The organism is Streptomyces sp. NPDC087215, assembly GCF_044744885.1.
GTDB lineage: Bacteria > Actinomycetota > Actinomycetes > Streptomycetales > Streptomycetaceae > Streptomyces.
Genome location: NZ_JBIUZD010000002.1, coordinates 685293 through 915978 on the forward strand (window position 1 = coordinate 685293; position 230686 = coordinate 915978).

Annotated in this window: 198 protein-coding genes, 1 tRNA gene, 4 pseudogenes and 1 riboswitch (1 of these 204 running past the window's edge); of the genes and pseudogenes, 129 read left to right on the forward strand and 74 right to left on the reverse strand. The window is 72.9% G+C overall.

Going from position 1 to position 230686, the window contains the following annotated elements:
- Positions 1 to 123: 123 nt before the first annotated feature.
- On the reverse strand, positions 124 to 1920 hold the full coding sequence (locus ACIO92_RS07670; protein ID WP_402279446.1) for an AMP-dependent synthetase/ligase: 1797 nt from the start codon (positions 1918 to 1920) through the stop codon (positions 124 to 126).
- A 256-nt stretch (positions 1921 to 2176) separates the two neighbouring features.
- Here ACIO92_RS07670 and ACIO92_RS07675 point away from each other — a divergent pair, with 256 nt between their 5' ends.
- From ACIO92_RS07675 to ACIO92_RS07700, 6 genes are all read left to right on the forward strand, one after another.
- The gene (locus ACIO92_RS07675) at positions 2177 to 2944 is read left to right on the forward strand and encodes a metallophosphoesterase (RefSeq protein WP_401235797.1); all 768 of its coding nucleotides are present in this window, start codon (positions 2177 to 2179) and stop codon (positions 2942 to 2944) included.
- 115 nt (positions 2945 to 3059) lie between these two features.
- A complete protein-coding gene (locus tag ACIO92_RS07680) occupies positions 3060 to 3503 on the forward strand; it encodes an SRPBCC family protein (protein WP_366441575.1) in 444 nt (147 codons plus the stop codon).
- Between the two features lie 57 nt (positions 3504 to 3560).
- Complete coding sequence (locus ACIO92_RS07685) at positions 3561 to 4832, forward strand: ArsA-related P-loop ATPase (RefSeq protein ID WP_402279441.1); 1272 nt, start codon at positions 3561 to 3563, stop codon at positions 4830 to 4832.
- A gap of 42 nt (positions 4833 to 4874) precedes the next feature.
- On the forward strand, positions 4875 to 5348 hold the full coding sequence (locus tag ACIO92_RS07690; RefSeq protein WP_366441577.1) for a DUF5304 domain-containing protein: 474 nt from the start codon (positions 4875 to 4877) through the stop codon (positions 5346 to 5348).
- A gap of 66 nt (positions 5349 to 5414) precedes the next feature.
- Positions 5415 to 6356, forward strand: a complete 942-nt coding sequence (locus ACIO92_RS07695; RefSeq protein WP_402279438.1) for an ROK family glucokinase — start codon at positions 5415 to 5417, stop codon at positions 6354 to 6356.
- Between the two features lie 125 nt (positions 6357 to 6481).
- Complete coding sequence (locus tag ACIO92_RS07700; RefSeq protein ID WP_402279435.1) at positions 6482 to 7231, forward strand: endonuclease/exonuclease/phosphatase family protein; 750 nt, start codon at positions 6482 to 6484, stop codon at positions 7229 to 7231.
- A 93-nt stretch (positions 7232 to 7324) separates the two neighbouring features.
- Here the strand turns inward: ACIO92_RS07700 and ACIO92_RS07705 are convergent, their stop codons facing one another.
- Positions 7325 to 8047 (reverse strand): hypothetical protein, encoded by a 723-nt coding sequence (locus tag ACIO92_RS07705; protein WP_366441580.1) that lies wholly within the window; start codon positions 8045 to 8047, stop codon positions 7325 to 7327.
- Positions 8040 to 8822 carry an alpha/beta fold hydrolase gene (locus tag ACIO92_RS07710; protein ID WP_366441581.1) on the reverse strand — a complete coding sequence of 261 codons (783 nt, stop codon included), beginning with the start codon at positions 8820 to 8822 and terminating at the stop codon, positions 8040 to 8042. Before ACIO92_RS07710 ends, ACIO92_RS07705 begins: the two co-directional genes overlap by 8 nt.
- A gap of 176 nt (positions 8823 to 8998) precedes the next feature.
- Between ACIO92_RS07710 and ACIO92_RS07715 the strand changes: the two genes are divergently transcribed.
- The 4 genes from ACIO92_RS07715 to ACIO92_RS07730 all read left to right on the forward strand — a co-directional run bounded on the left by ACIO92_RS07715 (position 8999) and on the right by ACIO92_RS07730 (position 12832).
- Positions 8999 to 9730 (forward strand): lysophospholipid acyltransferase family protein, encoded by a 732-nt coding sequence (locus tag ACIO92_RS07715; protein ID WP_401235794.1) that lies wholly within the window; start codon positions 8999 to 9001, stop codon positions 9728 to 9730.
- A gap of 37 nt (positions 9731 to 9767) precedes the next feature.
- The gene (gene macS, locus ACIO92_RS07720) at positions 9768 to 10988 is read left to right on the forward strand and encodes a MacS family sensor histidine kinase (RefSeq protein WP_366441583.1); all 1221 of its coding nucleotides are present in this window, start codon (positions 9768 to 9770) and stop codon (positions 10986 to 10988) included.
- A gap of 20 nt (positions 10989 to 11008) precedes the next feature.
- Entirely contained in the window at positions 11009 to 11659 is a 651-nt protein-coding gene (locus ACIO92_RS07725; protein WP_366441676.1) for a response regulator transcription factor, read from the forward strand.
- Between the two features lie 171 nt (positions 11660 to 11830).
- On the forward strand, positions 11831 to 12832 hold the full coding sequence (locus tag ACIO92_RS07730) for a 2-hydroxyacid dehydrogenase (protein WP_366441584.1): 1002 nt from the start codon (positions 11831 to 11833) through the stop codon (positions 12830 to 12832).
- A 130-nt stretch (positions 12833 to 12962) separates the two neighbouring features.
- Here the strand turns inward: ACIO92_RS07730 and ACIO92_RS07735 are convergent, their stop codons facing one another.
- The 3 genes from ACIO92_RS07735 to ACIO92_RS07745 all read right to left on the reverse strand — a co-directional run bounded on the left by ACIO92_RS07735 (position 12963) and on the right by ACIO92_RS07745 (position 17878).
- Positions 12963 to 14846, reverse strand: a complete 1884-nt coding sequence (locus tag ACIO92_RS07735; protein ID WP_366441585.1) for an anthranilate synthase family protein — start codon at positions 14844 to 14846, stop codon at positions 12963 to 12965.
- A gap of 99 nt (positions 14847 to 14945) precedes the next feature.
- Positions 14946 to 15002: a trp operon leader peptide gene (locus ACIO92_RS07740; RefSeq protein ID WP_351779871.1), complete on the reverse strand. Its 57-nt coding sequence runs from the start codon at positions 15000 to 15002 to the stop codon at positions 14946 to 14948.
- A 92-nt stretch (positions 15003 to 15094) separates the two neighbouring features.
- Positions 15095 to 17878 carry an N-acetylmuramoyl-L-alanine amidase gene (locus tag ACIO92_RS07745; protein ID WP_402279428.1) on the reverse strand — a complete coding sequence of 928 codons (2784 nt, stop codon included), beginning with the start codon at positions 17876 to 17878 and terminating at the stop codon, positions 15095 to 15097.
- Positions 17879 to 18056: 178 nt separating this feature from the next.
- Here ACIO92_RS07745 and ACIO92_RS07750 point away from each other — a divergent pair, with 178 nt between their 5' ends.
- Entirely contained in the window at positions 18057 to 19409 is a 1353-nt protein-coding gene (locus ACIO92_RS07750; protein WP_351779413.1) for a class II 3-deoxy-7-phosphoheptulonate synthase, read from the forward strand.
- 132 nt (positions 19410 to 19541) lie between these two features.
- A complete protein-coding gene (locus ACIO92_RS07755) occupies positions 19542 to 19781 on the forward strand; it encodes a (2Fe-2S)-binding protein (RefSeq protein WP_366441587.1) in 240 nt (79 codons plus the stop codon).
- Between the two features lie 6 nt (positions 19782 to 19787).
- Here the strand turns inward: ACIO92_RS07755 and bfr are convergent, their stop codons facing one another.
- On the reverse strand, positions 19788 to 20264 hold the full coding sequence (gene bfr, locus ACIO92_RS07760) for a bacterioferritin (protein ID WP_041128810.1): 477 nt from the start codon (positions 20262 to 20264) through the stop codon (positions 19788 to 19790).
- A gap of 178 nt (positions 20265 to 20442) precedes the next feature.
- On the opposite strand from bfr, the gene ACIO92_RS07765 reads away from it, so the two are divergent.
- Positions 20443 to 21087 (forward strand): sulfite oxidase-like oxidoreductase, encoded by a 645-nt coding sequence (locus ACIO92_RS07765; protein WP_366441588.1) that lies wholly within the window; start codon positions 20443 to 20445, stop codon positions 21085 to 21087.
- Positions 21088 to 21297: 210 nt separating this feature from the next.
- Here ACIO92_RS07765 and ACIO92_RS07770 read toward each other — a convergent pair whose 3' ends face one another.
- The 6 genes from ACIO92_RS07770 to thiO all read right to left on the reverse strand — a co-directional run bounded on the left by ACIO92_RS07770 (position 21298) and on the right by thiO (position 26986).
- Positions 21298 to 21891, reverse strand: a complete 594-nt coding sequence (locus tag ACIO92_RS07770; RefSeq protein WP_366441589.1) for a DUF4396 domain-containing protein — start codon at positions 21889 to 21891, stop codon at positions 21298 to 21300.
- A gap of 85 nt (positions 21892 to 21976) precedes the next feature.
- A complete protein-coding gene (locus tag ACIO92_RS07775; RefSeq protein WP_401235945.1) occupies positions 21977 to 22828 on the reverse strand; it encodes a deoxyribonuclease IV in 852 nt (283 codons plus the stop codon).
- 5 nt (positions 22829 to 22833) lie between these two features.
- Positions 22834 to 24738 (reverse strand): Stk1 family PASTA domain-containing Ser/Thr kinase, encoded by a 1905-nt coding sequence (pknB, locus tag ACIO92_RS07780; RefSeq protein ID WP_366441590.1) that lies wholly within the window; start codon positions 24736 to 24738, stop codon positions 22834 to 22836.
- 87 nt (positions 24739 to 24825) lie between these two features.
- Complete coding sequence (locus ACIO92_RS07785) at positions 24826 to 25620, reverse strand: thiazole synthase (RefSeq protein ID WP_366441591.1); 795 nt, start codon at positions 25618 to 25620, stop codon at positions 24826 to 24828.
- 5 nt (positions 25621 to 25625) lie between these two features.
- The gene (gene thiS, locus ACIO92_RS07790) at positions 25626 to 25826 is read right to left on the reverse strand and encodes a sulfur carrier protein ThiS (RefSeq protein ID WP_351779396.1); all 201 of its coding nucleotides are present in this window, start codon (positions 25824 to 25826) and stop codon (positions 25626 to 25628) included.
- Positions 25823 to 26986 carry a glycine oxidase ThiO gene (gene thiO, locus ACIO92_RS07795; protein ID WP_401235776.1) on the reverse strand — a complete coding sequence of 388 codons (1164 nt, stop codon included), beginning with the start codon at positions 26984 to 26986 and terminating at the stop codon, positions 25823 to 25825. Before thiO ends, thiS begins: the two co-directional genes overlap by 4 nt.
- Positions 26984 to 27097, reverse strand: a riboswitch (TPP riboswitch). (Overlaps the previous gene by 3 nt.)
- 92 nt (positions 27098 to 27189) lie before the next feature.
- On the opposite strand from thiO, the gene ACIO92_RS07800 reads away from it, so the two are divergent.
- From ACIO92_RS07800 to ACIO92_RS07820, 5 genes are all read left to right on the forward strand, one after another.
- On the forward strand, positions 27190 to 28407 hold the full coding sequence (locus ACIO92_RS07800) for an NAD(P)/FAD-dependent oxidoreductase (protein WP_402279420.1): 1218 nt from the start codon (positions 27190 to 27192) through the stop codon (positions 28405 to 28407).
- Positions 28408 to 28451: 44 nt separating this feature from the next.
- A complete protein-coding gene (locus ACIO92_RS07805) occupies positions 28452 to 28817 on the forward strand; it encodes an Rv2175c family DNA-binding protein (RefSeq protein ID WP_366441594.1) in 366 nt (121 codons plus the stop codon).
- Positions 28818 to 28913: 96 nt separating this feature from the next.
- Entirely contained in the window at positions 28914 to 29570 is a 657-nt protein-coding gene (thiE, locus tag ACIO92_RS07810) for a thiamine phosphate synthase (RefSeq protein ID WP_402058192.1), read from the forward strand.
- 155 nt (positions 29571 to 29725) lie between these two features.
- The gene (gene metF, locus ACIO92_RS07815) at positions 29726 to 30643 is read left to right on the forward strand and encodes a methylenetetrahydrofolate reductase [NAD(P)H] (protein WP_351779382.1); all 918 of its coding nucleotides are present in this window, start codon (positions 29726 to 29728) and stop codon (positions 30641 to 30643) included.
- Between the two features lie 54 nt (positions 30644 to 30697).
- The gene (locus tag ACIO92_RS07820; RefSeq protein WP_366441596.1) at positions 30698 to 31537 is read left to right on the forward strand and encodes a hypothetical protein; all 840 of its coding nucleotides are present in this window, start codon (positions 30698 to 30700) and stop codon (positions 31535 to 31537) included.
- A 114-nt stretch (positions 31538 to 31651) separates the two neighbouring features.
- Here ACIO92_RS07820 and ACIO92_RS07825 read toward each other — a convergent pair whose 3' ends face one another.
- The 5 genes from ACIO92_RS07825 to ACIO92_RS07845 all read right to left on the reverse strand — a co-directional run bounded on the left by ACIO92_RS07825 (position 31652) and on the right by ACIO92_RS07845 (position 37685).
- Complete coding sequence (locus ACIO92_RS07825) at positions 31652 to 33085, reverse strand: phytoene desaturase family protein (RefSeq protein WP_401235772.1); 1434 nt, start codon at positions 33083 to 33085, stop codon at positions 31652 to 31654.
- A 42-nt stretch (positions 33086 to 33127) separates the two neighbouring features.
- Entirely contained in the window at positions 33128 to 33775 is a 648-nt protein-coding gene (locus ACIO92_RS07830; protein WP_366441598.1) for a DUF4126 domain-containing protein, read from the reverse strand.
- Between the two features lie 287 nt (positions 33776 to 34062).
- Positions 34063 to 34674, reverse strand: coding sequence for a TetR/AcrR family transcriptional regulator (locus tag ACIO92_RS07835; RefSeq protein ID WP_366441599.1), 612 nt, complete (start codon positions 34672 to 34674; stop codon positions 34063 to 34065).
- A 43-nt stretch (positions 34675 to 34717) separates the two neighbouring features.
- Complete coding sequence (locus tag ACIO92_RS07840; protein ID WP_402058195.1) at positions 34718 to 36805, reverse strand: YhgE/Pip family protein; 2088 nt, start codon at positions 36803 to 36805, stop codon at positions 34718 to 34720.
- Entirely contained in the window at positions 36777 to 37685 is a 909-nt protein-coding gene (locus tag ACIO92_RS07845; RefSeq protein WP_401235769.1) for an ATP-binding cassette domain-containing protein, read from the reverse strand. Before ACIO92_RS07845 ends, ACIO92_RS07840 begins: the two co-directional genes overlap by 29 nt.
- Before the next feature lie 165 nt (positions 37686 to 37850).
- Between ACIO92_RS07845 and ACIO92_RS07850 the strand changes: the two genes are divergently transcribed.
- From ACIO92_RS07850 to ACIO92_RS07860, 3 genes are all read left to right on the forward strand, one after another.
- Positions 37851 to 38366, forward strand: a complete 516-nt coding sequence (locus ACIO92_RS07850; RefSeq protein ID WP_366441601.1) for an SAV_6107 family HEPN domain-containing protein — start codon at positions 37851 to 37853, stop codon at positions 38364 to 38366.
- 68 nt (positions 38367 to 38434) lie between these two features.
- Complete coding sequence (locus ACIO92_RS07855; RefSeq protein ID WP_401235767.1) at positions 38435 to 39223, forward strand: methyltransferase; 789 nt, start codon at positions 38435 to 38437, stop codon at positions 39221 to 39223.
- A gap of 270 nt (positions 39224 to 39493) precedes the next feature.
- On the forward strand, positions 39494 to 39904 hold the full coding sequence (locus ACIO92_RS07860; RefSeq protein ID WP_351779357.1) for a DUF3040 domain-containing protein: 411 nt from the start codon (positions 39494 to 39496) through the stop codon (positions 39902 to 39904).
- Positions 39905 to 40509: 605 nt separating this feature from the next.
- Here ACIO92_RS07860 and ACIO92_RS07865 read toward each other — a convergent pair.
- The 4 genes from ACIO92_RS07865 to ACIO92_RS07880 all read right to left on the reverse strand — a co-directional run bounded on the left by ACIO92_RS07865 (position 40510) and on the right by ACIO92_RS07880 (position 46005).
- Complete coding sequence (locus ACIO92_RS07865) at positions 40510 to 42936, reverse strand: DUF3488 and DUF4129 domain-containing transglutaminase family protein (protein ID WP_402279410.1); 2427 nt, start codon at positions 42934 to 42936, stop codon at positions 40510 to 40512.
- A complete protein-coding gene (locus tag ACIO92_RS07870) occupies positions 42933 to 44282 on the reverse strand; it encodes a DUF58 domain-containing protein (protein WP_366441604.1) in 1350 nt (449 codons plus the stop codon). The genes ACIO92_RS07865 and ACIO92_RS07870 overlap by 4 nt, the downstream gene beginning before the upstream one ends.
- Entirely contained in the window at positions 44282 to 45298 is a 1017-nt protein-coding gene (locus ACIO92_RS07875) for a MoxR family ATPase (RefSeq protein WP_366441605.1), read from the reverse strand. The genes ACIO92_RS07870 and ACIO92_RS07875 overlap by 1 nt, the downstream gene beginning before the upstream one ends.
- Positions 45299 to 45441: 143 nt before the next feature.
- Positions 45442 to 46005: a beta-class carbonic anhydrase gene (locus ACIO92_RS07880; protein ID WP_401235762.1), complete on the reverse strand. Its 564-nt coding sequence runs from the start codon at positions 46003 to 46005 to the stop codon at positions 45442 to 45444.
- A 315-nt stretch (positions 46006 to 46320) separates the two neighbouring features.
- Here ACIO92_RS07880 and rsmH point away from each other — a divergent pair, with 315 nt between their 5' ends.
- The 16 genes from rsmH to ACIO92_RS07960 all read left to right on the forward strand — a co-directional run bounded on the left by rsmH (position 46321) and on the right by ACIO92_RS07960 (position 64156).
- Complete coding sequence (gene rsmH, locus ACIO92_RS07885; protein WP_366441607.1) at positions 46321 to 47277, forward strand: 16S rRNA (cytosine(1402)-N(4))-methyltransferase RsmH; 957 nt, start codon at positions 46321 to 46323, stop codon at positions 47275 to 47277.
- Positions 47274 to 47879, forward strand: a complete 606-nt coding sequence (locus tag ACIO92_RS07890) for a hypothetical protein (RefSeq protein WP_366441608.1) — start codon at positions 47274 to 47276, stop codon at positions 47877 to 47879. Before rsmH ends, ACIO92_RS07890 begins: the two co-directional genes overlap by 4 nt.
- 7 nt (positions 47880 to 47886) lie before the next feature.
- Entirely contained in the window at positions 47887 to 49869 is a 1983-nt protein-coding gene (locus tag ACIO92_RS07895) for a peptidoglycan D,D-transpeptidase FtsI family protein (RefSeq protein WP_401235758.1), read from the forward strand.
- A 16-nt stretch (positions 49870 to 49885) separates the two neighbouring features.
- A complete protein-coding gene (locus tag ACIO92_RS07900; protein WP_401235757.1) occupies positions 49886 to 51574 on the forward strand; it encodes a UDP-N-acetylmuramoyl-L-alanyl-D-glutamate--2,6-diaminopimelate ligase in 1689 nt (562 codons plus the stop codon).
- Positions 51575 to 51578: 4 nt separating this feature from the next.
- Positions 51579 to 53003 carry a UDP-N-acetylmuramoyl-tripeptide--D-alanyl-D-alanine ligase gene (gene murF / locus ACIO92_RS07905; RefSeq protein WP_366441611.1) on the forward strand — a complete coding sequence of 475 codons (1425 nt, stop codon included), beginning with the start codon at positions 51579 to 51581 and terminating at the stop codon, positions 53001 to 53003.
- Positions 53000 to 54070 (forward strand): phospho-N-acetylmuramoyl-pentapeptide-transferase, encoded by a 1071-nt coding sequence (gene mraY, locus ACIO92_RS07910; protein ID WP_366441612.1) that lies wholly within the window; start codon positions 53000 to 53002, stop codon positions 54068 to 54070. The genes murF and mraY overlap by 4 nt, the downstream gene beginning before the upstream one ends.
- Positions 54052 to 55491, forward strand: a complete 1440-nt coding sequence (gene murD / locus ACIO92_RS07915) for a UDP-N-acetylmuramoyl-L-alanine--D-glutamate ligase (RefSeq protein WP_366441613.1) — start codon at positions 54052 to 54054, stop codon at positions 55489 to 55491. The genes mraY and murD overlap by 19 nt, the downstream gene beginning before the upstream one ends.
- Before the next feature lie 56 nt (positions 55492 to 55547).
- The gene (ftsW, locus tag ACIO92_RS07920; protein ID WP_402279401.1) at positions 55548 to 56885 is read left to right on the forward strand and encodes a putative lipid II flippase FtsW; all 1338 of its coding nucleotides are present in this window, start codon (positions 55548 to 55550) and stop codon (positions 56883 to 56885) included.
- Positions 56886 to 56891: 6 nt separating this feature from the next.
- Entirely contained in the window at positions 56892 to 57986 is a 1095-nt protein-coding gene (gene murG, locus ACIO92_RS07925) for an undecaprenyldiphospho-muramoylpentapeptide beta-N-acetylglucosaminyltransferase (RefSeq protein ID WP_366441615.1), read from the forward strand.
- Between the two features lie 28 nt (positions 57987 to 58014).
- Positions 58015 to 58818 (forward strand): cell division protein FtsQ/DivIB, encoded by an 804-nt coding sequence (locus ACIO92_RS07930; protein WP_402279397.1) that lies wholly within the window; start codon positions 58015 to 58017, stop codon positions 58816 to 58818.
- Between the two features lie 276 nt (positions 58819 to 59094).
- Positions 59095 to 60309, forward strand: a complete 1215-nt coding sequence (gene ftsZ, locus ACIO92_RS07935) for a cell division protein FtsZ (protein WP_366441617.1) — start codon at positions 59095 to 59097, stop codon at positions 60307 to 60309.
- Positions 60306 to 61034 carry a peptidoglycan editing factor PgeF gene (gene pgeF / locus ACIO92_RS07940; protein ID WP_401235752.1) on the forward strand — a complete coding sequence of 243 codons (729 nt, stop codon included), beginning with the start codon at positions 60306 to 60308 and terminating at the stop codon, positions 61032 to 61034. The genes ftsZ and pgeF overlap by 4 nt, the downstream gene beginning before the upstream one ends.
- A gap of 8 nt (positions 61035 to 61042) precedes the next feature.
- Positions 61043 to 61762: a YggS family pyridoxal phosphate-dependent enzyme gene (locus ACIO92_RS07945; protein ID WP_366441619.1), complete on the forward strand. Its 720-nt coding sequence runs from the start codon at positions 61043 to 61045 to the stop codon at positions 61760 to 61762.
- Between the two features lie 121 nt (positions 61763 to 61883).
- Entirely contained in the window at positions 61884 to 62504 is a 621-nt protein-coding gene (locus ACIO92_RS07950; protein WP_030693462.1) for a cell division protein SepF, read from the forward strand.
- 82 nt (positions 62505 to 62586) lie between these two features.
- Positions 62587 to 62877, forward strand: coding sequence for a YggT family protein (locus tag ACIO92_RS07955; RefSeq protein WP_366441620.1), 291 nt, complete (start codon positions 62587 to 62589; stop codon positions 62875 to 62877).
- A gap of 55 nt (positions 62878 to 62932) precedes the next feature.
- On the forward strand, positions 62933 to 64156 hold the full coding sequence (locus tag ACIO92_RS07960) for a DivIVA domain-containing protein (RefSeq protein WP_366441621.1): 1224 nt from the start codon (positions 62933 to 62935) through the stop codon (positions 64154 to 64156).
- A gap of 532 nt (positions 64157 to 64688) precedes the next feature.
- On the opposite strand, the gene ileS is transcribed toward ACIO92_RS07960, so the two are convergent.
- On the reverse strand, positions 64689 to 67832 hold the full coding sequence (gene ileS, locus ACIO92_RS07965) for an isoleucine--tRNA ligase (protein WP_402279390.1): 3144 nt from the start codon (positions 67830 to 67832) through the stop codon (positions 64689 to 64691).
- Between the two features lie 538 nt (positions 67833 to 68370).
- On the opposite strand from ileS, the gene ACIO92_RS07970 reads away from it, so the two are divergent.
- The 6 genes from ACIO92_RS07970 to ACIO92_RS07995 all read left to right on the forward strand — a co-directional run bounded on the left by ACIO92_RS07970 (position 68371) and on the right by ACIO92_RS07995 (position 73943).
- Positions 68371 to 69228, forward strand: a complete 858-nt coding sequence (locus tag ACIO92_RS07970; protein WP_401768564.1) for a TraR/DksA C4-type zinc finger protein — start codon at positions 68371 to 68373, stop codon at positions 69226 to 69228.
- A gap of 79 nt (positions 69229 to 69307) precedes the next feature.
- Positions 69308 to 70000 (forward strand): signal peptidase II, encoded by a 693-nt coding sequence (gene lspA / locus ACIO92_RS07975; protein WP_366441625.1) that lies wholly within the window; start codon positions 69308 to 69310, stop codon positions 69998 to 70000.
- A gap of 40 nt (positions 70001 to 70040) precedes the next feature.
- Positions 70041 to 70982 carry an RluA family pseudouridine synthase gene (locus tag ACIO92_RS07980; protein WP_366441626.1) on the forward strand — a complete coding sequence of 314 codons (942 nt, stop codon included), beginning with the start codon at positions 70041 to 70043 and terminating at the stop codon, positions 70980 to 70982.
- On the forward strand, positions 70979 to 71452 hold the full coding sequence (locus tag ACIO92_RS07985; RefSeq protein WP_366441627.1) for a GNAT family N-acetyltransferase: 474 nt from the start codon (positions 70979 to 70981) through the stop codon (positions 71450 to 71452). The genes ACIO92_RS07980 and ACIO92_RS07985 overlap by 4 nt, the downstream gene beginning before the upstream one ends.
- Positions 71453 to 71572: 120 nt before the next feature.
- The gene (locus ACIO92_RS07990; RefSeq protein ID WP_366441628.1) at positions 71573 to 73159 is read left to right on the forward strand and encodes a Na+/H+ antiporter; all 1587 of its coding nucleotides are present in this window, start codon (positions 71573 to 71575) and stop codon (positions 73157 to 73159) included.
- A gap of 199 nt (positions 73160 to 73358) precedes the next feature.
- Positions 73359 to 73943 (forward strand): dienelactone hydrolase family protein, encoded by a 585-nt coding sequence (locus ACIO92_RS07995; RefSeq protein ID WP_366441629.1) that lies wholly within the window; start codon positions 73359 to 73361, stop codon positions 73941 to 73943.
- Here ACIO92_RS07995 and ACIO92_RS08000 read toward each other — a convergent pair.
- The 5 genes and pseudogenes from ACIO92_RS08000 to ACIO92_RS08020 all read right to left on the reverse strand — a co-directional run bounded on the left by ACIO92_RS08000 (position 73841) and on the right by ACIO92_RS08020 (position 77665).
- Positions 73841 to 74257: a transposase gene (locus ACIO92_RS08000; RefSeq protein ID WP_401768575.1), complete on the reverse strand. Its 417-nt coding sequence runs from the start codon at positions 74255 to 74257 to the stop codon at positions 73841 to 73843. The two genes, ACIO92_RS07995 and ACIO92_RS08000, sit on opposite strands and share 103 nt — an antisense overlap.
- Positions 74231 to 74500: pseudogene (locus tag ACIO92_RS08005) on the reverse strand (PhoD-like phosphatase N-terminal domain-containing protein); the annotation flags it as partial. The pseudogene ACIO92_RS08005 and the gene ACIO92_RS08000, both read right to left, overlap by 27 nt.
- 199 nt (positions 74501 to 74699) lie before the next feature.
- Positions 74700 to 75515, reverse strand: coding sequence for a DsbA family protein (locus ACIO92_RS08010; protein ID WP_366441630.1), 816 nt, complete (start codon positions 75513 to 75515; stop codon positions 74700 to 74702).
- 59 nt (positions 75516 to 75574) lie between these two features.
- Positions 75575 to 76261 carry a hypothetical protein gene (locus ACIO92_RS08015; RefSeq protein ID WP_366441631.1) on the reverse strand — a complete coding sequence of 229 codons (687 nt, stop codon included), beginning with the start codon at positions 76259 to 76261 and terminating at the stop codon, positions 75575 to 75577.
- Between the two features lie 81 nt (positions 76262 to 76342).
- Complete coding sequence (locus tag ACIO92_RS08020) at positions 76343 to 77665, reverse strand: DUF2252 domain-containing protein (protein WP_402279381.1); 1323 nt, start codon at positions 77663 to 77665, stop codon at positions 76343 to 76345.
- Positions 77666 to 77855: 190 nt separating this feature from the next.
- On the opposite strand from ACIO92_RS08020, the gene dnaE reads away from it, so the two are divergent.
- Complete coding sequence (dnaE, locus tag ACIO92_RS08025) at positions 77856 to 81398, forward strand: DNA polymerase III subunit alpha (protein WP_366441633.1); 3543 nt, start codon at positions 77856 to 77858, stop codon at positions 81396 to 81398.
- Positions 81399 to 81537: 139 nt separating this feature from the next.
- Here the strand turns inward: dnaE and ACIO92_RS08030 are convergent, their stop codons facing one another.
- Complete coding sequence (locus ACIO92_RS08030; protein WP_366441634.1) at positions 81538 to 81708, reverse strand: hypothetical protein; 171 nt, start codon at positions 81706 to 81708, stop codon at positions 81538 to 81540.
- A gap of 214 nt (positions 81709 to 81922) precedes the next feature.
- On the opposite strand from ACIO92_RS08030, the gene ACIO92_RS08035 reads away from it, so the two are divergent.
- The 4 genes from ACIO92_RS08035 to ACIO92_RS08050 all read left to right on the forward strand — a co-directional run bounded on the left by ACIO92_RS08035 (position 81923) and on the right by ACIO92_RS08050 (position 86069).
- Entirely contained in the window at positions 81923 to 83233 is a 1311-nt protein-coding gene (locus ACIO92_RS08035) for an NYN domain-containing protein (protein WP_366441635.1), read from the forward strand.
- A gap of 11 nt (positions 83234 to 83244) precedes the next feature.
- The gene (locus tag ACIO92_RS08040) at positions 83245 to 84228 is read left to right on the forward strand and encodes an ABC transporter ATP-binding protein (protein WP_402279377.1); all 984 of its coding nucleotides are present in this window, start codon (positions 83245 to 83247) and stop codon (positions 84226 to 84228) included.
- A gap of 361 nt (positions 84229 to 84589) precedes the next feature.
- Entirely contained in the window at positions 84590 to 85408 is an 819-nt protein-coding gene (locus tag ACIO92_RS08045; protein ID WP_401235941.1) for an ABC transporter permease, read from the forward strand.
- Positions 85409 to 85442: 34 nt separating this feature from the next.
- Positions 85443 to 86069 (forward strand): DUF2567 domain-containing protein, encoded by a 627-nt coding sequence (locus ACIO92_RS08050; protein ID WP_402058218.1) that lies wholly within the window; start codon positions 85443 to 85445, stop codon positions 86067 to 86069.
- A 30-nt stretch (positions 86070 to 86099) separates the two neighbouring features.
- Here the strand turns inward: ACIO92_RS08050 and ybaK are convergent, their stop codons facing one another.
- The 4 genes from ybaK to ACIO92_RS08070 all read right to left on the reverse strand — a co-directional run bounded on the left by ybaK (position 86100) and on the right by ACIO92_RS08070 (position 90633).
- On the reverse strand, positions 86100 to 86597 hold the full coding sequence (ybaK, locus tag ACIO92_RS08055; protein ID WP_366441638.1) for a Cys-tRNA(Pro) deacylase: 498 nt from the start codon (positions 86595 to 86597) through the stop codon (positions 86100 to 86102).
- 44 nt (positions 86598 to 86641) lie between these two features.
- A complete protein-coding gene (locus ACIO92_RS08060) occupies positions 86642 to 87379 on the reverse strand; it encodes an LON peptidase substrate-binding domain-containing protein (RefSeq protein WP_366441639.1) in 738 nt (245 codons plus the stop codon).
- 11 nt (positions 87380 to 87390) lie between these two features.
- Entirely contained in the window at positions 87391 to 88419 is a 1029-nt protein-coding gene (locus ACIO92_RS08065) for a hypothetical protein (protein ID WP_366441640.1), read from the reverse strand.
- A gap of 606 nt (positions 88420 to 89025) precedes the next feature.
- A complete protein-coding gene (locus tag ACIO92_RS08070) occupies positions 89026 to 90633 on the reverse strand; it encodes an oxidoreductase (RefSeq protein ID WP_366441641.1) in 1608 nt (535 codons plus the stop codon).
- 203 nt (positions 90634 to 90836) lie between these two features.
- On the opposite strand from ACIO92_RS08070, the gene hisD reads away from it, so the two are divergent.
- From hisD to hisF, 8 genes are read left to right on the forward strand one after another with little or no spacing between them, the layout of a single operon-like run.
- Positions 90837 to 92183: a histidinol dehydrogenase gene (gene hisD / locus ACIO92_RS08075; RefSeq protein WP_401235739.1), complete on the forward strand. Its 1347-nt coding sequence runs from the start codon at positions 90837 to 90839 to the stop codon at positions 92181 to 92183.
- Positions 92159 to 93286 (forward strand): histidinol-phosphate transaminase, encoded by a 1128-nt coding sequence (locus ACIO92_RS08080; protein WP_366441643.1) that lies wholly within the window; start codon positions 92159 to 92161, stop codon positions 93284 to 93286. Before hisD ends, ACIO92_RS08080 begins: the two co-directional genes overlap by 25 nt.
- Positions 93283 to 93876: an imidazoleglycerol-phosphate dehydratase HisB gene (gene hisB, locus ACIO92_RS08085; protein ID WP_351779238.1), complete on the forward strand. Its 594-nt coding sequence runs from the start codon at positions 93283 to 93285 to the stop codon at positions 93874 to 93876. The genes ACIO92_RS08080 and hisB overlap by 4 nt, the downstream gene beginning before the upstream one ends.
- 2 nt (positions 93877 to 93878) lie before the next feature.
- Positions 93879 to 94043, forward strand: a complete 165-nt coding sequence (locus ACIO92_RS08090; protein WP_351779235.1) for a hypothetical protein — start codon at positions 93879 to 93881, stop codon at positions 94041 to 94043.
- Positions 94040 to 94681 (forward strand): imidazole glycerol phosphate synthase subunit HisH, encoded by a 642-nt coding sequence (gene hisH, locus ACIO92_RS08095; protein ID WP_366441644.1) that lies wholly within the window; start codon positions 94040 to 94042, stop codon positions 94679 to 94681. The genes ACIO92_RS08090 and hisH overlap by 4 nt, the downstream gene beginning before the upstream one ends.
- Before the next feature lie 2 nt (positions 94682 to 94683).
- On the forward strand, positions 94684 to 95415 hold the full coding sequence (gene priA, locus ACIO92_RS08100) for a bifunctional 1-(5-phosphoribosyl)-5-((5-phosphoribosylamino)methylideneamino)imidazole-4-carboxamide isomerase/phosphoribosylanthranilate isomerase PriA (RefSeq protein WP_366441645.1): 732 nt from the start codon (positions 94684 to 94686) through the stop codon (positions 95413 to 95415).
- Entirely contained in the window at positions 95412 to 95810 is a 399-nt protein-coding gene (locus tag ACIO92_RS08105) for a RidA family protein (RefSeq protein ID WP_402058223.1), read from the forward strand. The genes priA and ACIO92_RS08105 overlap by 4 nt, the downstream gene beginning before the upstream one ends.
- Complete coding sequence (hisF, locus tag ACIO92_RS08110; protein WP_366441647.1) at positions 95807 to 96562, forward strand: imidazole glycerol phosphate synthase subunit HisF; 756 nt, start codon at positions 95807 to 95809, stop codon at positions 96560 to 96562. The genes ACIO92_RS08105 and hisF overlap by 4 nt, the downstream gene beginning before the upstream one ends.
- A gap of 91 nt (positions 96563 to 96653) precedes the next feature.
- On the opposite strand, the gene ACIO92_RS08115 is transcribed toward hisF, so the two are convergent.
- Complete coding sequence (locus ACIO92_RS08115) at positions 96654 to 97289, reverse strand: TIGR03085 family metal-binding protein (RefSeq protein WP_401235733.1); 636 nt, start codon at positions 97287 to 97289, stop codon at positions 96654 to 96656.
- A gap of 84 nt (positions 97290 to 97373) precedes the next feature.
- On the opposite strand from ACIO92_RS08115, the gene hisI reads away from it, so the two are divergent.
- The 11 genes from hisI to lgt all read left to right on the forward strand — a co-directional run bounded on the left by hisI (position 97374) and on the right by lgt (position 106658).
- Positions 97374 to 97724 carry a phosphoribosyl-AMP cyclohydrolase gene (hisI, locus tag ACIO92_RS08120; protein WP_351779219.1) on the forward strand — a complete coding sequence of 117 codons (351 nt, stop codon included), beginning with the start codon at positions 97374 to 97376 and terminating at the stop codon, positions 97722 to 97724.
- Positions 97725 to 97735: 11 nt separating this feature from the next.
- Positions 97736 to 99226 (forward strand): anthranilate synthase component I, encoded by a 1491-nt coding sequence (locus ACIO92_RS08125; protein WP_366441649.1) that lies wholly within the window; start codon positions 97736 to 97738, stop codon positions 99224 to 99226.
- A gap of 14 nt (positions 99227 to 99240) precedes the next feature.
- Positions 99241 to 99888: a TIGR02234 family membrane protein gene (locus tag ACIO92_RS08130; RefSeq protein ID WP_366441650.1), complete on the forward strand. Its 648-nt coding sequence runs from the start codon at positions 99241 to 99243 to the stop codon at positions 99886 to 99888.
- 149 nt (positions 99889 to 100037) lie between these two features.
- The gene (locus ACIO92_RS08135) at positions 100038 to 100292 is read left to right on the forward strand and encodes an HGxxPAAW family protein (RefSeq protein ID WP_401235730.1); all 255 of its coding nucleotides are present in this window, start codon (positions 100038 to 100040) and stop codon (positions 100290 to 100292) included.
- A 77-nt stretch (positions 100293 to 100369) separates the two neighbouring features.
- Entirely contained in the window at positions 100370 to 101128 is a 759-nt protein-coding gene (locus tag ACIO92_RS08140; RefSeq protein ID WP_402279364.1) for a DUF2752 domain-containing protein, read from the forward strand.
- A gap of 154 nt (positions 101129 to 101282) precedes the next feature.
- Positions 101283 to 102092, forward strand: coding sequence for an indole-3-glycerol phosphate synthase TrpC (gene trpC, locus ACIO92_RS08145; RefSeq protein WP_366441653.1), 810 nt, complete (start codon positions 101283 to 101285; stop codon positions 102090 to 102092).
- A gap of 7 nt (positions 102093 to 102099) precedes the next feature.
- Complete coding sequence (gene trpM / locus ACIO92_RS08150) at positions 102100 to 102372, forward strand: tryptophan biosynthesis modulator TrpM (protein ID WP_366441654.1); 273 nt, start codon at positions 102100 to 102102, stop codon at positions 102370 to 102372.
- Between the two features lie 185 nt (positions 102373 to 102557).
- Entirely contained in the window at positions 102558 to 103796 is a 1239-nt protein-coding gene (gene trpB / locus ACIO92_RS08155) for a tryptophan synthase subunit beta (RefSeq protein WP_366441655.1), read from the forward strand.
- Complete coding sequence (gene trpA / locus ACIO92_RS08160; protein WP_366441656.1) at positions 103793 to 104626, forward strand: tryptophan synthase subunit alpha; 834 nt, start codon at positions 103793 to 103795, stop codon at positions 104624 to 104626. Before trpB ends, trpA begins: the two co-directional genes overlap by 4 nt.
- A gap of 63 nt (positions 104627 to 104689) precedes the next feature.
- Complete coding sequence (locus ACIO92_RS08165; protein ID WP_366441657.1) at positions 104690 to 105514, forward strand: thioredoxin domain-containing protein; 825 nt, start codon at positions 104690 to 104692, stop codon at positions 105512 to 105514.
- An 85-nt stretch (positions 105515 to 105599) separates the two neighbouring features.
- Positions 105600 to 106658, forward strand: coding sequence for a prolipoprotein diacylglyceryl transferase (gene lgt / locus ACIO92_RS08170; protein WP_402279357.1), 1059 nt, complete (start codon positions 105600 to 105602; stop codon positions 106656 to 106658).
- A gap of 22 nt (positions 106659 to 106680) precedes the next feature.
- On the opposite strand, the pseudogene ACIO92_RS08175 reads toward lgt, so the two are convergent.
- The 3 genes and pseudogenes from ACIO92_RS08175 to ACIO92_RS08185 all read right to left on the reverse strand — a co-directional run.
- Positions 106681 to 106980 (reverse strand): annotated as a pseudogene (locus ACIO92_RS08175) (aldolase/citrate lyase family protein); the annotation flags it as partial.
- Positions 106981 to 107082: 102 nt separating this feature from the next.
- Positions 107083 to 108003, reverse strand: coding sequence for a ribokinase (gene rbsK / locus ACIO92_RS08180; RefSeq protein ID WP_401235722.1), 921 nt, complete (start codon positions 108001 to 108003; stop codon positions 107083 to 107085).
- Complete coding sequence (locus ACIO92_RS08185) at positions 108000 to 108155, reverse strand: hypothetical protein (RefSeq protein ID WP_402279354.1); 156 nt, start codon at positions 108153 to 108155, stop codon at positions 108000 to 108002. The genes rbsK and ACIO92_RS08185 overlap by 4 nt, the downstream gene beginning before the upstream one ends.
- Before the next feature lie 292 nt (positions 108156 to 108447).
- Here ACIO92_RS08185 and ACIO92_RS08190 point away from each other — a divergent pair, with 292 nt between their 5' ends.
- The 3 genes from ACIO92_RS08190 (at position 108448) to ACIO92_RS08200 (ending at position 115902) form a co-directional block, all read left to right on the forward strand.
- Positions 108448 to 109176: a VIT1/CCC1 transporter family protein gene (locus ACIO92_RS08190; protein WP_366441660.1), complete on the forward strand. Its 729-nt coding sequence runs from the start codon at positions 108448 to 108450 to the stop codon at positions 109174 to 109176.
- 707 nt (positions 109177 to 109883) lie between these two features.
- A complete protein-coding gene (gltB, locus tag ACIO92_RS08195) occupies positions 109884 to 114449 on the forward strand; it encodes a glutamate synthase large subunit (protein WP_401235717.1) in 4566 nt (1521 codons plus the stop codon).
- Positions 114442 to 115902, forward strand: a complete 1461-nt coding sequence (locus tag ACIO92_RS08200) for a glutamate synthase subunit beta (protein ID WP_366441662.1) — start codon at positions 114442 to 114444, stop codon at positions 115900 to 115902. Before gltB ends, ACIO92_RS08200 begins: the two co-directional genes overlap by 8 nt.
- A gap of 190 nt (positions 115903 to 116092) precedes the next feature.
- Here the strand turns inward: ACIO92_RS08200 and ACIO92_RS08205 are convergent, their stop codons facing one another.
- Positions 116093 to 116551 carry a hypothetical protein gene (locus ACIO92_RS08205; RefSeq protein ID WP_366441663.1) on the reverse strand — a complete coding sequence of 153 codons (459 nt, stop codon included), beginning with the start codon at positions 116549 to 116551 and terminating at the stop codon, positions 116093 to 116095.
- Positions 116548 to 116796 (reverse strand): hypothetical protein, encoded by a 249-nt coding sequence (locus ACIO92_RS08210; RefSeq protein ID WP_366441664.1) that lies wholly within the window; start codon positions 116794 to 116796, stop codon positions 116548 to 116550. Before ACIO92_RS08210 ends, ACIO92_RS08205 begins: the two co-directional genes overlap by 4 nt.
- Before the next feature lie 105 nt (positions 116797 to 116901).
- Between ACIO92_RS08210 and ACIO92_RS08215 the strand changes: the two genes are divergently transcribed.
- The 4 genes and pseudogenes from ACIO92_RS08215 (at position 116902) to ACIO92_RS08230 (ending at position 119009) form a co-directional block, all read left to right on the forward strand.
- Positions 116902 to 117732 (forward strand): helix-turn-helix transcriptional regulator, encoded by an 831-nt coding sequence (locus ACIO92_RS08215; RefSeq protein WP_366441665.1) that lies wholly within the window; start codon positions 116902 to 116904, stop codon positions 117730 to 117732.
- Complete coding sequence (locus ACIO92_RS08220; RefSeq protein ID WP_366441666.1) at positions 117729 to 117932, forward strand: DUF397 domain-containing protein; 204 nt, start codon at positions 117729 to 117731, stop codon at positions 117930 to 117932. The genes ACIO92_RS08215 and ACIO92_RS08220 overlap by 4 nt, the downstream gene beginning before the upstream one ends.
- Before the next feature lie 99 nt (positions 117933 to 118031).
- Positions 118032 to 118403 (forward strand): annotated as a pseudogene (locus tag ACIO92_RS08225) (VOC family protein); the annotation flags it as partial.
- Between the two features lie 90 nt (positions 118404 to 118493).
- A complete protein-coding gene (locus ACIO92_RS08230; protein WP_366441667.1) occupies positions 118494 to 119009 on the forward strand; it encodes a pyridoxamine 5'-phosphate oxidase family protein in 516 nt (171 codons plus the stop codon).
- Between the two features lie 14 nt (positions 119010 to 119023).
- Here the strand turns inward: ACIO92_RS08230 and ACIO92_RS08235 are convergent, their stop codons facing one another.
- Together ACIO92_RS08235 and ACIO92_RS08240 are read right to left on the reverse strand one after the other, a co-directional pair.
- Positions 119024 to 120118 (reverse strand): acyl-CoA dehydrogenase family protein, encoded by a 1095-nt coding sequence (locus ACIO92_RS08235; protein WP_401235706.1) that lies wholly within the window; start codon positions 120116 to 120118, stop codon positions 119024 to 119026.
- Complete coding sequence (locus tag ACIO92_RS08240; protein WP_401235705.1) at positions 120118 to 121260, reverse strand: acyl-CoA dehydrogenase family protein; 1143 nt, start codon at positions 121258 to 121260, stop codon at positions 120118 to 120120. Before ACIO92_RS08240 ends, ACIO92_RS08235 begins: the two co-directional genes overlap by 1 nt.
- Before the next feature lie 57 nt (positions 121261 to 121317).
- Between ACIO92_RS08240 and ACIO92_RS08245 the strand changes: the two genes are divergently transcribed.
- The 5 genes from ACIO92_RS08245 to ACIO92_RS08265 all read left to right on the forward strand — a co-directional run bounded on the left by ACIO92_RS08245 (position 121318) and on the right by ACIO92_RS08265 (position 127227).
- Positions 121318 to 122454 (forward strand): acyl-CoA dehydrogenase family protein, encoded by a 1137-nt coding sequence (locus tag ACIO92_RS08245; RefSeq protein WP_402279345.1) that lies wholly within the window; start codon positions 121318 to 121320, stop codon positions 122452 to 122454.
- Positions 122451 to 123245, forward strand: a complete 795-nt coding sequence (locus ACIO92_RS08250) for an SDR family oxidoreductase (RefSeq protein WP_366442946.1) — start codon at positions 122451 to 122453, stop codon at positions 123243 to 123245. Before ACIO92_RS08245 ends, ACIO92_RS08250 begins: the two co-directional genes overlap by 4 nt.
- A gap of 132 nt (positions 123246 to 123377) precedes the next feature.
- Positions 123378 to 123980, forward strand: coding sequence for a TetR/AcrR family transcriptional regulator (locus ACIO92_RS08255; protein ID WP_366443118.1), 603 nt, complete (start codon positions 123378 to 123380; stop codon positions 123978 to 123980).
- A 50-nt stretch (positions 123981 to 124030) separates the two neighbouring features.
- Positions 124031 to 125188: an acetyl-CoA C-acetyltransferase gene (locus ACIO92_RS08260; protein ID WP_366442947.1), complete on the forward strand. Its 1158-nt coding sequence runs from the start codon at positions 124031 to 124033 to the stop codon at positions 125186 to 125188.
- Between the two features lie 380 nt (positions 125189 to 125568).
- Positions 125569 to 127227: a DEAD/DEAH box helicase gene (locus tag ACIO92_RS08265; protein WP_366442948.1), complete on the forward strand. Its 1659-nt coding sequence runs from the start codon at positions 125569 to 125571 to the stop codon at positions 127225 to 127227.
- A gap of 178 nt (positions 127228 to 127405) precedes the next feature.
- On the opposite strand, the gene ACIO92_RS08270 is transcribed toward ACIO92_RS08265, so the two are convergent.
- Genes ACIO92_RS08270 through ACIO92_RS08285 form a run of 4 tightly spaced genes read right to left on the reverse strand, consistent with a single transcriptional unit; the run spans position 127406 to position 130780 of the window.
- Positions 127406 to 128473: a nitronate monooxygenase gene (locus tag ACIO92_RS08270; RefSeq protein WP_366442949.1), complete on the reverse strand. Its 1068-nt coding sequence runs from the start codon at positions 128471 to 128473 to the stop codon at positions 127406 to 127408.
- Complete coding sequence (locus ACIO92_RS08275) at positions 128470 to 129183, reverse strand: CoA-transferase (RefSeq protein WP_366442950.1); 714 nt, start codon at positions 129181 to 129183, stop codon at positions 128470 to 128472. Before ACIO92_RS08275 ends, ACIO92_RS08270 begins: the two co-directional genes overlap by 4 nt.
- Entirely contained in the window at positions 129180 to 130034 is an 855-nt protein-coding gene (locus tag ACIO92_RS08280) for a CoA-transferase (protein WP_366442951.1), read from the reverse strand. Before ACIO92_RS08280 ends, ACIO92_RS08275 begins: the two co-directional genes overlap by 4 nt.
- On the reverse strand, positions 130031 to 130780 hold the full coding sequence (locus ACIO92_RS08285) for an enoyl-CoA hydratase family protein (RefSeq protein ID WP_366442952.1): 750 nt from the start codon (positions 130778 to 130780) through the stop codon (positions 130031 to 130033). Before ACIO92_RS08285 ends, ACIO92_RS08280 begins: the two co-directional genes overlap by 4 nt.
- A 66-nt stretch (positions 130781 to 130846) precedes the next feature.
- Here ACIO92_RS08285 and ACIO92_RS08290 point away from each other — a divergent pair, with 66 nt between their 5' ends.
- Positions 130847 to 131611 carry an SDR family oxidoreductase gene (locus tag ACIO92_RS08290; RefSeq protein WP_401235698.1) on the forward strand — a complete coding sequence of 255 codons (765 nt, stop codon included), beginning with the start codon at positions 130847 to 130849 and terminating at the stop codon, positions 131609 to 131611.
- A 1-nt stretch (position 131612) separates the two neighbouring features.
- Positions 131613 to 132566 (forward strand): SDR family oxidoreductase, encoded by a 954-nt coding sequence (locus ACIO92_RS08295; protein ID WP_402058249.1) that lies wholly within the window; start codon positions 131613 to 131615, stop codon positions 132564 to 132566.
- A 180-nt stretch (positions 132567 to 132746) separates the two neighbouring features.
- On the opposite strand, the gene ACIO92_RS08300 is transcribed toward ACIO92_RS08295, so the two are convergent.
- Both ACIO92_RS08300 and ACIO92_RS08305 read right to left on the reverse strand, forming a co-directional pair.
- Positions 132747 to 134216 (reverse strand): ankyrin repeat domain-containing protein, encoded by a 1470-nt coding sequence (locus tag ACIO92_RS08300; RefSeq protein ID WP_402279337.1) that lies wholly within the window; start codon positions 134214 to 134216, stop codon positions 132747 to 132749.
- 55 nt (positions 134217 to 134271) lie between these two features.
- Positions 134272 to 135156, reverse strand: a complete 885-nt coding sequence (locus tag ACIO92_RS08305) for a hypothetical protein (protein WP_366442955.1) — start codon at positions 135154 to 135156, stop codon at positions 134272 to 134274.
- A 164-nt stretch (positions 135157 to 135320) separates the two neighbouring features.
- Here ACIO92_RS08305 and ACIO92_RS08310 point away from each other — a divergent pair, with 164 nt between their 5' ends.
- Positions 135321 to 136106, forward strand: coding sequence for a serine protease (locus ACIO92_RS08310; protein ID WP_366442956.1), 786 nt, complete (start codon positions 135321 to 135323; stop codon positions 136104 to 136106).
- A 374-nt stretch (positions 136107 to 136480) separates the two neighbouring features.
- Here the strand turns inward: ACIO92_RS08310 and ACIO92_RS08315 are convergent, their stop codons facing one another.
- Entirely contained in the window at positions 136481 to 138244 is a 1764-nt protein-coding gene (locus ACIO92_RS08315) for a beta-galactosidase family protein (protein WP_401235694.1), read from the reverse strand.
- Positions 138245 to 138402: 158 nt separating this feature from the next.
- Here ACIO92_RS08315 and ACIO92_RS08320 point away from each other — a divergent pair, with 158 nt between their 5' ends.
- The 6 genes from ACIO92_RS08320 to ACIO92_RS08345 all read left to right on the forward strand — a co-directional run bounded on the left by ACIO92_RS08320 (position 138403) and on the right by ACIO92_RS08345 (position 146349).
- Positions 138403 to 139290, forward strand: coding sequence for an AraC family transcriptional regulator (locus ACIO92_RS08320; RefSeq protein ID WP_366442958.1), 888 nt, complete (start codon positions 138403 to 138405; stop codon positions 139288 to 139290).
- Between the two features lie 11 nt (positions 139291 to 139301).
- Positions 139302 to 139703 (forward strand): chorismate mutase, encoded by a 402-nt coding sequence (locus tag ACIO92_RS08325; RefSeq protein WP_401235692.1) that lies wholly within the window; start codon positions 139302 to 139304, stop codon positions 139701 to 139703.
- Between the two features lie 82 nt (positions 139704 to 139785).
- A complete protein-coding gene (locus tag ACIO92_RS08330; RefSeq protein WP_401235691.1) occupies positions 139786 to 140772 on the forward strand; it encodes an asparaginase in 987 nt (328 codons plus the stop codon).
- A 97-nt stretch (positions 140773 to 140869) separates the two neighbouring features.
- Complete coding sequence (pepN, locus tag ACIO92_RS08335; RefSeq protein ID WP_366442960.1) at positions 140870 to 143356, forward strand: aminopeptidase N; 2487 nt, start codon at positions 140870 to 140872, stop codon at positions 143354 to 143356.
- Between the two features lie 201 nt (positions 143357 to 143557).
- Positions 143558 to 144937: a pyridoxal phosphate-dependent decarboxylase family protein gene (locus ACIO92_RS08340; RefSeq protein WP_401235690.1), complete on the forward strand. Its 1380-nt coding sequence runs from the start codon at positions 143558 to 143560 to the stop codon at positions 144935 to 144937.
- On the forward strand, positions 144934 to 146349 hold the full coding sequence (locus tag ACIO92_RS08345; RefSeq protein WP_402279330.1) for a lysine N(6)-hydroxylase/L-ornithine N(5)-oxygenase family protein: 1416 nt from the start codon (positions 144934 to 144936) through the stop codon (positions 146347 to 146349). Before ACIO92_RS08340 ends, ACIO92_RS08345 begins: the two co-directional genes overlap by 4 nt.
- A 19-nt stretch (positions 146350 to 146368) precedes the next feature.
- Here ACIO92_RS08345 and ACIO92_RS08350 read toward each other — a convergent pair whose 3' ends face one another.
- A complete protein-coding gene (locus ACIO92_RS08350; RefSeq protein ID WP_366442963.1) occupies positions 146369 to 148180 on the reverse strand; it encodes a 5'-nucleotidase C-terminal domain-containing protein in 1812 nt (603 codons plus the stop codon).
- Positions 148181 to 148475: 295 nt separating this feature from the next.
- Between ACIO92_RS08350 and pyk the strand changes: the two genes are divergently transcribed.
- Entirely contained in the window at positions 148476 to 149903 is a 1428-nt protein-coding gene (gene pyk / locus ACIO92_RS08355) for a pyruvate kinase (protein WP_366442964.1), read from the forward strand.
- A gap of 84 nt (positions 149904 to 149987) precedes the next feature.
- Here the strand turns inward: pyk and ACIO92_RS08360 are convergent.
- Positions 149988 to 150060 (reverse strand) — tRNA-Leu (locus tag ACIO92_RS08360).
- Between the two features lie 115 nt (positions 150061 to 150175).
- Between ACIO92_RS08360 and ACIO92_RS08365 the strand changes: the two genes are divergently transcribed.
- Positions 150176 to 150829: a response regulator gene (locus tag ACIO92_RS08365; RefSeq protein ID WP_366442965.1), complete on the forward strand. Its 654-nt coding sequence runs from the start codon at positions 150176 to 150178 to the stop codon at positions 150827 to 150829.
- Positions 150830 to 150970: 141 nt separating this feature from the next.
- On the opposite strand, the gene ACIO92_RS08370 is transcribed toward ACIO92_RS08365, so the two are convergent.
- The 7 genes from ACIO92_RS08370 to ACIO92_RS08400 all read right to left on the reverse strand — a co-directional run bounded on the left by ACIO92_RS08370 (position 150971) and on the right by ACIO92_RS08400 (position 160123).
- Entirely contained in the window at positions 150971 to 151687 is a 717-nt protein-coding gene (locus ACIO92_RS08370) for an ABC transporter ATP-binding protein (protein WP_366442966.1), read from the reverse strand.
- A complete protein-coding gene (locus tag ACIO92_RS08375; protein ID WP_351779098.1) occupies positions 151684 to 152604 on the reverse strand; it encodes an ABC transporter ATP-binding protein in 921 nt (306 codons plus the stop codon). The genes ACIO92_RS08370 and ACIO92_RS08375 overlap by 4 nt, the downstream gene beginning before the upstream one ends.
- 3 nt (positions 152605 to 152607) lie before the next feature.
- Positions 152608 to 154440: an ABC transporter permease subunit gene (locus tag ACIO92_RS08380; protein ID WP_366442967.1), complete on the reverse strand. Its 1833-nt coding sequence runs from the start codon at positions 154438 to 154440 to the stop codon at positions 152608 to 152610.
- Between the two features lie 5 nt (positions 154441 to 154445).
- A complete protein-coding gene (locus tag ACIO92_RS08385; RefSeq protein ID WP_366442968.1) occupies positions 154446 to 155375 on the reverse strand; it encodes a branched-chain amino acid ABC transporter permease in 930 nt (309 codons plus the stop codon).
- 99 nt (positions 155376 to 155474) lie between these two features.
- A complete protein-coding gene (locus ACIO92_RS08390) occupies positions 155475 to 156701 on the reverse strand; it encodes a branched-chain amino acid ABC transporter substrate-binding protein (RefSeq protein ID WP_401235939.1) in 1227 nt (408 codons plus the stop codon).
- 543 nt (positions 156702 to 157244) lie between these two features.
- The gene (locus ACIO92_RS08395) at positions 157245 to 157790 is read right to left on the reverse strand and encodes a hotdog fold thioesterase (protein WP_366442970.1); all 546 of its coding nucleotides are present in this window, start codon (positions 157788 to 157790) and stop codon (positions 157245 to 157247) included.
- Between the two features lie 50 nt (positions 157791 to 157840).
- Positions 157841 to 160123 (reverse strand): FdhF/YdeP family oxidoreductase, encoded by a 2283-nt coding sequence (locus tag ACIO92_RS08400; protein ID WP_366442971.1) that lies wholly within the window; start codon positions 160121 to 160123, stop codon positions 157841 to 157843.
- 121 nt (positions 160124 to 160244) lie between these two features.
- On the opposite strand from ACIO92_RS08400, the gene polA reads away from it, so the two are divergent.
- On the forward strand, positions 160245 to 162956 hold the full coding sequence (gene polA / locus ACIO92_RS08405) for a DNA polymerase I (RefSeq protein ID WP_366442972.1): 2712 nt from the start codon (positions 160245 to 160247) through the stop codon (positions 162954 to 162956).
- Positions 162957 to 163872: 916 nt separating this feature from the next.
- Here polA and ACIO92_RS08410 read toward each other — a convergent pair.
- Positions 163873 to 164757: a DUF4184 family protein gene (locus tag ACIO92_RS08410; RefSeq protein ID WP_402279320.1), complete on the reverse strand. Its 885-nt coding sequence runs from the start codon at positions 164755 to 164757 to the stop codon at positions 163873 to 163875.
- 228 nt (positions 164758 to 164985) lie between these two features.
- On the opposite strand from ACIO92_RS08410, the gene ACIO92_RS08415 reads away from it, so the two are divergent.
- The 3 genes from ACIO92_RS08415 to ACIO92_RS08425 all read left to right on the forward strand — a co-directional run bounded on the left by ACIO92_RS08415 (position 164986) and on the right by ACIO92_RS08425 (position 168629).
- Positions 164986 to 166785, forward strand: coding sequence for a lytic transglycosylase (locus ACIO92_RS08415; protein WP_402279317.1), 1800 nt, complete (start codon positions 164986 to 164988; stop codon positions 166783 to 166785).
- A 703-nt stretch (positions 166786 to 167488) separates the two neighbouring features.
- Positions 167489 to 167629, forward strand: a complete 141-nt coding sequence (locus ACIO92_RS08420) for an SPW_0924 family protein (protein WP_351779075.1) — start codon at positions 167489 to 167491, stop codon at positions 167627 to 167629.
- A gap of 13 nt (positions 167630 to 167642) precedes the next feature.
- The gene (locus ACIO92_RS08425) at positions 167643 to 168629 is read left to right on the forward strand and encodes a DUF3068 domain-containing protein (protein WP_366442975.1); all 987 of its coding nucleotides are present in this window, start codon (positions 167643 to 167645) and stop codon (positions 168627 to 168629) included.
- On the opposite strand, the gene ACIO92_RS08430 is transcribed toward ACIO92_RS08425, so the two are convergent.
- Together ACIO92_RS08430 and ACIO92_RS08435 are read right to left on the reverse strand one after the other, a co-directional pair.
- Positions 168613 to 171267 (reverse strand): ATP-dependent RNA helicase, encoded by a 2655-nt coding sequence (locus ACIO92_RS08430; RefSeq protein WP_402279313.1) that lies wholly within the window; start codon positions 171265 to 171267, stop codon positions 168613 to 168615. The two genes, ACIO92_RS08425 and ACIO92_RS08430, sit on opposite strands and share 17 nt — an antisense overlap.
- A gap of 183 nt (positions 171268 to 171450) precedes the next feature.
- Positions 171451 to 172290: a class I SAM-dependent methyltransferase gene (locus ACIO92_RS08435; protein ID WP_366442977.1), complete on the reverse strand. Its 840-nt coding sequence runs from the start codon at positions 172288 to 172290 to the stop codon at positions 171451 to 171453.
- A 346-nt stretch (positions 172291 to 172636) separates the two neighbouring features.
- On the opposite strand from ACIO92_RS08435, the gene rpsA reads away from it, so the two are divergent.
- Complete coding sequence (gene rpsA / locus ACIO92_RS08440; RefSeq protein ID WP_351779064.1) at positions 172637 to 174148, forward strand: 30S ribosomal protein S1; 1512 nt, start codon at positions 172637 to 172639, stop codon at positions 174146 to 174148.
- Positions 174149 to 174315: 167 nt separating this feature from the next.
- Here the strand turns inward: rpsA and ACIO92_RS08445 are convergent, their stop codons facing one another.
- The gene (locus tag ACIO92_RS08445; RefSeq protein WP_402279309.1) at positions 174316 to 175263 is read right to left on the reverse strand and encodes a right-handed parallel beta-helix repeat-containing protein; all 948 of its coding nucleotides are present in this window, start codon (positions 175261 to 175263) and stop codon (positions 174316 to 174318) included.
- A 226-nt stretch (positions 175264 to 175489) separates the two neighbouring features.
- On the opposite strand from ACIO92_RS08445, the gene ACIO92_RS08450 reads away from it, so the two are divergent.
- The 3 genes from ACIO92_RS08450 (at position 175490) to ACIO92_RS08460 (ending at position 177514) form a co-directional block, all read left to right on the forward strand.
- Positions 175490 to 176428: a PAC2 family protein gene (locus ACIO92_RS08450; protein ID WP_366442979.1), complete on the forward strand. Its 939-nt coding sequence runs from the start codon at positions 175490 to 175492 to the stop codon at positions 176426 to 176428.
- Positions 176429 to 176459: 31 nt separating this feature from the next.
- Positions 176460 to 177065, forward strand: a complete 606-nt coding sequence (coaE, locus tag ACIO92_RS08455; protein ID WP_366442980.1) for a dephospho-CoA kinase — start codon at positions 176460 to 176462, stop codon at positions 177063 to 177065.
- Between the two features lie 80 nt (positions 177066 to 177145).
- Positions 177146 to 177514 carry a tetratricopeptide repeat protein gene (locus ACIO92_RS08460; RefSeq protein ID WP_366442981.1) on the forward strand — a complete coding sequence of 123 codons (369 nt, stop codon included), beginning with the start codon at positions 177146 to 177148 and terminating at the stop codon, positions 177512 to 177514.
- A gap of 199 nt (positions 177515 to 177713) precedes the next feature.
- Here the strand turns inward: ACIO92_RS08460 and ACIO92_RS08465 are convergent, their stop codons facing one another.
- Both ACIO92_RS08465 and ACIO92_RS08470 read right to left on the reverse strand, forming a co-directional pair.
- Entirely contained in the window at positions 177714 to 177989 is a 276-nt protein-coding gene (locus ACIO92_RS08465) for a DUF6343 family protein (protein ID WP_402058273.1), read from the reverse strand.
- A 108-nt stretch (positions 177990 to 178097) separates the two neighbouring features.
- Positions 178098 to 178433: a hypothetical protein gene (locus ACIO92_RS08470; protein WP_366442983.1), complete on the reverse strand. Its 336-nt coding sequence runs from the start codon at positions 178431 to 178433 to the stop codon at positions 178098 to 178100.
- Positions 178434 to 178639: 206 nt separating this feature from the next.
- Here ACIO92_RS08470 and ACIO92_RS08475 point away from each other — a divergent pair, with 206 nt between their 5' ends.
- From ACIO92_RS08475 to ACIO92_RS08485, 3 genes are all read left to right on the forward strand, one after another.
- Entirely contained in the window at positions 178640 to 181492 is a 2853-nt protein-coding gene (locus ACIO92_RS08475; protein WP_402279302.1) for a DEAD/DEAH box helicase, read from the forward strand.
- The gene (locus ACIO92_RS08480; protein ID WP_402279299.1) at positions 181489 to 182754 is read left to right on the forward strand and encodes an SWIM zinc finger family protein; all 1266 of its coding nucleotides are present in this window, start codon (positions 181489 to 181491) and stop codon (positions 182752 to 182754) included. The genes ACIO92_RS08475 and ACIO92_RS08480 overlap by 4 nt, the downstream gene beginning before the upstream one ends.
- A gap of 128 nt (positions 182755 to 182882) precedes the next feature.
- The gene (locus ACIO92_RS08485) at positions 182883 to 183665 is read left to right on the forward strand and encodes a chaplin (RefSeq protein WP_402279296.1); all 783 of its coding nucleotides are present in this window, start codon (positions 182883 to 182885) and stop codon (positions 183663 to 183665) included.
- 46 nt (positions 183666 to 183711) lie between these two features.
- Here ACIO92_RS08485 and ACIO92_RS08490 read toward each other — a convergent pair whose 3' ends face one another.
- From ACIO92_RS08490 to ACIO92_RS08500, 3 genes are all read right to left on the reverse strand, one after another.
- Positions 183712 to 184401 carry a DUF2293 domain-containing protein gene (locus ACIO92_RS08490; protein ID WP_366442987.1) on the reverse strand — a complete coding sequence of 230 codons (690 nt, stop codon included), beginning with the start codon at positions 184399 to 184401 and terminating at the stop codon, positions 183712 to 183714.
- A 13-nt stretch (positions 184402 to 184414) separates the two neighbouring features.
- Positions 184415 to 184873: a hypothetical protein gene (locus ACIO92_RS08495; RefSeq protein ID WP_366442988.1), complete on the reverse strand. Its 459-nt coding sequence runs from the start codon at positions 184871 to 184873 to the stop codon at positions 184415 to 184417.
- Positions 184874 to 184942: 69 nt separating this feature from the next.
- On the reverse strand, positions 184943 to 186154 hold the full coding sequence (locus ACIO92_RS08500; RefSeq protein WP_366442989.1) for a pyridoxal phosphate-dependent aminotransferase: 1212 nt from the start codon (positions 186152 to 186154) through the stop codon (positions 184943 to 184945).
- Between the two features lie 91 nt (positions 186155 to 186245).
- On the opposite strand from ACIO92_RS08500, the gene ACIO92_RS08505 reads away from it, so the two are divergent.
- Both ACIO92_RS08505 and ACIO92_RS08510 read left to right on the forward strand, forming a co-directional pair.
- Positions 186246 to 186878 (forward strand): winged helix-turn-helix transcriptional regulator, encoded by a 633-nt coding sequence (locus tag ACIO92_RS08505; RefSeq protein ID WP_402279291.1) that lies wholly within the window; start codon positions 186246 to 186248, stop codon positions 186876 to 186878.
- Between the two features lie 607 nt (positions 186879 to 187485).
- Positions 187486 to 188151 carry a uridine kinase gene (locus tag ACIO92_RS08510; protein WP_401235664.1) on the forward strand — a complete coding sequence of 222 codons (666 nt, stop codon included), beginning with the start codon at positions 187486 to 187488 and terminating at the stop codon, positions 188149 to 188151.
- A 242-nt stretch (positions 188152 to 188393) separates the two neighbouring features.
- Here ACIO92_RS08510 and ACIO92_RS08515 read toward each other — a convergent pair whose 3' ends face one another.
- Both ACIO92_RS08515 and ACIO92_RS08520 read right to left on the reverse strand, forming a co-directional pair.
- Positions 188394 to 189323 carry a carbohydrate kinase family protein gene (locus ACIO92_RS08515; RefSeq protein ID WP_401235662.1) on the reverse strand — a complete coding sequence of 310 codons (930 nt, stop codon included), beginning with the start codon at positions 189321 to 189323 and terminating at the stop codon, positions 188394 to 188396.
- Positions 189324 to 189526: 203 nt separating this feature from the next.
- A pseudogene (locus ACIO92_RS08520) lies at positions 189527 to 190423 on the reverse strand (pseudouridine-5'-phosphate glycosidase); the annotation flags it as partial.
- Positions 190424 to 190696: 273 nt separating this feature from the next.
- Here ACIO92_RS08520 and ACIO92_RS08525 point away from each other — a divergent pair.
- From ACIO92_RS08525 to ACIO92_RS08540, 4 genes are all read left to right on the forward strand, one after another.
- Complete coding sequence (locus ACIO92_RS08525) at positions 190697 to 191053, forward strand: cupin domain-containing protein (RefSeq protein WP_366442994.1); 357 nt, start codon at positions 190697 to 190699, stop codon at positions 191051 to 191053.
- A 544-nt stretch (positions 191054 to 191597) separates the two neighbouring features.
- On the forward strand, positions 191598 to 192938 hold the full coding sequence (locus ACIO92_RS08530; RefSeq protein WP_366442995.1) for a discoidin domain-containing protein: 1341 nt from the start codon (positions 191598 to 191600) through the stop codon (positions 192936 to 192938).
- Positions 192938 to 194266 (forward strand): MFS transporter, encoded by a 1329-nt coding sequence (locus ACIO92_RS08535; protein WP_366442996.1) that lies wholly within the window; start codon positions 192938 to 192940, stop codon positions 194264 to 194266. Before ACIO92_RS08530 ends, ACIO92_RS08535 begins: the two co-directional genes overlap by 1 nt.
- 3 nt (positions 194267 to 194269) lie before the next feature.
- Complete coding sequence (locus ACIO92_RS08540) at positions 194270 to 195274, forward strand: hypothetical protein (RefSeq protein WP_401235658.1); 1005 nt, start codon at positions 194270 to 194272, stop codon at positions 195272 to 195274.
- A 128-nt stretch (positions 195275 to 195402) separates the two neighbouring features.
- Here ACIO92_RS08540 and ACIO92_RS08545 read toward each other — a convergent pair whose 3' ends face one another.
- Both ACIO92_RS08545 and ACIO92_RS08550 read right to left on the reverse strand, forming a co-directional pair.
- Positions 195403 to 196701, reverse strand: a complete 1299-nt coding sequence (locus ACIO92_RS08545) for an MFS transporter (protein ID WP_401235656.1) — start codon at positions 196699 to 196701, stop codon at positions 195403 to 195405.
- Positions 196702 to 196976: 275 nt separating this feature from the next.
- A complete protein-coding gene (locus ACIO92_RS08550; RefSeq protein ID WP_366442998.1) occupies positions 196977 to 197543 on the reverse strand; it encodes a methylated-DNA--[protein]-cysteine S-methyltransferase in 567 nt (188 codons plus the stop codon).
- Between the two features lie 269 nt (positions 197544 to 197812).
- Between ACIO92_RS08550 and ACIO92_RS08555 the strand changes: the two genes are divergently transcribed.
- The 5 genes from ACIO92_RS08555 (at position 197813) to ACIO92_RS08575 (ending at position 205235) form a co-directional block, all read left to right on the forward strand.
- Positions 197813 to 198712 (forward strand): MHYT domain-containing protein, encoded by a 900-nt coding sequence (locus tag ACIO92_RS08555; protein ID WP_366442999.1) that lies wholly within the window; start codon positions 197813 to 197815, stop codon positions 198710 to 198712.
- Positions 198713 to 198752: 40 nt separating this feature from the next.
- On the forward strand, positions 198753 to 200891 hold the full coding sequence (gene uvrB, locus ACIO92_RS08560; RefSeq protein WP_366443000.1) for an excinuclease ABC subunit UvrB: 2139 nt from the start codon (positions 198753 to 198755) through the stop codon (positions 200889 to 200891).
- Between the two features lie 158 nt (positions 200892 to 201049).
- A complete protein-coding gene (locus tag ACIO92_RS08565) occupies positions 201050 to 201628 on the forward strand; it encodes a TerD family protein (protein ID WP_366443121.1) in 579 nt (192 codons plus the stop codon).
- A gap of 401 nt (positions 201629 to 202029) precedes the next feature.
- A complete protein-coding gene (locus ACIO92_RS08570; RefSeq protein WP_402279277.1) occupies positions 202030 to 204003 on the forward strand; it encodes a TerD family protein in 1974 nt (657 codons plus the stop codon).
- A gap of 227 nt (positions 204004 to 204230) precedes the next feature.
- Positions 204231 to 205235: a TerC family protein gene (locus ACIO92_RS08575; protein ID WP_366443002.1), complete on the forward strand. Its 1005-nt coding sequence runs from the start codon at positions 204231 to 204233 to the stop codon at positions 205233 to 205235.
- A gap of 70 nt (positions 205236 to 205305) precedes the next feature.
- Here ACIO92_RS08575 and ACIO92_RS08580 read toward each other — a convergent pair whose 3' ends face one another.
- The 3 genes from ACIO92_RS08580 to ACIO92_RS08590 form a co-directional block, all read right to left on the reverse strand.
- A complete protein-coding gene (locus tag ACIO92_RS08580; RefSeq protein ID WP_401235651.1) occupies positions 205306 to 206592 on the reverse strand; it encodes an MFS transporter in 1287 nt (428 codons plus the stop codon).
- 151 nt (positions 206593 to 206743) lie between these two features.
- Positions 206744 to 207400, reverse strand: a complete 657-nt coding sequence (locus ACIO92_RS08585; RefSeq protein ID WP_384854901.1) for an MBL fold metallo-hydrolase — start codon at positions 207398 to 207400, stop codon at positions 206744 to 206746.
- A 76-nt stretch (positions 207401 to 207476) separates the two neighbouring features.
- On the reverse strand, positions 207477 to 208160 hold the full coding sequence (locus ACIO92_RS08590) for a maleylpyruvate isomerase family mycothiol-dependent enzyme (protein ID WP_366443005.1): 684 nt from the start codon (positions 208158 to 208160) through the stop codon (positions 207477 to 207479).
- Positions 208161 to 208327: 167 nt separating this feature from the next.
- Between ACIO92_RS08590 and uvrA the strand changes: the two genes are divergently transcribed.
- Together uvrA and ACIO92_RS08600 are read left to right on the forward strand one after the other, a co-directional pair.
- Positions 208328 to 211435 carry an excinuclease ABC subunit UvrA gene (gene uvrA, locus ACIO92_RS08595; RefSeq protein WP_402279272.1) on the forward strand — a complete coding sequence of 1036 codons (3108 nt, stop codon included), beginning with the start codon at positions 208328 to 208330 and terminating at the stop codon, positions 211433 to 211435.
- A 734-nt stretch (positions 211436 to 212169) separates the two neighbouring features.
- The gene (locus tag ACIO92_RS08600; protein ID WP_366443007.1) at positions 212170 to 212607 is read left to right on the forward strand and encodes a Rieske (2Fe-2S) protein; all 438 of its coding nucleotides are present in this window, start codon (positions 212170 to 212172) and stop codon (positions 212605 to 212607) included.
- Between the two features lie 76 nt (positions 212608 to 212683).
- On the opposite strand, the gene ACIO92_RS08605 is transcribed toward ACIO92_RS08600, so the two are convergent.
- Positions 212684 to 213613: a hypothetical protein gene (locus tag ACIO92_RS08605; protein WP_366443008.1), complete on the reverse strand. Its 930-nt coding sequence runs from the start codon at positions 213611 to 213613 to the stop codon at positions 212684 to 212686.
- A gap of 229 nt (positions 213614 to 213842) precedes the next feature.
- Between ACIO92_RS08605 and ACIO92_RS08610 the strand changes: the two genes are divergently transcribed.
- From ACIO92_RS08610 to ACIO92_RS08680, 15 genes are all read left to right on the forward strand, one after another.
- Positions 213843 to 214445 carry a papain-like cysteine protease family protein gene (locus ACIO92_RS08610; protein WP_366443009.1) on the forward strand — a complete coding sequence of 201 codons (603 nt, stop codon included), beginning with the start codon at positions 213843 to 213845 and terminating at the stop codon, positions 214443 to 214445.
- A gap of 13 nt (positions 214446 to 214458) precedes the next feature.
- Positions 214459 to 215340, forward strand: coding sequence for a hypothetical protein (locus ACIO92_RS08615; RefSeq protein ID WP_402279267.1), 882 nt, complete (start codon positions 214459 to 214461; stop codon positions 215338 to 215340).
- Positions 215341 to 215468: 128 nt separating this feature from the next.
- Positions 215469 to 217622: an excinuclease ABC subunit UvrC gene (gene uvrC, locus ACIO92_RS08620; RefSeq protein ID WP_402279264.1), complete on the forward strand. Its 2154-nt coding sequence runs from the start codon at positions 215469 to 215471 to the stop codon at positions 217620 to 217622.
- Entirely contained in the window at positions 217619 to 218599 is a 981-nt protein-coding gene (gene rapZ / locus ACIO92_RS08625; RefSeq protein WP_351794815.1) for an RNase adapter RapZ, read from the forward strand. The genes uvrC and rapZ overlap by 4 nt, the downstream gene beginning before the upstream one ends.
- Positions 218596 to 219621 carry a uridine diphosphate-N-acetylglucosamine-binding protein YvcK gene (gene yvcK, locus ACIO92_RS08630; RefSeq protein WP_351794812.1) on the forward strand — a complete coding sequence of 342 codons (1026 nt, stop codon included), beginning with the start codon at positions 218596 to 218598 and terminating at the stop codon, positions 219619 to 219621. Before rapZ ends, yvcK begins: the two co-directional genes overlap by 4 nt.
- The gene (gene whiA, locus ACIO92_RS08635; RefSeq protein ID WP_030205188.1) at positions 219612 to 220601 is read left to right on the forward strand and encodes a DNA-binding protein WhiA; all 990 of its coding nucleotides are present in this window, start codon (positions 219612 to 219614) and stop codon (positions 220599 to 220601) included. Before yvcK ends, whiA begins: the two co-directional genes overlap by 10 nt.
- A 152-nt stretch (positions 220602 to 220753) precedes the next feature.
- Positions 220754 to 223705 (forward strand): M14 family zinc carboxypeptidase, encoded by a 2952-nt coding sequence (locus ACIO92_RS08640; protein WP_366443012.1) that lies wholly within the window; start codon positions 220754 to 220756, stop codon positions 223703 to 223705.
- 218 nt (positions 223706 to 223923) lie between these two features.
- A complete protein-coding gene (gene gap, locus ACIO92_RS08645) occupies positions 223924 to 224934 on the forward strand; it encodes a type I glyceraldehyde-3-phosphate dehydrogenase (protein WP_366443013.1) in 1011 nt (336 codons plus the stop codon).
- 104 nt (positions 224935 to 225038) lie between these two features.
- Entirely contained in the window at positions 225039 to 226250 is a 1212-nt protein-coding gene (locus tag ACIO92_RS08650; RefSeq protein ID WP_366443014.1) for a phosphoglycerate kinase, read from the forward strand.
- A gap of 7 nt (positions 226251 to 226257) precedes the next feature.
- Entirely contained in the window at positions 226258 to 227034 is a 777-nt protein-coding gene (gene tpiA / locus ACIO92_RS08655) for a triose-phosphate isomerase (RefSeq protein ID WP_366443015.1), read from the forward strand.
- Positions 227035 to 227131: 97 nt separating this feature from the next.
- Positions 227132 to 227362: a preprotein translocase subunit SecG gene (gene secG, locus ACIO92_RS08660; protein WP_017238647.1), complete on the forward strand. Its 231-nt coding sequence runs from the start codon at positions 227132 to 227134 to the stop codon at positions 227360 to 227362.
- A 77-nt stretch (positions 227363 to 227439) separates the two neighbouring features.
- On the forward strand, positions 227440 to 227775 hold the full coding sequence (locus ACIO92_RS08665; RefSeq protein ID WP_003976875.1) for an RNA polymerase-binding protein RbpA: 336 nt from the start codon (positions 227440 to 227442) through the stop codon (positions 227773 to 227775).
- A gap of 243 nt (positions 227776 to 228018) precedes the next feature.
- Positions 228019 to 229671, forward strand: coding sequence for a glucose-6-phosphate isomerase (gene pgi, locus ACIO92_RS08670; protein ID WP_366443122.1), 1653 nt, complete (start codon positions 228019 to 228021; stop codon positions 229669 to 229671).
- Between the two features lie 4 nt (positions 229672 to 229675).
- Positions 229676 to 230176 carry a PH domain-containing protein gene (locus ACIO92_RS08675; RefSeq protein WP_366443016.1) on the forward strand — a complete coding sequence of 167 codons (501 nt, stop codon included), beginning with the start codon at positions 229676 to 229678 and terminating at the stop codon, positions 230174 to 230176.
- Positions 230173 to 230686, forward strand: partial view of a PH domain-containing protein gene (locus ACIO92_RS08680; protein ID WP_402279255.1) — the 5' portion only. It continues 1034 nt past the right edge of the window; only the first 514 of its 1548 coding nucleotides appear in the window; it begins with the start codon at positions 230173 to 230175; its stop codon lies off the right edge, out of view. The genes ACIO92_RS08675 and ACIO92_RS08680 overlap by 4 nt, the downstream gene beginning before the upstream one ends.

Consider the following 230686-nt stretch of genomic DNA (forward strand, 5'->3'; position numbering starts at 1 on the left):
CCCGCCGGGGGCCCGCCCCGCGGGGACCCCCCCCCCCCCCCCGGCCGGGGTGCCCCGGGGGGGGGGGCGGGGGGGGGGGGGCGCCCGGGCCCCCCGGCCGTTCCGTGCGTCCCGCTCCGGGCCTCAGGCCCGGTAGATCGCCTCGATCTCGTCCGCGAAGTCCTTCGCCACCACGTTCCGCTTCAGCTTCAGGGACGGCGTGATGTGCCCCGCCTCCTCGGTGAACTGCGCGGGCAGGATGCGGAACCTGCGGACCGACTCGGCCTTCGAGACCGCCGCGTTGCCGTCGTCGACCGCCCGCTGGACCTCCGCGACCAGCTCCGCGTCCTCGCGCAGCGAGGCGGCCGTCGAACCCGCCGGCTTGCCGTGCTCGGCGGCCCAGCGGCCCAGGAACTCCTCGTCGATCGTGATGAGCGCGCCCACGAACGGCCGCCCGTCGCCGACCACCATGCACTCCGCGACCAGCGCGTGCGCCCGGATGCGGTCCTCGATGACCGCCGGAGCGACGTTCTTGCCCCCGGCCGTCACCAGGATCTCCTTCTTCCGGCCGGTGATCGCCAGATAGCCGTCCTCGTCCAGGGTGCCGATGTCACCCGTGTGGAACCAGCCGTCCGCCAGCGCCTCGGCCGTCGCCGCCTCGTTGTTCCAGTACCCCGAGAAGATGTGCTCGCCGTGCAGCAGCACCTCGCCGTCGTCGGCGATCCGCACCACCGACCCCGGCAGCGGCTGCCCGACCGTGCCGATCTTCTGCCGGTCCCAGGGATTGAACGCCGTCGCCGCGCACGACTCCGTCAGGCCGTACCCCTCCAGGACCGTGAAGCCGATCCCCCGGAAGAAGTGCCCGAGCCGCTCGCCCAGCGGCGCGCCGCCCGAGATCGCGTACTCGCCGCGCCCGCCGAGCACCGTGCGCAGCTTGACGTAGACCAGCCTGTCGAAGATCTTGTGCTTCACCCGCAGACCGAGGGACGGGCCCTGCGGGGTGCTCAGCGCCCGGCTGTACGCGATCGCCGTGTGCGCCGCCTTGTCGAAGATCTTGCCCTTGCCGTCGGCCTGCGCCTTGGCCCGCGCCGAGTTGTAGACCTTCTCGAAGACCCGGGGGACCCCCAGGATCAGGGTCGGCCGGAACGAGGCCAGCTCGTCGGTGAGGGTCTTGATGTCGGGGAGGCAGCCGAGGCGGATCGGGGCCATCACCGAGGCCACCTCGATCAGCCGCCCGAAGACGTGCGCGGCGGGCAGGAACAGCAGGACGGAGGACTCACCGGTCCGGAAGAGCGGCTTCAGCCGCTCCACCACGTTGCCGCACTCCGCGAAGAACGCCCGGTGGGTCAGGACACAGCCCTTGGGGCGGCCCGTGGTGCCCGAGGTGTAGACGATGGTCGCCGGGTCGTCCGCGTGCGCCGCCGACATGCGCGCGTCGAGCAGCTCGTCGGAGACCTCCACGCCGGAGGCGGTCAGCCGCGCCACCCCGTCGCCCTCGATCTGCCACAGGCTCCTCAGCTCGGGCAGGTTCGCCCGTACGGACTCCACCGACGCCTCGTGCGCCGCGTTCTCCACCAGCGCCAGCGTCACCCCCGAGTCGCCGAGGATCCACTGGATCTGCTCCGCCGAGCTGGTCTCGTACACCGGTACGGTCACCCCGCCCGCGCTCCAGATCGCGAAGTCGAGGAGCACCCACTCGTAGCGCGTCCGGGAGAGCAGCGCGACCCGGTCGCCCGGCTCGACACCCGCCGCGATCAGCCCCTTGGCGGCGCCCCGGACCTCGGCGAGGAACTCGGCGGCGGTCACGTCGGCCCACCCGCCGTCGACCTTGCGGCCCATCACGGCCACGTCTGGGTGCTGGGAGGCGTTGCGGCGGATGAGATCCGTCAGATTGCCGTCCGCGGGGACCTCGTACAGGGCCGGAAGGCTGAACTCGCGCAAGACTGCTGCTCCTCATCGGGCGCCGGCGCCACGGCTCTGTGGGATGCACCGGTGAAGTCCAAGATCTGGCTGCTGCTCAGTGGGGGTGAGCACGACTGGACGGCCCGGACGTTACCCACCGGTACGCGGTTCCCGATAGGGGGTCCCGGTGAGATGTTCCGTGCGTCACACACGTGTGACGGTGCTCTCCGCACAGTAATCCACCGGTTTCCCGACTCGGAAGTAACCGCAGGTGACACCCCCTAAGGTGAGGGCCATGCGAGTCCATGTGGTCAGTGACGTGCACGGCAACGCCGAGGCCCTCGCGCGGGCCGGAGAGGGCGCCGACGCCCTCATATGCCTCGGGGACCTGGTCCTCTTCCTCGACTACGCCGATCACGGCCGGGGCATCTTCCCCGACCTCTTCGGCGTCGAGAACGCCGACCGGCTCGTCGAGCTGCGCACCGCCCGCCGCTTCGACGAGGCCCGTGAGCTGGGCCGCAGCCTGTGGGCCGGGCTCGACGTGGACCGCGACACCGCGATCGAGACCGCCGTCCGCCGCCAGTACGCCGAACTCTTCGCCGCCTTCCCCGCCCCTACGTACGCCACCTACGGCAACGTCGACATCCCCCGGCTCTGGCCCGACTTCGTCCGGCCCGGCACGACCGTCCTCGACGGCGGGCGGACCGAGATCGGCGGACTGGTGTTCGGCTTCGTCGGCGGCGGGCTGAGCACCCCGATGCGCACCCCGTACGAGATCTCCGACGAGGAGTACGCGGCCAAGGTCGAGGCCCTCGGCGAGGTCGACGTCCTCTGCTCGCACATCCCCCCGGACGTCCCCGAGCTCACCTACGACACCGTCGCCCGCCGCTTCGAGCGCGGCAGCCGCGCCCTGCTCGACGCGCTCCGGCGCACCCGGCCCCGCTACCACCTCTTCGGCCACGTCCACCAGCCGCTGGTCCGCCGGATGCGGATCGGCGCCACCGAGTGCGTCAACGTCGGCCACTTCGCCTCCACGGGCACGCCCTGGGTGCTGGAGTGGTGAGCGCCCCGGCGGGAGGCCCGGGGTGACGGACGGCGCGTCAGGGCGCGATAGCCTTTCGTCGGCACACCTGTGCCCCTTGACTTCCGCCGGACCGCACCGTGGAGGAGCCACCCCGATGGCCGAACACACCAGCTCGAGCATCACCATCGAGGCGGCACCGGCCGACGTCATGCGCGTGATCGCCGACTTCGCCCGCTACCCCGAGTGGACCGGCGAGGTGAAGGAGGCCGAGGTCCTGGCCGCCGACGACGCCGGGCGCGCGGAGAAGGTCCGGCTCGTCCTCGACGCGGGCGCGATCCGCGACGACCACACCCTCGCCTACACCTGGACCGGCGCCGACGAGGTCAGCTGGACCCTCGTCAAGTCCCAGATGCTCCGCTCTCTCGACGGCTCCTACCGGCTGGCCGAGCTCGGCGGCGGCACCCGCACCGAGGTCACCTACCAGCTGACCGTGGACGTCAAGATCCCCATGCTCGGCATGATCAAGCGCAAGGCGGAGAAGGTCATCATCGACCGCGCCCTCGACGGTCTGAAGAAGCGCGTCGAATCCGGGGCGTGAGCCCCCGGCCCGGTCCTCCCGGCCGGGCCGCCGCAGGCCACGGGTAACGTCCTTCGTATGCGGATCATCCTTGTCACCGGCCTCGGCGGCGCCGGGCGCAGCACCGTCGCCGCCGCGACCGCCCTCGCCGGGGCGCGGTCCGGACACCGCGTCCTCCTCGTCTCCGAGGACGCCGGTCCGCTCCTCGCCGGTCCGCTCCGTGCGGACGGGGACCGGTCCGGCAGGGACACGGACCCGTTCCGTCCGGACACGGACCCGCTCCCCGCGGACGCCGACCCGCTCCGTGCGGACGGAACCGCCCCCCGGCCCGGCGGCCGGGACACCGGGCGGCTCCGGCTCGTGCGACCCCGGCCCGCCGACGGCTTCCGGCGCGAGTTCCTCGCCCTCCAGGACCGGTCCGCCACCGTCCTCGACCTGCTCGGCGCGACGCCCTTCGAGGACGCCGAGCTCACCGAACTCCCCGGCAGCCGGTCCTTCGCCCTGCTGCGCGCCCTCCGCGACGCCGCCTCCGGCGGCCACGACCTCGCCGTCGTCGACCTGCCGCCGCTCACCGAGGCCCTCGCCCTCCTCGCCCTGCCCGAGCAGCTCCGCCGCTATCTGCGCCGCCTGCTGCCCCCGGAACGGCAGGCCGCCCGCGCACTGCGCCCGATGCTCGCCCAGCTTGCCGGAGTGCCCATGCCCGCGCAGCGGCTGTACGAGGCCACCGCCCGCTGGGAGGCCGAGCTGGCCGCCGTCCAGGCAGTCGTCGAGGCCCCCGGCACCAGCGTCCGGCTCGTCCTCGAACCCGGCCCCGCCGCCCTCCGCGCCCTGCGCGAGGCCCGCCTCGGCCTCGGCCTCCAGGGCCTCTCCCTCGACGCCGTCGCCGCCAACCGGCTGCTGCCCACCGGCTCCGGCGACCCCTGGCTGGCCGGACTCGCCACCGCGCAGCACCGGCACCTCGCGGAGCTGCGCGCCGCCGCCGACCCCGGCACCCCCGTGTACGAGCTGCCGCACCTCGGCCGCGACCCGCGCGGACCCGGGGACCTCGCCCCGCTCGCCCCCGCCGGGGCGCCGACCGCGCCCGTACCCGCCCCCGCCTGGGCCGTGGAGGACCGGCGCGAGGCGGACGGCGTCCTCGTCTGGCACATCCCCCTCCCCGGGGCCGTCAAGGACGAGCTGGCCCTCGTCCGGCGCGGCGACGAACTCCTCCTGACCGTCGGCGCCTTCCGCCGGGCCGTCGCCCTGCCCGCCGCCCTGCGCCGCTGCACCGTCACCGGCGCCGGACTCGTCGACGGCGACCTCCGGGTCCGCTTCACCCCCGACCCCGGACTCTGGCCCCGTACCCCCTGAACGGGCGTGTACCGTCGAAGTACCACCACGGAGGAGTACGCCATGAGCGATCCGGACCCTTGGGCCGAGGCGTGTGCCGAGGACCTGGAGGCGGAGAAGGCCCGCCGCAGGGCACGGCACGGCGCGGAGCCCGGCTCCCCCGCCGAGGAGCTCCGCAAGCTCTTCGAAGCCGTCGCCGAGAAGGTCTCCGGCGGACTCGGCAACCCGCTGCTCGCCGGACAGGCCGCGCAGACCGTGCAGCAGCTCGTCAACCAGGCGAAGTCCGTCGTCGAGCCCGTCATCGAACGCAATCCGCAGGTCTTCGACCACCTCGCGGCGGCGGGCGGTGAACTGCTCGCCGCCTACCGCTCCGCCGTCGAGGGACACGAGAGCCGCTGGACCCGTGGCGGCGCCACCCCCGCCGACGACCCCTCGGACCCGCGCGCCGACGCGGCCCCGCGCCGCCCCGCCGACGAGCGGCCCGACCGGGGGGACGACGAGGGGCCGGGAACCGGCCAGCACATCGACCTCGACTGATCAACAGGCCCGTCCCCCTCGGGTACGGTGGGCCCCAGCGGGGCTCGACCGAAAACTGAGGGACACATGGGACTCACCATCGGCGTCGACATCGGCGGCACGAAGATCGCGGCCGGCGTGGTCGACGAGGAGGGCAACATCCTCGACACGCACAAGGTGCCGACCCCTCCGACCCCCGAGGGCATCGTCGACGCGATCAGCACCGCCGTGTCCGAGGCGGGCAGGGGCCACGCGGTCGAGGCCGTCGGCATCGGAGCCGCCGGCTACGTCGACGACAAGCGCGCCACCATCCTCTTCGCCCCGAACATCGACTGGCGGCACGAGCCGCTGAAGGACAAGGTCGAGCAGCGGATCGGCCTCCCCGTCGTCGTGGAGAACGACGCCAACGCCGCCGCCTGGGGCGAGTACCGCTTCGGCGCGGGCCAGGGCCACGAGGACGTCATCTGCATCACCCTCGGCACCGGCCTCGGCGGCGGCATCATCATCGGCAACAAACTGCGCCGGGGGCGCTTCGGCGTGGCGGCGGAGTTCGGCCACATCCGGGTCGTCCCGGACGGTCTGCTCTGCGGCTGCGGCAGCCAGGGCTGCTGGGAGCAGTACGCCTCCGGACGCGCCCTCGTCCGGTACGCCCGGCAGCGTGCCGCGGCCACCCCCGAGAACGCCGAGGTCCTCCTCTCCCTCGGCGACGGCACCCCCGAGGGCATCGAGGGCAAGCACGTCAGCCAGGCGGCCCGCGCCGGTGACCCGGTCGCCGTCGACTCCTTCCGGGAGCTGGCCCGCTGGGCGGGCGCCGGTCTCGCCGACCTGGCCTCGCTCTTCGACCCGTCGGCGTTCATCGTCGGCGGCGGCGTCTCGGACGAGGGCGAACTGGTCCTCGACCCGATCCGCAAGTCCTTCCGGCGCTGGCTGATCGGCGGCCAGTGGCGCCCGCACGCCCAGGTCCTCGCGGCCCAGCTCGGCAACAAGGCCGGTCTGGTCGGCGCGGCGGACCTGGCCCGCCAGGGCTGAGCGCCCGTACGAAGCCGAGGCCGAACACCGTACGGAGCCAGGACCGAGGTCCGTACGAAGGCCGGGGGCCACCGCCCGCCGCGTCCCCGCGGGACGCGGCGGGCGGTTGTCGTACCTTACGTGCCATGGCGAACAGCGAGCTGCCCAACTCCCGCACCGAAGAGGACGGTTCGGCCGTCCTCCGGGTCCTCTCCTACAACATCCGCTCGCTGCGCGACGACGAGGACGCCCTCGCCCGCGTCATCCGGGCCTGCGCGCCGGACCTGGTCCTGGTGCAGGAGGCCCCGCGGTTCTTCCGGTGGCGCAAGCACGCGGCCCGGCTCGCCGCGAAGAGCGAGCTGGTCGTCCTGGGCGGGGGCGCCACCGCCGCCGGGCCGCTGCTGCTCTGCTCGCTGCGGGCCACCGTGGAACGCACCGAGGACGTACTGCTGCCGCTGACCCCGGGGCTGCACCGGCGGGGTCTGGCGACCGCCGTCGTCCGCTTCGGGGGCGCCCGGGTCGGGGTCGTCAGCTGTCATCTGAGCCTGCGGAAGGACGAGCGGTACGCGCAGGCGGGCATGGTCCTCGACCGGGTCGCCGCGCTGGACACCCCGTACGCCCTGGTCGGCGGGGACCTCAACGAACGGCCGGACGGGCCCGCCTTCCGGCGGCTGGCCGCCGCGCTCACGGACGGCTGGGAGGCCCGGCCCCGGGGCGGCGAGTTCACCTCCACCCCGGCCGACCCGCACCAGCGGATCGACGCGGTCCTGGCCACCCCGGGCGTGGAGTTCCTCGGCTGCGGGGTGCCGCCCGGCCTCGACCCGGCCGACCTGCGGGCCGCCACCGACCACCTCCCGGTCCTGGCGGCGGTCCGCGTCCCGGCGGCGACCCCCTGAACGCCCTGGGTGCGCCGGGGAGGCCCCCAGGACCCTCACGGCGCCCCGCCTCGGTGCCGGTCCGGAGGGATCACCCCCAGCCCGGCGCCGCGTCTACACCACCGCCCCGCGCCCCGGGTCGTCGAAGCCGTCCTCGTCCTCGTCGTCGTGCTTCATACGGCCCACCAGGGTCGCGAAGCCGCCCAGGAAGCCGCCGAGGCAGAGCGTCGTCAGCCACCAGGTCATGTCCCACTGGAGCAGCACCGCGAGCAGCATCAGGACCGGGCCGCCGATCACGGCCAGCCAGGCGAACCTGGTCGTCGCGTCGGTCTCGGGCAGCGGCGGCGGCTCCGGCGGCACGAAGTGCCCCTCCTCCGTACCGCCCGGCCCGTCGTCCGGCTCCCTGGGCGAGTAGTCCCGGGGGCCGGTCGGCCCCACCCCGGGCGCGAACACGACGGAGCTGCCGAGCGCGGGCCGCTCGGGCCCCGGCTCCCCGTCACCGTCCGTCCCGGGCCCCTCGGCGCCCCCCGGTCCGTCCTTCGGTCCGTCCTCCCCGGCCGTGGGACGCGGCTTCCACAGCGTCCCCTTGCCCCCGACCGGTCCGGGAGACGCGGGTCCGGCCTCCCCGGGGCCGTCCCCGGAACCCTTCCCGGCCGACGCCTCCGCCCCGTCCGCCGGCTCGGGCTCCGGCAGGCTCAGGTCCTCGACCCGCCGGAACGGCTTCGTCTCCGGAGGATCCACGGGCTCCTCGCCGTACCCGGCGACGATCGCGGCCCACGCCGCCTCCTCGTCGATGGGCTGCGGCTCCCGCTCGCCGCCGTCCTGCTGCTCAGCCACCGCTCCTGCTCCCCTTTTCGTCGACCAGTCCGGGGGCGAGACGCTCGACGAAGGCCAGGCTCTCGTCGAAGATCCGCTCCGCGTCATGGTCCAACGTCGCGACGTGGTAGCTCTGTTCCAGCAGGACCTCCCGGACGTCCGTCGAGGAGACCCGGGACAGGACGCGGGCCGAGTCGACCGGCGGCACGACATGGTCCTCGGGGCTGTGCAGCAGCAGCAGCGGCTGGGTGACCTGCGGAAGCTCCGCGTCGACCGTCCGGAAGAACTGCCGCAGCGAGTGCGCCGCGTGCAGCGGCACCCGGTCGTACCCGACCTCGGTCACGCCCTCCTTGGCGATGTCGCTCGCGATGCCCTTCGTCGAGGGCACCAGATGCCGGACGACCGGCAGCGCGTACGCGCTCAGTCCGTGCACCTTGTTGCCCGGGTTGACCAGGACGACGCCCCGCACGGAGTCCCCGTGCCGGGCGGCGAGCCGCAGGGTCAGCGCCCCGCCCATGGAGAGACCGAAGACGAAGACGGTCGAGCACCGCTCCAGGAGCTCGCGCAGCGCCCGGTCGACCTCCGCGTACCAGTCCTGCCAGGTGGTGAGCTGCATGTCCTGCCAGCGGGTGCCGTGGCCCGGCAGCAGCGGCAGCGACACGGTCAGCCCGCGCGCGGCCAGGTACTCGGCCCACGGGCGCATCGACTGCGGGGAACCGGTGAATCCGTGACAGAGAAGGACGCCGACCTCTCCGCCTTCGTGGCGGTACGGCTCGGCTCCGGGAAGGACCGGCACCGGGGTCTCCTGTTCGTTCGACTTCGGGGGCGCCGAAGCGACGGAAATGGGGAAGGACCTTCACGGTACGCGACCGGACCGACACCGACCAGGGCCGTAGCGGGGGGCGTGCGCCGGTACGGGATAAAGTCGACGGGACGGCACACGGAAGGCATGACGAGTTGATCTACGGCGCGATGAAGTTCTCCCTCGGAGGGTCCCTGAAGCTCGCCTTCAGGCCCTGGGTGGAGGGTCTGGAGAACATTCCCGCCGAGGGCCCGGCGATCCTGGCGAGCAACCACCTGTCGTTCTCCGACTCCTTCTTCCTGCCCGCGGTCCTCGACCGCAAGGTCACCTTCATCGCCAAGGCCGAGTACTTCACCTCGCCCGGCGTGAAGGGGAAGCTCACCGCCGCCTTCTTCAAGGGCGTGGGGCAGCTCCCGGTGGACCGTTCGGGTGCCAGGGGCGCGGGCGAGGCGGCCATCAAGGCGGGCATCGAGGTCGTCGAGAAGGGCGGCCTCTTCGGGATCTACCCCGAGGGCACCCGCTCGCCCGACGGGCGCCTCTACCGGGGCAAGCCCGGCGGTCTGGCCCGGGTGGCGCTGGCCACCGGCGCCCCCGTGATCCCGGTCGCCATGATCGACACGGAGAAGATCCAGCCGCCCGGCAAGCTCGTCCCCAAGCTGATGCGGCCGGGCATCCGGATCGGCGAGCCGCTGGACTTCACCCGCTACCAGGGCATGGAGGGGGACCGCTTCATCCTCCGCTCGGTGACCGACGAGGTCATGTACGAGATCATGAAGCTGTCCGGCCAGGAGTACGTCGACATCTACGCGACCGCCGCCAAGCGGCAGATCGCCGATGCGGAGAAGGCGGCCAAGGAGGCCGTGAAGGCCGAGATCGCGGCCCGGGAAGAGTCCGGCGCGTAGGACGGTCCCGACGGGGGACTTCCGGGGGGTGGGGGAGATGGCCAGGCGCGAGCGTGTCGTGCGGATGTCGGTCGAGCAGCCGCTGTGGCGGGCGCTGACCGGCTACCGCCTCCTCACCATGGTCTACGCGGTCCTGCTGTTCGCCTTCGGCCGGGAGAACTACGAGCGGCCCTGGATCGGCGTCGTCTACCTGGCGGTGCTGTGCGTCTGGACCCTGGCCACCCTCCCCAGGGTCGCCAACGCGGTCAGCTGCACCAAGCGCTTCCTCGTCGCGGACCTCACCGTCGCCCTCGCCGGGATCCTCCTCACCCCGCTCGCCGACATCCACGCCCAGACGGTCGACGGCCCCACCCTGCCGTCGATATGGACGGCGGGCGCCGTCCTCGCGTACGCCATCAAGGGCGGCTGGCGCTGGGCCGGGGTCGCCTCCTCCCTCGTCGCCGTCGCCAACATCGTCGAACGCGGCCATCCCAGCCGGGACACCCTCCACAACGTGCTGCTCGTCTGGGTGGCCTCCATCGCCATCGGATACGTCGTCGAGGTCGCCCGCGCCTCCGAGCGCACCCTCGCCCGCGCCCTGGAGATCGAGGCCGCCACCCGCGAGCGGGAGCGCCTCGCCCGGGACATCCACGACAGCGTCCTGCAGGTCCTCGCCATGGTGCAGCGGCGCGGCACCGCCCTCGGCGGCGAGGCCGCCGAGCTCGGCCGGATGGCGGGCGATCAGGAGGTGGCCCTGCGCACCCTCGTCGCGGGCGGCCTCATCCGGCCCAGCCTGGTCTCCGAGGACGAGTCCGAGGGGGCCGTCGTCCGGGTCGTCGAGGTGGACGACGACCTCCCGCACGGCGGTGACGGCGCGCCCCTCGACCTGCGGCTGCTGCTGGCCCCGCGCGCCGGGGCCCGGGTCACCCTCTCCGAGCCGGGCGCACCCGTCCTGCTCCCGCCGCCCGCGGCCCGTGAGCTGGCCGCCGCCGTCGGCGCCGCCCTGGACAACGTACGGGCGCACGCCGGTGAGGACGCGCGGGCCTGGATCCTCGTCGAGGACTGGCCGGACGAGATCGTCGTGACCGTACGGGACGACGGGCCCGGCATCCCCGAGGGCCGTCTCGCGCAGGCCGAGGGGGAGGGCCGGATGGGGGTCGCCCTCTCCATCCGGGGGAGACTGCGGGATCTGGGCGGTACGGCCGAACTGGTCTCGGTCCCCGGCCAGGGCACGGAAGTCGAGTTGAAGGTCCCCCGGGGGAAGGCAGGGAAGCAGTGAGCGAGCAGCCGGTCAAGGTGATGGTGGTGGACGACCACCCGATGTGGCGGGACGCGGTCGCCCGCGATCTGACGGAGGCGGGCTTCGACGTCGTCGCCACCGCAGGGGACGGCGAGCAGGCCGTGCGCCGCGCCCTCGCCGCCGGACCCGACGTCCTCGTCCTGGACCTGAACCTGCCGGTGAAGCCGGGCGTCCAGGTCTGCAAGGAGCTGGTCGGCGGGCGGACCGGGGGACCGAAGGTCCTGGTCCTCTCGGCGAGCGGTGAGCACGCCGACGTCCTGGAGGCGGTGAAGTCGGGCGCCACCGGCTACCTCCTGAAGTCGGCCAGCACCGAGGAGCTGACCGACGCCGTGCGCCGGACGGCGCTGGGCGACCCCGTCTTCACACCGGGTCTCGCCGGTCTCGTCCTCGGCGAGTACCGCCGTCTCGCCTCCGAGCCCGTCCAGGCGTCCGGCGCCGACGAGCCGAAGGCCCCGCGCCTCACCGAGCGCGAGACGGAGGTCCTGCGGCTGGTCGCCAAGGGCCTCAGCTACAAGCAGATCGCGGAGCGCCTGGTGATCTCGCACCGCACGGTGCAGAACCACGTGCAGAACACCCTGGGCAAGCTCCAGCTGCACAACCGGGTGGAGCTGGTCCGGTACGCCATCGAGCGCGGGCTCGACGACGCCTGAGCGGGCCCGGCGCACGGGGGCCCGGCGTCCGGCCCGCACCCCGTGCCCGCCCGGCCCCGCACCCCGTGCCCGGCCGTCCGGCACCCGGGTGCCGGACGCGGGCGGGCGGACCGGCCCCCGATGCGCGATGATCGGGAGTGCCCGACCCATCACCGGCATGAGGGGAATCCCGTGGAAATCCTGGCGTTCGGCGTGCAGGCGGACGAGAAGCCCCTCATCGAGAAGGCGTTCGAGGGGCACCACGACGTGCGCTGCCTCGGGGTCTTCCTCACCGAGGACACCGCCCCCATCGCGGCGGGCTACGAGATCATCTCCACCAGCGTCAACGCCAGCCTCGACCACCGCGTCCTGCAGACCCTCGCCGCGGGCGGCACCCAGATGATCGCCCAGCGCTCCACGGGCTTCAACAACATCGACCTGGAGGTCGCCGAGCGGCTCGGCCTCACCGTCGCCCGGGTCTCGTACTACTCGCCGTACTCCGTCGCCGAGTTCGCCTGGACCCTGGCGACCGCCGTCAACCGGCGGATCGTCCGCGCCTCCAACCGGACCCGGGACTTCGACTTCCGGCTCGACGGACTGATGGGCCGCGACTTCCGGGGCCGTACCGTCGGAGTCCTCGGCACCGGGAAGATCGGCGAGGCGTTCACCCGGATCGCCCACGGCTTCGGCATGAACCTCCTCGGCTGGGACGTCGCCGAGAACCCCGCCTGCGTGGAACTCGGCATGAGGTACGTCGACAAGGAACAGCTCTTCGCCGAGGCCGACCTCATCAGCCTGCACGTGCCGCTGCTGCCCTCGACCCAGCACATCATCGACGCCGCCGCCCTCAAGGCCATGAAGGACGACGCCATCCTCGTCAACTCCAGCCGGGGCGGACTCATCGACACCGGGGCCCTGGTCGCCGAACTGCGGGCCGGGCGCTTCACCGGCGTCGGGCTCGACGTGTACGAGGCCGAGGCCGGGCTCTTCTTCCTCGACAAGTCCCTGGAGGCGGTCGAGGACGACACCCTCGCCCGGCTCGTCACCTTCCCGAACGTGGTGGTCACCTCCCACCAGGCGTACTACACCGTCGACGCGGTCGGCCAGATCATCGACACCACGGTCGCCAACGTCCTCAACCACCTCGCCGGACGACGCGACGAGAACGTCCTCGTCCCCCGGCTCACCTCCTGACCGCCGGGTTCGAGCGGGGCACGTCGACCTACGGCGTGGCCTCCTCACGCCCCCCCCGCAGGGCGATGCCGCCGCGGAGGACCCGGGCCCGCCGCTCCCTCCCGGGGACCGGCGGGCCCACGGCCGTCCCTCAGACCAGCACACCCGCCAGCAGTGAGGCCGTCAGCGCCGCGCCCTCCGTCGTCAGGACCGACTCGGGGTGGAACTGCACCCCCGCGAAGCCCGGCCCGCGCAGCGCGTGCACCTCACCGCTCTCCGCGTCCCGGCTCACCTCGATCCGGTGCAGCGCCAGCTCCGTCGCCGCCCGGTCGTCGCAGCGGGCCGTGAAGCTGTTGTAGAAGCCGACCGTCCGCTCCTGCCCGAAGAGGTCGATCCGCAGCTGCGCCCCCTGGAACGGGACCCGCTTGCGGACGATCTCCAGGCCCAGCTCGGCGGCGATCAGCTCGTGCCCGAGGCACACCCCGAGGAGGCCGTGCCGGTGGTCCCGCACCAGCTCGCCCGTCAGCCCGCGCAGCAGCCGCATCTTCGGGTCGGCGGCGTCCGAGGGGTCGCCGGGGCCGGGCCCCAGGACCACCGGCCCCTCATGGGCGAGCGCCAGCTCGCGCAGCCCCGGCTCGTCGTAGCGGAGCACCGACACCTCCAGGCCCGAGGAGCGCAGGACGTGCGCCAGCATCGCCGTGAAGGTGTCCTCGGCGTCGACCACCAGGGCGTGCCCCGACAGCTCGGCCGACCGCTCCTGCATCCGCAGCCAGAACGGCGCGAGGTCCGCCCGGCGCGCGTCCAGGGCGGCCCGGACCCTGGGGTCGTCGCCCAGCGCCGCCGGGGCCGCGGGACCGGCCGCCGGACGGCCCTCGCGGACCCCGAGGGCGGTGAGGATCCCGGCGGCCTTGGCGTGGGTCTCGGCGACCTCGCCCGCCGGGTCGGAGTGCCGGACGAGCGTCGCGCCGACCGGGACCCGCAGCCGTCCGTCGGACGCGATGTCCGCCGTACGGATCAGGATGGGGGAGTCCAGGGTCTGGGAGCCGTGGGCGTCGGTGCCGAGCAGGGCGAGGGCGCCCGCGTAGTAGCCGCGGGCGATCCCGTCGGCGTCGAGCGGCTCGTGCCGCTCGATCACCCGGCAGGCGTTCTGCACCGGCGAGCCAGTGACGGTCGCCGCGAACATCGTCTCCCGCAGCACTTCCCGCACGTCCAGACTGGAACGGCCCCGCAGCTCGTACTCGGTGTGCGCGAGATGGGCCATCTCCTTCAGGCGCGGGCCGACCACCACCCCGCCCCGGTCGCCGACCGTGCACATCATCTTCAGCTCCTCGTCGACCACCATCGACAGCTCCTCGGTCTCCTTGCGGTCGCCGAGGAAGGCGAGCAGACCCTCGGCGGTGGGGGCGGCCCCCGCCGGGTAGCGGTACGTGCCGCTGATCGGGTTCATCACGACCGTGCCGCCCGACATGCGCACATGGACCTCGGGGCTGGCGCCGACGAGCGTCCGGTCGCCGGTGTGCACGACGAAGGTCCAGTACGCGCCCCGCTCGCCGGTGAGCAGCCGCCGGAACAGGGCGAGCGCGTCGGCCCGGCCGAAGCCCGGGATCTCGCCCCGGTAGGTGCGCCGGATGACGAAGTTGGCGCCCTCGCCGGAGCCGATCTCCTCCTCGACGACCCGCCGCACGGTCCCGGCGTACTCCTCGTCGGAGACGTCGAAGCCGCCGCCCTCCACGCGTACGTCGTGCGCGGGGAGCTGGGCCAGGACATCGGCGAGGGGGAGTTCATGGGTCTCGTCGGCGACGAGGACGGCGAGCGGGGTGCCGTCGTCGCGGACGTCGAAGCCGCGCTCCCTGATCTGCCGGAACGGCACCAGGGCGAGCGTCGGGCGACTGCTCACCGGCAGGTCGGCCAGGCGCTCGGCCTCGTGGACCGGGCCGAGGAGGACCTCGACGGTGTCGTGGTCGCGGCCGGGGGTGCGGCGGCGCAGCAGGGCGAAGGGCGGGCAGGAGTCGTCGAGGAGACGGGAGAGGTCCATGGTCCGTCGTTCCTTCCGTGGGAGTGCGGAGAGGAACGGCCCCGGGCACGGGAAAGGCCGCCCCTCGGGCGGCCTGTGCGTGTGTCGGTGTACGCGCGATCAGTGGGCCGCCGGATGAGCGGTCCACCACCAGTTCTGGATCAGGGGCGCGAACATGGCAGCACTGTAACCCAGCCGGGGACGGGAACGGGGCCCGTCCCGCACCGTGGACGGTGGGAACGGGCCCCGTGGGCCGACGGAAGAACCGGTCAGAAGATCAGGTTGTGCTTCTGCCAGCCGGGACCGACCTGGGTGCGACCCGCGTACGGGGCGGTGGCACTGCCGGTGCCCTTGTACAGCCAGAGCACGCCCGCGGCGTCCCGGCCCACGAAGTCGACCCTGCCGTCGCCGGTGAGGTCGCTGGGCCCGACGACGCTGTTGTAGATCTGCCAGCCGGTGCCCACCTTGACGCGCCCGGCGTAGGGGGTCGCGGCCTTGCCGGTGCCCTTGTACAGCCAGAGCACGCCCGCGGCGTCCCGGCCGATCAGGTCGGCCTTGCCGTCCGAGGTCAGGTCGCCGGTGCTGACGATGTTGTTGTAGATCTGCCAGCCCGTGCCGATCTTCACCCGGGGGGCGAACGGCCTGGAGGGGGTGCCCGTGCCCTGGTAGAGCCAGATGACTCCGGACTTCTCGCGGGCGATCAGGTCCGGCTCGGTGTCCCCGGTCAGGTCGCGGACGCCGATGATCTGGTCGTACATCTGCCAGCCGGGGCCGACCCGCAGCCGTCCCTTGAACGGTGCCGAGGGGTTGCCGCTGCCCTGGTAGTACCAGAGCACGCCGGAGGGCTCCCTGGCCACGGCGTCCCCGGTGCCGTCGGCGCGGAGCGCCGTCAGGGGGGTGACGGTGTTGTAGATCTGCCAGCCGCCGCCGACCCGGTAGGGCGTCAGGAACGGCGTGGTGGCGTTGCCGGTGCCCTGGTACTGCCACAGGACACCGGCGGTGTCACGGGCGAGGAGGTTGTAGCGGTTGCCCGTGGCGACGGGGGCGGCGCCCGGGGCCTCCACGATGTCACTCTGCTTCACCCAGGTGATCTTGTGGTGGAAGCGGATCGGGACGTACGTCGTCTGGCCGACGACGTTCTTCTGCGCGGAGCCGAACCAGTCGTCGCCCGCCACCGCGGGACCGGCCTTCACGTAGGACTGCGCTGCGTCGAAGGTGAACTTCGTCAGGAAGGCGTTCTCGTCGCCGGGGGCGGCGAGACCCGCCGCGGTGTAGGCGGCGGTCTCCGGGAAGGCGCGGCCGTAGATCCTGGCCGAGGAGGCCCCGGCCTTGACCTTGACGGTCGTGGCACCGCTCACCGGCACGGTGTACTGCCCGCCGGGGTTCTGGAACCAGGCCTTGGTGCCCGCGTACCAGATCGCGGTCCAGTCGTTCCGGGACTCGGCGACCACGTACGAGCCGCCCGCGCGGACCTTGTTGCCGTAGTTGGAGCCCTCGGTCCACAGCGAGTTGAAGTACGGGTCCTTGATCGTCGCGGCGGTCGTCGACGGCGAGGTGTAGAGGTAGCCGAAGTTGGCCGGACGCGCGGCGGCGGCGACGCTCCCGGTGGTCAGCTTCGGCTGGTTCGCCGTGGTGAACGGGGGCACCACGCGGACCACCTGGCCGGCCCGGAGGAGGCCGCCCGCGCCCTTGTCGCCCTGCGGGGCGCCCAGGAGCGACATGTAGTAGTTCCAGTCCCAGTACGGGCCCGCGTCCCAGTGGAGGCTGGACAGGCGGTTGTCCGTCTGGAGCGCCACCTCGTCGTGGCCGATGATGTGCTCGCGGTCGATCGGCACGCCGTACTTGTCCGCCAGGAACTTCACCAGTTCGGCGGAGGAGCGGTACTGCGGCTCGGTGAACCAGCTCCCCTCCTTCATGGCGAAGCCCTCGTGCTCCACGCCGATGGCGTGCATGTTGAGCGTCCAGTTGCCCGCGTGCCACGCCAGCTGCTTGTTCTCCAGCATCTGGGTGACCAGGCCGTCCTGCGCCCGGATCAGATAGTGCGCGCTGCCCGCGCCCCTCGGGTTCGTCAGCGTGTCCAGGGAGCCCTGGTAGGGGCCCTCGGTGTCGTGGATCACGATCTGCCGGATGCCGACGCCCTGGTCGGGGCGGCTGGCGGGGGTGTAGTTGCGCGCGCCGCCCGGGTCGATGCGGACCGGGACGAAGTTGCAGTTCAGGCTGGTCGGGCACTCGGTGACCGGGGCCGCCGTCGTGGTCGCGGGGCTGGCCGCGAGCGGCACGTTCGAGGGCTTGACCGGCTCGACCGACGGGTCGGCGGGCAGTGCGAGCTGCTCGCCGTCGAGGGTGAGCGCCCGCTCGCCCTCCTTGATCGACGCGAAGACGCGCTTCGCGAAGAGGTCGGCGCCCTTCCGTTCCGGGGACTGGCTGTAGCGGGCCACGGCCGGGTACCAGTCGCCCGGCTCTCCGGACAGCTCGCCACCGGCCTGCTTCTGGTACTCGGCGAGCAGCGCGGCCCCGGCCCGGATGGAGGCCGCGGTGTCGTTCCGCACGGTCTCCGTGGAGCTGCCGATCAGCTCGGCGCCCTTGTCCAGGGTGTGGAGGCGCGGGTCGTCGGTGTCGACGACGGCCTTCTCCAGGATGCGGCGGACCAGCGCGCGGTCGAACTTCTTCTCGATCTCCGGTCGGCCGGAACCGTTGAAGTGGTCGATCTGCTCGTCCGTGACCTTCTGGGCCACGTCGCCGGGATCGACCTTCGTCAGACCCATCACGTTGTACGCGCCGGTGGTGCTCGGCTCGCCGTCGTGCGACTCCCAGCGGGTCTGCTGGTACGACACCGCCATCAGCACGCTCTGCGGCACGTCGAACTCGCGCGCCGCGTTTGCGAACTGGCTCTGGAGGGGAAGGTCACCTCCGGACGCCTGGTCCGCGGTCGCGCCGAGGAGGCCCGGTGAGGCGACCGCGATGGTGCCGATCGTGGCGGTGGCGACGGCGGCGGCCGCCGCTCCGTACAGGAGTCGTTTCTTCTTGCGGTCTCTGCGGTGCCTCTGGGTCACGCCCACCCCCGGTGGTTCGACTGGTTCACTGTGGTTCTGTGAAACGCGTTCTCGTGAAACGGGCCCGAGGGTAACACCACCCGATGGCGCGAAGATCGGCGGTGGACATTCCGGGCGCGCGTCTCAGCCACTGGGCAGGCGGACAGGACCGGGCGAAGAACCCCGTAATGTTGTGCTTGTGACCGTGAACGCTGATTCCCACGCCGTCGCCAAGGCGACCTGGCGAGACCTGCCCGCGGCGCAGCAGCCCGAGTACCCCGATGCCGAGGCTCTGCGCGATGTGATCGCGGACCTCGAGTCGTATCCTCCGCTCGTCTTCGCCGGCGAGTGCGACCAGCTGCGCGCCCGGATGGGAGCCGTCGCCCGTGGCGAGGCGTTCCTGCTCCAGGGCGGCGACTGCGCCGAGGCCTTCGACGCCGTGTCCGCCGACCACATCAGGGCCAAGCTCAAGACGCTGCTCCAGATGAGCGCCGTCCTCACCTACGCGGCCTCCGTGCCCGTGGTGAAGGTCGGTCGCATCGCCGGCCAGTACTCGAAGCCCCGCTCCAAGGGCACCGAGACCCGCGACGGCGTGACCCTGCCGACGTACCGGGGCGACTCGGTCAACGGCTTCGGCTTCGACGAGAAGTCCCGGATCCCGGACCCCGAGCGGCTGAAGCGGATGTACCACGCCTCCGCCTCCACGCTGAACCTGGTCCGCGCCTTCACCACCGGTGGTTACGCCGACCTGCGCCAGGTGCACGCCTGGAACCAGGACTTCGTGAGGTCGTCGCCCTCCGGCCAGCGCTACGAGGCGCTCGCCCGCGAGATCGACAACGCGCTGAACTTCATGAAGGCCTGCGGCACCGACCCGGCCGAGTTCAAGGCCGTCGAGTTCTACGCCTCCCACGAGGCGCTGCTGCTCGACTACGAGGGCGCGCTGACCCGTACGGACTCGCGCACCGGCAAGCTGTACGACACCTCCGGCCACATGGTCTGGATCGGTGAGCGCACCCGGCAGCTCGACCACGCCCACATCGAGTTCGCCTCGCGCATCTCGAACCCGATCGGCATCAAGCTGGGCCCGACCACCTCGGTGGACGACGCTCTGACGTACATCGACCGGCTCGACCCCGACCGCGAGCCCGGCCGGCTGACCTTCATCGTCCGCATGGGCGCCGACAAGGTCCGCGACAAGCTCCCCGAGCTGGTCGAGAAGGTCACCGCCTCCGGCGCGGTCGTCGCCTGGGTCACCGACCCGATGCACGGCAACACCTTCGAGGCCGCCTCCGGCCACAAGACGCGCCGCTTCGACGACGTCCTGGACGAGGTCAAGGGCTTCTTCGAGGTCCACAAGGCGCTGGGCACCCACCCGGGCGGCATCCACGTCGAGCTCACCGGTGACGACGTCACCGAGTGCGTGGGCGGCGGCGACGAGATCTTCGTCGACGACCTGCACCAGCGCTACGAGACGGCCTGCGACCCGCGCCTCAACCGCAGCCAGTCCCTCGACCTGGCCTTCCTGGTCGCGGAGATGTACCGGGACCAGTAGGCGAGCGCGTACGACGGCGGGGCGCGGATCCATGTGATCCGCGCCCCATCGTCGTATCCGGGGCTTTTGGGGTCCCTCGGAGCCGGGTAAGGTTAGGTTAGCCTTATCGATCACGGCGGGAGGTGAACCGCGTTGTACGTCTGCTCTTGCTTCGGTGTCACGGAGAAGCAGGTCAAGGAGCACGCCGACGCGGGCGCCTGTACCCCCCGGCAGATCGCCTCCGCCTGCAAGGCGGGCACGGACTGCGGGTCCTGTGTGCGTCGCATTCAGGCCATCCTCGGGCGCGGCGCCTGCCCCCGGCGCGAGCTCGTCGACCAGGGCGTGCCCGCCCTCGCGGCGGAGCCCGTCGTCGATCTGGGACGGGCCGCCTGAGGCGTCCTAGCTCGGCTGCTCGATGAGCGTCGAGAGGTAGAGCGCCTCACCCAGGGACTCGATCAGCTCCAGCTGGGTGTCCAGGTAGTCGATGTGGTGCTCCTCGTCGGCCAGGATCTCCTCGAAGAGGTTGGCGGACGTCACGTCCCCCTTGGCCCGCATGACCTCGATCCCGCGCCGCAGCCGGTCGATCGCCTCCACCTCGACCTGGCGGTCCGCCTGGAACATCTCGGTGATCGTCTGGCCGACCCGTACGTGGAAGAGCCGCTGGTAGTTGGGCAGGCCGTCGAGCATCAGGATGCGCTCGGTCAGCTTGTCCGCGTGCTTCATCTCGTCGATGGACTCTTCACGGGTGTACTTGGCGAGCTTCGTCCACCCCTTGTTGTCCTGGATGCGGTAGTGCAGCCAGTACTGGTTGATGGCCGTGAGCTCGCCGGTCAGCTGCTCGTTGAGGAATTCGAGGACCTCGGGGTCGCCCTGCATCGCAGAGGCTCCTTCCACGCTGTGTGTCTCTGCCGTCACCGGTCGGAACGGCCGCATCCTCGCACCCCGGATGGGGGGCGTCCAGTAAGTGCACGCTTAGTGGGGCTTGACCCGAATCGTGCCCACCGGGCCTTAGCCTGGTCATGACCACCCCTCGCCGTCTGTCACCATGGAAGACATGGGTCAGCCGGAGAGCGGAGTACACCGGGAAGCGGGTCAGCCGGATCGTTCACCGGACCTTCCGCCCGGCCAGCGCATCCAGCGCGGCTGGCCGGTCACCCACTACGGGCCCGTACCGAAGTTCAAGCCGGACCGCTGGGAGTTCCGCGTCTTCGGCGCGACCGCCGACGGCGACAAGCGCTGCTGGAACCACGAGGAGTTCTCGGCCCTGCCGTTCTCCTCGGTCGTGGCCGATCTCCACTGCGTCACCAAGTTCAGCATGATCGGCGCCGAATGGGGCGGTGTCCCGGCCCGTACGCTGCTGGCGCTCGCCCCGCCCGCGCCGCAGGTCACCCATGTGATGGTCTGGGCCGAGTACGGCTACAGCGCCAACATGCGGCTCTCCGACTTCGCCTCCGACCGCACGATCTTCGCCACCCACAAGGACGGCGAGCTGCTCACCGCCGAGCACGGCTTCCCGCTGCGCCTGATAGTGCCGCACCTGTACGCCTGGAAGGGCCCGAAATGGGTCCGGGGCGTGGAGTACATGGCCGCCGACCGCCGGGGCTTCTGGGAGGAGCGCGGCTACCACAACCTCGGCGACCCGTGGACCGAGCAGCGCTACTCGTACCAGGAGGAAGCGGGCGACGGCCCGGAGCTGTAGGCCGTGTTTCGAAAGTCCCGCCTGCCTGGCGGCGTCCGGCACGCACGCTCGCCGCGTTGTCGGGACACCCCGATACAACCGGTATCGGGGCGACCCTCCGCCTTGCGATCGCACGCACCGGACGCCGCCAGGCCTGCCCTCCGGGCAGACGGCGCTCCTTTCGAAACACGCCCCAGCGCTCCCGGCCGCCGTGCGGCGGGACCGGGCCGGTCAGTGGTACCGGTGGACCACCGCGTGGCCCTTGCCCCGGCCGATCATCCACTTGTTGACCGGGGTGGTGATCACGAAGGCGGCGGCGAGGGCGATGGCCAGCACGATCCAGAAGAGCGGCTCGTCGAGGTGCGCGTCCATCGCGCCGGGCCAGAGGGCGATGACACCGTTGTCGATGATCTCCATGACCGCGATGGACAGGGTGTCGGCGGCCAGCGCGACCTTGAACGCGGTGCGGAAGTCGAGCCCCGCGGCGAGGATGCCGCGCAGGGTGAGCGCGTAGCCGAAGAAGAAGGCCAGGACGATCGCGAGCACCATCGTCGGGACGTTGCCCCAGCCGAGCGCGGTCCCGATGATCATGCCGAGCACCTCGCCGATGGCGCAGCCGGTGAGGCAGTGCAGCGTGGCCCTGGCGGCCATGGCCCAGGAGACCTTCCCGGGGGCGTGATGACCGCTGTGGTTCTCGTGACCGGTGCTGCCGCTGTGTGGGGAGTGACTGGCGTGACCCGTGTGATCGGCATGGCCGGTGTGGTTCTCGGGGTCGTCATGGGCGTCGGGGCCGTCGTGGTGACCGGCGTGCGCGTCGTGCTGCATCGGGTACCCCCGGGCTCGGGTGGCGGTTGCTGCCTCCGTCATGAACCGTATGCCCCCCTGGGGTACTCCTCAACGGGACGGGACGTCAGTCCCTGAGCTTCTTGAGGAGCTCCACGTCCGCCAGGTGCCCCGCCTTCCCGCCGGGCGTCTCGATGATCAGCGGCACACCGTCGGTCGCCGGGTGCCGCAGGAGGTTCCGGAAGCCGTCCTGCCCGATGTGACCCGCGCCGATGTTGGCGTGCCGGTCCTTCCGGGCGCCCACCACGTCCTGCGAGTCGTTGGCGTGGATCAGCCGCAGCCGCCCCTCGCCCACGGTCGCCACCAGCTGGTCCAGCGTCCGCGCGGCCCCGTGCGGGCCGGTCAGGTCGTGTCCGGCGGCGAAGACATGGCAGGTGTCCAGACAGATCCCGAGCTTCGGATGGTGGTCGAGCGCGTCGAAGTACGGCCCGAAGTCCTCCGCGCGCGAACAGAGCGAGGAGCCCTGGCCCGCGGTCGACTCAAGCAGCAGATACGGGTCGTCCTCGTGCGTCAGCTCGTCGAGCAGCGGCAGCAGCAGCTCCCGTACCTGCGCGAGCGCCACCGCGCGCGGGCGGCCCCCGGTCGCCGAGCCGGTGTGCACCACCACGCCCCGCGCGCCGATCTCCCGGCCGCGGCGCAGCGAGTGCCGCATCGACTCCACCGACTTCTCGGCGGTCGCCTCGGTGTGGGAGCCGAAGTTGATCAGATAGGGGGCGTGCACCCAGGCCGAGAGCGACTCCTCCTCGCACCCGGCCCTGAACCGCTCGTCCTGCGCCGGGTTGCCGGGCGGGGTGGCCCAGCCGCGCGGATTGGCGACGAAGACCTGCACGGCCTCGGCGCCCAGCTCACGGGCGTGGCCGAGACCGACGGTGGCGAGACCACCGGCCACCGGGACATGACCGCCGACGGGGTTGCGCAGCACTTCTACAGTCCCTTGATCGTGAGAGTGACGGTGGAGCCCTCGGGCGCGGTCGAGCCGCCCTCGACGGACTGTCCCGAGACGGTGTCGCCGAGGTAGGGGAAGGTCTTCTTCACCTCGACCTCGAAGCCCGCGTCCTCCAGGGCCGCCCGCGCGTCCTCGGTGGTCTCGCCGGTCACGTCCGGGACCTCCACGGACCGGGGGCCCTTGGAGGGGGTCAGGACGATCGTGTCGCCCCCGGCGGCCCTGCTGCCCTCGGCGAGGGACTGGGCGGCGACCGTGCCCGGGTCCTCGGGGGAGTGGATCCGCTCCGGGGCGACCCGGACGGTGAGCCCGGCCTCCCGGAGTCCGGCGGTGGCGTCGGCGACGGTCTCGCCCGTGACGTCGGGCACGTCGATCGGCGCGCCCTTGCTGACGACCAGGGCGACGGCCGAGTCGGGTGCCCGCTCGGTGCCGGGCTCGGGGTCGGAGCCGATCACGGCGCCCTGGGCGACGGTCTCGCTGAAGGCGCGGGTGACCACCCCGACCGCCAGGCCCTCCCGCTCCAGGGCGCGCCTGGCCTCGGCGAGCGGCTGGTCCCGCAGCCGGGGCACCTTCACGATCCGCGGGCCCCTGGACAGGGTGAGGGCGACCCTGCCGTTGCTCCGCAGGCGTTCGCCGGGGGCCGGGTCGACGGCCATGACGGTGCCGCGCTCGTACACGTCGCTGAAGGCGCGGTCGGTCGAGCCGACCTCCAGGCCCGCGCCCGTGATCCGCTCGGTCGCGGCCGTCTCGGTCTGGCCGAGGACGGCGGGGACACGGGTGAACTGGCCGGAGTTGATGTACCAGACGCCCACGCCCAGACCGAGGGCGAGCAGGACCCCGACGACCAGGAGCAGCGGGCCGTTCGGGGGACGGCGGCGGGCGCTCGCGGGCGGCGGCTCCGGGGCGGGCATCCGGCCGGTGCGCGCCACCGGCCGCTCGTCGGCCGGGTCCTCCACGGCGCGGGCGATCACACTGGTCCGGTCCTCGGAGGCGCCGCGGTCCCCGGGCCGGGAGCGCGGCGGCTCCGCGTCCAGCTGCTCGTCGGTCAGCCTGGCGCGGGCCTCCCGCGCCAGGGCGAGCAGGGCGACGGCGTCGTACGGGCGGGCCTCCGGGTCGCGGGCGGTCGCGGCGGCGGTCAGTCCGTCCAGTCCGGGGGCGAGCCCGGGGACGGTCCGGGAGGGCGCGGGCACGTCGGTGTGCAGGTGCTGGTAGAGGACCTGGGCGGGGGTGTCGCCCGTGTGCGGTTTGCCGCCGGTCAGCATCTCGTACAGGACGACACCGCAGGCGTACACGTCGGCACGGGTGTCGGCGGTGCCGTGCTCGATCTGCTCCGGCGCCAGGTAGGAGACCGTGCCGAGGACCGAGCCGGTGGTGGCGGTCGCCGAGCCCACCGCCCTGACCAGGCCGAAGTCGGCGACCTTGACCCGCCCGTCGTCCCCTATCAGGACGTTCTCGGGCTTCATGTCCCGGTGCACGAACCCGGCCCGGTGCGCGGCGCCGAGCGCGGCGAGGACCGGCTCCAGGATGTCCAGGGCGGCCCGGGGCGCCAGGGCCCCGCGCTCGCGCAGCACGTCCCGCAGGGTGCAGCCCTCGACGTACTCCATCGCCAGGTAGACGTACGCGCCCTCGGCGCCCTGGTCGAAGACGCCGACCACGTTCGGGTGGGAGAGCCGGGCGACGGACTTCGCCTCCCGGATGAACCGCCCGACGAACTCGGCGTCGACCGCGAGGGCCGGGTGCATCACCTTGAGCGCGAGGACGCGGTCGAGGCGGGTGTCGACGGCCCGGTAGACCGTGGCCATCCCGCCGACGGCGATGCGCGCGTCGACGCGGTAGCGGCCGTCGAGCAGCCGCCCGACGAGGGGGTCCTGAAGGGTCGTGTCCACGGCGTCGAGTCTACGAGCCGCGGGCCCGGCACCCGCCCGGCCGACGGGCACCGGGGCACAGCTGTGACGAGCGTCCCGCCGGGGCGCTCAGAAGGCCGGGCGCTCCGGGTCCAGGTCCGCCCGGCCGGTCACCGGGGAGGACGCCTCCGCGAAGTGGCGGCGCGGGATGCGGCCCGCCCGGCGGGCCAGCCGGCCCGCCTCGACCGCGTGCCGCATCGCCGAGGCCATCAGGACCGGCTCCCGCGCCCGGGTCACCGCCGAGGCCAGCATCACCGCCGCGCACCCCAGCTCCATCGCGAGCGTCGCGTCCGAGGCGGTGCCCGCGCCCGCGTCGAGGATCACCGGCACCCCGGCCCGCTCCACGATCAGCTCGAAGTTGTGCGGGTTGCGGATGCCGAGTCCGGAGCCGATGGGGGAGCCCAGCGGCATGATCGCCGCACAGCCCACGTCCTCCAGCTTCCGGGCGAGGACCGGGTCGTCGTTGGTGTAGGGGAGCACGGTGAACCCGTCGTCGACGAGGGTCTCGGCCGCGTCGAGGAGCTCCTCGCCGTCCGGCAGCAGGGTCCGCTCGTCGGCGACGACCTCCAGCTTGACCCAGTCGGTGCCCAGCGCCTCCCGGGCGAGCCGGGCGGTCAGGACCGCCTCGCCCGCGGTGAAACAGCCCGCCGTGTTGGGCAGCACCCGGATGCCGAGCCGCTCCAGGACGGAGAGGACCGAGCCCCGCACGGTCGGGTCGAGCCGTCGCATGGCGACGGTGGTCAGCTCGGTGCCCGAGGCGGTCAGCGAGCGTTCCAGGACGTCGAGGCTGGGGGCCCCGCCGGTGCCCATGACCAGCCGGGAGGAGAACTCCGCGCCCCCGAGGACGAACACGTCGTCGGACATCGCGCTCAGCCCCCCTGGACCGCGGTGAGGACCTCCACCCGGTCGCCCTCGCCGAGCGGGGTCGTGGCCCACTGGCCGCGCGGCACGACCGTCTCGTTGAGGGCGGCGGCGACCCCGGAGCGGGCCGTGGTCAGGGTGGCGACGAGGGCGTCGAGGGAGAGCGGGCCGGGCAGCTCGCGCGCCTCCCCGTTCACGGACACGATCATGCGGGCTGCTCCTGGCGTACGGGAGGGGCGGGGGAGAAGCGGCGGGGGGAGAAGGGGCGCGCCTCCTCGGGGAGGACGCCGGTGGTGAGGACCTCGGCCATCACGTCGCCGGTCACGGGGGTCAGCAGCACCCCGTTGCGGTGGTGGCCGGTGGCCAGGTGCAGGCCGGGCAGCGCGGTGGGGCCGAGCAGGGGCGCGTTGTCGGGGGAGCCGGGGCGGAGCCCCGCCAGGGTCTCGGTGAGCGGCAGCTCGGTGATGCCGGGGACCAGTTCGTGGGCGTCGCGCAGCAGCTCGTACACCCCGCCCGCGGTCACCGTGGTGTCCCAGCCGAGTTCCTCGCTGGTGGCGCCGACGACCAGCTCGCCGTTGGTGCGGGGCACCAGGTAGACATGGCTGCCGCGGACGACGGCACGGACCGTCCGGGACAGGAACGGGGCGTACGCGGCCGGTATCCGCAAGCGCAGGACCTGGCCCTTGACCGGGCGCACCGGCGGGAGGACCTCCTCGGGCACGCCCGCGAGGCGTCCGCTCAGACTGCCCGCCGCGAGCACGACCTGGCCTGCGGCGAGGTGTCCGCCGTCGGCGAGCACGGCGCCGCGCGCCCGGTCGGCGGTGACCGTCAGACCGTGGGCGAGGGTGCGGTGGAAGGCCACTCCGGCGCGTTCGCAGGCGACGAGGAGGGCGGCGGCGAGCCTGCGCGGGTCGACCTGGTGGTCGCCGTCCACCCGCAGTCCGCCGCGCACCCCGGGCGCGAGCATCGGTTCGAGACGGCGGCACTCGCGCCCGCTGAGCCATTCGGAGGCGAGCCCGCAGCGGGTCTGGAGGGCGTGCAGTTCGCGCAGATGGGACCGGTCGTCGGCGTCGAGGGCGACGGCGAGGGTGCCGCAGGCGCGGTGGCCGACGTCGTGGCCGGTGGCCTCCTCCAGTTCGGCGACGAAGGCGGGGTAGCGGGCCGCGGAGGCGAGGTTGAGCCCGAGGAGGGTCTCCTCGCCGTAGTGGAGTTCGGTGACGGCGGCGAGCATCCCGGCGGCGACCCGGGCCGCTCCGCCGCCGGGGTCCGGGTCGACGACGGCGGCGCGCAGTCCGCGCCGCGCGGCCCGCCAGGCCGTGACCAGGCCGATGATGCCGCCCCCGACCACGAGGACATCGGAAGAACGCATGGGCGTCCAGCCCCTCCCTTCGCCGGCATGACCCGGATCAGGTTCGTACGGTCGGAGGCCGTCCCAGCCTCCCTCTCAGCCCGGTGCGTCCGGGCTCCCGCGAGTGCTTTACGCCCGTCAGACTAGCCCGCGCCGCCGGGCGGCCGCAGGACCCGCCCCACCCCGACTTCCTGACGATCCGTCAGGTGCGTAGGGTGGGCCGGGTGAGCGAGCAGAAGCGGGACCAGCAGCACGTCGTGATCGTCGGCGCCGGGATGGCGGGCGTCCAGACCGCCGTCGCCCTGCGCGAACAGGGCTTCACCGGCCCCGTCACCCTCATCGGCGGCGAACCCCACCAGCCCTACGACCGGCCCCCGCTCTCCAAGGCCGTCCTCCTCGGCAAGGCCGAGGACTCCGCCTTCGACATCGCCTTCGACGACCTCGGCGTCACCCTCCGCCTCGGCCTGGACGTCACCGGACTGCGCGCCGACGCCCACGAGATCGACACCGAGGAGGGGCCCGTCGGCTACGACGTCCTCGTCCTCGCCACCGGTGCCCGCCCCCTCACCCTGCCCGGCACCGAGGGCGTCCCCGGGGTCCATCTGCTCCGCACCCTCGACGACGCCGTCCGCCTCGGACCCGTCCTGGCCCGCCGCAGCGCCGTCGTGGTCGTCGGCGCGGGCTGGATCGGCGCCGAGTTCGCCACCGCCGCCCGCGCGGCCGGATGTCCCGTCACCGTCGTCGAAGCCGCGGACCTCCCCCTCGCCGGGGTCCTGCCCGCCGAGATCGCCGCCCCCATGGCCGAGTGGTACGGGGCGAGCGGCGCCGAACTCCTCACCCACGCGCGCGTGGCCACCGTCGCACCCGGCCGGGTCGTCCTCGCCGACGGCCGCGAGCTCCCCGCCGAAGCCGTCGTCGTCGGCATCGGAGCCCGCCCCGCCACCGACTGGCTCACCGGCTCCGGCATCGCCCTCGATCCGAGCGGCGCCGTCACCGCCGACGACCGGCTGCGCACCTCCCTGCCCGATGTGTACGCCGTCGGCGACTGCGCCTCCTTCCCCTCCGCCCGCTACGGCGAACGGCTCCTCGTCCACCACTGGGACAACGCCCTCCAGGGCCCGCGCGCCGTCGCTTCGGCGATCACCGGGACCGACCGGGCGCCGTACGACCCCGTCCCGTACTTCTGGTCCGAGCAGTTCGGCCGCTTCGTCCAGTACGCGGGCCACCACGCCCACGCCGACGCCCTCGTCCGGCGCGGCGACCCCGCCGCCGACGACGCCTGGTCCGTGCTCTGGCTGCGCGCCGGGGTCCCCGTCGCCCTGCTGGCCGTCGGCCGCCCCCGCGACCTGGCCCAGGGCCGCAGGCTCATCGAGGCCGGCACCCCGGTCGACCCGGTCCGCGCGGCGGACCCCTCCGTCCCCCTGAAGACCGCCGCCCGGTAGGGCCCGACTACCGGCTGTCGGTCCGGGATGGCAGGCTTGTCCCCGTGACCCAGATTGACGTAAAGATCGATGCGCTCGTCCCCGCCTGGCTCTACGTGCCCGACATCGCGGAGATGCTCGACATCGACGTGACCCGCGTGCGACAGCTGATCAAGGAAGGCCAGCTCATCGCCGTCCGCCGGGGACAGAACAACGCCCTGCAGATTCCCGCCGCCTTCCTCCAGGAGGACCAGATCGTCAAGGGCCTCGTGGGCACCCTCACGCTGCTGCGCGACGACGGTTTCAGCGACGAGGAGATGCTGGAGTGGCTCTTCACCCCGGACGAGAGCCTGCCGGGCACGCCCGCGCAGGCGCTCGGCGAGAATCGCGGCACGGAGGTGAAGCGCCGCGCCCAGGCGCTCGCCCTCTGACCCGGCACCGAAGACACCATCCGCGCGTGTCGCGGCGTCCGGCCCCGCCCGGGACCGGCCGCCGCGCCCCGCGCCACCGACGGGGGGAACCCAACCGTGCCCACGCCTCGTGAGCAGCTCGCCGACGCCCGGCTCTACCTGTGCACCGACGCCCGGAAGCGCCAGGGCGACCTGCCCGCCTTCCTCGACGCGGTGCTCTCCTCCGGCGTCGACGTCGTCCAGCTCCGCGACAAGGGCATGGAGGCGGCCGAGGAGCTGGAGCACCTCGCCGTGTTCGCCGACGCGGTCCGCCGCCACGGCAAGCTCCTCGCGGTGAACGACCGGGCCGACGTCGCCCACGCCATCGGCTCCGACGTGCTCCACCTGGGCCAGGGCGACCTGCCCGTGCCCGCCGCCCGCGCGATCCTCGGCGACCGGGTCCTGATCGGCCGCTCCTGCCACGCCGAGGACGAGGTCGCCGCCGCCGTCGCCGAACCGGGCGTCGACTACTTCTGCACCGGCCCCTGCTGGCCCACCCCCACCAAGCCGGGGCGGTACGCGCCGGGCCTCGGCCTCGTGCGGTACGCGGCGGAGCTCGCCCAGGACCGGCCCTGGTTCGCCATCGGCGGCATCGACGGGACCACCCTCGACGAGGTCCTGGACGCGGGCGCCCGCCGGATCGTCGTCGTCCGCGCGATCACCGAGGCGGACGACCCCGCCGCCGCGACCGCCGCCCTCGCCGGACGGGTCCGGGAGCGCGCCCCGCAGGGCTAGGCACCCGGGTCCCCGCCCCTGGCCCCCCTTCCCCGCCCCCGGGCGGACATCGGGCCCGAGTCCGGACACGCCCCGATCCGTCCGTCTGTCCGAAAACATGTCCATCCACCGGACGCCCGGTACGCGGCTCCCCGTGCCCCGTCTAACCTGCCGTTATGGCCCTTGGTACCGCTTCCGTCCGCTCGGACCGTGCCCGCACGGTCCGGGACATCCTCGCCTCCGGCGGCACGTCGTACTCCTTCGAGTTCTACGCGCCCCGGACCGAGAAGGGCGAGCAGGTCCTCTGGAACGCGATGCGGCGCGTCGAGGCGGTCGGACCCAGCTTCGTCTCCGTGACCTACGGCGCCGGGGGCTCCACCCGCGGCGGCACCGTCAAGGCCACCCAGAAGATCGCCTCCGACACCACGCTGACCCCGGTCGCGCACCTCACCGCCGTCGACCACTCGGTCGCCGAGCTGCGCAACATCCTCGGCCAGTACGCCGACGCGGGCATCCGGAACATGCTCGCCGTCCGCGGCGACCCGCCGGGCGACCCGCTGGGCGAGTGGGTCGAGCACCCCGAGGGCGTCCGCTACGCGGCCGACCTCGTGCGGCTGATCAAGGAGTCGGGAGACTTCTGCGTCGGCGTCGCCGCCTTCCCCGAGATGCACCCCAGGTCCACCGACTGGGACACCGACATCCGGCACTTCGTGGCCAAGTGCCGCGCGGGCGCGGACTACGCGATCACCCAGATGTTCTTCGACCCGGAGAACTACCTGCGGCTGCGCGACCGCGTCGCCAAGGCGGGCTGCGAGACCCCGGTCATCCCCGAGGTCATGCCCGTGGTGAACGTGAAGACCCTCGACCGGCTGCCCCAGTTGAGCAACGCGCTCTTCCCTCCGGACGTGAAAGAGCGGATCCTCGCCGTCAAGGACGATCCCGCCGCTGTACGCTCCATCGGTATCGAGTTCGCGACGGAGTTCTGCGCGCGGCTGCTCTCCGAGGGCGTCCCCGGACTGCACTTCATCACGCTGAACAGCTCCACCGCGACGCTCGAGATCTACGAGAATCTCGGACTGCACCAGCAGTCGTGACCGGTCGTACCCGCCCCGAACCGCGGCGGTGACCGTGGAGAGGGGCGGCGGGGCATGGGGTGGACGGTCCTCTACATCGCGTTCGGAGCGGTCGCACTGTGGCTGCTGGGGGAGGTGCTCCTCCAGTACAAGGCGCGGCTCCGCTGGCGCGTGCTCGCCTTCTGCGGCTTCCTCGGCGTGGTCCTCGGGGTACTGCTGCCCTCGATGCCGGTCATCGTCGCCGGAGCCGTCGCCTTCGCGGTCGGCCAGACGTATGTGACGCTCTCCTTCCGCCGGGGCTTCTCCACCGGCTGGGCCATCGGCGGCAGCCCCGGCGCGAGCCGCCGCCGCAGGGCGGGCGGTGCCTCGCGCGGCGGCCCGACCCTGGAGGTCACCGAGGTCGCCTACGACGCCGTGGCCACCCCCTACGACGGCCCCGACGGCGCCCCCGAACCGGCCGCCGCCGAGACGACCGCCGTCTACGAGCCCCTGCCGCTGCCCGACGAGACCGGCCAGTACGGGGTCTACGGCCACGACCGGGCGGCCGCCCCCGGCACGTCCGCCCAGGACACCGGACACCCCACCGGGTACGGGACACCGGGCCACGACCCCTACCTGCCGGGCTACGAGCAGCAGCCCGGCCACGACCAGCGGCAGCCCGCCTACGGCTACGACACCACCGGACAGCAGCAGTACGCGGCCTACTCCGACCCGTACATCGGTCAGGGCGCGGACACCCAGCAGTACGGCGGCTACTACGGCGACCCGTACGCCCCCTCGTACACCTACGACACCCCGCCCGGCGGCGTCTGGGTCCCGCAGCAGCGCGACACCGACCAGCCGCCCCAGCCGCAGACCCCCCAGGGGTACGGCCACGAGCCGCACCCGGACGACCAGCAGCAGTACCGGTACTGAGCACGGGCCGGAGACCGGGACCGGAGACAGGGACCGGGGGCCGACGCCGGAGACCGGGACCTGGGGCCGGGGACCCACCGGCCCCAGGCCCCCGGCCTCAGGCCCCCGGCCGTCTCACTGCGAGCCGCGGAAGTCCGCGCCCTCCACGATCAGCCCGGCCACCAGCGCTCCGGACATGCCCGCGTGGGCCAGCCCGCCGCCCGGGTGCGACCAGCCGCCCGCGAACCAGAGGCCCGGCAGCGGGGAACGGTTGTCCGCGGGCATCAGCAGCCCCCGGGCCCCCGCGAGCGCCGGACCCGGCACCTCCGCCGCACCGGTGTCCCGCCGCACGTCCTCCGGGGTGCGCACGTGCCGCCACAGCAGCCGCTCCGCGAGCCCCGGCACCGCCCGCCCGGCCGCCCCGGCCACCTCGTCGGCGAACGCCTCCCAGTCCCGCCCGGGAAGCAGCCGGACGGTCGCCGTGACCGTCACCGGCTCGTGCTCCGCGTCCGGCCGCAGCGCCGGGTCGTCCGGCCGCAGCACCGTCACCGTCGGCAGCCCGTCCGCCGCGTGCACGACCGTGCGGTGCGCCGCCCCCGCCTCCCGGGGCCCGCGCAGCGCCAGACAGACCGTCACCCGGCCCGTGCCGTTGGCCTGGTGGTGCGGAACCTCGTCGCCGTCGTCCCAGCCGACGACGTGGTCGCGGTAGAGCGACGGCACCGGAGCCCCCGAGACGACGTGGTCGGCCTCCGCCGTCGTGCCGTCGGCCAGCCGGACGCCGACCGCCCGGCCGTCCTCCTCCAGGACGTCCGTCACGGGCGCGTCGAAGACGAACTCCACCCGCCGCTTCCGGCACCGCTCGTACACCGCGTCCGCGAGGGCCCGCAGCCCCCCGGCCACGTACCAGCTGCCGAAGGTCTGCTCCATGTACGGCAGGACGGCGGCGGACGCCGGGGCGGTGGCCGGATCGAAGCCGTAGCTCCACGCGTAGCCGTCGAGCAGGGCCGCGAGCCGCGGATCGCGCAGTTCCCGCTTCCCGATCCGGGCGAGCGTCGTCGTCGGACGGCGCAGCGGACCCGCCCTCAGGGCCGGGTACGGGTCGGGCGGCGGCGGCCCGGGGTCCTTCGGCCTCGGTTCCTCCAGGAGGGGGCGGCGGGTGGCGTCCCAGGCCTCCCGGGCCCGTACCAGGAAGTCGCCCCAGCGCTCGCCCGCGCCCGCGCCGAGCGCCGCGTCCAGGGCGGCGACCGTACCGGCGCGGGAGGCGTTCGGCAGGTCCACCCGGGTGCCGTCGGCGAAGACATGACGGCTCGCCGGATCGACCTGCGTCAGGGTGACGCACTCCTCCAGGGGCTCCTTGCCCGTCTTCACGAACAGGTCCCGGTAGACGGCGGGCAGATGCAGCAGCCCCGGCCCCGTGTCGAACGCGAACCCGTCCCGCTCGTAGCGGCCGACCGCCCCGCCGTACGTCCCCGTCCGCTCGTACACCGTCACCCGGTGGCCCGCCACGGCCAGCCGGGCCGCCGCCGCCATGGCGCCGAGTCCCGCGCCTATCACCACAATCCGTGCCATGACGGCGAGCCTATCCGGCCCCCGCCGGGACCCCCGGGCCGGTCAGAAGTGCTCGGAGCCGTCCCCGGACGGCGGCCGGTCCCGGGCACGGGCCGCCGCGCCGGCGAGCCTCCGCTCCTCCCGGCGCTGCGCCCTGCGGCGCAGGAAACGCCGGATGCGCCGGGCGAGGAAGACCAGTATCACCAGGCCCAGGACGAGCAGCGTCCCCGCGACGACCGCCGCCGCCACCGGATGGAAGAGCGCGAAGGTGACGATCCCCGCCACCCCCAGGTCCTCCGCCAGGCTCAGCGCCACATTGGAGAACGGCTCGGGCGAGCTGTTGACCGCCATCCGCGTCCCCGCCTTGACGGCATGGCTCAGCAGGGCCGTCGAGCCGCCGACCGCGCCCGCCGCCAGCTCCGGCAGCGACCCGCTCTGCCCGGCGAGCAGCGCCCCGACGACGGCCCCCGAGACCGGCCGGACCACCGTGTGGACGGCGTCCCACACCGAGTCGACGTACGGGATCTTGTCCGCCACCGCCTCGCACAGGAACAGCACCCCGGCGACGACGAGGACATCGGTCCGCTGCAGGGACTCGGGCACCTCGTCGGTGAGCCCGGTCGCGCCGAACACGCCGAACAGCAGGACCACCGCGTACGCGTTGATCCCGCTCGCCCAGCCACTGGTGAAGACCAGGGGGAGTACCGACATGCGGGCGATCGTAACCAGCCCTGAGTATCCGTACCTAGAGGACGAGATGAGTAGGCGCGCGGATGGGGCCGGGCGGGTGCGGGGGAGAGAGTGGAGCCCACGGAAGGGGCGCGGCTCCGGCACCGCCGGCACGGGGCTGCGGAACGGGGTCGTGCGTCTGCCGTCACGGGGGAGGTGCGGCGGGGCTCGGGGGGATCGAGCCGCGCCGCACCGGCCGTTCGGGGGCCGCCTCACCGGCCGGTGAGGCGGCCCGTCGGCCCGTAAGAGATCCACCGGCCCGTGGTGGTTCAGTGGCCGCCGCTCACCCGGCCGTGCAGCAGCCGGGAGAGGGCCGCGTGCACGTCGTCCAGGGAGCGCTCGCTCTGGAAGGCCTGCCAGTCCAGGGCCGCCACCAGCACCATGCCGACCAGTGCCGCCGCCGTCAGCGGGACGTCGATCCCGTCGCTCAGCTCCCCGGCCGCCACGCCCTCCCGCAGCACCCCCTCGACCACCGCGACCGCCTCCTGGCGGACCACCAGGAGCGTGGAGTTCCAGGCGCGGTTGGTGCGCCACAGCTCGGCCACGTACAGCTGGGTGAAGGCCGGGTAGCGGTCGATGAAGACGAGCCCCGCCCGGATCATGGCGTCCAGGGCGTCCACCCGGCTGCCGCCGCGCGCGGCCGTCTCCTCGGCGGCCGTCCGCAGGGAGGCGGTGAGCAGCGACACCCCGTGGCGCAGCAGCTCCTCGAAGAGCTCGGTCTTGCTCTTGAAGTTGTAGTAGACCGTGCCCTTGGCCACGCCCGCCCGTTCGGCGATCTCGTCGACGGTCGTCGCGGAGAAGCCCTGCTCCGCGATGAGGGTGACCGCCGCTTCGTAGAGCTTGGCGCGCGTGGCCTGACGTCGGGTGCTGCTGCTGTCCATGGGCTCGATTCTCACAGGTGTGGCGGATGGCACCGGCCGCGTCTCACAGGGTCAGCTCCGGGTGGAGCCGGTCGAGCGTCCACACCTGCCGCTTGCGGGCCGAGAGGGCGGTCAGTGCCAGCGCGCCGACGGTGAACGCGGTCAGGACCGCGCAGGCCTGCCAGACGGGCCCGATGTCCCCGCCCGTGATCAGCCTGCGCAGTGCCTCGACCACGTAGCTCATCGGCAGGAAGGGGTGGACGGCGTTGAAGAACGCCGGGCTGGTCTGTACGGGGTAGGTGCCGCCCGCCGAGGTCAGCTGGAGCATCAGGACGGCGAGGACCAGGATGCGGCCCGCCGCGCCGAAGCGGGCGTTGAGCCACTGGATGATCGCCGAGAAGCAGCAGGTGACCAGGGCGAGGAAGCCGACGGTTCCGGCGGCCCGCGCCATCTGGAGGCCGAGGCCCCAGTGCAGCACCGACATGAGCGCGGCGACCTGGAGGACACCGATCGCCGCCACCGGGAGCCAGCCCGCGAGGGCGATCCGCCAGGCGGAGCCGCCCGCGGCGAGCGCGCGCCGGTTCAACGGCTGGATGATCATGTACGCGACCATCGCGCCGACCCAGAGGGAGAGCGGGATGAAGTACGGGGCGAAGCCGGTGCCGTAGTTCGGCGCCTTGTGCAGCGACTGGGCGGCCAGCTTCACCGGGTCGGCCATGACCTCGGTGCGCCGTTCGCGGTCCCGCTGGTCGTAGTCCGGGATCCGGTCGACGCCGTCGCGCAGCCCGCCCGCCAGTTCGCCCGAGCCGTCGGCGAGCTGGAACAGACCGCCGTCGAGGTCGCCCGCGCCCTTCTTCAGCTTGCCGACGCCGCTGTCGAGGTTCACCGAGCCCGTGTGGGCGTCGCTGACGCCGGTGTGCAGCTTCGCCGCGCCCGCCGCGACCTTCCTCGCGCCCGTGTTCAGTTCGTTGATCTTCCGGATGGCGCCCGCCACGTCCTCGTCGAGGTGCGGGGCGCGGGCGGCCAGCTCGTCGGCCTGCTTCTTGAGGGTGACGAGCCGGGCGTCCAGGGTCTTCAGGTCGTCCCCGCCGCCCTTGGTCAGCGCGTGGACGTCGTCGGCGACGGTCGCGACGTCGTTCGCGGTGACCGTGGCCTCCTTCAGGGGGCCGCAGACCTTGGCGTCGGGCTCGGGGGCGTCCACGCACAGCTCGCGGTGCAGCGCGGTCAGGCCCTCGTCGGCCTTGTGCGCGGCGCCGCGCACCGCGGGGGCGCGCTTCACCAGGTCGTCGAGGTCGTGCCGGACGGCGGTCGCGGAGTCGGAGACGAGCCGGGCGGTGTCCCGGATCGACCGGCCGTTGTCCGCGAGGTAGGGGCGGACCTTGTCGGCGGTGCCGTTCACCTTGTCGGCGAGGGCCTGGGTGCCGTCCGCGACCTTGCGGGAGCCGCTCTGGAGGTCCTTCGCGCCCTTGTCGAGCCTGGTCAGGCCCGCGGCCAGGTCCCCGCTGCCGGTCTTGGCGTCCTTGAGGCCGTCCGCGAGGTCCTTGGAGCCCTTCTTCGCCTTGTCCACGCCCTGCTTGAGGTCGTCGGCGCCCTTGGCCGCCTTCGCGGTGGCGTCGTGGATGTCGGAGAAGGAGATGAAGATCTTGTCGAGGAAGGTGCGGGAGGACTTCGTCGAGGCGGCGGTGCGCACCTCGGAGAAGACCGTCCGGGAGATCTGGCCGACGATGTAGTTGTTGGCGTCGTTGGTCCGCACCCGCAGGGCGCCGGTCTCGGGCGAGTCGCCGGAGCTGGAGGCGATGCGGGAGCTGAAGTCGCCGGGCATGGTCAGGGACAGGTAGTACCTGCCGTTCTCGACGCCCTCGCGGGCCTCGGCGTCGCTCACCCGGTGCCACTCGAAGGTGTTGCTCTCCAGGAGCCCCTCGGTGATGTCGTCACCGGCGTTGACGCGCTTGCCGTCGGTGGTGGCGCCCCGGTCCTCGTTGACGAGGGCGACGGGGAGCTTGTCGAGCCTGCTGTACGGGTCCCAGAACGAGTACAGGTACAGGGCGCCGTACAGCAGCGGCAGCAGCAGGATCGCGACGAGCGCGGCGCGCGGCAGCTTTCCCCTGCCGAAGCGCTTCAGCTCAAGCGCGGCCAGTTTCGGCGAGCGCATCGGCCGCCCCCTCCTCGGTCGTGTCTTCGGTGTCGTTCCGGGGGCCTTCGGTCTCCGCGCGGGCCTCCCCGCCCTGCCGGTCGGCCTCGCCGGTCTCGGTGCGGTCCTTCACGGACGTCTCCGCCGCCCCGGCGGGCTCCTCCGGCTCGGGCTCCGCCTCCCCGTCCAGCGTCGTGATCCGCAGGGCGTCCTCGGGGGACTCGCTGCAGACGGCGAGGACGGTGGTGCCGGACGCGGCCACGGAGCGCAGCAGCTCCCAGACCCGCGCCCGGTCGGCGTCCGAGAGCTTCAGGTCGGTGTCGTCGACGGCGATCAGCCGGGGCCGGCCGATCAGGGCCAGCGCGAGGGACAGCCGCAGTGCCTCCAGCCGCTCCAGATCCCGTACGGAGGTCCGCTCGCCCTTCGGCAGGGCGGCCGGGTCGAGTCCGGCGGCGGTCAGGGCCCCGTCGATCAGGGCCCGGGAGGCCGCGGCCCGCTCGGCGGGGCGGCGCAGCAGGGTCCGGACGGAGCCGTCGAACCGGCGCTGGAGCAGGGCCCGCTCGCGCAGGTGCTCGGCGACGGTGAAGGCCGGGTCGAGCTCGCTGACGCCGGGGACCTGGCCGAGGGCGCTGATCCGGCGCACGGCGGCCATCTTCCGGGGCAGCGGCAGACCGCCGACCTCCGCGGCGCCCTCCGTGGCCTTCATCCGGCCGGTGAGCGCGAGCAGCAGACAGGTGCGGCCCGAGCCCGAGGGCCCCTCGATCGCCACGAGCGCGCCCGGCCCGGCCCGGAAGGAAACCTTCCGGAACGCCCAGCCGCGCGGGCCCTTCAGTCCGAAGCCGTCCGCGACGACAGCGGCGCCGTGCGGCCGCTCCCCGGCCTCCGTTCGCACGGATTCCACGGACCCCACCCCCGTTTCCCCTTTTGAACTGACTGGTCAGTCCAAAAACTACCCCGGGCTGGGGAGTTCAGGCAAAACCCCAGGTCGACGCGGATTGTCAGTGGGGCGGTGCACGATGAACACATACGGCCACAGGACCGTCACGCGACGACAGGAGGACTCGTCATGGCAAGCCCTTCCGCAGCGGCCGCGCCCCGCCGCCGATCCGTCCCCGCGCAGCCCGGACCCGCGTCCGACATCCACCCCGTCACGCGCCGCGCCACCGCCCCGCCCGCCGCCCTCGACCTCCTCGCCAAGGCCAGGGCCGGACTCGCCGAGGCCGCCGCCCTCGACCGCCCCCACGAGAGGTACGCCGTCGCGCACCTCGCCGCCCTCCGGGCCGCCGCCGCCGTCCTCGCGGCCCGCGCCAGGCCCGAGACCGGCCGCCGCAGGCAGCGGATACGGAGCGCCTGGGAGCTCCTCGCCGAGCTGGCGCCCGAGCTGGCCGAGTGGGGCGGCCTCTTCGCCTCCGGGGCCGACCGCAGGGCCCGCGCCGAGGCGGGCATCCCGAGCGCGGCGACCCGGCGGGAGGCCGACGACCTGCTCAGGGACGCCGCCTTCTTCCTCCGTCTGGTGGAACGGATGCTCGCCCTCAGCCCCGCCCCGCCCGGCCCACGGGGGACCGGGCGGGCCGGAGGATGATCCGAAGGGCGGGGCCCAGGCCATAGGGTGGGGGAGCGTCCGTACCCGTCACCGAGGAGTCAACAGCCGTGCCGGACCCTTCCCCTGTCTTCGGTCGAGAGGCGACCTCGCGCCCGTCGCGCGCCTCCCTGCGCACCGCCGTCGTCTGGGACGTCCTCAAGGACGCCCTCGACCGCCGGGTCGAGGCCACCGGGAAAGCCGGTCTCGACGTCCTCGACACGGGCGGCGGCTCCGGCAACTTCGCGGTGCCGGTCGCCCGCCTGGGCCACCGGGTCACCGTCGTCGACCCCAGCCCCAACGCGCTGTTCGCGCTGGAGCGCCGGGCCGCCGAGGCCGGGGTCGCCGACCTCGTCACCGGCGTCCAGGGGGACATCAGCGGCCTGTTCGACGTGGTCGGACGCGAGGGCTACGACGCCGTGCTCTGCCACGGTGTCCTGGAGTACGTCGACGACCCCGCCGAAGGCGTGCGCAACGCGACCGCCGCGCTCCGCCCCGGCGGCAGCCTCAGCCTGCTCGCGGCCGGTCTCGGCGGTGCGGTCCTCGCCCGCGCCCTTGCCGGGCACTTCACCGAGGCCCGCCACGCCCTGGGCGACCCGGCGGGCCGCTGGGGCCCCGGTGACCCGGTGCCCCGCCGCTTCACCGCCGAGCAGCTCACCGAGCTGGCGGACGAAGCCGGGCTCACGGTCGGCGCGGTGCACGGGGTCCGGGTCTTCGCGGACCTCGTCCCCGGCGCCCTCGTCGACACCGAGTCCGGTGCGGCGGAGGCCCTGCTCAAGCTGGAGGAGGCCGCGGCCGAGCTGCCGTCCTTCCACGCCATCGCCACCCAGCTGCATCTGCTGGGCGAGAAGCGGGCCTGAGCGGGACCTCACCCGTTCGGCGGTGCGGGCCGCGCCGCCGATGCAGTACGCCACAGCATCCCCGGTCAGGGGCTCCGCCCCGTATGATCGGGGGACAGCATCCGGCATGACGGGGAAGGGGCTGGGGAATCAACGCCTCAGCAACCGATCCGCATGGCGGCCCGGATTGGCTATTCGGCATTGAGGGCGGGTTTCACGGGGGCGATTCCCTGCCTATCCTGAAAGGGCCGCAAACCGGTCGCCCCCGCGACCGACGACTAGGAGGACTCCGTGCCGCTCTCGGAGCACGAGCAGCGAATGCTCGAGCAGATGGAGCGAGCGCTGTACGCCGAAGATCCCAAGTTCGCGACAGCGCTCGAGGGAAGCGGACTGCGTACGTACACCCGGCGACGGGTCTACCAGGCAGTCGCCGGCTTCCTGGTGGGTATCGCGCTCCTCATGGCCGGAATGGTCGCACAGCAGATCTGGATCAGCGTGGTGGGATTCCTCGTCATGCTGGGCTGCGCGGTCCTGGCGGTCACCGGATGGCGCAAGGCGCCCAAGCCGGGTGAGCAGCAGCAGCCCCATGGTGGAGGAACGGCGGCCGGTGGCCGCCGGACCCGGCAGCGACGCTCCATGATGAACCGCATCGAGGAGCGGTGGCAGCGCCGCCGCGACGAACAGCAGGGCGGCGGCCACTGACGGCCCCGTGAGCGGTGGCCCCGCATCCCTCCGAACGATTTCTTACGGCTGAGCCCCGTGGACACCGCCCGAGCGCGCCCCACGGGGCTCAGCCGCGCGCCGCGAGCCCCCGCCGAAAGGGACTCGACGGTCCGGTACGGACCCCTCGGCGCTCCGGGACCGGAAGCTCCGGACCTGGAGGCCCGGGACCGGGGCCTTCGGGACCCCAAGGCTCCGGTCCCGAAGGCCCCGACCCCGGTAGCCCGGTAGCCCGGAGGCTCTGGACCCTGGCTCCAGAATCTCGGAGGCCCCAGGCCCCAGGCCCCCCAAGGCCCCGGACCTCAGTGCCCGGAGCCCGCAAGCCCGGAGCCCGGAGGCCTCGATCCCAGGGGCCTGGATGGACCGGAGCCTCGTAACCCCAAGGCCCCGGACGCGAAGGCTCCGGAACTCGGACGTTCCGGCACCGCAGAGCCCCGGACGGGAGGCTCCGTAATCGCACCAAGCCCCCGGCCCGAGGCCCCCCGGAGCCCCGGGCGGACCCGGAGACCTCCCGACGCCAGTGGGCGGGGGCCCGTACCGCGCCCCCGCCCACTTCTCTCCGCACGGACCCTTCCGGGCCGTCCCGCTCAGCCCGTCTCGCGGGGCGGGCGGCGGAAGGACGAGCCCACCCGCCCGGCCGTGGTGTGCCACCGCAGCGACCAGACGTCCTTCACGGACGCCCACCGGGCCGCCGCCGACCAGCGCAGCCGGGCCGCCGAACGGGGCGCGAGCAGCGCGCGGAGCCGCGTACGGCGGTCCGCCGAGGCGTGGAAGCCCGCCCTGACCCGGACGGCCTCCTCCGCGAGACCCGGACGGGCCGCCGGACGGGGCGCGTACAGGACCTCCTCCACGGCACCCGCGATCCGGTGCACGGCCCGCGCCGCCTCCTCGTCCAGTTCGCCCAGCCGGACGATCCGGTCCGCCGTGTTCCTCGGCGTCCTCGACTCGTCGGGCTCGACCCCGTGGTCCCAGGCGGTGTCCACCACCTCCTGCCAGACCGCGAGCGTCCGGGCGGCCGTCCCCTCCGGGCTCCGCGCCCCCGCCGGACCGAGCCGCCGGGCCCGTACCCGGCGGCGCCAGAGCAGCGGCCCGAAGGGCAGGGCGAGCACCACGAGCACCCCCAGGCTCCACGGCAGCACCGTCCACAGATCCGGTCCCGAGCCGCCCGAGGACGCCCCGGCCGCCGTCTCCTCCGGGCCGCAGTCGCCCTGCCTGCGCATCTGCGCCGTGCAGGACTCCGAGGCGCTCGGCCCCGCGGACGGCCGCGCCGAGGCGCTCTGCTGGGGCTGCGCGGGCCCGGTGGCCGTACCGGACGGGGTGTCGGGCCGGGTGTACGAGGGGACCGAGCCCCGCGAGGGCGTCGGCTCGAACCGGGTCCACCCGGCCCCCTCGAAGTACAGCTCGGGCCAGGCGTGCGCGTCACGGATGCCGACCGAGACCGAGCCGTCGCTCTGCGGGGTGCCCGGCATGAAGCCCACGGCCACCCGTGCCGGGATGCCCAGCGTCCGGGCCATCGCCGCCATCGAGAAGGAGAAGTGGACGCAGAAGCCCTCCTTGTCCTTCAGGAAGCGGGAGATCGCCTGCACACCGGTGCCCGACTCGACCTCGACGTCGTAACGGAAGCCGCCGTCCTCGGCGAACCACTCCTGGAGCTTCACGGCCCGCTCGTAGTTGCCCCGGGCACCCCTGGTCACCTCCAGGGCGGTCGTCCGTACGTCCTCCGGCAGCGACGGCGGCACCTGGGTGTACTCGCGGCGCAGCTTCTCGGGGACGGGCGGGGCCGTCGCCAACTGCTCGGCCGTCGGCCGTACGTCCAGGCTGACGACCTGGTAGCGGGTGCCCCGGGTGGTCTGCCGGCCGTCGCCGACGAGGGTCCGCCCGGTCGGCTCGTACCGCCAGCGCCCGTCGACGTCCACCCGGGACGCCGGGTACGGCATCGGCAGCCACTTCTGCTCGTACCCGTCGGAGGCGACGAAGTTGGTGGTCACCTCGGTGGTCGCGACGGCCCGGTCGAGCCCCTGCGGCCGGGGCAGCTGCTTCGGTACGTCCCCGATGGGGCGGACCGAGGACTTCCAGGAGGTGCCGTCGAACTGGTCGAGGGCCACCAGCCGCAGATACAGGCCGGAGGCGTCGAGGGCGTTGGTCCGGTAGCGCAGGACCTCCCGGTCCTCCGGCTGGCGCAGGTTGTTCTGGAGGGAGACCAGCGGGTTCACGGCCGAGATCGTGCCGCCCCCGCCGCCGCCCTCGCCCCCCTCGCCGCCGCCCTCGCCGAACAGACCGCCGCTGAAGCCGGGCAGCGCCAGCGGCACGACCAGCGCCACGCCCATGGCCACCACGCCGATCCGGCGGCCGGTGCGGGCCGGGGACGCGGTCGTACCACCGGCCGTCACGGCGGACCCGGAGCGCGCCGGGCGCGGCGCACCGCCGAAGACCCGCCCCCACGCGGCGAGCCGGTCGCGGCTCTCGGCGAGGAGCAGCACCAGATAGCCGGAGGCCGCGAGGAGGAACCAGAGCGGGCCCGCGCCGCCGCCGGAGAGCCCGGCGGCGACCGAGTACAGGGCGAGCAGCGGCAGACCGGCCGGGGCGGCCCGGCGGAAGGTGACGGCGAGGGCGTCCACCAGGAGGCCGATCACGACGACCCCGCAGACCAGCATCAGCCGGATGCCCTCGGTGTCCGGGGCGGGCACCGCGTAGTGCCCCACGTCCGAGGCGCCCGACCGGAACAGCTCGGCGGCGTGCGCGAGGGCCTCCGGGCCGGGCAGGAACAGCAGCACCGCCCGCTCCCCGGCGAAGAGCGCGGTCAGCGCGAGCAGGGCCACGGCCAGCTGGGCGAGCAGGGTCAGCGGCCGGGCCAGCGGTATCCGCCGGGCCACCGCGCCCGCCCCGCTCACCAGGGCGAGGACGAAGGCCGCGGTGAAGATCCAGGTCGCCGGTCGGACCAGCGGCAGCAGGGCCCCCGAGCCCATCAGGGTGGCGGCCCAGGCGGCCAGGGTCAGCCGGGTGCGCCCGCTCATGCCCATCCTCCGTAGGTGTCGGCGGCGGACTCGGCGCGCACTCCGGCGGCCGTCCGCCACAGCTCGGGGAGCCCTGCCCCGGGCGCTACGGCGAGCGCCGTCCAGCCCGCTTCCCGGAGCAGCCGCAGCCGCTCCTCGACGGCCCCGGTGACGGCGCCGCCGGTCAGCCAGGACCCGGAGTCCAGGACGAACGCGACGGCCGCGCCGGTCCGGCCCCGCATCCGCGCGACGAGCGCGGCCTGCTCCTCGTCGAGGTCACCGAGGAAGGCGAGCAGCAGGCCCTCGCCGCCGCCGCGCAGCGCGTCGGAGGCACGGGACAGACCGGCGCCCTCGGAGTGGTCGACGACCGCGAGGGTGTCCATCAGGAGCCCGGCCGACTCGGCCGCGTCCTGGGCCGCGGCGAAGCCCTCGGACCCCTCGCCGGGCACGCAGCTGCCGGTGTCGGTGACCAGCCGGACGGCGTAGCCGCGCTCCAGCATGTGCACCAGCGAGGACGCGGCCCCGGAGACCGCCCACTCGAAGGCAGAGTCGGGCCCCGAGCCCTGGTACGCGATCCCCCGGGTGTCGAGGAGGACCGTGCAGCGGGCCCGCTGCGGCTGCTCCTCGCGCCGGACCATCAGCTCGCCGTAGCGGGCGGTGGAGCGCCAGTGCACCCGGCGCAGGTCGTCCCCGTGGCGGTAGGCGCGCGGGATGATGTCGTCGTCGCCCGAGAGGGCGAGGGCGCGCTGCTGCCCGTCGCCGTGGCCCGAGGCCTCCCCGGTGAGCTTCACCGGCGGCAGGGGTTCGGTCCTGGGTACCACCGTGAGGGTGTCGTGCGCGTGGAAGGACCGGGTCAGCTCGCACATCCCGAAGGGGTCGCCCAGCCGCAGCTGGAGCGGCCCGAGCGGGAAGCGGCCGCGCAGGTCCGAGCGGACCCGGTAGGACACCTCGCGCCGCCCGCCCGCCTCGACCCGGTCCAGGACGAAGCGGGGCCGGGGCCCGAGCGTGTACGGCACGTGGTCCTGGAGCATCAGGAGCCCGGTGGGCAGCTTGGACACGTTCTCCATCCGCAGCTGCACCCGGGCCTCGGTGGCCGCCTCCACCCGCTGCGGGGTGAGCCTGCGGGAGGTGGCGACCCGATAGCGGGTGCGGTGCAGCACGAGGACGCAGAGCAGCGGCAGCGCGGCGAGCAGCAGTCCGACGCGGAGCAGATCGGCCTGACCGAGGACGTACGCGCAGACGGCGGCGGCCACCCCGGCGGCGAGGAAGGAACGGCCGCGGGTGGTGAGACCGCCGAGGGCGGCCCGCAGACCGCCCCGGTCGTCCTCCTCGCCCCGCTGCCCGTCCGGTGCGGCGGCGGCTCCCATCACAGCCGCCGGGCGCCGGGCCGCTGGCCGTGGAGCGGTCCGGCGGGCGGGGCCGCGGCCGGGACGGGGGTGCGCTGGAGGACGTCCTGGACGACCTGCTCGGCGGTGCGCCGGTTGAGCTGGGCCTGCGCCGTCGGCAGCAGCCGGTGGGCGAGGACGGGCGCGGCGAGCGCCTGGAGGTCGTCGGGCAGCACGTACTCCCGGCCGCTGAGCGCGGCCGAGGCCTTGGCGGCCCGCAGCAGATGGAGGGTGGCCCGGGGGGAGGCGCCGAGCCGCAGGTCGGGGTGGGTGCGGGTGGCGGCGACGAGCTCCACCGCGTACCGGCGCACGGCGTCGGCGACGTGCACCGCGCGCACCGCCTCGACCAGCTTCAGGACGTCGTGGGCGTGGGCCACCGGCTGGAGGTCGTCCAGCGGGGACGCCGAGCCGTGCACGTCGAGCATCCGCAGCTCGGCCTCGGCGCTGGGGTAGCCCATGGAGACCCGGGCCATGAAGCGGTCGCGCTGGGCCTCGGGCAGCGGGTAGGTGCCCTCCATCTCGACCGGGTTCTGCGTGGCGACCACCATGAACGGGCTGGGCAGCTCGTAGGTCTGGCCGTCGACGGTGACCTGGCGCTCCTCCATGGACTCCAGGAGCGCCGACTGGGTCTTCGGCGAGGCGCGGTTGATCTCGTCGCCGATCACGATCTGCGCGAAGATCGCGCCCGGCTTGAACTCGAAGTCCCGCTGCTGCTGGTCGAAGATCGACACGCCGGTGACGTCGGACGGCAGCAGGTCGGGGGTGAACTGGATGCGGCGCACGGAACAGTCGATGGACCGGGCCAGGGTCTTGGCGAGCATGGTCTTGCCGACGCCGGGGACATCCTCGATGAGGAGGTGCCCCTCGGCGAGCAGCACGGTCAGCGAAAGCCGTACGACCTCGGGCTTGCCCTCGATCACGCTCTCCACCGACCTGCGGACACGCTCGACGGTGGTGGTCAGATCAGTGAGGCTCGCTCGATCGTCATAGGTCGTCACCCCGGCCCTCCTCGGCCTTCCGGAACAGGGACACCTGCCCCCGTGGAATCGTCGGGGGGTGTCCACGGGCATTCTTGTTCGCGGGGCCGGGCCGTGTCACTCGGGGATGGACAAGTGCGGCCGATATGCCGGGGTCTGGTGGGTTACGCCGGGTCGGTCTCCGTCTCGTCCGACGGGTCGATCTCCCGCAGGAGGCCCGTCGTCACGTCGAAGACGAAGCCCCGGACGTCGTCGGAGTGCAGCAGGAAGGGGGAGGTCCGCACCCGCTGCATCGACTGCCGCACGTCCTGGTCCACATCGCGGAAGGCCTCGACCGCCCACGCCGGACGCTGCCCGACCTCGTCCTCCAGCTCGTGCCGGAAGTCCTCGGTCAGCGACTCCAGACCACAGTTCGTGTGGTGCACGAGCATCACGCTGCGGGTGCCCAGGGCGCGCTGGCTGATGGTGAGCGAACGGATGACGTCGTCCGTGACGACCCCGCCCGCGTTGCGGATCGTGTGGCAGTCGCCCAGCTGGAGGCCGAGGGCCGCGTGCAGGTCGAGACGGGCGTCCATGCAGGCGACGACGGCGACGCGCTGCACCGGCCGCGCGTCCATTCCGGGGTCGGTGAAGCCGGAGGCGTACTCGGCGTTGGCCTCGACGAGACGATCGGTGACCGTGCCGCCGTTGCGTATGGCGTCGGCAGAGGGGTGCGTGGAGGTCGACATGGTTCCGACGTTAACGGCCAGAACCCCTCCGGGCCCGCTGTGAGAGCGGACAAAGAACCGCATCGAGCCTTGTTGTGAGCTAACCCACAGGAGCCGGCGGCGCGGCCCCGAACGAGTGACCCACCCGGAACGTCCACCGCCGGGCGACGCGCCAGCGGGTTGATTGACCGGCGCGTGCCGTGGACTAAAGTGACGCGGAGTTCCTGGAGACAACGAGCGATTTTCCGCGGTTTCTCCCCCGTGTGTGCGGCGGTACCTACGGCTCGGCCTCCTCCCGCTCGCCGGTGACCTCCGCGCCCGATCTGAGAGGGCGCATTGAGCAACGACCGACACGTCCCGGTCATGCTCCAGCGGTGCCTGGACATGTTGGCCCCCGCCCTCGAGCGACCCGGCGCGGTCGTCGTCGACTGCACCCTGGGCCTGGGCGGCCACAGCGAGGCACTCCTGAAGCGGTTCCCCGAGGCGCGGCTCGTCGCCCTCGACCGGGACAAGGAGGCCCTGCGGCTCTCCGGCGAGCGGCTCGCCCCGTACGGAGAACGCGCCACGCTCGTGCACGCCGTCTACGACGAACTGCCCGAGGTCCTCGACCGGCTCGGCATCCCCGCCGCCGACGGCGTCCTCTTCGACCTCGGCGTCTCCTCGATGCAGCTGGACGAGGCCGACCGGGGCTTCGCCTACGCCCAGGACGCCCCGCTCGACATGCGCATGGACCAGACGACCGGCATCAGCGCGGCCGAGGTCCTCAACACCTACCCGCCGGGCGAGCTGGTCCGCATCCTGCGCGCCTACGGCGAGGAGAAGCAGGCCAAGCGGATCGTCTCCGCGGTCGTCCGCGAACGCGAGAAGGAGCCGTTCGACCACAGCGCCCGGCTCGTCGAGCTGATCCGCGACGCGCTCCCGCAGGCCGCCAAGCGCACCGGCGGAAACCCGGCCAAGCGCACCTTCCAGGCCCTGCGCATCGAGGTCAACGGCGAGCTGTCCGTCCTGGAGCGGGCCGTCCCGGCCGCCGTGAAGGCCCTCGCCGTCGGCGGCCGGATCGCCGTCCTCTCGTACCACTCCCTGGAGGACCGGCTGGTCAAGCAGGTGTTCGCGGCGGGCGCCGCCAACACCGCCCCGCCCGGCCTGCCGGTCGTCCCCGAGAAGTACCAGCCCCGGCTGAAGCTGCTCACCCGGGGCGCCGAACTGCCCACCGAGGAGGAGGTCGCCGAGAACCGGCGCGCCGCCCCGGCCCGGCTCCGGGGCGTCGAGCGCATCCGGGAGGACGTCCGGTGAGCACGGCGAAGGGGCCCCACAAAGGGCGGGCCGCCCGGCTCGGACGGCTGATGCCGTCCGGGCCCAGCTCGGCGGCCCGCACCCCCTTCGTCCTGCTCGTCGTGGTGCTCCTCGGCGGCGGCCTGATCAGCCTGCTCGTCCTGAACTCGGCCCTCAACCAGGGCTCCTTCCGGCTGAACGAGCTCAAGAACAGGACCACCGAGCTGACCGACGAGGAGCAGGCGCTCCAGCGGGACGTCGACGACTACGCGGCCCCCGACGCCCTGGAACGCCGGGCCCGCGAGCTGGGCATGGTGCCCGGCGGCAGCCCCGCCTTCCTCGGCCCGGACGGCAAGGTGCTCGGCGAACCGTCCGAGGCGCTCGCCCCGAAGCCCAGCACCACACCCACCCCGGCCCCCACGCCGACCCCCACGGCCCCGTCGGCCCCCGTGCGGACCACGGCCCCCGCGGCCCCGCCGCCCGCCGCCACCGGCTCGGGCACCGGCTCGTCCACCGGCTCGGGCACCGCGAAGCCGCCCACCTCACCCGGCACCACCGGCACGGACACCGGCACCACCGCACCGAAGACGACCGCGCCCGACCCCACGACCTCCGGCAGGTGACCGAGCAGTGCCCCCCAAGGAGCCCCCGCGCCGCCGCGTCCCCGGCCCCGCCCGGCCCGCGCGCCCCCGGCCCGCCTCCGCCGGAGCCCGCCCGTCCCGCCCCGCGCCCCGCCCGGCCGCGCAGCGGACCCCGCCGCGCCCCCCGGCCCGCAGGCCCCGCACCATCCGGCTCGGCAGCCCCCGGCCCCGCCTTCGGCTGATCTCCCTCGGTCTGACGCTCGTCATGCTGGTCTTCGTGGTGCGGCTGCTCCAGGTCCAGGCCGTCGACGCCAGCGCGTACGCGGCCAAGGCCGACAAGTACCGCTTCCAGGAGTACACGCTCTCCGCCGAGCGGGGCGAGATCACCGACCGCAACGGCATCGCGCTCGCCGCCAGCGTCGACGCGTACGACATCACCGCCGACCCCAAGCTCTTCACGCCCGAGGAGTCCAAGGTCACCGACGCCCCCGAGCAGGCCGCCGCCCTCCTCGCCCCCCTCCTCGGCAAGGAGCCCGCCGAACTGGCGAAGAAGCTCCGCACCCCCAAGTCCCGCTACACCCTGCTGGCCCGCAAGCAGACCCCGCAGGTCTGGAACCAGATCAGGGACCTCAAGCGGGTCTACGGCCAGAAGGCCCAGCGCTCCGCGGGCGGCAACGGCGTCAACCTCCTCGGCGGCGTCCTCAGCGAGCCCAGCACCAAGCGCGTCTACCCCAACGGGGAGCTCGCCGCCGGGATACTGGGATACGTCAACGCCGAGGGCAAGGGCGCGGGCGGCGTCGAGTCCATGCTCGACCCCGAGCTCGCGGGCAAGGACGGCAAGATCCGCTTCACCCAGTCCGGCGGCCGTCAGGTGCCCACCGCGGGCTCCCAGGGCACCCCCGCCGTCCCCGGCTCCGACATCGAGCTGACCATCGACCGGGACATCCAGTGGGCCGCCCAGCAGGCCATCACCGACCAGGTCCGCAAGTCCAAGGCCGACCGGGGCTACGTCGTCGTCCAGGACACCAGGACCGGCGAGGTCCTCGCCATGGCCAACGCCCCCGGCTTCGACCCCAACGACCTCTCCGCCGCCAACGCCGCCTCCATGGGCAACGCGGCCCTCCAGGACGCCTACGAGCCCGGCTCCACCAGCAAGGTCATGTCCATGGCCGCCGTCCTGGAGGAGGGCAAGGCCGCCCCCGACACCCATGTCACCGTCCCCAACCGGCTCCACCGGGGCGACCGGCTCTTCAAGGACGACATCGACCACCCGACCTGGTACCTGACCCTCAACGGCGTCCTCGCCAAGTCCAGCAACATCGGCACCATCCTCGCCACCGGCCAGCTCGGTGCCACCCAGCCCGAGTCCAACCGGGTCCTCCACGCCTACCTGCGCAAGTTCGGCATGGGCAGCCCCACCGGCCTGAACTACCCGGGCGAGACCGCGGGCATCCTCGCCGAGCCCCAGGACTGGTCCACCTCCCAGCAGTACACGATCCCCTTCGGCCAGGGCCTCTCCCTCAACGCCATGCAGGCCGCCTCCGTCTACTCGACCATCGCCAACGGAGGCGTACGCGTCGAACCGACCCTCGTCCGGGGCAGCAAAGGCCCCGACGGACGGTTCGCCCCCGGCCCCAAGCCCAAGGAATCACGGGTCGTCAGCGAGAAGACCGCCCGCACCCTCGCCACCATGCTGGAGTCCGTCGTCGGCAACGAGGAGGGCACCGGCACCAAGGCCGCCATCCCCGGCTACCGCGTCGCGGGCAAGACCGGCACCGCCAACCGCGTCGACCCCGAACTCGGCCGCTACAAGGGCTACACCGCCTCCTTCGCGGGCTTCGCCCCCGCCGACGAGCCGCGGATCACCGTCTACTGCGCCATCCAGAACCCCACCAAGGGCAGCTACTTCGGCGGCCAGATCTGCGGACCCATCTACAAGAAGGTCATGGAGTTCGCCCTCAAGACCCTCCACATCGCCCCCACGGGCGTCACACCGGCCCGACTGCCGGTCACCTTCGACCCCACCCCGTGACACTCCGGGAGCACCAGTGACAACGATCACCCCCCGATCCGGGAACCGGAAATCGAACTCCGGCGAGGCCCCGGGCTCTTTTGGCCCCCCACACGGTGCGCCCGGTACGCTCACCGCCGTGCCACACGCTGATCAGTACCGAACCGCCCCGCCCCGGCCGGAGCAGGCCCGCCCGACACCCCTGGGCGACCTGGCCGCACAGCTGGGGGCCGACACCCCCGGGACCGCCGTGATCTCCGGCATCACCCACGACTCCCGGGCCGTGCGCCCCGGCGACCTCTACGCGGCCCTGCCCGGCGCCCGCGTCCACGGCGCCGACTTCGCCGCCCAGGCCGCCGGGCTCGGCGCCGCCGCCGTCCTCACCGACCCGACGGGCGCCGACCGCGCCGCCGCGACCGGCCTGCCGGTCCTCGTCGTCGAGGACCCGCGCGGCCGGATGGGGGAACTCGCCGCCCGCATCTACGGACGGCCCGGTGACGACCTCCTCCAGATCGGCATCACCGGCACCTCCGGCAAGACCACCACCGCCTACCTCGTCGAGGGCGGACTGCGCGGTACCGGACACCGCACCGGACTCGTCGGCACCGTCGAGATGCGGATCGGCGACGAGCGCATCAAGTCCGAGCGCACCACCCCCGAGGCCACCGACCTCCAGGCACTCTTCGCCGTCATGCGCGAGCGGGGCGTCGACGCCGTCACCATGGAGGTCTCCAGCCACGCCCTGGTGCTCGGCCGGGTCGACGGCTGCGTCTTCGACGTCGCCGTCTTCAACAACCTCAGCCCGGAGCACATGGAGTTCCACTCCGGCATGGAGGACTACTACCGGGCCAAGGCCTCGCTCTTCACCCCGGAGCGCAGCCGCCTGGGCGTGATCAACCTCGACGACGCGTACGGCCGCAGGCTCGCCGGGGAGGCGACCGTCCCGGTCGTCACCTTCTCCGCCGAGGGCCGCGCCGAGGCCGACTGGCGCGCCGAGGACCTCGTCCTGGGCTCCCACGACTCGACGTTCACCGCCGTCGGCCCCCGGGGCGAGCGGATTCCCGCCACCGCCCCGCTGCCCGGCCCGTTCAACGTCGCCAACACCCTCGCCGCCCTCGCCACCCTCGCCGCCGCGGGCGCCGACCCCCGGGCCGCCGCCGCGGGCGTCGCCGCCGTCCCCGGCGTACCGGGCAGGCTGGAGCGCGTCGACGCGGGCCAGCCGTACCTCGCCGTTGTCGACTACGCCCACAAGACGGACGCCGTCGAGTCGGTCCTGCGCTCCCTGCGCGAGGTCACCGAGGGCCGTCTGCACGTGGTCATCGGCTGCGGCGGCGACCGGGACACCACCAAACGCGGCCCGATGGGCGCCGCCGCCGCCCGGCTCGCCGACACCGCCGTCCTCACCTCCGACAACCCCCGCTCCGAGGACCCGCTCGTGATCCTCACCGCCATGCTCGCGGGCGCCGCCGAGGTGCCCGCGGAGGAACGCGGCGAGGTGCTCGTCCTCGCCGACCGCGCCGCGGCCGTCGCCGCGGCCGTCGCCCGCGCCGAGGCCGGCGACACCGTCCTCGTCGCGGGCAAGGGCCACGAGCAGGGCCAGGAGGCCGCCGGAGCGGTACGCCCCTTCGACGACCGTCAGGTCCTGCGCGCGGCCATCGCCGACCGCTTGCACACCCAGGCCGCCGCGCCGAGCGGAACAGACAGCCACCAGAACAGTCAGGGATGAAGCAGTGATCGCCCTCTCCCTCGCCGAGATCGCCGAAATCGTCGGCGGACAGGCGCACGACATACCGGATCCGGCCGCCCGGATCACCGGGCCCGTCGTCATCGACTCCCGAGAAGTGCTCACCGGCAGCCTCTTCGCGGCCTTCGCCGGTGAGCACGTCGACGGCCACGACTACGCGGAACGCGCCGTCGCCGCCGGTGCGGTCGCCGTACTGGCCGCCCGGCCCGTCGGCGTACCCGCCCTCGTCGTCGACGACGTCCAGACCGCGCTGGGGGCCCTCGCCCGCGAGGTCGTCGCCCGGCTCGGCACCGATGTCGTCGCCCTCACCGGCTCGGCGGGCAAGACCTCCACCAAGGACCTGATCGCCCAGGTCCTCGACCGGCACGCCCCCACGGTGTGGACGCCCGGTTCGCTCAACAACGAGATCGGACTGCCGCTCACCGCGCTCCGCGCGGGCGACGAGACCCGGCACCTGGTCCTGGAGATGGGCGCCCGGGGCATCGGCCACATCCGCTACCTCACCGGCCTCACCCCGCCCCGCATCGGCCTCGTCCTCAACGTGGGCACCGCCCACATCGGAGAGTTCGGCGGCCGGGAGCAGATCGCCCGGGCCAAGGGCGAACTGGTCGAGGCGCTGCCGTCGGCCGAGGAGGGCGGTGTCGCCGTCCTCAACGCCGACGACCCGCTCGTCCGCGCCATGGCGAGCCGCACCAAGGCCCGCGTGACCCTGTTCGGCGAAGCGGACGAAGCGGCCGTACGGGCCGAGAACGTCCGCCTCACGGAGACCGGGCAGCCCTCTTTCCGTCTTCACACACCCACCGGGTGCAGCGACGTGACCTTGCGCCTGTACGGTGAGCACCACGTGTCGAACGCGCTCGCAGCGGCCGCCGTCGCGCACGAGCTGGGAATGCCCGTCGAAGAGATCGCCACCGCGCTCTCCGGGGCGGGCACCCTGTCGCGCTGGCGCATGGAGGTCACCGAGCGTCCGGACGGCGTGACGATCGTCAACGACGCCTACAACGCGAACCCCGAGTCCATGCGAGCCGCCCTGCGCGCGCTCGCGTCCATGGGCAGGGCCGCACAGGCCCGAGGGGCTCGTACGTGGGCGGTGCTCGGCAAGATGGCCGAGCTCGGTGACGCATCGCTCGTCGAGCACGACGCGGTCGGACGGCTGGCCGTCCGGCTCAACGTCAGCAAGCTCGTCGCGGTCGGGGACAGGGAAGCGTCCTGGCTGCAACTGGGCGCATATAACGAGGGTTCGTGGGGTGAGGAGTCGGTGCACGTGTCCGACGCGCAGGCGGCGGTCGACCTGTTGCGCAGTGAGCTGCGACCGGGGGACGTCGTCCTTGTGAAGGCTTCCAGGTCGGTCGGTCTCGAACAGGTCGCCCTGGCTCTCCTCGACACCGAGGGCGAGGTCACCGGCCGATGAGGCAGATCCTCTTCGCGGGGGCCATCGGGCTCTTCCTGACACTGATCGGTACCCCGCTGCTGATCAAGCTGCTCGCCCGCAAGGGATACGGGCAGTTCATCCGCGACGACGGCCCCCGGGGCCACGCGGGGAAGAAGGGCACGCCCACCATGGGCGGCATCTCCTTCATCCTGGCGACGATCATCGCGTACGCCCTGGCCAAGGTCATCACCGGCGAGCCCGTCTCGTACTCGGGCCTGCTGGTGCTCTTCCTGATGACCGGCATGGGCCTGGTCGGCTTCCTCGACGACTACATCAAGATCGTCAAGCAGCGTTCGCTGGGCCTGCGGGCCAAGGCGAAGATGACCGGACAGCTGATCGTGGGCATCGCCTTCGCGGTGCTCGCGCTCCAGTTCTCCGACTCGCGCGGCCTCGCCCCGGCCTCCACGAAGCTCTCCTTCATCACCGACTTCGGCTGGTCCATCGGACCGGTGCTGTTCGTGGTCTGGGCGCTCTTCATGATCCTGGCCATGTCCAACGGCGTGAACCTGACGGACGGTCTGGACGGCCTGGCCACCGGTGCCTCCGTGATGGTCTTCGGCGCCTACACGTTCATCGGGCTGTGGCAGTTCCAGGAGTCCTGCGCCAACGCGCTGACCCTCACCAACCCGAGCGCCTGCTTCGAGGTCCGCGACCCGCTCGACCTCGCGGTGGTGGCCTCCGCCCTGATGGGCGCCTGCTTCGGCTTCCTCTGGTGGAACACCTCGCCCGCCAAGATCTTCATGGGTGACACCGGCTCCCTCGCCCTCGGCGGCGCGCTCGCCGGTCTCGCCATCTGCTCCCGTACGGAGCTGCTCCTCGCGCTGCTCGGCGGCCTGTTCGTGCTGATCACCATGTCCGTGGTCATCCAGGTCGGCTCGTTCAAGATGACCGGCAAGCGCGTCTTCCGGATGGCCCCGCTCCAGCACCACTTCGAACTCAAGGGGTGGTCGGAGGTCCTGGTCGTCGTCCGGTTCTGGATCATCCAGGGCATGTGCGTGATCGTGGGCCTGGGCCTCTTCTACGCGGGATGGGCAGCGGACAAGTGACAGAACAGCTCGACTGGACCGGCAAGAGGGTCACCGTCGCGGGCCTCGGCGTCTCCGGCATCCCCGCCGCCCGCGTCCTGGCCGCCCGCGGCGCGCACGTGACCGTCGTCAACGACGGCGACGACGAGCGCTCCCGGACCCAGGCGGCGGACCTGGAGGCGGCGGGCATCACCGTCCGCCTCGGCGACGGGGCCACCCTGCCGTCCGGCACCGAGCTGATCGTCACCACCCCGGGCTGGCGGCCCGACAAGCCGCTCTTCACGGCCGCCGCCGAGGCGGGCGTGGAGGTCTGGGGCGACGTCGAGCTGGCCTGGCGGCTGCGGGGCCCGGACGCGGCCCCCTGGCTCGCGGTCACCGGCACCAACGGCAAGACCACCACCGTGCGGATGCTCGCCGCCATCCTGGAGGCGGCCGGTCTGCGGACCGCCGCCGTCGGCAACATCGGCGTCTCGCTCCTCGACGCCGTCCTCGGCGAGGAACCGTACGACGTCCTCGCCGTGGAGCTCTCCAGCTACCAGCTCCACTGGGCCCCTTCGGTCCGGGTCCACTCGGCCGCCGTGCTCAACCTGGCGCCCGACCACCTCGACTGGCACGGCTCCATGGAGGCGTACGCCGCCGACAAGGGCCGGATCTACGAGGGCAACCAGGTCGCCTGCGTCTACAACAGGGCCGACCCGGTGACCGAGGACCTGGTCCGCGAGGCCGACGTCGAGGAGGGCTGCCGGGCGATCGGCTTCACCCTCGGTACCCCCGGCCCGTCCGAACTCGGTGTCGTCGAGGGACTCCTCGTCGACCGCGCCTTCGTCGACAACCGGCGGGAGAACGCCCAGGAGCTCGCCGAGGTCGCCGACGTCCAGCCGCCGGCCCCGCACAACATCGCCAACGCGCTCGCCGCCGCGGCCCTCGCCCGCGCCTTCGGCGTGGACGCCAAGGCCGTACGGGACGGGCTGAAGGCCTTCCGGCCCGACCCGCACCGCATCGAACTGGTCGAGGAGATCGGGGCGGTCGCGTACGTCGACGACTCCAAGGCCACCAACACCCACGCCGCCGAAGCCTCGTTGGCCGCCTACGACCCGATCGTCTGGATCGCCGGCGGCCTCGCCAAGGGCGCGACCTTCGACGAACTCGTCCAGAAGTCGGCGAAGCACCTGCGCGGGGCCGTCCTGATCGGCGCCGACCGGGCCCTGATCCGCGAAGCCCTGGCGCGACACGCCCCGGAAGTCCCGGTGGTGGACCTCGACCGGACCGACACTGGGGCGATGTCCGAGGCGGTCCGCGAAGCGGCCCGGCTCGCCCGCCCGGGGGACACGGTCCTCCTCGCCCCGGCCTGCGCCTCGATGGACATGTTCACCGATTACAACAAGCGGGGCGAGGCCTTCGCGGACGCCGTCCGCGCCCTCGCCGCCACCGGGGACGCCTGACCCGCCCGACGGGGAGGGTCCGGCCGTACCGGGCACGACCGGAGGGGGCAGCGACCATGCCGAGCAAGATCGTCGGGACTCGCAGGCCCTCCGCCGCACGCGGCGGAGGGCGGGCCCCCGCACCGCCGGGGCGGTCCCGCAGCGGCCTGAGGGGCCTCCACGAGCGGGCCAGGAAGGCCTGGGACCGGCCCCTCACGGCCTATTACGTGATCATCGGCGCGGGGATGCTCATCACCACGCTCGGCCTGGTGATGGTCTACTCCGCCTCGATGATCACGGCGCTCACCTACGACCTGGTGCCCTCCTACTTCTTCCGCAAACAGTTCTTCGCCGCCCTGCTCGGCACCGGACTCCTCCTGCTCGCCTCCCGGATGCCGGTCAAGCTGCACCGGGCCCTCGCCTACCCGATCCTGGTCGGCGCGGTCTTCCTCATGGTGCTCGTACAGATCCCCGGGATAGGGCACGCGGTCAACGGCAACCAGAACTGGATCTCCCTCGGCGGCCCCTTCCAGCTCCAGCCCAGCGAGTTCGGCAAACTGGCGCTGATCCTCTGGGGCGCCGACCTGCTCGCCCGCAAGCACGACATGAGACTGCTCACACAGTGGAAGCACATGCTGGTGCCCCTGGTCCCCGGCACCTTCATGCTGCTCGGCCTCATCATGCTCGGCGGCGACATGGGCACCTCGATCATCCTCGCCGCGATCCTCTTCGGCCTGCTGTGGACCGCGGGCGCGCCCACCCGGCTCTTCGCCGGGGTGCTCGCCGTGGCCGGTGCGATCGGCTTCCTGCTGATCAAGACGAGCGACAACCGGATGAAGCGCTTCGACTGCATCGGCGCGACCGATCCCGGCGGCGAGGGAGCCCCCTGCCTCCAGGCCGCGCACGGAATCTACGCGCTGGCCTCCGGCGGCTGGTTCGGTTCCGGACTCGGCGCGAGCGTCGAGAAATGGGGTCAACTGCCCGAAGCGCACACCGACTTCATCTTCGCGGTCACCGGTGAGGAACTGGGGCTCGCGGGGACGCTGTCGGTACTCGCCCTGTTCGCGGCCCTAGGCTATGCGGGTATCCGCGTGGCCGGAGGCACGGAGGACCCCTTCGTGAGGTTCGCCGCGGGAGGTGTGACCACCTGGATCACGGCGCAGGCCGTGATCAACATCGGTGCGGTGCTCGGTCTGCTGCCGATCGCCGGTGTCCCGCTCCCGTTGTTCTCCTACGGTGGGTCGGCCCTGCTGCCGACCATGTTCGCCGTCGGGCTCCTCATCGCCTTCGCGCGACAGGAACCCGCCGCGAAAGCGGCCCTGGCCATGCGCCGCCCCGGCTGGGGCAAGCGGGCCGGGGTGAGATGGAAGTCGATGCGACGGCGCGTCAAGAAGCGCCCGTCCGGAGAGCGGTGAATTTCGGTGCATGTCGTACTCGCCGGCGGGGGGACCGCCGGCCACATCGAGCCCGCGCTGGCCCTCGCGGACGCCCTGCGCAGGCAGGACCCCACCGTGGGGATCACGGCGCTGGGCACGGAGAAGGGTCTGGAGACCCGGCTGGTGCCCGAGCGGGGCTACGAGCTGGCGCTCATCCCGGCCGTACCGCTGCCCCGCAGGCCCACCCCCGAACTGATCACCGTCCCCGGGCGGCTGCGCGGCACGATCAAGGCCGCCGAGCAGGTCCTGGAGCGCACCGGGGCGGACTGCGTGGTGGGCTTCGGCGGTTACGTGGCCCTGCCCGGCTATCTCGCGGCCAAGCGCCTCGGGGTGCCGATCGTGGTCCACGAGGCCAACGCCAGGCCCGGACTCGCCAACAAGATCGGTTCGCGGTACGCGGCCGGGGTCGCCGTCGCCACCCCGGACAGCAAGCTCCGCAACTCCCGCTACATCGGCATCCCGCTGCGGTACACCATCGCCACCCTGGACCGGGCCCGGGTGCGGCCCGAGGCGCGCGCCGCCTTCGGGCTGGACCCGAACCTGCCGACGCTGCTGGTCTCGGGCGGCTCCCAGGGCGCCCGGCGGCTCAACGAGGTGGTCCAGCAGGTCGCTCCGGTGCTCCAGCGCTCGGGCATCCAGATCCTGCACGCGGTCGGCCCGAAGAACGAAATGCCGCGCGTCGACAACATGCCCGGTATGCCGCCGTACGTGCCGGTACCGTACGTGGACCGGATGGATCTCGCGTACGCCGCCGCCGACATGATGCTCTGCCGCGCGGGCGCGATGACCGTCGCCGAGCTCTCCGCCGTCGGGCTGCCCGCCGCGTACGTCCCCCTGCCGATCGGCAACGGCGAACAGCGGCTCAACGCCCAGCCGGTGGTGAAGGCGGGCGGCGGACTCCTCGTCGACGACGCGGAGCTGACGCCGCAGTGGGTGCAGGGCAACGTCCTGCCCGTACTGGCCGATCCGCACCGGTTGTACGAGATGTCCCGTGCCGCCGCCGAGTTCGGCCGCCGGGACGCCGACGACCTGCTCGTCGGCATGGTGTACGAGGCGATCGCCGCCCGCCGTCAGGCGTAGCGCGGCGGCTGAGGGCAGGAGGCGCCGGATGGCAGCCGGACCGACGACGGCCGAGAAGAGCGGCACGAGCAGGTCGAAGGGGCCGTCGGGCGGTCCGCCCGGCGAGGGCACCCGGAATCACAGGTTCCGGGTGCCCGGCACCCGAACGCTCCTCATCGCGTTCGGCGTTCTCGTCCTCGTGGTCGCCGGGGTCTGGGCGCTCTACGGCTCCTCCTGGTTCCGTGTGGAACGTGTGAAGACTTACGGCACGGCGGTACTGACCCCGCGTGAGGTCGAGGCGGTCGCCGCCGTGCCGGTGGGCGCCCCCCTCGTCTCCGTCGACACCGACGGCATCGAGGCCAGGCTCAGGGCCCGGCTTCCGCGCGTCGAATCGGTGGACGTGGTCCGGTCGTGGCCGCACGGAATCGGGCTGAAAGTGACGGAACGGCAGCCCGTTCTCGTGGTGGAGAAGGGTGGAAGGTTCACCGAAGTGGACAGGACCGGAATGCGGTTCGCCACGGTGCCCACCGCCCCCAAGGGCGTCCCCCGGCTCGTCCTGGACGTCGCCTCCGCGCCCAGCCTCCGCCGCTTCGGCGCGGACCGGCTGCTCGACGAGGCGGTGCGCGTACGGGGTGAACTCCCGCCCCAAATCGCCCGGGACACTCGTGTCGTGCGCGTCACCTCGTACGACTCCGTCACTCTGGAACTCACCAGGGGGCGCACCGTCTACTGGGGCAGCGGGGAGCACGGTCCGGTCAAGGCCCGGGTCCTCACCGCGCTCATGAAGGCCACTCCCAAAGCGGGGCACTTCGATGTAAGTGCCCCCACGGCGCCCGCCTCGTCCGGGAGTTGACGCACATCACCCCTGGCCAGCACCCTGGTTGGCCAGCGCTACGGGTGATCACATAGGGTGAAAAGAAAAACGGGAGGTTCGGCGTGTTCGTTGAACGTGCGCCACTTGTCGACTTAGTGTCCTGTTCGGAAGAGTCCAGCGAACAGAGACACTGGTAACCCTAAACTTGAACGTTAGGGTTTGGGTCGGCGTTTCGGACCGTCCCAATCGGCATCCGTCGGAGCAGCGCGACCAACGCGCGGCGACGCACGTAACTCGAGGCGAGAGGCCTTCGACGTGGCAGCACCGCAGAACTACCTCGCAGTCATCAAGGTCATCGGTGTCGGCGGCGGTGGTGTCAATGCCATCAACCGAATGATCGAGGTCGGCCTCAAGGGCGTCGAGTTCATCGCGATCAACACCGACGCGCAAGCGCTGTTGATGAGCGACGCCGACGTCAAGCTCGACGTCGGCCGTGAACTCACCCGCGGCCTCGGGGCCGGGGCCAACCCGGCCGTCGGTCGCAAGGCGGCAGAGGACCACCGCGAGGAGATCGAGGAGGTCCTCAAGGGGGCCGACATGGTCTTCGTCACCGCGGGCGAAGGCGGTGGCACCGGCACCGGCGGCGCCCCCGTCGTGGCCAACATCGCGCGCTCGCTCGGCGCCCTGACGATCGGTGTGGTCACCCGGCCGTTCACCTTCGAGGGCCGCCGTCGCGCCAACCAGGCGGAGGACGGCATCGCCGAACTCCGCGAAGAGGTCGACACCCTCATCGTCATCCCCAACGACCGGCTCCTGTCGATCTCGGACCGTCAGGTCTCCGTACTCGACGCCTTCAAGTCGGCCGACCAGGTGCTGCTGAGCGGCGTCCAGGGCATCACGGACCTCATCACCACCCCCGGCCTGATCAACCTCGACTTCGCCGACGTCAAGTCGGTCATGTCCGAGGCCGGTTCGGCCCTCATGGGCATCGGCTCCGCCCGGGGCGACGACCGCGCGGTGGCCGCCGCGGAGATGGCGATCTCCTCGCCGCTCCTGGAGGCCTCCATCGACGGCGCCCGTGGTGTGCTGCTCTCCATCTCCGGCGGCAGCGACCTCGGTCTCTTCGAGATCAACGAGGCCGCGCAGCTGGTCAGCGAGGCCGCCCACCCCGAGGCCAACATCATCTTCGGCGCCGTCATCGACGACGCCCTGGGCGACGAGGTCCGGGTCACCGTCATCGCGGCCGGCTTCGACGGCGGCCAGCCCCCGGCCCGCCGGGACACCATCATGGGCTCGGCCTCCGCCAAGCGCGAGGAGCCGGCTCCGGCGCCCCGCCACGCCGAGACCTCCCGCCCGATGGGCGGACTCGGCACCGTCGCCCCGCGCGAGGAGCCGGTGCGCGCTCCGGTCGAGTCGGCCCCGGCCGCCAACGAGATCCCGCTGCCGCCCGCCCCGCCGGTCGTCCCGCCGGCCCGCCCGTACGCGGACTCCCAGGCCGAGGAGCTGGACGTCCCGGACTTCCTGAAGTGATAGGTCGACGCTTCGACGCGAACGGCGCGCACTTCGCCTTCACCGACCGGTGGGGCGGGGTGAGCGCCGTTCCGTACGAGGAGCTCAACCTCGGCGGCGCGGTGGGGGACGACCCCGGGGCCGTGCGCGCCAACCGGGCGCTCGCCGCAGACGCCCTCGGCCTCGACCCGGCGCGGGTGGTCTGGATGAACCAGGTCCACGGCGCCGACGTCGCCGAGGTGGACGGCCCGTGGCCCACCGGGGAGATCCCCGCGGTGGACGCGCTCGTCACCGCCCGGCGCGGCCTCGCCCTCGCCGTGCTCACCGCGGACTGCGTCCCGGTCCTGCTCGCCGACCCCGTCGCCGGGGTCGTGGCCGCCGCCCACGCCGGGCGCCCCGGGATGGTGGCGGGGGTCGTCCCCGCCGCCCTCGCGGCCATGGTCCGGCTCGGTGCCGATCCCGCCCGTGTCGTCGCCCGCACCGGCCCCGCCGTCTGCGGGCGTTGCTACGAGGTGCCGGAGGCGATGCGCGCCGAGGTCGCGGAGACCGAGCCCGCGGCGGGCGCCGAGACGAGCTGGGGCACCCCCGCCGTCGACGTCACCGCCGGAGTGCTCGCCCAGCTCGACCGACTGGGCGTCACCGACCGCTGGTCCTGCGGGATCTGCACCCTGGAATCCACCGACCACTACTCGTACCGCCGCGATCGCACCACGGGGCGACTCGCGGGATATGTCTGGCTGGACTGAGAAGAGACATGACGGACCGCACGTCGGAACTCGCCGAGAACCTGGCCCGGGTGGAGGCGCGCATCGCCGCCGCCTGTGCCGCCGCCGGTCGCGCACGGGAGGAGGTGACGCTCGTCGTCGTCACCAAGACCTACCCCGCGAGCGACGTCAGAATCCTGCACGGGCTCGGGGTGCGGCACGTCGCCGAGAACCGGGACCAGGACGCCGCGCCCAAGGCGGCGGCCTGTGCCGACCTCGACCTGACCTGGCACTTCGTGGGCCAGTTGCAGACCAACAAGGTCAGGTCCGTGGTCGGTTACGCCGATGTGGTCCAGTCCGTCGACCGGCTGAAGCTCGTCTCCGCGCTCTCCGCCGCCGCAGAGCGGGCGGGCCGCGAGCTCGGCTGTCTCCTCCAGGTGGCGCTCGACGCGGAGTCCGGTCAACGGGGCGACCGCGGCGGGATCGCCCCGGACGGGATCGAGGAGTTGGCGGCGGCGGTCGACGCGGCTCCCGCGCTGCGGCTCGACGGACTGATGACCGTGGCCCCACTGGCCGGTCCGTACGCCGGGCGGCAACGCGCGGCCTTCGACCGGCTGATGGATCTGTCGACTGTCCTGCGCGCGACCCGTCCGGCTGCGAACATGGTGTCAGCAGGGATGAGTGCGGACCTCGATGAGGCCGTGGCGGCCGGGGCGACACACGTACGCGTCGGTACTGCGGTACTCGGAGTCCGCCCGAAGCTCGGGTAACGTCGCCAAGCAAGTCGGACCACAGCAGAAAATATGGTCATTCCGTAAAACAGGCGGAACGACCCGTGGATCGCACACTTGGTGACGAGGCCGATCCACCACAGAGCGGAGGACCCAGAGAATGGCCGGCGCGATGCGCAAGATGGCGGTCTACCTCGGCCTCGTGGAGGACGATGGGTACGACGGCCGGGGGTTCGACCCCGACGACGACTTCGAACCCGAGCTGGAGCCGGAGCCCGAGCGCGACCGGCGGCACACCCCTCCGCGACAGGTGGAGCGCGAGGAACCGGTGCGGGTGGTGCAGCCTCCGGCCCCTCGGGAGCCGATCGCCCATTCCGTCCCGGTACTCGCCGAAAGCGGACGTCCGGCCCGAATTGCCCCCGTGGCATCCATCACACCCGAACGCCCGAGCCTGGAGAAGAACGCACCGGTGATCATGCCCAAGGTCGTGTCCGAGCGGGAGCCCTACCGCATCACCACGCTGCACCCCCGGACCTACAACGAGGCCCGTACCATCGGGGAACACTTCCGTGAGGGCACTCCGGTGATCATGAATCTCACGGAGATGGACGACACGGACGCGAAGCGACTTGTCGACTTTGCCGCCGGACTCGTCTTCGGGCTCCACGGCAGCATTGAGCGCGTGACGCAGAAGGTGTTCCTGTTGTCGCCTGCTAACGTCGATGTCACGGCGGAGGACAAGGCCCGGATCGCAGAGGGCGGATTCTTCAACCAGAGCTGAGAACACGAGAACCGGACGGACCGGTCGCGAAGCGGCCGGAACAAGTTGAGAGCACGAAAGCCAGGGGAGAGGGAAGCGCGGGATGGGCGTCGCACTACAAGTGGTCTACATCGCGCTGATGTGCTTCCTGGTTCTACTGATCGTCCGGCTCGTCATGGACTACGTCTTCCAGTTCGCCCGTTCATGGCAACCCGGTAAGGCGATGGTGGTCGTCCTTGAGGCCACCTACACTGTCACCGATCCACCGCTCAAGCTTCTGCGGCGACTCATCCCGCCGCTGCGTCTCGGGGGCGTGGCACTCGACCTGTCCTTCTTCGTTCTGATGATCATCGTCTACATCCTGATCTCCCTCGTGAGCAACTTCGCGAGGTGAATGTGGACGATACGGTCTTGCCGACTGCCGACGACTACGTAGAGGTGAAGAAGAGATGCCGCTGACTCCCGAGGATGTGCGGAACAAGCAGTTCACGACCGTCCGCCTGCGAGAAGGCTATGACGAGGACGAGGTCGATGCCTTCCTCGACGAGGTCGAGTCCGAACTGACCCGCCTGCTCCGCGAGAACGAGGACCTGCGCGCCAAGCTGGCCGCCGCGACGCGTGCCGCCGCGCAGAACCAGCAGCAGCAGGGTATGCGCAAGCCCCCGGAGCCGCAGGACCGTCCCGTCGGACCCGGCGCGCCGGTACCCGCCGCCATATCCGGACCGCCGGTCCAGCAGCAGCCGCCGCAGATGGGCCCGCCGCAGCTGCCGTCCGGTGCCCCCCAGCTTCCCGCCGGTCCCATGCAGGGCGGCCCGATGGGTCCCGGCCAGATGCAGGGCGGTCCCATGCAGGGCGGCCCGATGCAGGGCGGTCCCATGCAGGGTGGACCGATGGGTCCCGGCCAGATGCAGGGTGGCCAGATGCAGGGCGGTCCCATGCAGGGCGGCCCGATGCAGGGCGGTCCCATGCAGGGTGGACCGATGGGCCCCGGCCAGATGCAGGGCGGCCCGATGGGTCACCCGCAGCAGATGCAGCAGCAGATGCCGCCGCAGATGCAGCAGCCGCAGCAGGGCCCCGGTGGCGACAGTGCCGCCCGTGTCCTCTCGCTCGCCCAGCAGACCGCCGACCAGGCGATCGCCGAGGCCCGTTCCGAGGCCAACAAGATCGTCGGCGAGGCGCGTTCGCGTGCCGAGGGCCTGGAGCGGGACGCCCGTTCCAAGGCGGACGCCCTGGAGCGGGACGCGCAGGAGAAGCACCGTGTCGCGATGGGCTCCCTGGAGTCCGCCCGCGCCACCCTCGAGCGCAAGGTCGAGGACCTGCGGGGCTTCGAGCGCGAGTACCGCACGCGGCTGAAGTCGTACCTGGAGTCGCAGCTGCGCCAGCTGGAGACGCAGGCCGACGACTCGCTGGCCCCGCCGCGGACCCCGGCGGCGGCCTCCCTGCCGCCGGCCCCGTCGATGGCCTCGGCCGGTGCGGGTGCGCCGTCCTACGGCAGCACCGGCGCCATGGGTGGTGCGCCGTCCATGGGAGGCGCCCCCTCCTACGGCGGTCAGCAGCAGATGTCTCCGGCGATGACCCAGCCGATGGCTCCGGTCCGTCCGCAGGCTCCGCAGCCGATGCAGCAGGCGCCCGCGCCGATGCGCGGTTTCCTCATCGACGAGGACGACAACTGACGGCGGGCGGTCGCGCGATGAGCGCGTAGCCGTCGGCAGGCTGAAGGGCCGGGCCCCCGGGAAACCGGGGGCCCGGCCCTTTGCCGTGTGCGGGGGCGGTCGAACGCGGTCACCGGGTGGTGGTGCGGGGCCGCGGGCCGGGGCCCGTGACGCGGGCTCGGGTGATGCGGGCCGTGTGCGGGGACCCGGGGACGGGGGCGCCCGCGGCGGGCCTTCCCCGGCCCCTTCCCCGGCCCCTTCCCTGAACCCGGCGCTCCGCCCCGCCCCTTGCCGGAACCGGCGCCCCGCCCCTTGCCGGAACGGGCGCTTCGCCGCGGCCCCCGGAGGCACTCGGGGCGGCGCCCGGCCCCCGTCAGTGCTGGTTCCGTGCCGCCCGGGGCGCGGTGGTTCGTGCCGGACTCAAGGGCCGCATCCAAGTGCGGGGCGGGGCGGGGCGGGGGAGTCCGGAGGTTCCCGTGGCGTTCCGGAGCGGGCAGGCGAAAGGCCCGGCTCCCCTTCCGGTGAATTCGGGGGGCCGGGCCTTTCGGGGGCGTCACGCCTTGCGGAGGCGGAACGTCAGGGACAGCGACTCGTCCGTGAACGGTGTGCCGTAGGACTCGTCGGCCTCGGCCTGGGCGTAGTCCGTCGACAGGACCTCGTCCGCGATCAGTTCCGCGTGGGCCGTCAGGGCCTCCGCCGTCTCCGGGGAGTCCGTCAGCCAGCGCAGGGCGATCCGGTCGGCCACGTCCAGGCCGCTGTTCTTGCGGGCCTCCTGGATGAGCCGGATCGCGTCACGGGCCAGACCGGCCTTGCGCAGCTCCGGGGTGATCTCCAGGTCCAGGGCGACCGTGGCGCCCGCGTCCGAGGCGACCGACCAGCCCTCGCGGGGGGTCTCCGTGATGATGACCTCCTCGGGGGTGACGGTGATGGTCTCGCCGTTCACCTCCAGGCTCGCCCCGCCGGACCGCAGGGCCAGGGAGAGCGCCGCCGCGTCGGCCGCGGCCACGGCCTTCGCCACGTCCTGGACGCCCTTGCCGAACCGCTTGCCCAGGGAACGGAAGTTCGCCTTGGCCGTGGTGTCGACGAGCGAACCGCCGACCTCGGAGAGCGAGGCCAGGGAGCTGACGTTCAGCTCCTCGGTGATCTGCGCCCGGAGTTCCTCGGAGAGGGCGGAGAAGCCGTTCGCCGCGACCAGGGCCCGGGAGAGCGGCTGACGGGTCTTCACCCCGGACTCCGCGCGGGTGGCGCGGCCCAGCTCGACCAGGCGCCGGACGAGCAGCATCTGCTCGGAGAGCGTCCTGTCGATCCGGGTGGTGTCCGCCTCCGGCCAGGTGGACAGGTGCACCGACTCCGGGGCGTCCGGCGTCACCGGCACCACCAGGTCCTGCCAGACCCGCTCCGTGATGAACGGGGTCAGCGGGGCCATCAGCCGCGTGACCGTCTCGATCACGTCGTGGAGGGTGCGCAGGGCCGCCTTGTCGCCCTGCCAGAAACGGCGGCGGGAGCGGCGCACGTACCAGTTCGACAGGTCGTCGACGAACGCCGAGACGAGCTTGCCGGTGCGCTGGGTGTCGTACGACTCCATCGCCTCGGTCGCCTCGGCGACCAGCGTGTTCAGTTCGGACAGGAGCCACTTGTCGAGGACCGGGCGGTCGGCCGGGGCCGGGTCGGCGGCGCTCGGCGCCCAGCCCGCGGTCCGCGCGTACAGCGCCTGGAAGGCGACCGTGTTCCAGTACGTCAGGAGGGTCTTGCGGACGACCTCCTGGATCGTGCCGTGGCCGACCCGGCGGGCCGCCCACGGCGAGCCGCCGGCCGCCATGAACCAGCGGACGGCGTCGGCGCCGTGCTGGTCCATCAGCGGGATCGGCTGGAGGATGTTGCCCAGGTGCTTGGACATCTTGCGGCCGTCCTCGGCGAGGATGTGGCCGAGACAGACCACGTTCTCGTACGAGGACCTGTCGAACACCAGGGTGCCGACGGCCATCAGGGTGTAGAACCAGCCACGGGTCTGGTCGATCGCCTCGGAGATGAACTGCGCCGGGTACCGGCTCTCGAACAGTTCCTTGTTCTCGTACGGGTAGCCGTACTGCGCGAACGGCATCGAGCCCGAGTCGTACCAGGCGTCGATGACCTCGGGGACGCGGGTCGCGGTCTTCCCGCACCCCTCGGCCGGGCAGGCGAAGGTCACGGCGTCGATGTACGGGCGGTGCGGGTCGAGCCCGGACTGGTCGGTGCCGGTCAGCGCGGTCAGCTCGGCGCGGGAGCCGACGCAGGTCAGGTGGTCGTCCTCGCAGCGCCAGATCGGCAGCGGGGTGCCCCAGTAGCGGTTGCGGGAGAGCGCCCAGTCGACGTTGTTGGTGAGCCAGTCGCCGAAGCGGCCGTGCTTGACCGAGTCGGGGAACCAGTTCGTCCGCTCGTTCTCCGCGAGCAGACGGTCCTTGACCGCGGTCGTACGGATGTACCAGGACGGCTGCGCGTAGTAGAGCAGGGCCGTGTGGCAGCGCCAGCAGTGCGGGTAGCTGTGCTCGTACGCGATGTGCCTGAAGAGCAGTCCGCGCGCGTCCAGGTCGGCGGTGAGCGCCTCGTCGGCCTTCTTGAAGAAGACGCCGCCGACCAGCGGCAGGCCCTCCTCGAAGGTGCCGTCGGGGCGGACCGGGTTCACGACCGGCAGGCCGTACGCCTTGCAGACCTTGAGGTCGTCCTCACCGAAGGCGGGGGACTGGTGGACCAGACCGGTGCCGTCCTCGGTCGTCACGTACTCGGCGTTGACGACGTAGTGCGCGGGCTCGGGGAACTCGACGAAGTCGAAGGGGCGCCGGTAGGTCCAGCGCTCCATCTCCGCGCCGGTGAACGACTCGCCGGTGGTGACCCAGCCCTCGCCGAGCGCCTTCTCCAGCAGCGGCTGGGCGACGACGACCCGCTCGTCGCCGTCGGTGGCGACCACGTAGCTGACCTCGGGATGGGCGGCGACCGCCGTGTTGGACACCAGGGTCCACGGGGTCGTCGTCCAGACGAGGAGCGCCGCCTTCCCGGCCAGCGGGCCGGAGGTCAGCGGGAAGCGCACGTACACCGAGGGGTCGACGACCGTCTCGTAGCCCTGCGCCAGCTCGTGGTCGGACAGACCGGTGCCGCAGCGCGGGCACCAGGGGGCGACCCGGTGGTCCTGGACCAGCAGGTCCTTGTCGAAGATCTGCTTCAGCGACCACCAGACCGACTCGATGTACGAGGGGTCCATGGTCCGGTACGCGTCGTCGAGGTCGACCCAGTAGCCCATACGGGTGGTCAGCTCGGCGAAGGCGTCGGTGTGCCGGGTCACGGACTCGCGGCACTTGTCGTTGAACTCGGCGATGCCGTACGCCTCGATGTCCTTCTTGCCGGAGAAGCCGAGCTCCTTCTCGACGGCGAGCTCGACCGGCAGGCCGTGGCAGTCCCAGCCCGCCTTGCGGGCCACGTGGTAGCCGCGCATGGTCCGGAAGCGGGGGAAGACGTCCTTGAAGACGCGGGCCTCGATGTGGTGCGCGCCGGGCATACCGTTGGCTGTGGGCGGTCCCTCGTAGAAGACCCACTCCGGGCGGCCCTCGGACTGCTCCAGGCTCTTGGCGAAGATCTTGTTCTCCTGCCAGAGATCGAGCACGGCGTGCTCCATCGAGGGCAGGTCGACCTGGGCGGGCACCTGGCGGTACTGCGGCGGTGTCATCGGTTCCTCCGGCGGACTGGTGTCGTTCCGTCGGAGGGACGAGAGCACTGCTCCCGCGGTACCACCCTCCTTGGCTCCGGGCGGGCACGCCCCGAGCCCCCTCATTGGGGTGCGACGCCGGGTCTAGTCGCCGCGTCGTGCTGCGGCTTTCTTCCGACGGCTCCGGGGTGATGCTTCACATCGGGCTGACCCCCGGGCTCTCACCGTCCCCGGGTCGCTCATGGCCGCGTACGACGCTACTCGTCCCCATCCAAGCCTTTCGCTCCGCCCAGTGTAAGGGCCCGGGGCGGAGACGGCGGACCGGATTTCCCGTGACCCGAATGCCACATGCGGCGGGCCGGACCCGGGGTACGGCCATGTGGGGGAGGGCGGGTCGGATTACCCGGCGGGGAGCTGGGAACAACGGAGGGAGGTCCGCCCCGAGGGAGGCGGGGGCGGGGCGGGAACGGCGGCGTGCCCCGTTGCCGCGGGCCCCGGGCCGATTTATCGTCCCACCACGGTGCGCGAGCAAGATCACAAAATGTGAAGGGGCCGCGACATGGTGGCGAAGAAGACCGCCGCGAAGAAGACCTCGGCCGCCGGTTCCACCGGTCCGGCCGGGGGCGCCGAGGACGTGGCCGGGGCGCCGCCACCGGCCGGGGAACCGGCGGCGGACCCGGGCGCGGCGGACGTCACGGAGACGCCCGCCGCGAAGAAGGGCGCCGCGAGGAAGGCGGTGGCCGGGAAGAGCGCGGCGAAGCGGACGGCGGCGAAGAGGACCACGGCCGGGAAGGCGGTCGCGGGGAGGACCGCCGCCGCGAAGGAGGCGGAGGTGGCGGACGCCGGGGACACGGGCGCCGCCGGGGAGAAGCCCCCGGGCAGGACCCGGGCGAAGAGGACGGCCGCCGGGAAGGCGCCCGCGGCCGAGCGGCGGACAGGAGCCAGGACGGTGGCAGCGAAGAAGACCGCGGGTGGAGTCACGGCCGACGGGGACGGGGCCGTGGTGCCCACGGCCCGTACCGGCGGGCTCGCGGTGCGGCCCGGCGAGGAGCCGTGGACCCCGGCCGAGGTCACCGAGGCCCGTACCACCCTCCAGTCGGAGGTGCTCCGGCTGCGCAGCGAGCTGGCGCACTCGCGGGAGGAGCTGACCGGTCTCATGCGGAACTCCGGCGACGGCGCCGGGGACGACCAGGCCGACACCGGCACCAAGAACATCACCCGGGAGCACGAGCTGGCCCTCGCCGCCAACGCCCGCGAGATGCTGGAACAGACCGAGCACGCCCTGGAACGGCTCGACGCGGGCACGTACGGCCTGTGCGAGGTGTGCGGGAAGCCGATCGGCAAGGCGCGGATGCAGGCCTTCCCCCGGGCCACGCTCTGCGTCGAGGACAAGCAGCGGCAGGAGCGGCGCGGCTGAGGTCTCGGCTGCGGGTCTCGTACGCCTGTGCCGTACCCTCGGGGCACGGTCAGGCATCGAGGTCGAGGGACTCACTCACGTGGCAGAGGCGGAGCGCATCATCGGTACGCCGGATTCAGCAGGGGCCGACGACCCGGCCGCCTCCGAGGCGACGGCGGCCGGTGACGGCACGGCCGCGCCGCAGGGCGCCACGACGCCGGACGGCGCCGCGGGAGCCGGGGGCGCGGACGCCCCGGGCGGCGCGGTGGACGCCGACGGCGGCGAGGCCGTCGAGGAGCGCCCCAAGGGCCGCCGGAAGATCTTCGCGCTCTTCGTGGTGGCGCTGCTCGCCTACCTGCTCGACCTGGGCAGCAAGATGCTGGTGGTCGAGAAGCTGGAGGGCCGCGAGCCGATCGAGGTGATCGGGGATCTGCTACGTTTCGACGCCATCCGCAACCCGGGTGCCGCGTTCGGCATGGGCGAGGCCTTCACGATCATCTTCACCTGTATCGCGGCGGCCGTGATCGTCGTGATCATCCGGCTCGCCCGGAAGCTCTACAGCCTGCCCTGGGCCATCGCGCTGGGACTGCTGCTCGGCGGGGCGCTCGGCAACCTCACGGACCGCATCTTCCGCTCACCGGGCGTCTTCAAGGGCGCCGTCGTCGACTTCATCGCGCCCGCGCACTTCGCCGTCTTCAACCTCGCGGACTCCGCGATCGTCTGCGGCGGCATCCTCATCGTGATCCTGTCCTTCCGGGGTCTGGACCCGGACGGCACCGTCCACAAGGACTGACGCAGAACGCGGCACCTTCCGCACAAGGCATACTCGACGGGTGAGCACGAGTCCCGAGATCCGCACCCTGCCCGTTCCCGATGGCCTGGAAGGCGAGCGCGTCGACGCCGCCATCGCCCGTATGTTCGGCTTCTCCCGTACGAAGGCCGCCGAGCTGGCCGCCGCCGGGAAGGTCCAGGTCGACGGCGCCGTCGTCGGCAAGTCCGAGCGGGTCAGCGGCGGCGCGTGGCTCGAAGTCGAGATGCCCGGGGCCGCGGCTCCCGTGCAGATCGTCGCCGAGCCCGTCGAGGGCATGGAGATCGTCCACGACGACGACGACATCGTCGTGATCATGAAGCCGGTCGGCGTGGCCGCGCACCCCAGCCCCGGCTGGACCGGCACCACGGTCATCGGCGGCCTCGCCGCCGCCGGGTACCGCATCTCGACCTCCGGCGCCGCCGAGCGCCAGGGCATCGTGCACCGCCTCGACGTCGGCACCTCCGGTCTGATGGTGGTCGCCAAGTCCGAGTACGCGTACACCTCGCTCAAGCGCCAGTTCAAGGAGCGCACGGTCGACAAGCGCTACAACGCGCTGGTCCAGGGGCACCCCGACCCGATGAGCGGCACCATCGACGCCCCCGTCGGGCGGCACCCCAACCACGACTACAAGTGGGCGGTCACCGCCGACGGCAAGCCCTCCGTCACCCACTACGACCTCATCGAGGCGTACCGGTCGGCCTCGCTGCTCGACATCAAGCTGGAGACCGGCCGCACCCACCAGATCCGGGTGCACATGTCCGCCCACCGGCACCCCTGCGTCGGCGACCTGACCTACGGCGCCGACCCGACGCTCGCCAAGCGCCTCGGGCTGACCCGGCAGTGGCTGCACGCCGTCCGGCTCGGCTTCGAGCACCCCGGCGACGGCTCCTGGGTCGAGTTCGCCAGCACCTACCCCGAGGACCTCCAGCGGGCCCTGGACCGGATCGCCTCGGAGAGCCGGTGACCACCACCGGCGCCTGCACCGTCCGCGAGGCGGTCGGCGCCGAGGACCGCGAGGCGTGCTTCGCGGTGCGCCGCGAGGTCTTCGTCGAGGAACAGGGCGTGCCGGGCGAACTGGAGTACGACACGTTCGACGCGACCGCGGTGCACCTCCTCGCGGTCGGCGCGGACGGGCTGCCGCTGGGCACCGGACGCCTGCTGCACGGCGCGGACGCCACCGGGAGGACCGGCGCCGACGCCTCGGTGGGCTCGCTCGGCAGGCTCGCGGTCGTCCGGGCGGCCCGTGGCCTCGGCGTCGGCGCGGCGCTGGTCCGGGGCATCGAGGACGCGGCGCGCGAGCGCGGTCTGGCCGCCGTCGACCTGCACGCCCAGACCCACGCCCTCGGCTTCTACGAGCGGCTCGGCTACACGGCCTACGGCCCCGAGTTCCCGGACGCGGACATGCCGCACCGGGCGATGCGCAGGGCCCTGTAGCGGACCGGCGGCGCCGTCCGGTCCCTCCGGCGCGGCCCGCCGTCCCCGTAGCACCCGCCGCGCGGAGACGCACACGGGGGCAGTCGCGGCTAAAACGGGCATACGTGGCAGGGTGTGCCCGTGGATCAATTGGCCCTGCTGTTCCTGCTGCTCCTCGGCGCCCTGCTCACGGTGCCCCTCGGTGACCGGCTCGGACTGCCCGCGCCCGTCCTGATGACCCTCGTCGGGATCGTGCTGGCCTTCCTGCCCTTCGTGCCGAACGTCGAGATCCCGCCGGAGTTCATCCTCCCGCTGGTCCTGCCACCACTGCTCTACGCCTCCGTGCAGCGCACCTCGTGGCGCCAGTTCGCGGCGAACAAGCGGCCCATCTTCCTCCTCGCGGTCGCCCTCGTCTTCGTCACCACGGCGGCCGTCGGCGCGGTCGCGCACGCCCTCGTGCCGGGCCTGCCGCTGGCCGCCGCCATCGCGCTCGGCGCGCTCGTCGCCCCGCCGGACCCGGTCGCGGCGACCGCCGTGGCGGGCTCGCTGGGGCTCCCGAGACGGCTGGTGTCGATCCTGGAGGGCGAGGGCCTCTTCAACGACGTGACCGCGATCGTGCTCTACCACGTGGCCATCGCGGCGGCCGTCAGCGGAACGTTCTCCTGGCCGGAGGCGGTCGGGGAACTGGTGCTGTCCGCCGTGGTCGCCCTGGCCGTCGGACTGCTGCTCGGCTGGCTCTCCAACAAGCTCATCGGGCTCCTCGGCGACGCCACCCTCCAGACCGGCCTCACCCTCCTCGTACCCTTCGTGAGCTATGTGCTCGCCGAGGAGCTGCACGGCTCCGGGGTCCTCTCCGTCCTGGTCACCGCCCTCTTCCTGGCCGAGCACGCGGCGGACGCGGACGACGTCATGGGCCGGCTCGCCGGACAGACCTTCTGGCAGATCGTCGACACCCTGGTCACCGGAATCGCCTTCGGACTCATCGGCCTGGAGATGATCCATGTCTTCGGGGTGGCCGAGGGCCGGGGCTGGCGGATGCTCGGCTGGGGCGCCGCCGTCGCCGGAGTGGTGGTCGTCGTCCGGCTGCTGTGGCTGCTGCCCGCCACCTGGCTGGCGAAACGGCTGCACACGCGCCGGGACGTGGACGAGGAGATCCCGACGAGCTGGCGGGAGACCATCGTCATGTGGTGGGCCGGGATGCGCGGGGTGGCCTCGGTCGCCCTGGCGCTCGCCATTCCGCTGCGCACCGACGACGGGGCGCCGTTCCCCGGCCGTGACGAGATCGTCTTCATCGCCTTCTGCGTGATCATCAGCACTCTGGTCCTCCAGGGCCTCACCCTGCCCTGGCTGGTCCGGCGGCTCGACGTGCGGGCCGACGCGGACGCCGAGCGGGCCCTGGAGCGCGATCTGGCGATCCGGGCGGCGAAGGCGGCCAAGCGCAGGCTCAAGGAGATCGAGGAGGTCGAGGACCTGCCGGAGGAGGTGCAGGAGCGGCTCGCGCGCGGGGCGTACGACATCGGGGCCAGGATCAGCCCGGACGTCGTCGACGAGGAACGCAGGGCCGCGTTCCTGGAGCGGACGGAGCGGTTCAAGGCGGTGCAGCGGATCCAGCGGGAGCTGATGTCGGCCGCCCGGCACGAGGTGCTCGCGGCCCGCAACGAACCGGGCGCCGACCCGGAGGTGGTGGACCGGGTGCTGCGGCAGCTGGACGTGCGCAGCATGAGGTGAGGTGAGGGGCGCGGGGCGGGGTACGGGCCGTGGCCCGGGTCGGTTGCCGTACGCGGGTGGCCGGGTGGCCGGGTGGCCGGGTGGCGGGGTGGCGGGGGGTTCGGGTGGCCGGGTGGATGGGCGGTCCGGTGCGGGTGGGACGCCGGGTGCGGCGCGGGTGTCGTCCCCGTCGTCGCTGGTGGGTGGCAGGATGGCCCGTATGGACATCATGCTTTTCCACTCGGTCTACGGGCTGCGCCCGGCCGTCGAGGCCGCGGCCGAGCGGCTGCGGGCCGCCGGGCACCAGGTGCGGGTGCCGGACCTCTTCGACGGCTGGACCACCGAGTCGGTGGAGGAGGGCATGGCGAAGCGGGACGAGATCGGCAAGGACGAGCTGCTGAAGCGGGCGATCCTGGCCGCGGCCCCGTACTCGGAGCGCGGTCTGGTCTACGCGGGCTTCTCCCTCGGCGCCTCGGTCGCGCAGACCCTGGCCCTCGGTGACGAGCGGGCGCGCGGGCTGCTCCTGCTCCACGGCACCTCGGACCTCGCGCCGAACGCGTCGGTGGACGAGCTGCCCGTACAGCTGCACGTGGCGGAGCCCGACCCGTTCGAGACGGACGACTGGCTGTCCTCCTGGTACCTCCAGATGGGCCGGGCGGGGGCGGACGTGGAGGTCCACCGCTACCGGGGCGCCGGGCACCTCTACACGGACCCGGAGCTGCCCGACTGGGACGAGGAGGCGGCCGAGCGGACCTGGTCGGTGGCGCTGTCGTTCCTGGAGGAACTGAAGGACGCGGCCCGGTAGCGCCGTAGGGCTGCCATGGGACGGTCTGTCGGCAGGTGGGGCAGGTGCCGGTCCAGGTGGCGATGAGCTGTCGGAGGAGGTCCAGGGCCTGGTGGAGGGTCAGGCCCTGGCAGGGGCTTCTGGGTGTCTCCGCTGTTCAGCCGGGAACAGGTGGGCGGCGGTGACGAGGGTGCGTGCCGGTGCCAGTCGGCGAACGAACGGCCCTCGAAGTGGTCCAGGCCCAGGGCTGTTTTCAGCTCGCGGTAGTCGTGCTCGATCCGCCACCGGGCCTTCGCCAGCCGGACCAGATCCCTGGCGGGGATACCGGATGGCAGGTTCGAGATCCAGAGACCGGAGCCGGGTACGGCCTCGGGGGCGGGGGTGACGCGCGTCCAGAGCAGGACGCCGTCGGGCAGCGGGTCGCCGGAGGCGACGCCGTGGAGGAAGGCGGGTGCCGCGGGTGCGGCGTGGGCCGTGGCGGCCGTGCCCAGGAGGGCCGGTGCGGTGACGGCGGTGACGGCGGCGGCCTTGACGACCGTGCGCCGCGTGGGGGCGGTGGATGGAGAACGACTGGTCACGGCCAGCCGTTCATGTGCTCCGTACGCCCCGGTCCCGGTCCCGGTCCTGTCCCGATCCGGCCGTACGAGTACCCGGGCCGGGCTCACCGTCCCCGGCCGGGACACACCGCCCCCCCCAGCACCACGGCCCCGGCCCGCACCGCGTGAGGCGGGCGGGCCGGGGCCGGGTGAGGGGCCGGGTGGGGCGGCTGCCGGGGCGTCAGCCCTTCAGCGCGGCGGTGATCGCCGTCTCGAACTGCTCCGCCGTCAGCGGCGGGTTCTGGCTGCCCTCCACCGTCAGCACCTTGCCGTCCATCTTCAGGGTCGGCGTGCCCGTGACCCCGCTGTCGTCGAAGGTCTTCGACATCTTCATCGCCCAGGCGTCGAAGGTGCCGTCCTCGACGTTCTTCTTGAACGCCGTGTTCCCCTTCAGCTCCTTGACCGAGTCCGCGATCTTCAGCAGGTAGGAGTCCTTGCCGAACTTGTCGTCGTTCTCCTCCGGGTGGAACTCCGTCGAGTACAGCGCCGCCTTGTACTTCAGGAACGCCTCGGGGCTGACGTCCAGGGCCGCGCCGAGCGCCGACAGGGCGTTCTTCGAGCCCTCGCCCCCGGCGCCGTTGTCGAGGAAGGTGGCACCCACGTACTTGAGCTTGTACTTGCCCTCGGCGACGTCCTTCTCGACGACCGCGCCGACGGACTGCTCGAAGGTCGCGCAGATCGGGCAGCGCGAGTCCTCGTACAGCTCCAGGGTCTTGTCCGCGGAGTCCTTGCCGATGACGACCGTGGTGCCGTCGGTGCCCGAGGTGTTCTTCGGCGCGGTCACCGCCTTCGCGTCGGCTGCCGCCTGCCAGGCGGACGGCTTGTTGGACTGGACGACCGCGTAGCCGATGCCCCCGGCGACGGCCAGCACGGCCACCGCCGAGACGCCGACGACCAGCTGGCGGCGGACCCGGTCCTTCTTCGCCTGCTGCTCGCGCTCGACGCGCAGCCGCTCGCGGGCGGCGGCCTTGTTGGACTGGTTGTTGCGTGCGCTCATGACGGTGATCTCCGTGACGGTGAGAGAAGAGGTGGGGACTGCGTGCGCGTGCGCCGCACTCAGACGAGTGCGGAGCGCGGGCACGGCGGTCCCCGCCGCCCCACGGAGTGGGTGAGGAACCTGGCGCGGGAGAACCGGGGGCGCGCCGAGGGCCGTCCCGTGCGCCGGGGCGCCGGACCTCCGGCGCGCAGCAGCGCGGTCACGAGCAGCAGCGGCCGGAAGGCGAAGGCCGCCACCGCGTTCAGCAGCCGGACGAGCGCCCGCTCCCCGCCGCGCAGCCAGAGCGCCGCCGCGAGGCCGACGCCCACGTGGACGCCGAGCAGCAGCCAGGGCAGCGCCGGGTCGGGGGAGGCGAGCACGGCCGCCGCGCCGCCGCCCTCCGGACCCACCACGCCGGGCAGCGGGGCGCCGAGGGCGCCGCCGCAGAAGACCTCCACGCCGACCGAGCGCAGCGAACCGGCGACCGGTCCGCCGGCGGGGCCGTAACAGATCGCCTGACCGCTGGTGAAGAGCGTGTCGGCGGCCAGCTCCAGCGGGACCAGGAGCCCGGCGATCGGGCCGAATCCCCGCTCGCGGCCCGCCAGCAGGTACGCCACGGCGAAGACGCCGACCGCGACCGGGACGACCGTGCCCAGCGGCAGCGGCACGCGGGAGAGCAGCACGTGGGACGCCACGGACAGCGTCACGACCACTGCCGTGAAGAGCGCCGCCCGCAGCGCCCTCAGCTGCGTCCCTGCCATGTCCATCGTCGGCGAGTCTCCCACGCCGGGCGGTAGGGCGTGCCTAAGGGGAAGCTGTGGGAAACCCCACGGGGCCGGTCCCGCCGCTCAGAGTCCCGGTATCCGGCCGTTGCGGAAGAGGTCCACGAAGATCTGGTGGTCGGCCCGTGCCCGTGCCCCGTAGGCGTGCGCGAAGTCCACCAGGAGGGCGCCGAAGCCCTCCTCGTCGGCGGCGATGGCCGCGTCGATGGCCCGCTCGGTGGAGAACGGCACGAGGGAGTGGCCGCTGGACTCGTCCGCCGCCGCGTGCATGGTCGCCGTCGCCCGGCCCAGGTCGGCGACGGTGAGCGCGATGTCCTGGGGGTCGTCGATGTCCGACCAGTCCAGGTCCACCGCGTACGGGGAGACCTCCGCGACCAGCTGACCGGCGCCGCCCAGTTCGGTCCAGCCCAGCCACGGGTCGGCGTGCGCCTGGAGCGCCCGCTGCGAGATCACGGTGCGGTGGCCCTCGTGCCGGAAGTAGCCCCGTACCGCCGGGTCCGTCACGTGCCGGGAGACCGCCGGGGTCTGCGCCTGCTTGAGGTAGATCACGACGTCGTTCTCCAGGGCGTCGCTGGGCCCCTCCAGGAGGATGTTGTACGAGGGGAGACCGGCCGAGCCGATGCCGATGCCGCGCCGCCCGACGACGTCCTTCACCCGGTACGAGTCGGGGCGGGCGAGGCTGGACTCCGGCAGGGTCTCCAGATAGCCGTCGAAGGCGGCGAGGACCTTGTAGCGGGCCGCCGCGTCCAGCTCGATCGCGCCGCCGCCGGGGGAGAAGCGGCGCTCGAAGTCCCGGATCTCGGTCATCGAGTCGAGCAGCCCGAAGCGGGTCAGGGCGCGGGCGTCGCGGAGGGCGGCGAGCAGCGCGCCGTCGGCGGTGTCCAGGGTGAACGACGGCAGCTCCTCGCCGACGCCGACGGCGAGCGCGTGGATCCGCTCCCGGTAGGAGGCGGCGAAGATCCGGACCAGGTGGGTGATCTGCTCGTCGCTGAGCGCCTTCGCGTACCCGATGAGGGCGAGGGAGGCGGCGAGCCGCTTGAGGTCCCAGGTGAAGGGGCCCACGTACGCCTCGTCGAAGTCGTTGACGTTGAAGACCAGGCGCCCGTTGGCGTCCATGTACGTGCCGAAGTTCTCGGCGTGCAGATCGCCGTGGATCCAGACCCGGCCGGTGCGCTCGTCCAGGTAGGGGCCGCCCTCGGCCTCGTCTGCGAGGTCCGCGTAGAAGAGGCAGGCGGTGCCCCGGTAGAACGCGAAGGCGGAACCGGCCATCTTCCGGAACTTCACGCGGAAGGCCGCGGGGTCGGCGGCGAGCAGTTCGCCGAAGGCGGTGTCGAAGACGGCGAGGACGTGCTCACCGCGCTCCGCTGCGGTGGGCTGGGGGACCGACATCGAGATGCCTCCTGGTACCGGGCGTGCTCAGAGAATGTTCACGACAATTGGGACAGGTGTTCCCTGTCTCCCAACGCGCGACCCTAGTCGCGAGTGCCCGTCGGCTGTCACTCGCGGGACGTAGACTTCCACGCTGTCCCCCCAGACTGTCCGCAGCCTGTAGTCCGTCGTTTCCCGGAGGCCTCCCGTCGTGACCAAGCCGCCCTTCACGCACCTCCACGTCCACACCCAGTACTCGCTGCTGGACGGTGCCGCGCGGCTGAAGGACATGTTCGACGCGTGCAACGAGATGGGCATGACGCACATCGCCATGTCCGACCACGGCAACCTGCACGGCGCGTACGACTTCTTCCACACGGCCAAGAAGGCCGGTGTGACGCCGATCATCGGCATCGAGGCGTACGTCGCCCCCGAGTCCCGCCGCAACAAGCGGAAGATCCAGTGGGGCCAGCCGCACCAGAAGCGCGACGACGTCTCCGGTTCCGGCGGCTACACCCACAAGACGATCTGGGCGGCGAACGCCACCGGACTCCACAACCTCTTCAAGCTGTCCTCCGACGCCTACGCCGAGGGCTGGCTGCAGAAGTGGCCCCGGATGGACAAGGAGACCATCTCCCAGTGGTCGGAGGGGCTCATCGCCTCCACCGGCTGCCCCTCGGGCGAGCTCCAGACCCGGCTGCGCCTCGGCCAGTTCGACGAGGCCCTGAAGGCGGCCTCCGAGTACCAGGACATCTTCGGCAAGGAGCGGTACTTCCTGGAGCTGATGGACCACGGCATCGAGATCGAGCGCCGGGTCAGGGACGGGCTCCTGGAGATCGGCAAGAAGCTCGGCATCCCCCCGCTGGTCACCAACGACTCGCACTACACGTACGCGCACGAGGCCACCGCCCACGACGCCCTGCTGTGCATCCAGACCGGCAAGAACCTCTCCGACCCGGACCGCTTCCGGTTCGACGGCACCGGCTACTACCTGAAGTCCACCGACGAGATGTACGCCGTGGACTCCTCGGACGCCTGGCAGGAGGGCTGCCGCAACACCCTGCTGGTCGCCGAGCAGGTCTCCACCGACGGCATGTTCGTCGAGAAGAACCTCATGCCGAAGTTCGACATCCCGGAGGGGTTCACCGAGGTCACCTGGTTCCGCGAGGAGACCATGCGGGGCATGGCCCGCCGCTTCCCCGGGGGCATCCCCGAGGACCGCATGAAGCAGGTCGAGTACGAGATGGACACCATCATCTCGATGGGCTTCCCCGGCTACTTCCTCGTCGTCGCCGACTTCATCATGTGGGCGAAGAGCCAGGGCATCGCCGTGGGCCCCGGCCGAGGCTCCGCGGCCGGCTCGATCGTCGCGTACGCCATGGGCATCACCGACCTCGACCCGATCCCGCACGGACTGATCTTCGAGCGCTTCCTCAACCCCGAGCGCATCTCGATGCCCGATGTCGACATCGACTTCGACGAGCGTCGGCGCGTCGAGGTCATCCGGTACGTGACGGAGAAGTACGGCTCCGACAAGGTCGCCATGATCGGCACCTACGGCAAGATCAAGGCCAAGAACGCCATCAAGGACTCCGCGCGCGTCCTCGGCTACCCGTACGCCATGGGCGACCGGCTCACCAAGGCCATGCCCGCCGACGTCCTCGGCAAGGGCATCGACCTCAACGGCATCACGGACCCCTCCCACCCCCGCTACAGCGAGGCCGGTGAGATCCGTGCGATGTACGAGAACGAGCCGGACGTCAAGAAGGTCATCGACACCGCCCGGGGCGTCGAGGGCCTGGTCCGCCAGATGGGCGTGCACGCGGCCGGTGTGATCATGTCCAGCGAGCCGATCGTCGATCACGCCCCGATCTGGGTGCGGCACACCGACGGCGTCACCATCACGCAGTGGGACTACCCGCAGTGCGAGTCGCTCGGCCTGCTCAAGATGGACTTCCTGGGCCTGCGCAACCTCACGATCATGGACGACGCCGTCAAGATGGTGAAGGCCAACAAGGGCATCGACCTCGATCTCCTGGCCCTCCCGCTCGACGACCCGAAGACCTTCGAACTGCTCCAGCGCGGCGACACCCTCGGCGTCTTCCAGTTCGACGGCGGCCCCATGCGCTCGCTGCTGCGGCTGATGAAGCCCGACAACTTCGAAGACATCTCCGCCGTGTCCGCCCTGTACCGGCCGGGCCCGATGGGCATGAACTCGCACACGAACTACGCGCTCCGCAAGAACGGCCAGCAGGAGATCACCCCGATCCACCCCGAGCTGGAGAAGCCGCTCGAAGAGGTGCTCGCGGTCACCTACGGCCTGATCGTCTACCAGGAGCAGGTGCAGAAGGCCGCCCAGATCATCGCCGGGTACTCGCTCGGCGAGGCCGACATCCTCCGCCGCGTGATGGGCAAGAAGAAGCCCGAGGAACTGGCGAAGAACTTCGTCATCTTCGAGGCGGGAGCCAAGAAGAAGGGCTTCAGCGACGCGGCCATCAAGGCCCTCTGGGACGTCCTGGTCCCCTTCGCCGGATACGCCTTCAACAAGGCCCACTCCGCCGCGTACGGCCTGGTCTCCTACTGGACCGCCTACCTCAAGGCCAACCACCCGGCCGAGTACATGGCGGGACTGCTCACCTCCGTCAAGGACGACAAGGACAAGTCGGCGGTCTACCTCAACGAGTGCCGCCGCATGGGCATCAAGGTGCTCCCGCCGAACGTCAACGAGTCCGAGTCGAACTTCGCCGCCCAGGGCGACGACGTGATCCTCTTCGGCCTCTCCGCCGTCCGCAACGTCGGCACCAACGTCGTCGAGTCGATCATCAAGTCGCGCAAGGCCAAGGGGAAGTACTCCACCTTCCCCGACTTCCTCGACAAGGTCGAGGCCGTCGTCTGCAACAAGCGGACCGTCGAGTCGCTGATCAAGGCCGGCGCCTTCGACGAGATGGGCCACACCCGCAAGGGCCTGGTCGCCCACCACGAACCGATGATCGACAACGTGGTCGCGGTCAAGCGCAAGGAGGCCGAAGGACAGTTCGACCTGTTCGGCGGCATGAACGACGACGGCGGCGGCGACGAGCCCGGCTTCGGCCTCGACGTCGAGTTCTCCGACCTGGAATGGGAGAAGTCGTACCTGCTCGCCCAGGAGCGCGAGATGCTCGGCCTGTACGTCTCCGACCACCCGCTCTTCGGCATCGAGCACGTCCTGTCCGACAAGACGGACGCGGCGATCTCCCAGCTCACCGGCGGCGAGCACGCCGACGGCGCGGTCGTCACCATCGGCGGCATCATCTCCGGCCTCCAGCGCAAGATGACCAAGCAGGGCAACGCCTGGGCCATCGCCACCGTCGAGGACCTGGCCGGATCGATCGAGTGCATGTTCTTCCCGGCCACCTACCAGCTGGTCTCCACCCAACTCGTCGAGGACACGGTCGTCTTCGTCAAGGGACGTCTCGACAAGCGCGAGGACATCCCCCGTCTGGTCGCCATGGAGCTGATGGTCCCCGACCTGTCGAACGCCGGGACCAACGCACCCGTGATCCTCACCATCCCCACCGTGAAGGTCACCCCGCCGATGATCACCAGGCTCGGCGAGATCCTCGGCCACCACCGGGGCAACACCGAGGTCCGCATCAAGCTCCAGGGCCCCCGCACCACCACCGTGCTCCGGCTCGACCGGCACCGGGTGCAGGCCGACCCGGCGCTCTTCGGCGACCTGAAGGTGCTCCTCGGCCCGTCCTGCCTGGCCGGATAGCCCGTCCGGGGCGGTACGGGCCGGAGCGCCCGCGCCCGTCCGACCGCCCGGGGCCCCGCCGAAGGGCCCCGCACCCACGCGCAAGGGGCGCGCCCGTCGTCACGGGCGCGCCCCTTTGCCATGGATGTGGCCGGGTGTGTCAGTTGTGGCCGAAGCGCTTCTGACGTCCCTTGCGAGCCACGTCACCTGGCGTGACCTGGCTGGAACGCTGTTCCGCCTGTGTCTCAAGGGACGACTGCTGTGCCTGCTGGGCACCGCGCTCGGCCGGGGACTGCTTCTGGGTGCGGTTCTGGTTCCGGTTCTTGGCCATGGGATTACCTCCAAAGGGGACCTAGGGGCCAGGGCCGCTGTCAGACTCACATACGGGGTGAACCGCCGCATGTTGGATCATTACGGAGCGTCACGGGCGCCCGAAAGTGGCATCCGCCACGCCGATGATCCAGTTCCGGCCGTCGAGCCCCCGGCCTTCGGGCAGACTCGAAGGAAATCCGAAGCAAATCCGATCCCGAGGTTCCCGAAAGAGGGTGGAACACGTGGACCGCTGCGTCGTCCTGGTGGACGCCGGCTACCTGCTGGGTGCCGCCGCCAGCCTTCTCGCCGGGGAACCGTCCCGCTCCCGGATCACCGTCGACCACGCCGGACTCATCCAGCAGCTGCGCCAGCGCGCCGAGGCCGAGACGGCACTGCCCCTGCTGCGGATCTACTGGTTCGACGGCGCCCCCGACCGCGTCCCCCAGCCGGAGCACCGCAGGCTCCGGGTGATGCCCCGGGTCACCGTCCGGCTCGGCGCCCTGACCAGGAGCGACGGACGCTGGGCCCAGAAGGGCGTCGACGCGGCCATGCACACCGAACTGACCGAGCTGGCCAGGAACCGGGCCTGCTCCGACATCGTGCTGGTCACCGGCGACGGCGACCTGCTGCCCGGCCTCATGTCGGCCAAGGAGCACGGCGTCGCCGTCCACCTCTGGGCCGTCCAGGCCGCCGACGGCGACTACAACCAGTCCGAGGACCTCGTCGCCGAGGCCGACGAGCGGCGGGTCCTCGACCGCGCCTGGATCACCCGGGCCGTCCGCGCCAGGGACCTCAGCGGCCTCTGCGCCCCGCCCCCCGCGCCCCGCCCCGAGATCGCCGCCATCCTCTCCGCGCCGCTCCCCGAGGCGGCCCTCGCGGCCTCCGCCGAACGGGCCGCGGAGGCCGCCGCGGGAGGAGCCGCCGCCCGCGCCGCCGCCCCGGCCCACGACGCCACCGGCCCCGCGCACGACCGCGACGGCGCCCACCCGAACGGCGGCGGCGTCCCCGTCCCCGCGGCCAAGGGCGTCCCCACCCCCAAGGACCTGGCGGGACTGCGCGCCCCCGGCAGCGCCCCCGCCCCCGCCCTCGCGCCGCAGGGCGCCAGCGCGCTCCGCTGGTCCTCCGACCGGGGCTGGGTCGAGCGCCCGGTGTCCACGGTCGGCGAACCGCCCGAGACCGCCTCCCTGCCGACGCTCGCCACCCTCACCAGCGCCGAGCAGCGCTGGGCGGACCGCGAGGAGGACATCACCACCGTCGGCGGAGACCCCTTCGAGGTCGGACAGGTGTTCGCCCGCCGATGGATGGAGCGCCTCCCCGAACAGGGCCACGTCCAGAAGCTCTCCACCCTCTACCCCCGCATCCCGCACCGCATCGACGGCGAACTCCTCCGCTACGCGGCCCGGTTCGGTCTGCTCGCCCACAAGGACGACCAGATCGACGAGCACGACCGGTACGCGATCAGGGCCGGGTTCTGGCGCGAGATCGACGTCCGGGCCGCCGCCGAACCCGCCCCCGCGCCCGGATCGGGCCCGGCGACCCCGTAGGCTCTTCCCCCGTGAGTACGGTGTGCGTGGTGCGGGACCTGGTCAAGACGTACCCCGCCACGCGCGGCGGACGGGGTGCGCCCGTGACTCCCGAGGTGCGGGCCACCGACGGGATCAACCTCGACGTGCGCGGCGGCGAGGTCTTCGGGCTGCTCGGCCCCAACGGGGCGGGCAAGTCCTCCCTGGTGCGCCAGCTCACCGGCCTGCTGCGGCCCGACTCCGGAACCGTCCGGATGCTCGGCCACGACCTGGTGCGCCACCCCGAGCGGGCCTCCCGCCTCCTCGCGTACCTCGGCCAGGAGTCCACCGCCCTCGACGAGCTGACCGTCTCCCTCGCCGCCGAGACCACCGGACGGCTGCGCGGCCTCACCGCCGCCGGAGCCCGCGCCGAGCGCGACGCCGTCCTCGACGAACTGGGCCTCGGTCCGCTCGCCTCCCGGCCCCTGAAGAAGCTCTCCGGCGGACAGCGACGGCTCGCCTGCCTCGCCGCCGCCCTCGTCGGCCACCGCCCCGTCCTCGTCCTCGACGAGCCCACCACCGGCATGGACCCCGTCGCCCGCCGCGCGGTCTGGGCCGCCGTCGACCGGCGGCGCGCCGAACACGGCACCACCGTGCTGCTCGTCACCCACAACGTCATCGAGGCCGAGACCGTCCTCGACCGCGTCGCCGTCCTCGACCACGGCCGGGTCATCGCCTGCGACACGCCCGCCGGACTCAAGGAGCGCGTCGCGGGCGAGATCCGCGTCGAACTGGTCTGGCGCGAGTCGGCCCCCGTCCACCTGCCCGAGATCGCCGCCCTGCGCGAACTCGCCCAGGAGACGGGGCGCCGCTGGGCCCTCCGCCTCGCCCCCGACGAGGCCCGCGGGGCCGTCGCCACCGTCACCGGCGGCGCCGCCTTCGCCGCGCTCGACGACTTCACCCTGGCCACGCCCAGCCTGGAGGACGTCTACCTGGCCCTCGGCGGCGCCGCCACGGAGGGGCTGGTGAAGGCATGAGACGGAGCGCTCCGCGCCCCGTGCCGGTACGGGGGCTCAGGCCCGCGCCCGTACGAAGACGCCCGTCCGGTCCCGCGCCGAGAGCGTCGGCCATCACCGGTTCCGCGCACGCAGGGGGGTCCGCGCCGGTCCCGGGAGCCGTGCCCGCGCCCGTACGAGAGGTTGTGCCCGCGCCCGTGCGGGGGACCTCGGCCGTGACCGGTCTCGCGTCCGGCCCGGGGTCCGTGCCGGTGCGTGTGGCCGTGCCCGTACGGGGGCCCGCGCCCGTGCGGGAGCCGCGGGCGTCCCTGTCCGGGCCGGGGCCCGGACCCTCCGCCCTGCCCGTGTCCGTGAACCCCAGGAGCTGTCCGCAGTGAGCACCGTGCCCGCCGAGGTCCTGCCGACCGGCGCGCCCACCGTCCGGACCCGCGAGGACGAGGACGCCCCCGCGCCCCTCGCCCCCCGCGCCCGGCTGCTGCCGTCCCTGGCCGCCGTCTACCGCGCGCAGCTCTCCCGCGCCCGGGTCGCCCGCATCCCGCTGCTCTTCGTGGCCACCTTCCAGTCCGTCGGGATCATGATCCTGATGCGCGGAGTGGTCGACGGCGGGTCCGAGGCGCGCGCCGTCGTGGCCGGTTCCACCGTCCTCGTCGTCGCCTTCGTCGCGCTCAACCTGCTCGCCCAGTACTTCGGGCAGCTCCGGGCGACCGGCGGCCTCGACCACTACGCCACCCTGCCCGTGCCGCCCGCCGCCGTCGTGCTCGGCGCGGCCGGCGCGTACGCCTCCTTCACCGTGCCCGGCACCGCCGTCACCGCCGTCACCGGCTCCGTGCTCTTCGGGCTCCCGCTGGGCAACCTCTGGATCCTCCTCGCCGTCGTCCCGCTCGCCGGGGCGGCCCTCGCCGGTCTCGGCGCCGCCCTCGGCCTCCTCGCCCCCCGCCAGGAACTCGCCACCCTCCTCGGCCAGCTCGGCATGTCGGCCGCGCTGCTCCTCGGAGTGCTCCCGGCCGAGCGAATGCCCGGGCCGATCGGCTGGGCCCGGGACCTGCTGCCGTCCACGTACGGCGTCGAGGCCCTCGCCCGCACCTTCGAGGAGCGCCCCGACTGGGCCGCCGTCGCCCTCGACCTCGGGGTGTGCGCGGCGGTCGGCGTGGTCTCCCTCGCGGTCGCCACCTGGGCCTACCGGCGGGCCGCCGTCCGCTGAGGCGGGCCACGGGGACACCTGGCACGATGGCGGGGTGACCGCACCCCTTACTCCGCCTCACCAGCCCTCGTCGCACGACCCGGGCTGGCCCCCGCCGCCCCCGTCGGTCCCCGGCCCGGCCGGGGACCCGATCACGGGCACCGAGGTGCTCCAGGGCGTTCTGGTGACCCTCGTCTCGACGATCGCGGGCGCGGTCCTCGGGGTGCTGTGGCTGAACCTGGCCCCCCGCGTCCTGCTCATCTCGGACGGCAAGGGGGTCTACCTCCGTGACTCCGAGGGGGAGGCGGCGATCGGCTCGGACGGAACGTTCGTCCTGCTCGCCCTGGCCTTCGGCGCGGTCGCCGCGCTCGTCGTCTTCCTGCTGCGCCGCAAGGGCGGTGTGCCGCTGGTGCTCGGGCTCGCGCTCGGCGGCGGCCTCGGCTCGCTGCTCGCCTGGGGCCTGGGGACGTACTTCGGCCCGACGAGCGACGTGGTCGCCCACGCCAAGGCCGTCGGCCCCAGCGTCTCCTTCCAGGCGCCCCTCGAACTGAACCTGGGGGCCGCCGCGATGCTGGCCTGGCCGCTCGCCGCGATGATCGTCCACCTGGGCCTCACGGCCGTCTTCGGCCCGCGCGACCCGGAGCCCGGACCGTGGGGCGAGCCGAAGCCGTACGGCGGCTGAACGGGCCGCCGGGCCGATGCCCGGCGGCCGTCAGGCGCGGCCGATCGGGGCCACCACCGCCGAGGTGAGCGCGGCCAGGTCGGCGGGGGAGAGCTCCACTTCGAGACCCCGGCGGCCCGCCGAGACACAGACGGTCGCGTGGTCCGAGGCCGACGAGTCCAGGACCGTGCGCAGCCGCTTGCGCTGGCCGAGCGGGGAGATGCCGCCCCGGACGTATCCGGTGGTGCGCTCCGCCGCCGCCGGGTCCGCCATCGCGGCCCGCTTGCCGCCGACCGCCGAGGCCAGCGCCTTCAGATCGAGCTGGCCCGCCACCGGGACGACCGCGACGGTCAGCTCGCCGTCGACGTCCGCGACCAGCGTCTTGAAGACCCGGTCGGGGGAGACGCCGAGGGCCTGCGCCGCCTCCTCGCCGTACGAGGGGGAGGCCGGGTCGTGCTCGTAGGCGTGCAGCGTGAACGGGGTGCCCGCGGCGGTCAGGGCCACCGTCGCCGGGGTGCCGCCGGTGTTCTTCCTCTGCTTCTTCGCCACGTGCTCCTCCTCGGCGGGACGCGGCCCGTACGGGCCCGGGACGGTCAGTTCGGGTACGTCGGCGCCTGTGTGAGGTCCACCGCGGGCAGCGAGGGCAGGTGCCGCAGCACCGCCGTCTCCGCCCGCAGCAGCGACAGCTCCTCGCGCAGCCGGGTCGCGGTGTCCGGCGCCTGGAGCAGCCGCTGCTTCGACGGGACGTCGAGGATGGCCGCCGCCGCCACCAGGTACGACACCACCGAGGGGTCGTCCGGCAGCTCACTGGTGGTCAGCGAGCGCTCCCGGGCCCCCGCCAGCCGCTTCTGGTAGGCGCGGAAGGCCCGCAGCACCCCCTCGGAGAGGGCCTCGGCCTCCTCGCCCGGCTCCTCCGGGACGTCCTCGACCTCGGCGACCAGGAACGGCCCGCTCGCGTCGACCGAGAGCAGCCTCACCCGGGTCGTGCCGGTGACGATCACCTCGAAGCTGCCGTCCGCGCGCTCCCGGATCGTCGCCGCGTCGGCGACGCAGCCGACCCGGTGGAAGGACTGGACGGGGTCGGGGCCGAAGCCCGCCGCCGGGCCCTTCTCCGGCAGCGCGGCCCGGTCCGGCATCCCGGACCCGGTCGGCGCCACCTCGCGGCCGTCGCGGATGGCGACGACGACGAAACGGCGCGGCTCCGCGTCGTCCACGGTCAGCAGTTCGCGCATCATGGCGCGATAACGCTGCTCGAAGACGTTCAGCGGCAGCACGAGGCCGGGGAACAGCACCGCGTTGAGCGGGAAGAGGGGCAGGCGAGCGGAGGTCACAGCGCCCAAGACTAATGGCCGCCGGGCCGGCCCCGCCCTGTCCTCCCGCGTCCGGCGCCCGGCGCCCGGCCGTGACGGGCCTCCTCGCCGCCCGCCCGGTCCCGCGCGGCGAGGAAGGCCCGCAGCGGATCCTCCCGCCCGGCACCCCACGGGAACGAGGTCGCGTGGGCGCCGATCCGCCCGAACTCCTCCCGCGCCTCCTCCCACCGCGCCCGCTCGACCAGGACGTACGCGAGGAGGTTGCGGACCTCGGCCGGCCAGGGGTCGCCCACCGGGAAGCCGCCGGACAGCACCAGGGCCCGGTCCGCCGCCCGGTCGATCCGGGCCTCCGACACCGACGGGTCCCGCAGGGGCGGCACCCGCAGCCGGTCGTGGGCGGCGCGGACCGGCAGCGCCCGGACGAGCGAGTCCGGGGCGGCGTCGTCGGCCGCCTGCTCGGCGAAGTCGAAGGCGGCGCGATGTGAGCCGTACCACTGCGCGGACAGGTACTTCAGGGCCGCGACATGACTGCCGTAGTGGTGCGGGGAGCGGCGCACGGCCTGCTCCCAGAGCGATTCGAAGAGGGTGTGCCCGGCGTGCGCCCCGCGCGCGTGGTCCAGGGCGAGGCGCCAGGGCACCGGGTCGTGGGGCGCGGCCTCGGCGACGTCCCGGACCAGCGGGCCCAGTTCGCGGAGCCGCTCGGCCCGCGCGGGCGACCCCCAGGCCCGGCGTACGGCGAGCTGCGCGGTGACGAGCAGGGCGTCGGGGTCGCCGGGCGCGGCCGTGAGCCAGTGGGTCAGCCAGTCGCCCCTGCTGTACGCGAAGGTCGCGAGCCGGACGACGTACCGGTCGCGGTCCTCCCACTCGCCCGCGTCCCGGGTGGTGGCGAGCAGTTTCGCCGCGGGCTCCGGGTCGGCGAGGGCGGCGGCGACCAGGGCCGGGGCGAGCCGCTCGTCCGGGGCGTCGAGCAGCACGTCGTCGTCCGGCACGGACCGGGCGGTGGGCCCGGGGCCGGGCCGGGCCGGTCGGACGGCGCCGAGCAGGGCGCGGAGCAAGGACATGGTGCGACATATTCTCTCCCCGTACCGCCTCCCCGGCAGCCTGTCTCACCCCTGCCCCACAGCTCTCTCACACGGTGGTCACCCCCCGTCCCCGACCCGCCACCTCCCGGCCACGGTCCGTCCGCCACGGGACCACCGGGCGCCCCCGCCCCCACCGAAGCCCTCCGCCCGAGCGAGCCCCCCCGGCGCCGGGGCCGCCCCGGGCCGAGGGCCCGCCGGACCACCCCGCGAGGTCTCCCGGCGACTGAGGGGCGCCCGGGAGGACGGGTGCTCAGGCTCCGCCTTCAGGGGGACGGGACGCCCCCCCCGGCCGGGCGGGACGGGCCACCCCCCGGCCGGGCGCCGGGCGAGGGCCCCGGACCGGCCGGGCGGCCCCGGACCGCACCCGCCGCACCCGCCGCACGGGCCACGCGCCGGACCCGGCCGCACAGGCCGCCGGACCCCGCAGGCAGGCCACGCGCCGGGCAGCCACGCGCCGGACCCCGCCACGCGCCGGACCCGGCCGGGCACCGGACCGCGAGGACCCGACCGCGAGGACCGGACCGCGAGCACCGGACCGCCAAGCCCGGACCCCGTCCCCCGCCCCCGCCCGAGCCCCCGGCTCCCTCAGCCCCGGCTCAGCAGTCTCGTCGCGCCCGCCGCGACCGTCGTCGCCAGGATCCAGCCGAGCATGATCAGGACCGCCGCCGCCCACTGCCACAGGCCGTGCAGGCGCCAGGCGCCGTCCTGGCCCAGGTTGATCACGGGGATCAGCAGGTCGAGGGCGAACAGCGTGGCGTTCCACTCCGGGGCCTCGTCCGCCTTCAGCGGTGTCGGCCGGTAGTGGGAGAAGGCCGCCGTGCCCGCCGCCCACAGGACCGCCATCCACAGCGCCGCCCGGCCGGGCCGGTAGCCGTAGGCCACGGTCCAGTCCTGGATGTACCCCCAGAGCTTCCCCGCGAGCGGCAGCGTCTCCCGTCTGCGCCGCTGCTTGGCGAGCAGCACCTCCCGGGCGTCGGCGTCCTCCCCGCTGTTGCGCAGCACGGTGGCCAGCCGCTCGTACGGCTCCGGCGCGTACTCCGGGGTCGCGGCGGCCACCCACTCCAGGCGCCGGGCCAGCGGGAAGTGCCCGTACGGCACCAGGTTCTCGTAGGCGAAGCCGCCCATGGCGAGACCGCCGGGCCCCGGCCAGCTGGTGGACAGGTCGATGAGGGTGACGACCTTCGCGCCGTTGAGCACCACGCGGCCCTCCTCCGGCCGCTCCCCGTTGAACCGGAGCTCCGGGGTGACGATCCGGCGCAGCGAGACCTCCTCCCGGCGCGCGCCGTCCAGCAGGAAGCGGGCGTGGTGCAGGTCCACCGCGTCCCCGAACCGCCCGTCGTCGAGCCGCACCCCGCCGTGGCACTCCACCGGCTTGCGCCGGGCGCCCTGGGCGGGCGTCACCCCGTAGGGCGGGGTGGCCGTGGAGTGCTCCGGGACGCCCGCCGTCTCCCCGTACACCCAGGCGGCGTTCAGGTAGAGGGAGCGCTCCACGGTCAGCTGCGGCGCGTTGAGCGCGCGGCGGCCCTGGGCGCCGCGCAGCACACTGCCCCGCAGGCTGAGCGAGACGCCGATCTTCGCGCCGCGCAGGCTCAGCTCCCCGTGCGACTCGATCAGCTCGGCCTGGAGGTCCTGGGCGACGACCATGCCGTCCGCCGTGATGGCCCGCCCGCGCCGGTCCGGCCACACCTGGATCTGGTTCATGAGCAGATCGGTGCCGATCTGCGCGTCGGTCAGCCGGATGCCGTGCCGCACCCGGCAGCGCGGCAGGTGCAGATCGCCCTCGGTGTGCAGCCGGGCGGCCTCCAGCCGGGGCAGCGCGCAGCCGACCAGCCGCAGCGTCCCGAACCGGGCCTCGGGCAGCACGACCTCGCCGTCGAAGCGGCAGCTGTGCAGCTCCACGTACGGCCCTATCGTCCCGCCCGCCAGGTTCAGCACGCCGGTGATCCGCACCCCGCGCAGCTTCAGCGCGGCGACCCGCCCCGAGCGGGCCTGCGGGCCCGCGAGCAGCAGCAGGGCCACCACCTCGGCCCGGACGGTCCTGCCCTCCCCCCACTCCCGCCCCCCGAAGGGGTCGTCCAGCTCCGGGACGCCCTCGGTCAGATCGCACGTCCTGCCGATCCTGAACGCCCGCCACACGGCCCGCTCCGGTGCCGTGAGACCGTCCGGCATCCCGTCCTCATGCGGCTCGGTCAACGCCGCCCCCTCGCTCTCCACGATCCGTTCCCACGATTCCCCGGCCCCCGGATTCCGGGGCTCGTGGATTCGTACAGCCGTTCTTCCCGCTGAGTGACGGGCTGAACGCTAACGGTCAGGAGTGGCGACTAGACGCCAGTGTGGCGTGTATCAGCCACTGATACGGGCGTCCGGCGCTCTGGGCCGTCTGCGAGAATTGATCCGTGATCTCTCGAATCGATCTGCGCGGCGAGGCCCTCCCCGAGGGTTCCGCCCTGCGTGACCTGCTGCCCCGTGCCGAGTTCGATGTGGAAGCCGCCCTGGAGAAGGTGCGGCCGATCTGCGAGGACGTCCGGCATCATGGCGCGGCCGCGGTGATCGACTACGGGGAGAAGTTCGACGGCGTCCGCGTGCCCGGTCTGCGCGTCCCCGCCGCGGCGATCCGCCGCGCCCTCGACGAGCTGGACCCGGCCGTCCGCGCCGCCCTGGAGGAGTCCGTCCGGCGCGCCCGGCTCGTCCACCGCGCCCAGCGCCGCACCACCCACACCACCCAGGTCGTCCCCGGCGGCACGGTCACCGAGAAGTGGATCCCGGTCGAGCGCGTCGGCCTGTACGTACCGGGCGGCCGGTCCGTCTACCCGTCCTCCGTCGTGATGAACGTCGTCCCGGCCCAGGAGGCCGGAGTCGAGGGCATCGCCGTCGCCTCGCCCCCGCAGCGCGACTTCGGCGGCCTGCCCCACCCGACGATCCTGGCCGCCTGCGCCCTCCTCGGCGTGGACGAGGTGTACGCCGCCGGCGGCGCCCAGGCCGTCGCCATGTTCGCGTACGGCACCGAGGGCACGGCCGCCGACGAGCCCGGCTGCGCCCCCGTCAACCTGGTCACCGGCCCCGGCAACATCTACGTGGCCGCCGCCAAGCGGCTCCTCAAGGGCCGCATCGGCATCGACGCCGAGGCCGGGCCGACGGAGATCGCGGTCCTCGCGGACTCCACCGCCGACCCGGTGCACGTCGCCGCCGACCTGATCAGCCAGGCCGAGCACGACCCGATGGCCGCCTCCGTCCTCGTCACCGACTCGGAGGAGCTGGCCGCCGCCACCGAGGCCGAGCTGAAGACCCAGGTCGCCGCCTCCAAGCACGTCGACGACCGGATCGCCCCCGCGCTCGCGGGCCGCCAGTCCGCGATCGTCCTCGTCCGCGACCTCGACGACGGCCTCAAGGTCGTCGACGCCTACGGGGCCGAGCACCTGGAGATCCAGACCCGCGACGCCGCCGCCGTCGCCGACCGGGTCCGCAACGCGGGCGCGATCTTCGTCGGCCCCTGGTCCCCGGTCTCCCTCGGCGACTACTGCGCGGGCTCCAACCACGTGCTGCCCACCGGCGGCTGCGCCTGCCACTCCTCGGGCCTCTCCGTGCAGTCCTTCCTGCGCGGGGTGCACATCGTGGACTACGGCCGGGACGCCCTCGCCGAGGTCGCCCACCACGTGGTCACCCTCGCCGAGGCCGAGGACCTGCCCGCCCACGGCGCCGCGATCAAGGCGAGGTTCGGATGGAAGGTTCCCCAGAGCAAGTGACCGGCATCGACGACCTCCCCGTACGGGACGAGCTGCGCGGCAAGTCCCCGTACGGCGCTCCGCAGCTCGACGTCCCCGTCCAGCTGAACACCAACGAGAACCCCTACCCGCTGCCCGAGGCCCTGGTGGCCCGGATCGCGGAGCGGGTCACCGAGGCGGCCCGGCACCTCAACCGCTACCCCGACCGGGACGCGGTCGAGCTGCGCACCGAGCTGGCCCGCTACCTCACCCGCACCACCGGCCACCCGGTCTCCACCGAGAACGTCTGGGCGGCCAACGGCTCCAACGAGGTCCTCCAGCAGCTCCTCCAGACCTTCGGCGGCCCCGGCCGCACCGCGATCGGCTTCGAGCCCTCGTACTCGATGCACGCCCTGATCTCCCGGGGCACCGGCACCGGCTGGATCTCCGGCCCCCGCGCCGAGGACTTCACCGTCGACCTGCCCGCCGCCGAGCGCGCCATCGCCGAGCACCGCCCGCACGTCGTCTTCGTGACCTCGCCCAACAACCCCACCGGCACCGCCGTCTCCGCCGACACCGTCCTCGCGCTCTACGAGGCGGCCCAGGCGGCCCGGCCGTCGATGGTGGTCGTCGACGAGGCGTACGTGGAGTTCAGCCACGGGGACTCGCTGCTGCCGCTGGTCGAGGGCCGCCCGAACCTGGTCGTGTCCCGGACCATGTCCAAGGCCTTCGGCGCCGCAGGACTGCGCCTCGGCTACCTCGCCGCGCACCCGGCGGTCGTCGACGCCGTCCAGCTCGTCCGGCTGCCGTACCACCTCTCCGCCGTCACCCAGGCGACCGCGCTCGCCGCCCTGGAGCACACCGACACCCTCCTCGGATACGTCGAGCAGCTCAAGACCGAGCGGGACCGGCTCGTCACCGAGCTGCGCGGGATCGGCTACGAGGTCACCGAGTCGGACGCCAACTTCGTGCAGTTCGGGCGCTTCCCCGACACCCACGCGGCCTGGCGGGCGATCCTCGACCGGGGCGTCCTGGTCCGGGACAACGGCGTACCGGGCTGGCTGCGGGTCACCGCGGGCACCCCCGACGAGAACGACGCGTTCCTCGACGCGGTCCGTGAACTGAAGAAGGAGCAGAGCGCATGAGCCGCGTTGGACGCGTTGAGCGCACCACCAAGGAGACCTCCGTCGTCGTCGAGATCGACCTGGACGGCACCGGCAAGGTCGATGTGTCGACCGGGGTCGGGTTCTTCGACCACATGCTCGACCAGCTCGGCCGGCACGGTCTGTTCGACCTCACCGTCAAGACCGACGGCGATCTCCACATCGACTCCCACCACACCATCGAGGACACCGCCCTCGCCCTCGGCGCCGCCTTCAAGCAGGCCCTCGGCGACAAGGTCGGCATCTACCGCTTCGGCAACTGCACCGTCCCGCTGGACGAGTCGCTGGCCCAGGTCACGGTGGACCTCTCCGGCCGCCCCTACCTCGTGCACACCGAGCCCGAGAACATGGCGCCGATGATCGGCTCGTACGACACGACGATGACCCGGCACATCCTGGAGTCCTTCGTCGCGCAGGCCCAGATCGCGCTGCACGTCCACGTCCCGTACGGGCGCAACGCCCACCACATCGTGGAGTGCCAGTTCAAGGCGTTCGCCCGTGCGCTCCGCTACGCCTCCGAGCGCGACCCGCGCGCCGCCGGAATCCTCCCCTCCACGAAGGGCGCGCTCTAGTCGTGAACGGCCTCTCCACCATCCTCATCGTCGTCGGGCTCTTCCTGCTCGGCGGCATCTACTCCTTCGTCAAGCAGCAGATGCCCAAGGGCGTCGTCGTGCTCGTCGCCATCGGCGCCGCCATGTGCCTCTCCGCCGGAGTGCTCCGGCTGGACGTGTGGTCATGACCGGAACGAAGAAGGTCGTCGTCTTCGACTACGGCTTCGGCAACGTCCGCTCGGCCGAGCGCGCCCTCGCCCGGGTCGGCGCCGACGTGGAGATCACCCGCGACTACGACACCGCGATGAACGCCGACGGACTCCTCGTCCCCGGCGTCGGTGCCTTCGCCGCCTGCATGAGCGGCCTCAGGCAGGCCCGCGGCGACTGGATCGTCGGCCGCAGGCTCGCGGGCGGCAGGCCCGTCATGGGCATCTGCGTCGGGATGCAGATCCTCTTCGCCCAGGGCATCGAGCACGGCGTCGAGACCGAGGGCCTCGACGAGTGGCCCGGCACGGTCGAACCGCTGAACGCCCCCGTCGTCCCCCACATGGGCTGGAACACCGTCGACGCGCCCGAGGGCACCGAACTGTTCGCCGGTCTCGACGCCGACACCCGGTACTACTTCGTGCACTCCTACGCGGTCCGCCAGTGGAGCCTGGAAGTCGGCAACCCCCTCATCCGCGCCCCCAAGGTCACCTGGGCCACCCACGGCGAGCCGTTCGTCGCCGCCGTCGAGAACGGCGCCCTGTGGGCGACCCAGTTCCACCCCGAGAAGTCCGGCGACGCCGGAGCCCAGCTCCTCACCAACTGGATCGGAACCCTGTGACTGTGTCTGGAAGCGTGCTCGAACTCCTCCCCGCCGTCGACGTCCGCGACGGCCAGGCCGTCCGTCTCGTCCACGGCGAGTCCGGAACCGAGACCTCCTACGGCTCCCCGCTCGAAGCGGCGCTCGCCTGGCAGGGCTCCGGCGCCGAATGGCTCCACCTGGTCGACCTCGACGCCGCCTTCGGCACCGGCGACAACCGTGAACTGATCGCCGAGGTCGCCAAGGCCATGGACATCAAGGTCGAGCTGTCCGGCGGCATCCGCGACGACGCCTCCCTCGCCGCCGCCCTCGCCACCGGCTGCACCCGCGTCAACCTCGGCACCGCCGCCCTGGAGACCCCCGAGTGGGTCGCCAAGGTCATCGCCGAGTACGGCGACCGCATCGCCGTCGGCCTCGACGTCCGCGGCACCACCCTGCGCGGCCGGGGCTGGACCCGCGACGGCGGCGACCTGTACGAGACCCTCGCCCGCCTCGACTCCGAGGGCTGCTCCCGCTACGTCGTCACCGACATCGCCAAGGACGGCACCCTCCAGGGCCCCAACCTGGAACTCCTGAAGAACGTCTGCGCGGCCACCGACAAGCCCGTCGTCGCCTCCGGCGGCGTCTCCTCCCTGGACGACCTGCGGGCCCTGTCCGGCCTCGTCCCGCTCGGCGTCGAGGGCGCGATCGTCGGCAAGGCGCTGTACGCGAAGGCGTTCACCCTGGAAGAGGCGCTCGTGGCGGTGAAGCCGTGACCCCCGGGGTCCGCAAGGTCGCCACCGGGGCGCCCTGGGAGGAGCAGTTCGGCTACTCCCGCGCCGTCGAACTGCCGAACGGCCTGGTCCTGGTCTCCGGCTGCACATCGGTGGTCGACGGCCAGATCGTCGACGGCGGCCCGTACGACCAGACCGTCAACTCCTTCCGGGCGGCCTTCGCCGCCCTGGAGCAGCTCGGCCTGGGCCCGGAGCACGTCGTGCGCACCCGTATGTACCTGACCCACGCCCGGGACGTGGACGAGGCCGGCCGCGCCCACAAGGAACTGTTCGACGCCGTCCGGCCCGCCGCCTCGATGATCATCGTCTCCGGCTTCGTCGACCCCCGCCTGGTCGTCGAGGTCGAGATCGAGGCCCACCGGGAGGCCGCGGGATGAGCCTCGCCGTACGGGTGATCCCCTGCCTGGACGTCGACAACGGCCGGGTCGTCAAGGGCGTCAACTTCCAGAACCTGCGGGACGCGGGCGACCCCGTCGAGATGGCCAAGCTGTACGACGCCGAGGGCGCCGACGAGCTGACCTTCCTCGACATCACCGCCTCCTCGGGCAACCGGGAGACCACCTACGACGTGGTGCGCCGCACCGCCGAACAGGTCTTCATCCCGCTCACCGTCGGCGGCGGCGTCCGCTCCGGCGACGACGTCGACAAGCTCCTGCGGGCCGGGGCCGACAAGGTCGGCGTCAACACCGCCGCCATCGTCCGCCCCGAACTGATCCGGGAGATCGCGGAGCGCTTCGGCAGGCAGGTCCTCGTCCTGTCCGTCGACGCCCGCCGCACCCCCTCGGGCTCCTTCGAGGTGACGACCCACGGCGGCCGGAAGGGCACCGGCATCGACGCCGTCGAATGGGCGCACCGGGCCGCCGAACTGGGCGCGGGCGAGATCCTGCTCAACTCGATGGACGCCGACGGCACCAAGGACGGCTACGACACCGAGATGATCACCGCCGTCCGCGAGCACGTCACCGTCCCGGTGATCGCCTCCGGCGGCGCGGGCGGTCTCGCCGACTTCGCGCCCGCCGTGGCCGCGGGTGCCGACGCGGTGCTCGCCGCCTCCGTCTTCCACTTCGGCGACCTGCGGATCTCCCAGGTCAAGGAAGCGCTGCGGGAGGCGGGCCACCCGGTCCGCTGACCGCCCCGCGGGGCCACCCGGTCCGCTGACCGGCACCGCCCCTCCACGGACGCGGAAGGGCCCCCTCGGGGGCCCTTTCCCGCCACCGGGCTCAGATCCCCAGCTGCTTCGTCTCCCGCAGCCGCTCGATCGCCTCCGGCTCCCCTTCGAGATCCACCTTGGCCGAGGACTGCCGCCCGAAGAGGTACATCGTCAGCTCGCCCGGCTCCCCGGACACCGTCACCACCGGCGTGCCCCGGTGGGCGACCGCCGTCTGCCCGTTCGGACGGCGCAGCACCAGACCCACCGGAGCCTTCCGGCCCAGTAGCCGCGCGGTGCGTTCGAGGCGGGACCACAGGGCGTCCGCGAACACCGGATCGAGCGCGCGCGCCGACCAGTCCGGCTGCGCCCGCCGCACGTCCTCGGCGTGCACGTAGAACTCGACGGTGTTCGCCCCCTCGTCCACCTGCTTCACGGCGAACGGCGAGAACCGGGGCGGCCCCGTCCTGATGAGCCGGATCAGCTCCTCGTACGGCTTCTCGGCGAACTCGGCCCGCACCCGGTCCCCGCGCTCGCGCAGCGCCGGTACGAGGGAACCGGCCGCCGCGTCCGGGCGCCGCTCCCGCACCACCACATGGGCCGCGAGGTCCCGGGCCAGCCAGCCCTCGCAGAGCGTCGGGGCGTCCGGGCCCGCGGCCTCCAACAGGTCGGCGAGCAGAAGCCGTTCACGTTTGGCATGGGTCGACATGTCGGCCAGCGTACGGCGGACGCCCCCGGTCCGCCCAGTGGACGCCCCGCCGGGCACCGCTCCCGGGCGCGGCACAATGGCCTCATGACCAGCAATCTGGACCCGGCCCTCGCCGCCAGGATCAAGCGCGGCCCCGACGGACTCTTCCCCGCCGTCGCCCAGCAGTACGACACCGGCGAGGTGCTGATGCTCGGCTGGATGGACGACGAGGCCCTCCACCGCACCCTCACCACCGGCCGCTGCACCTACTGGTCCCGCAGCCGCCAGGAGTACTGGGTCAAGGGCGACACCTCCGGGCACGTCCAGCACGTCAGGTCCGTCGCCCTCGACTGCGACGCCGACACCGTCCTCGTCAAGGTCGACCAGGTCGGAGCCGCGTGCCACACCGGCACCCGGACCTGCTTCGACACCGACGTGCTCCCCGTATCCGAGTAGGGTCTGGCGCCATGGATCTCGACACCTTCCGCAAGCTGGCGGCCGACCGCCGCGTCATCCCCGTCAGCCGCAGGCTGCTCGCGGACGGCGACACCCCGGTCGGGCTCTACCGCAAGCTCGCCGCCGAACGGCCCGGCACCTTCCTCCTCGAATCCGCGGAGAACGGCCGCAGCTGGTCCCGGTACTCCTTCATCGGCGTCCGCAGCGACGCCACCCTGACGGTCCGGGACGGCGAGGCCCACTGGCTGGGCACCCCGCCCGTCGGCGTCCCCGTCTCCGGCGACCCGCTCCAGGCCCTGCGCGCCACCGTCGAGACCCTGCACACCCCCCGCGACCTCGGCGGCGGCCTGCCGCCGTTCACCGGCGGCATGGTCGGCTACCTCGGCTACGACATCGTCCGCCGCCTGGAGAAGATCGGCGAGCACGGCCGGGACGATCTGGCCCTGCCCGAGCTGACCATGCTCCTCACCAGCGACCTCGCCGTCCTCGACCACTGGGACGGCTCGGTCCTGCTGATCGCCAACGCGATCAACCACAACGACCTGGAGACCGGCGTCGACGAGGCGTACGGGCACGCCGTCGCCCGCCTCGACGCGATGGAGGCCGACCTCGCCCGCCCGGTCGCCACCGCCCCCACCGCCCTGCCCGACTCCGCGCTCCCCGAGTTCTCCGCGCTCTGGGGCGGCCCCGCCTACCAGGACGCCGTCGAGGACATCAAGGAGCGCATCCGGGCGGGCGAGGCCTTCCAGGTCGTGCCCTCCCAGCGCTTCGAGACCCCGTGCACCGCCTCCGCGCTCGATGTCTACCGGGTCCTGCGGGCCACCAACCCCTCCCCGTACATGTACCTCTTCCGGTTCGAGAACGGCTTCGACGTCGTCGGCTCCAGCCCCGAGGCCCTCGTCAAGGTCGAGGACGGCCGCGCGATGCTCCACCCCATCGCGGGCACCCGGCACCGGGGCGCCACCCCGCAGGAGGACCACGACCTCGCCGAGGAACTGCTCGCCGACCCCAAGGAACGCGCCGAGCACCTCATGCTCGTCGACCTGGGCCGCAACGACCTCGGCCGGGTCTGCGCCCCCGGATCCGTCGAGGTCGTCGACTTCATGTCGGTCGAGCGCTACTCCCACGTCATGCACATCGTCTCCACCGTGACCGGCGAGGTCGCCGAGGGCAACAGCGCCTTCGACGTCCTCACGGCCTGTTTCCCCGCCGGGACGCTCTCCGGCGCGCCCAAGCCGCGCGCGATGCAGATCATCGAGGAGCTCGAACCCTCCCGGCGCGGGCTGTACGGCGGATGTGTCGGTTATCTCGATTTCGCCGGGGACGCGGACACCGCCATCGCCATCCGCACCGCCCTGCTCCGCGACGGGACCGCGTACGTGCAGGCCGGAGCGGGTGTCGTCGCCGACTCCGACCCCGTCGCCGAGGACAACGAGTGCCGCAACAAGGCCGCGGCCGTCCTCCGCGCGGTCCACACCGCCAACCGGATGAACGGCCGCTGAGAGCGTAGGGGATAGTGGGGTACGTGAGTGCCGTATCCGTACCCCAGCCCCGGGCCGCCCGAGCGGCCGTTCCCGGCGGCGGCCGCCGCAGCCTGGCCGCGGCCCTCCTGCTCGGCGCCGCCGGCGCCACCGTCGTCCTGCTCTCGGCGGGACAGATCTGGGCGGAGGGCACCGCGTCCGTCGGCGGCGGCACCGTCCCCGTCGAAGCCGACGGCGGAGCCGTCACCGGTGTCCCCACCGCCCTCGCGATCGTCGGCCTGGCCGCGCTCTTCGCGGTCTTCGCCGTCCGCCGCACCGGCCGCACGCTCGTCTCCGCGCTCCTCGCGCTGAGCGGCGCGGGCGCCGCGCTCGCCGCCTTCCTCGGAGCCTCCGACAGCGCCGCCCTGAACGCCGAGGCCGCCCGCATCAGCGGCGACACCGCCGCCGCCGTCGCCGGACCCTCCTACACCGTCTGGCCGTACGTGACCGCGGCGGGCGCCCTGCTCATCCTCCTCGCGGGCCTCCTCGCGCTCCGCTTCGGCAAGACCTGGCCCGCGATGGGCGGCCGTTACGAGCGCTCCGCCGCCCCGCGCGCCCGCAAGGCCCCCACCACCGACCCGGACCGGCCCGAGGACCTGTGGAAGGCCCTGGACCGGGGCGAGGACCCCACCGGGACGGTCTGACGACCTGCCCGACGGGGGAGCCCACCGCGACGCGTGATCGTCCCGGCACCCCCGATTCACCCTCGCGCGCCCACGTGCGGGACAATGAGCGCCGAGTGTCCGCGCACGCGAGACCCTCACCATCGAGCAACTGCAACGAGGAGCAACTCATGGCGGGCAGCGCCCACGGACACACCCCGGCCGCCTGGACCGGTGTCATCATCGCCTTCATCGGCTTCTGCATCGCCGGTGTCTTCATGGTGGCCGCCAACATCCCCGGCTTCTGGGCCGGTATGGGCGTCATCGTGCTCGGCGGCATCGTCGGCGGCGCGATGAAGGCCGCCGGTCTCGGGATGCCGAAGCAGTCGGCCGAGGTCGTCGCCGCCCGCGAGGCCGCCACCCTCCAGGCCCGTTCGTCGTCCTGACGCGGCCCGGAGACCCCCTGAGCGCAGCCCGGCCCCGCCGGGCTGCGCTCACGCGCGTCCGGGGCGAGAATCACCGGGTGGACACGCAGCCGACGGCCGGAGCCGCGACCCAGGACCACCTCGCCCGACCGGGTGAACCCGGCGGGACCCCCGCGCGGCCGGGCGGGGACCGGCGGAGCGACGGCACGGCGAACGGAACCCCGCACGCGCCCGCGCGGCCCGGGACCGACCGCCCCGCCCCGCCGGAACCGGGACCGGCGGCAGGACCAGGGACGGGACCGGCGGCAGGACCAGGGACGGGACCGACGGCAGGGCCAGGGACGGGGCCTGAACCGGGCCCCCCGCCCGCCGGGCCCGTACCGCCCCCGCATCCGCCCGCGTGGCCCGCCGGGCCCGTACCGCCGCACGCGCACGCGTGGTCCGGCCCGCCCCCGCCCCGCCCGCTGCCCCGGCGGCTGCTCGGGCCCCTCGGCACCCTCGCCGGGGTCGCCGCCGCCTTCGCGTACGTCGGTACGGTCGACCCCAACGAACCCGGGCACTACCCCGTCTGCCCGCTGCTCCGCTTCACCGGGATCTACTGCCCCGGCTGCGGCGGCCTCCGCAGCGCCCACGCCTTCGTCCACGGCGACCTCCCCGCCGCCCTCGGCGCCAACGCCCTCGCGGTCGTCGGCTACGGGATCTTCGGCGTGCTCCTGGCCGTCTGGCTGATTCGCGCCGTCCGGGGAGCCCCCCCGCGCCTCGCCGTCGCCCCGGTCTGGTGGTGGGCGACCGGCGCCGTACTCGCCCTCTTCACCCTGGTCCGGAACCTTCCCTTCGGCTCCGCGCTGGCCCCCTGAGGCCCGTACCGGCACCCGGGGGACCCCGAAGAGAGTCCCATCAGATGGGACACCACTCCGGCCGATGCGGGTCCGGGGCCGTCCTGCGGATAGGATCGATGTGGCTGAACCTGGTTCCTCATCACCATCACCGTCCCGGAAGGGGGCCCCTCGCGTGAGTGTGCTCGACGAGATCATCGAAGGCGTACGCGCCGACCTCGCAGAGCGACAGGCGCGGGTCACCCTCGACGAGCTCAAGGAGCGTGCCGCCAAGGCACCGCAGGCCAAGGACGGCGTCGCCGCACTGCGCGGCGAAGGCGTCAAGGTGATCTGCGAGGTCAAGCGCTCCAGCCCGTCCAAGGGGGCACTCGCCGCGATCGCCGACCCGGCGGGACTCGCCGCGGACTACGAGGCGGGCGGCGCCGCCGTCATCTCCGTCCTCACCGAGCAGCGCCGCTTCGGCGGCTCGCTCGCGGACCTGGAGGCCGTCCGCGCCAAGGTCGACATCCCGGTCCTGCGCAAGGACTTCATCGTCACCGCGTACCAGCTCTGGGAGGCCCGCGCCTACGGAGCGGACCTCGCGCTCCTCATCGTGGCCGCCCTGGAGCAGGAGGCCCTCGTCTCCCTCATCGAGCGGGCCGAGTCCATCGGACTCACCCCGCTGGTCGAGGTCCACGACGAGGACGAGGTCGAGCGGGCCGTCGACGCGGGCGCCCGGATCATCGGCGTCAACGCGCGCAACCTGAAGACCCTCAAGGTCGACCGCTCCACCTTCGAGCGCGTCGCCCCGGAGATCCCCGCGAACATCGTCAAGATCGCCGAGTCCGGCGTCCGCGGCCCGCACGACCTCATCGCGTACGCCAACGCGGGCGCCGACGCGGTCCTGGTCGGCGAGTCCCTCGTCACCGGCCGCGACCCGAAGGGCGCCGTCGCCGACCTCGTCGCCGCCGGTGCCCACCCCGCCCTGCGGCACGGCCGGAGCTGACCCCGCCATGACCCGCCGCCGCGCCACGCCGACCCCTCCGGGCCACGCCCGGGGGAACGTCGGCGTGGTGTCGGTGACCCCCGGCCGCGGCCGGGGGTCCTGCGGCGCCGCCGCCTCCGTCCCCGCACCGCACGCTCCGCTGGCCCGGGGCTGCCGCCCGCGTGGCTGCCGCGCACCCGCCCGCCGTGTCCACGGCCGCCGGGTGCGCTACGTCATCGGCGACGAGCCCGGCCAGGTCAACGGAATGCGATGGCGCCCGCGCCCCGCGCGCGCCTTCTGACGACCCCGTAGGGCATCCCCGTGGATGCCTCCGCCGCCGTACCCGCCCGCCCCGCGGACGCACCGCGTCCATGGCGCCCGCGCGGGTCCGGACGCTCCGGCACGGCAGGGGGGCACCGGCCGTCGCGCGCACACGTGACCACCCACCACGTCACACGGGGCATCCGCCCCGCGAGGAGCAACCGCATGTCCAGCGAGTTCTTCATCCCGGACCCGGACGGCCAGGTCCCCACCGCCGAGGGCTACTTCGGCGCCTACGGCGGCAAGTTCATCCCGGAGGCGCTCGTCGCCGCCGTCGACGAGGTCGCCGTCGAGTACGACAAGGCCAGGTCCGACCCCGCCTTCGCCCATGAGCTCAACGACCTCATGGTCAACTACACCGGCCGCCCCAGCGCCCTCACCGAGGTGTCCCGCTTCGCCGGACACGCGGGCGGCGCCCGGGTGTTCCTCAAGCGCGAGGACCTCAACCACACCGGCTCGCACAAGATCAACAACGTTCTCGGCCAGGCCCTGCTGACCAAGCGGATGGGCAAGACCCGGGTCATCGCCGAGACCGGCGCCGGCCAGCACGGTGTCGCCACCGCCACCGCCTGCGCCCTCTTCGGCCTCGACTGCACCATCTACATGGGCGAGGTCGACACCCAGCGCCAGGCCCTCAACGTGGCCCGGATGCGGATGCTCGGCGCCGAGGTCGTCGCCGTCACCTCCGGCAGCCGCACCCTCAAGGACGCCATCAACGAGGCGTTCCGCGACTGGGTCGCCAACGTGGACCGCACCCACTACCTCTTCGGCACGGTCGCCGGACCGCACCCCTTCCCCGCCATGGTCCGCGACTTCCACCGGGTCATCGGCGTCGAGGCCCGCCGCCAGATCCTGGAGCGCGCCGGACGCCTCCCCGACGCGGCGGTCGCCTGCGTCGGCGGCGGCTCCAACGCCATCGGCCTCTTCCACGCCTTCGTCCCCGACGCGGACGTGCGCCTGATCGGCTGCGAGCCCGCCGGGCACGGCGTCGAGACCGGCGAGCACGCGGCCACCCTCACGGCGGGCGAGCCCGGCATCCTGCACGGCTCCCGGTCCTACGTCCTCCAGGACGAGGAGGGCCAGATCACCGAGCCGTACTCGATCTCGGCGGGCCTCGACTACCCCGGCATCGGCCCGGAGCACGCCTACCTCAAGGACACCGGACGCGCCGAGTACCGCGCCGTCACCGACGACGCGGCCATGCAGGCCCTGCGCCTGCTCTCCCGCACCGAGGGCATCATCCCGGCGATCGAGTCGGCGCACGCCCTCGCCGGAGCCCTGGAGGTCGGCAGGGAGCTCGGCGAGGACGGCCTGATCCTGGTCAACCTCTCGGGACGCGGCGACAAGGACATGGACACGGCGGCCCGCTACTTCGGCCTCTACGACGGGGAGGGATCCCGGTGACGAACGGCAACATCCAGCTGCTCAGCGACACCCTCGCCAAGGCGAAGGCCGAGGACCGGGCGGCGCTCATCGCCTACCTGCCCGCCGGTTTCCCGACCGTCGACGGCGGCATCGCCGCGATCAAGGCCGTCTTCGAGGGCGGCGCCGACATCGTCGAGGTCGGCCTCCCGCACAGCGACCCGGTCCTCGACGGCCCGGTCATCCAGACCGCCGACGACATCGCCCTGCGCGGCGGAGTCAAGATCGCCGACGTCATGCGGACGGTCCGCGAGGCCCACGAGGCCACCGGGAAGCCGGTCCTCGTCATGACGTACTGGAACCCGATCGACCGGTACGGCGTCGAGCGCTTCACCCAGGAGCTCGCGGCGGCGGGCGGCGCGGGCTGCATCCTGCCCGACCTGCCCGTCCAGGAGTCCGGACTCTGGCGCGACCACGCCGACAAGCACGGTCTCGCCACCGTCTTCGTCGTCGCGCCCAGCAGCAGGGACGAGCGCCTCGCCACCATCACCGGGGCCGGTTCCGGCTTCGTCTACGCCGCCTCCCTCATGGGGGTCACCGGCACCCGCGAGTCGGTCGGCGAACAGGCCGCCGACCTCGTCCGCCGCACCCGGGCCGCCACCGCGTCCGGCCGGGAGCTCCCCGTCTGCGTCGGCCTCGGCGTCTCCAACGCCACCCAGGCCAAGGAGGTCGCGGCCTTCGCCGACGGCGTCATCGTCGGCTCCGCCTTCGTGAAGCGCATCCTCGACGCCGACGGCGACGAGGCGGCGGGACTCGCCGCCGTAAGGGAACTGGCGGCCGAACTCGCCGAGGGCGTGCGGCGCCTTCCGTAACCCGTTCGGGTGGATAAGTGACCGGGGAGGCGCGGACGTGCCTCCCCGGTTCGTTCCCCGGGAGTGAGCGAGAAGAACCGTGGTGACGGTAACCGGAGCGCGCGGGAGCGCCTCAAGGAGCAGCGCGAGCACGAGAAGAGCCAGGAGAAGAAGCGGCGGGTCCTGATCGTGACCGCCGCCGTGGTCGGCGTCCTCGGCCTGGCCGCGGTGGTCGGGGTGATCGCCGCGAGCGCCGACAAGGGCGGCGGCTCCGACAAGGCGGGCCCGGTGGTCGCGCCCACCGGGGCGACCGACCAGGACGGCAAGCCCGCCATCCCCACCGGGAAGCCGGACGCGCCCTCGACCCTGGCGATCTGGGAGGACTTCCGCTGCCCGGCGTGCGCCCAGTTCGAGAACGTGATGCGGGACAGCATCCACGAGCTGGAGGCCACCGGAGCCCTCAAGGTCGAGTACCACCTCGCCACCCTCATCGACGGGAACATGGGCGGCAGCGGCTCGCTGCGCGCGGCGAACGCGGCGGCGTGCTCCCAGGACGCCGGGAAGTTCACCGCGTACCACGACACGCTCTACATCAACCAGCCGCAGGAGACGGACGACGCCTTCGGCAAGAACGACAGGCTGATCGAACTGGCGGCGAAGATCCCCGGCCTCGACACCCCCGCCTTCCGTTCCTGTGTGAACGACGGCACCCACGACAGCTGGGTGGCCGAGTCGAACAAGGCCTTCCAGAACGGCGGCTTCCGGGGCACGCCGTCCGTCCTCCTCAACGGGGAGTCGGTCTTCCCGACCAAGGGGAACGAGCAGATCTCCCCGGCGAACCTGAAGAAGTGGGTCGCCGAGGCCAACAAGGGCAAGAAGCCCGGAACGGCCTCGCCCTCGGCCGGCTGAGCCGCTTCCCCGCCGGATTGGTTATCCAGAAGTTGCCGGACGGGCTGCCGCCGCGCCCGTCCGGCAGGGTAGCGTCGGACCTGCCATGGAACTTGCCTACATCCCCAGCCCGTCGACCGGCGTGATCCACCTCGGACCGATCCCGCTGCGCGGCTACGCCTTCTGCATCATCCTCGGTGTCTTCGTCGCCGTCTGGTACGGCAACAAGCGCTGGATCGCCCGGGGCGGCACCGCCGGCACCGTGGCCGACATCGCCGTCTGGGCGGTGCCCTTCGGCCTCGTCGGCGGACGCCTCTACCACGTCATCACCGACTACCAGCTGTACTTCAGCGAGGGTCAGGACTGGGTCGACGCCTTCAAGATCTGGGAGGGCGGCCTCGGCATCTGGGGCGCCATCGCGTTCGGCGCGGTGGGCGCCTGGATCGGCTGCCGCCGCCGGGGCATCCCGCTCCCGGCGTACGCCGACGCCATCGCCCCCGGCATCGTCCTGGCCCAGGCCATCGGCCGCTGGGGCAACTGGTTCAACCAGGAGCTCTACGGGAAGCCGACCGATCTGCCCTGGGCCCTGAAGATCACCGCGAGCGCCAACCGCGAGGCCGGGCTGTACCACCCGACCTTCCTGTACGAGTCGCTGTGGTGCGTCGGTGTGGCCGTCCTGGTCGTCTGGGCCGACCGCCGCTTCACCCTCGGCCACGGACGTGCCTTCGCGCTCTACGTCGCCGCCTACTGCGCGGGCCGCGCCTGGATCGAGTACATGCGGGTCGACGAGGCCCACCACATCCTGGGCGTGCGTCTGAACGTGTGGACGGCGATCGTCGTCTTCCTGCTCGCCGTGCTCTACATGGTGATCTCCGCCCGGGTCCGTCCGGGCCGCGAGGAGATCGTGGAGCCGAGGGCCGCGGCGAAGGACGCCGCCGGTACCGAAGGCGGCACCGAGGACGGTTCCGTGAAGGACGCCGAGGCGAAGGACGGCGACGCCGAGGACGCCGACGCGGAGGAAGGCTCCGGGAAGAAGACCGTAGCCACCGAGTCCGGGGATGCCGTCCGGGACGGTGCCGAAGGGGACGCCGGGGAGTCCGGGCAGTCCGCTGAGGACGTCGGGCACGGCGCGGGCAACGGAGCGGGATCGGCCGCCAAGGGCTGACGCTCCCCGTCAACGTGGAAGGGCCGCCGGAACCATTGGTTCCGGCGGCCCTTCCGTCTGTCCGGGGGCCGTCGGCGGGGTGCCGGGCCCCGGACAGGGGTCGGGTCGGGCCGGTACGGACGCGGACGTGCACCGGGAAGGGGGAGGGCCCCGTGAGGAGATCCGCCGTGGTGTCCAGGGCGTACGCCTTGCGGTGCGGGGCGACCGCGTTCTCCAGATCGACGATCACGACGTCGGCGCCGGAGACCAGGGCCTCGCGGACCACCTCGGGCCGGTCGCCGGGGGCGTAAAGCCAGGTCAGCGGAGTGGGGGAAGCGGTCAGTACCGCCCTCTGGACGGGCAGGGCCTCGATCCACCGCACCCACCGCACCCACCGCACCCACCGCACCCGCCGCACCCGCCGCACCTGCGGCGGGTGCGGTGGTCATACGTGGTCGGTCTCCCCGCTGCCGAGCGGTCCGAAGGCCGCCTCGATCTCGGTGCGGAACGGCATCGACGTCGAGGCGCCCTCGCGCTGGACGGAGAGCGCGGCGGCGGTCTGCGCCCAGGCCAGCGCCTCGGGGAGGGGACGGCCCTCACCGAGGGCGACCGCGAGCGCCCCGACGAGGGTGTCGCCCGCCCCGGTGGTGTCCACGGCCCGTACCCGGGGGGCGGGGACGAGGACCGGTCCGGCGCCGCGCGCCGCGTGCAGGCTGCCGGCCGCCCCGAGGGTGACGACCACCTCGGGGACGTCCCGGAGCAGGGCCAGCGCGGCCTCGCGGGGGTCGGCCCGCCCGGTGAGCGCGGCGGCCTCGTGCTCGTTGGGCACCAGCAGATCGGTCACGGCGAGGAGTTCGGCGGGCAGCGGCCGGGCGGGAGCGGGGGTGAGGACGGTGCGGACGCCGAGGCGGCGGGCGGTCGCGGCGCCCTCCACGACGACGGAGAGGGGGAGTTCGAGCTGGAGGAGCAGGGTGTCGGCGGTGCCGATGAGGGCCTCGTCGCCGTGGGTGAGGGCGGTCACGGTGCCGTTGGCGCCGGGGACGACGACGATCGCGTTGCCGCCCCGGTCGTCGACGACGATGTGGGCGGTGCCGGAGGCGCCCTCGACGGTGCGCAGCAGGTCGGTGTCGACCGAGGCGTGGTCGAGCGCGGACCGGAGCCGTGTCCCGAAGTCGTCCGCGCCGACCGCGCCGATCATCGACACCTCACCCCCGGCGCGGGCGGCGGCGACGGCCTGGTTGGCGCCCTTGCCGCCGGGGACGGTGCGGAAGGAGCGGCCGGTGACGGTCTCGCCGAGGGCGGGCGCCCTCGGGACGTAGGCGACGAGGTCCATGTTGGTGCTGCCGAGTACGACGATGCCGGTCATGGGCGTACGGCCTCCAGGAGGGTCAGTTCGGCCAGGGTGTCGGAGCCGGTGCCGTCGAAGGACGGGACGGAGGCCGACAGCCGGTTCTTGAGGGGAGAGGTCCAGTGTCGGGGCGTGCGGATCGAGACGGCTCGCGCGTTCGCGCGGGTCACATTTTTTTTCGTGGTGGTCACCATCACGAGGCCCCATTCCCCGGTGGGGGCGCGCCGATGGCGCCCCGGTGCCCCGGATCTGTGCCACTCCGGGCCGGGAACTCGCCGAAGAAACGTCTCTGTCACCCGCCTGACGCCTCGCCGGAATCCGGTCCGCGCAGCGCGGCACGCGGCAAGGCACGCCTTAGTAAGTACGGCCTGCCTTGCTGGCGCGCCCCTTACATCGCGCGTATTTTCGAAGGCGTTGGGGGCGGCGGGTGCGACCCGGCCCGCCGGAACGAAGGGGAGAACCATGTCCATCATCGAGGCGCACGCGCCACTGCACGAGGCCCACCGCGACAACCACACGCACCGCGACGTGAACGGCGGCTGGCTCCGTCCCGCCGTCTTCGGCGCGATGGACGGTCTCGTCTCCAACCTCGCCCTGATGACCGGAGTCGCGGGCGGCGCGGTCTCCTCGCAGACCGTCGTCATCACCGGTCTCGCCGGTCTCGCGGCCGGTGCCTTCTCGATGGCGGCGGGCGAGTACACCTCCGTCGCCTCGCAGCGGGAACTCGTCCAGGCGGAACTGGACGTCGAGCGGCGCCAGTTGCGCAAGCACCCGGTCGACGAGATGGAGGAGCTGGCCGCGCTCTACGTCTCCCGGGGCGTCGAGCCCGCGCTCGCCCGCGAGGTCGCGATGCAGCTGTCCAAGGACCCCGAGCAGGCGCTGGAGATCCACGCCCGTGAGGAACTGGGCATCGACCCGGACGACCTGCCGTCGCCGATGGTCGCCGCCGTCTCGTCCTTCGGCTCCTTCGCGCTCGGCGCGCTGCTGCCGCTGCTGCCGTACCTGCTGGGCGCGACCTCGCTCTGGCCCGCCGTCCTCCTCGCCCTCCTCGGTCTCTTCGCCTGCGGCGCGCTCGTGGCCCGGGTGACGGCCCGTGGCTGGCTCTTCAGCGGACTGCGCCAGCTGCTGCTCGGCGGCGCGGCGGCGGCGGTCACGTACGGGCTGGGGATGCTCTTCGGGGCGGCGCTGTAGCCCTGCGGTTCCGCAGCCCTGTGGCTCCGCGGTTCTCTGTGGGTCCGTGACCCTGTGGCTCCGTGACCCCGTAGCTCTGTGGCTCCGTGACCCTCCGGCCGGGCCCCGCGACCTTTCGCGCGGGCCCGTGGCCTTTCGGGGGCGGGCCCCGCGCCCCTTCGGGCAGGCCCCGCGCCCCCGTGGCGCCGTCCCCCGCGCACCCCTGCGGACCGCCTCCGCCCCACGGCGGGCCCCGGGGGTCCGGGCCCCAGGCCCTCCGCCCCGAGGCCCGCCGTCTTTGTGCGGTGCCCATTCGGGGACGAAAGCCCCGTACGGGTTGTGACGTATCTCCCTGGGCCGATCGGCCGTCTCGATGAGACACTATGCAGGACGCCACATATATAGCCGGTTACCCGGCGGTTTCGAACCTGTGACCAACGGGAATGAGGCATGAGCGTCGCCGGGCAACGGAGCCCGATCAGAGCGACGGGTCGCCGGAGCCCCGCAGACCCTCCGGATCATCCGATCCGTCCCCCGCGGGACAGCCCCTGTCGCCGCACCCCACAGATGAACCGGACACCACCGCTCCGTGTCGGTGATGTCCGCATGTTGGAATGCGCTATCCACTTATCGAGAAGCCGTCCATCATGTAACCTGCACCAAATTTCGCGGAGGGCCAACGTCGTCCCTCGGCAGTTGCATATGCCACGACGACGACGGGAGAGCCGATGCGTTCCGACGCCTGGTCGCCCATGGACGGTCGCCCCGCTCCTCAGGGGATGTACGACCCCCGCAACGAACACGACGCCTGCGGTGTCGGGTTCGTGGCCACCCTCACCGGTGTGGCCAGCCACGCGCTGGTCGAGCAGGCGCTCACCGTACTGCGCAATCTCGAACACCGCGGCGCCACCGGCTCCGAGCCCGACTCCGGCGACGGCGCCGGCATCCTGCTCCAGGTCCCCGACGCCTTCCTCCGCGAGGTCGCCGGATGCGAGCTCCCCGAGGCGGGCGCGTACGCCGTGGGCATCGCCTTCCTCCCCGAGGACGGCACCGACGAGACCGCCGCGAGGATCGGGGCGATCGCCGCCGAAGAGGGCCTCACCGTCCTCGGCTGGCGTGCCGTCCCCGTCACCCCCGAGCTCCTCGGCGCCTCCGCCCGCTCCACCATGCCGGTCTTCCGCCAGCTCTTCGTGGCCGACGCCGACGGCGCCGCCACCGGCATCGCGCTCGACCGCAAGGCCTTCGTCCTGCGCAAGCGCGCCGAGCGCGAGGCGGCGACCTACTTCCCGTCGCTCTCCGCCCGCACCCTCGTCTACAAGGGGATGCTCACCACCGGTCAGCTGGAGCCCTTCTTCCCCGACCTGTCGGACCGCCGCTGCGCCACCGCCGTGGCCCTGGTCCACTCGCGGTTCTCCACCAACACCTTCCCGAGCTGGCCGCTCGCCCACCCGTACCGCTTCGTCGCCCACAACGGCGAGATCAACACGGTCAAGGGCAACCGCAACTGGATGACCGCCCGCGAGGCGCAGCTCTCCTCCGAGGTCTTCGGCGAGGGCTCGCTGGACCGGATCTTCCCGGTCTGCACCCCCGACGCCTCCGACTCGGCCTCCTTCGACGAGGTCCTGGAGCTGCTCCACCTCGGCGGCCGTTCCCTGCCCCACGCGGTCCTGATGATGGTCCCGGAGGCGTGGGAGAACCACGAGACGATGGAACCGGCCCGCCGCGCCTTCTACCAGTACCACTCCACGATGATGGAGCCCTGGGACGGCCCGGCCTGCGTCACCTTCACCGACGGCGTCCAGGTCGGCGCGGTCCTCGACCGCAACGGACTGCGCCCCGGCCGCTACTGGGTCACCGACGAGGGCCTCGTCGTCCTCTCCTCCGAGGTCGGCGTCCTCGACATCGACCCCTCCAGGGTCGTCCGCAAGGGCCGCCTCCAGCCCGGCAAGATGTTCCTCGTCGACACCGCCGAGCACCGCATCGTCGAGGACGACGAGATCAAGGCCGCCCTCGCCGCCGAGCAGCCCTACGAGGAGTGGCTGGAGACCGGCGAGATCGAGCTCTCCGACCTCCCCGAGCGCGAGCACATCGTGCACACCCACGCCTCGGTCACCCGCCGCCAGCAGACCTTCGGCTACACCGAGGAAGAGCTGCGCGTCATCCTCGCCCCGATGGCCCGCACCGCGGGCGAGCCCCTCGGCTCCATGGGCACGGACTCGCCGATCGCGGCCCTCTCGGCCCGCCCCCGGCTGCTCTTCGACTACTTCACCCAGCTCTTCGCGCAGGTCACCAACCCGCCGCTGGACGCGATCCGCGAAGAGCTCGTGACCTCGCTGCGCTCCTCCCTCGGCCCCCAGGGCAACCTCCTGGAGCCCACCGCCGGATCGTGTCGCAGCGTCACCCTGACCTTCCCGGTGATCGACAACGACGAGCTGGCCAAGCTCATCCACATCAACGCCGACGGCGACATGCCCGGCATGAAGGCCGCGACGCTCTCCGGCCTCTACCGGGTCTCCGGCGGCGGCGAGGCCCTCGCCGCCCGCATCGACGCCATCTGCGCCGAGGCCGACACCGCGATCGAGGGCGGCGCCCGCATCGTCGTGCTCTCCGACCGGCACTCCGACGCCGAGCACGCCCCGATCCCCTCGCTGCTGCTCACCGCGGCCGTCCACCACCACCTCATCCGCACCAAGCAGCGGACCAAGGTGGGCCTCCTCGTCGAGGCGGGAGACGTCCGCGAGGTCCACCACGTCGCCCTGCTCATCGGCTACGGCGCCGCCGCCGTCAACCCGTACCTCGCCATGGAGTCCGTCGAGGACCTGGTCCGCGCCGGGACGTTCATCGAGGGCCTGGAGCCCGAGCAGGCCATCCGGAACCTGATCTACGCCCTCGGCAAGGGCGTCCTCAAGGTCATGTCCAAGATGGGCATCTCCACCGTCGCCTCCTACCGGGGCGCCCAGGTCTTCGAGGCCATCGGCCTCGACGAGGCCTTCGTCGCCACCTACTTCCAGGGCACCGCCACCAAGATCGGCGGCGCCGGGCTCGACGTCGTCGCCAAGGAGGTGGCCGCCCGCCACGCCAAGGCGTACCCCGTCTCCGGCGTCCCCTCGGCGCACCGCGCCCTGGACATCGGCGGCGAGTACCAGTGGCGCCGCGAGGGCGAGCCGCACCTGTTCGACCCGGACACCGTCTTCCGCCTCCAGCACGCCACGCGCGCCAGGCGCTACGACATCTTCAAGAAGTACACGGAGCGGGTGAACGAGCAGTCCGAGCGGCTGATGACGCTCCGCGGCCTCTTCGGCCTCAGCTCCGGCCGCCCCTCGATCCCCGTCGACGAGGTCGAGCCGGTCTCCGAGATCGTCAAGCGGTTCTCCACCGGTGCCATGTCGTACGGCTCCATCTCCCGCGAGGCCCACGAGACCCTCGCCGTCGCCATGAACCAGCTGGGCGCCAAGTCCAACACGGGCGAGGGCGGCGAGGACCCGGACCGCCTCTACGACCCGGCCCGCCGCTCCGCCATCAAGCAGGTCGCCTCCGGCCGCTTCGGCGTCACCAGCGAGTACCTGGTCAACGCCGACGACATCCAGATCAAGATGGCGCAGGGCGCCAAGCCCGGCGAGGGCGGCCAGCTGCCCGGCCACAAGGTCTACCCGTGGGTCGCGAAGACGCGTCACTCGACGCCCGGCGTCGGCCTCATCTCGCCGCCGCCGCACCACGACATCTACTCCATCGAGGACCTCGCCCAGCTCATCCACGACCTCAAGAACGCCAACCCGGTCGCCCGCATCCATGTGAAGCTGGTCTCCGAGGTCGGCGTCGGCACGGTCGCCGCCGGTGTCTCCAAGGCCCACGCGGACGTCGTCCTCATCTCCGGCCACGACGGCGGTACGGGCGCCTCGCCGCTGACGAGCCTCAAGCACGCGGGCGGCCCCTGGGAGCTGGGCCTCGCCGAGACCCAGCAGACCCTGCTGCTCAACGGGCTGCGCGACCGGATCGTCGTCCAGACCGACGGCCAGCTCAAGACCGGCCGTGACGTCGTCATCGCCGCGCTGCTCGGCGCCGAGGAGTTCGGTTTCGCGACCGCGCCGCTCGTCGTCTCCGGCTGCGTCATGATGCGCGTCTGCCACCTGGACACCTGCCCGGTCGGCATCGCCACCCAGAACCCGGTCCTGCGCGACCGCTTCTCCGGCAAGCCCGAGTTCGTCGTCAACTTCTTCGAGTTCATCGCCGAAGAGGTCCGCGAGATCCTCGCCGAAATGGGCTTCCGCACCCTGGAGGAGGCCGTCGGCCACGCCGAGTTCCTCGACACCAGCCGCGCGGTCACCCACTGGAAGGCGCAGGGCCTCGACCTGGCGCCGCTGTTCCACGTGCCCGAGCTGCCCGAGGGCGCGGTCCGCCACGCCCTGATCGAGCAGGACCACGGTCTGGCGAAGGCCCTCGACAACCAGCTGATCGAGCTGGCCTCCGAGGCCCTGAACGCGCCCTCCGCCGCCGAGGCCCAGCCGGTCCGCGCCCAGGTCGCCATCCGCAACATCAACCGCACGGTCGGCACCATGCTCGGCCACCACGTGACGAAGCGGTTCGGCGGCGCCGGTCTCCCGGCCGACACCATCGACATCACCTTCACCGGCTCCGCGGGCCAGTCGTTCGGCGCCTTCCTGCCGAGCGGTGTCACCCTCCGCCTGGAGGGCGACGCCAACGACTACGTCGGCAAGGGCCTCTCCGGCGGCCGGGTCGTGGTCCGCCCCGACCGGGGCGCCGATCACCTCGCCGAGTACTCCACCATCGCGGGCAACACCATCGGCTACGGCGCGACCGGCGGCGAACTCTTCCTCCGCGGCCGCACCGGCGAGCGCTTCTGCGTCCGCAACTCCGGCGCCCTGGTCGTCTCGGAGGGCGTGGGCGACCACGGCTGCGAGTACATGACCGGCGGCACGGCCGTCGTCCTCGGCGAGACCGGCCGCAACTTCGCGGCGGGCATGTCCGGCGGCGTCGCCTACGTCGTCGACCTCGACCGGGACAACGTCAACTCCGGCAACCTGGGCGCGATCGAAGCCCCGTCGGACGCCGACAAGGACTGGCTGCACGACGTCGTGCGCCGCCACCACGAGGAGACCGGCTCCACGGTCGCCGAGAAGCTGCTGGCCGGCTGGGACACGAACGCGGACCGGTTCAGCAAGATCATCCCCACCACGTACAAGGCAGTGCTCGCCGCCAAGGACGCCGCTGAGCTCGCCGGTCTCTCCGAGGCCGAGACCACCGAGAAGATGATGGAGGCGGCGACCCATGGCTGACCCCAAGGGCTTCCTGACCACCGGCCGCGAAGTCGCCCAGACCCGCCCGGTGGGCGAGCGCCTCAGGGACTGGAACGAGGTCTACGTTCCCGGTTCCCTGCTGCCGATCATCAGCAAGCAGGCAGGCCGCTGCATGGACTGCGGCATCCCGTTCTGCCACAACGGCTGTCCCCTCGGAAACCTCATCCCCGAGTGGAACGACTACGCCTACCGCGAGGACTGGACGGCGGCGTCGGAGCGGCTGCACGCCACCAACAACTTCCCGGAGTTCACCGGCCGCCTCTGCCCCGCCCCGTGCGAGGCCGCGTGCGTGCTCGGCATCAACCAGCCCGCCGTCACCATCAAGAACGTCGAAGTCTCCATCATCGACAAGGCCTGGGACGGCGGCGACGTCAAGCCGCAGGCACCCGACCGGCTCTCCGGCAAGACCGTCGCCGTCATCGGCTCGGGCCCCGCCGGTCTCGCCGCCGCCCAGCAGCTGACCCGGGCCGGACACACCGTCGCCGTCTACGAGCGCGCGGACCGCGTCGGCGGCCTCCTGCGGTACGGCATCCCCGAGTTCAAGATGGAGAAGCGGCACATCAACCGCCGCATCGAGCAGATGCGCGCGGAGGGCACCAAGTTCCGCACCGGGGTCGAGATCGGCCGCGACATGCCCGCCACGACGCTGCGCAACCGCTACGACGCGGTCGTCGTCGCCGCGGGCGCCACCACCGCCCGCGACCTGCCCGTGCCGGGCCGCGAACTCTCCGGCATCCACCAGGCGATGGAGTACCTGCCGCTGGCCAACAAGGTCGTCGAGGGCGACTTCGTGGCCCCGCCGATCACCGCCGAGGGCAAGCACGTCGTCGTCATCGGCGGCGGCGACACCGGCGCCGACTGCGTCGGCACGGCCCACCGCCAGGGCGCCGCCTCCGTCACCCAGCTGGAGATCATGCCCCGGCCGGGCGAGGAGCGGACCCCGGGCCAGCCCTGGCCGACCTTCCCCATGCTGTACAAGGTCACCTCCGCGCACGAGGAGGGCGGCGAGCGGGTCTACTCCGTCTCCACCACCCACTTCGAGGGCGACGAGGACGGCAACGTGCAGTTCCTCCACCTCGTCGAGGTCGAGTTCGTCGACGGCAGGCTGACCCAGAAGCCGGGCACCGAGCGCCGCATCCCCGCCCAGCTGGTCACCCTCGCGATGGGCTTCACCGGCACGGACGTGGAGAACGGCCTGGTCGCCCAGTTCGGCCTGGACCTCGACGAGCGCGGCAACATCGCCCGGGACGCGGACTTCGCCACCAACGTCGACGGCGTCTTCGTCGCCGGTGACGCCGGTCGCGGCCAGTCCCTGATCGTCTGGGCCATCGCCGAGGGCCGCTCCGCCGCCCGGGGCGTGGACCGCTACCTGACCGGAGCCAGCTCCCTGCCGGCCCCGATCCGCCCCACGGACCGGTCCCTCACGGTCTGACCGGCCCCCGAGAACGTCCCGTACAACGACGTACGGAACTGAGCACGGCGCCCCCCGAATGTCCCCGACCGGACGACTGGGCGGGCGCCGTGGCGCGTCCGGGGCCGGGGGTGGTGCCCCGCCCCGGCCACGGAGCGGATCACGGTCCCCGTGCTGTCCGGGCCGGGGACCTCGTGGCGGGGGCGGGAGATCAGGGGGTGTCCACTTCCGGGCCGCGCCGCGCCGCCGGGGGCGGAGGGGCCCGCACGTCCTCGGTGCGGGCGGTGCTGAGCCAGACGCTGAGGACGTAGGCACAGTCCTGGTCGGTGAAGGTGAGGCGGAGGGGGCTGCGGACGCGCAGGGTCTCGCGGGCGTGGAGGGCGGCGTCCTCGCTCCTCGCCCAGTCCCGGAGCGCGTCGGCGCAGTGGGGGCCGGGGGGCGCGACGCGGTAGGTGCCCGGTGGGAACCGGTCCATCCGGGCGGGGTCGGGGTCGAGCCGGTCGGCCAGCCGCAGGGCCTCGCCCCGGAGCCAGCGGAGCACGAGCTTGGGAGAGATGCTCTCGAACCGCCCCAGGCTGTACGTCGTCGGCAGCCAGGTCCCGGCGACCGGCCCCACCGCGTACAGCTCGGCGACGTACGAGGGCGGTATCACCGCCCACGGGCCCGTCACGGCCCCTCCCTCCGGACCGGCGTGATCAGCAGGCGGATGCTCACCCACTCCTCGGCGGTCGGCCTCCGCACGTCGGCCGTCGGCGCGGACCACTCGGCACCACCGCCGGGACGACGCAAGGTCAACGTCTCGCCGCTGCGGCCGAACACCCGGCCGAACCGGTGATTCCGCTCGTCCACCACGAAGGAACCCAGGGAGTGCGGGGCCGAGGTCGCCCGTGCGTCCGCATCACCGTGATCAAGCACGCGCTCGCTCCTCTCCGTAGCGATTTCGCTACCGGGGGTCGCCAGCGTGGCCTAGAGTCTGGAGTCATTCAACGTGTCGAGAAAGGAAGACAAGTTGGAGTCACCGTGGTGAACCGGAAGGACTTGGACCCGGATGCCTCGCCGCAAGCTGCGTTCGGGGCCCGTCTCCGCAGGTCGCGCGAGGAACGGGGCTTTTCACAGGTTGAGTTGGGCGCTCCCATGGGATATTCGGGGACGCATATTTCAGCCGTTGAAACTGGTCGCAAGTTGGCGACTCTCCGCTTCGCGCGGCGTGCGGATGCCGTGCTTGAGACCGGTGACCTGTTCGAGCGGGAATGGCGAGAGATGCGTCAAGGGGCCCTCTTGGAGGGGTTCCCCGAGTACGTCGAACACGAGGGCCGGGCCGTTGAGCTGCGTCTGTTCGACACCGGAATTGTTCCTGGACTGATCCAGACGCCGGAATACGCCCGTGCGCTGGCGGACAGCAAGGCTCGACGGGGTGCGATTACCCATGAGCAGGCTGACGAGCTGGTTGCGTTCCTGGCGGAGCGACAAGCCACACTTGTCCGTCCTCGCCCACCCATGCTGTTGGTCGTGATGGACGAGAGCTGCATCCGACGGGAAGTCGGTGGTCCCGGCACGATGGGAGCCCAGCTCGACCGCCTGCTGGCATTCGCCGACCTTCCCAACACGGTCCTGCAGGTTGCGCCGTTCGGGATAGGCGAGCAACGACCGCTGTACCTGCCGATCAACCTGTTGACGATGCCTGAGATGAATGTGGTCGCCTATGCGGAGTCGCAGATGCGGGGGCATCTGGAGCGGGACTCGGCAGCAGTCTTCCCCCTGTTGACGGCCTACCATCAGTTGCAGGCCGAATCTCTGTCCCAGAGCGCGACAGTTGACATGATCCGCAAGGCACGAAAGGGCTACCCGTGACCGAAGATCCGCAGTGGTTGAAGTCCTCCTACAGCGACACCGGCGGGAACTGCGTGGAGGTCGCCCCCAACAGGGTGCCGACCCTCGGCCTCGTTCCCGTCCGTGACTCGAAGGTCCCGAGCGGTCCCGTCCTGGACGTGTCTGCCGGCGCGTTCTCCGCGTTCGTCGAGGGCGTCAAGGGCGGACAGCTCGGCGCCTGAAACGCGAAAGGCCCGCCCGGTCAGGGCACCGGCACCGGCGGTCGCGCGCGGCGGGAAACCCGGTGGCTCCCGCACCGCCCGTCGGGGAGCATGGGCGCCATGAGTTCTCTCGTACGCCACGTCACCATCGACTGCGCCGACGCCCACACACTGGCGTCCTTCTGGGCGAAGGCCCTGGACGCCCGGCTCTCCGACGACGACCTGCCCGGGGACCCGGAGGCGCTCGTCGAGACGCCCGGCGCGAACCTGCTCTTCATCCAGGTCCCCGAGCCCAAGGCCGTCAAGAACCGCGTCCACCTCGACCTCCAGCCGCAGGACCGCACCCGGGACGAGGAGGTCGACCGGCTGATCGGCCTCGGCGCCGTCCTCCTCGACGACCGCCGCAACCCCGACGGCACCGGCTGGGTGACCCTCGGGGACCCCGAGGGGAACGAGTTCTGCGTCGAGCGCAGCCAGGCGGAGCGCGTCGCCACCTCCTGAGGCGGTGGTCTCGGGGCGCGTCCGGAGCAATCCTGAGCAATCCGGACAGGAGATGTCGGGTATCCGGTGTTCCCTGGGCGCATGGGAGACACCGGACACACCACCACCTGGCCGTCCTTCGAGGCAGCCGAACCCGACTTCGCCACGACCGTCCGCGAGCGCTTCGGGCAGTACACCCACCACGCCCTCGCCACCCTCCGCGCCGACGGCTCGCCCCGGCTCAGCGGCATCGAGGCGGACTTCCGCGACGGCGAGCTGTGGCTCGGCATGATGCCGAACTCCCGCAAGGCCCTCGACCTGCGCCGCGATCCGAGGCTCTCGCTGCTCGCCAACCCCGGCGACGGCACGGGCATGGGCGGCGGGGACGTCCGGATCTCCGGACGCGCCGTCGAGATCACCGACCCCGGAGCCCTGGCCCGGTACGCGGCCGAGGCGGGCGCGCCCCAGCCGTTCCACCTCTTCCGGGTGGAGCCGTCCGAGGTCGTACGGACCCGGGTCGAGGGCGAGGAGCTGGTCGTGCGGGTCTGGACCCCGGGGCGTCCGGCGCGGACCCTGCGGCGCGGCAACGACGAGTCGCCGCCGCGCCGGGAGCCATGACCCGGCGCCTGGAGTCATGCGCCCGTGCCCCGGTACGCGTCCAGGACGGCGGCCCGGCAGGACGCCGGGTCGCCCCAGGCGTCCCGCAGCGGCCGGGCCTTGCGCAGCCACAGGGACAGGTCCAGCTCCTCGGTGTAGCCGATCGCGCCGTGGATCTGGAGGGCGGTACGGGCCGCCGCGTACCCCGCCTCGCCCGCGGCCACCTTCGCCGCGGCCAGCTCCCCGTCCACGGTGAGCCCGGACCCGGCGGCGGGCGCCGGTCCGGCCGCGCCCTCCGCCGCCCCCCACCACCCGTCCTCCCGTTCCGCCGTCGCCAGGCCCACCGCGGCCCCGAACAGCAGCGGCCGGGCGAACTCCAGGGCGAGCAGCGTGTCGGCCAGGCGGTGCTTGACCGCCTGGAACGTGCCGATCGAGGCCCCGAACTGGGTGCGCCCGAGGGCGTACTCCACCGTCCTGTCCAGCAGCGCGAGCCCCACGCCGAGCGACTGCGCGGCCGTCGCCAGCGCCGCCCACCGCCGGGCGCGGTGCGCCGCCGCCGTCACCGCCGGGCCCTCCGCGAGGAGTTCCCCGCCCGGCGCGGGCCGGGCGAGCCTGCGGGCCGGGTCGGCGGAGACCCGGACCGGCCCGTGACCCGGCGCCCGCCACAGCTCCTCGCCCCGCACGACCAGGACGAGATCCGCCCGGTCCGCGTCGAGGGCGCGCGGCACCCGGCCCGTCCCGGCGTCCGCCAGCGCCAGCGTCGCGGTCCGCCCGCCCGAGGCCAGCGCGGGCAGCAGCCGCTTCGCCGGGTCCGGCGCGCCCCGCCGGGCCAGCTCGCCGAGCAGGGCCGCCGCCGCGACCGTCTCCGCCACCGGACCCGGCACCGCGTGCCGCCCCAACTCCACGAAGGCGTGCGCGAGTTCCACCGGGAGCGGCCCCACCCCCTCGTACGCCTCCGGCACCGCGAGCGCCCACACCCCCGCCTCCGCGAGCCGCCCCCACACGGCCAGGCCCGGCCCCGGATCGCCGCCCGCCCAGGCGCGGACCGCCGCCGGAGTGTCCGAGGCGCCGAGCATCGCGTCCAGCGAGCGGACGAACGCCCGCTGCTCACCGGTCGGCAGAAAGGCCATCAGCGGCGCCCCTTCGGGAGGCCGAGCAGCCGCTCGGCGATGATGTCGCGCTGGATCTCGTTCGTCCCCGCGTACAGCGGGCCCGCGAGGGCGAAGACGTACCCCTCCGCCCACGGCCCGTCCGCCAGTTCGCCCTCCGCGCCAAGGAGATCGAGCGCCGTCTCGTGCAGCGCCAGGTCGTACTCCGACCAGAAGACCTTGTTGAGGCTGGACTCCGCCCCCGCCGGGGCGCCCGCCGCGAGCCGGGCCGCCGCGCCCGCCGTGAACAGCCGGTACGCCCGCGCCCCGATCACCGCGTCCGCCACCCGGTCCCGCAGCGCCGAGTCCGCCGGATCGCCCTCCGCCCGCCACAGCCCGACGAGCCGGTCGGCGGCGGCGAGGAAGCGGCCGGGGGAGCGGAGCATCAGACCGCGCTCGTTGCCGGTGGTGGACATCGCGATCCGCCAGCCCTGCCCCGGCTCCCCGATCACGTCCTCGTCGGGGACGAAGACCTCGTCGAGGAACAGCTCGGCGAAGGCCGGTTTCCCGTCGAGCCTGCCGATGGGCCGCACTGTCACGCCCGGCGCCCGCAGATCGAACATCAGGTAGGTGAGCCCCCGGTGCGGCGCCGCCGCCGGGTCGCTGCGGAAGATGCCGAAGGCCCGGTCGGCGAAGGCGGCCCGGGACGACCAGGTCTTCTGCCCGGACAGCAGCCAGCCGCCGTCCGCGCGCACCGCCCGGGAGGTGAGCGCCGCCAGATCGGACCCGGCCCCGGGCTCCGACCACGCCTGCGCCCACACCGTCGCGCCGGTCGCCATCGACGGCAGCACCCGGGCCCGCTGCTCCTCGGTGCCGTGGTCGAAGAGGGTGGGGGCGAGGAGCTGCACGCCGTTCTGCGAGACCCGGCCGGGCGCCTCCGCCGCCCAGTACTCCTCCTCGAAGGCCAGCCACCGGTCGAGGCCGACGCCCCGGCCCCCGTACTCCTCGGGCCAGGAGACCACCGACCAGCGGGCGGCGGCCAGTTCGGCCTCCCAGGCGCGATGGGCGGCGAAGCCCTCGGCCGTCTCCAGGGAGGGCAGCGGGACGGCGGGCACCCGCGCCCGCAGCCACTCCCGCGCCTCCGCCCGGAACTCCTCCTCGGCCCGTGTGCACGAGAGGTCCATCGGTCACCCCGCCCTCACCCGTTCCCTAACAAGTGTTTGGTAGGTTAACGTACGGCCATGAGCAGCGTCGAGAAGTTCCGGACGGAGATACGGGGCTGGCTGAAGACCCACCTCAGCGGCTCCTTCGGCGCCCTCAGGGGCCGCGGCGGACCCGGCCGCGAGCATGAGGTCTTCGCCGAACGGCTCGCCTGGGAACGGCACATGGCCGACCACGGCTGGACCTGCGTCGGCTGGCCCGAGAAGTACGGCGGACGCGGCGCGAGCATCGAGCAGCAGATCGCCTTCCACGAGGAGTACGCCCTCGCCGACGCCCCCGCCCGCGTCAACCACATCGGCGAGCAGCTCCTCGGCCCCACCCTCATCGACCACGGCACCGAGGAACAGAAGGCCCGCTTCCTGCCCCAGGTCCGCGCCGCCCGGGAACTCTGGTGCCAGGGCTACAGCGAACCCGACGCGGGCTCCGACCTCGCCGCCGTCCGCACCCGCGCCACCCTGGAGGACGGCCGGTGGGTGGTGCACGGCCAGAAGATCTGGACCTCCCTCGCCCACGAGGCCCAGTGGTGCTTCGTCCTCGCCCGCACCACCCCCGGCTCCCGGCGGCACGCCGGACTCTCCTACCTCCTCGTCCCGCTGGACCAGCCCGGCGTCGACATCCGGCCCATCGTCCAGCTCACCGGCACCAGCGAGTTCAACGAGGTCTTCTTCGACGGCGCCACCACCGAAGCCGCCCATGTCGTCGGCGCCCCCGGCGACGGCTGGCGGATCGCCATGGCCACCCTCGGCTACGAGCGGGGCGTCTCCACCCTCGGCCAGCAGGTCGGCTTCCGCCGCGAACTCGACGCCCTCGTCGCCCTCGCCCGCCGCAACGGCGCCGCCGCCGACCCCGCCCTCCGCGACCGGCTCGTCCGCGCCTGGGCCGGACTCGAAGCCCTGCGCGCCGGAGCCCTGCGCGGCACCGACCCCTCCGCCGCCAAGCTCGGCTGGTCCCACTGGCACCGCGACCTCGGCGAACTCGCCCTGGAGATCGGCGGCCCCGCCGCCGCCCTCGCCACCGCCGCCCCCTACGAACTCGACGACCGGCAGCGCCTGTTCCTCTTCTCCCGCGCCGACACCGTCTACGCCGGGTCCAGCGAGATCCAGCGGAACATCATCGCCGAGCGGGTGCTCGGCCTCCCGAAGGAGCCGCAGCCGTGACCCCGAGACAGCCCCCGCCCCCCTACGAACCCGGCCACGGCCTCCTCACCGGCCGCACCGCCGTCGTCACCGCCGCCGCCGGAGCCGGGATCGGCGGCGCCACCGCCCGCCGCCTCCTCGAAGAGGGCGCCCGCGTCCTCCTCAGCGACGCCCACACCCGGCGCCTCAAGGAGACCGAGACCGCCCTCGCCGCCGAGTTCGGCCCCGGGGCCGTCGCCGCCCAGCCCTGCGACGTCACCGACGAGACCCAGGTCCAGGCCCTCCTCGACACCGCCGTACGCCTCCACGGACGCCTCGACGTCCTCGTCAACAACGCCGGACTCGGCGGCACCGCCGAGCTCGTCGACATGACCGACGAGCAGTGGGACCGCGTCCTCGACGTCACCCTCGGCGGCACCTTCCGCTGCGTCCGCGCCGCCCTCCGCCGCTACCGCGACTCCGGCACCGGAGGCGTCGTCGTCAACAACGCCTCCGTCGTCGGCTGGCGCGCCCAGGCGGGACAGGCCCACTACGCCGCCGCCAAGGCCGGGGTCATGGCCCTCACCCGCTGCGCCGCCGTCGAGGCCGCCGCCTACGGCGTCCGCGTCAACGCCGTCTCCCCGTCCCTCGCCCTCCACCCCCACCTGGCCAAGGTCACCACCGCCGAACTCCTCGACGAGCTCACCGGGCGGGAGGCCTTCGGACGCCACGCCGAACCCTGGGAGGTCGCCAACGTCATCGTCTTCCTCGCCTCCGGCTACTCCTCCTACATGACCGGCGAGACGGTCTCCGTCAGCAGCCAGCACCCGTAGGACCAGAATGGAAGCGTGCCGACCACCGACAAGAAGAACCAGCCGACGAGCGACCGGAGCGACCGGAGCGACCGCAGGGATCGCGGCGACCGGGGCGACGAGGGCGGGCCGACCACCGGCAGGAAGAAGCAGATGAACGCTGCCGCGCCCGAACGGCGCCGCGAACTGCTCGACACCGCCGCCGAGGTCTTCGCCGCCCAGGGATACAACGCCACCACCGTCCGCAAGATCGCGGACGCCGCCGGAATGCTCGCCGGCAGCCTCTACTACCACTTCGACTCCAAGGAGTCGATGCTCGACGAGATCCTCTCCACCTTCCTGACCGAACTCTGGCAGGGGTACGACACCGTCCTCGACGCCGGACTCGGCCCCCGCGAGACCATCGAGGCCCTCGTCACCGAGTCCTTCCGGGAGATCGACCGGCACCGCGCCGCCGTCGCCATCTACCAGAAGGAGTCCCGGCACCTCACCGACCAGCCCCGCTTCCACTACCTCACCGACTCGCAGCGCAAGTTCGAGAAGGCCTGGCTCGGCACCCTGGAGCGCGGCGTCGCCTCCGGGGCCTTCCGCGCCGACCTCGACGTCCGCCTCACCTACCGGTTCGTCCGCGACACCGTCTGGGTCGCCGCCTCCTGGTACCGGCCGGGCGGACTGCACAGCCCCGAGGAGATCGCCCGCCAGTACCTGTCGATGGTCCTGGACGGGATCGCCGTACGCACCGGACACCCCGCCTGATCCGACCAGGACGATCGGGCGGACCCAGCCGTCCCACCGGAGGAGTCGCCATGCCCGAGGCCTACATCGTCGAAGCGGTCCGCACCCCCGTCGGCCGCCGGGGGGGCGGCCTCGCCGCCGTGCACCCGGCCGACCTCGGCGCCCACGCGCTGAAGGAGCTCGTCGCCCGCGCGGGCATCGACCCGGCGGCCGTCGACGACGTCGTCCTCGGCTGCCTCGACACCGTCGGACCGCAGGCGGGCGACATCGCCCGCACGGCCTGGCTGGCCGCCGGACTCCCCGAGGAGGTCCCCGGCGTCACCGTCGACCGGCAGTGCGGCTCCTCCCAGCAGGCGGTGCACTTCGCCGCCCAGGCGGTCCTCTCCGGCACCCAGGACCTGGTCGTCGCGGGCGGCGTCCAGAACATGTCGATGATCCCCATCGCCTTCGCCTCCCGGCAGGCCGCCGAACCCCTCGGCCTCACCGGCGGCCCCTTCCACGGCAGCGAGGGCTGGCGCGCCCGGTACGGCGACGCGCCCGTCAACCAGTTCCACGGCGCCGAGCTGATCGCCGAGAAGTGGCGGATCACCCGCCGCGACCAGGAGGAGTTCGCCCTGCGCTCGCACCGGCGGGCGCTCCGCGCGATCGACGCGGGCCGCTTCGCCCGGGAGACCGTGGCCTACGGGGAGGTCACCGTCGACGAAGGGCCCCGCCGGGACACCAGCGCCGAGAAGATGGCCGGACTGCGGCCCGTCGTCGAGGGCGGCACCATCACCGCCGCCTGCTCCTCCCAGGTCTCCGACGGCGCCGCCATGCTCCTGCTGGCGAGCGAGCGGGCCGTACGGGAGCACGGGCTCACCCCCCGGGCCCGGATCCACCACCTCTCCGCCCGGGGCGAGGACCCCATCCGGATGCTCTCCGCGCCGATACCGGCGACCGCCCACGCCCTCAAGAAGACCGGGCTCACCATCGACGACATCGATCTGGTCGAGATCAACGAGGCCTTCGCGCCGGTCGTCCTCGCCTGGCTCAAGGAGACCGGCGCCGACCCCGGCCGGGTCAACGTCAACGGCGGCGCCATCGCCCTCGGCCACCCCCTCGGCGCGACCGGGGCGCGGCTGATGACCTCCCTCCTCCACGAGCTGGAGCGCACGGGCGGCCGGTACGGCCTCCAGACCATGTGCGAGGGCGGCGGCCAGGCGAACGTGACGATCGTCGAACGGCTCTGAGGGCGGCCGGACCGCCCGTGGGAAGAGGTCGTGGCGCGGGCCCGGGACGGGCGGCGGCCACCCCCGGTACCGACGGGCCGCGACACCCCGGGACCGACCGCCCGCGACGGGCCGCGACACCTCCTGGCCGACCGCCCGTGACGGGTCCCCGACGGTGTGTGACCGCCCCGGACGTGTGACCTCGCCCACGTCGCACCGTCCTGGTCAGGTGCGATCCGTCCGGGCATCGGGCGGGCGGGGCGGGAAGGTCCCGAGGCGCACTATTGTTCCGGTAGAGACGTCCGGGGCTCGTGTCGCGTGTTCCGGGTGACACAGCCGGGGCCCGCACCTGCAGGGTGCGGGCCCCGGCTGTGCCGCGAGCACCGGCCAGAAAGGCACGCATGACCCGCTCCGAGCGCCCCCGCAAGCGCAGCCCCCGCCCCGACCGGGCGAATTCCACGTCCCAGCCGAAGGCCTCCCGCGGCGGCCGCCGTCCCACGGCGCCCCCGCCGCCCAGCGAGTTCACGCCGCCGGAGACGGTGACGCCCGCGCTCCCGCCGGTGGCCGCCTTCGCCGACCTCGACATGCCCGAGGCGCTGCTGCGGACCCTGGGCGAGCAGGGGGTCACGGAGCCGTTCCCGATCCAGGCCGCGACCCTGCCGAACTCGCTGGCGGGCCGTGACGTGCTGGGCCGGGGCCGTACCGGCTCCGGCAAGACCCTCGCCTTCGGGCTCGCGCTCCTCGGCCGGACGGCGGGCCGCCGTGCCGAGCCGACCGCGCCGCTCGCCCTGGTCCTGGTGCCCACCCGCGAGCTGGCCCAGCAGGTGACCGACGCGCTCACCCCGTACGCCAACCCGCTGCGGCTGCGGATCGCCACGGTCGTCGGCGGCATGTCGATCACCCGCCAGTCCTCCGCGCTGCGGCGCGGCGTCGAGGTCCTCATCGCCACCCCCGGCCGTCTCCACGACCTGATCGAGCGCGGCGACTGCCGTCTCGACCAGGTCGCCGTGACCGTCCTCGACGAGGCCGACCAGATGGCCGACATGGGCTTCCTGCCGCAGGTCACGAAGCTCCTGAAGCAGGTCGAGCCGGGCGGGCAGCGGCTGCTGTTCTCGGCCACCCTCGACCGGAACATCGACCGGCTGGTCAAGATGTTCCTCGACGACCCGGTCGTGCACTCCGTCGACCCGTCGGCCGGTGCGGTCACCACCATGGAGCACCACGTCCTGTACGTGATGGACGAGACCGACAAGAAGGCCGTCACGCTGCGGATCGCGGCCCGCGACGGCCGGACCATCCTCTTCCTGGACACCAAGCGGTCCGTCGACCGGCTGGTCAAGCGGCTCCTCGCCAACGGCGTACGGGCCTCCGGACTGCACGGCGGCCGTTCGCAGCCGCAGCGCAACCGGACCCTGGACCAGTTCAAGAACGGGCAGGTCACCGCGCTCGTCGCGACGAACGTGGCGGCGCGCGGCATCCATGTCGACGACCTCGACATGGTCGTGAACGTGGACCCGCCGATGGACCACAAGGACTATCTGCACCGGGGCGGCCGCACGGCCCGTGCCGGTGAGTCCGGCAGCGTCTTCACCCTGGTGCTGCCCGAGCAGAAGCGCGACATGGGCCGTCTGATGACGAACGCGGGCATCAGCCCCCGGACCGCGCAGATCAAGTCCAGCGACGAGCAGCTCGCCGAGCTGACCGGCGCGCGGGAGCCCTCGGGCGTCCCGATCGTCATCGAGACCCCGCAGCCGACCCCGCCGCGCAGGCCCGCGGGCTCCGGCGGCGCGGGCGGTGCCGCTTCCGGCAACCGTCGTCGCCGTCGCCCCGCCACCGGTGGCACCGGCGGTTCCGGCGCGGCCACCGGCCGCACCTCCGGTTCCGCCGGGGGCACGGGACGGGGTACGGGCGGCGGCCGCACCTCCGGTACGGGCGGCGGGCGCGGCGCGTCCGCGGCGGCCGGTACGGGACGCGGTGGACGCCCGGCCACGGGCACGGGCCGCTCGCGCGGCGCCGCCGGCGGCTCCCGGCCCTCCCGGCCGAGGCAGTCCGACTCGTAGGCACGACCCACCCGTAGGGACGGTCGTAGACACGACCCACCCGTAGGGACGACCCACCGGTGAGGGCCCGGCGCGCATCCGGCGCGCCGGGCCCTCACGCGTTCCGTACGCGCCGGGACGGGCCCCTCCCCGGCCCCTCCCCACGGGCCGGGTGGCCCCCGGGTGGGGGAGGGACGGTTCAGGCCCGGTCCGGGGCGGGGTCCGGGCGCGGCAGCGCCCGCAGCACCTCGTCCGCCTCGGCCATGATCCGGTCGACCAGTTCCGCGCAGCTCGGCAGGTCGTCGATCAGGCCCGCGACCTGCCCGGCGGCCATCACGCCCAGGTCCGTACGGCCCTCGACCATCGACGCCCGCAGCAGCATCGGGGTGTTCGCGGCGAGCAGCACCTGGCTCCAGGTCAGGTCCTTGCCGTGCCGCAGGGCGAGCCCGTCGCGGACCATCGCGGGCCAGGAGAGCCCGGAGAGACGGCGGAAGCCCGCAGCCCGCCGTACCGCCCGGACCAGGGAGCGGGCCCGTCCCGCGTTCTCCAGGGACGCCACGAGCTCGGTGCGGAGCATCCGGTGCGGCAGTCCGTCCACGGCGGTGGTGACGGTGACGTCCTGGACGGTGGCGGCCAGATAGCGGGCCTTGACGGCGTCCGGCACGGTCGAGTCGGAGGTCAGCAGGAACCGGGTGCCCATGGCGATGCCCGCCGCCCCGTGGGCGAGCGCGGCCACCAGCCCGCGTCCGTCGCGGAAGCCGCCCGCCGCGATCACCGGGATGCCGACGGCGTCGACCACCTGCGGCAGCAGCACCCCGGTGGCGACCTCGCCGGTGTGACCGCCGCCCTCGCCGCCCTGGACGAGGACCGCGTCCGCGCCCCAGCCCGCGACCTTCTCGGCGTGCCGCCGGGCGCCGACCGAGGGGATCACGACGACCCCCGCGTCCTTCAGCTCGGCGATCAGGTCGCGGGTCGGCGCGAGGGCGAAGGAGGCGACCCGTACGCCCTCGTCCACGATGATCCGGACCCGCTCGCGTGCGTCGCCCGCGTCCGCGCGCAGATTGACCCCGAAGGGCCGGTCGGTGCGGGAGCGCACCTCGCGGACGGCGGCGCGCAGCTGGTCCGTGGTCATGGTGGCGGAGGCGAGGACGCCGAGGGCGCCCGCGTTCGCGGTGGCGGAGACGAGCCGGGGACCCGCGACCCACCCCATGCCGGTCTGCACGATCGGATGGCGGACGCCGGTGAGTTCGGTGAGGGCGGTCCTCATCGGGGCGCGACCTCCCGGTCCCGCAGCCCGCGCGGGTCGATGACCTCCCGGATCAGCCGCAGTTCCCCGTCGGTGGGTTCGCGGGTGTACGGGACGTCGTCGTCGGCGGTGAGCGCGAAGCCGGTGGCCGCCCGGACCTCGGCGACGGTGCTGCCGGGGTGGACGGAGACGAGCCGCATGGAGCGGTCGGGGGTCTCGAAATCGAGGACGGCGAGGTCGGTGACGACCCGGGGGAGCCGGTGGTACGGGCCGACGGCGTGGTCGTACCCGACACCGCAGATCATGTCGACGCGCTCGACGAAGACCCGGCGCGAGTGCTTCGGTATCCAGTAGCTCACCGGGTTGTTGAGGGTGTTCACGGGCGCCCCGCGCACCCCCAGGAGCTGGCGGGCGGGCCGTTCCCAGTCGCCGACGCAGGAGATGTTCTGGTTGCCGTACCGGTCGATCTGGCTGGCGCCCATCATCACGTGCCGCCTGCCGCCGGTGACCATGGTCAGGTGCCTGCGGTACGGCAGCCAGCCCTCGGGCTCCCCCTCGGGGCCGACGAGCAGGGCCTCGCCGTCGGTGAGGAGGAGGTCGGGGGAGAAGGTGCGCCGGGCGAGACGGGCCCCGAAGGAGGGGACGAGCCCCATGGGGCTGGCGAGGACCTCGCCGTTGTCGCGCCAGGCCTCGGCGCAGGCGATCACGCAGTACTCGGCTCGGCTGGTCACCGCTGCTCCTCGCGCTCGTCGTGCCAGGCGCGGACGGCGGCCTGGTAGTCGTCCTCGGTCTTGCCGGACAGGAAGCGGGCGGCGAACTCGGGCCAGGGGGTGGTGGCGTAGAGCTTCTGGAACGGTTCGTCGCGGTCGTGGTCGGGGACGCAGGAGGTGAAGTGGGCGCCGTTCGGGGTCTCCACGACCCCGGTGACGCTGTGACGGCTCACCAGGAGGGTCTGGGGCACGGTGCCGGGGCCGAAGCGGTCGACGATCCGCTCGCAGGAGACGTACGCGGTGTCGGCGGCCTCGCAGAACAGGTCGTCGAAGTAGGGGTCGGGGCCCAGGTACTGGCCGTTGCCGAGCCGGTCGGCGCGGTTGACGTGGACGAGGGCCGCGTCGAGGCGCAGGGCGGGGACGGCGACGAACTCCTCCCCGTCGGCGTACGGGGAGGTGACGGTCCGCAGCTCCGGGTTGACCCGCATCACGTCGGAGCCGAGTCCGGCCCGGACGGGCAGGAAGGGCAGCCGGTTGGCGGCGGCGTGCAGCCCCCACATGAACATGGCCTCGTCGTACTCGGTCATCGCGATCCGGCCCTGCTCGCGGGCGGCCCGGAAGTGGGGTTCGAGGGGGATGGAGTCCAGGGTGGCGAAGGGGGCGACGAGCCGCCGCATCCGGCCCGCCGCCGCGAGCAGGCCGACGTCCGGGCCGCCGTACGACACCACCGTGAGATCGGTGATCTCGGACCGGAGCAGTGCTCGCACCAGGGCCATCGGCTTGCGCCGGGAGCCCCAGCCGCCGATCCCGACCGTCATGCCGGAGCGGAGCCGGCCGACGACCTCCTCCGGGGTCATGGTCTTGTCGGTCACGGGGAGTTCTCCTTGCCGAAGGAATCGCGGACCCGGTCGGCGACCCCGCTGAGGTTGGCCTCGAAGGTGAAGCCCTGCTCGAAGCGGTAGCTGCGCCGCACGTCCACGGGGTCGATGCCGTTGAGCGCCGCCTTGGCGAGCCGCAGCAGGCCCCCGTCCTTGGCGGCGATCTCCCCGGCGAGGGCGAGGGCCGCTTCGAGGAGACCGGCCCGGGGGACGACCTCCCACACCGAGCCGTGGGCCCGCAGTTCGGCGGCGGTCACGGTCCGCGCGGTGTAGTAGAGCGTCCGCATCAGATGCTGCGGCACCAGCCGGGCGAGATGGGTGGCGGCGCCGAGCGCGCCCCTGTCCAGTTCGGGCAGCCCGAAGACGGCGTCGTCGGCGGCGACGATCGCGTCGGCGTTCCCGACGAGGCCGACGCCCCCGCCGAGGCAGTGTCCGGCGACCGCCGCGACGACCGGGACCTCGCACGCGTACACGGCGGCGAAGGCCTCGGCGCAGCCGCTGTTGGCGCCGATCAGGGCGGTGTGCCCGGGATCGCGCTGCAACTCCTTGATGTCGACGCCCGCGTTGAAGCCGCGGCCCTCGGCGGCCAGGACGACACAGCGGACCTCGGGATCGCGCCCGGCGGTGCGGACCGCGTCGGCGAGCGCGTACCAGCCCTTGACGGGCAGGGCGTTGACGGGTGGGAAGTCGACGGTGACCAGGGCCACGCCGGGAGCGGGGCGAGAGGTGCAGACACCCATGGGCGGATCAGCTACCTTTCCACCAAACGTTTGTTAGGTAACTCTTGAGGAGGAAGGTAGCAGCCGATGGAGCTGGACGGGAGGGTCGCGCTCGTCACCGGCGGCACCCGGGGCGTCGGGGCGGGCATCGCCCGCGCCTTCCTGCGGGCCGGGGCCCGGGTCGCCGTCTGCGCCCGCAGACCCCCGGACGCACCGGTCGAAGCGGCGGGCAGGGCCGCCGACTTCCACCCGCTCGACCTGCGGGAACCCGCCGCCGTACAGGAGTTCTTCACCGCCTTCGCCGCGCGGTACGGACGGCTCGACGCCCTCGTCAACAACGCGGGCGGCAGCCCGTACCGGCCCCTGGGCGAAGGGGGGGCCGAGCGCCACGCGCGCGTGCTCGCGCTCAACCTCACCGCGCCCCTCGTCGTCAGCCTCGCCGCCCACCCGCTGCTCAGGGCCTCGCGCGGCGCGGTCGTCATGATCGGCAGCGTCAGCGGCGGCCGCCCGTCCCCCGGCACCGCCGCCTACGGCGCGGCCAAGGCGGGCCTGGAGAACCTGGCCCGCTCGATGGCGGTCGAATGGGCCCCCGAGGTACGGGTCAACACCCTCGTCCTCGGCATGGTGCGGACCGAGCTGTCCGCCCTGCACTACGGCGACGCGGCCGGGATCGCCGCCGTCGCCCGGACCGTACCGCTCGGCAGGCTCGCCGAACCCGACGAGATCGGGGAGGCCGCCGTCTTCCTCGCCTCCGGCCGGGCCGCCTACGTCTCGGGAGCCTCGCTCCTCGTGCACGGGGGCGGCGAACGCCCCGCCTTCCTCGACGCCGCGACCGCGAACAAGGAGAGCTGACATGGACATCGGTACGGACACGGGTACGGGTACGGGCGGGGACGTCGGTACGGACGCGGCCCCGGACAGGGCCACGGGTCCGGGGCTGTGCGACGGCCGGGTCGTCGTCGTGACCGGGGCGGGCCGGGGGCTCGGCCGGGCGCACGCGCTCGCCTTCGCCGCCGAGGGCGCCCGGGTCGTCGTCAACGACCTGGGGGTCGGCCTCGACGGACGCCCCGGACCCGACAGCCCGGCGGCGGCGGTCGCGGAGGAGATCAGGGCCCTGGGCGGCGAGGCCGTCGCCCACGGCGGGGACATCGCGACCGGCGAGGGCGCCGCCTCCCTGGTCGCCGCCGCCCTCGACGCCTACGGACGGCTCGACACCCTTGTCAGCAACGCGGGCTTCCTCCGCGACCGGATGCTGGTCAACCTGGAGGAGGACGACTGGGACGCCGTCATGCGGGTCCACGCCAAGGGCCACTTCCTGCCGCTGCGGCACGCCGCCGCGCACTGGCGGGCGGAGGCGAAGGCGGGTCGGACCCCGGTGGCCCGGATCGTCCACACCACCTCGGGCGCGGGGCTGCTCGGCAGTGTCGGACAGGGCAACTACACCGCCGCCAAGGCCGCGATCGTCGGCCTCACCCTGGTCGCGGCGGCGGAACTGGCCCGGTACGGGGTGCAGGTCAACGCGGTCGCCCCGGCGGCCAGGACCCGGATGACCGAACAGGTCTTCCAGGGCCTCGACGCGCTGCCCGAGGACGTGTCGCCGCTGGTGGTGTGGCTGGGATCGGCCGCGTCGGAGGGCGTGACCGGCCGGGTCTTCGAGGCCGAGGGCGGGCGCCTCACCGTCATGGAGGGCTGGCGTCCGGGCCCCACGGCGGACAAGGGCGCCCGCCGCACCCCGGCGGAGGCGGGCGAGACGGCCCGCCGCCTCCTGACGACGGCGACACCACCACACCCGGTGTACGGAGGCTGAGCACCCTTCCGACCACCGGGCGGTCGCTCCCCGGAGCCCGCAGCCCGGAGCCCGGAGCCCGGGATCGGGTCGTGGTGTACCGCCCCGCGCCCTCCCGGGTTCCTCGCGGGGCGACCCGGAGATCCCGGGCCTCCCCGGGGTCCGGCCGGACGCCCGGGTGACCGCCCCCGCCCCGGTCCTTCAGGAGCGTCGGGGCCGCATCCACTCCAGACGGGTCCTGACCCGGGGGTCGTGGAGGTACTCCAGGGCCGCCAGGGCCGTCTCGCGGGCCGGGCCCTCCGGGTCGCCGTCCGCGAGGACCGAGGCCAGGGCGTCCACGGCGCGCGGGTCCTGGCGGATCGCGAGCCCGCGCGCCGCCTCCGCCGCCGTCTCCGGGTCACCGTCGGCGAGCCGCTCCGCGAGCCCCTCCCGTACGAGCGGGGTGTCGTCGGGCAGTTCGGCGAGGGCGAGCGTCGCCCAGTCCCGTACCCGCGCGTCGCCGTCCCGGCTCAGCGCGAGCAGCACCCCCAGCGCCTCGACGTGCCCGGCGGGCACGATCCCGGCGAGCGCCCCCGCCACCGAGCGCCGTACCACCGGATCGGGATGCCCGGCGAGCGCCAGGAGTTCGGGCACGGCCGACGGCTCGGCGCAGGTGCCGAGGGCCGTCACCACCGAAAGGGCGGGCTCCCGCGCCGGGCCGGACGCCTCCGCCGCGAGCCGCCGCAGCACCGGCACCGCGCCCGCCGCGAAGCCCGGCAGGGCGCCGAGGACCTGCGCGCCGAGCGCGCGCCGGAACGGATCGCGGTAGGCGCACCAGGCCGCCGCCGTCACGAACGTCTCCTCGTCGGCGCGGGCCGTCAGCTCGGCCACCGCCGTCGTCCAGTCGTCGAACTCCGGCTCACCGCAGCGCAGCGCCCGCGCGGCCAGCTCCTCGTGCGGGGTGCGCAGCCCCAGCGCCGCCTCCAGGAGCGTGGCGATGGCCGCGTGCCCGGTGTGCCGGTCGTCGCCGCGGCCCGGCGCGCCGTCCTCCCGCAGCAGCTCGACGACGACCGTCAGCCCGCCGTCCTCCCGGACCCGCCGGACGACGGCCTCGTAGGTCTCCCCGCCGTCGTGGCCCGCGACGAGACCGCGCCGCAGCTCGGCCGCGATGTCCGCGCCGATCCAGCGCCGCGCCTCCCGCAGCGCGGCCTCCCGGGCCGCGGCCCCGTGGTCGAGGAGCGCCCGTACGCAGCCGGTGGAGCCGCGCCGGGCGGCGGCGACGAGCGGGAGGACCCCGTCGGGTCCCGGCCGGTCGGGGTCGGCGCCGTGCTCCAGGAGCACCCGGGCGGTGTCGGCGTGCCCGAGCCGCAGGGCCCAGGCGAGGGCCGTGAAGCCGTAGGCCTCCTCCTGGTCGGCCGCCGCGCCCGCCGCGAGCAGGGCGCGGACGACCTCGGCGTGCCCGCCGCAGGCCGCGCCGCACAGTGGCAGGTCCCCGCCGTCCTCGCCGCTGTCCCGGCCGGGATCGGCCCCGGCGGCGAGCAGGATCCGTACGATTCCGGCCTCGTCGCCGACGGCAGCCCGGTACAGGGCGGTCTCACCGTCCTCCCGGGAGTCGGGTCCGGCCCCTTCCCGCAGGGCGCGTACGACCCCGTCCTCGTCCCCGTCCAGGATCGCGTCGAACAGCGTGCTCATGGGCCGACCCTGACCCGTCGTCGGGCCCCGGCGCAAATCGGTTGCGGGACGGCGGTCAGCCCGCGCACTCCAGGACCGTCCGGCAGACCGCGCAGCGGGCCCGCAGCGCCCGGCCCGCCGGGACGCGCAGGCGCTGGCGGCAGACCGGACAGGAGAAGGAGACGGCACCCGCCGGGGCACCGTCGTGGAAGGCGTACGGGGCGTCCTCCCCGGCCCGCCCCCTGCGCCGCTCCCAGGCGTACCGGCGGGCGGCGGCCCAGCCCGCCCCGGCGAGCGGCGGCGCGGTCCGCTCCCGGGCGGCCTCGGTCCTGCCCCGGGTCCACGCCTCGTACGCGACGGCGCTGGTGAACCAGGGGGAGGGGTCCTCGCCGAACAGCTCGGCCCGTTTGGCCAGGACGTACCCGAACTCCTCCGGGGTGAGGTAGCCGAGCTTCTGGCTCTCCACCCCGTCCCGCCGGTAGGCGTCGAGGAGGAGCCAGCCCGCGCCCAGGTAGGAGGTGGTGACGTCGGTGAGGATCTCGTTCTCGGCGGTGCCGGGGAAGCCCAGGCCGAGCCGGTGCAGCAGGACGTGGGTGATCTCGTGGGCGAGGGCCGCGCCGATGTCCCGGCGGCGGGTCCTGAACCGGTCGTTGAGCTCGACGAAGTACTCGGGTCCCGCGGTCAGCTCGACGGTCGCCGCGTGCTCCATGGTCCGGAAGCCGACCACCATGCGGGCCTCGGGCAGCCGCAGGTGCCGGACGAGCGTCCTGGCCACCCGCTGGGCGCCGAGGTGGAGGTCCTCGTCGTCGGTGAGGGCGACGTCGGCGGCGGGCACGCTCGACGGGTAGCGGTGCACCCCGTCGGGGGAGAGGCGCCGGTAGAGCGCGGTGAGCGAGGCCCCGACCGCGGCGCGGTGCGGGAAGCCGTGGGCGACCCGATCACTCTCCTGACGGTGCGTCATACCGCTTTTCCCCCTCCCTCCCACTGTACGGTCCCGTCCTCGGGGCTGGCCGAAAACACTTCCTTGTGGCGCCAGTTGCGCCCTGTCCATAATCCGGACATGCCTTGACGGGCTCATGTCAGTGCGCCCGTGGAGGTCCACCCCCCATGAGAGAAGGCAGGCACATGAAGCAGAACCGCATGGTCCGCGCACTCCAGAGGCTGGCCGCGGCCGGCGCCGTAGTCCTGGCGGCCGTCAGCCTCCAGCCCACCACCAACGCGGCCGCGGCTCCCGCCCCCGTCGTCGGCGGCGTCCGCGCCGCCCAGGGCGAGTTCCCCTGGATGATCCGGCTGTCGATGGGCTGTGGCGGCTCGCTGATCTCCCCCCAGGTCGTGCTCACCGCCGCCCACTGCGTCAGCGGCTCGGGCAACAACACCAGCATCACCGCCACCGCCGGTGTCGTGGACCTGCAGAGCACCAGCGCCGTCAAGGTCAAGTCGACCAAGGTCCTCCAGGCGCCCGGCTACAACGGCCAGGGCAAGGACTGGGCGCTCATCAAGCTCGCCAGCCCGATCACCACGGTGCCCACCCTGAAGATCGCCGACACCACCGCGTACAACAGCGGCACCTTCACGGTCGCCGGCTGGGGCGCGGCCCGCGAGGGCGGGGCGCAGCAGCGGTACCTGCTGAAGGCGAACGTGCCGTTCGTCTCCGACGCCTCCTGCCAGACGTCCTACGGCGCCGACCTCGTCCCCGGCGAGGAGATCTGCGCCGGGTACAGCCAGGGCGGCACCGACACCTGCCAGGGTGACTCCGGTGGCCCGATGTTCCGCAAGGACAACGCCGGTGCCTGGATCCAGGTCGGCATCGTGAGCTGGGGCCAGGGCTGCGCGCGGGCCGGCTATCCCGGTGTCTATACGGAGGTCTCGACCTTCGCCGCCGCGATCACGTCGGCCGCGGCCACGCTGTAGCCGCTCGCCCTGAAACGGGTGCCCCGGAGCGCCCTCGGCTCCGGGGCACCCTCATGCCGCGTCGGCCCCACCGGGCCCGCCTGCGAGCGCGGGGAGGCCCCCTGCGGGGACCGCAGGCCCCTCACCGGGCCGGGTGACCGCCCTCCCTCGCACGGGACCACCTCGCCCGTACGGCCGCATGAGCGGTCGTCCCCGTACACCCGGGCAGGAGCCGTCCCCGGACGCGGGGCCGGGCACCCGGGCAGGAGCCGTCCCCGGACGCGGAGCCGGGCACCCGGGCGAGGAGCACGGATCGGCGGGCCGGGTTCCGCGGGAGCCCTGCGCGTCGGCGGACACCGTCCCCGGCCCCCCCGGCCACCCGCCCGGAGGGCCCGTCAGCCGATCACGTCCAGCTCCACCGTCGCCGCCCCGGCACCCTCCAGCTCCAGGACCCACACCTCGTTCGCGCCCTCCCGCAGCACCGGGCCCGGCAGGAACAGGGCCTCCTGCGGCCCGGCCGCCCAGTACCGGCCGAGGCAGACGCCGTTCACCCAGGCGAAGCCCCGGGTCCCGCCCGGCAGCCGCAGCCACGCGTCCCCGGCCCCGGCGACCTCCGTCAGCCCCCGGTACAGTCCCGGTCCCGCGCCCTCCCCGGCCCGCCCGAACGGCACCCCGCCGACCGCCTCCGCCGAGAAGGCGTCGAGCCGCAGCCCCCGGGCCCGGAACCCGTGCAGATACTGCCGCTCGTGGCGCACCCCGCCGGTGATCCCCTTCGGCTCCGCCAGCCGGGGCCCGTAGTTGACCCGGCCCAGCGACTCCACCCACAGGTCCACCACCGCCGGACCCGCCACCGGCCCGGCCAGCGTCACGTCCTCCCCGTCCGCCGTCCCGAGGACCCCGGCCGGAGCCCCGTCGACGTACACCACCGCCCGGTCCCGCAGCCCCGTCACCCCCAGCGGGTACGGCTGCCGGGGACCCGGCACCGCGACCCGGTAGCGGACCAGACCCCGGTCCACCCCCAGCTCCTCGAAGGTCGGCGGCACCGGCGCCACCCGCTCGGGACCGCCCAGCGCCGCCAGCACCGCGTCGAGCGGCGCCCAGCCGTCCAGCCGCCCGGAGACCGGCGCCGCGAGCCGCGCCGGGGGCTCCGGCGGCTCCGGCAGCGGCCCCTCCGCGTACGGCGCGAGCACCTCGCGGAACCGCCAGAACTTCTCCGTCGGCCGCCCCGCCTCGTCCACCGGGGCGTCGTAGTCGTACGAGGTCACCGTCGGCCGCAGCGGCCCGTCGTGCAGGTCACCGGCCCGGTTCGCGCCCGCCCAGCCCGCCGGGTTCGTCCCGCCGTGCGCCATGTACACATTGACCGAAGCCCCGCACTCCAGGATCTCCCGCAGCGCCTCCGCCGCCTCCGCCGCGTCCCGCACGGTGTGCTCCGTGCCCCAGTGGTCGAACCAGCCGCACCAGAACTCCATGCACATCAGCGGCCCCGACGGCCGGTGCCGCCGCAGCGCCGCGAACCCCTCCCGGGCCCCCGCGCCGAAGTTCGCCGTCGCCAGGACCCCCGGCACCGAACCACCCGTCAGCATGTGGTCCTCCGGCCCGTCCGAGGTGAACAGCGGCACGCTCACCCCGCACTCCCGCAGCAGCCCCGCCAGCCACTCCAGATACGCCAGGTCGCTGCCGTAACTCCCGTACTCGTTCTCCACCTGGACCAGGACCACCGGCCCGCCCCGGTCCACCTGCCGCTCCACCACCTGCGGCAGCAGCCGCCGGAACCAGGACTCCACCGGCCCCAGGAACTCCGGGTCGAAGGTCCGCACCCGGCGCCCCAGCGGACCCGTCAGCCAGTGCGGGAGCCCGCCGTTCTCCCACTCGGCGCAGATGTACGGCCCCGGCCGCACCACCGCCCACATCCCGGCCCGCGCCACCGCGTCGAGGAACCGGCCGAGCTCCGCCACGTCCCCGTACCGGCCGGGCTCCGGCGCGTACAGGTTCCAGGGGACGTACGTCTCGACGCAGTTGAGGCCCATCGCGCGCAGCATCCCGAGCCGGTGCTCCCACAGCTCCTCGCGCACCCGGAAGTAGTGCAGCGCGCCCGAGAGCAGCCGCACCGGCCGCCCGTCGAGCAGAAAGTCCTCGTCACCCACCGTGAACGTGCTCATGGCCTCACCCTCACCCCCTGGCGGCGGACCGGTCCATGGACAAAGATCGTCGAAGTTTGGACCTTAGGACGTCAGGAAGACGCCGGACGCACGGGGACGACGACGTCGGGAAGGCGTCGGGACACACGGGGACGACGACGTCAGGAAGGCACCCGGCCATGTACCACACCTGGATGCGCTACTTCACGCCCAGCCCCGTCCACCACCGCCTCGGCCTCGTCTGCCTCGGCGTCGGACTCCAGCACGGCACCCTGCCCACCGTCGGCCCCCGCACCCTCGACCACCACGTGGCCGTCCTCGTCTCGGCGGGCGGCGGCTGGTACCGGGGCGCCGACGGGCGCCGTACCGCCGTCACCGCCCCCGCCGTCCTCTGGCTCACCCCCGGCGTCCCCCACCACTACGGCGCCGACCCCGGCACCGGCTGGGACGAGGCCTTCGTCGACTTCTCCGGACCCGCCGCCACCACCTACACCGAACTCGGCTACATCGAACCCGACCGGCCCGTCGTCCCCCTCGCCGACGCCGCGCCCGCCCGCGCCGCCATCGGCCGCATCGCCCGCGCCGCCCGCCCCGGCAACCCCCTCCTGGAGGTCGAGACCGGCGCCGCCGTCCACGAACTCCTCGTGGCGCTGCGCCGCGCCCGCGCCGACATCAACGCCGACGGCGACCCCGTCCTCGCCGCCCTCGCCCGCGACGCCTTCCAGCCGCTCTCCGTCGCCGAACACGCCGCCCGGCACGGCATGACCGCCGCCGAACTGCGCGCCGCCGTCCGCCGCGCCGCCGGGTGCAGCCCCAAGGACTACCTGCTCACCGTCCGCCTCGGCCGCGCCAAGGAACTCCTCGCCGCCACCGAACTGCCCGTCGCCGCCGTCGCCCGCCGCGTCGGCTACGACGACCCCGCCTACTTCTCCCGGCTCTTCACCCGCAGGGTCGGCACCGCCCCCGTCCGCTTCCGCGAGCAGCAGGGCCGCTCCGTCCCCGGCGGCTGGAGCGACCGCGTCCCGGATCCCGAACACCCGCCCACGATCCTCCCGAGGTCCGTCTAAGCTCGCAGATCATGAGCGACTCCACCCAGCACCGGCCGGCCGACGAGTCCGGACGGGCCGACGAGCGAACCGACGAGACCGTCCGCGCCGACCGGGCCGCCCCCACCGAGGACGGGGTCGACGAAGCCGTCGGCGCCGAGCTGACCCGGCTGCGCGAGAGCATCGACAACATCGACGCGGCCGTCGTCCACATGCTCGCCGAACGCTTCAAGTGCACCCAGCAGGTCGGCGTCCTCAAGGCGCGCCACCAGCTGCCGCCCGCCGACCCCGGCCGCGAGGCCCGCCAGATCGCCCGGCTGCGGGAACTCGCCGAGAGCGCGAAACTGGACCCGGCCTTCGCGGAGAAACTCCTCAACTTCATCATCGCCGAGGTCATCCGCCACCACGAGACGATCGCGGACGGAGCACGCTGATGACCCGCCACCGGGACGACGACCGTGTACGGGCCACGAGGACGGCCCGCCACCGGGAGACGACAGCGGACGGAGCACGCTGATGGCCCGCGTCACGGTCTTCACCCTCGGGGGCACCATCTCCGCGCGAGGCGGTGACGCGTCCCGGATGAGCGGCCGGGAGGTCCTCGCCGAACTGGGCGGCGGCCACGACGTGGTCCTGCGCGACTTCCGCCGCGTCCCCAGCTCCTCCCTCACCCACGAGGACCTCGCCGCCCTCGCCGCCGAGGTCCGGGACACCGTCGCCGACGGCTCAGGCGCCGTCGTCGTCCAGGGCACCGACACCCTGGAGGAGACCGCCTTCCTCCTCGACCTGCTCTGCACCACCGAACAGCCGGTCGTCGTCACCGGCGCCATGCGCCGCCCCGACCTGCCCGGCGCCGACGGCCCTGCCAACCTCGCCGCCGCCCTCGCCGTCGCCGCCGACCCCGCCTGCCGGAACCTCGGCGTCCTGGTCGTCCTCGCCGACGAGATCCACGCGGCCCGGTTCGCCCGCAAGACCCACACGACCTCCGTCGCCACCTTCGCCTCGCCCGGCGCCGGCCCCCTCGGCTTCGTCGTCGAGGGCGGCCCCCGCCTGCTGCTGCGGCCCGCCGTCCCGTCCACGCCCCACCGCCTCACCCTCGACCCCGCCGTACGGGTGGCCCTGGTGACCCTCTCCCAGGGCGACCGGGGCGAACTCCTGGAAGCCGTCGACGACCGCTTCCAGGGCCTCGTGGTCGCCGCCCTCGGCGCCGGACACGTCCCCGGGTGGCTGGTCGACCCCCTCGCCGCCCTCGCCACCCGGATCCCCGTGGTCCTCGCCTCCCGCACCGGCGGCGGCACGACCCTGACGGACACCTACCGGGGCCCCGGCTCCGAGTACGACCTGCTGCACCGGGGCCTGATCCCGGCCGGTCCCCTCGACCCGGCCAAGGCCCGCGTCCTGCTCCACGCCCTGCTCTCCGGCGGGGCCGCCGGACCCACGGGCTACGACCGCCCCCGCATCACCGCCGCCTTCGCCCACCTGAACGGCTCGGGACTCGCCTGAGGAGCGAGGCCCCCGACCGTCCGGCCCGCCGACCGCCCCCGCCCGACCGGCCCGACCACCTCTGCCCGGCCCCGAGGGCATCGGGCAGCATAGGGCCATGTCCGTACTGACGCGCGACGAAGCGCAGACCCGTGCCCAGCTCCTCGACGTCCACCACTACACCGTGGACCTCGACCTCACCACCGGCGACGAGACCTTCGCGTCCCACAGCCTCATCCGCTTCACGGCACGCACCGCCGGGGACACCTTCGTCGAGCTGAAGCCCGAGACCCTGCGCTCCGCCCTCCTGGACGACGAGCCCCTCGACGTCACCGCCCTCGACGGGAACCGGCTCCCGCTGAGCCTCACCGAGGGCGAGCACGTCCTGCGGATCGCCACGACCATGCGCTACTCCCGCACCGGCGAGGGGATGCACCGGTTCACGGACCCCAGCGACGGCGAGACGTACGTCTACACCCAGCTCTTCATGGAGGACGTCCAGCGGGTCTTCGCCGCCTTCGACCAGCCCGACCTGAAGGCCGTCTTCGCCCTCTCCGTCACCGCCCCCGAAGGCTGGACCGTCCTCTCCAACGGCATCACCGAACGGCGGCCCGACGGCACCTGGCAGGCCGCCGCCACCCCGCCGCTCTCCACCTACTTCGTGTGCGTCGCCGCCGGACCCTGGCACTCGGTCCGCACCGAGCACGCCGGACTCCCCTTCGCCCTGCACTGCCGCCGCTCCCTCGCCGAACACCTCGACGCCGACGCCGACGAGATCCTCACCGTCACCAAGGCCTGCTTCGACCGCTTCCACGAGAAGTTCGAGGAGCCGTACCCCTTCGACTCCTACGACCAGGCGTTCGTCCCCGAGTTCAACTCGGGCGCCATGGAGAACCCCGGCCTCGTCACCTTCCGCGACGAGTTCGTCTTCCGCTCCGCCGTCACCGTCACCGAACGCCAGCACCGCGCCATGGTCGTCGCCCACGAGATGGCCCACATGTGGTTCGGCGACCTCGTCACCCTGCGCTGGTGGGACGACATCTGGCTCAACGAGTCCTTCGCCGAGTACATGGGCTACCAGACCGTCAACGAGGCCTGCGCCGACCTCTTCCCCGACACCTGGGTCGACTTCGGCGTCACCCGCAAGGCCTGGGGCTACGAGGCCGACCAGCGCCCCTCCACCCACCCCGTCGCCCCCGACCCGGAGTCCGTCCCCGACACCGCCTCCGCGCTCCTCAACTTCGACGGCATCTCCTACGCCAAGGGCGCCTCCGCACTCCGCCAGCTCGTCACCTGGCTCGGCGAGAAGGACTTCCTCGCGGGCATCAACATCCACTTCAAGCGCCACCGCTTCGGCAACGCCACCCTCGCCGACTTCATCGACAACCTCGCCGCCGCCACCGACCGCGACGTCCACGCCTGGGCCGCCCGGTGGCTGCGCACCACCGGCGTCGACACCCTCACCCCCGCCCTCACCGGCGAGGGCCTCCACTGGAAGCTCGCCGTGGAGCGCGACGGCAGCCGCCCGCACCGCGTCGCCGTCGGACTCTACGACCGCGACCCCTCCGGCGGCCTCGTCCTGCGCGAGCGCCGCGAACTCGACGTACCGGCGACCGAGCCCGCCGAGCTGACCGGACCGCGCCCCGCCCTCGTCGTCGTCAACGACGAGGACCTCACCTACGCCAAGCTCCGCTTCGACGAGGTGTCCGAGGAATCCGCCGTGCGCGGACTCTCCCGCATCCCCGACCCGCTCACCCGGGCCGTCGTCTGGAACGCGCTCCGCGACATGGTCCGCGACGGAGCCCTCGCCCCCGCCGCGTACCTGGAGATCGCCCGCGCGCACCTCCCCGAGGAGACCGAACTCGCCGTCGTCCAGGGCGTCCTCGCCTTCGCCCGCGCCCAGATCGCCGACCGGTTCGTCCCCGGGGCCGACCGCCCCGCCGCCCTCGCCGCCATCGGCGGGATCGCCCGCGCGCTGCTCCGCCGCACCGAGGACGGCGACGCGCCCGGACTGCGCCTGACCGCCGTCCGCGCCTTCGTCGACAGCGCCACCACCCCCGACAAGATCGCCTCCTGGCTCGACGAGGGCACCGTCCACGGCGGGCCCGAACTGGACCCCGAACTGCGCTGGCGCATCCTCCGCAGGCTCGCCGTCCTCGGCGCCACCGACGAGACGGCCATCGCCGCCGAACTGGCGCACGACCCCAGCGCCACCGGCCAGGAGGGCGCCGCCCGCTGCCGCGCCGCGCTGCCCACCGAGGAGGCCAAGGCGGCGGCCTGGTCGGCGCTCTTCGACACCGACGGCCTCTCCAACTACCTCTTCCTCGCCACCGCCCAGGGCTTCTGGCAGCCGGAGCAGGCCGCACTGCTGCGGGAGTACGTGGCCCGCTTCTACCCGGCGGCCGTCGCCCTCGCCGACCGCCGCGGCCCCGCCATCGCCGAGGCCACCGGCCGCTACGCCTTCCCCGCCCACGCGATCGACCAGGAGGCCCTCTCCCTGGGCGAGCGCTGTCTGGAGGAGGACACCGTGCTCCCCGCCCTCCGCCGCCAGCTCGTCGACCAGCTCGACGACCTCCGCCGCGCCCTCGCGGTCCGCACGGCCTGAGCCGTCACCCCCGGCGCGGGGCCCGACGGCCCGGCGCCGGGGAAACCCGCACGAGCACGCGCGGGGCCTTCGCCCGCCCGACACGGACCTCGCACCGGTCCCGGCCCACCCGCCCCGGTCTCCCCCGTCCCCGTCCCCCGTTCGGGTAACAACCCCCCGCTCCCCGGACATCGCGGGCCGGGCACCGGCACCCTGTCGTCCATGCGTGCCGCACCCCCACCCCTCGCCGGAGGCGCCACCGGCGCCGATGCCCTCCGTCCCCTGCTGAGCACCGTCCTCGAAGCCCTGCGCGCCGGGGCCGGGGAGCGCGGCGGGCCCCTCCCGGCCGGTGGGCCCGAGGAGGTCGCGCGCCGGGTGGACGCCCTCGGGGAGGTGCTTCCCGGCACCGGCACCGGCGCCGATGAAGCCCTCGCCACCCTCGTACGGGCCCTCGCCGCCGGGGCCGCCGACCCCGCGCACCCGCTCTGCGCCGCCCATCTGCACACCCCGCCCCTCGCACTGGCCGCCGCCGCCGATCTGGCGGCCTCCGCGCTGAACCCGTCCATGGACTCCTGGGACCAGGCCCCCGCCGCCTCCGCCCTGGAGGCCCGGGTCACGGCCGCCCTCGCCGCCGAGGTCTTCCCGGCCGCCGACCGGCCCGACGCGCTGGTGACGACCGGCGGCACCGAGTCCAACCAACTGGCGCTGCTCCTCGCCAGGGAACGGCACGGCCCCGCCCTCCGTACCGTCGTCGGGGCCAACGCCCACCACTCCCTCGCCCGCGCCTGCTGGCTCCTCGGCCTCCCCGCGCCCCTGGTGCTGCCCACCCCGCGCGGCACCCTCGACCCGGCCGCCGTCGACACGGCCCTCGCCGCACTGACCGGCCCCGTCCTGGTCGCGGCCACCGCCGGGACCACCGACGAGGGCCTGATCGATCCGCTCGGGGCCCTCGCCGACGTGTGCGGGGCCCGCGCCGCCGACTTCCACGTGGACGCGGCCTACGGCGGCCCCGCCCTGTTCAGCCGCACCCGCGGACACCTCCTCGACGGCCTCGACCGGGCCCGTACCGTCACCGTCGACCTGCACAAACTGGGCTGGCAGCCCGCCGCCGCCGGACTCCTCGCCGTACGCGAAGCGGCCGACCTCGACGTCCTCGGGCACACCGCCGCCTACCTCAACGCCGACGACGACACCGGGGCCGGTCTGCCCGACCTCCTCGGCCGCTCCCTGCGCACCACCCGCCGCCCCGACGTCCTCAAGACCGCCGTGACCCTGCGGGCCCTGGGCCGGGACGGGCTCGGCGCGCTCGTCGACGCCTGCGCGGACCTGGCCCAGGACCTGGCCGACCTGGTGGAGAAGACCCCCGGGTTCGAGCTGCGGGCCCGTCCGGCGCTCACCACGGTCCTCTTCCGGCCGTCCGGCGTCCCCGACGCCACCGTCGCGGAGATCCGCCGCACCCTGCTCGCCGAGGGCCGGGCCGTGCTCGGCCGCGCCGAGGCCGACGGCCGTCTCTGGCTCAAGGCCACCCTGCTCAACCCGTACGCCACCCCCGGCGACCTGGCCCAGCTCATCACCCTCGTGGAAGGCGGCACCCCTCGATGACCGGCAGCACCCCCCAGGACGAACTCGACCGGCCCCACGATCTGGTGGGCGTCGGCATCGGTCCCTTCAACCTCTCCCTGGCCGCCCTCGCGCACGGCGTCCCCGGCGGTCTCGCCGCCACCTTCTACGAGCAACGGGCGGCCTTCCACTGGCATCCGGGCCTCCTCATCGAGGGCGCCACCCTCCAGGTCCCCTTCCTCGCCGACCTGGTGACCCTGGCCGACCCGGCCAGCCCGTGGACCTTCCTCAACTACCTGAAGGCCCGCGAGCGCCTCTTCCCCTTCTACTTCGCGGAGAAGTTCCACATCCACCGCGCCGAGTACGACGCCTACTGCCGCTGGGTCAGCGAGCGGCTCCCGGGCCTGCGCTTCGGCCACCAGGTCGACTCGGTCCGCTGGAATCCGGAACGGCGCCTGTTCGAGGTCGACTTCACCCAGCTCGACCCGGACGGCGAGGCGGAGGCCCTCGGCCGCGCCTACACCCGGAACGTGGTCCTGGGCGTCGGCACCGAGCCGTACGTCCCGGAGCCCCTCAGGCCGCTCGCGGAGGCGTCCGGCGTCCCCGTGATCCACGCGGCGGACTACCTCACCCACCGGGAGGCGCTGCTCGCCGCCGGACACGTGACCGTGATCGGCTCGGGGCAGTCCGGCGCCGAGGTCTTCCTGGACCTGCTCAGGGCCCGCCCCATGGGGGCCGAGCGGATCCACTGGCTGGCCCGTACCGAGGCCTTCGCGCCGATGGAGTACTCCAAGCTGGGCCTGGAGCACTTCACCCCCGACTACACCCGCTACTTCCACGCCCTGCCCGAGCCGGTGCGCGGCGAACTCCTGCCCCGGCAGTGGCAGTTGCACAAGGGCATCGACGCCGACACGATCGCCGCCGTCCACGAGGAGCTCTACCGGCGCACCCTGCACGGCGGCTGGCCGGACGCCGTCCTCACCCCCGGGGTCCGGGTCCGTACGGCGGGCCGGGTGGCCACCACCCGGATCGAGCTGCACCTGGAACACGTCCAGCAGGGCAGCAGGTCCCGGCTCACCACCGACGCCGTCGTCCTGGCCACCGGCTACCGGGAGCGTCCGGTGGACCGGATGCTCGCCGGGCTCGACCCGTACCTGCGGCACGACTCCGCCGGGCGGGCCCGGATCGACGAGCGGTACCGGCTGGTCCTCGACCCCTCGGTGACCGGCGCGGTCTTCGTGCAGAACGCCGAGCGGCACACCCATGGCGTCGGCGCCCCCGATCTGGGGCTCGCGGCCTGGCGGAGCGCGACCATCCTCAACGCGGTCACCGGCAAGGAGCCGTATCCGCTTCCGCGCAGGACGGCGTTCACCCGTTTCGGTCTGGAAGCGCGAGAGGCGCCGGGCGTTCCGGCCCAGGGCCAGAAGCTGACGCCTCTCACTCAGATCGTCTAGCGGTCCGTCCCGCGAGGGGTCAGAAGACCGGGACGCCGTCCCGGGTCAGCTTCCAGCCGACCGAGGCGAAGGCGGCCGGGTCGACCGTCCCCTTCGCCTTCACCCACTGGATGATGGTGTTGCGGATCTCGTCCGAGTCGGCCCACAGCTGCTGGGCGTTCGCGACGTGCGGGAACGCGCCGCCGCCGCTGGCCCGGTAGTTGTTGACGGCGAGGACGAACTTCGCGGCCGGGTCGATCGGCCGCCCCTCGAAGGACAGGTCCACGATCCGGGAGCCGACGGGCCCGGCGATGTCGATCTCGTACGTGAGCCCGGAGACGGCGTCGTAGTTGTAGTCCGGGGTGTTGTCCGCGTTGGTCAGCTTCGCGGTGTCCACGGGCGTGCCCGCCGGGGTCCGGACGTAGTACTTCGCGGAGTACTCCAGGTAGTCCTTGAGCTGGGCGCCCGTCAGCAGCCGGGCCTCCAGGGTGTTCTCGAAGGGGTAGAGCCCGGCGGCGTCCTTGATGGTGACCTGCCCGGCCGGGATGCGCGCGGTGCGGGAGAAGCAGGAGGCCTGGGAGAGGACGGGCAGGGCGGCGTGGGCGCCGCCCGCGAGGGCCGCCTTCACGGTCTCGGCCTGGACGACGTTGATCAGGTCGATGATCGGCTCGTCGCGCCACGGGGCGTCGGCGGTGGTCATGGTGGCGGTGGAGGTGCCGATGACCTGGTTGACGTAGGAGACGACCTTGCGGTGCTCGTCCACGAGCAGCCCGGTGATCTTCGGGTCCTCCTCCACGGTGTTGGAGTTGAGGACCCGCGCGGTGGTCTTCTCGACGGTCCAGCGGCCCTTCTCCCACACCAGGTCGAAGTCGAAGAGGGTGAGGCGCTGGCCCCACTTGAGCGGCTCGGACAGGACGACGTCCTTGCCGGTCGTCCTGTTCTTCACCCGGTACTCGGGGATCTCGGCGTGCGCGTGGCCGACGAGTATGGCGTCGATGCCGGGGACCTGCTCGGCGACGAGCGCGGCGGCGTTCTCGACGTGCGGGAGCTGGTCACCCCAGGAGGAGGTGCCGCTGGTGCCGGAGTGGGCGGAGACGACGACCACGTCGGCGCCCAGGGAGCGCAGCCGCGGCACCCACTTCGCGGCCTGCTCCTCAAGGCCGGGGAAGACCATCTTCCCGCTGACGTTGGCCTTGTCCCAGATGGCGATGCCGGGGTTGGTCAGGCCGAGGACGGCGACCTTGACGTCCCTGCCGTGCGGGGTGCGCAGCCGGTGGACGCTGTACGGGGCGAAGGCCGGGCGCAGGGTCCTGGCGTCGAGGGCGTTGGCGCCGAGCAGCGGGAAGTCGCACTGCTCCTCGAACTTGCGCAGCACGGGGATGCCGTAGTTGAACTCGTGGTTGCCGAGCGCGGCGGCGTCGTAGCCGATGGCGTTCATGGCCTGGGCCATGGGGTGGACGGGGCCGCGGCGGGCGGTGATCGGGTCGACCTTGGCGTAGTAGTAGGACAGCTGGGTGCCCTGGATGGTGTCGCCCGCGTCGATGAGGAGGGTGTTGCGGCGCCCCTTCTCCTCGCGGACCCGGTCGACCAGGGTGGAGATCTTGGCGAGGCCGACGTCGTTGCGGGCCTTGTCGTCGAACTCCCTGTCCGTGAAGTAGTCCCAGTTGAACACGTTGCCGTGCAGGTCGGTGGTGCCCATCACGGTGAAGGAGTACCGCTTGGCCGGCCGGGGGCGGTGTCCGTGTCCGGCTCCGTGGGCCTCGGCGGGCGCGGCGGCGGTCCCGGTGACGAGGGCGGCTCCGGCTCCGACGGCGACGGAGCTCCCCAGGAAGGTCCGGCGGTTCAACGGCATGTGCTTCTCCTTGGTTCAGTGACGTCGGTTCCGGCGTGGATCGCCCGGACGACGCGCGTAGATTCTGGCCCAAGGGGCACCTCGGCAACAGACCTTCCGGGTTACGGACTGGGAAAGTGTTCGACGCCGGTCCCGGTGTCCGGGCTCGGGGTGAAGGGGGTCCGGGGCCCGGAATCGCTCATCGGAGCACCCCTATGCACAGATTCAAGAGTTGTCAACAGCCTTTCACTGAAAGGTTGTTGAGTAGTCATGTCCCGCCAACTCGCTACTGGTGGGTAAGCCCTAGGCTCGACTCATGCGCCGAGCGAAAATCGTTTGTACCCTTGGGCCCGCCACTGAAACGTACGACCAGATCAAGGCGTTGATCGAGGCCGGAATGGACGTGGCCCGCTTCAATCTCAGCCACGGGTCGTACGCCGAGCACGAAGAGCGTTACCGGCGCGTCCGCAAGGCGTCCGACGAGACGGGCCGCAGCATCGGCGTCCTCGCCGACCTTCAAGGCCCGAAGATTCGCCTCGGCCGTTTCCGCGAGGGCCCCGTACTGCTTGAACGCGGTGACGAGTTCGCCATCAGCGTCGAGCCGATGGAGGGCGACCGGCACTGCTGCGGGACGACCTACTCCGGTCTCGCCGCCGATGTGACCCCGGGGGAGCGCATCCTCGTCGACGACGGCCGCGTCACCCTGGAGGTCGTCTCCGTCGAGGGCCCCCGGGTGAACACCCTGGTCATCGAGGGCGGCATGGTCTCCGACCACAAGGGCCTCAACCTGCCCGGCGTCGCCGTCTCCGTGCCCGCCCTGTCCGAGAAGGACATCCAGGACCTCCGCTGGGCGCTGCGCATCGGCGCCGACGTCATCGCGCTCTCCTTCGTCCGCAGCGCCCATGACATCGAGGACGTGCACCGGATCATGGACGAGGAGGGGCGCAGGCTGCCCGTCATCGCCAAGATCGAGAAGCCGCAGGCCGTGGAGAACATCGAGGAGATCGTCGCCGCCTTCGACGGCATCATGGTCGCCCGTGGCGACCTCGGCGTCGAGATGCCCCTCGAACAGGTCCCGATCGTCCAGAAGCGCGCCGTCAAACTGGCCAAGCGCAACGCCAAGCCGGTCATCGTCGCCACCCAGATGCTCGACTCGATGATCGACAACTCCCGGCCCACCCGCGCCGAGGCGTCCGACGTCGCCAACGCCGTCATCGACGGAACCGACGCCGTCATGCTCTCCGGTGAGACCAGTGTCGGCCGCTTCCCGATCGAGACCGTGCGGACCATGAGCCGGATCGTCGAGGCGGCGGAGGAGGACGTCCTCGCCAAGGGGCTGTCGCCGCTGACCGAGCGGAACAAGCCCCGGACCCAGGGCGGCGCGGTGGCCCGTGCCGCCGCCGAGATGGGCGACTTCCTGGGCGCGAAGTTCCTCGTCGCCTTCACGCAGTCCGGCGACACCGTGCGGCGCCTGTCCCGCTACCGCTCGCCGATCCCGCTGCTCGCCTTCACCCCGGACCCGGCGACCCGCTCGCAGCTCAACCTCACCTGGGGCGTCGAGACCTTCCTCGGCCCGCACGTGGACTCGACGGACGCGATGGTGGCGCAGGTCGACGAGGAGCTGCTGCGGATCGGGCGCTGCCGGAAGGGCGACATCGTGGTGATCACGGCGGGATCCCCGCCGGGAGTCGCCGGTTCGACCAACCTGGTCCGGGTGCACCACATCGGGGAGCCGCTCGACTAGGCGGGGCGGCGGCCGGGAGACGGACGGGCGGTGATGTCCAGCGGAGAGAGTGATTCGTCTCAAGCCTTGGAATCAAAGGTAAAGTGCCCCGGGTGGGATTCGAACCCACGCTGTATGGTGTTTGAGACCACTGCCTCTTCCGCTGGGCTACCGGGGCATCCTTCGAAACGAAGGTCGGTGATCACCCGCCGTGCACCTACCTTACAGGAGGTGGGTACGCTCATGGGGAGCTGTATCCGCCTCGGAACGAGGCCATCGAACGAGGAGCCCGCGTGACCGCCCCCGAGTCACCCCAGCCCGTTGACGACGCCGACGCGTCGCACGTCCCGCCGCTGACGACCCGTGTCGTCATCGCCGAGGACGAGGCCCTCATCCGCCTCGACCTCAAAGAGATGCTGGAGGAGGAGGGCTACACGGTCGTCGGTGAGGCCGGGGACGGCGCCACCGCCGTCGAGCTGGCCCGCGAGCACCGCCCCGACCTCGTCATCCTCGACGTGAAGATGCCCGTCCTCGACGGCATCTCGGCCGCCGAGAAGATCGCGGCCGAGTCCATCGCCCCGGTCCTCATGCTCACCGCCTTCTCGCAGCGCGAGCTCGTCGAGCGGGCCCGTGACGCGGGCGCCATGGCGTACCTGGTCAAGCCGTTCAGCAAGAGCGACGTCGTCCCGGCCATCGAGATGGCCGTCTCGCGCTTCGCCGAGCTGCGCGCCCTGGAGCGGGAGATCGCCGACCTCTCCCAGCGCCTGGAGACCCGCAAGCTCGTGGACCGCGCCAAGTCGGTGCTCCAGACCCAGTACGGCCTGACCGAACCGGCCGCCTTCCGCTGGATCCAGAAGACCTCCATGGACCGCCGGATGTCGATGCAGCAGGTCGCCGAGGCCGTCATCGAGGACGCCGAGGAGAAGAAGGCGGCCAAGGGCCAGTAACCGCCCCTCCGCCCCTCCGCCCCTCCGTCACGACGGAAGGCCCGCCCCACACGACCGTGGGGCGGGCCTTCCGTCGTCTCCGTGAGGGACCGGGTCCGACGTTCCCGTACGGGAACCCGGTCCTCCGTCTCCGTACCGGACTCAGTCCTCGCCGAGGTACGCCTTGCGGACGGACTCGTCGTGGAGCAGGTCCTGTCCGGTGCCGGACAGCACGATCTTGCCGATCTCCATGACGTGACCGTGGTCCGCCAGCGCGAGCGCGGCCTGCGCGTTCTGCTCGACGAGCAGGATCGTGGTGCCCTGAGCCTTCAGCTCCGAGATCGTCGCCATGATCTTCTGCATCATGATCGGGGACAGCCCCATGGAGGGCTCGTCCAGCATGAGCAGCTTCGGCTGGGACATCAGCGCCCGGCCCATGGCGAGCATCTGCTGCTCACCGCCGGAGAGCGTGCCGGCCGCCTGCTTGCGACGCTCTCCCAGGATCGGGAAGAGGTCGTACGCGCGCTGCACGTCCTTGGCGATGCCCGCGGAGTCCTTCCGGAGGAAGGCGCCCAGGAGCAGGTTCTCCTCGATCGTCATCCGGGGGAAGATGTGCCGGCCCTCGGGGGAGTGGGCCAGCCCCAGCGAGACGATCTTGTACGCGGGGATCTTGCGGAGGGACCTGCCCTCGAACTTGATCTGGCCGCCGACCGGCTTGAGGAGCCCGGAGAGGGTCCGCAGGGTGGTGGTCTTCCCGGCGCCGTTGGTACCGATGAGGGTGACGACCTCACCGGCCTCGACGGAGAAGGAGATGCCCTTGACGGCCTCGATCTTCCCGTAGGCGACGCGCAGGTCCTCGACTTCGAGCAGTGCGGTCATGCGTCGTTCTCCTTGCCCGAACCGGGGTCTCCCGGGGTGTCCTCCGAAGGCGCGTCCTGCGCGGGGGCGTCGGCGGACGGAGCGTCCGCCGAAGGGGCGTCCGCCTCGATGGGCTCGCCCAGGTAGGCGGCGATGACCCGCTCGTCGCTCTGGACGGTCTGGCTGTCGCCCTCGATCAGCTTCTGGCCCTGGACGAGCACGGCGACCCGGTCGCAGAGGTTGAAGATGAACCGCATGTCGTGCTCGATGACGAGCACGGCGATGCCCATGTCCCGGATGGCGAAGATGAGTTCCTCGGCCGCCCGGGTCTCCTGCGGGTTCATGCCCGCGGTGGGCTCGTCGAGCAGGATCAGACCGGGGTCGCTCGCGAGGGCGCGGGCGATCTCCAGCTTGCGCTGCTCTCCGTACGGCAGGTTCTTGGAGAGGTGCTGCGCCTTGTCCTGGAGGCCGATGAACTCAAGGAGCTCCATGGCCCGCTTCTCGGAGGCGGCCTCGGCCCGCTTGAAGCCGGGGCCGCGGAGCAGGGCCGACCAGAGGCCCTCCTTGGTCCGGGTGTGCCGTCCGACGAGGACGTTCTCCAGGACCGTCATGTTGCTGAAGAGACGGATGTTCTGGAAGGTTCGCGCGATGCCCGCCGCGGTGACCTTGAACGACTTCGGCGGCAGGACCTGGCCCTTGTAGCGGACCTCGCCCTCGGTCGGGATGTAGAGACCGGTGAGGCAGTTGAAGAAGGTGGTCTTCCCGGCGCCGTTGGGGCCGATGAGACCGACGATCTCGCCGCTGTTGACGGTGAGGTCGACGTTCTGCACGGCCGTCAGGCCGCCGAAGCGCATGGTGACCCCGCGCGCGTCGAGAACGGTCTCGCGGACGGCCGGCTCGGGCGCGGTGCCCTCGGACGGCTTCGTGGTGGTGGTCATGGTTCAGGCACCTGCCTTGGAGAGCGTGGCGGGCGTCGCGTCCTCGGCGTGGAACTCCAGCTGGTTGCGCCGGTTGGCGATGATGCCCTCCGGGCGGAAGCGCATGAGCAGGATCAGCGCGACACCGAAGGCGAAGAGCTGGTACTCGCCCATGAACTGCAGCTTGTTCGGGATGAGGAAGAGCAGGGACGCGCCGACCAGCGGACCGCTCATGGTGCCCATGCCGCCGAGGACGACGGCCGCGAGCAGGAAGGCGGAGTTGGGCGGGATCGGTCCGGCGAAGAGGTACTGCTCCGGGGTCACCGTGTACGTCACGTGGGCCTGCACCGTACCGGCGAGACCGGCGAGCGAGGCACCGAGCGCGAAGGCGATGAGCTTGACCCGGAAGCCGTTGATGCCCATGGCGAGCGCGGCGGTCTCGTCCTCGCGGATGGCGACCCAGGCGCGGCCGATGCGGGAGTCGCCGCTGCGCCGGAAGACCAGCACGACGACCGCCATGATCAGCAGCATCAGGAAGAAGTAGTTGGCGAAGCGGCCGATCGTGAAGCCCGCGATCGAGTGCTCGGCGCCGAAGTCGAACCCGAAGACGTTCAGGTTCGGGATGGACGCGATGCCGTTGGAGCCGTTGGTGATGTCCGGGCCCGAGGTGCCGTCGGTGTTCATGACGGCGATGCGGAAGATCTCACCGAAGCCGAGCGTCACGATGGCGAGGTAGTCGCCGCGCAGCCGCAGGGTCGGGGCGCCGATGAGGACACCGAAGACCAGTGAGGCTCCGGCGCCGACCAGGATGGCGGCCCAGAAGGGGAGGTGCACGCCGAACGGCGAGGTCGGGGCGCCCGAGACGAGGGCCGCCGCGTAGGCGCCGACGCCGAGGAAGGCGACGTAACCGAGGTCGAGGAGACCCGCCAGGCCGACGACGATGTTCAGGCCCAGGGCGACCGTGGCGAAGATCAGGATGTAGACGCCGAGCGTCGCGTACTGGTCGTCGGTCTGGGTGAAGGGGAAGAGCGCCGCCGCGATGAACGCGCCCGCGATGGTGAGGTTCTGGTGCTTCTTGGTGAGCTGCGTGGCCTGTGCCACGAGGCCCGACTTGCTGACCGCCGCGAAGCCGATGCCGGCCGTGATCAGGAAGCCGAGGAACAGCTCGTCGTACTCCGTGCCGACGCCGTAGGTGAAGACGCCGAGCGCCACGGCGAGGACGCCCGTGATGATCAGGATCTCGACGGCGGAGTGCATGTCCGGGACGCGGCGGGCGGTGCCGGTGGCGGAGAAGGAGGCCTTGAAGGTCGTCCAGCCGTTGCCCGCGCGGTGCTTGAACTGGTCCCAGCCGGTGTCCTCGGGGTCCACGGGCAGCACCTTCGGCCGCTCGTAGGGGAGGGCGAGGGCGCCGACCAGGGCGATGAGCGTGGCGACCGCGACGATCACGCCGCCGGGCTCCAGGTTGACCGGTCCGCCGAGGTTGACGGTGATCGCGCCGATCGTGAACCAGGCGATGGCGAAGGAGGCCAGCGCGGCGACCTTGAGCGCCGGGTCGGCCCCGGCCGGGGTCAGCCAGCGGGTGCCCTTGACCCCGTACGAGGAGAGGGCGAAGAGGGTGGTGAGCAGCCCGGTCACCAGGACCTGGAGCTGGAGGCCGCCCGGGTAGCCGGTGACCGTGAGGTCACCGGGGAACCTGGACGTCCAGGTCCAGGCGAGGAAGCAGCTGGCGACGGTGAGGACGCCGCCGCCCAGCGCGAGGGCGCGGGCCGTCTTGACCGGCAGGAAGTCGAGGAGGCTGGCCGCCCCCGCCGACTCGGGGGCCGGGGGCGCCGTCGGGTTCTCGGAGATGGTGGTCATGGTGCTCACGCCCTGTCCGCGACGCGCTCGCCGAGGAGGCCCTGGGGCCGGGCGAGGAGTACGACGATGAGGAGTACGAAGGCCCAGACGTCGGCCCAGGACTGGCCGCCGAGCTGCTGCATACCGGGGATGTGGCTGATGTAGGCCGTGGCCATGGTCTCGGCGACTCCGAGGACGACACCGCCCAGCATGGCCCCGTAGATGTTGCCGATGCCGCCGAGGACCGCGGCGGTGAACGCCTTGAGCCCGAGCAGGAAGCCCATCTTGTAGTCGACGACGCCGTACTTGAGGCCGTAGGCGACCGCTCCGACGGCGGCGAACGCGGCACCGAGCGCGAACGCGATCACGATGATCCGGTCGGTGTTGACGCCCATGAGCTTCGCGGTGTCCGGGTCCTGCGAGGTGGCCTGCATACCGCGTCCGGTCCGGGTGCGCATCACGAAGAAGGCGAGGAAGGCCATGCAGATCGGGGCCGCGATCAGGAGGAAGACGTCACCGGTCTGGATGGTGATCGGGCCCAGCTCGATCGGGCCGCCGGGGATCTGCGGGAAGGGCCGCGCGGACTTCGCCTCCGGGTACCAGACCCATACGGCGTACTGCAGGGCGAGCGAGAGACCGATGGCCGTGATGAGCGGGGCGAGCCGTGGCCCGCCACGGAGCGGACGGTAGGCGAACCGTTCCGCCCCGACGGCTATGGTCGTGGCGACGAGCACGGCGCCGATGATCATGAGGGGCAGCGCGACCCACATGCTGGTGCCGCCGGGCAGGATGAGCCAGACCGTGAGGGCCCCGAAGCCGCCGGTCATGAAGATCTCGCCGTGGGCGAAGTTGATGAGCTGGACGATGCCGTAGACCATCGTGTAGCCGACGGCGACCAGCCCGTACATGGATCCCAGTAGCAGGCCGTTGACCAGCTGCTGCGGCAGTTCGTTCACCGCATTGTCCTCCGAGACTTTCGACGGATGTGACACCGCGCGGGGAGCCAGGTGCGGCCCCCCGCGCGGTGAGGTGGTACTGAGTGGGGTGTGCGGAGATCAGCCGCCGAAGGTGTCGGACTTGACCGGCTTGAACGCGCCGCCCTCGACCTTGTAGACCGTCAGCTGCTTGTTGGTGGTGTCACCGAACTCGTCGAAGGAGACCTTGCCGGTCACACCCTCGAAGGAGACGCTCTGCATGGCCTCGACGACCTTGGCGCGGGCGTCCTCGGGGAGCTTGCCGCTGTTGCCGTCGACGACCTTCTTGACGGCCTCGATGATCGACCAGGTGGAGTCGTAGGCGTAACCGCCGTAGGCCTCGTACGCCTCCTTGTAGCCACCCGTCTTGTAGTCGGCCAGGAACTCCTTGGCGGAGGCGAGGGACTCGATCGGCGCGCCGACGGAGGTGGCGATGTCGCCGTTGGCCGCGGCGGCACCCGCGAGCTTCACGTACTCGGGGCTGTAGAGCGCGTCACCGCCGACGACGGTGACCTTCGCGCCGGCCTCCTTGATCTGCTTGGCCAGCGGACCGGCGGCCGGGTACTCGCCACCGTAGTAGACGACGTCGGCGCCGGAGCTCTTCACCTTGGTCGCGACCGCGGAGAAGTCCTTGGTGTCCGGGTTGATGTGCTCGGTGCCGAGGACCTTGCCGCCGAGCTTCTCGAACTCGCCCTTGAAGGTGCCCGCGAGACCGGCGCCGTAGGTCTTCTTGTCGTCGATGATGAAGGCCTTGGTCTTCTTGGCCTCGTTGTAGACGTACTGGGCGGCGAACGGGCCCTGGATGGCGTCCGTGGTGGCGGTACGGAAGTACGACTTGTAGCCGCGCTTCTTGTCGCCGGAGGCCCAGTTGACGCCCTGGCTCAGGGACGGGTTGGTGTTGGCCGGGGAGACCTGCGCCAGCTTCGCGTCGTCGAAGACCTTCTGCATCGACTCGGCGACGGAGGAGTTCAGCGGGCCGACGACACCGAGGACGCCCTTGTCGGCGACGAACTTGGTGGCGTTCTGCTGGCCGGCGGAGGGCTGGGCCTGGTCGTCCAGGGACTCCAGCTTGAAGGTCACGCCCTTGACGTAGGCCTTCTTGTTGGCCGTCTTGACCGCCAGGTCGGCCGAGTTCTTGATGCCGAGGCCGAGGGCCGACAGCTCGCCCGTCAGGGGGGCGTCGAGGCCGATGGTCACGGTGATGCCGCCACCGTCGCCGCCGTCGGTGGCACCGCCCTTGTCGTCGCGCGAACCACAGGCGGTGAGGGTGAGTGCTCCCGCGGTGACCGCGGTGGTGAGTATGAGCATCGAACGGTTTCGCACGAAGGGTCCTTTCCCTGGCGCGGCCCCCTCGGACGAGGTGGTGCCGTGGAGCTGTGGAACGAGGAGTGCCGTGGTGAACGCCGGGCCGTACATGGGTGTGGGTACAGGGCCGTGCCGTAGGACGCGCCCGGCGGCGCGGTGACTGGCGGTGACTCTAAGCGCAGGTGGGGAGGGTCGGGGAGCGCCGAGGACAGGATGTGACTGTCTTGTTATGCCGATGCGGAATGTGGGTGCGCGGGGGCAGGTAAAACCGGGGCATAGCGGTCTGTAAGGCGGTGTTCACATAGTGAGAACACGCAGTTCCGCTAAGGGGCTTGAGCGATTCTTGGTACTGACGGTCCGCTCAGCGGACTCTCCGGATACCGGACAGGGGCAGAAAGCTGAGCGGACGAACCGGCCCCTCCGCTTCCTCCTGTCCGGGCTCCGGCCCATGTCACGCAGAGTGACGGAAGCCGGAGCGGGAACGCCGGAGGGGGCGACACCCGCGGGTGTCGCCCCCTCCATGATCCACAGCGGACCCGCCGCTGGTCAGGCGTCGGCCGGACGTCGGCCGGACACCGGTCGGACGCCCGCGCCCGCCCCGGACGCGCCCGCCTCCGGCGCATCTCCCGCGTCCTTGCCCGTCACCTCGCGCAGCAGACAGGTCAGCCGCGCCGAGCAGACCCGCCGGTCCTGCTCGTCACTGATCACGATCTCGTACGTGGCCGTCGAACGCCCCCGGTGCACCGGCGTCGCCACCCCGGTCACCAGACCGCTGCGCACCCCCCGGTGGTGGGTGCAGTTCAGGTCCACGCCCACCGCGATCCGGGAGACCCCGCCGTGCAGCATCGCGCCGACCGAACCCAGGGTCTCCGCGAGCACCGCCGAGGCGCCGCCGTGCAGCAGACCGTACGGCTGGGTGTTCCCCTCCACCGGCATCGTGCCGACGACCCGCTCGGCGGAGGCCTCCAGGATCTGGACGCCCATCCGGTTCCCCAGGTGCCCGGCGGAGAAGAGCGCCGGGAGGTCCACGCCCAGCGCCGCGTACTCCTCGATGACCTCCTGCGGGAACTTCACGTGCTGCTGCTCACCCATGGCCCGGCTCCGTTCGTCCTGGACGGCTCTTCGATCGCCTGAGCGAACGCTTAGGCGGAGGGCGATTGTTCCAGACGGACGACCACGGACTTGCTCGCGGGGGTGTTGCTGACATCGGCCGTCGACTCCAGTGGCACCAGCACGTTCGTCTCCGGGTAGTACGCCGCCGCGCACCCCCGGGACGTCGGATAGTGCACCACCCGGAAACCGGGCGCCCGCCGCTCGCTGCCGTCGGTCCACTCGCTCACCAGATCCGCGTACGAGCCGTCCGCGAAGCCCAGCGCCTCCGCGTCCTCCGGATGGACGAGCACCACCCGGCGGCCCCCCTTGATGCCCCGGTAGCGGTCGTCCAGACCGTAGACCGTGGTGTTGTACTGGTCGTGCGAGCGCAGCGTCTGCAACAGCAGCCGCCCCTCGGGCACCCGGGGGAACTCCACCGGCGCCGCCGTGAAGTTGGCCTTCCCCGTCCTCGTCGGGAACCGCCGCTCGTCGCGCGGACCGTGCGGCAGCGTGAAGCCCCCCGGGTTCGCCGCCAGACGCGCGTTGAAGTCCTCGAAACCGGGCACCACCCGCCCGATCCGGTCCCTGATCGTCCCGTAGTCCGCCTCGAACTCCTCCCAGGGCGTGGCCGACCCGGCACCGAGCACGGCCCGTGCGAGCCGCGCCACGATCGCCGGCTCCGACAGCAGGTGCGGGCTCGCGGGCGGCAGATTGCCCCGCGAGGCGTGCACCTGGCTCATCGAGTCCTCGACCGTCACGAACTGCCTGCCGCCGCGCTGCGTGTCCCGGTCGGTGCGGCCGAGCGTCGGCAGGATCAGCGCGCGCGTGCCCGTGACCGCGTGCGAACGGTTCAGCTTCGTCGACACGTGCACCGTCAGACGGGCCCGGCACATCGCCGCCTCCGTCACCTCCGTGTCGGGCGTCGCCCCCACGAAGTTCCCGCCCATCGCGAAGAACACCTTCGCCTCGCCGTCGCGCAGCGCCTGGATCGAGCGCACCACGTCGAAACCGTGGTGCCGCGGCGAGACGATCCCGAACTCCTTGTCCAGGGCGTCGAGGAACGCGGACGACGGCCGCTCGAAGATCCCCATCGTGCGGTCGCCCTGCACGTTCGAATGGCCGCGCACCGGGCACACTCCGGCCCCCGGCCGCCCGATGTTCCCCCGCAGCAGCAGGAAGTTGACCACCTCGCGGATGGTCGGCACCGCGTGCTTGTGCTGCGTCAGGCCCATCGCCCAGCAGACCACCGTCCGCTCCGAGGCCAGCACCATCTCCAGGGCCCGCTCGATCTCGGCCCGCCCCAGCCCCGTCGCCGCGAGCGTCTCGTCCCAGTCCGCCGTGAGCGCCGCCGCCGCGAACTCCTCGTACCCATGGGTGTGCTCGCGCACGAACTCCTCGTCGACCGCCCCCGGCGTCTCCAGGACCAGCCTGTTGAGCAGCCGGAACAGGGCCTGGTCGCCGCCGATCCGGATCTGCAGGAAGAGATCCGTGAGCGCGGCGCCCCGCACCATGCCCTGCGGGGTCTGCGGGTTCTTGAAACGCTCCAGACCCGCCTCCGGCAGCGGATTCACCGAGATGATCCGCGCGCCCGCGGCCTTCGCCTTCTCCAGGGCCGACAGCATCCGGGGATGGTTCGTCCCCGGATTCTGCCCGGCCACCACGATCAGGTCCGCCCGGTGCAGGTCCTCGAGGGACACACTGCCCTTGCCGATGCCGATGGTCTCCGTGAGCGCCGAACCCGACGACTCGTGACACATGTTGGAACAGTCCGGCAGATTGTTCGTGCCGAACTCCCGGGCGAAGAGCTGGAGCAGGAACGCCGCCTCGTTGCTCGTCCGCCCCGAGGTGTAGAAGAGCGCCTCGTCCGGCGAGGCCAGCGCCCGCAGCTCCTCCGCCAGGATCGCGAAGGCACGCTCCCAGGTCACCGGCTCGTACCGGTCGCCGCCCTCCGGCAGATACACCGGCTCCGTGATCCGGCCCTGCTGCCCCAGCCAGTACCCGCTGCGCTCCGCCAGCTCCGCCACCGGATGCGCCGCGAAGAACTCCGGGGTCACCCGGCGCAGCGTCGCCTCCTCGGCGACCGCCTTCGCCCCGTTCTCGCAGAACTCCGCGACATGCCGCTTGTCCGCCTCGGGCCAGGCGCAGCCGGGACAGTCGAAACCGTCTTTCTGGTTGACCTTGAGCAGTGTCCGCGCGGTACGCACCACGCCCATCTGCTCCCGTGCCATCCGCAGGGTGTGCCCGACGGCCGGCAGCCCGGCGGCGGCGTGCTGCGGCGGCGTGACCTGCGGTGCGTCCTGGACCGGGTCACCGGCCGGAGGCTTGCTGACCATCGCGCTCTCCCTTGAGCGGTAATCCTGCGGCGTACACCTCCGATCCTGTCACGCGGCACCGACAGCGGGGCACCCCGCCGGTGTGGACCGGAATGTCAGTGGTCCGTGGCAGGATCGTCGTGTGGCCGAGACAGCATCGAAGAACCCCGCAGACACCCGCCCCCGCCTGCTCCTCATGGACGGGCACTCGCTCGCGTACCGGGCGTTCTACGCGCTGCCCGCGGAGAACTTCACCACCGCGACCGGGCAGCCGACGAACGCGATCTACGGATTCGCCTCGATGCTGGCGAACACGCTGCGCGACGAGGCGCCCACGCACTTCGCGGTTGCCTTCGACGTGTCCCGCAAGACCTGGCGCTCCGACGAGTTCCCCGAGTACAAGGCGAACCGCTCCAAGACCCCCGACGAGTTCAAGGGACAGGTCGAGCTGATCGGCGAGCTGCTCGACGCGATGCACGCGCCGCGCTTCGCCGTCGAGGGCTTCGAGGCGGACGACGTCATCGCCACCCTCGTCACCCAGGCCGAGGCCGAGGGCTTCGACGTCCTCATCGTCACCGGCGACCGGGACTCCTTCCAGCTGGTCAGCGACCGCACCACCGTGCTCTACCCCACCAAGGGCGTCTCCGAGCTGACCCGCTTCACCCCGGAGAAGGTCCAGGAGAAGTACGGCCTCACGCCCTCTCAGTACCCCGACTTCGCGGCCCTGCGCGGCGACCCGTCGGACAACCTCCCCGGCATCCCCGGCGTCGGCGAGAAGACCGCCGCCAAGTGGATCAACCAGTTCGGCTCCTTCGCCGAGCTCGTCGAGCGCGCCGAGGAGGTCAAGGGCAAGGCCGGACAGAACTTCCGCGACCACCTGGAGTCCGTCAAGCTCAACCGCGTCCTGACCGAGATGGTCCGGGACGTCGAACTGCCGAGGACCGTGACGGAGCTGGCCCGCGAGCCCTACGACCGGGCGGCCGTCGCCCTCGTCCTCGACACCCTGGAGATCCGCAACCCCTCGCTGCGCGAGCGGCTCCTCGCCGTCGACCCCGGCGCCGCCGAGGAAGCGTCCCCCGCGCCCGCCGAGGGCGTCGAGATCGACGGCACCGTCATCGGCGCCGGAGAGCTGGCCCCCTGGCTCGCCGAGCACGGCACCGGACCCCTCGGCGTCGCCACCGTCGACAGCTGGGCCCTCGGCACGGGGAACGTCAGCGAGATCGCCCTCGCCGCGGCCGGAGGGGCCGCCGCCTGGTTCGACCCCAGCACCCTCGACGGGGCCGACGAACTGGCCTGGGCCGAGTGGATCTCCGACGCCGGCCGCCCCAAGGTCCTGCACAACGCCAAGGGCGCCATGCGGGTCTTCCCCGAGCACGGCTGGAGCATCGCGGGCGTCACCATGGACACCGCCCTCGCCGCCTACCTCGTCAAGCCCGGCCGGCGTTCCTTCGCGCTCGACGCGCTCTCCGTGGAGTACCTCGGCCGCGAGCTGGCCCCGGCCGCCGCCGCCGACGGACAGCTCGCCTTCGGCGCCGACGAGACCGCCGAGGCCGACGCCCTGATGACCCAGGCACGGGCCGTCCTCGACCTCGCCGGGGCCTTCGAGGAGCGGCTCGGCGAAGTCGGCGCCCGCGAGCTGCTGCACGAGGTCGAACTGCCCACCTCCACCCTCCTCGCCCGGCTCGAACGGCACGGCATCGCCGCCGACCGGGACCATCTGGAGGCCATGGAGCAGCAGTTCGCCGCGGCCGTGCAGCAGGCCGTCAAGGAGGCGCACTCCTCCGTCGGCCACGAGTTCAACCTCGGCTCGCCCAAGCAGCTCCAGGAGGTCTTCTTCGGCGAGCTGAACCTGCCGAAGACCAAGAAGACCAAGACCGGCTACACCACCGACGCCGACGCCCTCGCCTGGCTGGCCGCGCAGACCGAGCACGAACTGCCCGTCATCATGCTCCGCCACCGAGAGCAGGCCCGGCTGCGCTCCACCGTCGAGGGCCTGATCAAGACCGTCGCCGCCGACGGCCGCATCCACACCACCTTCAGTCAGACCACCGCCGCCACCGGCCGTCTCTCCTCCACCGACCCCAATCTGCAGAACGTGCCGGTGCGGACGGACGAGGGCCGCGCCATCCGGCACGGCTTCGTCGTCGGCGAGGGCTTCGAGTCCCTCATGACCGCCGACTACAGCCAGATCGAGCTGCGCGTCATGGCCCACCTCTCCGAGGACGCGGGGCTCATCGAGGCCTTCGCCTCCGGCGAGGACCTGCACACCACCGTCGCCTCCCAGGTCTTCGGCGTCGAGCGGTCCGCCGTCGACGCCGAGATGCGCCGTAAGATCAAGGCCATGTCCTACGGCCTCGCCTACGGCCTGTCGGCCTTCGGCCTCGCACAGCAGCTGAACATCGACCCGGGCGAGGCCCGCGTCCTGATGGACACCTACTTCGAGCGCTTCGGCGGCGTCCGGGAGTATCTGCACCGGGTCGTCGAGGAGGCCCGCGCCACCGGGTACACCGAGACCATGCTCGGCCGCCGCCGCTATCTGCCCGACCTCAACAGCGACAACCGCCAGCGCCGCGAGGCCGCCGAGCGGATGGCGCTCAACGCCCCGATCCAGGGCACGGCCGCCGACATCGTGAAGGTCGCCATGCTGAACGTGGACCGGGCACTGACCGAGGCGGGCCTCGTCTCCCGGATGCTCCTCCAGGTCCACGACGAAATCGTCCTGGAGATCGCCCCCGGTGAGCGGGAGCGCGTCGAGGCCCTGGTCCGCGAGCAGATGTCGGCCGCCGCCGACCTGCGCGCCCCGCTCGACGTCTCCGTCGGCGTGGGCCGCGACTGGGACTCCGCCGCGCACTGACACCACTCCCACGGGCCGGGCCCCGCGACCCCCACCGGTCGCGGGCCCGGCCCGTGCGGCTCGCCCCGGGTGGCCCTTTCCAGGGCGACCCGGCCCCGGAACCAGGAGCACGATCACAAGCCGTCGCTCCCGCCCCCGGGTCAGGGCCCGGCCTCGGCGCCCTCCTCGGGGCCGCTGGCACCGCCCGCCCCGCCGAGACCCACCGGGCGCCCACGCTCCGCGCCCCACCCGTGAACCAGCCCTGGCCGCCCCGCCCTCCCAGGACATCGGCACCGCCTGGGCGAAACTCTCCAGCGCCCGTCTGAACCGGGTGCTTCTGGTGCTCCGGGAAGCCGGGGCAGGGGTACCGCCTTTGGCCCGTCCGCTACGGGGGCCTCCCCTGTACCACCGCCCGGGACCAACTGGCCCTGCTTGCCGCAGTGTTCCGCCGTGCCGAGTCCCAGAGACTGATGGGCCAGGCCGTCCGGGACCAGGCCCGGAGCGTCACCGCAGGCGCTCCTCGTACGGTCAAGGCGCACCCCGAGGACGGCTGGTTGTCCCGCACCACCCACACCTGGCGCGTCCACAGTGTCCGCATCGTCCGCCGCGCATTCCCGGCGCCGAAGAACCCCGCCGGGGGAGTGGTGAGTACGGAGGAGCCGCGGAGGCGGTCGTATCGAGGAGGAAGGGTCTGGCGGCCGCACGGAGGGGGAGCGGCGCGGAGCCGGTCGTACGGTCGGCGAGGCGGGCGCGGGAGCAGGCAGGGACCGGTGCGTCCGCCGCGCCCGTGGCCGACTGTCGGACCGCGCTCCCCCGCCACGACAGCCACGACAGTCTCACCCCGTTGCACGCGTCCGGACCCCGGAGGGCGTCGCCCTCGCCGTCCGCCGGGGGCTCTCCGGCGCCGCCGACCGGAGTCCCACCCCGCCGGAGCGGATCAGCGAGCCCCCTGACGGGAGCGTTCCGGCAGCGGGGCCCGACCCGACTCCTCCGGAGAGGGGCCGCCCGGACGCCGCGCCCCGGCGAACAGCCGCGCCCCCGTCCCGTACAGCACGAGCCCGAGGGCGAGCCCCCCGCCCGCCCCGAAACAGGCCGTCGGAATGATGTCCAGGGGCGTCTCGATCCGTTCCCAGCCCGTGTACGAGATCCAGCTCAGCACCCGGTGGGCGACCCCGGCGAGGGCGCAGCCGCCGATCAGCCCGAGGGCCAGGAACCGTCCCCGGCGATCCGGGACGGGCACCCCCGGCGGCAGTTCCACGCCCGGACCGGCCGTGCGCGGCGCCCGCGCGAGACACCAGCAGAGCAGGGCCAGGGCCAGCGCCGAACCCCCGTACTGCGCGTACTGGTAGACGGGGAACCCGGCCACGACCTCGCCGAGGAAGGGGATCAGGCGGGTGCCCCAGCGGTCGTGGTGGGTGAAGGCGTCCCACACCACGTGCGTCGTCGAGCCGAGCACGGCGGACAGCCCGAACCAGCCCGCGAGCACGGCCGGGCGCCGCTCCCGCCACGGACGGCCCCGCAGCAGCCCGTACACCCGCCCGCGCCACCGGGAGGGCAGCAGCGCCGCGAGCGGCTCGCGCAAGGTCAGCCACAGACCGACGAGCACGGCGGTGATCAGCACATCGGCCGTGACGATCCCGAGGGGGGCGTGGGTGAAGTGCCCGAGGGTCATCGCCCCGGGGACGGCCGTGGCGGCGAAGTAGGTCATGTCGGGCGCGAAGGAGCCCGCGACGAGCGCGGAGGCGACCAGCGGCCCGCGCGCGGTCCCGTCCCGTCGCAGTACGGGCAGGACGGCGGCGGCATGGCTCAGTGTGAAAGGCAACGAGAGTTCCCCCGGCTCGCGGTGATGTCGGCCACGGTACGCGGGCGGTCACCGTCCAGGAGGGCCGGGCGGCTCTTGGGGTCTTGGTCCCGGGAGGAGGCCGTGAGGTGACGAAACCGTGAAACACGGTCAGGGGCCGGTGCCCGACGGGTGCGAGGTGGCATAGGGTCGCCAGAGGTCTCACGCGGGGAGCGCGGGGCCGGAGTCGAGGGGGAGGGGACCACGGACATGTCAGCGCACTTGGGCCGCAGGCTGCGCAGGGGAGCCACCAGCGGCGCGGTGGTGGCGGCGGCGGTCGCCGCGCTCGCCGCCTCACAGGCTCCGGAGACGGTCGCCCCGCCCACGGACAACGCGGGCGGTGACCGCAGCATAGGCGCCGGGGACACCACGTCCCCCTCCGGCGACGGCTCGGCCACCGGCGACTCGCCGTACTACACGGACCTGCCGCCGCTCAACACCCCGAACAAGCCCGGGGCGCCCACGCCCAACCTGCCCGTGACGACCGGCCCCGCCGAGGCGGGCATCCCCGCTTCCGTCTTCGCCGCCTACCAGCGTGCCGAGCAGTCGATCCGCTCGACCGACCCCGGCTGCAAACTGCCCTGGCAGCTGCTCGCGGGCATCGGCAAGGTCGAGTCCGGGCAGGCGCGCGGCGGCCGGGTCGACGCCAACGGGACCACGCTCTCGCCGATCCTCGGCCCGGTCCTCAACGGCGTCGGGTTCGCCAACATCTCCGACACCGACGGCGGCGCCTACGACGGCGACAGCACCCACGACCGTGCCGTCGGCCCGATGCAGTTCATCCCGTCCACCTGGGCCGTCTGGGGCCAGGACGCCAACGGCGACGGGAAGAAGGACCCGAACAACATCTACGACGCGGCGCAGGCCGCCGGTCTCTACCTCTGCGCCAACAATCGCGATCTGGCCCTCAAGGCCGACCTCGACCGGGCGATCCTCAGCTACAACCGCTCCCGGGAGTACCTGAACACGGTCCTGTCCTGGTTCGAGTACTACCAGCGCGGCACCCACCAGGTCCCGGACGGAACGGGCGTGCTGCCGGCCGACCGCAGCGACGGCCGGGGCCAGGCCAACCGCCCGCCCACCTCCCCGCTCGTCCCCTCCCCGACACCCCCCGCGCCGAAGCCGACGCCGGGCGGCCCGGACGCCATCAAGCCCCCGACCGCGCCGAAGCCCCCGGTCAAGCCCCCGGTGACCCCGCCGACGAAGCCGACCGTCCCCCCGGCCGCCAAGGTCACGCGCCTCACCACGGTGGCGACCGGGGAACTCACCACGACCACCGGCAGCGCCTTCGCCAAGTCCCCGGCGGTCGCCGCGCTCGACGCGTCCGGCAGCCCGGTCACCGGCGTCGCCGTCCGCTTCGAGATCACCGGCGGCACCGACGCCCGCTTCACCGGGGGCGGCACCTCCGCGACCGTCACCACGGGTTCGGCGGGCATCGCCGCGGCACCCGCGCTGCGGGCGGGCGAGAAGACCGGCTCGTTCACGATCACGGCCACCGTCGTCGGCCGCACCCTGGACGGGGTCCGGTTCACCGCGACCGTCACCGAACGCCGGGCCGACGTCCTCGCCCGGGTCGGCGGAGACCCCCTGACGGCCGCCACCGGCGCCGCCTACACCCAGCGCGTCCAGGTGAAGGCCACCGACAAGGGCGTGCTCGCCCCCGGCGTGCTCGTCACCGCCAAGATCGTCGACTCCTCTTCGGGTACGGAGGAGAGCCCCGACGGGCCGTACTTCAAGGACGCGGCGGGCGCCCCGCTGCGGACCCTCGTCCTCACCACCGACGCGAACGGTCTGATCTCCCTTCCCGAGCTGTTCGCGGGCGCCAAGGCGGGCACGTACGTGCTCCGTCTGAGCTCGCCCGGCGGCGGCAGCGCGGAGGTCGAGCTGACGGTCACGGCGGCGCCGACTCCGACGCCCACCCCGGACCCGACGCCCTCCGGCGGCACCTCGCCTTCGGCCTCGCCCTCCGCCTCGGCCTCCGGTTCCGCCTCGCCCTCCCCTTCGGCCTGACCGGACCGGTCCCCGCGTCCACCGCGCCGCCCCACCGCCTCACCAGGCGGCGGGGCGGCGCGCCGCGTTCCCCCTCGCCCCGACCGACCACGAGGCCGACGCGCGGCGCGCTCCCGGTACCGCTCGGGAGACGACTCGGCGGCGCGTGCCCCTGGGGAGGGACCGGGGAGAACGCTCGCCGGGCCGCCCGGCCGGAAGACACCGGAACGGCGCCTCGCGGTCCGCGCCCTGGACCGTTCGAGAAGCGGCCGACGCGTGCTCTCCCCCGAACCGACCGGCGCGGCGGCCCGCTGCGCGCCCCCCCCGGAACCGTTCCCCAGGCGGTACGGCGGCGCGCGCCCCCGGAACCGTCTGGGAGGCGTCTCGGCGGTGCGATCCCCGGAACCGTGCGAGAGGCGTCTCGGTCGTGTCTCGAAAGTCCCGCCTGCCTGGCGGCGTCTGGCACGCACGCTCGCCGCGTTGTCGGGACACCCCGATACAACCGGTATCGGGGCGACCCTCCGCCTTGCGATCGCACGCACCGGACGCCGCCAGGCCTGCCCTCCGGGCAGACGGCGCTCCTTTCGAAACACGCCCTGGGCCGTGTGTGACCCCCGGCCGATCAGGAGGCGTCTCGACGGTACGAGCTGTTCTCATCTCGCGGTCGCGTTGCTACGGTGCCCCCGCCCTGACGACTCATCAGATCGCACCCGGGAGGCCGACCATGCGCGCCCTCGTCGCCGCCGCCATCGGACTCGCCCCAGTCCTCCTTCTCCTCCTCGTCCTCTCCGTGGCCGATCTGCCGCCCGACGGCCCCACCTCGCCCAGACCCCTGCTGACCGCCGATCCCGGCCCCAAGAAGTAAGGAGGGGCCGACCGTGCGCCGCCGAGCCAGCCTCGTCCTGCTCTCCCTCGCCGTCCTCTGCGCCGCGCTGGCCCCGACCCTGCGCTGGTACGCCTTTCCCCGCCTGGCGAAGATCCCGGCGAACCAGTACCAGGAGACCGTCCTGGAGGCGCGGCCCGCCACCCTCCTCGACTACTCCACCCTCAAGGCGGAGAAGGTCGACAAGATCACGATCGTCCAGACCCTCAAGGGCAATGTGGAGGAGTCCCGTCGCATCGAACGCGACGCCGGACGGGACGTCGTCGTCTGGGACGCGCTCTCCTACGTCGCGGGGCCCGACGGAAAGATGGTCTCCAAGATCCCCGAGCGGTACATCTTCGACGCCCACACCCAGGAACCCGTCCACGCCACCGGCGAATCCGTCGACGGCGACCCCGTCAGGCGCGACGGCATCGAGTTCAAGTTCCCCTTCCTGACCGAGAAGCGCGACTACCAGTACTTCGACGCCCAGACCCGTACCTCGGCCCCCATCCACTACGCGGGCACCCGCGTCTTCCGCGGCACGGAGGTCTACTACTTCGAGCAGACCGTCCCCTGGACCAAGGTCCCCATGCCCAAGACCATGCCCGTCAAGGGCATCACCCCGCAGATCCTCGCCGACTCGGGCCTCACCCGCTGGTACACCACCAAGCGCATGTTCTGGGTCGAGCCCGTCACCGGAGCCCCGGTCAACGGCGAGGAGATCCACAAGGAAGAACTTCGCAACGCCAAGGCCCTCATGGGCCGGGACACCATCACGGTCTTCGAGGGACACGTGAAGATGCGCGAGGACTACCTGGAGAGCATCGGCGAGATGGTCGCCTCCAACCGCCTCATGGTGCTGATGCTCGTCTCCTACCTCCCCTGGAGCCTCACCCTCCTCGCCCTGCTCCTCCTCTCCCTCTCGCTCTGGCTGGAGGCCCGCTCCCGCCGCCCGGCGGACCGGCCCGGGGCCGCCGCCCCCGTCAGCCCTCCCGTCTGAGCCGCGCGCTCGTGTGCCGGGTCGGCGGCGCGGTCGCCGGGTCCTCCGGCCACGGATGCTTCGGATACCGCCCCCGCAGCTCCGCCCGCACGGCCCGGTAGCCGTCCCGCCAGAACGACGCCAGATCGGCGGTCACCGCCGCCGGACGCCCGGCGGGGGACAGCAGGTGCACCAGCACCGGCACCCCCGCCACCCTGGGCGTCTCCGCGAGCCCGAACATCTCCTGGAGCTTCACCGCGAGCACCGGCCGCCCACCGCCGTACTCGACCCGGATCCGTGAACCGCTCGGCACCTCGATCCGCTCCGGCGCCAGCTCGCCCAGCCGCCCCGCCTCGCCCGACGCCCACGGCAGCAGTCTCCGCAGCGCCTCGCCCGCGTCGATCCGCCCCAGATCGGCCCGTCGCGCCGCCCGGGACAGCTCGGGCTCCAGCCACTCGTCGGCCCGGTCCAGAAGCACCCCGTCGTCCGTCACGTCCGGCCAGGGCCCGCCCAACTCCCGGTGCAGGAAAGCCAGCCGATCCCGCAACTCCCCGGCCTCCCGGCTCCACCGCAGCAGCCCCAGCCCCTCCCGCCGCAGGCCGTCGAGCAGCGCCGCCCGCACCGACGCGGACCCGGCCCTCGTCCCGAGCGGCCGGACCATCAGCTCGACCGCGCCCAGCCGGTCCACCGAGCGTGCGACCACGTCCCCGTCCTCCCAGCGGATCTCCTCCCCGGCCGCCCGCAGATGCCCGGCCGCCCGCAGCGCCACCTCCTCGTCGACCACGGCCGCCAGCCGCACCCGCGCCGTCGCGTCCCGCGCCGTACGGTCCGCCACCGCCACGGCCAGCCACGGACCGGACCGCAGCCGCGACCCCTCGGCAAGGCGCGCCCCGCTTCCCGACACCATCAGAAGGCCGCCCTGCTCCCGGGCCCGCGCCAACCGCTCGGGAAAGGCCAGCGCGGTCACCAGCCCGGCCACCAGATCCTCACCACCCCCACCACCATCACCACGTGTCCTGCCGACACCACTCATCCCGTTGGTACCACCCACCCTGCCGAACGCTTTCGGCCCCCCGACCCCATCCGCCGCCCGTGCCACCTCGGCCCCCTTACCCACACCGGCGCCACCCGCCTCGCCCACCAGGCGCTCCAGGCGACGGGCCTCCGTCCGCCAGCGGGCGCCGTACCCGTCGGAGCCCCGCCGGGCCGCGCGCCAGGCCTCCACCAGATCGTCCCCGTACCCGCGCGGCGGCTCCTCGCTGAGCAGCGCCACCACCTCCGCCGCCCGCCGCGCCCCGACCTCCGGCGCGCCGTCCAGGAGGGCACGGCCCAGCCGGGGGTGGAGCCCCAGCCGGGACAGGCGCACCCCGCGCGCGGTGGCCCGGCCCGACTCGTCCACGGCACCGATCGACCTGAGGACCGAGCGGGCCGCCGCCAGCGCCCCGGCGGGCGGCGGATCGAGCAGGGCGAGCCCCTCCGCCGTGGGATCGCCCCAGCAGGCCACGCGCAGCGCGAAGTCCGCCAGGTCCGCGACCTTGATCTCGGGGGACGGGAATCGCGGCCTGCCCCCGTCACCGGCCTCCGGCCAGCAGCGGTACACATGGCCGAAGGCCTCCCGGCCCGCCCGGCCCAGGCGCTGGGTCGCGGTCGCCTCCGAGACCGTCACCGTCGCCAGCGAACCCAGCCCCCTGGCGTGGTCCGTGCGCGGCTCCCGCGCGAGCCCCGAGTCCACGACGATCCGCACCCCGGGCACCGTCAGGCTGGACTCGGCCACCGAGGTCGCCAGCACCACCCTGCGCCGCCCGCCGGGCTCCGTGCCCCGCAGCACCGCGTCCTGCACGGCCGCCGGAGCCCGCCCGTGGAGCTGGAGGACCTCCGCGCCGACATCGCCGAGGAGTCCGGCCGTCCGCGCGATCTCCCCCGTACCGGGAAGGAAGCAGAGGACGTCCCCCTCGTGCCGCTCCATCGCCAGCCGGACGGTCGCGGCCACGTGCCGCAGCAGCGCGGGGTCCACCCAGGTGCCGTGGGCCGGCCGGACGTCCGGGGGAGGAGCCGCGTGGTGGACCCGGCAGCCGTGCCCCTCACCCCTGCTGCACACCACCGGCGCGGGCCCCGAGCCCTCCAGCACCGTCAGCAGGTCGGCCCACGCGGCGGTGTCCCCGGTGGCCGAGGCGGCGATCAGTCCCAGCTCCGGCCGCAGGGTGGCCCGCACGTCCACCAGGAACGCCATCGCGGTGTCGGCGTCGAGGTGCCGCTCGTGGCACTCGTCGAGCAGCACCACGTCCACCCCCGCCAGCTCGGGATCCCGCTGGAGCCGCTGGAGCAGGATGCCCGTGGTCACCACCTCGACCCGGGTCGCCGGACCCGTCCGGCGCTCCCCCCGCACGGAGAAGCCCACCGTGCCGCCGACCTCCTCACCGAGCAGCCACGCCATCCGCCGGGCCGCCGCCCGCACCGCCATCCGTCGCGGCTCGGCCACCAGGACCCGCCGCTCTGGCCCGTCCCCTATGAGCCCCGCGAGCGCCAGCGGCACCAGGGTCGTCTTGCCCGTACCGGGAGGCGCGGACAGCACGGCCGTGCCGCGCCGGCCGAGCGCGTCCAGCAGCTCGGGCACGGCATGACGGACGGGGAGACGGTCGAGTGCGTCGTTTCGGATCACGTACTCAGTCTCGTACGAGAGCCGAAAAAGGTGGGTCCCGTTGTCCACAGGACCCACCTATAAGTACGACCGGCGCGGCCGTACTAGTACGACTGAACGGGACAGGGAGCGCGGTCCACACGGACGACCAGGCACGGACCGGGCGCGGACCGGGCGCAGTCCCGCTCCGGCTCCCCTACTCCTCTACTCCGCGCGTTCGCAGACGAAGATCGCCGTTCCCGGGATCAGGTTCCCCCGCAGCGGGGACCAGCCGCCCCACTCCTGCTCGTTCCACGCGGGCCACTCCGGCTCGACCAGGTCGACCAGACGGAACCCGCCGGCCACCACGTCCCGCACCCGGTCGCCGATCGTGCGGTGGTGCTCCACGTACACCGCCCGTCCTCCTTCGTCCTGCTCCACATAGGGGGTGCGGTCGAAATAGGAGGCGGCGACCGACAGGCCTTCGGGTCCGGGCTCGTCGGGGAACGCCCAGCGGATCGGGTGCGTCACCGAGAACACCCACCGGCCGCCGGGCCGCAGCACCCGCCGGACCTCGCGGAACACCTTCACCGGGTCGGCCACGAACGGCACCGCCCCGTACGCCGAGCACGCCAGGTCGAAGGCGCCGTCCCGGAACGGCAGCGCCCCCGCGTCGGCCTCCACCAGCGGCACCCCGCCACCGATCCGCAGCGCGTGCTGCAACTGCCGGTGCGAGAGGTCGAGGGCCACCGGCCGGGCCCCCGCCGCCGCCAGCCACCGCGAGCACTGCGCGGCGCCCGCGCCGATCTCCAGGACGTCCAGGCCCTTGAGCCCGGAGGCGGGCCCGAGCAGTCCGGCGTCCGCCTCGTCGAGCCCCTCGGGACCCCAGACGAAGCGGTCGTCGCCGAGGAACGCCCCGTGGTCGCTCTGGTACTCGTCGGCGTTCCTGTCCCACCAGCCCCGGTTCGCCCGACTGCTCTCCGTCTCCCCCGCGTCACGCCGGGTGGCCTCGCCCTCCTCCTCGGCCGGACCGGAGGGGACTTCGTGCTCGTACTCTTGGTTCATCTCGCCCGCCGATGTAGTTTGCGCTCAGTGCCGCTGTGCCCGGATCCCGCCGATGAGGCGTGGAAGGACTCGAGTTGGTGCCGGAGTTGAGGCGATCTGCCCCGGGTGCGCGCTTCGCGCATTGACCCTGTCCGGCCGCCCCCGTATGCTAAAGGTTGCGCTGCGGGCCTGCGCGCCTCAGACGGAGCAGGCCGCGCTCGCACCTGTTGTATGTCCCCTCGGTTTTCGAGGCGCCACCCGTCCGCGGGAAAGGTGTCTCATTGGCTGTCCGGCTTCTTGGTGCGATACGGGCTCTCGGCGTAGCAGTACCTACGACTTTCTGTCCGTAACCGGAGCCCTTTCCCACATGACGAGCAGCACCGAGACCACCGCCACCAGCACCACCCCGCAGGTTGCGGTCAACGACATCGGTAACGAGGAAGCCTTCCTCGCCGCGATCGACGAGACGATCAAGTACTTCAACGACGGCGACATCGTCGACGGCGTCATCGTGAAGGTCGACCGGGACGAGGTCCTGCTCGACATCGGTTACAAGACCGAAGGCGTCATCCCGAGCCGCGAACTCTCGATCAAGCACGATGTCGACCCGAACGAGGTCGTCAAGGTCGGCGACGAGATCGAGGCCCTGGTTCTCCAGAAGGAGGACAAGGAAGGCCGCCTGATCCTCTCGAAGAAGCGCGCCCAGTACGAGCGCGCCTGGGGCACCATCGAGAAGATCAAGGAAGAAGACGGCATCGTCACCGGTACCGTCATCGAGGTCGTCAAGGGTGGTCTCATCCTCGACATCGGCCTCCGCGGCTTCCTCCCGGCCTCCCTGGTCGAGATGCGTCGCGTCCGCGACCTCCAGCCCTACGTGGGCAAGGAGCTCGAGGCGAAGATCATCGAGCTGGACAAGAACCGCAACAACGTGGTCCTGTCCCGCCGCGCCTGGCTGGAGCAGACCCAGTCCGAGGTTCGCCAGACCTTCCTCACGACCCTCCAGAAGGGTCAGGTCCGCTCCGGCGTCGTGTCCTCGATCGTCAACTTCGGTGCCTTCGTGGACCTGGGTGGCGTCGACGGCCTCGTGCACGTCTCCGAGCTGTCCTGGAAGCACATCGACCACCCCTCCGAGGTTGTCGAGGTCGGCCAGGAGGTCACCGTCGAGGTTCTCGACGTCGACATGGACCGCGAGCGTGTCTCCCTGTCGCTGAAGGCGACGCAGGAGGACCCGTGGCAGCAGTTCGCCCGGACCCACCAGATCGGTCAGGTCGTCCCGGGTAAGGTCACCAAGCTGGTTCCGTTCGGTGCGTTCGTCCGCGTGGACGAGGGCATCGAGGGTCTGGTCCACATCTCCGAGCTGGCCGAGCGCCACGTGGAGATCCCGGAGCAGGTCGTCCAGGTCAACGACGAGATCTTCGTCAAGGTCATCGACATCGACCTCGAGCGTCGTCGCATCAGCCTCTCGCTGAAGCAGGCCAACGAGTCCTTCGGTGCCGACCCGGCCTCGGTCGAGTTCGACCCGACCCTGTACGGCATGGCCGCGTCCTACGACGACCAGGGCAACTACATCTACCCCGAGGGCTTCGACCCCGAGACCAACGACTGGCTCGAGGGCTTCGAGACCCAGCGCGAGGTGTGGGAGACCCAGTACGCCGAGGCGCAGTCCCGCTTCGAGCAGCACCAGGCTCAGGTCATCAAGTCCCGCGAGGCCGACGAGGCCGCCGCTGCCGAGGGCGCTGCCGCCCCGGCCGCCGGCAACGCCGGTGCGGGCATCTCGGGTGGTTCGTACTCCTCGGAGTCGGACGACACCTCCGGCGCCCTGGCGTCGGACGAGGCGCTCGCCGCCCTGCGCGAGAAGCTGGCCGGCGGCCAGAGCTGAACAGGCTCTCCGCTGAGCGCTAGCCGCTAGCGAACCGAGGCCCGTTCCCCTCCGGGGGAGCGGGCCTCGTTCTGTTTCCCGACTGACCGACTGACCGACTGACCGACTGACCGACTGACCGACCGGGCGTCCGCCCGCGCGCCCCGCCCTGTCGCCGCCCTACCCGGTCAGGGCGTGACGGGGATGTTCGTCAGTCCGTTCCCGCCGGTCACCGTGTTCGACGCGTAGACCGTGGTCGGACACGAGGCACTCCGGTTGGTGACGTTGATCGCGAGCCGCTGGGCCCCGGTCGCGCCCGCCAGATTCGAACGGTTGCCGCGGAACACGGTGCCGCAGCCCCAGCCGCTCTGCTGGGTGTGGGTCTCGTAGCCGTTGTTGGTCGTGTTCACCCCGGTGTTGTTCTCGACCAGGACGTTGTTGCCCTTCACGTCCACCCAGGAATCGTCGAAGTTGGCGCCGGTCAGCCCACGTCCGTCGAAGGCGTTGCCGACGATCCGCGCCCCGGTGGTCCCCTCCTTGATGTCGACGCCCTCGCCGCGCACGTCCGGACCGATGACGTTGTCGAGGATCTGCGCGTTGTCGCTGCGGTCGGTGAGGTCGTTGGCGGTCCCGACGTACACGCCCTCGCCCATGCCCCTGCCGTCGTTCCCCGTGTCGTAGATCCGCGAGTTCCTCAGGATCCCGTTCTTGCTGGACTTGCGGAAGTGGACCCCCTCCATGTCCAGTCCGTGCACGGTCACCCCGTCGATCACCACGCTCTCCGCGGTGTCGGCCATGATCCCCTTCTGGCCGCCGGTGATCGTGACGCCCCGCACGGTCCAGTACGAGGCGCCGTTCAGGTGCAGCCCGTAGCCGCCGCCCGCGGTCAGCACCGCGCGCGAGGAGCCGGTCAGGGTGATCCGCGCCGAAGCGGTGCCAGGGACCGTGGCCTTGAAGTTGCCGGTGTACGTGCCGTCCGCGAGTTTGATCGTGTCACCGGGACGGGCGGCGGCGAGGGCGGTCTTCAGCTGGGCTGCGGTCGCCACCTCGACGGTCGCCGCGGCGGCGGGGGTGCTGACGAGGGGGACGGCGAGGAGAGCGGGGAGCAGCGGGAGGAGCAGCGTTCGGGTGCGCATGGGGGATGCCTTCCGTGCCGGAGTGGGGGAGTGTTCCTGTATGTGCACGAGGGACGTGATGCTGAACGCGAAGCTGTCCCGAGACGGTAGGGAGCGGCATCTGGCGTGTCAAGGTCTGGACCAGTGGCCGGAGTTCGTACGACTCCTCGCGGGAAGACCGGGCGCCCCGGGAATGGGTGTGCCGTGCGTGGTGTTCCCAGAGAGAACACGAGGAGGAGCGGTAGCCGTGCTTGATCCCCAGGATTTGTACGAATGGGACGCGAAGGGCCTGGCGGTCGTCGACCTGGCCTTGGCGCAGGAGTCGGCCGGGCTGGTCATGCTGTACCACTTCGAGGGTTACATCGACGCGGGCGAGACCGGTGAGCAGATCGTCGAGCGGCTGCTCGACACCCTCCCGCACCAGCTCGTGGCCCGTTTCGACCACGACCGGCTCGTGGACTACCGGGCCCGGCGCCCCCTGCTCACCTTCCGGCGCGACCGGTGGACCGCGTACGAGACGCCGTCCATCGAGGTCCGGCTGGTCCAGGACGCCACCGGCGCTCCTTTCCTCGTCCTGTCCGGCCCCGAGCCGGACGTGGAGTGGGAGCGGTTCGCCGCCGCCGTCCGGCAGATCGTCGAGCGGCTCGGTGTGCGCCTCGCGGTGAACTTCCACGGCATCCCCATGGGCGTCCCGCACACCCGGCCCGTCGGACTGACCCCGCACGGCAACCGCACGGACCTCATGCCCGGCCACCGCAGCCCCTTCGACGAGGCGCAGGTGCCCGGCAGCGCCGAGTCGCTGGTCGAGTACCGGCTGACCGAGGCGGGGCACGACACCCTCGGGGTCGCCGCGCACGTCCCGCACTACGTGGCCCGCTCTCCTTATCCGGACGCGGCCCTGACCACCCTGGAGGCCGTCACCGCGGCCACCGGTCTGGTCCTGCCGAGTGTGGCCCACTCCCTGCGGACCGAGGCCCGCCGCACCCAGACCGAGATCGACCGGCAGATCGGCGAGGGCGACGAGGAACTGGTCGCGCTGGTCCAGGGCCTTGAGCACCAGTACGACGCGGCGGCCGGTGCGGACACCCGCGGCAGTCTGGTCGCCGAACCGGTCGACCTGCCGTCGGCGGACGAGCTGGGGCGCGAGTTCGAGCGCTTCCTCGCGGAGCGGGAGGGCGAGTCCTGACCCGCCGGAGCCGGGCCCTAGGCTGCCGCTCATGCTGAAGGTGGGCCTGACCGGCGGGATCGGCGCCGGCAAGAGCGAAGTGTCACGGCTGCTCGTCTCGTACGGGGCCGTGCTGATCGACGCGGACCGGATCGCCCGCGAGGTCGTCGAACCGGGGACCCCGGGGCTCGCGGCCGTCGTCGAGGCGTTCGGTGAGGACGTCCTGACCGCTGAGGGCACGCTCGACCGGCCGAAGCTGGGCTCCGTCGTCTTCGCCGACGCCGAACGCCTGGCCACGCTCAACGCCATCGTCCACCCCCTGGTCGGGGCCCGGTCGGCGGAGTTGGAGAGCCACGCGGGCGCCGGGGACGTCGTCGTCCACGACGTGCCGCTGCTCGCAGAGAACGGCCTGGCGCCGCTGTACGACCTGGTCGTGGTCGTGGACGCGTCCCCCGAGACCCAGCTGGACCGGCTCGTACGGCTCCGGGGCATGGCCGGGTCCGAGGCGCGCGCCCGGATGGCGGCCCAGGCCACCCGCGCGGCGCGGCTCGCGGTGGCGGACGTGGTGATCGACAACGACGGTCCGCTCGACGCGCTCGCACCGCGGGTCCGGAAGCTCTGGGAGGATCTGGCGCTCCGGGCCGCCGACCGCGCGTAGGCGCCCTCGGCGGCGACGGTCGCGGAATGCGGGTGCCGGGTCCGGTGTTCAACCACCGGATCGAGGGGAAGGATGCCATGGTGGCCGACAGAAATCCGGAAACGCACGTCATCGACTTCCGTGCCGCAGAACACCTGCTGGCCGCGCGCGACCCCCGTGGCGCGGTCAAGCTGCTGGACTCGGTGATCGCCGCCCATCCCGAGAACACGGCGGCACGTCTGCTGCGCGCCCGCGCGTTCTTCGCCGCCGCGCAGCTGCGTCCCGCGCAACTGGAGTTCGAGCTCGTCCTGGAGCGCGAACCGGACAACGCCTTCGCGCACTTCGCACTCGCCCGGACCTTCGAGCGGTCCGGCCTCACCGACCGGGCCACCCGGCACTTCCGTCTCGCGGCGGCACTCGACCCGAAGCCGGAGTACCTCCGTGCGGCAGGCTTCGACACGGAGCAGTAGCCGGACCCGGAACGATGTCCGCGACCACGGCGAGGGCCGAAGACGGGACGGCGACGGCTTCGGGAGCGGCGGCCGGACGGACCACCGTGCCCCGCCCCACAGGAGTGCCCGTACGCCTGTGCGGGACGCGGGCCGGAGCGGCGGCCGGACACCCGGCCCCGGGCGGCCGCCCGCACCGGACGGAGCGCGGGCCGGGAACTCAGCGCCCCCCGGTCCCGTCGCCGTGATCCGGTTCGTACGGAGGAACGGTCCGGTCCGGCTGCCAGTGGGCGCCCTGGTGGATGTGGCGCACCACCCGCGTCAGGTCCACCAGGACCACCAGGACCAGCACACCGCAGGCCGCCGCCCAGCCGGGGCTGCCGAGCAGCGCGAACACGGCCGTGCCGAAGGCGGCCCACACCAGCCCCCACAGACTCAGCCAGAACCGCAGGCGCAGCGCGCTGCGCGCGTTCACCGGCTCGTTTCCGCTGCGCATGACGGCCACCGTCTCCCGTGGGGTCCTCCCGGGGCACTTCCCAGGATGGACCCGGGGAGACGGAAAGGGAACCGGCGGCCGGACCGGGGCGGGGCGTCCCGGGGAGCGTCAGTGGATGATGCGGTAGCTGCGCCACGGCAGGGTGCCCGGCGGGGTCAGGTTGCTGCTGCTGGTCGGGACGTACACGGAGTGCTTGCCACGGCAGTCGCGTGTCGTGTACATCACGAAGTCGACCAGGGTGTCGTTCCTGATGTGGGTCACCCCGCTCGGCGCCAGCCGGTGGCAGCCCTTCACCGGAGGGCTCGTCACCCGCAGCGACACCTGCCGCTGCGTCTCGTACGAGAGCGTGCCCACGGCCGTACGGCCCAGGCCCGAGCACCCCGCCACGGCGAGGGCGAGCAGCACGGCCCCGGTGGCGGTCGTGAGACGCCGGCGAACGGACATGGCGGAACCTCTTCTGTCGTGGTCGTTGCGCTGCTCGTCACCCTCGCCGCTCCCGGCCCCCCTGTCATCCGGGGCTGGGCCGCCCGGGGGAACGGGCGCGGCGTCCGTTGTCAGACCCCACCCGTAAGGTCGGAGGTCCGGTCGGAGATCCGTCCCGAGGATGTCCGGCACACGATCGCACCCGTCCGGTGGGAAGGAGCGGAGCAGTGACACCGAGCCTGGTCGGCAGCGCCGCCGTCTTCCTGCCCGCCGCCCTGCCCCGCGAGGGCCGGGTCGCCTTCTGGCGCCCCGACGGCGCCCCCCTGCCCGACCCCGCGGGCGACGGCGCCGAGCGGGTCGGGCTGACCGTCGCCCGGCTGCACGGCAGCGGCACCCGCAGGCGTACGGTGCCCGCGCTGGCCCTCCCCGTCGACGCCGCCCTGCCCCACCTGGTGGCCGCCCGCCACCACCCGGCTGCCCACCCCGCCGCCGCGGGCTGGGGCGCCGCCGCGCTGCACGCCCTGCACCTGACGGCCCGGGGCCGACTGCTGCCGGGGCTCACCTCGGAGGACCTGGACGCCTGGCGGGCCGGGCCCCTGGACGCCGACGACATCGCCCATCTGCGGGCCGTCGCCGCCGCCCTGCCCTACGAGGCGCACGCCGTGCCCGTCCCCGGTCCGGGACCGCTGCGGCTGCCCGACCCCGAAGCCCTGGTGCGGGCCTTCCTCGACGCGGTCGCCGACACCCTGCCCCGCTCCCCGGCCGCCGCCCACGCCGTCGGGGCCCCGTTCGCGGCCCGCGCACCCCAGCACCTGCCCCGCGCGCGTGCCTGGGCCGCCGAGGCGGCGGCCGGAATGGACGCGGGCGTCCGCGTCTCGCTCCGCCTCGACCTGTCGGCGTCCGACCTCTTCGACGCGGACGCCGGAACCCCCGAGCCGGACGTGCCGCCCGGTGAACGGCACGCGGCGGGCGCGCTCCTCCAGATCCACAGCCTCGCCGACCCCACCCTCGTCATCGACGCCGCCGCCCTGTGGGCCGGGGACGGCGAGCACTTCGGCCCCCGTGCCCGCGTCGACGCCGTCCTCGCCCTGCGCCGGGCGGCCCGGGTCTGGCCCCCGCTCACCCGGCTCCTGGAACGGGAGGTGCCCGACGTCCTCGCCGTCACCGAGGACGAGCTGTACGAACTGCTCGGGCCCGCCGCGGCCCGCCTCGCCGACGCCGGGGTCGCCGTCCACTGGCCGCGCGAACTGGCCCGCTCGCTCAGCGCCTCCGCCGTCGTCCGCCCCGCCCACTCGGCCCCCGGCTCCGCGACCGACGGCACCTCCTTCTTCGACACCGGGGAACTGCTCCGGTTCAACTGGCAGCTCGCCCTCGACGGCGACCCGCTCACCGAGCGCGAGATGGACCTGCTGGCCGAGGCGCACCGGCCCGTCGTACGCCTCCGCGACCAGTGGGTCGTCGTCGACCCCGCCCTCGTCCGCAAGGCGCGCAAGCGGGAGCTCGGTCTGCTCGAACCGGTCGACGCCCTCGCCGCCGCCCTCACCGGCAGCGCAGAGGTGGACGGCGAGACCGTGCCCGCCGTGCCGGTCGGCGCGCTCGCCGCGCTCCGGGACCGGCTGCTCGCGGGGCCCGAGGACGTACCGGCCCCGCCCGGTCTGACCGCCACCCTCCGCGACTACCAGCTGCGCGGCCTCGCCTGGCTCGACCTGATGACCTCCCTGGGCCTCGGCGGCTGCCTCGCCGACGACATGGGCCTCGGCAAGACCGTCACCCTCATCGCCCTCCATCTGCGCCGCGCCCGCAGCGCCCCCACCCTCGTCGTCTGCCCCGCCTCCCTGCTGGGCAACTGGCAGCGGGAGGTCGGCAGGTTCGCCCCCGGCGTGCCCGTGCGCCGCTTCCACGGCGCGGAGCGCGACCTGGGAGGCGCCGACGGAGGCATCGTCCTCACCACCTACGGCACCCTGCGCACCAACGCCGCCGAACTCGCCGCGCACCAGTGGGGGATGGTCGTCGCCGACGAGGCCCAGCACGTCAAGAACCCGTTCTCCGCGACCGCGCGGGCGCTGCGCGAGATCCCCGCGCCCGCCCGGGTCGCCCTCACCGGCACCCCCGTCGAGAACAACCTCTCCGAGCTGTGGGCGCTCCTCGACTGGACCACCCCCGGTCTCCTCGGTTCCCTCAAGGCCTTCCGCTCGCGCCACGCCCGCGCCGTCGAGAACAACGAGGAGATCGAGCACGCCGAGGCCGTCGAGCGGCTCGCCCGGCTCGTCCGGCCCTTCCTGCTGCGCCGCCGCAAGTCCGACCCCGGCATCGTCCCCGAGCTGCCGCCCAAGACGGAGTCCGACCACCCCGTCTCCCTCACCCGGGAGCAGGCATCGCTGTACGAGGCGGTCGTCCGGGAGACCATGGGGCGGATCGAGGAGGCGGAGGGCATGGCCCGGCGCGGCCTCGTCATGAAGCTGCTGACCTCCCTCAAGCAGATCTGCAACCACCCCGCGCAGTACCTCAAGGAGGAGGCGCCGCGCGGCAGCGGCACCGCACGGCTCGCCGGACGCTCCGGAAAGCTCGCGCTGCTCGACGAACTCCTCGACACGATCCTCGCCGAGGACGGATCGGTCCTCGTCTTCACCCAGTACGTGTCGATGGCGCGGCTGCTCGCCGACCATCTGGCCGCGCGCGGCATCACCGCCCAACTCCTGCACGGCGGCACACCGGTGGCCGAGCGGGAGCGGATGGTCGACCGCTTCCAGGACGGCGAGGTGCCCGTCTTCCTGCTCTCCCTGAAGGCGGCGGGCACCGGCCTCAACCTGACCCGGGCCGGGCATGTGGTGCACTACGACCGCTGGTGGAACCCGGCCGTGGAGGAGCAGGCCACGGACCGCGCCTACCGCATCGGCCAGACCCAGCCGGTGCAGGTCCACCGGCTCGTCGCCGAAGGCACCGTCGAGGACCGCATCGCCGAGATGCTGCGCTCCAAGCGGGCCCTCGCCGACGCCGTCCTCGGCACCGGCGAGGCCGCCCTCACCGAACTGACCGACCGGGAGCTGGCCGACCTGGTGTCCCTGAGGAGAGCCTCGTGAACAGCGCACGCGCCGCGCGCGGAGCGGTGCCCCGCCACGACGACCGCCGCCGCTCCTTCCCGCAGGTCGCGCCCCGCGAAGCCCCCGACGGCCGGTTCGCCGCCACCTGGTGGGGGAACGCATGGGTGGACGCCCTGGAGGACAGCGCCCTCGACCCGGCACGGCTGGCCCGGGGCAAGGCCTACGCACGCCGGGGCAACGTCGACGCGATCACCGTCACCCCCGGCCGGGTCGCCGCGTACGTCCACGGCAGCCGAACCCGCCCCTACCGCACCGAGATCAGGATGCGGACCCTCCGCGACGAGGGCTGGGAACGGTTCCTCGACGAGGCCACCGCCCGCCCCGAGCACATCGCCGCCCTGCTCGACAAGGACGTGCCGCACGCCCTGGAAGCGGTCACCGGACTGCTCCCCGCGCCGGGCGACCTCCTCCCGGACTGCTCCTGCCCGGACGACGGTCACCCCTGCAAGCACGCCGCCGCCCTCTGCTACCAGGCGGCCCGGCTGCTCGACGAGGACCCCTTCGTCCTCTTCCTGATGCGCGGCCGGGGCGAACAGGAACTCCTCGCCGAACTCACCCGGCGCAACGCGGCCAGGTCCGCCGCCGAGACCACCGCCGCGGCGCCCTCCATGCCCACCGTCCCGGCCCGCGCCGTGCTCGCCGCGACCGGGCCCCTGCCCTCGCTGCCCCCGCCGCTGCCGGTCCCCGACCGGCCGGGCCGCCCCGTGGTGTTCCCGCCCGACCCCGCCGCCCCCGACCCGCTCTCCCTGGACCTCCTCGCCTCCGAAGCGGCCGTCCGCGCCCACACGTTCCTCACCACGGGGCACGACCCGGTCGCCGCCCTCACCCCCTGGCAGGACGCCGTCCGGCTGGCCGCCGCGCACCCCGGCTCCGGGCTCACCGCCTCCACCCGGGCGCTCTACCGCGACCTGGCGCAGGCGCTCGGCCGCACTCCGACGGACCTCGCGCGGGCGGTCGCCGCCTGGCGGCAGGGCGGCGCCGCCGGTCTCGCCGTACTGGAGGAGCCCTGGGACCCGCCCGCAGGCCCGTTCGACCGGGCCAGACCCGCGCTGATCGCCGCCGACCTTCCCGCGTTCCGCCCCTGGCGCAACCGGCTCTCCACCCGCTCCCTCCAGCTCCGGCTCGGCCGGGACGGGCTCTGGTACGGGTACGAGTCGGACGCCGACCGCGAGGACTGGTGGCCGCGCGGCGCCCCCGATCCGGACCCGGTCGGCACCCTCACCGGCCTCCTCGGCCGCTGACACGACACTCGAACGCCGCTCCACTCGATGGAGTGAAACCCTCCAACGGGCGGATCCGGCGCATACGTTTGTCGCGTTGATTCCGGTACGGGCATTCGCCCGTGCACAACTCCGGAAGGCAGGAAGCCATGAGGCAGATTCGCCGAAGTGGTCTGGCCACACTGTTGGTCACGGGTGGGGCGCTCGCGCTCTCCGCCGGCGCCGCACACGCGGACGCCGGCGCACAGGGCGCCGCGGTCGGTTCACCGGGCGTCGGCTCCGGCAACACGGTTCAGCTGCCGGTGCACGTGCCGGTCAACGTCTGCGGGAACACGGTCAGTGTCGTCGGGCTGCTCAATCCGGCCTTCGGCAACACCTGTGCCAACCGCTCCACCCAGCCCGAGCCCGAGGGCTACGGCTCCGAGGGCGGCGGCCGGACCCACAAGGACCTGCCGGGCACCCCGCGCGGCGGCGAGCAGGCGGGCGGCTCCCACGGCGGCTCCTCCAACGGCGGCGGTGCCACGGCCGAGAGCCACGCCGCCGGTTCCCCGGGCATCATCTCGGGGAACGGCCTCCAACTGCCCGTCGACCTCCCCGTGAACCTCAGCGGGAACTCGGTCAGCGTGGTCGGGCTGCTCAACCCGGTCTTCGGCAACACCTCGGTCAACGGTCCGGGCAAGCCCCAGCAGCCGATCGAGAAGCCGACCCCGCGCCCGAAGCCCCCCGTCGTGCCGAACGTGCCGGTTCCGCAGACGGAGTCCAAGCCGCCCGCCCCGGTGCCCGCGCCCGCGCCGCAGGGTGGGTCCGGCTCCGCCGCGCTGGCCTCCACCGGCTCGGACGCCATGGGCTACGCCGCGTCCGCCAGCGCCGCGCTGCTGCTCGGCGGGGCCCTGCTGTACCGTCGCGCGCGCCGCGCGGGAGACGGGGCCTGAGGTCCCGTCCACGCGGCCCGGCCGACACGGGCTGACGCCCGAGCCGTCAGCCGTGCCCCCGGCCGGGGGCGTAACCGCCGCCGCGACGCCAGGCCCGGAGCACCGCCTCGATGGCGGGGGCGACCCTCGTCCGGGCCTGGTGCCGAGGAACTCCTCGCATCAGCAGGCTGTCGTACGGCGTGTCCACATGCCGTACGGAGGCCCGTACCGCGGCGCTGACGGCGCCCCGGTCGAGCGAGCGGCCGGCCGCCGTGCGCCCCACCCGTCCACTGCCCTTCGCCGAGGCGTGGACGGCGATCTCCGTGGCCCGGTCCGCCGGGCAGGACGGGAAGAGCCGCAGGATCTCCGCCCGGAGGGTCTCGGTGACCCCGGCGTCGAGCGCGGCGCGGCGCACCGCGTCCCGGGCCCGCCGCCGGGAGCGCGCCTCCGCGTCCGCCAGGCAGGACCGCTCCGCCTCGGCGAGCGCCGTCTCCTCGACGAGCAGGCCCTGCCGTTCGTACCGGGTGCGGCGCCGGTTGTGCCGTACGACGACGGCCCACAGTTCGCTGTTCTCACGGGCCCGGCGGGTGAGCGCCGTGTCGCCCCGCCGCAGGAAGACCAGATGTCCGAGGTCGGCGCAGTGGAGACAGACCGGGGCGTCGAACTCGACGATCATCCGTTCCAGCGGTCCTTGTCGGCACTCCGAGCAGCGACGGCGCCTGAGCGGCTCGACGACGACCGGCGCGACCAGGTCCACGGGCACCCCCTCGTCAGCGGACGCCGGGAGCGGCGGCGGTGATGAACCGGGCCAGCGCCTGCTTCGCCCGGTCCGAGCGGTGGGTCCGGTCCTCGAAGCCCACCGCCTCGTGCAAACAGTGGGTCTCCTCGAAGGCGGCCTCGGCCAGACGCCGGGTCTCGGAGTCGTCGCACACCAGTTGGACCCGGAAGAGGGCCTGGCGGGCGGCGGTGCGCTGTCGGTAGGAGGCGTACCGGGACTCCTCGGCCTCCTCCGAGCCGGGTTCCTCGGCGGCCCGGAACCAGCGGTCGTTCTGGCTGTGCCGGTAGTCGACGACCGCACCGGCGAAGGCGCTGTAGGTCGCGATCCGTTCCTGCCGGAGCTGTTCGGTACGGGCGAGGGCGGCCGTGCGTTCGGTGGCCCGCCCCTGGAACCAGTGGGTGAAGACAACGCCCAACAGGGTTCCCGCCACGGCTATCAGCGCCACATCCACGACCGGCCGCCCTCCCGTTCTCCTCGGCCTTCCCGACCCCCAGATCATGACAGCCGGGAGGCGCGGACGTCACTGCCGGTAGCTGCTGAGGAAACGCCCGATGCGGCTGATCGCGGCGTCGAGGTCGTCGGCGTACGGCAGGGTCAGGATGCGGAAGTGGTCGGGTCGCGGCCAGTTGAAGCCGGTCCCCTGGACGACCTGGATCTTCTCGCGCAGCAGCAGGTCGAGGACGAACCTCTCGTCGTCGTGGATCTTGTGCACGGCGGGGTCGAGGCGCGGGAACGCGTAGAGCGCGCCCTTCGGCTTCACGCAGGAGACGCCGGGGATCTCGTTGAGCTTCTCCCAGGCCCGGTCGCGCTGTTCGCGCAGCCTGCCGCCGGGGGCGGTCAGCTCGTGGATGGACTGCCGTCCGCCGAGGGCCGCCTGGATGGCGTACTGGGCGGGGGCGTTGGGGCAGAGACGCATGGAGGCGAGCATGGTCAGGCCCTCCAGATAGCTCCGGGCGTGTTGGCGCGGACCGGTGACGACCAGCCAGCCGGAACGGAAGCCCGCCACCCGGTAGGTCTTGGAGAGACCGCCGAAGGTGAGGACGACCAGGTCGGGGGCGAGGGACGCGGCCGGGTGGTGGACGGCCTCGTCGTAGACGATCTGGTCGTAGATCTCGTCGGCGAAGACCATCAGGCCGTGGCGGCGGGCCAGGTCGAGGACACCTTCGACGATCTCCTTCGGATAGACCGCGCCGGTGGGGTTGTTGGGGTTGATGAGGACGACGGCACGGGTGCGGTCGGTGATCTTCGACGCCATGTCGTCGAGGTCCGGGTTCCAGTCGGACGACTCGTCGCAGAGGTAGTGCACCGCCTTGCCGCCCGCGAGGGTGGTGACCGCCGTCCACAGCGGGAAGTCGGGGGCGGGGATCAGGACTTCGTCGCCGTCCTCCAGGAGCGCCTGCACGGCCATGGAGACCAGCTCCGACACGCCGTTGCCGAGGAACACGTCGTCGACGTCGACCTCGGGCAGGCCCATCGCCTGATAGCGCTGGGCCACGGCGCGGCGGGCGGAGAGGATGCCCCGGGAATCGGTGTAGCCATGGGCCTTGGGGAGCATCCGGATCATGTCCTGGACGATCTCCTCCGGCGCCTCGAAGCCGAAGAGCGCGGGATTGCCGGTGTTGAGGCGCAGGACGCTGTGGCCCGCCTCCTCCAGGGCGTTGGCGTGTTCGATGACCGGCCCGCGGATCTCGTAACAGACCTCGTTCAGCTTGCTCGACTGCCGGAACTCCATGTCCGACCTCCCCTGGTCCCCGGAATCAGTGTTGCTTGGTTTTACCAAGTTCAAGCTTGGAAAGTCCAACAACATGTCTAGACTGCGCCGTATGCCACGTCAGCCACGCCGCCGCAGCTACGACCAGCACTGCGCCGCAGCGCGCGCCCTCGACCTCGTCGGCGACCGCTGGACCCTGCTCGTCGTCCGCGAACTCCTCGCGGGGCCGCGCCGCTACACCGACCTCCACGCCGACCTCCCCGGAGTCAGCACCGACATGCTGGCCGGGCGCCTGAAGGACATGGAGTCCGCCGGTCTGGTCACCCGCCGCCGACTGCCCCCGCCCGCCTCGGCGTCCGTCTACGAACTCACCGCGCGCGGCCGTGAACTGCTGCCCGTCCTGCGCGCGCTCGCCGCCTGGGGGGCGCCGGACCTGGGCGAACCCCGGCCCACCGACGCGGTCCGCGCGCACTGGTACGCGATCCCGCTGCTCGGCGAACTCGCCGGACTCGGCGCGGGAGTCGTCCAGGTGACCCTGGACGAGGGCGAGTTCCACGTACGAGTGGGGGCGGACGGTGGTGTGGCGTACGGGGACGGGGCGGCGGAGGCTCCCGACGCGTGCCTGCGGACGGACACGGCGACCTGCCGGGCCCTCGCGGCCGGTGAACTGACCCTCGCCGAGGCGGTCGCCTCCGGACGGGCGGTGCTGGACGGCCTGCCGGAGGCCGTGGCGACCCGCCGCTGACCGTCCCCTCTCGCCGCCGCCCGGCCGTCCCCCGGGAGCGTCCGGAAGCGCCCCCTTCCCGCAGTGGGACCCAGTGGATGTCGGACGGTTTCCCGGGGGGCGGACGGGGCGGCTGGTTCCTGACCTCGGCCTGGATGCGGTCCGGGTGTCCAGGCCGGCGAGCCGCTCACGGGCGATCTCCAGGTCCTGTCCGGAGGGCGTCACCACGGACGGGTCCTCGGCGAGGCGGTGCGGGAAGGCCGATGTCCGTGCCCGCGCCGGTGGTGCCGAGAGCCCGGGTGGCCGTGGTGATGTCTTGGTTCGTGGTCTCTGTGGTCTCTGTGGTGTTCGTCGTGTCCGTGAATCCGATGGCCGAACAGTGACCCCAGTGACAAGGTCGAGCGGTGACGTGACGACGTGGCGGACGGCCCCGGCCCGCCCCTCCCGGCCGCGTGCGAACGCGTGGACGCCTCCGGGCTTTGCCGCAGACGGCTCACGGCGGTCCGCGAGGTCCGCGAAATGCTGAAGTACGAGCCCCGCCCGGACGGGACGACGACGGTCCGGCGGCGGGGCGTCGGGGAGGGCGGGACGAGGACGGCCGCCGGGCCGGTGGAACGAACGGAAGGCGATGCGTGCGGTGAGCGGGACACGGTACGAGGCGATCACCTGGGAACGGCTGGCGGGAGCGCTCGCCGGGCACCTCGACGCCTCCGCGACGCCCCCCGGGCCGGACCGGGACGGTACCTGGCTCAGGGTCGGTCTCGACGGACCGCCCGCCGCACCCGGCGCGGCACTGGCCGGACTGCTCGCCGAGGAACTCCGGGCGCGCGGACGCCCGGTCCATGTCGTCGGGACCTCGGGCTTCCTGCGGCCCGCGTCCCTGCGGTACGAGTACGGGAAGCGCGACCCCGACACGTACTACGAGGGATGGACGGACACCGGAGCCCTGTGGCGCGAGGTCATCGGCCCGCTCGACCCCGGCGGCACCGGGCGGGTGCTGCCCGATCTGTGGGACCCGGTGCGGGACCGGGCGACCCGCAGCCCGTACGTGACGCTGCCGCCGGGCGGGGTCCTCGTCCTGCACGGCCCCTTCCTGCTCGGTCACTGGTTCCCCTTCGACCTCAGCGTCCACCTGCGCCTCTCGCCCGGGGCCCTCGCCCGCCGCACCGAGGAGCCCTGGACCCTGCCCGCCTTCGCCCGCTACGAGACGGAGGTCGACCCGACCGCGACTGCCGATGTCGTCGTCCGCAGCGACGACCCGCGCCACCCGGCGTGGACGGGCCTGGCGGGGTAGCGGAGCCCGCCGCCCGGACGGACGTACGGGTCTCCCGATACGGGTCTTCCGATACGGATCTCCCGATACGGGTCGACGAGTACGGGTCGAGAGTACGAGCCGATGGCCATGGGCCCGGGGCCCGCGAGTGCGGGCAGGCGGCCACGGGCACACCCGGGTCCGTCCGCCCGGACGGCTTTCCGTGCGGGCCCGCACGCCCGCCTGTCCGGTCCGGCGGGCCCACCGGGGCGGAGCCCGTACCGTCAGCCGTCGTCCCCCGGCTCCTCCCGCTCAGGGGGCCTGCCGCCCACCACGGTGACCGCCTCGGCCCCCGCCCGGCAGCCCGCCTCCGCGGCCCCCACCGGGTCCGCGCCCGCGAGCCGCGCCGCCAGGAACGCCCCGGTGAACGCGTCCCCCGCCCCCGTCGAGTCCACCGGCCGCACCTCGGGCGCCGTCACGCGCGCGGTCACCACGCCGTCCCGGGCGACCAGGGCCCCGGTCGCCCCGAGCGTGACCACCACCCAGGGAAAGCGGCGGCTCAGCTCCTCCGCCGCCCGCTCCGGTGCGGCCCGGCGGGTGAGCAGCCGGGCCTCGTCCGCGTTGGGCAGCAGGACCTCGGCGCCCTCCGCGGCGGTCAGGAACCGCTCGGCCCCCGACTCGGCCAGGAACCCCGCGGAGGCCGGGTCCACGCTCACCGGGACCCCGGCCGCCACGGCGTCCCGCAGCGCCCGCAGGGCCGCCGCCCGGCTCGGCGCGGAGAAGTACAGATAGCCGGAGAGGTGCAGCCGGGCCACCCCGTCGAGGAGGCGGGCCGACCAGTCGTCGGGGGAGAGGCGCAGGGCCGCGCCGCCGTCGGTGAGGAACGTGCGCTCGGCCGACGCGTCCACCAGCGCGATCACGGTGGCCGTCGCCGCCTCGGGGTCGGGGACGAGCAGGGGGCGCACGCCCGCGCGCCGCAGTGCCCGCTCGTGCCAGTCCGTGCTGTCCGGGTCCGCGCCCACCCGGGCCAGCAGCCGTACCTCGCCGCCTCCGGAACGGGCCGCCCAGCAGGCCGCGTTGGCCCCGGCGCCACCCGGCAGGGTCCGTATCTCCGCCGCCGTGTCCGTGGCGGGGACGAGCGGGGTCCGGTGCAGGGCGACGACGTCCGTGACGACGTCCCCGACGACGAGCAGGGCACCCGCCGCCGGACTCACCGGCCGCCCGTACCGTCCGGGAGACCCTTCCCGCGCCCGGCGCCCGCGCCGTCGCGGAAACCCGGGACGCCCCCGGACCCCGGGCCGCCTTCGGCTCCCGCGCCGCCCCCGGCCCGAAGGCCGTCCGACGCACTCGTACCGTCCGTACCACCGGTACCGCCCGCCGTTCCCGTACCGTCCGGCGAGCTCCCCGTCCCCTTCCCGTACGCCACCGCGATGTCCGCCGCCAGTCGTACGTTCCCCCGGACCGCGGCCAGGTTGGCCTCCAGGGACGCGCCCTCCGTGTGCACCGTCAGGTACTCCAGCAGGAACGGTGTCACCGCCTGGCCCGTGACTCCCTTCTCCTTCGCCGCCGCCAGGCCGCCCGCCAGGACCCGGTCGTGCAGCGCGGGGTCCAACTGCTCCGCCACCGGAACCGGATTGGCCACCACCAGGGCCTCCCGGGCGCCGCCGAGCCGGTCCCGCGCCCGTATCACCTCGGCCACCTCCCCGGGACTCCGCAGGGTCCAGTCGACGGGCCGGCCCGAGGACGCCAGGTAGAAGCCGGGGAAGTGCCCGGTGCCGTACCCGACGACCGTCACCCCCAGCGTCTCCAGACGCTGGAGCGTGGCGGGCACGTCGAGGATCGACTTGACCCCGGCGCACACCACGGTGATGCCGACCCGGGCGAGCAGACGCAGATCGGCGGACTCGTCCTGGGTCTCGGTCCACTCCCGGTGCACCCCGCCGAGACCGCCGGTGGCGAACACCCGTATGCCCGTGGCGTCCGCGAGCCACGCCGTCGCCGAGACGGTCGTCGCGCCGGTCACCCCGGCGGCCAGGGCCGGGGCGAGGTCGCGATGGCCCAGTTTGCGCACCGAGGGGTCCTCGGCGATCCGGGTCAGTGCCGAGGGGTCCAGGCCCACCCTCGCCGTGCCGTCGACCACGGCGATCGTGGCGGGAACGGCGCCCCCGGCCCGTACCAGCTCCTCCAGCTCCAGGGCCACGGCCAGGTTGCGCGGACGCGGCAGACCGTGGGCGATGATCGTCGATTCGAGCGCGACGACGGGACGCCCCTCGCGCAGCGCTTCCCGTACCTCTTCGGACACCTGTGTGGACATGCCCCATTCCTGGCGCGGCCACGGACCCCGCAAACCTCCGTGGCGCCCTCCTGCCACTCGGCGCCCACCCCTGCGGAATCCGTCCCCGACCACCCGGCCCGGCCCCCTCCGGGACCGGCACGGCCCGCCGGGCGCCGCGCCGGAGGGGCCCTGCGGATTTCGTCGTGCCCGACTCGCTCCGGCATCGCACCTGGTGGGAGGCGAAACGGAGTCCTCGCGTCCAGTGGGTCCCGGTCTCGGAGGGGTCCTGGACCCCCGCTACAGTCACCGCCCATGACGACACATGAGCAGCCTTCCTTCGCCGTGCACATCCCCGACGCCGAGCTGGAGGCGGAGCCCCTCGACCCCTCCCAGATCGTCTCCGGCACGCCCGAGGTGACGGGCAAGGTGCTGTGGGAGTCGGCCGACGGCAAGCAGGTGCGCGGTATCTGGCAGATCACCCCCGGCGTCGTGACCGACACCGAGGCCGACGAGCTGTTCGTGGTGGTCTCCGGACGGGCGACCGTCGCCGTCGAGGGCGGCGAGACCCTGGAGATCGGCCCCGGCGACGCCTGTGTGCTGCGCGAGGGCGACCGGACGACCTGGACCGTCCACGAGACCCTCCGCAAGGCGTACCACATCAGCCTCTGACGGCCCGGGGGCCCGGGGGCCCGAGGGCCCGAGGGTGCGGAAGGGGCGGAGGGGCGCGGCAAGCTGCCGGTCGGGGGCCGGGGAACGCCCGCCGAGAACGCCCGCCGAGCGGTCATCGGGTGTCCGCGAAACAACCGCCGAACGGCCGCCGAGCGAGCCCCGGATGTCCCCCGGACGTCCGCCGGATGTCCGCCGGGCCACCGGCGCAAGGCCCTCGGGAGGCCGGTGGGGAACCGTCGAACACCCCCGGTCTCCTCGCCCGTTCGGAGTCTGGTAGGAAACCTTACTGTCCGATAGCATCCCGGGCAGCGGCTTGGCGCGGCACCCGTTCTTCCGGGCGTGACGCGCTCAGTGAGAGCTCTGACCCGGCCGCCGAGCACCACCCGGCCGCGCGGTGCCCCACTCCGACGCCACGTGGTCGGGAGTCCGTGCCCGTACCGTTCGGCACGGGCGGTCCGGCCCGTGCCGCTGGGGCCGAACCGTGCCGTGGTGCGCCGAACCGGTCGTCCAGCTCTCGCCACCCCTCAGGCCAGGGAGCCCAGGTATGCGCCTGTTCGCCTCCGCCCCACCTCGCCGCACCACTACCCCCCTGTCCCTCGTCCTCGCCGCCGTGCTGCTGCTCGTCGGCGGACTCCTCCTCGCCCTCCCGGACCGGGCCGGCGCCGCCGCCGACTCCCTGATCTCCCAGGGCCGTCCGGCCACCGCGTCCTCCGTCGAGGACGGCACCTTCGGACCCGAGAAGGCGTTCGACACCTCCTCCACCACCCGCTGGGCCAGCGCCGAGGGCGTCGACCCGCAATGGATCCAGGTGGACCTCGGCCCCTCGGCCACCGTCTCCCGCGTCAAACTCGTCTGGGAGGCCGCCTACGCCAAGGCCTACCGCGTCGAGATCTCCACCGACGGCACCACCTGGACCCGCCTGGCCGCCGAGACCGCCGGGAACGGGGCCACCGACGACTGGACCGGACTCACCGGCCAGGGCCGCTACCTCCGCGTGTACGGGACCGCCCGAGGCACCTCGTACGGCTACTCGCTCTACACGGCCGAGGTCTACGGCACCACCGGCACGACCACCCCGCCCACCGGCGCCTTCACGGTCGTCGCCGCCGGTGACATCGCCGCCCAGTGCACCGCCTCCAGCAGTTCCTGCGCCCACCCCAAGACCGCGGCCCTCGCCCAGCGGATCAACCCGTCGTTCTATCTGACGATGGGCGACAACCAGTACGACGACGCCCGGATCTCCGACTTCCGCAACTACTACGACAAGAGCTGGGGCGCCTTCAAGGCCAAGACCCGGCCCATCCCCGGCAACCACGAGACCTACGACCCGGCCGGGGCGCTCGCGGGCTACAAGGCGTACTTCGGCTCGATCGCCTACCCGCAGGGCAAGTCGTACTACAGCTACGACCAGGGCAACTGGCACTTCGTCGCCCTGGACTCCAACTCCTTCGACGACGCCGCGCAGATCCAGTGGCTCAAGGACGACCTCGCGCGCAACACCAAGGGCTGCGTCGCCGCCTACTTCCACCACCCGCTGTACTCCTCCGGCGGCCACGGCAACGACCCGGTCTCCAAGCCCGTCTGGCAGATCCTGTACGGGGCCAAGGCCGACCTCGTGCTCAACGGCCACGACCACCACTACGAGCGCTTCGCCCCGCAGGACCCCAACGGGAAGGCCACCGCCGACGGCATGGTCGAGATCGTCGGCGGCATGGGCGGCGCCGAGCCCTACGCCATCGAGACCGTCCAGCCCAACAGTCAGAAGCGGATCAGCGGCCCGTACGGCGTGCTGAAGCTGGACCTCACCGACACCACCTACACCTGGCAGTACGTCGGCACCGACGACCAGGTCAAGGACTCCGCCCCGACCTACACCTGCCACTGATGTACCTGGCGACCACCGGTCGCCCGGACGCGCCGCCCGGCCCCCCGGGGCTCCGGCGGCGCGTCTCCGGCACCGTCCTCGCACTCGGCACCGTCAGCCTCGTCACCGACGTCTCCTCGGAGATGGTGACCGCCGTCCTGCCGCTCTACCTGGTCCTCGGACTGGGTCTCTCCCCCCTCCAGTTCGGGCTCCTCGACGGCCTCTCGAACGGTGCCACCGCCCTCGTGAGGCTCCTCGGCGGCGCCACCGCCGACCGGGGCGGACGCCACAAGACCGTCGGCGGGCTCGGCTACGCCCTCTCCGCCGCCTCCCGCCTCGGCCTCCTCCTCGCAGGCGGCGCGACCGGCTGGATCGCCGGAGCCATCGCCGCCGACCGCCTCGGCAAAGGCGTCCGGACCGCCCCGCGCGACGCCCTGATCACCCTGCACAGCCCGCCCGAGGACCTGGGCCGCGCCTTCGGCGCACACCGCGCCATGGACACCACCGGCGCCCTCCTCGGACCACTGGCCGCCTTCGCCCTGCTGTGGGCCACGGCCGACGCGTACGACGCCGTCTTCGCCGTCAGCTTCTGCGTCGGGGCCTTCGGCGTCCTGCTGTGGCTGCTGCTGGTCCCCGGCCGTACCCGCGAGGAGCCCGTCGTACCGGCCCCCGGCCGGACGCGCGAAGTCCCCGCCGCGCGGTCCGTCCCGGCGGCGCCACGCGCGCGGGGCGGGCTCTTCGCCGCGATGCGCTCGCCCGGGTACCGGCGGATCGTGCTCTGCGCCGGGCTCCTCGGAGCCGCCACCATCGGCGACTCCTTCCTCTACCTGCTGCTCCAGCGCAGGCTCGACTTCGACGCCACCTGGTTCCCGTTCCTGCCGCTCGGCGCCGCGACCGTCTTCCTGCTGCTCGCCGTCCCTGCCGGACGGCTCGCCGACCGCCTCGGACGGCGCGGCCCCCTGCTGTACGGGCACGGCGCCCTGTTCCTCGCCTACGGACTGCTCCTGACCCCGCTGCCCGACACGGTGGTCCTGCTCGGCGTCCTCGCCCTGCTCGGCCTCTTCTACGCTGCCACCGACGGCGTCCTCATGGCCCTCACCGGCCCCTTCCTGACCGAGGGACGGCAGGCGGGCGGCCTCGCCCTCGTCCAGACCGCGCAGGCGCTCGCCCGTCTCGGCGCCGCCGTCGCGTTCGGCGCCGTCTGGACCGCGACCGGCCCGGAGACCGCCCTCGTCGCGGCCCTCGCCGCGCTCGCCGTCGCCGTGGGCTGCTCCGCCCGTCTGCTCCCCGAGGGCGTCGCCGCCCCCACCGGGCCCACCGTCCCCGAGCCCTCCGAGAGGACCGACTGACCCATGCCCGTCCTGACCGGCACCTCCACCCGTACCCGGGTGTGGATCATCGTCCTCGCGCTCCTGCTGCTCGGCGGCGGGGCCACCGCCTACACCCTGCGGGCGGCCTCCGGCCGCGGGGCCGCGGCCACCGGCACGGCCGACCCCGGCTTCGCCCTCGACAGCGGCCCCGGCACCCTCTACGCCCGGGACACCGCGACCGGGCGCGTCGCGCGCGTGGACCCGTCCGCGCCCGGCGGCCGGGTGGCGGGCGGCCCGGCCTGCGACCGCTTCCACGCCGCCGGGGGCACCGCCCTCTGCCTCCAGCGCAGGCCCGGCGTCCCGGCCCGCTCGTACGTGATCGTGCTCGACCGGCAGCTGCGCGAGGTGCGCCGCATGGGAATGCCGGGCATCCCCAGCCGGGCCCGGGTCTCCGCCTCGGGGAACATGCTGGCCTGGACGATGTTCGCGACCGGCGACTCGTACGCCCGTTCGTCCTTCTCCACCCGCACCTCGATCCTCGACCTGCGGACCGGGTACCTGGTGAAGAACATGGAGCAGATCCCGCTGACCCTCGACGGCAAGCGCTACTACGCCCCCGACGTCAACTACTGGGGTGTCAGCTTCGCCGCCGACGACAACCGGTTCTACGCCACGGTCTCGACCGCCGGGCGCACCCGTCTCGTCGAGGGGGACATGGGCAAGTGGTCGGCGCGGGCCCTCCGCGAGAACGTCGAGTGCCCCTCGCTCTCCCCGGACGGCCGCCTGATCGCGTTCAAGAAGAGGGTCTCCGACGGACCGCGCGAGCCGTGGCGGCTGTACGTGTACGAGCTGGCCACCGGCCGCGAACACCCGGTCGGCGAGCGGCGCGGCATCGACGACCAGGCGCTGTGGACGGACGGGGAGAACCTGGCGTACGGGTACGGGGGAGAGGTCTGGTCGGTGCCCGCGGACGGCACGGGGACCCCGCGCCTGCTGGCCCCCGCGGCCTCGTCCCCGACGGTCACGACCGGCCCGCTCCCGTCCTGAACGATGGCCCGTGACCGGGTGGTCCGCTCGGCCCGCTCGGTCCGTGACCGCTCCGTCCGTGGCCGCTCGGTCCGTGGCCGGTCGCGGACCGTGCGCACGGCCCCGGCCGGTCACGGACCGCGTCCCGCTCAGTCCTTGCGGAACGCGCCCCGGAGCACCAGCGCCGCCATCGGCAGCAGCAGACAGGCGGCGAGGGCGTTCAGCGGCCCGTAGCCCGCCTCGGCGACGATCAGACCGGCCGCGAGACCGCCGACCCCGGCGGCGGTGTTCATGATGAAGTCCGAGAGCCCCTGCACCGCCGCCCGCGCGGCCTGCGGCACCGAGTCCGTGAGCAGCGCGGAGCCGGACACGAGCCCCGCCGACCAGCCGAGCCCGAGGACGAAGAGGCCCAGGGCGGTCCGGCCGTGGCTGGCCCCGGCCGTGCCCGCGATGAGCGCCGCCACGCCGATCAGCCCGACCGCGAGCCCGATCACCGACAGCCGTCCCAGCCGGTCGGACAGCCAGCCCATCAGCGGCGAGAAGGCGTACATGCCCGCGATGTGGCCGCTGATCACGAGCCCGACCATCCGGATGTCGGCGCCGTGGTGGGTGAGCGCCACCGGGGTCATCGACATGATCGACACCATGGCCGTGTGCGATCCCGCGACGGTGACCAGGGCGAGCCTGGCCCGGGGGGACTCCCGGACGGCCCGCATCCCGGCGCGCAGCGAGCGTCCCTCCGCGGCCTCCCCGCCCGGCGTTCCGGCGTCGGCCAGGGCCCGCGCGGTGAGCAGCGGATCGGGCCGCAGCAGGAAGGACACGACGAGCGCGGCGACCACGAAGACACCGGCGGCCCAGACGAAGGGGCCCGCCGTGGCGGGGATGCCGAGGCCCGAGACGCTCTCCCCGGCGGGGGCGGCGATGTTGGGGCCGAGCACCGCCCCGATCGTGGTGGCCCAGACGACGGTGGAGATGGCCCGCGCCCTGCGGTCCGGCTCGGCGAGATCGGCGGCGGCGAACCGGGCCGCGAGGTTCGCCGAGGAACCGGCGCCGAAGCCGACGAGCCCGAGGAGCAGCAGGACGAAACTGTCGGCGACCGCGCCGAGCACCGCGACCCCGGCGCCGACCGCCCCGATCAGATAGGCGAGGACGAGTCCGGCCCGGCGGCCCCGCGAGGCCATCAGGGCGGCGAGCGGCATGGCGAGCAGCGCGGGCCCGGCCACCGTCGCCGTCGACGCCAGACCGGACAGGGCTTCGGAACCGCTGACGTCCCGGGCGAGCACGGCGGCGAGCGCGACACCGATGGCTATGCCGAGGCCCCCGAGTATCTGCGTGGTGATCAGTACGGCCTGGACGCGTCGGCGCAGCGCGGGCAGTTCGGTCGCGCCGACGGGGGCGGAGGGCCGCTCGGACAGGGTGGCGTCAGGGGCGCCGGGGGCATGGGTCACTTACGTGAGTGTGCCAGCCGTCCCATCTGATGGGAATGCCTGCATCCCGCACGGAAGAAGCCCGCCGGAGCACCACCGCCCGCGCCGCCCGCTCGCCCGCGCCGCCCGCCCCCGCCGCGCCGCCCGCCCCCGCCGCGCCGCCCGCCCGCGCCGGTCGAACGAGCCGGACCCACAGGACGTCGGCACCCCCGCGGGGCGGCCCGCACGCCCCCGTCAGCGCACCGGCCTTCTCGACGTACCGGCACACCGGACGCCCACGGCAGGGGCCCCGCCCCTCAGAACAGCGGCGCGGGAAGGACGCCCTCCAGGGCGAGCAGCTGCCGCTTGGTCTCCAGACCGCCCCCGAAGCCGCCGAGACCGCCGTCGCTCTCCACCACCCGGTGGCACGGCACGACCACCGGCAGCGGATTGGAGCCCATCGCCACGCCCACCGCCTGCGCCGCCCCCGGCTGCCCCACGCGCCGCGCCAGCTCGCCGTACCCGACGACCGTGCCGTACGGGACGCCGGTCGCCAGCTCGCGCAGCACCCGCCGGTTGAACCCGGCGGTCAGGCTCCAGTCCAGGGGCAGGTCGATCGGGCCGGGCTCCCCCGCGAAGTACCGGTCGAACCGGAGCATCGCCCCGGAGAGCAACCCCGAGGCGCACTCCACCGGCTCCGCGCCGAGCTGCCCCGCCAGACGGGCGAGCATCCGCGCGCGCCGCGCCGCGTCGGCGTGGAACTCGACCCGCACCAGTCCCCTCGGGGTGGCGGCGAGGAAGAGCGGTCCGATGTCGCTCGCCATGACCGTCCACTCCGCCGGTACGGCCCGCCCGCCGTCCGTCGCCCCCGTCTCGATGTCCATGCCGCCCACGGTACGGGCCGCCACCGACACTCCGGCCCGCCACGGGTACTCCACGGGGTACTCCGGCCATGAGCGGCCCGCCGGTCCGCACGCGGGGCTGGACCGCCCGCGAGATCACGGAGTGGTCTCGCTCAGGTCTCACGGCTGAAAAATCCCCGGTCACATGGTCGTGGAACTCCTGGCGCGCCATAATCTCGCCCCGGTAGTACTACCCAGCGGTGCCGACTGTTTTCGGACGACGTGGCACCAGGGGTGGAGGGCGCACGCACATGCAGGGGACGATCGACGGATTCAACTACGGACTCGTGACACCCATAGCCGCCTTTCTCATGGCCTGCCTCGGCGGAGCCCTCGGACTGCGGTGCACCACCCGTTCGCTCCGCCACGGCGACAGCTTCAAGGCGGGCTGGCTCGTCCTCGGCGCCACCTCGATCGGCGCCGGCGTCTGGACCATGCACTTCATCGCGATGATGGGTTTCTCGGTCGAGCAGGCGCCCGTCGCCTACGACCGGCCCATCACCTTCGCCAGCCTGGCCGTCGCCGTCCTCATGGTCGGCGTCGGCATCCTCATCGTCGGCTACCGGGGCGCCACGGCGCTCACCCTGATCACCGGCGGTACCGTCACCGGCCTCGGCATCGCCACCATGCACTACCTGGGCATGGCCGGGATCCGGCTGCGGGGGCGCGTCGAGTACGACACGCTCACCGTCGCCCTCTCCGTGGTGATCGCCGTGGTCGCCGCCACCACGGCCCTCTGGGCGGCCGTCTCCGTCCATGGATTTCTGGCCAGTCTCGGCGCCAGCCTGGTGATGGGCGTGGCCGTCAGTGGTATGCACTACACCGCCATGTCCGCCGTCAGCGTCCATCTGCACGCCATCGGCGCGGGCCCCGGCACCGGCGACCCGGCCACCTCGCTGCTGCTGCCGATGCTGATCGGCCCGGCGGTCTTCCTCATCCTCGCCGCCGTCGTCGTCATGTTCGATCCGCTGCTCGTCATGGGCGACCCGGACCGGCAGCGGTCCGCCGCCCGGATCGTGCACCGGCCCGGCATACCCGCCCCGCGCCACGTCCCGTCCTACGGGCGGCCGTCGCACTGGCCCGCCCGCCCCGGCGGCCGGAGCCCGCGCGGGAGCGCCCCCCGGGGGATCCACCGCTCCCAGGACTGGTGATCGGCGGCCGACTGTCGGTGCCGGGTCGTACGGTGGTCACATGCGGCCCGTTTCCAAGATCGAACGTTCGATGGCGCCCTTCGAGGTCGTCAGCGACTACCAGCCCAGCGGCGACCAGCCGACGGCCATCGCCGACCTGGAGCGGCGTGTCCGCGCGGGCGAGAAGGACGTCGTGCTCCTCGGCGCCACCGGCACCGGAAAGTCGGCGACCACCGCCTGGATGATCGAGAAGCTCCAGCGCCCCACCCTGGTGATGGCGCCGAACAAGACGCTCGCCGCCCAGCTGGCGAACGAGTTCCGCGAGCTCCTGCCGAACAACGCGGTGGAGTACTTCGTCTCGTACTACGACTACTACCAGCCCGAGGCGTACGTCCCGCAGTCGGACACCTACATCGAGAAGGACTCCTCCATCAACGAGGAGGTGGAGCGGCTCCGCCACTCCGCGACGAACTCCCTGCTCACCCGCAGGGACGTCATCGTGGTCGCCTCCGTCTCCTGCATCTACGGCCTCGGCACCCCCCAGGAGTACGTGGACCGGATGGTCCCGCTCAAGGTGGGCGAGGAGATGGACCGGGACCAGCTCCTGCGCCGCTTCGTCGACATCCAGTACACGCGCAACGACCTGGCGTTCACCCGGGGCACCTTCCGCGTCCGTGGCGACACCATCGAGATCTTCCCGGTGTACGAGGAGCTCGCCGTCCGCATCGAGATGTTCGGGGACGAGATCGAGGCGCTCTCCACCCTCCACCCGCTCACCGGCGAGGTCATCAGCGAGGACCGCGAGCTGTACGTGTTCCCCGCCAGCCACTACGTGGCGGGCCCCGAGCGCATGGAGCGCGCGGTCAACGACATCGAGCGGGAGCTGGAGGGCCGCCTCGCCGAGCTCGACAAGCAGGGCAAGCACCTGGAGTCCCAGCGCCTGCGGATGCGGACCACGTACGACATCGAGATGATGCGCCAGATCGGCTCCTGCTCCGGCATCGAGAACTACTCGATGCACTTCGACGGACGCGAGCCCGGCTCCGCGCCCAACACCCTCATCGACTACTTCCCCGAGGACTTCCTCCTCGTCATCGACGAGTCCCACGTCACCGTGCCGCAGATCGGCGCCATGTACGAGGGTGACGCCTCCCGCAAGCGGACCCTGGTCGACCACGGCTTCCGGCTGCCGTCCGCGCTCGACAACCGCCCGCTGAAGTGGGAGGAGTTCCAGAAGCGCATCGGCCAGACCGTCTACCTCTCCGCGACCCCGGGGACGTACGAGCTGTCCCGCGGCGACGGCTTCGTCGAGCAGATCATCCGCCCCACCGGCCTCGTCGACCCCGAGATCGTGGTCAAGCCCACCGAGGGGCAGATCGACGACCTGGTCCACGAGATCAGGCTGCGCACCGAGCGCGACGAGCGGGTCCTCGTCACCACCCTCACCAAGAAGATGGCCGAGGACCTCACCGACTACTTCCTGGAGCTGGGCATCCAGGTGCGCTATCTGCACAGCGACGTCGACACCCTGCGCCGTATCGAACTCCTCCGCGAACTGCGCGCCGGGGAGTACGACGTGCTCGTCGGCATCAACCTCCTCCGGGAGGGCCTCGACCTCCCGGAGGTGTCGCTCGTCGCCATCCTCGACGCCGACAAGCAGGGCTTCCTGCGCTCCGGGACCTCCCTCATCCAGACCATCGGCCGTGCCGCACGCAACGTCTCGGGACAGGTCCACATGTACGCGGACCGGATCACCCCCGCGATGGAGCAGGCCATCGACGAGACCAACCGGCGCCGCGAGAAGCAGGTCGCGTACAACACCGAGCACGGCATCGACCCGCAGCCGCTCCGCAAGAAGATCAACGACATCGTCGTCAGCCTCGCGCGCGAGGAGGTCGACACCGAGGAACTGCTCGGCACTGGCTACCGCCAGGCCAAGGAGGGCAAGGGGGCCAAGGCGCCCGTCCCCGCGCTCGCCACGCACGGCGTCAAGGGCAGGGGCAAGGGCGGCAGGACGGACTCCGCCGTCCAGCTCGGCGACCGGCCCGCCGCCGAACTGGCCTCGATCATCGAGCAGATGACCGAGCGGATGCGCGCCGCCGCCGCCGACCTCCAGTTCGAGGTGGCCGCCCGCCTCCGTGACGAGGTGGGGGAGCTGAAGAAGGAGCTGCGCCAGATGAAGGAGGCGGGACTCGCCTGAAGGGGCGGGCCGGAGCGGGACAGACGGTCCGGTGTGTTGCAAGACCGACACGAAACCGGACCGTACCGGCGCGGTGTCAGTGCCGCTGCGTAGGGTGCTGGACAAGCGCACACAGTGCGGCAGTGGCCGCGGAGAACGCCAACGAGAGGGGCAGACGCGTGTCGGTCAACATGACCAAGGGTCAGGCCATCAACCTGGAGAAGAAGGGCGGAGGCAGCCTCAGCCAGGTGCGGATGGGCCTCGGCTGGCGCGCCGCGCCCCGCCGCGGACTCTTCGGCTCGCGGACCCGGGAGGTCGACCTGGACGCCTCGGCCGTCCTCTTCGCCGAGAAGCAGCCGGTCGACGTGGTCTTCTTCCAGCACCTGGTCAGCGACGACGGCTCGGTCAAGCACACCGGTGACAACCTCGTGGGCGGCGCCGGACAGGGCGGCGACGACGAGGCGATCCTGGTCGACCTGGAGCGGGTCCCGGTCCACATCGACCAGATCGTCTTCACGGTGAACTCCTTCACCGGCCAGACGTTCCAGGAGGTGCAGAACGCGTTCTGCCGCATCGTCGACGAGACGACCGGGCAGGAACTCGCGCGCTACACCCTGGACGGCGGCGGCAACTACACCGCGCAGCTCATGGCGAAGGTGCACCGGGTCGGCGGCGGCTGGCAGATGACCGCCCTGGGCAACCCGGCCAACGGCCGCACCTTCAAGGACCTGATCCCCGCGATCCTGCCGCACCTCTAAAGGGTGTTGCACAACGGCGATCATGCTCGGATGATGTCATCGGTGACAAGGTCAACTATCCGCTTATGCGGCGATTCTTCCGTCCCGTTGACCGCCTGGATACTGGCTTCTGGAGATCATTCCGGCCTTGTGCAACACCCTTTAGGCCGTGTCTCGAAGGTCCCGCCCGCCTGGCCTGCCTCCGGGCAGACGGCGCTACTTTCGGAACACGCCCTGGGCCGTCCGGGCCGTCTCCCCCGAATTCCGCCGCTCGGACCGACGGCCGCGGGGGAGACGACCGGGCGGACCCGCGCGGCACCCACAGCTCCCGGCGGCAGGCCCCGGGAGCTGTCCGCGTGAACCGCAACCATTCCGCTTGAACCGTTCGCACCACGCCGGGAAACGCTGAGGGGACAGAGTCGATGACGGCCGAGCTGGTCCGGGGGCAGAACCACCCCCTGCCCGACACCCGCCTGGAGATCCGCGTGTCGGCAGGCCACCCCGTCCTCCTCGGCGCCACCTTCGGCGACGAGCGCGGCCGGGTCACGGGCACGGAGTGGATCGCCCACCCCGGCGCCCCCGCCCGGCCCGGCGTCGACGTACCTGGCCCGGCCGCCGCCGACCACCGCCTCGGCGTCGATCTGGACGAGGTCCCCGGCACCGTCCACCGCCTCTCCGTCCTCCTGGCGCTGCCCGGCCCCCGCAGCGGTGGAGCCACCCGCTTCGGAGCCGTCGCCGCCCCCTTCGTCGCCGTCACCGACCCCGACGGCACCGAGATCGCCACCTACACGATCACCGGCCTCGACCGGGAGTCCGCCGTCGTCGCCCTGGAGCTCTACCGCCGCCAGGGCGCCTGGAAGGTCCGCGCCATGGGCCAGGGGTACGAGGGCGGGCTCGCCGAACTCCTCGGCGACCAGGGCCTGGACCGCCCCGCGGATCTGGCCGCTTCGATCCTGGAGACAGCCGCCGGGACCGTACCGGCCCCGGTTGCCGCGCGGCTGCGCACCCCCGGGAGCGAGCGGACCGCGCACCCGGCGCCGCTGTCCCCGGACCCGACGGCGACCCCGGCCGGGACCCCGGTGCCGTCCCCGCCTCCGGCGCGGTTCCCGGCCGCGAACGCCCCGGCGACGACCCCCGCCGTCCCCGTGACCCCGCAGCCCGCCCCGGCCGCCGGAACCGGGTCCGGCGGTCCCGTCGACTACTCCCACCCCCGCCGTCGCCGGGAGCCCGCCGCCGCTCCCGACCCCGCCAGGACCCCGCCCGCACCGGTCGCGGGGGACGCCTCCGGCTGGTCCATGGACGAACGCCTCTACAACCAGGTCTGGGGCATGTTCGAGGACCTGTCCCGGACCACCGCCGCCTACCGCAGCGCCTGCGACTTCGCCGAGTCGCGCCTCGACCGCGAGCTGGACCAGTCCCTCTCCGACTACCGCTCCCGGGTCGGGAGCGCCAACGACGCGGCCCGCGCGACCGCCCGCGCCCGGCACGACGAACTGGTCGCACGGGCCCGGGAGGCCCTCGACCGGGACCTCGGGCAGCTCATGGCCGAGTCCGAGGTCGTCGAACCGGCCCTGCCCGCCCCGTACGCCCGCTGGGACCACCCCGTCTGGCACGCCTACCGGGTCCCGGCCGAGGAACCGATGGCCGTCCGCCTCGGCGACCTGCACCTGCCCGAGCGCCCCGATCTGCGCATCCCCATGCTGGTCCGGCTGCCGCTGGAGCGCGGCCTCTGGGTGGACTCGGGCGACCGGGGACGTTCCGAGGCCGCCGCCCTCCTCGACGAGACGGAGCTGCGGCGGCTGGCCCTGGAGAGCGCGGTCGCGCACGCGGCCCGGCTGCTCGCGGCGCACCCGGCGGGCGGCTTCGCCCTCCATGTCGTGGACCCTGCGGGCGCGGGCGCCGCCGCGCTCGCCCCCCTGGTGGACAGCGGTGTCCTCGCCGCCCCGCCCGCCCGGGGCGCGGCCGGGGTCTCCGCCGTCCTGGAGCAGCTCACCGAGCGGGTCGACCTGGTGCAGATGGCGCTGCGGAACGGCGCTGCGGACGCGCTGCCGCCGGGCCTGGACACCTCCCGGCAACTGCTGCTCGTGCACGACTTCCCGCACGGCTTCGACGACCGGGCCGTCACCCGGCTGCGGTACCTGGCCGACGAGGGCCCCTCGGTCGGCGTGCACCTGCTGATGGTGGCGTCGCGGGAGGACGCGTCGGCGTACGGACCGCTGCTCGACCCGCTGTGGCGTTCGCTGCTGCGGTTGACGCCCGTGCCCGACGACCACCTCGCCGACCCCTGGGTCGGTCACTCCTGGTCGTACGAGCCGCCGGTGCTTCCCCCGGGCAGCGGTGTCCTCCGCCAGGTCCTCGCCCGGGTGGCGGCCGGTCGGCCGGGGAATCGACCCTGACCTGGCATTTTGGACCCTCTTTACCCTGGCCTTTACCTTCTCTTGGTCTTTCAGGTAATCTTCTCGGTGCGGAGGGGAGTACTCCCCATGCGCGGCGTACCCGTCAATACGGACGTATCCAAGAGGATCCGATCCCGGGGCGTCGGCCCGGCGACATCGTCGCTCGGGTGGAAGAGACCTCCGGCAGCGACGACGCTGATCAGTAGCCGTACGACGCCGGAGGCGCAGTGGACGTTTCAATGACCCTGTGGGTGCTGACCATTCTTGGTCTGGGCGCCCTCATCGGAGCCGACTTCTTCATCGGGCGCAAGCCCCATGACGTGTCGGTCAAGGAAGCCGGCATCTGGACCGTCGTCTGGATCGTGCTCGCCGTGCTCTTCGGAGTCGGCCTGCTGGTCTTCGGCAACAGCCAGGCGTCCGGCGAGTTCTTCGCCGGTTACATCACCGAGAAGTCACTCAGCGTAGACAACCTCTTCGTCTTCGTCCTGATCATGGCGAAGTTCGCGGTCCCCTCGCACCTCCAGCAGCGCGTGCTGCTGATCGGTGTGCTGATCGCCCTGGTGCTCCGCGCGATCTTCATCGCCGCGGGCGCCGCGATCATCGCGAACTTCTCCTGGGTCTTCTACATCTTCGGCGCGTTCCTGATCTACACCGCCTGGAAGCTCATCCAGGAGGCGCGCTCCGGCGAGGACGAGGACGACTTCGAGGAGAACCGTCTCCTCAAGTCGGTCGAGAAGAAGTTCGGCGTCGCCGACCAGTACCACGGCACCAAGTTGTTCATCAAGAACAACGGCAAGCGCATCATGACCCCGCTCATGATCGTCATGCTCGCCATCGGCACCACCGACGTCCTCTTCGCCCTCGACTCCATCCCGGCGATCTTCGGCCTGACCCAGGACCCGTACATCGTCTTCACCGCCAACGCCTTCGCCCTGATGGGTCTGCGTCAGCTGTACTTCCTGATCGGTGGCCTGCTCAAGAAGCTGGTCCACCTCAGCTACGGCCTGTCGGTGATCCTCGGCTTCATCGGCGTGAAGCTGGTGCTGCACGCACTGCACGAGTCCGGGGTGCACGTCCCGGAGATCTCCATCCCGTTCTCGCTCGCGGTCATCTGCGGTGTTCTGGTCATCACCACGATCACCAGCCTGATCGCCTCCAAGAAGCAGTCCGAGCGAGCTGCGGCCGAGAGCGTGGACTCCGACGGCGCCGAGAAGGACAGCATCGGCGCCTGACGAGGCACACACGGCAGCGGCCGGCCGGAGGACCCCACTCCCGGCCGGCCGTCGCCGTTCCCGGAGGTCCTCAGACGGCGGCGGGCTCGGGCACGGGCTCCTCGGCCCGCTTCGGCAGCGTCTCCGGGAGCAGCGCGAAACAGCCCAGGCTGACGAGCGCGACCACCGTCAGATAGGCCGCGACACCCCAGGGCGGGCCCGAGCCGCCCTGGGACAGGGTCGTGGCGACGATGGGCGTCAGGGCGCCGCCCAGGACCCCCGCGAGGTTGTAGCCGACGGCGGCGCCCGTGCAGCGGATCCGGGGCTCGTACAGCTCCGGCAGATACGCGGCCACCACCGCGAACATGGTGATGAAGGCCAGCAGCGCGCCCAGGAAACCGAGGAACATCAGCACCGGCCGGGCCGTGTGCAGCAGGGCCACCATCGGGAACATCCACAGCGCCGAGGCCGCGCACCCCGCAAGACACAGCGGGCGACGGCCCCAGCGGTCCGCCAGGAGCGCCACGAAGGGCGTCACCGCCCCCTTGATCGCCACCGCCGCCATCACGCACGTCAGCATCACGGTGCTCCTCACCCCGAGCTGCTCGGTGCCGTACGCCAGGGCCCAGACGGAGACCGCGTAGAAGGTGGCGTAGCCGACGGCGAGCGCCCCGGCGGTCAGCAGGACGAGCCGCCAGTGGTCACGGGCCACCTCGGCCAGCGGGGCGCCCGACCGTCGCCCGGACGCGGACAGTTCCTCGAACTGCGGGGTCTCCGCAAGCGAGGACCGCAGCAGCAGCCCGCCCGCCGCGAGCAGTCCGGCGGCCCAGAACGGCACCCGCCAGCCCCAGGAGCGGAACTCGGCGTCGCTCAGCCCGGCCGAGAGGGCCAGCATCACCCCGTTCGCCAGCAGGAAACCGACCGCCGGGCCGATCTGCGGGAAGCTGGCCCACAGCGCCCGCCGGTGCGCGGGGGCGTGCTCCGCGGTCAGCAGGACCGCCCCGCCCCACTCGCCGCCGAGGCCCAGGCCCTGGAGGAAGCGGAGCACCAGGAGGAGTACGGGCGCGGCGATGCCGATCGTGGCGTACGAGGGGACGCAGCCGACCGCGACGGTGGCGCAGCCGGTCAGGAGCAGCGAGGCGAAGAGGACCGGGCGTCTGCCGTAGCGGTCGCCCACATGGCCGAAGAGGACCGAGCCCAGCGGCCGGGACACGAAGCCGACGGCGAAGGTGCCGAGGGCGGCGAGGGTCCCGGCGAGCGGGGAGAAGGTCGGGAAGAAGAGCGGCCCGAGGACGAGGGCGGCGGCCGTCCCGTAGACGAAGAAGTCGAAGAACTCGATGGCGGTGCCGACGAGCGAGGCGGTGGCGAGCCGCCCCATCGAGGGGGACGGGGGCGGCGGTGACGGTGACGCGGACCGCGACGGAGAGTGACTGGGACACATGTCGCGCCAACTACCCCCCGGCCGTCCGGGTTACGGGGGCGTGCGGGAGCGCGCGCCCGCTGAGCCGCGCGCTCCCGGTGCCGGGGGTTCACCAGCCGCGTTCGCGCCACTCCGCGAGGGACGGGCGCTCGTCACCGAGCGTGGTGTCCCGGCCGTGGCCCGGGTAGACCCAGGTCTCGTCCGGGAGGGCCGCGAAGAGCTTGGTCTCCACGTCGTGGATCAGGCTCGCGAAGGCCTCCGGGTTCTCCCAGGTGTTGCCCACGCCGCCGGGGAACAGGCAGTCGCCGGTGAAGACGTGGGGGTGGCCGTGCGGGTCGTCGTAGACCAGGGCGATCGAGCCCGGGGTGTGTCCGACCAGTCGGCGCGCGGTCAGCTCCACGCGGCCCACCCGGATCGTGTCGCCGTCCTCGACGGGGACGTCGGTCGGGACCGGGACGCCCTCCACGTCGTACGCGCCCGCGTACGTCACCGCGCCGGTGGCGGCGACCACCTCGGCGAGTGCCTGCCAGTGGTCGCCGTGCCGGTGGGTGGTGACGACGGCCCCGACGCCGTCGTCACCGATCAGGGTGAGGAGCGTCGCCGCGTCGTTGGCGGCGTCGATCAGCAGCTGCTCGCCGGTGGCCCGGCAGCGCAGCAGGTACGCGTTGTTGTCCATCGGACCGACCGCGACCTTCGAGATCATCAGGTCCGTCAGCTCGTGCACGTCCGCAGGTCCGCCGACCTTCACCACTCCGCTGTACGTCATGGGCCCAGACTAGGGCGTCCCGTCCGGATCGCGCCCGGCCCCCGGCCCCGGGGGTGGGCCCCTGCCCCGGCGCGGTCTAGAGCGGCGGGAGGGTCGGCAGCGGGCCGCCCTCCGTCTTCAGGGCCGTGCCGTCGCGGCGGCCGGCGAGCCAGCCGAGCAGATCGGGCGCGGGGCCCGTGACGACGACCCCGCCCGTCCCGCCACCGGTCGTCCAGGTCCCGCCGCCGGGGGAGCGGAGGGTCGTCGCGGGGACCCCGTCCAGGCCGGTGAAGCGGTCGGCGAGGAACGCGGTCTCGCGGGCGGTGAACTCCTCGGGGAGATCTTCGAGCTCGTAGCCGATGCCCAGGTCGACGTGGTGCAGATCGACCTCCACCCAGCGGCGGAAGGGGATGCGGGAGGCGCTGTCGGTGACGCCGTTGCGGAGCTCGACGGTACGGCTCCAGTCGGCGGGCCCGGCGGCGACGGCCCGGAGCCGTTCGGCGCTCTCGCGCACATCTGCGAGCTGGGCGGCGGGCGGACGGCCGGCGTCCCGCTCGATGTCGGCGTCGCGGGTGGCCGCGTCGGCGTACATGGGGAGGCCCCGGAGGACGTTCACCAGGGCGTCGGCGTTGCGGGCGACATGGGCGAGCACATGGCCCCGGGTCCAGCCGGGCAGCCGTGACGGCCCGGCCACCGCGGCGTTGTCGAGGGAGGCGGCCGCGGCAAGCAGCTTCTCGGTCGCCTCGTGGACGTGGGCGAGGTCGCTCTCGTGGTCGATCATGGCGCCGACCCTAGCGCCACCGGGGGTCCACCACTCGTTCGGGTGAAGAGGTCTCCGGGAGGCCGGAAATCGAATGTGCGTGCTATAGGCTCGATGGAAGCATCCGGCATGGTTGAAGCGTTGGATGTACTGGCACATCCGCTCTCTGAAGAAAGGTGCGGACCGGCGTGGCCGACCGTCTCATCGTCCGTGGCGCTCGTGAGCACAACCTCAAGAACGTCTCGCTCGACCTCCCCCGTGACTCCCTGATCGTCTTCACCGGGCTCTCGGGATCGGGCAAGTCCTCCCTCGCGTTCGACACGATCTTCGCCGAGGGGCAGCGCCGCTACGTCGAGTCGCTCTCCTCCTACGCACGGCAGTTCCTCGGCCAGATGGACAAGCCGGACGTCGACTTCATCGAAGGTCTGTCGCCCGCCGTCTCCATCGACCAGAAGTCGACCTCGCGCAACCCGCGCTCGACGGTCGGCACCATCACCGAGGTCTACGACTACCTCCGCCTCCTCTTCGCCCGCATCGGCAAGCCGCACTGCCCCGAGTGCCGCCGCCCGATCTCCCGCCAGTCGCCGCAGGCCATCGTCGACAGGGTCCTGGAGCTTCCCGAGGGCAGCCGGTTCCAGGTGCTCTCCCCGCTCGTGCGCGAGCGCAAGGGCGAGTTCGTCGACCTCTTCGCGGACCTCCAGACCAAGGGCTACAGCAGGGCCAGGGTCGACGGCGTGACCGTGCAGCTCAGCGAGCCGCCCACGCTGAAGAAGCAGGAGAAGCACACGATCGAGGTGGTCATCGACCGCCTCACCGTCAAGGACAGCGCCAAGCGCCGCCTCACCGACTCCGTCGAGACCGCCCTCGGCCTCTCCGGCGGCATGGTCGTCCTCGACTTCGTCGACCTCCCCGAGGACGACCCCGAGCGCGAGCGGATGTACTCGGAGCACCTCTACTGCCCGTACGACGACCTCTCCTTCGAGGAGTTGGAGCCCCGCTCCTTCTCCTTCAACTCGCCCTTCGGCGCCTGCCCCGACTGCACCGGCATCGGTACCCGGATGGAGGTCGACCCGGAGCTGATCGTCCCCGACGAGGACAAGTCGCTCGACGAGGGCGCCATCCACCCCTGGTCGCACGGCCACACCAAGGAGTACTTCGGCCGGCTCATCGGCGGCCTCTCCCAGGCCCTCGGCTTCCGCACCGACATCCCGTACGCGGGACTGCCGCAGCGCGCCAAGAAGGCCCTGATGTACGGGCACAAGACCCAGGTCGAGGTCCGCTACCGCAACCGGTACGGACGGGAGCGGGCCTACACCACCCCCGCCTTCGAGGGCGCCGTCTCCTTCGTCAAGCGGCGGCACACCGAGGCCGAGAGCGACTCCAGCCGCGAGCGCTTCGAGGGGTACATGCGCGAGGTGCCCTGCCCCACCTGCGAGGGCACCCGCCTGAAGCCGATCGTCCTGGCGGTCACGGTCATGGACCGGTCCATCGCCGAGGTCTCCGCGATGTCCATCAGCGACTGCGCCGAGTTCCTCTCCCGCCTCACGCTCAACGCCCGGGACAAGCAGATCGCCGAGCGGGTCCTCAAGGAGGTCAACGAGCGGCTGCGCTTCCTCGTCGACGTCGGCCTCGACTACCTCTCGCTCAACCGCGCCGCGGGCACCCTCTCCGGCGGTGAGGCCCAGCGCATCCGGCTCGCCACCCAGATCGGCTCCGGCCTGGTCGGTGTGCTGTACGTGCTGGACGAGCCGTCCATCGGCCTCCACCAGCGCGACAACCACCGGCTCATCGAGACCCTGGTCCGGCTCCGGGACATGGGCAACACGCTCATCGTCGTCGAGCACGACGAGGACACCATCAAGATCGCCGACTGGATCGTCGACATCGGCCCCGGCGCCGGGGAGCACGGCGGCAAGGTCGTCCACTCCGGCACCATGAAGGGGCTCCTCGCCAACGAGGAGTCGGTGACCGGGCAGTACCTGTCCGGCCGCCGGAGCATCCCCACACCGGAGATCCGCCGCCCGATCGACCCCGACCGGGCGCTCACCGTGCACGGGGCCCGTGAGAACAACCTGCGGGACATCGACGTCTCCTTCCCGCTGGGCGTCCTCACCGCCGTCACCGGCGTCTCGGGATCGGGCAAGTCGACCCTGGTCAACGACATCCTCTACACCCATCTGGCGCGCGAGCTGAACGGCGCCAAGTCGGTGCCGGGACGCCACACCCGGGTGGACGGCGACGACCTCGTCGACAAGGTCGTGCACGTCGACCAGTCGCCCATCGGCCGTACCCCCCGGTCGAACCCGGCGACGTACACCGGTGTCTTCGACCACGTCCGCAGGCTCTTCGCGGAGACGATGGAGGCCAAGGTCAGGGGCTACCTGCCCGGCCGGTTCTCCTTCAACGTGAAGGGCGGCCGCTGCGAGAACTGCTCCGGCGACGGCACGATCAAGATCGAGATGAACTTCCTCCCGGACGTGTACGTCCCGTGCGAGGTCTGCCACGGCGACCGGTACAACCGGGAGACCCTGGAGGTCCACTACAAGGGCAAGTCCATCGCCGAAGTCCTGAACATGCCGATCGAGGAGGCCCTCGACTTCTTCGAGGCCGTCCCGACGATCTCGCGCCATCTGCGCACGCTCAACGAGGTCGGCCTCGGATACGTCCGGCTCGGCCAGTCCGCGCCGACGCTCTCCGGCGGCGAGGCGCAGCGCGTGAAGCTCGCCTCCGAACTCCAGAAGCGTTCGACGGGCCGCACGGTCTACGTCCTCGACGAGCCCACCACCGGTCTGCACTTCGAGGACATCTCGAAGCTGATCACGGTCCTGTCCGGCCTTGTCGACAAGGGCAACTCGGTGATCGTCATCGAGCACAACCTGGATGTCATCAAGACCGCCGACTGGGTCGTCGACATGGGCCCCGAGGGCGGCAGCGGCGGCGGTCTCGTCATCGCAGAGGGCACCCCGGAGGAGGTCGCGGCGGTCCCGGCCAGCCACACCGGCAAGTTCCTCCGCGAGGTCCTCGGCGCGGACCGGATCAGCGACGCGGAGCCCGCGCCGCGCGGTGCGAAGAAGACGACGGCGAAGAAGACGGCGGCGGCGGCGAAGAAGGCCCCCGCGAAGACCGCCGCCAAGAAGGCGACCGTCACCAAGACGACGGCCAAGAGGGCGACGGCCGCGAAGGCCGCCGCCGGGACCGTCGCCGAGGCTCCGGCTCCGGCGCGGAGGACGGCCGCGAAGAAGGCCACCGGCGGGACCACGGCGAAGAAGGCCACGGCGAGATCCCGCAAGGCCTGAGACGGGCGTCCGGGTCCGTACGCCGGGGCGACACCCCAGGCGTACGGACCGGGGAGCGGCAGGCCCCGGCCTTCGAGGGGTCTGACCCGGTCGCCACCTCCGGGCGAGGCGTCCGGAGAGGGCTGCCCCCGGCTCTACGGGCCCGGCCTCAAGGGGTTCGGGGGACACGTCTTCCGGGTGAGGAGCCCAGGCACCCCGAACTTCTACGGGTCCTGGACCGGTCTCCGGGGGCCTGACCCGGTCGCCGCCCCGGGGCGAGGCGTCCGGAGACGGCGACCCCGCTTCCCACGTGTCAGGGTCCGGCCCCAAGAGCCCTGGACCGGCTTCCGGGCCCGCGGATACACAGGGTCCCCGGCCCCCGGGTATCCACAGAGCCCGGGACCGGCCTTCGCAGGGCTCCACAGCCCCGTGGGCCGCGTCCGGCGGCTCCCGCTCGGGGACGGGGCCCGGAGGAGCGGCACCACGTGCCGTACGCACAGGCTCGACCACAGGACCACAGGGCTCCGCCGCCCGCCGCGTACGTCCTGTGGAGGAGCCCGGGGCGGCACCGCAGAGCCCGGACCCCAGGCCATGCCACGGCCGGAGGGGCACCGGCCCGGGGCGGCGCCCACCGCCCCCGTCCCGGCCCCACGGGCCTCGGGCGGGCCCCCTCGTCGGAGGGCTCGGAGGACGCCGGTATCGTCGGTTCGGTCACCGCCTGGGGGGCTTGTCCCCGATCTCACCGTGGAGCGCACATGTCCGGCCAGTCCAGCCGTCGCACCGTCCTGAAAGGCGCCGCCCTCGCCGGTGCCGCCGGACTGGGAGTCGCCGCCTGCTCCACCGACTCCAAGCTCGGCCACGCCCAGGTGCCCACCCCGACCGCCCCGGTCCCGCTCGGTTCCCCCGACGAGATCCCCGTCGGCGGCTCCAGGCTCTACCGCGAGCAGCGCCTCGTCGTGAGCTGCCCCGCCAAGGGCCAGTACAAGGCCTTCAGCGCCCAGTGCACCCACGCGGGCTGCGTCCTCGACAAGGTCGAGGAGAACGAGGGCAACTGCCCCTGCCACGGCAGCCGCTTCGACACCACGACCGGCAAGGCGCTCAAGGGCCCGGCCACCGTCCCGCTCCCCGAGATCCCGGTCCGGGTCGTGAACGGCGAACTGATCGCGGGCCCCGAGACCGCGCCCAAGGCCTGACCCGGACGGACCGGCCCTCGACCCCGGCCTCACCCCGTCGCCCGGCCCACCCCCCGCCCCCCGGTGGGGCCGCGCCCTACGCCCAGTCCCAGTCCACCCCCAGGATTCCCGGGCGCACGCCCTGCTCCACGACGTGCACCGTGCGGTGCCTGCCGCTCAGGGTCAGCTCCGCCCGCCCGCCGCGCGGTGCACCCGCCGAGACCTGGGCGAACCTCCGGCACCGCACCGGCAGCGCCGTCTCGTCGAAGCGCACCTGAAGCACGTACTGCCCGCCCGCGAAGCTGAACCCGCGCACGTACTCCCCGCTCGCCCCCGCCGTACCGTCCTCGAAGCCGTACGAGAAGAGGTACGTGTCCCCGGCCCGCAGCCGTGCGTCGAAGAGCAGCTCGGCGACCACCACCCCCGTCTCCGCGTGCCAGCGCACCCGCCCGGTCCGGCAGTTCTCCAGGGCGCGCACCGCCACCCGCGACGGATCGCAGCCCCGGTCCCCGTGGTGGATGGCCAGATAGCGGTCCACCCCGTTCCGGTGCGCCCGCACCACGTGCTGCGACTCGCGCCCCAGCAGCTCCCGGCCCGGCCCGATCCGCACCCGTTCGTGGTGTCCGACCGTGTGCAGGCCGCCGTCCGCCGGTGACTCGAGGTCCGCGAGCAGCTCCTCGACCGAGCCGGACGCCTCCACGAGCGAGCGGTACGACCGGCCCGCGGGCCGCTCCACGTCCGACCGCGCGGCGGCGTCCTCCGAGAGCAGCCGCAGCAGGGAGTTCCCCGGCAGCTGGAGCACCTCCTCCAGGGCGCGGACCGCTTTCAGGGACTCCGGCCGCTGCGGGCGGCGGGCGCCCTGCTGCCAGTAGCTCAGGCTCGTCACCCCGACCCGGATGCCCCGGTGCGCCAGATGGTGCTGGACCCGCTGGAGCGGCAGCCCGCGCACGGCGAACGCGGTGCGCAGGGCCAGATGGAAAGGACCGGTGTGCAGGAGCTGCACCAGATCGGCCTCGGTGTGGCTCACGAGGACTCCTCAGTGAACGTTCACGGCGGTGGTACGGACCGTCGCACCGCGAGGGGTGGGCGGGCTGGTGGACCGAGGGTGTCCGTTCACACCCGGGTCACACCGTTCACAGTCCGATGTCACCCCGCATTGAAGCGTGTTGACCGGCTCAGGACAACGGAACATGCTCCTGACCAGCGTCCGGACGCGATCCTCCATCCCCACACCCCCCGCTCCAGGGAGGAACGCGATGCGCAGAAGAATGCTGAACCTCGCGGCACTCGCCGCGGCTGCCCTCTTCCTCGTCCCCACCACCTCGGCGTCCGCCTCGCCGGGTGGCGCCACCGGTGAGTCCGCCCCCGCGGCGGCCCTCGCCACCAAGCGGCTGAACATCACCATGCAGGCCCAGCTGAAGACCAACTGGTGCTGGGCCGCGGCCGGCAACACCATCGCCACCTGGTACGGCCGAAACTACAGCCAGAACCAGTTCTGCAACGCCGCCTTCAACCGCCAGCAGGGCTACGACTGCCCCAACAACCAGGCCACCCTCGGCAACGTCCAGACCGGCCTGAGCTGGGCCGGGATCAGCCCCGGCTCGTACGTGACCGGCTGGCTGCGGTACCCCACCGTGCAGGCCGAGATCAACGCGGACCGGCCGGTCGAGACCCGTATCCAGTGGTCCAGCGGCGGCGGCCACATGCATGTGATCTACGGCTACGACGACACGAACAGCTGGGTCTACTGGGGCGACCCCTGGCCCTCCAGCGACCGGTACAGCTGGGCCTCGCACGCCTGGTACACCAACAACAACTCGTTCTCCTGGACCCACTCGCTCTACCGGATCGGGGCGTGACGGCGTGAACCCCATGAACGCACGTGCCACGGGCGCCGGAGTCCTCGGCACCGCCGCGCTCCTCCTCCTGGGGGCGTTCCCGTCCACGGCGGCCGCCGCGCCGCCGCCGTCCGCGCCCACCCCGGAGCTCGCCGCCTCCGCGCCCGGGACCGTGGACACCCTGTCCCGGTTCTTCGCCCAGAGCCAGGCGGGCGCCAAGGCGGGCGCCGAGAAGGGGGCCGCCGCCCGCACGGCCGCCGCCCCGCGCGTCGAGGACGGCTCCGTTCCGGTGAGCTTCCTCTCCCCGGACTTCGTCGCCGGGAAGGCGGGGGCACCGGTCGCCCGCGTCGAGTTCCGCGCCACCCGGGCGGTCGCCCCGGACGGCCGGAAGGCCTCGCTGTGGACCGTGCGGCAGGCGAGCGGCTGGCAGGTGGTGAACATAGCCACCGGCGACGACGAGATCCGCTACGCCGAGCAGGGCGGACGTCTGCTGCCCGGCGGGCTCGTCTTCCGCGAGCCGCAGATCGACGCGTGGTACGTCCAGAAGGGCACCAAGGTCCTCCCGCTGGACGAGGACGCGGTGCGCGCCGTCGGCCGGAACGGGACCACGCTGGCCGCGTACGGGAAGCGGGTCGCCCAGGCGTACGGCGACAAGCTCCCCGGCTCGGCCTACGCGAAGAAGGGCGCGGCGGGCGGCTACGACCCGCGGGCCCAGTCCCCGGCCGGGCCCGAGGCACGGGCACAGGTACGGGCGCAGGCCCCGGCCGCCGTGCCGGTCTCCCACGCGGCGGACACCGGCGGTGACACGGCCGTCACCGCCGCCACGGCGGGCGCGGGCGCGGCACTGGCCCTCGCCCTGGCGGGCGCGGTGGTGGTGCGCCGCCGCCGCGCGGCCGCCGGGACCGACTCGGCCTGACCCCGGGACTCCCCTCCCGGACCAGGCCCGAACCCCGGGCGGGAACCCCTTTCCCGCCCGGGGCGCCGCCGCTCCGCCAACCCGTCGGCGGAGCCGGAGTGTCGGCCCCCGCCAGTAGGGTGGGGAGCATGGCAGACCCCTCCAGCTACCGCCCCAAGCCGGGTCAGATCCCCGACTCCCCGGGGGTCTACAAGTTCCGCGACGAGCACCGCCGGGTGATCTACGTCGGCAAGGCCAAGTCACTGCGCCAGCGCCTCGCGAACTACTTCCAGCCGCTCGCGAGCCTGCACCCGCGCACGGCGACGATGGTGACCACGGCCGCCTCCGTGGAGTGGACCGTGGTCTCCACCGAGGTCGAGGCGCTCCAGCTGGAGTACTCCTGGATCAAGGAGTACGACCCCCGGTTCAACGTCAAGTACCGGGACGACAAGAGCTACCCGTACCTCGCGGTGACGATGAACGAGGAGTTCCCGCGCGTCCAGGTCATGCGCGGCCACAAGAAGAAGGGCGTGCGCTACTTCGGGCCGTACGCGCACGCGTGGGCGATCCGCGAGACCGTCGACCTGATGCTGCGGGTCTTCCCCGTCCGCACCTGCTCGGCGGGCGTCTTCCGGAACGCGGCCTCGGCGGGCCGCCCCTGCCTCCTCGGCTACATCGGCAAGTGTTCGGCGCCCTGCGTCGGCCGGGTCACCCCCGAGGAGCACCGGGAACTGGCCGAGGAGTTCAGCGACTTCATGGCGGGCCGCACCGGCGCGTACATCCGCCGGCTGGAGAAGCGGATGACGCTGGCGGCCGAGGACATGGAGTACGAGCGGGCGGCCCGCCTCCGTGACGACATAGAGGCCCTGCGCCGCGCCATGGAGAAGAGCGCGGTGGTCCTCGCCGACGCCACCGACGCCGACCTGATCGCCCTCGCCGAGGACGAGCTGGAGGCCGCGGTGCAGATCTTCCACGTGCGCGGCGGGCGCGTCCGGGGCCAGCGCGGCTGGGTCACCGACAAGGTCGAGGCCGTCGACACGGCCGGACTCGTCGAGCACGCCCTCCAGCAGCTGTACGGCGAGGAGAGCGGCGACGCGGTCCCCAAGGAGGTCCTGGTCCCGGCGCTCCCCGAGGACGCGGCGGCCGTGGCCGCCTGGCTGTCCGGCCGCCGGGGCTCCCAGGTCTCGCTGCGGGTCCCGCAGCGCGGCGACAAGAAGGACCTGATGGAGACCGTCGCGCGGAACGCGCAGCAGGGACTCGTCCTGCACAAGACGAAGCGCGCCAGCGACCTGACCACCCGCTCCCGGGCCCTGGAGGAGATCGCCGAGGCGCTGGACCTGGCCTCGGCGCCGCTGCGGATCGAGTGCTTCGACATCTCGCACCTCCAGGGCGAGGACGTGGTCGCCTCCATGGTGGTCTTCGAGGACGGGCTGCCCCGCAAGAGCGAGTACCGCCGCTTCCAGATCAAGGGCTTCGAGGGCCAGGACGACGTCCGGTCCATGCACGAGGTGATCGGCCGCCGCTTCCGCCGCTACCTCGCGGAGAAGGACCGGACGGGGGAGTGGGCGCCGACGGCCGGGAGCGTCACGACCGGTCCCGAGGCCGTCACGACCGGCCCTGAGGTCGTCACGACCGGCCACGGCGGCGACGGCACCGGCCCCGAGGCCGTCGGCCAGGACCTCCGGCACGACGCCGTACCCGGCCCCGGGACCACCGGGACCGGCCCCGAGGACGCCGTACCCGGCCCAGGGAGTCCCTTCGAGGACCCGGAGGAGAGCGGGCGCCCCAGGCGCTTCGCCTACCCGCCGCAGCTCGTCGTCGTCGACGGCGGGCAGCCGCAGGTCGCCGCGGCCCGGCGTGCCCTCGACGAACTGGGCATCGACGACATCGCCGTCTGCGGGCTCGCCAAGCGACTGGAGGAGGTCTGGCTGCCCGGCGAGGACGACCCGGTGGTCCTGCCCCGCTCCAGCGAGGGCCTCTATCTGCTCCAGCGGGTCCGTGACACGGCCCACGACTTCGCCATCCGCTACCAGCGGTCCAAGCGGACCAAACGTCTCCGGAGCAGCCCCCTCGACGGCGTCCCCGGCCTCGGCGACACCCGGAAACAAGCACTGATCAAGCATTTCGGCTCGGTCAAGCGGCTCCGGCAGGCGACAATCGACCAGATCTGCGAGGTCCCCGGCATGGGCCGGAAGACCGCGGAGGCGGTCGTCGTGGCACTCGCCCGGACGGCCCCCGCCGCACCCGCCGTGAACACGGCGACAGGAGAGATCATGGAAGACGACGGGGACGGCACGGCATGACCGTGTCCGCGCGGCAGCACGCGCACCACCCGCACGACGAGCACGACCGAGAAGACGGAGCAGGACACGTGAGTACGGGCACGAAGGAATCCCCCGGCGACGACGGCGCCGAGACGGCCATCCCCGAGCTGGTGATCATCTCCGGCATGTCCGGAGCGGGCCGGTCCACCGCGGCGAAGTGCCTGGAGGACCTCGGCTGGTTCGTCGTGGACAACCTGCCGCCCGCGCTGATCCCCACCATGGTGGAGCTCGGCGCCCGCTCCCAGGGCAATGTCGCCCGGATCGCCGTCGTCGTCGACGTGCGCGGCCGGCAGTTCTTCGACAACCTCCGCGAATCCCTCGCCGACCTCGACGCCAAGCGGGTCACCCGCCGGATCGTCTTCCTGGAGTCGTCCGACGACGCCCTGGTCCGGCGGTTCGAGTCGGTCCGCAGGCCCCACCCGCTCCAGGGCGACGGCCGCATCACCGACGGCATCGCCGCCGAGCGTGACCTGCTCCGCGAACTGCGCGGCGACGCCGACCTGGTCATCGACACCTCCAGCCTCAACGTCCACGAACTGCGCGCCAAGATGGACGCCCAGTTCGCGGGCGACGAGGAGCCCGAGCTGCGGGCCACCGTCATGTCCTTCGGCTTCAAGTACGGCCTGCCGGTCGACGCCGACCTCGTCGTCGACATGCGCTTCCTGCCCAACCCGCACTGGGTCCCCGAGCTGCGCCCCTTCACCGGCCTCAACGAGGAGGTGTCGAACTACGTCTACAACCAGCCCGGCGCCAAGGAGTTCCTCGACCGCTACACCGAACTGCTCCAGCTCATCGCCGCGGGCTACCGCCGCGAGGGCAAGCGGTACGTGACCATCGCCGTGGGCTGCACCGGCGGCAAGCACCGCTCCGTGGCCACCGCCGAGCGGCTCGCCGCCCGCATCGCCGCCGAAGGGGTCGAGACCGTCGTCGTGCACCGGGACATGGGGCGCGAGTGAGGCCGACCCGCCGACGCGCCTCCACCCTCACGGCACGGCGCACGCTCCGCAGGCGCGGCGCCCAGCCGAAGGTGGTCGCCCTGGGCGGCGGCATGGGCCTCTCGGCCTCCCTCGCCGCCCTGCGCCGGATCACCGGCGACCTCACCGCCGTCGTCACCGTCGCCGACGACGGCGGCTCCAGCGGCCGGCTCCGGGAGGAGCTGGGCGTCCTGCCCCCGGGCGACCTCCGCAAGGCGCTCGCCGCGCTCTGCGGCGACGACGACTGGGGCCAGACCTGGGCCCGGGTGATCCAGCACCGCTTCCAGTCCAAGGGCGAGATCAACGGGCACGCCGTCGGAAACCTGCTGATCGTCGCCCTCTGGGAGCAGCTCGGCGACCCCGTGCAGGCCCTCGACCTGGTGGGCAGACTGCTCGGCGCCCAGGGCCGGGTGCTGCCCATGTCCGCCGTGCCCCTGGAGCTCCAGGCCCTGGTCAAGGGCCACGACCCGGAGCGCCCGGACGAGGTGGACACCGTACGGGGCCAGGCGACCGTGGCGCTCACCCCCGGTGACGTGCAGTCCGTGCACCTGGTGCCGCACGACCCGCCCGCGGCGCCCGAGGCGGTGGCGGCCGTCCTGGACGCCGACTGGGTGGTCCTCGGTCCCGGCTCCTGGTTCTCCTCCGTGATCCCGCACCTCCTCGTCCCCGAACTGCTCGACGCGCTGGCCGAGACGAAGGCCCGGAAGGTCCTCTCGCTGAACCTCGCGCCACAGCCCGGAGAAACCGAGGGGTTCTCACCGCAGCGTCATTTGGAGGTTTTGGGACGACACGCCCCTAAACTCGCCCTGGACGTGGTGCTCGCCGACGAGGCAGCCGTGCCCGACCGAGAGTCCCTCGCCGATGCCGCCAAGCGGCTCGGCGCCGCGGTCGAGCTGGCGCCGGTGGCCGGGCCCGACGGCTCCGCGAAGCACGACCCGGAGCTGTTGGCCGCCGCGTACGACCGTATTTTTCGGATGCATGGAAGGATCGGCCCATGGCGATGACGGCAGCGGTGAAGGACGAGATCTCCCGGCTTCCCGTCACCCGGACCTGCTGCAGGAAGGCAGAGGTCTCGTCGATCCTGCGGTTCGCGGGCGGGCTGCACCTGGTGAGCGGCCGCATCGTGATCGAGGCGGAGCTGGACACCGCGATGGCGGCCCGCCGCCTCAAGCGGGACATCCTGGAGATCTTCGGGCACAGCTCGGAGCTGATCGTGATGGCCCCCGGCGGGCTGCGGCGCGGCTCGCGCTTCGTGGTGCGGGTGGTCGCGGGCGGTGACCAGCTCGCCCGGCAGACGGGCCTGGTCGACGGCCGGGGCCGCCCCATCCGGGGCCTCCCCCCGCAGGTGGTCTCCGGGGCCACCTGCGACGCGGAGGCGGCCTGGCGGGGCGCCTTCCTCGCCCACGGCTCGCTGACCGAGCCCGGCCGCTCCTCCTCCCTGGAGGTCACCTGCCCCGGCCCGGAGGCCGCGCTCGCCCTGGTCGGCGCGGCGCGCAGGCTCTCCATCGCGGCGAAGGCCCGTGAGGTCCGGGGCGTGGACCGGGTCGTCGTCCGCGACGGCGACGCGATCGGCGCCCTGCTCACCCGGCTCGGCGCCCATGAGTCGGTGCTGGCCTGGGAGGAGCGGCGGATGCGGCGCGAGGTCCGCGCCACCGCCAACCGGCTGGCCAACTTCGACGACGCCAACCTGCGCCGCTCGGCCCGTGCCGCCGTGGCGGCCGGGGCCCGGGTGCAGCGGGCCCTGGAGATCCTCGGCGAGGAGGTGCCCGAGCACCTCGCGGCGGCCGGGCGGCTCCGCATGGAGCACAAGCAGGCCTCCCTGGAGGAGCTGGGCGCGCTCGCCGACCCGCCGCTGACCAAGGACGCGGTGGCCGGGCGCATCCGCCGGCTCCTCGCGATGGCCGACAAGCGGGCCCAGGACCTGGGCATCCCCGGGACCGAGTCCAACCTCACCGAGGAACTGGACGACAGCCTCGTCGGCTGAGCCGTACGGAACGGCAGGCTCCGCGCCGCCGGTGCCCTTCCCGGGCACCGGCGGTTTCCCGTACCCCTGGTGCGGCACCCTTGACAGGCCCATGGGTGCCCATGAGCCTGGCGTCTGTTCATCTACGAGGCAGACAACAGCAAGGGGGGCTCATGAGACGCAGAGCGAGATCGATCCTCGCCGCGGCTTCACTGCTGATCGCGGGAATGGCGGCGGCACCCGTCGCCGGAGCGCAGCCGAACGACCGGGACGGCGGTGACGCCCTCTCCGTATGGCGCGCCCAGGTCACCGCCGAGCAGGTGCCGCTGCTCCTGGAAGCCGGTGCCGACGCCCACGAACTGACCGAACGGGTGCCCGCCAAGGGCTCCGCCACGGTCGAGCTCTTCCTCACCGGCGAACAGGCGGGACAGCTGCGCGGCCAGGGGGTCCGGCTCGCCGAGCACAGCCTGTCCGCCCAGGCCGAGAAGCGGGTGGCCGCCGCGGGGGACGGCGTCTTCCGCCCGTACGGCGGTCCGAACGGCCTCAAGCAGGAGATCCTGGACACCGCGCGGGCCCACCCCGGTCTCACCAAGGTCGTCTCCATCGGCAGGACCGTCAAGGGCCAGGACATCCTCGCCCTGAAGCTGACCAGGGGCGCCCAGCGCACCAAGGACGGCTCGAAGCCCGCCACGCTGTACATGTCGAACCAGCACGCCCGTGAGTGGATCACCCCCGAGATGACCCGGCGGCTGCTCCACCACTACCTGGAGAACTACGGCAAGGACGAGCGGATCACCCGGATCGTCGACTCCACCGAGCTGTGGTTCGTGCTCTCCGCCAACCCGGACGGGTACGACTACACGCACGCCGACCCCGGCAACCGGCAGTGGCGCAAGAACATCCGGGACAACGACGGCGACGGACGGATCACGGCCGCCGACGGCGTCGACCTCAACCGCAACTTCTCCTACAAGTGGGGCTACGACAACGAGGGCTCGTCCCCCGACCCGACCGACGAGACCTTCCGGGGCAAGGGCCCCATGTCGGAGCCCGAGACCAAGGCCGTCGACGCCTTCCAGAAGCGCATCGGCTTCACCTACGGCATCAACTACCACTCGGCCGCCCAACTGCTGCTGTACGGCGTGGGCTGGCAGATCGCCACCGACACGCCCGACGACGTGGCCCTCAAGGCCCTCGCGGGCACCCCGCAGAACTCGGCCGTCCCCGGCTACCGGCCGCAGGTCTCCTCGGAGCTGTACATCACCAACGGCGAGGCGGACGGACACGCCGCCAACGTCAACGGGATGCAGATGTTCACCCCGGAGATGTCGACCTGCGCCACCGCCTCCCGGGTGGACCCGAACGACGCCTGGAACCCGGCCGACTGCGCCTCCGTCTTCACCTTCCCGGACGACGAGAAGCTGATCCAGGCCGAGTTCGCCAAGAACATCCCCTTCGCGCTCGCCGTCGCCGAGACCGCGGCCCACCCCGACCGGCCCGTCTCCCCGGTCGGCATCGAGGCCCCCGACTTCACCCCGAAGGCCTTCACCACCTCCTACGCCCGGGGCGGGGACCAGGAGATCGCGGTCACCGCGCGCAAGTCCCTGCGCGACAAGACCCTGAAGTACCGGATCAACGGCGGCCGCACCCACAGCGAGCGGCTCGACGCCTGGAAGGGCGGCGAGACCTTCGGCGGCGAGGACAACGTCTACTTCGACGAGTACCGCGCCGAGGTCGAGGACGCCCGGCCGGGCGACTCCGTCCAGGTCTGGTTCACCGCCCGCACCCGCGAGGGCCGGGCCACCGCCGCCGCCCCCTTCACCTACCGGGTGGCCGAGCGACCCAAGGGCGACGTCCTCGTCCTCGCCGACGAGGGCGGCACCACCGCCGCCCGGCACACCGCCGCCTATGTGAAGGCGCTCGCCGACAACGGCCGCAAGGCCGCCGTCTGGGACGTCGCCACCCAGGGCACCCCGGACGCCCTCGGCGTGCTCTCCCACTTCCGCACCGTCGTCTGGTACACCGGGGCCGAGCGGCCCTCCGGGACCACCCAGCTCGCCGTCCGCGCCTACCTCAACGAGGGCGGCAAGCTCGTCAACGCCGGTGAGAAGACCGGCGGTCTCACCCGGATCGGGCAGGCCGAGTCCAACGACTTCGCCCAGTACTACCTCGGCGCCTACCACCGGGCCGGACTCAAGAACCCGCCCGCCTTCGCCGGAAGCGGCGCCTTCAAGGGCATCGGCGCCGGTCTCGCCGCCGCCGCCGACAACCCGCTGGACAACGCGGGCGCCTACACCGTCACCTCGGACACCCTGAAGCCGAAGGACTTCCCGCAGTTCGCCGACAGCTCCTCCGCCGGTGACTACCCGGGCATCCGCACCCCCTTCGAGCCCGCCGAGGGCAGCACCTTCGCCGCCGTCAAGCACACGGACGACACCTGGGCCCGGCTCAGCAGGACCGTCGACCTCACCGGCGTCGCCGCTGCGGCCGCACCGCGCCTGGACTTCCAGATCAGCTACGACACCGAGCCCGGCTACGACAACCTCGTCGTCGAGGCCCACACCGTCGGCCAGGACGACTGGACCACCCTGCCCGACACCAACGGCGGCACCACGAACGAAGCGCCCGCCGACTGCGGCGAGGGCTTCTACGTCCGGGGCCACCCCTTCCTCGCCCACTACCTCACCGTCGGCGAGGACGGCTGCGCCACCACCGGCACCACCGGCGCCTGGCACGCCTTCACCGGCCCCTCCAACGGCTGGCGGCAGGCCTCCGTCGACCTGAGCGCCTGGGCGGGCAAGAAGGTCGAGCTCTCGGTGTCGTACGTCTCCGACCCCGGCACCGGTGAGACGGGCGCCTTCGTCGACGACGTCCGCCTCGTCACCGGGGCCACCACCGACACCGAGGGCTTCGAGACCTCCTTCGGCGCCTGGACCGTGCCCGGCGCGCCCGCGGGCAGCCCCGGCAACACCTCGGACTGGACGCGCTCCGCCGCGCTCTTCCACTCCCAGGCCGCGGTCACCACCCGGGACACCGTCCTCCTCGGCTTCGGCCTGGAGCACGTGCCCGGCGCGAACGAGCGCGCCAGGCTCGTCGGACGCGCCCTCGGGGTGCTCCACCGCTGACGGAGAGTAGTGGGGACAAAGGTCCCACGACGGCCCGTACCCGTTGGCAGGTACGGGCCGTCGGCCTTTTCCGCTCACTTTCCGAGCTCGTACGGATGCGCTCGATGTCACCCCCGGGCCCCCGGGGCGGTAGGGTCGTAACCGGTCGGGGACATCCCAAAAAACAAAAATCTCGTCGGCGTCGAGCACGCCGACGTACCTGACGAGGAGATCGGTTCGTGACGATCCGCGTAGGCATCAACGGGTTCGGCCGCATCGGCCGAAACTACTTCCGTGCGCTCCTTGAGCAGGGTGCGGACATCGAGATCGTGGCCGTCAACGACCTGGGCGACACCGCGACCACGGCGCACCTGCTGAAGTACGACACCATTCTGGGCCGCCTCAAGGCAGAGGTCAGCCACACCGCCGACACCATCACGGTGGACGGCCGCACCATCAAGGTGCTCTCCGAGCGTGACCCCGCCGACATTCCGTGGGGCGAGCTGGGCGTCGACATCGTCATCGAGTCGACCGGCATCTTCACCAAGCGCGCCGACGCCGCGAAGCACCTCGCGGGCGGCGCCAAGAAGGTCCTCATCTCGGCTCCGGCCACCGACGAGGACATCACCATCGTCATGGGCGTCAACCAGGACAAGTACGAGCCGGCGAAGCACGACGTCATCTCGAACGCCTCCTGCACGACCAACTGTGTCGCCCCGATGGCCAAGGTCCTCGACGAGAACTTCGGCATCGTCAAGGGCCTGATGACCACGGTCCACGCGTACACCAACGACCAGCGCATCCTGGACTTCCCGCACAAGGACCTGCGCCGCGCCCGCGCCGCCGCGGAGAACATCATCCCGACCACGACCGGTGCCGCCAAGGCCACCGCTCTGGTCCTCCCGCAGCTCAAGGGCAAGCTGGACGGCATCGCCATGCGCGTCCCGGTCCCCACCGGCTCCGCCACGGACCTGGTCGTCACCCTCGACCGCGAGGTCACCAAGGACGAGGTCAACGCCGCGTTCAAGAAGGCCTCCGAAGACGGCGACCTCAAGGGCTTCCTCTTCTACACCGAGGACCCGATCGTCTCCTCGGACATCGTGAGCGACCCGGCCTCCTGCACCTTCGACGCCTCCCTGACCATGGTCCAGGACGGCTCGACGGTGAAGATCCTCGGCTGGTACGACAACGAGTGGGGTTACTCCAACCGCCTCGTCGACCTCACCGTCTTCGTCGGCGGTCAGCTCTAAGCTTCAGGACAGGCTTTCGATGTGAGCAGGGCTCGGGCAGCGCAACGCCGCGCTGTGCGAGCCCTGTTTGTGTGCTCCACCGCGTACCAAGGAGTCTGTGACAGATGAAGACGATCGACGAGCTTCTCGCCGAAGGCGTCTCCGGCAAGCGGGTGTTCGTCCGCGCCGACCTCAACGTGCCGCTCGACGGCACCAGCATCACCGACGACGGCCGTATCCGCGCCGTCGTGCCCACCGTCAAGGCACTCGCCGACGCGGGCGCCCGGGTCGTCGTCGCCTCCCACCTGGGCCGCCCCAAGGGAGCCCCGGACCCGGCGTTCTCCCTCGCCCCGGCCGCCACCCGGCTGGGCGAACTGCTCGGCGCCCCGGTGGCCTTCGCGACGGACACGGTCGGCGAGTCCGCCACCGCCACCGTCGCGGCCCTCACCGACGGCGGGGTCGCCGTCATCGAGAACCTGCGCTTCAACGCGGGCGAGACGTCCAAGGACGACGCCGAGCGCGGCGCCTTCGCGGACCGGCTCGCCGCCCTCGCCGACCTCTACGTCGGCGACGGCTTCGGCGCCGTCCACCGCAAGCACGCCTCGGTCTTCGACCTCCCGGCGCGCCTCCCGCACGCCGCGGGCTACCTGATCGCCACCGAGGTCGGCGTCCTGAAGAAGCTCACGGACGACGTCCGGCGGCCGTACGCGGTCGTGCTCGGCGGCGCCAAGGTCTCCGACAAGCTCGGTGTGATCGACCACCTCCTGGAGAAGGCCGACCGCATCCTCATCGGCGGCGGCATGGCGTACACCTTCCTCAAGGCCCAGGGCCACGAGGTCGGCATCTCGCTGCTCCAGGAGGACCAGGTCCCGGTGGTCCAGGAGTACCTGAAGCGGGCGGACGAGCGCGGAGTGGAGTTCGTGCTCCCCGTCGACGTCCTGGTCTCGCCCGAGTTCCCCGACCTCAAGACCAAGGCTCCGGCCCACCCCACCACGGTCGCCGCGGACGCCATCCCGGCCGACCAGGAGGGCCTGGACATCGGTCCGGAGACCCGTAAGCTCTACGCCTCGAAGCTCGCCGACGCGGCCACCGTCTTCTGGAACGGGCCGATGGGCGTCTTCGAGCACCCCGACTTCGCCGAGGGCACCAAGGCCGTCGCCCAGGCGCTCGTCGACTCCCCGGCCTTCACGGTCGTCGGCGGTGGCGACTCCGCCGCGGCCGTCCGCATCCTGGGCTTCGACGAGAACGCGTTCGGCCACATCTCGACCGGTGGTGGCGCCTCCCTCGAATACCTCGAGGGCAAGACGCTTCCCGGCCTCGCCGCACTGGAGGACTGACCCCTTTATGAGCACCCGCACCCCGCTGATGGCGGGCAACTGGAAGATGAACCTCAACCACCTCGAGGCCATCGCCCACGTCCAGAAGCTCGCCTTCGCGCTGACCGACAAGGACCACGACGAGGTCGAGGTCGCCGTCCTGGCGCCCTTCACCGACCTCCGTTCGGTGCAGACCCTCGTCGACGGCGACAAGCTCAAGATCAAGTACGGTGCCCAGGACATCTCGGAGCACGACTCCGGCGCCTACACCGGCGAGATCTCGGGCCTGATGCTGGCCAAGCTGAAGTGCGCCTACGTGGCCGTCGGCCACTCCGAGCGCCGCCAGTACCACGCCGAGAACGACGAGGTCTGCAACGCCAAGGTGAAGGCCGCGTTCAAGCACGGCCTGACCCCGATCCTCTGCGTCGGCGAGGGCCTGGACGTCCGCAAGTCCGGCAAGCAGGTCGAGTACACCCTCGCCCAGCTCGACGGCGGTCTGAAGGACGTCCCGGCCGAGCAGGCCGAGACGATCGTGATCGCGTACGAGCCGGTGTGGGCCATCGGCACCGGCGAGGTCGCCACCCCGGAGGACGCGCAGGAGGTCTGCGGAGCGATCCGCGGCCGTCTCGCCGAGCTGTACTCCCAGGAGCTGGCCGACAAGGTCCGCATCCAGTACGGCGGCTCGGTCAAGTCCGGCAACGTCGCCGCGATCATGGCGCAGCCGGACGTCGACGGGGCTCTCGTCGGCGGCGCGGCGCTGGACACCGACGAGTTCGTCAAGATCGTGCGCTTCCGCGACCAGTGAGTATGCGGTAGCGGAGTTACGTCGTACCCTTGCGGGGGTCGGGCAGGTGCCCGGCCCCCGTCCGTATAAGTCCGAGGAAGTTGGTTCAGCCGTGGTTATGGGGTTCTCGATCGCCCTGATCGTCTTCAGCGGGCTGCTGATGCTGCTCGTGCTGATGCACAAGGGGAAGGGCGGCGGCCTCTCCGACATGTTCGGTGGCGGAATGCAGTCCTCCGTGGGAGGCTCCTCGGTCGCCGAGCGCAATCTGGACCGGATCACCGTCGTGGTGGGTCTGCTCTGGTTCGCCTGCATTGTGGTGCTCGGCCTGCTGATGAAGTTGGACGGGTAACTCCGAACACTGGACGCGCGTTGGGCCTTACGTAGACTGGGGCATCTTCGAGCACCATCACGCAGGGAGTTACGACCGTGGCAAGTGGCAACGCGATCCGGGGAAGCCGGGTCGGGGCGGGGCCGATGGGTGAGGCCGAGCGGGGCGAGTCGGCACCGCGCCTCCGCATCTCCTTCTGGTGCTCGAACGGGCACGAGACCCAGCCGAGCTTCGCCAGCGACGCGCAGGTCCCGGAGACCTGGGACTGCCCGCGCTGCGGCTTCCCGGCAGGTCAGGACCGGGACAACCCGCCGGACCCGCCGCGCACGGAGCCGTACAAGACCCATCTCGCCTATGTGCGCGAGCGTCGCAGCGACGCCGACGGCGAGGCGATCCTCGCCGAGGCGCTGGCGAAACTGCGCGGCGAGATCTGAGCACGGTGTGACGGTGTGACGAACGGGCCTTGCCCGCGAACCTGGTTCGCGGGCAAGGCCCGTTCGGCTTTCCACCGCCCCCCCGTCCCGGCGCGGCGCCGCGGCCCCGGGACCCTCGCCACGGCCCTCCCGGCGGCGGCGCCGTTCGCGCTCGCCGTCGTCTCGCTCGGCCCCCTGATCAATTAGGTTGGGAGACGCAGCGGGGCAGACAAACGGTACGAGAAGAAGTGGGCGATGTCCGAGATGAACAGCGAAGGCCGCACCAGGCTCAACCGGCTGCCCGAGTGGGCGGCCCTCGGCAAGCACCGTGAGCAGCTGGGCGATCCCCATCTGCGCGACCTGTTCGACGCCGACCCGGAGCGCGGCACCGGCTACGCCCTGCGCGTCGGCGACCTCTATCTGGACTACTCCAAGCACCTCGTCACCGACGAGACGCTGACCCTGCTGCGCGAGCTCGCCGCCGCCACCGACGTGGCCGGACTGCGCGACGCGATGTTCCGCGGCGAGAAGATCAACACCACCGAGGACCGCGCGGTCCTCCACACCGCCCTGCGGGCCCCCCGGGACGCCGTGATCGAGGTCGACGGGGAGAACGTCGTCCCCGCGGTCCACGCCGTCCTCGACAGGATGGCCGCCTTCGCCGACAAGGTCCGCGCGGGCGAGTGGACCGGCCACACCGGCAAGCCCGTCAAGAACATCGTCAACATCGGCATCGGCGGCTCCGACCTCGGCCCCGCCATGGCCTACGAGGTCCTGCGCTCCTTCACCCACCGGGACCTGACGTTCCGTTTCGTCTCCAACGTGGACGGCGCCGACCTCCACGAGGCCGTCCGCGACCTCGACCCCGAGGAGACGCTGTTCGTCGTCGCCTCGAAGACCTTCACCACCATCGAGACCCTCACCAACGCCACCTCCGCCCGGAACTGGCTCCTCACCGGCCTGCGCGCCGGACCGGAGGCCGTCGCCCGGCACTTCGTGGCCCTCTCGACCAACGCCGAGAAGGTCGAGGAGTTCGGCATCGACACCGCGAACATGTTCGAGTTCTGGGACTGGGTCGGCGGTCGCTACTCCTACGACTCCGCCATCGGCCTCTCCCTGATGACCGCCATCGGCCCGGACCGCTTCCGCGAGATGCTCGACGGCTTCCACCTCGTCGACGAGCACTTCCGCACCGCCCCGCCCGAGGAGAACGCGCCGCTGCTCCTCGGCCTCCTCGGCGTCTGGTACGGCGCGTTCTTCGACGCCCAGTCGCACGCGGTCCTGCCGTACTCGCACTACCTGTCCAGGTTCACCGCCTACCTCCAGCAGCTCGACATGGAGTCCAACGGCAAATCGGTGGACCGCCAGGGCAGGCCGGTCGACTGGCAGACCGGCCCCGTCGTCTGGGGCACCCCCGGCACCAACGGCCAGCACGCCTACTACCAGCTGATCCACCAGGGCACCAAGGTGATCCCGGCCGACTTCATCGGCTTCGCCCGGCCCGTCGACGACCTCCCGCCCGGCCTGGTCCCCCAGCACGACCTGCTCATGGCCAACTTCTTCGCCCAGACGCAGGCCCTGGCCTTCGGCAGGACACCCGAGGAGGTACGGGCCGAGGGCGTCCCCGAGGAACTGGTCCCGCACAAGACCTTCCGGGGCGACCACCCCACCACCACCATCCTCGCCGACGCGCTCACCCCCTCCGTCCTCGGCCAGCTCATCGCGCTGTACGAGCACAAGGTCTTCGTCCAGGGCGCCGTCTGGGACATCGACTCCTTCGACCAGTGGGGCGTCGAACTCGGCAAGGTCCTCGCCAAGCGGATCGAGCCCGTACTGACCGACGGCGAGGGCACCGGGCAGCTCGACAGCTCGACCGCGGGACTCGTCGCCGCCTACCGCTCGCTGCGCGGACGGTAGGGGCATGAGGGGGGAGAGCGCGGTGCGGCTCAGGCCGCCCAGGAACCCGGTGGAGAGACGGGCCGTCACCTGGTGGCGGACCAGACTCCTGACGACCACCGCCGTACCGGTGCTGGTCCTCGCCGTCCTGGGTCTGCTGATCGAACCCGCCCGGCTCTGGCTGCTCCTGCCGGCCGGGGTCCTGGCGGCCGTGGGCCTCGCCTGCACCGCGTTCTTCCCTCCGTGGTGGTACCGCGTCCACCGCTGGGAGGTCACCGACGACGCCGTCTACGTCCGCACCGGCGCCCTCTGGCAGGAGTGGCGGATCGCGCCGATGTCCCGCATCCAGACCGTCGACACCTCGCGCGGCCCGCTGGAGCAGGGCTTCCGGCTCGCCACCGTCATCGTGACCACCGCCTCCTCCCACGGCGCGATCCGCATCGAGGGGCTCGACCACGAAGCGGCCGCCGGGCTCGCCGAGCGGCTGACCGCCATCACCCAGGCCACCCCCGGGGACGCCACATGAGCGAGGAGCCCGTCACCGCCCCGTACGGCCCCGACTGGCTGCGGCTCGACCCGCGGACCGTCCTCGTCCGGGTCGCGCTCTTCTCCGGGGTCCTCTTCGGCGCCGCCGTGCCCCTCGCCCTCGCCCTGGCGGGCCCGCGCCCGCTGGGGCAGGCCGTCGCCTGGGTCGCCGCGGGCTTCCTGCTCGCCCTCGCCGCCACCTTCGTCGCCGAGACGGTACGGGTCCGCCGCACCCGCTACCGGGTCGGCGCCGACCGGGTCGAGCTGCACACCGGACTGCTCGTCGTCCAGCGCCGCTCGCTCGCCCGCGAGCGCGTCCGCAGCGCCGACCTGAGCGCCAACCTGCTCCAGCGCCTCTTCGGCCTTGTCAAGGTCCGCGTCGGCACCGGCGAGCACACCGCCGGTGACTCCACCCTCGAACTCGACCTGGTCACCCGGGCCGAGGGCGAACGGCTCCGCCGCGAACTCCTGGCCCGCGCCGCCGCGCCCGCCGGGAGCGCCGACCCGGACG

What these genes read in the sequence shown, in the direction of transcription:
- ACIO92_RS07995 (WP_366441629.1), top strand. Translation starts at nt 73,359, where the DNA reads ATGGACATCATGCTTTTCCACTCGGTCTACGGGCTGCGCCCGGCCGTC.
- ACIO92_RS08505 (WP_402279291.1), top strand. Translation starts at nt 186,246, where the DNA reads ATGCCACGTCAGCCACGCCGCCGCAGCTACGACCAGCACTGCGCCGCA.
- macS (WP_366441583.1), top strand. Translation starts at nt 9,768, where the DNA reads ATGGCCAGGCGCGAGCGTGTCGTGCGGATGTCGGTCGAGCAGCCGCTG.
- ACIO92_RS08375 (WP_351779098.1), bottom strand. Translation starts at nt 152,604, where the DNA reads ATGACCACCACCACGAAGCCGTCCGAGGGCACCGCGCCCGAGCCGGCC.
- ACIO92_RS08550 (WP_366442998.1), bottom strand. Translation starts at nt 197,543, where the DNA reads ATGGACATCGAGACGGGGGCGACGGACGGCGGGCGGGCCGTACCGGCG.
- ACIO92_RS08345 (WP_402279330.1), top strand. Translation starts at nt 144,934, where the DNA reads ATGACCGGCAGCACCCCCCAGGACGAACTCGACCGGCCCCACGATCTG.
- tpiA (WP_366443015.1), top strand. Translation starts at nt 226,258, where the DNA reads ATGAGCACCCGCACCCCGCTGATGGCGGGCAACTGGAAGATGAACCTC.
- ACIO92_RS07765 (WP_366441588.1), top strand. Translation starts at nt 20,443, where the DNA reads ATGGGTCAGCCGGAGAGCGGAGTACACCGGGAAGCGGGTCAGCCGGAT.
- trpB (WP_366441655.1), top strand. Translation starts at nt 102,558, where the DNA reads ATGTCCAGCGAGTTCTTCATCCCGGACCCGGACGGCCAGGTCCCCACC.
- ACIO92_RS08260 (WP_366442947.1), top strand. Translation starts at nt 124,031, where the DNA reads ATGCCCGAGGCCTACATCGTCGAAGCGGTCCGCACCCCCGTCGGCCGC.
- rbsK (WP_401235722.1), bottom strand. Translation starts at nt 108,003, where the DNA reads ATGACCGGCATCGTCGTACTCGGCAGCACCAACATGGACCTCGTCGCC.
- ACIO92_RS08265 (WP_366442948.1), top strand. Translation starts at nt 125,569, where the DNA reads ATGACCCGCTCCGAGCGCCCCCGCAAGCGCAGCCCCCGCCCCGACCGG.
- ACIO92_RS08540 (WP_401235658.1), top strand. Translation starts at nt 194,270, where the DNA reads ATGCCCGTCCTGACCGGCACCTCCACCCGTACCCGGGTGTGGATCATC.
- metF (WP_351779382.1), top strand. Translation starts at nt 29,726, where the DNA reads ATGGCCCTTGGTACCGCTTCCGTCCGCTCGGACCGTGCCCGCACGGTC.
- ACIO92_RS08600 (WP_366443007.1), top strand. Translation starts at nt 212,170, where the DNA reads ATGTCCGGCCAGTCCAGCCGTCGCACCGTCCTGAAAGGCGCCGCCCTC.
- ACIO92_RS07950 (WP_030693462.1), top strand. Translation starts at nt 61,884, where the DNA reads ATGGCCGGCGCGATGCGCAAGATGGCGGTCTACCTCGGCCTCGTGGAG.
- ACIO92_RS08470 (WP_366442983.1), bottom strand. Translation starts at nt 178,433, where the DNA reads ATGTCCGTTCGCCGGCGTCTCACGACCGCCACCGGGGCCGTGCTGCTC.
- ACIO92_RS08610 (WP_366443009.1), top strand. Translation starts at nt 213,843, where the DNA reads ATGCGCAGAAGAATGCTGAACCTCGCGGCACTCGCCGCGGCTGCCCTC.
- ACIO92_RS08590 (WP_366443005.1), bottom strand. Translation starts at nt 208,160, where the DNA reads ATGATCGACCACGAGAGCGACCTCGCCCACGTCCACGAGGCGACCGAG.
- ACIO92_RS08310 (WP_366442956.1), top strand. Translation starts at nt 135,321, where the DNA reads ATGAAGCAGAACCGCATGGTCCGCGCACTCCAGAGGCTGGCCGCGGCC.
- ACIO92_RS07850 (WP_366441601.1), top strand. Translation starts at nt 37,851, where the DNA reads ATGGCAAGCCCTTCCGCAGCGGCCGCGCCCCGCCGCCGATCCGTCCCC.
- ACIO92_RS08255 (WP_366443118.1), top strand. Translation starts at nt 123,378, where the DNA reads ATGAACGCTGCCGCGCCCGAACGGCGCCGCGAACTGCTCGACACCGCC.
- ACIO92_RS07715 (WP_401235794.1), top strand. Translation starts at nt 8,999, where the DNA reads ATGAAGTTCTCCCTCGGAGGGTCCCTGAAGCTCGCCTTCAGGCCCTGG.
- ACIO92_RS08285 (WP_366442952.1), bottom strand. Translation starts at nt 130,780, where the DNA reads ATGGGTGTCTGCACCTCTCGCCCCGCTCCCGGCGTGGCCCTGGTCACC.
- ACIO92_RS08030 (WP_366441634.1), bottom strand. Translation starts at nt 81,708, where the DNA reads ATGGCCAAGAACCGGAACCAGAACCGCACCCAGAAGCAGTCCCCGGCC.
- ACIO92_RS07785 (WP_366441591.1), bottom strand. Translation starts at nt 25,620, where the DNA reads ATGTCCGACGACGTGTTCGTCCTCGGGGGCGCGGAGTTCTCCTCCCGG.
- ACIO92_RS08235 (WP_401235706.1), bottom strand. Translation starts at nt 120,118, where the DNA reads ATGGCCTTTCTGCCGACCGGTGAGCAGCGGGCGTTCGTCCGCTCGCTG.
- ACIO92_RS08125 (WP_366441649.1), top strand. Translation starts at nt 97,736, where the DNA reads ATGGATCTCGACACCTTCCGCAAGCTGGCGGCCGACCGCCGCGTCATC.
- ACIO92_RS08370 (WP_366442966.1), bottom strand. Translation starts at nt 151,687, where the DNA reads ATGACCGCACTGCTCGAAGTCGAGGACCTGCGCGTCGCCTACGGGAAG.
- ACIO92_RS07835 (WP_366441599.1), bottom strand. Translation starts at nt 34,674, where the DNA reads ATGGACAGCAGCAGCACCCGACGTCAGGCCACGCGCGCCAAGCTCTAC.
- ACIO92_RS07735 (WP_366441585.1), bottom strand. Translation starts at nt 14,846, where the DNA reads ATGGACCTCTCCCGTCTCCTCGACGACTCCTGCCCGCCCTTCGCCCTG.
- mraY (WP_366441612.1), top strand. Translation starts at nt 53,000, where the DNA reads ATGAGGCAGATCCTCTTCGCGGGGGCCATCGGGCTCTTCCTGACACTG.
- bfr (WP_041128810.1), bottom strand. Translation starts at nt 20,264, where the DNA reads ATGCAGGGCGACCCCGAGGTCCTCGAATTCCTCAACGAGCAGCTGACC.
- rpsA (WP_351779064.1), top strand. Translation starts at nt 172,637, where the DNA reads ATGACGAGCAGCACCGAGACCACCGCCACCAGCACCACCCCGCAGGTT.
- ACIO92_RS08320 (WP_366442958.1), top strand. Translation starts at nt 138,403, where the DNA reads ATGTACCACACCTGGATGCGCTACTTCACGCCCAGCCCCGTCCACCAC.
- ACIO92_RS07955 (WP_366441620.1), top strand. Translation starts at nt 62,587, where the DNA reads ATGGGCGTCGCACTACAAGTGGTCTACATCGCGCTGATGTGCTTCCTG.
- ACIO92_RS07945 (WP_366441619.1), top strand. Translation starts at nt 61,043, where the DNA reads ATGACGGACCGCACGTCGGAACTCGCCGAGAACCTGGCCCGGGTGGAG.
- rapZ (WP_351794815.1), top strand. Translation starts at nt 217,619, where the DNA reads ATGACCGTGTCCGCGCGGCAGCACGCGCACCACCCGCACGACGAGCAC.
- hisH (WP_366441644.1), top strand. Translation starts at nt 94,040, where the DNA reads ATGACCGGAACGAAGAAGGTCGTCGTCTTCGACTACGGCTTCGGCAAC.
- ACIO92_RS08240 (WP_401235705.1), bottom strand. Translation starts at nt 121,260, where the DNA reads ATGGACCTCTCGTGCACACGGGCCGAGGAGGAGTTCCGGGCGGAGGCG.
- ACIO92_RS07830 (WP_366441598.1), bottom strand. Translation starts at nt 33,775, where the DNA reads ATGTCGGTACTCCCCCTGGTCTTCACCAGTGGCTGGGCGAGCGGGATC.
- ACIO92_RS08510 (WP_401235664.1), top strand. Translation starts at nt 187,486, where the DNA reads ATGCGTGCGGTGAGCGGGACACGGTACGAGGCGATCACCTGGGAACGG.
- ACIO92_RS07725 (WP_366441676.1), top strand. Translation starts at nt 11,009, where the DNA reads ATGGTGGTGGACGACCACCCGATGTGGCGGGACGCGGTCGCCCGCGAT.
- trpM (WP_366441654.1), top strand. Translation starts at nt 102,100, where the DNA reads ATGACCCGCCGCCGCGCCACGCCGACCCCTCCGGGCCACGCCCGGGGG.
- ACIO92_RS08640 (WP_366443012.1), top strand. Translation starts at nt 220,754, where the DNA reads ATGAGACGCAGAGCGAGATCGATCCTCGCCGCGGCTTCACTGCTGATC.
- ACIO92_RS08415 (WP_402279317.1), top strand. Translation starts at nt 164,986, where the DNA reads ATGTCAGCGCACTTGGGCCGCAGGCTGCGCAGGGGAGCCACCAGCGGC.
- ACIO92_RS08305 (WP_366442955.1), bottom strand. Translation starts at nt 135,156, where the DNA reads ATGACGCACCGTCAGGAGAGTGATCGGGTCGCCCACGGCTTCCCGCAC.
- ACIO92_RS08080 (WP_366441643.1), top strand. Translation starts at nt 92,159, where the DNA reads ATGGAAGGTTCCCCAGAGCAAGTGACCGGCATCGACGACCTCCCCGTA.
- ACIO92_RS08330 (WP_401235691.1), top strand. Translation starts at nt 139,786, where the DNA reads ATGGCCCGCGTCACGGTCTTCACCCTCGGGGGCACCATCTCCGCGCGA.
- ACIO92_RS08580 (WP_401235651.1), bottom strand. Translation starts at nt 206,592, where the DNA reads ATGGGGCGGCTCGCCACCGCCTCGCTCGTCGGCACCGCCATCGAGTTC.
- ACIO92_RS08400 (WP_366442971.1), bottom strand. Translation starts at nt 160,123, where the DNA reads ATGGTCAGCAAGCCTCCGGCCGGTGACCCGGTCCAGGACGCACCGCAG.
- hisI (WP_351779219.1), top strand. Translation starts at nt 97,374, where the DNA reads ATGACCAGCAATCTGGACCCGGCCCTCGCCGCCAGGATCAAGCGCGGC.
- ACIO92_RS07880 (WP_401235762.1), bottom strand. Translation starts at nt 46,005, where the DNA reads ATGTCGACCTCCACGCACCCCTCTGCCGACGCCATACGCAACGGCGGC.
- pyk (WP_366442964.1), top strand. Translation starts at nt 148,476, where the DNA reads ATGCGCCGAGCGAAAATCGTTTGTACCCTTGGGCCCGCCACTGAAACG.
- ACIO92_RS08295 (WP_402058249.1), top strand. Translation starts at nt 131,613, where the DNA reads ATGGACATCGGTACGGACACGGGTACGGGTACGGGCGGGGACGTCGGT.
- uvrB (WP_366443000.1), top strand. Translation starts at nt 198,753, where the DNA reads ATGCGGCCCGTTTCCAAGATCGAACGTTCGATGGCGCCCTTCGAGGTC.
- ileS (WP_402279390.1), bottom strand. Translation starts at nt 67,832, where the DNA reads ATGACACCGCCGCAGTACCGCCAGGTGCCCGCCCAGGTCGACCTGCCC.
- lgt (WP_402279357.1), top strand. Translation starts at nt 105,600, where the DNA reads ATGGAACTTGCCTACATCCCCAGCCCGTCGACCGGCGTGATCCACCTC.
- ACIO92_RS08245 (WP_402279345.1), top strand. Translation starts at nt 121,318, where the DNA reads ATGAGCAGCGTCGAGAAGTTCCGGACGGAGATACGGGGCTGGCTGAAG.
- ACIO92_RS08615 (WP_402279267.1), top strand. Translation starts at nt 214,459, where the DNA reads ATGAACGCACGTGCCACGGGCGCCGGAGTCCTCGGCACCGCCGCGCTC.
- ACIO92_RS08525 (WP_366442994.1), top strand. Translation starts at nt 190,697, where the DNA reads ATGACGACACATGAGCAGCCTTCCTTCGCCGTGCACATCCCCGACGCC.
- ACIO92_RS07685 (WP_402279441.1), top strand. Translation starts at nt 3,561, where the DNA reads ATGCGGATCATCCTTGTCACCGGCCTCGGCGGCGCCGGGCGCAGCACC.
- ACIO92_RS07960 (WP_366441621.1), top strand. Translation starts at nt 62,933, where the DNA reads ATGCCGCTGACTCCCGAGGATGTGCGGAACAAGCAGTTCACGACCGTC.
- pgi (WP_366443122.1), top strand. Translation starts at nt 228,019, where the DNA reads ATGAACAGCGAAGGCCGCACCAGGCTCAACCGGCTGCCCGAGTGGGCG.
- ACIO92_RS07930 (WP_402279397.1), top strand. Translation starts at nt 58,015, where the DNA reads ATGGCAGCCGGACCGACGACGGCCGAGAAGAGCGGCACGAGCAGGTCG.
- ACIO92_RS08570 (WP_402279277.1), top strand. Translation starts at nt 202,030, where the DNA reads ATGACGGCCGAGCTGGTCCGGGGGCAGAACCACCCCCTGCCCGACACC.
- secG (WP_017238647.1), top strand. Translation starts at nt 227,132, where the DNA reads ATGGGGTTCTCGATCGCCCTGATCGTCTTCAGCGGGCTGCTGATGCTG.
- ACIO92_RS08390 (WP_401235939.1), bottom strand. Translation starts at nt 156,701, where the DNA reads ATGCTCATACTCACCACCGCGGTCACCGCGGGAGCACTCACCCTCACC.
- ACIO92_RS07840 (WP_402058195.1), bottom strand. Translation starts at nt 36,805, where the DNA reads ATGCGCTCGCCGAAACTGGCCGCGCTTGAGCTGAAGCGCTTCGGCAGG.
- ACIO92_RS08650 (WP_366443014.1), top strand. Translation starts at nt 225,039, where the DNA reads ATGAAGACGATCGACGAGCTTCTCGCCGAAGGCGTCTCCGGCAAGCGG.
- ACIO92_RS07820 (WP_366441596.1), top strand. Translation starts at nt 30,698, where the DNA reads ATGGGGTGGACGGTCCTCTACATCGCGTTCGGAGCGGTCGCACTGTGG.
- ACIO92_RS08585 (WP_384854901.1), bottom strand. Translation starts at nt 207,400, where the DNA reads ATGACGTACAGCGGAGTGGTGAAGGTCGGCGGACCTGCGGACGTGCAC.
- ACIO92_RS08420 (WP_351779075.1), top strand. Translation starts at nt 167,489, where the DNA reads ATGCGCGCCCTCGTCGCCGCCGCCATCGGACTCGCCCCAGTCCTCCTT.
- ACIO92_RS08065 (WP_366441640.1), bottom strand. Translation starts at nt 88,419, where the DNA reads ATGTCCTTGCTCCGCGCCCTGCTCGGCGCCGTCCGACCGGCCCGGCCC.
- ACIO92_RS08315 (WP_401235694.1), bottom strand. Translation starts at nt 138,244, where the DNA reads ATGAGCACGTTCACGGTGGGTGACGAGGACTTTCTGCTCGACGGGCGG.
- ACIO92_RS08535 (WP_366442996.1), top strand. Translation starts at nt 192,938, where the DNA reads ATGTACCTGGCGACCACCGGTCGCCCGGACGCGCCGCCCGGCCCCCCG.
- ACIO92_RS08115 (WP_401235733.1), bottom strand. Translation starts at nt 97,289, where the DNA reads ATGTCGACCCATGCCAAACGTGAACGGCTTCTGCTCGCCGACCTGTTG.
- pepN (WP_366442960.1), top strand. Translation starts at nt 140,870, where the DNA reads ATGTCCGTACTGACGCGCGACGAAGCGCAGACCCGTGCCCAGCTCCTC.
- hisF (WP_366441647.1), top strand. Translation starts at nt 95,807, where the DNA reads ATGAGCCTCGCCGTACGGGTGATCCCCTGCCTGGACGTCGACAACGGC.
- ACIO92_RS08300 (WP_402279337.1), bottom strand. Translation starts at nt 134,216, where the DNA reads ATGAGCACGCTGTTCGACGCGATCCTGGACGGGGACGAGGACGGGGTC.
- coaE (WP_366442980.1), top strand. Translation starts at nt 176,460, where the DNA reads ATGCTGAAGGTGGGCCTGACCGGCGGGATCGGCGCCGGCAAGAGCGAA.
- uvrC (WP_402279264.1), top strand. Translation starts at nt 215,469, where the DNA reads ATGGCAGACCCCTCCAGCTACCGCCCCAAGCCGGGTCAGATCCCCGAC.
- ACIO92_RS08500 (WP_366442989.1), bottom strand. Translation starts at nt 186,154, where the DNA reads ATGGAGTTCCGGCAGTCGAGCAAGCTGAACGAGGTCTGTTACGAGATC.
- ACIO92_RS08350 (WP_366442963.1), bottom strand. Translation starts at nt 148,180, where the DNA reads ATGCCGTTGAACCGCCGGACCTTCCTGGGGAGCTCCGTCGCCGTCGGA.
- ACIO92_RS07825 (WP_401235772.1), bottom strand. Translation starts at nt 33,085, where the DNA reads ATGGCACGGATTGTGGTGATAGGCGCGGGACTCGGCGCCATGGCGGCG.
- ACIO92_RS08010 (WP_366441630.1), bottom strand. Translation starts at nt 75,515, where the DNA reads ATGAGCGCACGCAACAACCAGTCCAACAAGGCCGCCGCCCGCGAGCGG.
- ACIO92_RS07865 (WP_402279410.1), bottom strand. Translation starts at nt 42,936, where the DNA reads ATGAGCGGGCGCACCCGGCTGACCCTGGCCGCCTGGGCCGCCACCCTG.
- ACIO92_RS07680 (WP_366441575.1), top strand. Translation starts at nt 3,060, where the DNA reads ATGGCCGAACACACCAGCTCGAGCATCACCATCGAGGCGGCACCGGCC.
- ACIO92_RS07695 (WP_402279438.1), top strand. Translation starts at nt 5,415, where the DNA reads ATGGGACTCACCATCGGCGTCGACATCGGCGGCACGAAGATCGCGGCC.
- ACIO92_RS08555 (WP_366442999.1), top strand. Translation starts at nt 197,813, where the DNA reads ATGCAGGGGACGATCGACGGATTCAACTACGGACTCGTGACACCCATA.
- ftsW (WP_402279401.1), top strand. Translation starts at nt 55,548, where the DNA reads ATGCCGAGCAAGATCGTCGGGACTCGCAGGCCCTCCGCCGCACGCGGC.
- ACIO92_RS08435 (WP_366442977.1), bottom strand. Translation starts at nt 172,290, where the DNA reads ATGAACCAAGAGTACGAGCACGAAGTCCCCTCCGGTCCGGCCGAGGAG.
- thiO (WP_401235776.1), bottom strand. Translation starts at nt 26,986, where the DNA reads ATGCGTTCTTCCGATGTCCTCGTGGTCGGGGGCGGCATCATCGGCCTG.
- ACIO92_RS07870 (WP_366441604.1), bottom strand. Translation starts at nt 44,282, where the DNA reads ATGGGAGCCGCCGCCGCACCGGACGGGCAGCGGGGCGAGGAGGACGAC.
- ACIO92_RS08270 (WP_366442949.1), bottom strand. Translation starts at nt 128,473, where the DNA reads ATGAGGACCGCCCTCACCGAACTCACCGGCGTCCGCCATCCGATCGTG.
- gltB (WP_401235717.1), top strand. Translation starts at nt 109,884, where the DNA reads ATGCGTTCCGACGCCTGGTCGCCCATGGACGGTCGCCCCGCTCCTCAG.
- ACIO92_RS08230 (WP_366441667.1), top strand. Translation starts at nt 118,494, where the DNA reads ATGGGAGACACCGGACACACCACCACCTGGCCGTCCTTCGAGGCAGCC.
- ACIO92_RS08395 (WP_366442970.1), bottom strand. Translation starts at nt 157,790, where the DNA reads ATGGGTGAGCAGCAGCACGTGAAGTTCCCGCAGGAGGTCATCGAGGAG.
- thiS (WP_351779396.1), bottom strand. Translation starts at nt 25,826, where the DNA reads ATGATCGTGTCCGTGAACGGGGAGGCGCGCGAGCTGCCCGGCCCGCTC.
- ACIO92_RS08015 (WP_366441631.1), bottom strand. Translation starts at nt 76,261, where the DNA reads ATGGACATGGCAGGGACGCAGCTGAGGGCGCTGCGGGCGGCGCTCTTC.
- ACIO92_RS08445 (WP_402279309.1), bottom strand. Translation starts at nt 175,263, where the DNA reads ATGCGCACCCGAACGCTGCTCCTCCCGCTGCTCCCCGCTCTCCTCGCC.
- ACIO92_RS08325 (WP_401235692.1), top strand. Translation starts at nt 139,302, where the DNA reads ATGAGCGACTCCACCCAGCACCGGCCGGCCGACGAGTCCGGACGGGCC.
- ACIO92_RS08290 (WP_401235698.1), top strand. Translation starts at nt 130,847, where the DNA reads ATGGAGCTGGACGGGAGGGTCGCGCTCGTCACCGGCGGCACCCGGGGC.
- ACIO92_RS08200 (WP_366441662.1), top strand. Translation starts at nt 114,442, where the DNA reads ATGGCTGACCCCAAGGGCTTCCTGACCACCGGCCGCGAAGTCGCCCAG.
- ACIO92_RS08530 (WP_366442995.1), top strand. Translation starts at nt 191,598, where the DNA reads ATGCGCCTGTTCGCCTCCGCCCCACCTCGCCGCACCACTACCCCCCTG.
- whiA (WP_030205188.1), top strand. Translation starts at nt 219,612, where the DNA reads ATGGCGATGACGGCAGCGGTGAAGGACGAGATCTCCCGGCTTCCCGTC.
- ACIO92_RS07970 (WP_401768564.1), top strand. Translation starts at nt 68,371, where the DNA reads ATGGTGGCGAAGAAGACCGCCGCGAAGAAGACCTCGGCCGCCGGTTCC.
- ACIO92_RS07700 (WP_402279435.1), top strand. Translation starts at nt 6,482, where the DNA reads ATGGCGAACAGCGAGCTGCCCAACTCCCGCACCGAAGAGGACGGTTCG.
- ACIO92_RS08380 (WP_366442967.1), bottom strand. Translation starts at nt 154,440, where the DNA reads ATGACCACCATCTCCGAGAACCCGACGGCGCCCCCGGCCCCCGAGTCG.
- ACIO92_RS08465 (WP_402058273.1), bottom strand. Translation starts at nt 177,989, where the DNA reads ATGCGCAGCGGAAACGAGCCGGTGAACGCGCGCAGCGCGCTGCGCCTG.
- ACIO92_RS08190 (WP_366441660.1), top strand. Translation starts at nt 108,448, where the DNA reads ATGTCCATCATCGAGGCGCACGCGCCACTGCACGAGGCCCACCGCGAC.
- ACIO92_RS07675 (WP_401235797.1), top strand. Translation starts at nt 2,177, where the DNA reads ATGCGAGTCCATGTGGTCAGTGACGTGCACGGCAACGCCGAGGCCCTC.
- ACIO92_RS07690 (WP_366441577.1), top strand. Translation starts at nt 4,875, where the DNA reads ATGAGCGATCCGGACCCTTGGGCCGAGGCGTGTGCCGAGGACCTGGAG.
- ACIO92_RS08675 (WP_366443016.1), top strand. Translation starts at nt 229,676, where the DNA reads ATGAGGGGGGAGAGCGCGGTGCGGCTCAGGCCGCCCAGGAACCCGGTG.
- ACIO92_RS08485 (WP_402279296.1), top strand. Translation starts at nt 182,883, where the DNA reads ATGAGGCAGATTCGCCGAAGTGGTCTGGCCACACTGTTGGTCACGGGT.
- ACIO92_RS08340 (WP_401235690.1), top strand. Translation starts at nt 143,558, where the DNA reads ATGCGTGCCGCACCCCCACCCCTCGCCGGAGGCGCCACCGGCGCCGAT.
- ACIO92_RS08135 (WP_401235730.1), top strand. Translation starts at nt 100,038, where the DNA reads ATGGCGGGCAGCGCCCACGGACACACCCCGGCCGCCTGGACCGGTGTC.
- hisB (WP_351779238.1), top strand. Translation starts at nt 93,283, where the DNA reads ATGAGCCGCGTTGGACGCGTTGAGCGCACCACCAAGGAGACCTCCGTC.
- ACIO92_RS08020 (WP_402279381.1), bottom strand. Translation starts at nt 77,665, where the DNA reads ATGTCGGTCCCCCAGCCCACCGCAGCGGAGCGCGGTGAGCACGTCCTC.
- ACIO92_RS07770 (WP_366441589.1), bottom strand. Translation starts at nt 21,891, where the DNA reads ATGCAGCACGACGCGCACGCCGGTCACCACGACGGCCCCGACGCCCAT.
- murD (WP_366441613.1), top strand. Translation starts at nt 54,052, where the DNA reads ATGGGCAGCGGACAAGTGACAGAACAGCTCGACTGGACCGGCAAGAGG.